Annotated in this window: 201 protein-coding genes and 1 pseudogene (1 of these 202 cut by a window edge); 67 read left to right on the forward strand and 135 right to left on the reverse strand. The window is 38.8% G+C overall.

Annotated elements, in window-relative coordinates; genetic code table 11:
* A partial coding sequence (locus A9970_RS13270) for a hypothetical protein (RefSeq protein ID WP_182982433.1) occupies positions 1 to 183 on the forward strand: 183 nt, incomplete at its 5' end.
* Between the two features lie 51 nt (positions 184 to 234).
* Here the strand turns inward: A9970_RS13270 and A9970_RS13275 are convergent.
* Together A9970_RS13275 and A9970_RS13280 are read right to left on the reverse strand one after the other, a co-directional pair.
* Entirely contained in the window at positions 235 to 552 is a 318-nt protein-coding gene (locus A9970_RS13275) for a hypothetical protein (RefSeq protein ID WP_182982620.1), read from the reverse strand.
* 125 nt (positions 553 to 677) lie between these two features.
* On the reverse strand, positions 678 to 1,052 hold the full coding sequence (locus tag A9970_RS13280; RefSeq protein WP_182982621.1) for a hypothetical protein: 375 nt from the start codon (positions 1,050 to 1,052) through the stop codon (positions 678 to 680).
* Positions 1,053 to 1,704: 652 nt separating this feature from the next.
* Between A9970_RS13280 and A9970_RS13285 the strand changes: the two genes are divergently transcribed.
* The 7 genes from A9970_RS13285 to A9970_RS13315 all read left to right on the forward strand — a co-directional run bounded on the left by A9970_RS13285 (position 1,705) and on the right by A9970_RS13315 (position 9,800).
* Complete coding sequence (locus A9970_RS13285; RefSeq protein WP_182982622.1) at positions 1,705 to 2,109, forward strand: helix-turn-helix domain-containing protein; 405 nt, start codon at positions 1,705 to 1,707, stop codon at positions 2,107 to 2,109.
* 47 nt (positions 2,110 to 2,156) lie between these two features.
* Positions 2,157 to 4,454 (forward strand): sensor histidine kinase, encoded by a 2,298-nt coding sequence (locus tag A9970_RS13290; protein ID WP_182982623.1) that lies wholly within the window; start codon positions 2,157 to 2,159, stop codon positions 4,452 to 4,454.
* Between the two features lie 3 nt (positions 4,455 to 4,457).
* Positions 4,458 to 5,108, forward strand: a complete 651-nt coding sequence (locus A9970_RS13295) for a hypothetical protein (RefSeq protein WP_182982624.1) — start codon at positions 4,458 to 4,460, stop codon at positions 5,106 to 5,108.
* Positions 5,105 to 5,719, forward strand: a complete 615-nt coding sequence (locus A9970_RS13300) for an HNH endonuclease (protein ID WP_182982625.1) — start codon at positions 5,105 to 5,107, stop codon at positions 5,717 to 5,719. Before A9970_RS13295 ends, A9970_RS13300 begins: the two co-directional genes overlap by 4 nt.
* A gap of 82 nt (positions 5,720 to 5,801) precedes the next feature.
* On the forward strand, positions 5,802 to 7,634 hold the full coding sequence (locus A9970_RS13305; RefSeq protein WP_182982626.1) for an Eco57I restriction-modification methylase domain-containing protein: 1,833 nt from the start codon (positions 5,802 to 5,804) through the stop codon (positions 7,632 to 7,634).
* A 155-nt stretch (positions 7,635 to 7,789) separates the two neighbouring features.
* Positions 7,790 to 8,815: a DUF262 domain-containing protein gene (locus A9970_RS13310; RefSeq protein WP_182982627.1), complete on the forward strand. Its 1,026-nt coding sequence runs from the start codon at positions 7,790 to 7,792 to the stop codon at positions 8,813 to 8,815.
* Position 8,816: 1 nt separating this feature from the next.
* Complete coding sequence (locus tag A9970_RS13315; RefSeq protein ID WP_182982628.1) at positions 8,817 to 9,800, forward strand: hypothetical protein; 984 nt, start codon at positions 8,817 to 8,819, stop codon at positions 9,798 to 9,800.
* 215 nt (positions 9,801 to 10,015) lie between these two features.
* Here the strand turns inward: A9970_RS13315 and A9970_RS13320 are convergent, their stop codons facing one another.
* From A9970_RS13320 to A9970_RS13350, 7 genes are all read right to left on the reverse strand, one after another.
* Positions 10,016 to 10,447 (reverse strand): hypothetical protein, encoded by a 432-nt coding sequence (locus A9970_RS13320; protein WP_182982629.1) that lies wholly within the window; start codon positions 10,445 to 10,447, stop codon positions 10,016 to 10,018.
* Positions 10,431 to 11,000 carry a Panacea domain-containing protein gene (locus A9970_RS13325; protein ID WP_182982630.1) on the reverse strand — a complete coding sequence of 190 codons (570 nt, stop codon included), beginning with the start codon at positions 10,998 to 11,000 and terminating at the stop codon, positions 10,431 to 10,433. Before A9970_RS13325 ends, A9970_RS13320 begins: the two co-directional genes overlap by 17 nt.
* Positions 11,001 to 11,737: 737 nt before the next feature.
* Positions 11,738 to 12,184 (reverse strand): nuclear transport factor 2 family protein, encoded by a 447-nt coding sequence (locus A9970_RS13330; RefSeq protein ID WP_182982631.1) that lies wholly within the window; start codon positions 12,182 to 12,184, stop codon positions 11,738 to 11,740.
* Positions 12,185 to 12,355: 171 nt separating this feature from the next.
* Entirely contained in the window at positions 12,356 to 12,700 is a 345-nt protein-coding gene (locus tag A9970_RS13335) for a hypothetical protein (protein ID WP_182982632.1), read from the reverse strand.
* A 356-nt stretch (positions 12,701 to 13,056) separates the two neighbouring features.
* Positions 13,057 to 13,977 carry a nucleotidyl transferase AbiEii/AbiGii toxin family protein gene (locus A9970_RS13340; RefSeq protein WP_121127206.1) on the reverse strand — a complete coding sequence of 307 codons (921 nt, stop codon included), beginning with the start codon at positions 13,975 to 13,977 and terminating at the stop codon, positions 13,057 to 13,059.
* A complete protein-coding gene (locus A9970_RS13345) occupies positions 13,970 to 14,764 on the reverse strand; it encodes a type IV toxin-antitoxin system AbiEi family antitoxin (RefSeq protein ID WP_153846609.1) in 795 nt (264 codons plus the stop codon). Before A9970_RS13345 ends, A9970_RS13340 begins: the two co-directional genes overlap by 8 nt.
* A 261-nt stretch (positions 14,765 to 15,025) precedes the next feature.
* Positions 15,026 to 15,304: a hypothetical protein gene (locus tag A9970_RS13350; RefSeq protein WP_182982633.1), complete on the reverse strand. Its 279-nt coding sequence runs from the start codon at positions 15,302 to 15,304 to the stop codon at positions 15,026 to 15,028.
* A gap of 202 nt (positions 15,305 to 15,506) precedes the next feature.
* Between A9970_RS13350 and A9970_RS13355 the strand changes: the two genes are divergently transcribed.
* Positions 15,507 to 15,734 (forward strand): hypothetical protein, encoded by a 228-nt coding sequence (locus tag A9970_RS13355; RefSeq protein ID WP_182982634.1) that lies wholly within the window; start codon positions 15,507 to 15,509, stop codon positions 15,732 to 15,734.
* Positions 15,731 to 16,009, forward strand: coding sequence for a membrane protein insertion efficiency factor YidD (gene yidD / locus A9970_RS13360; protein WP_120335546.1), 279 nt, complete (start codon positions 15,731 to 15,733; stop codon positions 16,007 to 16,009). The genes A9970_RS13355 and yidD overlap by 4 nt, the downstream gene beginning before the upstream one ends.
* Positions 16,010 to 16,102: 93 nt before the next feature.
* Here the strand turns inward: yidD and A9970_RS13365 are convergent, their stop codons facing one another.
* The 3 genes and pseudogenes from A9970_RS13365 to A9970_RS13375 all read right to left on the reverse strand — a co-directional run bounded on the left by A9970_RS13365 (position 16,103) and on the right by A9970_RS13375 (position 17,487).
* Positions 16,103 to 16,573 (reverse strand): GIY-YIG nuclease family protein, encoded by a 471-nt coding sequence (locus tag A9970_RS13365; RefSeq protein ID WP_182982635.1) that lies wholly within the window; start codon positions 16,571 to 16,573, stop codon positions 16,103 to 16,105.
* A gap of 10 nt (positions 16,574 to 16,583) precedes the next feature.
* Positions 16,584 to 16,914: pseudogene (locus A9970_RS13370) on the reverse strand (nucleotide pyrophosphohydrolase).
* Positions 16,915 to 17,040: 126 nt separating this feature from the next.
* A complete protein-coding gene (locus A9970_RS13375; RefSeq protein ID WP_182982636.1) occupies positions 17,041 to 17,487 on the reverse strand; it encodes a nuclear transport factor 2 family protein in 447 nt (148 codons plus the stop codon).
* 347 nt (positions 17,488 to 17,834) lie between these two features.
* Between A9970_RS13375 and A9970_RS13380 the strand changes: the two genes are divergently transcribed.
* The gene (locus A9970_RS13380) at positions 17,835 to 18,650 is read left to right on the forward strand and encodes a hypothetical protein (protein ID WP_182982637.1); all 816 of its coding nucleotides are present in this window, start codon (positions 17,835 to 17,837) and stop codon (positions 18,648 to 18,650) included.
* A gap of 71 nt (positions 18,651 to 18,721) precedes the next feature.
* Here the strand turns inward: A9970_RS13380 and A9970_RS13385 are convergent, their stop codons facing one another.
* Positions 18,722 to 19,141 carry a hypothetical protein gene (locus A9970_RS13385; protein ID WP_182982638.1) on the reverse strand — a complete coding sequence of 140 codons (420 nt, stop codon included), beginning with the start codon at positions 19,139 to 19,141 and terminating at the stop codon, positions 18,722 to 18,724.
* Between the two features lie 74 nt (positions 19,142 to 19,215).
* Positions 19,216 to 20,265 carry a type I restriction endonuclease gene (locus A9970_RS13390; protein ID WP_182982639.1) on the reverse strand — a complete coding sequence of 350 codons (1,050 nt, stop codon included), beginning with the start codon at positions 20,263 to 20,265 and terminating at the stop codon, positions 19,216 to 19,218.
* A gap of 373 nt (positions 20,266 to 20,638) precedes the next feature.
* On the opposite strand from A9970_RS13390, the gene A9970_RS13395 reads away from it, so the two are divergent.
* Positions 20,639 to 21,181, forward strand: coding sequence for a thermonuclease family protein (locus tag A9970_RS13395; protein ID WP_182982640.1), 543 nt, complete (start codon positions 20,639 to 20,641; stop codon positions 21,179 to 21,181).
* A 2-nt stretch (positions 21,182 to 21,183) separates the two neighbouring features.
* Positions 21,184 to 21,684: an SH3 domain-containing protein gene (locus A9970_RS13400; protein ID WP_182982641.1), complete on the forward strand. Its 501-nt coding sequence runs from the start codon at positions 21,184 to 21,186 to the stop codon at positions 21,682 to 21,684.
* A gap of 42 nt (positions 21,685 to 21,726) precedes the next feature.
* Here the strand turns inward: A9970_RS13400 and A9970_RS13405 are convergent, their stop codons facing one another.
* The 11 genes from A9970_RS13405 to A9970_RS13455 all read right to left on the reverse strand — a co-directional run bounded on the left by A9970_RS13405 (position 21,727) and on the right by A9970_RS13455 (position 37,903).
* Entirely contained in the window at positions 21,727 to 23,655 is a 1,929-nt protein-coding gene (locus A9970_RS13405; RefSeq protein ID WP_182982642.1) for a hypothetical protein, read from the reverse strand.
* 2 nt (positions 23,656 to 23,657) lie between these two features.
* On the reverse strand, positions 23,658 to 25,244 hold the full coding sequence (locus A9970_RS13410; RefSeq protein ID WP_182982643.1) for a hypothetical protein: 1,587 nt from the start codon (positions 25,242 to 25,244) through the stop codon (positions 23,658 to 23,660).
* Positions 25,245 to 25,308: 64 nt separating this feature from the next.
* Complete coding sequence (locus tag A9970_RS13415) at positions 25,309 to 25,992, reverse strand: hypothetical protein (protein WP_182982644.1); 684 nt, start codon at positions 25,990 to 25,992, stop codon at positions 25,309 to 25,311.
* Positions 25,976 to 27,373, reverse strand: a complete 1,398-nt coding sequence (locus A9970_RS13420; RefSeq protein WP_182982645.1) for a hypothetical protein — start codon at positions 27,371 to 27,373, stop codon at positions 25,976 to 25,978. The genes A9970_RS13415 and A9970_RS13420 overlap by 17 nt, the downstream gene beginning before the upstream one ends.
* Before the next feature lie 9 nt (positions 27,374 to 27,382).
* Positions 27,383 to 28,696: a hypothetical protein gene (locus A9970_RS13425; RefSeq protein ID WP_120335536.1), complete on the reverse strand. Its 1,314-nt coding sequence runs from the start codon at positions 28,694 to 28,696 to the stop codon at positions 27,383 to 27,385.
* A gap of 11 nt (positions 28,697 to 28,707) precedes the next feature.
* The gene (locus A9970_RS13430) at positions 28,708 to 29,694 is read right to left on the reverse strand and encodes a hypothetical protein (RefSeq protein WP_182982646.1); all 987 of its coding nucleotides are present in this window, start codon (positions 29,692 to 29,694) and stop codon (positions 28,708 to 28,710) included.
* Positions 29,695 to 29,960: 266 nt separating this feature from the next.
* Positions 29,961 to 30,548 (reverse strand): hypothetical protein, encoded by a 588-nt coding sequence (locus tag A9970_RS13435; RefSeq protein WP_182982647.1) that lies wholly within the window; start codon positions 30,546 to 30,548, stop codon positions 29,961 to 29,963.
* Positions 30,548 to 31,324, reverse strand: coding sequence for a hypothetical protein (locus tag A9970_RS13440; protein WP_182982648.1), 777 nt, complete (start codon positions 31,322 to 31,324; stop codon positions 30,548 to 30,550). Before A9970_RS13440 ends, A9970_RS13435 begins: the two co-directional genes overlap by 1 nt.
* A 2-nt stretch (positions 31,325 to 31,326) precedes the next feature.
* Positions 31,327 to 34,110, reverse strand: a complete 2,784-nt coding sequence (locus A9970_RS13445; RefSeq protein ID WP_182982649.1) for a virulence factor SrfC family protein — start codon at positions 34,108 to 34,110, stop codon at positions 31,327 to 31,329.
* 7 nt (positions 34,111 to 34,117) lie between these two features.
* Positions 34,118 to 37,126: a virulence factor SrfB gene (locus A9970_RS13450; protein WP_182982650.1), complete on the reverse strand. Its 3,009-nt coding sequence runs from the start codon at positions 37,124 to 37,126 to the stop codon at positions 34,118 to 34,120.
* 18 nt (positions 37,127 to 37,144) lie between these two features.
* The gene (locus A9970_RS13455) at positions 37,145 to 37,903 is read right to left on the reverse strand and encodes a DUF805 domain-containing protein (protein ID WP_182982651.1); all 759 of its coding nucleotides are present in this window, start codon (positions 37,901 to 37,903) and stop codon (positions 37,145 to 37,147) included.
* 412 nt (positions 37,904 to 38,315) lie between these two features.
* On the opposite strand from A9970_RS13455, the gene A9970_RS13460 reads away from it, so the two are divergent.
* Entirely contained in the window at positions 38,316 to 38,612 is a 297-nt protein-coding gene (locus A9970_RS13460; protein ID WP_182982652.1) for a tol-pal system YbgF family protein, read from the forward strand.
* Between the two features lie 250 nt (positions 38,613 to 38,862).
* Here A9970_RS13460 and A9970_RS13465 read toward each other — a convergent pair whose 3' ends face one another.
* From A9970_RS13465 to A9970_RS13475, 3 genes are all read right to left on the reverse strand, one after another.
* Entirely contained in the window at positions 38,863 to 39,528 is a 666-nt protein-coding gene (locus A9970_RS13465; protein WP_182982653.1) for a response regulator, read from the reverse strand.
* Positions 39,529 to 39,542: 14 nt separating this feature from the next.
* Entirely contained in the window at positions 39,543 to 41,147 is a 1,605-nt protein-coding gene (locus A9970_RS28920) for an ATP-binding protein (RefSeq protein WP_182982654.1), read from the reverse strand.
* 179 nt (positions 41,148 to 41,326) lie between these two features.
* Positions 41,327 to 41,494 carry a hypothetical protein gene (locus A9970_RS13475; RefSeq protein ID WP_182982655.1) on the reverse strand — a complete coding sequence of 56 codons (168 nt, stop codon included), beginning with the start codon at positions 41,492 to 41,494 and terminating at the stop codon, positions 41,327 to 41,329.
* A 28-nt stretch (positions 41,495 to 41,522) separates the two neighbouring features.
* Between A9970_RS13475 and A9970_RS13480 the strand changes: the two genes are divergently transcribed.
* Together A9970_RS13480 and A9970_RS13485 are read left to right on the forward strand one after the other, a co-directional pair.
* Complete coding sequence (locus tag A9970_RS13480; protein WP_159332799.1) at positions 41,523 to 41,672, forward strand: hypothetical protein; 150 nt, start codon at positions 41,523 to 41,525, stop codon at positions 41,670 to 41,672.
* Positions 41,673 to 41,887: 215 nt separating this feature from the next.
* The gene (locus tag A9970_RS13485) at positions 41,888 to 42,952 is read left to right on the forward strand and encodes a hypothetical protein (RefSeq protein ID WP_182982656.1); all 1,065 of its coding nucleotides are present in this window, start codon (positions 41,888 to 41,890) and stop codon (positions 42,950 to 42,952) included.
* Positions 42,953 to 43,077: 125 nt separating this feature from the next.
* Here A9970_RS13485 and A9970_RS13490 read toward each other — a convergent pair whose 3' ends face one another.
* The gene (locus A9970_RS13490) at positions 43,078 to 43,524 is read right to left on the reverse strand and encodes a nuclear transport factor 2 family protein (protein ID WP_182982657.1); all 447 of its coding nucleotides are present in this window, start codon (positions 43,522 to 43,524) and stop codon (positions 43,078 to 43,080) included.
* A gap of 176 nt (positions 43,525 to 43,700) precedes the next feature.
* Here A9970_RS13490 and A9970_RS13495 point away from each other — a divergent pair, with 176 nt between their 5' ends.
* The gene (locus tag A9970_RS13495; protein ID WP_120335524.1) at positions 43,701 to 44,693 is read left to right on the forward strand and encodes an ADP-ribosylglycohydrolase family protein; all 993 of its coding nucleotides are present in this window, start codon (positions 43,701 to 43,703) and stop codon (positions 44,691 to 44,693) included.
* 393 nt (positions 44,694 to 45,086) lie between these two features.
* Here A9970_RS13495 and A9970_RS13500 read toward each other — a convergent pair whose 3' ends face one another.
* The 5 genes from A9970_RS13500 to A9970_RS13520 form a co-directional block, all read right to left on the reverse strand.
* On the reverse strand, positions 45,087 to 45,533 hold the full coding sequence (locus A9970_RS13500) for a nuclear transport factor 2 family protein (protein WP_182982658.1): 447 nt from the start codon (positions 45,531 to 45,533) through the stop codon (positions 45,087 to 45,089).
* 153 nt (positions 45,534 to 45,686) lie between these two features.
* The gene (locus A9970_RS13505) at positions 45,687 to 46,865 is read right to left on the reverse strand and encodes a putative Ig domain-containing protein (RefSeq protein ID WP_182982659.1); all 1,179 of its coding nucleotides are present in this window, start codon (positions 46,863 to 46,865) and stop codon (positions 45,687 to 45,689) included.
* A 110-nt stretch (positions 46,866 to 46,975) separates the two neighbouring features.
* Positions 46,976 to 47,311, reverse strand: a complete 336-nt coding sequence (locus A9970_RS13510) for a hypothetical protein (RefSeq protein WP_182982660.1) — start codon at positions 47,309 to 47,311, stop codon at positions 46,976 to 46,978.
* 199 nt (positions 47,312 to 47,510) lie between these two features.
* On the reverse strand, positions 47,511 to 47,957 hold the full coding sequence (locus A9970_RS13515; protein WP_182982661.1) for a nuclear transport factor 2 family protein: 447 nt from the start codon (positions 47,955 to 47,957) through the stop codon (positions 47,511 to 47,513).
* A gap of 213 nt (positions 47,958 to 48,170) precedes the next feature.
* Positions 48,171 to 48,428, reverse strand: a complete 258-nt coding sequence (locus A9970_RS13520) for a hypothetical protein (RefSeq protein ID WP_182982662.1) — start codon at positions 48,426 to 48,428, stop codon at positions 48,171 to 48,173.
* A 936-nt stretch (positions 48,429 to 49,364) separates the two neighbouring features.
* On the opposite strand from A9970_RS13520, the gene A9970_RS13525 reads away from it, so the two are divergent.
* A complete protein-coding gene (locus A9970_RS13525; protein WP_182982663.1) occupies positions 49,365 to 50,351 on the forward strand; it encodes a hypothetical protein in 987 nt (328 codons plus the stop codon).
* Positions 50,352 to 50,441: 90 nt separating this feature from the next.
* On the opposite strand, the gene A9970_RS13530 is transcribed toward A9970_RS13525, so the two are convergent.
* Positions 50,442 to 50,888: a nuclear transport factor 2 family protein gene (locus A9970_RS13530; RefSeq protein WP_182982664.1), complete on the reverse strand. Its 447-nt coding sequence runs from the start codon at positions 50,886 to 50,888 to the stop codon at positions 50,442 to 50,444.
* A gap of 409 nt (positions 50,889 to 51,297) precedes the next feature.
* Here A9970_RS13530 and A9970_RS13535 point away from each other — a divergent pair, with 409 nt between their 5' ends.
* Entirely contained in the window at positions 51,298 to 52,920 is a 1,623-nt protein-coding gene (locus A9970_RS13535) for a S8 family serine peptidase (RefSeq protein WP_182982665.1), read from the forward strand.
* A 137-nt stretch (positions 52,921 to 53,057) separates the two neighbouring features.
* Here A9970_RS13535 and A9970_RS13540 read toward each other — a convergent pair whose 3' ends face one another.
* On the reverse strand, positions 53,058 to 53,504 hold the full coding sequence (locus tag A9970_RS13540) for a nuclear transport factor 2 family protein (protein WP_182982666.1): 447 nt from the start codon (positions 53,502 to 53,504) through the stop codon (positions 53,058 to 53,060).
* Positions 53,505 to 54,729: 1,225 nt separating this feature from the next.
* Here A9970_RS13540 and A9970_RS13545 point away from each other — a divergent pair.
* Together A9970_RS13545 and A9970_RS13550 are read left to right on the forward strand one after the other, a co-directional pair.
* Positions 54,730 to 55,299, forward strand: coding sequence for a DUF6088 family protein (locus A9970_RS13545; RefSeq protein WP_182982667.1), 570 nt, complete (start codon positions 54,730 to 54,732; stop codon positions 55,297 to 55,299).
* A gap of 4 nt (positions 55,300 to 55,303) precedes the next feature.
* A complete protein-coding gene (locus A9970_RS13550; RefSeq protein WP_182982668.1) occupies positions 55,304 to 56,248 on the forward strand; it encodes a nucleotidyl transferase AbiEii/AbiGii toxin family protein in 945 nt (314 codons plus the stop codon).
* Between the two features lie 654 nt (positions 56,249 to 56,902).
* Here the strand turns inward: A9970_RS13550 and A9970_RS13555 are convergent.
* Together A9970_RS13555 and A9970_RS13560 are read right to left on the reverse strand one after the other, a co-directional pair.
* Entirely contained in the window at positions 56,903 to 57,232 is a 330-nt protein-coding gene (locus A9970_RS13555; RefSeq protein ID WP_220801607.1) for a DUF6984 family protein, read from the reverse strand.
* Positions 57,233 to 58,196: 964 nt separating this feature from the next.
* Positions 58,197 to 58,490, reverse strand: a complete 294-nt coding sequence (locus A9970_RS13560) for a hypothetical protein (protein WP_182982670.1) — start codon at positions 58,488 to 58,490, stop codon at positions 58,197 to 58,199.
* A gap of 579 nt (positions 58,491 to 59,069) precedes the next feature.
* On the opposite strand from A9970_RS13560, the gene A9970_RS13565 reads away from it, so the two are divergent.
* Both A9970_RS13565 and A9970_RS13570 read left to right on the forward strand, forming a co-directional pair.
* On the forward strand, positions 59,070 to 59,939 hold the full coding sequence (locus tag A9970_RS13565) for a hypothetical protein (RefSeq protein ID WP_182982671.1): 870 nt from the start codon (positions 59,070 to 59,072) through the stop codon (positions 59,937 to 59,939).
* On the forward strand, positions 59,900 to 60,559 hold the full coding sequence (locus A9970_RS13570; RefSeq protein WP_182982672.1) for a S41 family peptidase: 660 nt from the start codon (positions 59,900 to 59,902) through the stop codon (positions 60,557 to 60,559). Before A9970_RS13565 ends, A9970_RS13570 begins: the two co-directional genes overlap by 40 nt.
* A 193-nt stretch (positions 60,560 to 60,752) precedes the next feature.
* Here A9970_RS13570 and A9970_RS13575 read toward each other — a convergent pair whose 3' ends face one another.
* On the reverse strand, positions 60,753 to 61,505 hold the full coding sequence (locus A9970_RS13575) for a carboxypeptidase-like regulatory domain-containing protein (RefSeq protein ID WP_182982673.1): 753 nt from the start codon (positions 61,503 to 61,505) through the stop codon (positions 60,753 to 60,755).
* 147 nt (positions 61,506 to 61,652) lie between these two features.
* The gene (locus A9970_RS13580; protein ID WP_182982674.1) at positions 61,653 to 61,940 is read right to left on the reverse strand and encodes a hypothetical protein; all 288 of its coding nucleotides are present in this window, start codon (positions 61,938 to 61,940) and stop codon (positions 61,653 to 61,655) included.
* Positions 61,941 to 62,117: 177 nt separating this feature from the next.
* On the opposite strand from A9970_RS13580, the gene A9970_RS13585 reads away from it, so the two are divergent.
* Positions 62,118 to 63,110, forward strand: a complete 993-nt coding sequence (locus A9970_RS13585; protein WP_182982675.1) for an ADP-ribosylglycohydrolase family protein — start codon at positions 62,118 to 62,120, stop codon at positions 63,108 to 63,110.
* A gap of 393 nt (positions 63,111 to 63,503) precedes the next feature.
* Here A9970_RS13585 and A9970_RS13590 read toward each other — a convergent pair whose 3' ends face one another.
* Complete coding sequence (locus A9970_RS13590; RefSeq protein WP_182982676.1) at positions 63,504 to 63,950, reverse strand: nuclear transport factor 2 family protein; 447 nt, start codon at positions 63,948 to 63,950, stop codon at positions 63,504 to 63,506.
* A gap of 71 nt (positions 63,951 to 64,021) precedes the next feature.
* Positions 64,022 to 64,585 carry a PDDEXK nuclease domain-containing protein gene (locus A9970_RS13595; RefSeq protein ID WP_182982677.1) on the reverse strand — a complete coding sequence of 188 codons (564 nt, stop codon included), beginning with the start codon at positions 64,583 to 64,585 and terminating at the stop codon, positions 64,022 to 64,024.
* Positions 64,586 to 64,731: 146 nt separating this feature from the next.
* Between A9970_RS13595 and A9970_RS13600 the strand changes: the two genes are divergently transcribed.
* Positions 64,732 to 66,414 (forward strand): S8 family serine peptidase, encoded by a 1,683-nt coding sequence (locus A9970_RS13600; protein ID WP_182982678.1) that lies wholly within the window; start codon positions 64,732 to 64,734, stop codon positions 66,412 to 66,414.
* A gap of 137 nt (positions 66,415 to 66,551) precedes the next feature.
* Here the strand turns inward: A9970_RS13600 and A9970_RS13605 are convergent, their stop codons facing one another.
* The 16 genes from A9970_RS13605 to A9970_RS13680 all read right to left on the reverse strand — a co-directional run bounded on the left by A9970_RS13605 (position 66,552) and on the right by A9970_RS13680 (position 85,948).
* Positions 66,552 to 66,998 (reverse strand): nuclear transport factor 2 family protein, encoded by a 447-nt coding sequence (locus tag A9970_RS13605; protein WP_182982679.1) that lies wholly within the window; start codon positions 66,996 to 66,998, stop codon positions 66,552 to 66,554.
* Between the two features lie 558 nt (positions 66,999 to 67,556).
* A complete protein-coding gene (locus tag A9970_RS13610) occupies positions 67,557 to 67,943 on the reverse strand; it encodes an integrase core domain-containing protein (protein WP_182982680.1) in 387 nt (128 codons plus the stop codon).
* A 33-nt stretch (positions 67,944 to 67,976) separates the two neighbouring features.
* Positions 67,977 to 68,441, reverse strand: coding sequence for a hypothetical protein (locus A9970_RS13615; protein ID WP_182982681.1), 465 nt, complete (start codon positions 68,439 to 68,441; stop codon positions 67,977 to 67,979).
* Positions 68,442 to 68,470: 29 nt separating this feature from the next.
* A complete protein-coding gene (locus A9970_RS13620) occupies positions 68,471 to 68,836 on the reverse strand; it encodes a transposase (protein ID WP_182330952.1) in 366 nt (121 codons plus the stop codon).
* 291 nt (positions 68,837 to 69,127) lie between these two features.
* Positions 69,128 to 69,607, reverse strand: a complete 480-nt coding sequence (locus A9970_RS13625; RefSeq protein ID WP_182982682.1) for a hypothetical protein — start codon at positions 69,605 to 69,607, stop codon at positions 69,128 to 69,130.
* Positions 69,608 to 69,650: 43 nt separating this feature from the next.
* Positions 69,651 to 73,142 carry a DUF6443 domain-containing protein gene (locus A9970_RS13630; protein ID WP_182982683.1) on the reverse strand — a complete coding sequence of 1,164 codons (3,492 nt, stop codon included), beginning with the start codon at positions 73,140 to 73,142 and terminating at the stop codon, positions 69,651 to 69,653.
* An 11-nt stretch (positions 73,143 to 73,153) separates the two neighbouring features.
* Entirely contained in the window at positions 73,154 to 76,693 is a 3,540-nt protein-coding gene (locus tag A9970_RS13635) for a hypothetical protein (RefSeq protein ID WP_182982684.1), read from the reverse strand.
* A gap of 791 nt (positions 76,694 to 77,484) precedes the next feature.
* A complete protein-coding gene (locus tag A9970_RS13640) occupies positions 77,485 to 77,940 on the reverse strand; it encodes a nuclear transport factor 2 family protein (protein WP_182982685.1) in 456 nt (151 codons plus the stop codon).
* 253 nt (positions 77,941 to 78,193) lie between these two features.
* Positions 78,194 to 78,415 (reverse strand): hypothetical protein, encoded by a 222-nt coding sequence (locus A9970_RS13645; protein ID WP_182982686.1) that lies wholly within the window; start codon positions 78,413 to 78,415, stop codon positions 78,194 to 78,196.
* Between the two features lie 938 nt (positions 78,416 to 79,353).
* A complete protein-coding gene (locus tag A9970_RS13650) occupies positions 79,354 to 80,112 on the reverse strand; it encodes an NADAR family protein (protein WP_182982687.1) in 759 nt (252 codons plus the stop codon).
* Between the two features lie 575 nt (positions 80,113 to 80,687).
* Positions 80,688 to 81,167, reverse strand: a complete 480-nt coding sequence (locus A9970_RS13655; RefSeq protein WP_259655393.1) for a hypothetical protein — start codon at positions 81,165 to 81,167, stop codon at positions 80,688 to 80,690.
* A 38-nt stretch (positions 81,168 to 81,205) separates the two neighbouring features.
* A complete protein-coding gene (locus A9970_RS13660; protein WP_182982688.1) occupies positions 81,206 to 81,616 on the reverse strand; it encodes a Dabb family protein in 411 nt (136 codons plus the stop codon).
* Between the two features lie 11 nt (positions 81,617 to 81,627).
* A complete protein-coding gene (locus A9970_RS13665; protein ID WP_182982689.1) occupies positions 81,628 to 82,953 on the reverse strand; it encodes a hypothetical protein in 1,326 nt (441 codons plus the stop codon).
* A gap of 87 nt (positions 82,954 to 83,040) precedes the next feature.
* The gene (locus A9970_RS13670) at positions 83,041 to 84,420 is read right to left on the reverse strand and encodes a cell wall metabolism sensor histidine kinase WalK (protein WP_182982690.1); all 1,380 of its coding nucleotides are present in this window, start codon (positions 84,418 to 84,420) and stop codon (positions 83,041 to 83,043) included.
* Positions 84,417 to 85,106, reverse strand: a complete 690-nt coding sequence (locus A9970_RS13675; RefSeq protein ID WP_145327763.1) for a response regulator transcription factor — start codon at positions 85,104 to 85,106, stop codon at positions 84,417 to 84,419. Before A9970_RS13675 ends, A9970_RS13670 begins: the two co-directional genes overlap by 4 nt.
* A 131-nt stretch (positions 85,107 to 85,237) precedes the next feature.
* Complete coding sequence (locus A9970_RS13680; protein ID WP_182982691.1) at positions 85,238 to 85,948, reverse strand: hypothetical protein; 711 nt, start codon at positions 85,946 to 85,948, stop codon at positions 85,238 to 85,240.
* A 295-nt stretch (positions 85,949 to 86,243) separates the two neighbouring features.
* Here A9970_RS13680 and A9970_RS13685 point away from each other — a divergent pair, with 295 nt between their 5' ends.
* Positions 86,244 to 87,056 (forward strand): hypothetical protein, encoded by an 813-nt coding sequence (locus A9970_RS13685; RefSeq protein ID WP_182982692.1) that lies wholly within the window; start codon positions 86,244 to 86,246, stop codon positions 87,054 to 87,056.
* Positions 87,057 to 87,400: 344 nt separating this feature from the next.
* Here the strand turns inward: A9970_RS13685 and A9970_RS13690 are convergent, their stop codons facing one another.
* Together A9970_RS13690 and A9970_RS13695 are read right to left on the reverse strand one after the other, a co-directional pair.
* Positions 87,401 to 88,159, reverse strand: a complete 759-nt coding sequence (locus A9970_RS13690; RefSeq protein ID WP_182982693.1) for an NADAR family protein — start codon at positions 88,157 to 88,159, stop codon at positions 87,401 to 87,403.
* 115 nt (positions 88,160 to 88,274) lie between these two features.
* Positions 88,275 to 88,721 (reverse strand): nuclear transport factor 2 family protein, encoded by a 447-nt coding sequence (locus A9970_RS13695; protein WP_182982694.1) that lies wholly within the window; start codon positions 88,719 to 88,721, stop codon positions 88,275 to 88,277.
* Positions 88,722 to 88,893: 172 nt separating this feature from the next.
* Here A9970_RS13695 and A9970_RS13700 point away from each other — a divergent pair, with 172 nt between their 5' ends.
* Positions 88,894 to 89,697 (forward strand): type 1 glutamine amidotransferase domain-containing protein, encoded by an 804-nt coding sequence (locus A9970_RS13700; protein WP_259655394.1) that lies wholly within the window; start codon positions 88,894 to 88,896, stop codon positions 89,695 to 89,697.
* A 78-nt stretch (positions 89,698 to 89,775) separates the two neighbouring features.
* On the opposite strand, the gene A9970_RS13705 is transcribed toward A9970_RS13700, so the two are convergent.
* The 12 genes from A9970_RS13705 to A9970_RS13760 all read right to left on the reverse strand — a co-directional run bounded on the left by A9970_RS13705 (position 89,776) and on the right by A9970_RS13760 (position 98,289).
* Entirely contained in the window at positions 89,776 to 90,393 is a 618-nt protein-coding gene (locus tag A9970_RS13705) for a hypothetical protein (RefSeq protein ID WP_182982695.1), read from the reverse strand.
* 736 nt (positions 90,394 to 91,129) lie between these two features.
* Positions 91,130 to 91,324 carry a hypothetical protein gene (locus A9970_RS13710; RefSeq protein WP_182982696.1) on the reverse strand — a complete coding sequence of 65 codons (195 nt, stop codon included), beginning with the start codon at positions 91,322 to 91,324 and terminating at the stop codon, positions 91,130 to 91,132.
* A 127-nt stretch (positions 91,325 to 91,451) separates the two neighbouring features.
* A complete protein-coding gene (locus tag A9970_RS13715) occupies positions 91,452 to 91,940 on the reverse strand; it encodes a PepSY-like domain-containing protein (protein ID WP_182982697.1) in 489 nt (162 codons plus the stop codon).
* Positions 91,941 to 91,954: 14 nt separating this feature from the next.
* Positions 91,955 to 92,125 (reverse strand): hypothetical protein, encoded by a 171-nt coding sequence (locus A9970_RS13720; protein WP_182982698.1) that lies wholly within the window; start codon positions 92,123 to 92,125, stop codon positions 91,955 to 91,957.
* A gap of 38 nt (positions 92,126 to 92,163) precedes the next feature.
* On the reverse strand, positions 92,164 to 93,402 hold the full coding sequence (locus A9970_RS13725) for an McrC family protein (RefSeq protein WP_182982699.1): 1,239 nt from the start codon (positions 93,400 to 93,402) through the stop codon (positions 92,164 to 92,166).
* 4 nt (positions 93,403 to 93,406) lie between these two features.
* Entirely contained in the window at positions 93,407 to 95,152 is a 1,746-nt protein-coding gene (locus A9970_RS28490; RefSeq protein ID WP_220801609.1) for an McrB family protein, read from the reverse strand.
* 30 nt (positions 95,153 to 95,182) lie between these two features.
* Positions 95,183 to 95,659 (reverse strand): hypothetical protein, encoded by a 477-nt coding sequence (locus A9970_RS13735; RefSeq protein ID WP_182982700.1) that lies wholly within the window; start codon positions 95,657 to 95,659, stop codon positions 95,183 to 95,185.
* 84 nt (positions 95,660 to 95,743) lie between these two features.
* A complete protein-coding gene (locus tag A9970_RS13740) occupies positions 95,744 to 96,124 on the reverse strand; it encodes a hypothetical protein (RefSeq protein WP_182982701.1) in 381 nt (126 codons plus the stop codon).
* A 44-nt stretch (positions 96,125 to 96,168) separates the two neighbouring features.
* Positions 96,169 to 96,576 carry a hypothetical protein gene (locus A9970_RS13745; RefSeq protein WP_182982702.1) on the reverse strand — a complete coding sequence of 136 codons (408 nt, stop codon included), beginning with the start codon at positions 96,574 to 96,576 and terminating at the stop codon, positions 96,169 to 96,171.
* An 87-nt stretch (positions 96,577 to 96,663) separates the two neighbouring features.
* Positions 96,664 to 97,068, reverse strand: coding sequence for a hypothetical protein (locus A9970_RS13750; protein WP_182982703.1), 405 nt, complete (start codon positions 97,066 to 97,068; stop codon positions 96,664 to 96,666).
* Positions 97,069 to 97,258: 190 nt separating this feature from the next.
* Positions 97,259 to 97,639, reverse strand: coding sequence for a hypothetical protein (locus tag A9970_RS13755; protein ID WP_182982704.1), 381 nt, complete (start codon positions 97,637 to 97,639; stop codon positions 97,259 to 97,261).
* Between the two features lie 203 nt (positions 97,640 to 97,842).
* The gene (locus A9970_RS13760) at positions 97,843 to 98,289 is read right to left on the reverse strand and encodes a hypothetical protein (protein WP_182982705.1); all 447 of its coding nucleotides are present in this window, start codon (positions 98,287 to 98,289) and stop codon (positions 97,843 to 97,845) included.
* Between the two features lie 342 nt (positions 98,290 to 98,631).
* Here A9970_RS13760 and A9970_RS13765 point away from each other — a divergent pair, with 342 nt between their 5' ends.
* Together A9970_RS13765 and A9970_RS13770 are read left to right on the forward strand one after the other, a co-directional pair.
* On the forward strand, positions 98,632 to 98,973 hold the full coding sequence (locus A9970_RS13765; protein WP_182982706.1) for a hypothetical protein: 342 nt from the start codon (positions 98,632 to 98,634) through the stop codon (positions 98,971 to 98,973).
* Positions 98,974 to 99,518: 545 nt separating this feature from the next.
* Positions 99,519 to 100,337, forward strand: a complete 819-nt coding sequence (locus tag A9970_RS13770; protein WP_182982707.1) for a hypothetical protein — start codon at positions 99,519 to 99,521, stop codon at positions 100,335 to 100,337.
* Between the two features lie 308 nt (positions 100,338 to 100,645).
* Here the strand turns inward: A9970_RS13770 and A9970_RS13775 are convergent, their stop codons facing one another.
* The 15 genes from A9970_RS13775 to A9970_RS13845 form a co-directional block, all read right to left on the reverse strand.
* Positions 100,646 to 102,211 carry a DUF4832 domain-containing protein gene (locus A9970_RS13775; protein WP_310889289.1) on the reverse strand — a complete coding sequence of 522 codons (1,566 nt, stop codon included), beginning with the start codon at positions 102,209 to 102,211 and terminating at the stop codon, positions 100,646 to 100,648.
* A 44-nt stretch (positions 102,212 to 102,255) separates the two neighbouring features.
* Positions 102,256 to 103,470: a SusE domain-containing protein gene (locus A9970_RS13780; protein ID WP_075991434.1), complete on the reverse strand. Its 1,215-nt coding sequence runs from the start codon at positions 103,468 to 103,470 to the stop codon at positions 102,256 to 102,258.
* Positions 103,471 to 103,593: 123 nt separating this feature from the next.
* The gene (locus tag A9970_RS13785; RefSeq protein WP_259655395.1) at positions 103,594 to 105,240 is read right to left on the reverse strand and encodes a RagB/SusD family nutrient uptake outer membrane protein; all 1,647 of its coding nucleotides are present in this window, start codon (positions 105,238 to 105,240) and stop codon (positions 103,594 to 103,596) included.
* A gap of 10 nt (positions 105,241 to 105,250) precedes the next feature.
* On the reverse strand, positions 105,251 to 108,247 hold the full coding sequence (locus tag A9970_RS13790; RefSeq protein WP_182982709.1) for a TonB-dependent receptor: 2,997 nt from the start codon (positions 108,245 to 108,247) through the stop codon (positions 105,251 to 105,253).
* 435 nt (positions 108,248 to 108,682) lie between these two features.
* Positions 108,683 to 109,912 (reverse strand): glycosyl hydrolase family 28 protein, encoded by a 1,230-nt coding sequence (locus A9970_RS13795; protein ID WP_182982710.1) that lies wholly within the window; start codon positions 109,910 to 109,912, stop codon positions 108,683 to 108,685.
* A 78-nt stretch (positions 109,913 to 109,990) separates the two neighbouring features.
* Positions 109,991 to 114,055, reverse strand: coding sequence for a hybrid sensor histidine kinase/response regulator transcription factor (locus tag A9970_RS13800; protein WP_220801610.1), 4,065 nt, complete (start codon positions 114,053 to 114,055; stop codon positions 109,991 to 109,993).
* Between the two features lie 200 nt (positions 114,056 to 114,255).
* On the reverse strand, positions 114,256 to 115,002 hold the full coding sequence (locus A9970_RS13805) for a hypothetical protein (RefSeq protein WP_259655396.1): 747 nt from the start codon (positions 115,000 to 115,002) through the stop codon (positions 114,256 to 114,258).
* A 38-nt stretch (positions 115,003 to 115,040) separates the two neighbouring features.
* Positions 115,041 to 117,806, reverse strand: a complete 2,766-nt coding sequence (locus tag A9970_RS13810; protein WP_259655397.1) for a sugar-binding domain-containing protein — start codon at positions 117,804 to 117,806, stop codon at positions 115,041 to 115,043.
* Positions 117,807 to 117,892: 86 nt separating this feature from the next.
* Positions 117,893 to 119,680 carry a glycoside hydrolase family 2 protein gene (locus A9970_RS13815; protein ID WP_182982712.1) on the reverse strand — a complete coding sequence of 596 codons (1,788 nt, stop codon included), beginning with the start codon at positions 119,678 to 119,680 and terminating at the stop codon, positions 117,893 to 117,895.
* Between the two features lie 28 nt (positions 119,681 to 119,708).
* A complete protein-coding gene (locus A9970_RS13820) occupies positions 119,709 to 121,097 on the reverse strand; it encodes a DUF4832 domain-containing protein (protein ID WP_259655398.1) in 1,389 nt (462 codons plus the stop codon).
* Between the two features lie 591 nt (positions 121,098 to 121,688).
* Positions 121,689 to 124,235, reverse strand: coding sequence for a tetratricopeptide repeat protein (locus A9970_RS13825; RefSeq protein ID WP_182982714.1), 2,547 nt, complete (start codon positions 124,233 to 124,235; stop codon positions 121,689 to 121,691).
* 228 nt (positions 124,236 to 124,463) lie between these two features.
* Positions 124,464 to 124,913: a nuclear transport factor 2 family protein gene (locus tag A9970_RS13830; protein WP_083663510.1), complete on the reverse strand. Its 450-nt coding sequence runs from the start codon at positions 124,911 to 124,913 to the stop codon at positions 124,464 to 124,466.
* Positions 124,914 to 125,268: 355 nt separating this feature from the next.
* Positions 125,269 to 125,904 carry a hypothetical protein gene (locus A9970_RS13835; RefSeq protein WP_182982715.1) on the reverse strand — a complete coding sequence of 212 codons (636 nt, stop codon included), beginning with the start codon at positions 125,902 to 125,904 and terminating at the stop codon, positions 125,269 to 125,271.
* 176 nt (positions 125,905 to 126,080) lie between these two features.
* Positions 126,081 to 126,299, reverse strand: a complete 219-nt coding sequence (locus A9970_RS13840; RefSeq protein WP_182982716.1) for a hypothetical protein — start codon at positions 126,297 to 126,299, stop codon at positions 126,081 to 126,083.
* 179 nt (positions 126,300 to 126,478) lie between these two features.
* Entirely contained in the window at positions 126,479 to 126,925 is a 447-nt protein-coding gene (locus A9970_RS13845; RefSeq protein WP_182982717.1) for a nuclear transport factor 2 family protein, read from the reverse strand.
* Between the two features lie 586 nt (positions 126,926 to 127,511).
* Between A9970_RS13845 and A9970_RS13850 the strand changes: the two genes are divergently transcribed.
* The gene (locus A9970_RS13850; protein WP_182982718.1) at positions 127,512 to 129,899 is read left to right on the forward strand and encodes an ABC transporter permease; all 2,388 of its coding nucleotides are present in this window, start codon (positions 127,512 to 127,514) and stop codon (positions 129,897 to 129,899) included.
* 38 nt (positions 129,900 to 129,937) lie between these two features.
* On the opposite strand, the gene A9970_RS13855 is transcribed toward A9970_RS13850, so the two are convergent.
* The 3 genes from A9970_RS13855 to A9970_RS13865 all read right to left on the reverse strand — a co-directional run bounded on the left by A9970_RS13855 (position 129,938) and on the right by A9970_RS13865 (position 133,700).
* Positions 129,938 to 131,260: a BNR repeat-containing protein gene (locus A9970_RS13855; RefSeq protein ID WP_182982719.1), complete on the reverse strand. Its 1,323-nt coding sequence runs from the start codon at positions 131,258 to 131,260 to the stop codon at positions 129,938 to 129,940.
* A gap of 69 nt (positions 131,261 to 131,329) precedes the next feature.
* Positions 131,330 to 132,571, reverse strand: a complete 1,242-nt coding sequence (locus tag A9970_RS13860) for a DUF2264 domain-containing protein (RefSeq protein WP_182982720.1) — start codon at positions 132,569 to 132,571, stop codon at positions 131,330 to 131,332.
* A gap of 13 nt (positions 132,572 to 132,584) precedes the next feature.
* Positions 132,585 to 133,700 (reverse strand): glycoside hydrolase family 88 protein, encoded by a 1,116-nt coding sequence (locus A9970_RS13865; RefSeq protein WP_182982721.1) that lies wholly within the window; start codon positions 133,698 to 133,700, stop codon positions 132,585 to 132,587.
* A 323-nt stretch (positions 133,701 to 134,023) separates the two neighbouring features.
* Here A9970_RS13865 and A9970_RS13870 point away from each other — a divergent pair, with 323 nt between their 5' ends.
* Complete coding sequence (locus tag A9970_RS13870) at positions 134,024 to 138,085, forward strand: two-component regulator propeller domain-containing protein (protein ID WP_182982722.1); 4,062 nt, start codon at positions 134,024 to 134,026, stop codon at positions 138,083 to 138,085.
* A gap of 171 nt (positions 138,086 to 138,256) precedes the next feature.
* Here A9970_RS13870 and A9970_RS13875 read toward each other — a convergent pair whose 3' ends face one another.
* From A9970_RS13875 to A9970_RS13895, 5 genes are all read right to left on the reverse strand, one after another.
* Positions 138,257 to 140,011, reverse strand: a complete 1,755-nt coding sequence (locus A9970_RS13875) for a family 43 glycosylhydrolase (protein WP_182982723.1) — start codon at positions 140,009 to 140,011, stop codon at positions 138,257 to 138,259.
* Positions 140,012 to 140,168: 157 nt separating this feature from the next.
* Positions 140,169 to 142,166 carry a RagB/SusD family nutrient uptake outer membrane protein gene (locus A9970_RS13880; RefSeq protein ID WP_182982724.1) on the reverse strand — a complete coding sequence of 666 codons (1,998 nt, stop codon included), beginning with the start codon at positions 142,164 to 142,166 and terminating at the stop codon, positions 140,169 to 140,171.
* Positions 142,167 to 142,177: 11 nt separating this feature from the next.
* Positions 142,178 to 145,378, reverse strand: coding sequence for a TonB-dependent receptor (locus A9970_RS13885; protein ID WP_182982725.1), 3,201 nt, complete (start codon positions 145,376 to 145,378; stop codon positions 142,178 to 142,180).
* 508 nt (positions 145,379 to 145,886) lie between these two features.
* A complete protein-coding gene (locus tag A9970_RS13890) occupies positions 145,887 to 146,333 on the reverse strand; it encodes a nuclear transport factor 2 family protein (RefSeq protein ID WP_182982726.1) in 447 nt (148 codons plus the stop codon).
* 50 nt (positions 146,334 to 146,383) lie between these two features.
* Positions 146,384 to 146,545 carry a hypothetical protein gene (locus A9970_RS13895; RefSeq protein WP_182982727.1) on the reverse strand — a complete coding sequence of 54 codons (162 nt, stop codon included), beginning with the start codon at positions 146,543 to 146,545 and terminating at the stop codon, positions 146,384 to 146,386.
* Between the two features lie 420 nt (positions 146,546 to 146,965).
* On the opposite strand from A9970_RS13895, the gene A9970_RS13900 reads away from it, so the two are divergent.
* Positions 146,966 to 147,214 (forward strand): DUF5777 family beta-barrel protein, encoded by a 249-nt coding sequence (locus A9970_RS13900; RefSeq protein ID WP_182982728.1) that lies wholly within the window; start codon positions 146,966 to 146,968, stop codon positions 147,212 to 147,214.
* Positions 147,215 to 147,228: 14 nt separating this feature from the next.
* Positions 147,229 to 147,384, forward strand: coding sequence for a DUF5777 family beta-barrel protein (locus A9970_RS29050; RefSeq protein ID WP_220801613.1), 156 nt, complete (start codon positions 147,229 to 147,231; stop codon positions 147,382 to 147,384).
* 155 nt (positions 147,385 to 147,539) lie between these two features.
* On the opposite strand, the gene A9970_RS13905 is transcribed toward A9970_RS29050, so the two are convergent.
* Positions 147,540 to 147,725, reverse strand: coding sequence for a CsbD family protein (locus A9970_RS13905; RefSeq protein WP_046672091.1), 186 nt, complete (start codon positions 147,723 to 147,725; stop codon positions 147,540 to 147,542).
* A gap of 128 nt (positions 147,726 to 147,853) precedes the next feature.
* Positions 147,854 to 148,249, reverse strand: a complete 396-nt coding sequence (locus A9970_RS13910; RefSeq protein WP_075991410.1) for a hypothetical protein — start codon at positions 148,247 to 148,249, stop codon at positions 147,854 to 147,856.
* 328 nt (positions 148,250 to 148,577) lie between these two features.
* On the opposite strand from A9970_RS13910, the gene A9970_RS13915 reads away from it, so the two are divergent.
* The 5 genes from A9970_RS13915 (at position 148,578) to A9970_RS13935 (ending at position 155,513) form a co-directional block, all read left to right on the forward strand.
* On the forward strand, positions 148,578 to 148,943 hold the full coding sequence (locus tag A9970_RS13915) for a hypothetical protein (protein ID WP_182982729.1): 366 nt from the start codon (positions 148,578 to 148,580) through the stop codon (positions 148,941 to 148,943).
* Positions 148,944 to 149,022: 79 nt separating this feature from the next.
* Positions 149,023 to 149,553, forward strand: coding sequence for a sigma-70 family RNA polymerase sigma factor (locus A9970_RS13920; RefSeq protein WP_120335467.1), 531 nt, complete (start codon positions 149,023 to 149,025; stop codon positions 149,551 to 149,553).
* A gap of 42 nt (positions 149,554 to 149,595) precedes the next feature.
* Positions 149,596 to 150,621 (forward strand): FecR family protein, encoded by a 1,026-nt coding sequence (locus A9970_RS13925; protein ID WP_182982730.1) that lies wholly within the window; start codon positions 149,596 to 149,598, stop codon positions 150,619 to 150,621.
* Positions 150,622 to 150,646: 25 nt separating this feature from the next.
* Positions 150,647 to 154,003 carry a SusC/RagA family TonB-linked outer membrane protein gene (locus A9970_RS13930; RefSeq protein ID WP_182982912.1) on the forward strand — a complete coding sequence of 1,119 codons (3,357 nt, stop codon included), beginning with the start codon at positions 150,647 to 150,649 and terminating at the stop codon, positions 154,001 to 154,003.
* 10 nt (positions 154,004 to 154,013) lie between these two features.
* The gene (locus A9970_RS13935) at positions 154,014 to 155,513 is read left to right on the forward strand and encodes a SusD/RagB family nutrient-binding outer membrane lipoprotein (protein WP_182982731.1); all 1,500 of its coding nucleotides are present in this window, start codon (positions 154,014 to 154,016) and stop codon (positions 155,511 to 155,513) included.
* A gap of 167 nt (positions 155,514 to 155,680) precedes the next feature.
* On the opposite strand, the gene A9970_RS13940 is transcribed toward A9970_RS13935, so the two are convergent.
* From A9970_RS13940 to A9970_RS13955, 4 genes are all read right to left on the reverse strand, one after another.
* Positions 155,681 to 156,466, reverse strand: a complete 786-nt coding sequence (locus A9970_RS13940) for a lipocalin family protein (protein WP_182982732.1) — start codon at positions 156,464 to 156,466, stop codon at positions 155,681 to 155,683.
* Positions 156,467 to 156,617: 151 nt separating this feature from the next.
* The gene (locus A9970_RS13945) at positions 156,618 to 157,424 is read right to left on the reverse strand and encodes an AraC family transcriptional regulator (protein WP_182982733.1); all 807 of its coding nucleotides are present in this window, start codon (positions 157,422 to 157,424) and stop codon (positions 156,618 to 156,620) included.
* A 151-nt stretch (positions 157,425 to 157,575) separates the two neighbouring features.
* Positions 157,576 to 158,466, reverse strand: a complete 891-nt coding sequence (locus tag A9970_RS13950; RefSeq protein WP_182982734.1) for a DUF6694 family lipoprotein — start codon at positions 158,464 to 158,466, stop codon at positions 157,576 to 157,578.
* A 362-nt stretch (positions 158,467 to 158,828) separates the two neighbouring features.
* The gene (locus tag A9970_RS13955; RefSeq protein WP_182329858.1) at positions 158,829 to 159,383 is read right to left on the reverse strand and encodes a hypothetical protein; all 555 of its coding nucleotides are present in this window, start codon (positions 159,381 to 159,383) and stop codon (positions 158,829 to 158,831) included.
* A gap of 225 nt (positions 159,384 to 159,608) precedes the next feature.
* On the opposite strand from A9970_RS13955, the gene A9970_RS13960 reads away from it, so the two are divergent.
* The 6 genes from A9970_RS13960 (at position 159,609) to A9970_RS13985 (ending at position 170,194) form a co-directional block, all read left to right on the forward strand.
* Positions 159,609 to 160,196 carry an RNA polymerase sigma factor gene (locus A9970_RS13960; protein ID WP_182982735.1) on the forward strand — a complete coding sequence of 196 codons (588 nt, stop codon included), beginning with the start codon at positions 159,609 to 159,611 and terminating at the stop codon, positions 160,194 to 160,196.
* A gap of 59 nt (positions 160,197 to 160,255) precedes the next feature.
* The gene (locus A9970_RS13965; RefSeq protein ID WP_182982736.1) at positions 160,256 to 161,359 is read left to right on the forward strand and encodes a FecR family protein; all 1,104 of its coding nucleotides are present in this window, start codon (positions 160,256 to 160,258) and stop codon (positions 161,357 to 161,359) included.
* A gap of 183 nt (positions 161,360 to 161,542) precedes the next feature.
* Positions 161,543 to 165,025, forward strand: coding sequence for a TonB-dependent receptor (locus tag A9970_RS13970; protein WP_220801614.1), 3,483 nt, complete (start codon positions 161,543 to 161,545; stop codon positions 165,023 to 165,025).
* 24 nt (positions 165,026 to 165,049) lie between these two features.
* Complete coding sequence (locus tag A9970_RS13975) at positions 165,050 to 166,717, forward strand: RagB/SusD family nutrient uptake outer membrane protein (protein WP_182982737.1); 1,668 nt, start codon at positions 165,050 to 165,052, stop codon at positions 166,715 to 166,717.
* Positions 166,718 to 166,728: 11 nt separating this feature from the next.
* Positions 166,729 to 168,075: an alpha-L-fucosidase gene (locus A9970_RS13980; RefSeq protein ID WP_182982738.1), complete on the forward strand. Its 1,347-nt coding sequence runs from the start codon at positions 166,729 to 166,731 to the stop codon at positions 168,073 to 168,075.
* A gap of 355 nt (positions 168,076 to 168,430) precedes the next feature.
* Complete coding sequence (locus A9970_RS13985; protein ID WP_182982739.1) at positions 168,431 to 170,194, forward strand: hypothetical protein; 1,764 nt, start codon at positions 168,431 to 168,433, stop codon at positions 170,192 to 170,194.
* Positions 170,195 to 170,263: 69 nt separating this feature from the next.
* On the opposite strand, the gene A9970_RS13990 is transcribed toward A9970_RS13985, so the two are convergent.
* The 5 genes from A9970_RS13990 to A9970_RS14010 form a co-directional block, all read right to left on the reverse strand.
* Positions 170,264 to 172,678, reverse strand: a complete 2,415-nt coding sequence (locus A9970_RS13990) for a TonB-dependent siderophore receptor (protein WP_182982740.1) — start codon at positions 172,676 to 172,678, stop codon at positions 170,264 to 170,266.
* A gap of 134 nt (positions 172,679 to 172,812) precedes the next feature.
* Positions 172,813 to 173,928: a hypothetical protein gene (locus tag A9970_RS13995; RefSeq protein ID WP_182982741.1), complete on the reverse strand. Its 1,116-nt coding sequence runs from the start codon at positions 173,926 to 173,928 to the stop codon at positions 172,813 to 172,815.
* Positions 173,929 to 174,022: 94 nt separating this feature from the next.
* Entirely contained in the window at positions 174,023 to 174,625 is a 603-nt protein-coding gene (locus A9970_RS14000; RefSeq protein WP_182982742.1) for a hypothetical protein, read from the reverse strand.
* 132 nt (positions 174,626 to 174,757) lie between these two features.
* Positions 174,758 to 175,291, reverse strand: a complete 534-nt coding sequence (locus A9970_RS14005; protein WP_182982743.1) for a sigma-70 family RNA polymerase sigma factor — start codon at positions 175,289 to 175,291, stop codon at positions 174,758 to 174,760.
* A gap of 444 nt (positions 175,292 to 175,735) precedes the next feature.
* The gene (locus A9970_RS14010; RefSeq protein WP_159729719.1) at positions 175,736 to 176,671 is read right to left on the reverse strand and encodes a hypothetical protein; all 936 of its coding nucleotides are present in this window, start codon (positions 176,669 to 176,671) and stop codon (positions 175,736 to 175,738) included.
* A gap of 250 nt (positions 176,672 to 176,921) precedes the next feature.
* On the opposite strand from A9970_RS14010, the gene A9970_RS14015 reads away from it, so the two are divergent.
* The 3 genes from A9970_RS14015 (at position 176,922) to A9970_RS14025 (ending at position 179,366) form a co-directional block, all read left to right on the forward strand.
* A complete protein-coding gene (locus tag A9970_RS14015) occupies positions 176,922 to 177,518 on the forward strand; it encodes a porin family protein (protein WP_159729720.1) in 597 nt (198 codons plus the stop codon).
* 72 nt (positions 177,519 to 177,590) lie between these two features.
* A complete protein-coding gene (locus tag A9970_RS14020; protein ID WP_159729722.1) occupies positions 177,591 to 178,628 on the forward strand; it encodes a sensor histidine kinase in 1,038 nt (345 codons plus the stop codon).
* Between the two features lie 9 nt (positions 178,629 to 178,637).
* Positions 178,638 to 179,366 carry a LytTR family DNA-binding domain-containing protein gene (locus A9970_RS14025; protein ID WP_075991393.1) on the forward strand — a complete coding sequence of 243 codons (729 nt, stop codon included), beginning with the start codon at positions 178,638 to 178,640 and terminating at the stop codon, positions 179,364 to 179,366.
* On the opposite strand, the gene A9970_RS14030 is transcribed toward A9970_RS14025, so the two are convergent.
* The 5 genes from A9970_RS14030 to A9970_RS14050 all read right to left on the reverse strand — a co-directional run bounded on the left by A9970_RS14030 (position 179,367) and on the right by A9970_RS14050 (position 183,382).
* Positions 179,367 to 180,275, reverse strand: coding sequence for a DUF6268 family outer membrane beta-barrel protein (locus A9970_RS14030; RefSeq protein WP_159729724.1), 909 nt, complete (start codon positions 180,273 to 180,275; stop codon positions 179,367 to 179,369). It abuts the gene before it with no gap.
* Between the two features lie 138 nt (positions 180,276 to 180,413).
* Complete coding sequence (locus A9970_RS14035) at positions 180,414 to 181,175, reverse strand: SDR family oxidoreductase (protein WP_182982744.1); 762 nt, start codon at positions 181,173 to 181,175, stop codon at positions 180,414 to 180,416.
* Positions 181,176 to 181,211: 36 nt separating this feature from the next.
* On the reverse strand, positions 181,212 to 182,060 hold the full coding sequence (locus A9970_RS14040; RefSeq protein WP_182982745.1) for a TraB/GumN family protein: 849 nt from the start codon (positions 182,058 to 182,060) through the stop codon (positions 181,212 to 181,214).
* 80 nt (positions 182,061 to 182,140) lie between these two features.
* Positions 182,141 to 182,353 (reverse strand): hypothetical protein, encoded by a 213-nt coding sequence (locus A9970_RS14045; protein WP_075991389.1) that lies wholly within the window; start codon positions 182,351 to 182,353, stop codon positions 182,141 to 182,143.
* Between the two features lie 585 nt (positions 182,354 to 182,938).
* On the reverse strand, positions 182,939 to 183,382 hold the full coding sequence (locus A9970_RS14050; RefSeq protein WP_182982746.1) for an SRPBCC domain-containing protein: 444 nt from the start codon (positions 183,380 to 183,382) through the stop codon (positions 182,939 to 182,941).
* 224 nt (positions 183,383 to 183,606) lie between these two features.
* Between A9970_RS14050 and A9970_RS14055 the strand changes: the two genes are divergently transcribed.
* Entirely contained in the window at positions 183,607 to 186,246 is a 2,640-nt protein-coding gene (locus A9970_RS14055; protein WP_182982747.1) for an alpha-L-rhamnosidase, read from the forward strand.
* 34 nt (positions 186,247 to 186,280) lie between these two features.
* On the opposite strand, the gene A9970_RS14060 is transcribed toward A9970_RS14055, so the two are convergent.
* The 5 genes from A9970_RS14060 to A9970_RS14080 form a co-directional block, all read right to left on the reverse strand.
* The gene (locus A9970_RS14060) at positions 186,281 to 187,186 is read right to left on the reverse strand and encodes an AraC family transcriptional regulator (protein ID WP_182982748.1); all 906 of its coding nucleotides are present in this window, start codon (positions 187,184 to 187,186) and stop codon (positions 186,281 to 186,283) included.
* Between the two features lie 188 nt (positions 187,187 to 187,374).
* On the reverse strand, positions 187,375 to 188,364 hold the full coding sequence (locus A9970_RS14065; RefSeq protein WP_182982749.1) for a DUF5007 domain-containing protein: 990 nt from the start codon (positions 188,362 to 188,364) through the stop codon (positions 187,375 to 187,377).
* Between the two features lie 9 nt (positions 188,365 to 188,373).
* Positions 188,374 to 189,057 (reverse strand): hypothetical protein, encoded by a 684-nt coding sequence (locus tag A9970_RS14070; protein ID WP_075991384.1) that lies wholly within the window; start codon positions 189,055 to 189,057, stop codon positions 188,374 to 188,376.
* An 18-nt stretch (positions 189,058 to 189,075) separates the two neighbouring features.
* On the reverse strand, positions 189,076 to 190,689 hold the full coding sequence (locus tag A9970_RS14075; RefSeq protein ID WP_182982750.1) for a RagB/SusD family nutrient uptake outer membrane protein: 1,614 nt from the start codon (positions 190,687 to 190,689) through the stop codon (positions 189,076 to 189,078).
* Between the two features lie 4 nt (positions 190,690 to 190,693).
* On the reverse strand, positions 190,694 to 193,831 hold the full coding sequence (locus A9970_RS14080; protein WP_182982751.1) for a SusC/RagA family TonB-linked outer membrane protein: 3,138 nt from the start codon (positions 193,829 to 193,831) through the stop codon (positions 190,694 to 190,696).
* Positions 193,832 to 194,070: 239 nt separating this feature from the next.
* On the opposite strand from A9970_RS14080, the gene A9970_RS14085 reads away from it, so the two are divergent.
* From A9970_RS14085 to A9970_RS14095, 3 genes are all read left to right on the forward strand, one after another.
* Complete coding sequence (locus A9970_RS14085) at positions 194,071 to 195,237, forward strand: FN3 domain-containing metallophosphoesterase family protein (RefSeq protein WP_182982752.1); 1,167 nt, start codon at positions 194,071 to 194,073, stop codon at positions 195,235 to 195,237.
* Positions 195,238 to 195,356: 119 nt separating this feature from the next.
* Complete coding sequence (locus A9970_RS14090) at positions 195,357 to 195,836, forward strand: GNAT family N-acetyltransferase (RefSeq protein ID WP_182982753.1); 480 nt, start codon at positions 195,357 to 195,359, stop codon at positions 195,834 to 195,836.
* Positions 195,837 to 196,030: 194 nt separating this feature from the next.
* Positions 196,031 to 196,567, forward strand: coding sequence for a GNAT family N-acetyltransferase (locus A9970_RS14095; RefSeq protein WP_182982754.1), 537 nt, complete (start codon positions 196,031 to 196,033; stop codon positions 196,565 to 196,567).
* Between the two features lie 24 nt (positions 196,568 to 196,591).
* Here A9970_RS14095 and A9970_RS14100 read toward each other — a convergent pair whose 3' ends face one another.
* From A9970_RS14100 to A9970_RS28695, 3 genes are all read right to left on the reverse strand, one after another.
* Complete coding sequence (locus tag A9970_RS14100) at positions 196,592 to 197,449, reverse strand: alpha/beta hydrolase (RefSeq protein ID WP_182982755.1); 858 nt, start codon at positions 197,447 to 197,449, stop codon at positions 196,592 to 196,594.
* 172 nt (positions 197,450 to 197,621) lie between these two features.
* Entirely contained in the window at positions 197,622 to 197,843 is a 222-nt protein-coding gene (locus A9970_RS14105) for a methyltransferase type 11 (RefSeq protein ID WP_075991379.1), read from the reverse strand.
* 157 nt (positions 197,844 to 198,000) lie between these two features.
* Positions 198,001 to 198,129: a hypothetical protein gene (locus tag A9970_RS28695; RefSeq protein ID WP_256602545.1), complete on the reverse strand. Its 129-nt coding sequence runs from the start codon at positions 198,127 to 198,129 to the stop codon at positions 198,001 to 198,003.
* 765 nt (positions 198,130 to 198,894) lie between these two features.
* Here A9970_RS28695 and A9970_RS14110 point away from each other — a divergent pair.
* Positions 198,895 to 201,354 (forward strand): glutaminyl-peptide cyclotransferase, encoded by a 2,460-nt coding sequence (locus A9970_RS14110; RefSeq protein WP_182982756.1) that lies wholly within the window; start codon positions 198,895 to 198,897, stop codon positions 201,352 to 201,354.
* A 71-nt stretch (positions 201,355 to 201,425) separates the two neighbouring features.
* Here A9970_RS14110 and A9970_RS14115 read toward each other — a convergent pair whose 3' ends face one another.
* Complete coding sequence (locus tag A9970_RS14115; protein ID WP_259655399.1) at positions 201,426 to 202,025, reverse strand: HD family hydrolase; 600 nt, start codon at positions 202,023 to 202,025, stop codon at positions 201,426 to 201,428.
* Between the two features lie 178 nt (positions 202,026 to 202,203).
* Between A9970_RS14115 and A9970_RS14120 the strand changes: the two genes are divergently transcribed.
* The 6 genes from A9970_RS14120 to A9970_RS14145 all read left to right on the forward strand — a co-directional run bounded on the left by A9970_RS14120 (position 202,204) and on the right by A9970_RS14145 (position 207,983).
* A complete protein-coding gene (locus A9970_RS14120) occupies positions 202,204 to 203,226 on the forward strand; it encodes an LLM class flavin-dependent oxidoreductase (protein ID WP_182982757.1) in 1,023 nt (340 codons plus the stop codon).
* A 12-nt stretch (positions 203,227 to 203,238) separates the two neighbouring features.
* On the forward strand, positions 203,239 to 204,360 hold the full coding sequence (locus A9970_RS14125) for an NAD(P)-binding domain-containing protein (protein ID WP_182982758.1): 1,122 nt from the start codon (positions 203,239 to 203,241) through the stop codon (positions 204,358 to 204,360).
* 180 nt (positions 204,361 to 204,540) lie between these two features.
* A complete protein-coding gene (locus A9970_RS14130) occupies positions 204,541 to 205,452 on the forward strand; it encodes a hypothetical protein (protein WP_182982759.1) in 912 nt (303 codons plus the stop codon).
* Between the two features lie 145 nt (positions 205,453 to 205,597).
* Positions 205,598 to 206,371, forward strand: coding sequence for an AraC family transcriptional regulator (locus A9970_RS14135; protein WP_182982760.1), 774 nt, complete (start codon positions 205,598 to 205,600; stop codon positions 206,369 to 206,371).
* 202 nt (positions 206,372 to 206,573) lie between these two features.
* Positions 206,574 to 207,062 carry a DUF1772 domain-containing protein gene (locus tag A9970_RS14140; RefSeq protein ID WP_182982761.1) on the forward strand — a complete coding sequence of 163 codons (489 nt, stop codon included), beginning with the start codon at positions 206,574 to 206,576 and terminating at the stop codon, positions 207,060 to 207,062.
* Positions 207,063 to 207,479: 417 nt separating this feature from the next.
* Complete coding sequence (locus A9970_RS14145) at positions 207,480 to 207,983, forward strand: hypothetical protein (RefSeq protein WP_075991373.1); 504 nt, start codon at positions 207,480 to 207,482, stop codon at positions 207,981 to 207,983.
* A gap of 527 nt (positions 207,984 to 208,510) precedes the next feature.
* Here the strand turns inward: A9970_RS14145 and A9970_RS14150 are convergent.
* Complete coding sequence (locus tag A9970_RS14150; RefSeq protein ID WP_182982762.1) at positions 208,511 to 209,317, reverse strand: LexA family transcriptional regulator; 807 nt, start codon at positions 209,315 to 209,317, stop codon at positions 208,511 to 208,513.
* 341 nt (positions 209,318 to 209,658) lie between these two features.
* On the opposite strand from A9970_RS14150, the gene A9970_RS14155 reads away from it, so the two are divergent.
* The gene (locus A9970_RS14155) at positions 209,659 to 210,231 is read left to right on the forward strand and encodes a hypothetical protein (protein ID WP_075991371.1); all 573 of its coding nucleotides are present in this window, start codon (positions 209,659 to 209,661) and stop codon (positions 210,229 to 210,231) included.
* A gap of 150 nt (positions 210,232 to 210,381) precedes the next feature.
* On the opposite strand, the gene A9970_RS14160 is transcribed toward A9970_RS14155, so the two are convergent.
* Genes A9970_RS14160 through A9970_RS14170 form a run of 3 tightly spaced genes read right to left on the reverse strand, consistent with a single transcriptional unit; the run spans position 210,382 to position 211,712 of the window.
* Positions 210,382 to 210,897 carry a hypothetical protein gene (locus A9970_RS14160; protein WP_182982763.1) on the reverse strand — a complete coding sequence of 172 codons (516 nt, stop codon included), beginning with the start codon at positions 210,895 to 210,897 and terminating at the stop codon, positions 210,382 to 210,384.
* Positions 210,854 to 211,231, reverse strand: a complete 378-nt coding sequence (locus A9970_RS14165) for a hypothetical protein (protein ID WP_182982764.1) — start codon at positions 211,229 to 211,231, stop codon at positions 210,854 to 210,856. The genes A9970_RS14160 and A9970_RS14165 overlap by 44 nt, the downstream gene beginning before the upstream one ends.
* Complete coding sequence (locus A9970_RS14170) at positions 211,218 to 211,712, reverse strand: N-acetylmuramoyl-L-alanine amidase (RefSeq protein ID WP_182982765.1); 495 nt, start codon at positions 211,710 to 211,712, stop codon at positions 211,218 to 211,220. The genes A9970_RS14165 and A9970_RS14170 overlap by 14 nt, the downstream gene beginning before the upstream one ends.
* Before the next feature lie 725 nt (positions 211,713 to 212,437).
* Between A9970_RS14170 and A9970_RS14175 the strand changes: the two genes are divergently transcribed.
* Entirely contained in the window at positions 212,438 to 213,349 is a 912-nt protein-coding gene (locus A9970_RS14175; protein WP_259655400.1) for an SIR2 family protein, read from the forward strand.
* A gap of 36 nt (positions 213,350 to 213,385) precedes the next feature.
* Positions 213,386 to 214,240 carry a DUF2071 domain-containing protein gene (locus A9970_RS14180; protein WP_182982766.1) on the forward strand — a complete coding sequence of 285 codons (855 nt, stop codon included), beginning with the start codon at positions 213,386 to 213,388 and terminating at the stop codon, positions 214,238 to 214,240.
* Positions 214,241 to 214,578: 338 nt separating this feature from the next.
* On the opposite strand, the gene A9970_RS14185 is transcribed toward A9970_RS14180, so the two are convergent.
* Together A9970_RS14185 and A9970_RS14190 are read right to left on the reverse strand one after the other, a co-directional pair.
* On the reverse strand, positions 214,579 to 215,736 hold the full coding sequence (locus A9970_RS14185; RefSeq protein ID WP_182982767.1) for an NAD(P)/FAD-dependent oxidoreductase: 1,158 nt from the start codon (positions 215,734 to 215,736) through the stop codon (positions 214,579 to 214,581).
* A gap of 30 nt (positions 215,737 to 215,766) precedes the next feature.
* Positions 215,767 to 216,528 (reverse strand): AraC family transcriptional regulator, encoded by a 762-nt coding sequence (locus A9970_RS14190; RefSeq protein WP_259655401.1) that lies wholly within the window; start codon positions 216,526 to 216,528, stop codon positions 215,767 to 215,769.
* 476 nt (positions 216,529 to 217,004) lie between these two features.
* On the opposite strand from A9970_RS14190, the gene A9970_RS14195 reads away from it, so the two are divergent.
* From A9970_RS14195 to nudK, 3 genes are all read left to right on the forward strand, one after another.
* Complete coding sequence (locus A9970_RS14195) at positions 217,005 to 218,234, forward strand: hypothetical protein (RefSeq protein WP_182982768.1); 1,230 nt, start codon at positions 217,005 to 217,007, stop codon at positions 218,232 to 218,234.
* A 31-nt stretch (positions 218,235 to 218,265) separates the two neighbouring features.
* Entirely contained in the window at positions 218,266 to 219,105 is an 840-nt protein-coding gene (locus A9970_RS14200; RefSeq protein WP_159729756.1) for an AraC family transcriptional regulator, read from the forward strand.
* Between the two features lie 473 nt (positions 219,106 to 219,578).
* Positions 219,579 to 220,160 carry a GDP-mannose pyrophosphatase NudK gene (nudK, locus tag A9970_RS14205; RefSeq protein WP_159729758.1) on the forward strand — a complete coding sequence of 194 codons (582 nt, stop codon included), beginning with the start codon at positions 219,579 to 219,581 and terminating at the stop codon, positions 220,158 to 220,160.
* Between the two features lie 23 nt (positions 220,161 to 220,183).
* Here the strand turns inward: nudK and A9970_RS14210 are convergent, their stop codons facing one another.
* From A9970_RS14210 to A9970_RS14240, 7 genes are all read right to left on the reverse strand, one after another.
* Complete coding sequence (locus A9970_RS14210; RefSeq protein WP_159729760.1) at positions 220,184 to 220,612, reverse strand: hypothetical protein; 429 nt, start codon at positions 220,610 to 220,612, stop codon at positions 220,184 to 220,186.
* 136 nt (positions 220,613 to 220,748) lie between these two features.
* Complete coding sequence (locus tag A9970_RS14215; protein ID WP_182982769.1) at positions 220,749 to 221,009, reverse strand: Ada metal-binding domain-containing protein; 261 nt, start codon at positions 221,007 to 221,009, stop codon at positions 220,749 to 220,751.
* 10 nt (positions 221,010 to 221,019) lie between these two features.
* Positions 221,020 to 221,733 (reverse strand): 2OG-Fe(II) oxygenase, encoded by a 714-nt coding sequence (locus tag A9970_RS14220; protein ID WP_182982770.1) that lies wholly within the window; start codon positions 221,731 to 221,733, stop codon positions 221,020 to 221,022.
* 113 nt (positions 221,734 to 221,846) lie between these two features.
* Positions 221,847 to 222,278: a MarR family winged helix-turn-helix transcriptional regulator gene (locus A9970_RS14225; protein ID WP_182982771.1), complete on the reverse strand. Its 432-nt coding sequence runs from the start codon at positions 222,276 to 222,278 to the stop codon at positions 221,847 to 221,849.
* 46 nt (positions 222,279 to 222,324) lie between these two features.
* On the reverse strand, positions 222,325 to 222,960 hold the full coding sequence (locus A9970_RS14230; RefSeq protein WP_182982772.1) for a nitroreductase family protein: 636 nt from the start codon (positions 222,958 to 222,960) through the stop codon (positions 222,325 to 222,327).
* A 12-nt stretch (positions 222,961 to 222,972) separates the two neighbouring features.
* On the reverse strand, positions 222,973 to 223,341 hold the full coding sequence (locus A9970_RS14235) for a DUF1304 domain-containing protein (protein WP_145327696.1): 369 nt from the start codon (positions 223,339 to 223,341) through the stop codon (positions 222,973 to 222,975).
* Positions 223,342 to 223,344: 3 nt separating this feature from the next.
* Positions 223,345 to 223,770: an organic hydroperoxide resistance protein gene (locus A9970_RS14240; protein WP_182329893.1), complete on the reverse strand. Its 426-nt coding sequence runs from the start codon at positions 223,768 to 223,770 to the stop codon at positions 223,345 to 223,347.
* Positions 223,771 to 223,936: 166 nt separating this feature from the next.
* Here A9970_RS14240 and A9970_RS14245 point away from each other — a divergent pair, with 166 nt between their 5' ends.
* From A9970_RS14245 to A9970_RS14255, 3 genes are all read left to right on the forward strand, one after another.
* Positions 223,937 to 224,851 (forward strand): AraC family transcriptional regulator, encoded by a 915-nt coding sequence (locus A9970_RS14245; protein WP_182982773.1) that lies wholly within the window; start codon positions 223,937 to 223,939, stop codon positions 224,849 to 224,851.
* A gap of 93 nt (positions 224,852 to 224,944) precedes the next feature.
* Positions 224,945 to 225,706 carry an SDR family NAD(P)-dependent oxidoreductase gene (locus tag A9970_RS14250; RefSeq protein WP_182982774.1) on the forward strand — a complete coding sequence of 254 codons (762 nt, stop codon included), beginning with the start codon at positions 224,945 to 224,947 and terminating at the stop codon, positions 225,704 to 225,706.
* Between the two features lie 192 nt (positions 225,707 to 225,898).
* Entirely contained in the window at positions 225,899 to 226,636 is a 738-nt protein-coding gene (locus A9970_RS14255; protein ID WP_182982775.1) for a metallophosphoesterase, read from the forward strand.
* A 140-nt stretch (positions 226,637 to 226,776) separates the two neighbouring features.
* Here the strand turns inward: A9970_RS14255 and A9970_RS14260 are convergent, their stop codons facing one another.
* Both A9970_RS14260 and A9970_RS14265 read right to left on the reverse strand, forming a co-directional pair.
* A complete protein-coding gene (locus A9970_RS14260; RefSeq protein WP_182982776.1) occupies positions 226,777 to 228,933 on the reverse strand; it encodes an IPT/TIG domain-containing protein in 2,157 nt (718 codons plus the stop codon).
* A 61-nt stretch (positions 228,934 to 228,994) separates the two neighbouring features.
* A protein-coding gene (locus A9970_RS14265) for a carboxypeptidase regulatory-like domain-containing protein (RefSeq protein WP_182982777.1) crosses the window boundary here: on the reverse strand, positions 228,995 to 230,686 show its 3' portion. It continues 1,560 nt past the right edge of the window; only the last 1,692 of its 3,252 coding nucleotides appear in the window; its start codon lies beyond the right edge, outside the window — the gene reads right to left on this strand; it ends in the stop codon at positions 228,995 to 228,997.

A 230,686-nucleotide genomic window follows, 5' to 3' on the forward strand; every position in this document is an offset into this window, starting at 1 on the left:
TCCTGCAATATGATGTCTCCCCAACAGGCACATCTGGAATGGCAGAACCAAAAAACTCCCAAAGTGTTTCAAAGACGTAACGCTGAGTCAAAAAAGTTCCGCAGTAAAACCAGGGAAACTGTGGTCAGGGAACGGACAACTGATAATAGTAAGAAAACAGACAATGACAACTATATCCAGTAGAAAAAAATAGAATGTAAAATCTATATAGTAATCTGTTCGGTATATGTAAACCTATTTCAGTATAAGACATTCGGGACTTCTTCGGGACATGTTCGAGACAGGCTCGGCACTTCTTCGGCTCGGCTTCGAGTACGCTTCGAGTACGCTTCGACTCGTACCCGAAGCGCAGTCGAACAACAGTCGAAGCATTCCCGAAGAAGAGGCGACGTTGGTACGACGCAGTGTCGAAGGATCCTCGAACAAAACCCGAAGGCTGCCCGAAGAATCTGCTTTTTTTAGAAGGTTCTGAGCGCTAATTTTTCGACGCTTTTTTAGCAGGATCGAAGTACCTTTGAAGTACGTTTTTCCTTGTCTAATTTTCTTACGCAAATTTTGCGTAATTAGTACTATATCTGTGCTTAAGTAGTGCTTCACAGGTACTTGAAATATATAGGTTATATAGCCCTTTAATAAGGCTAAAAATTTCAGGATATTCATTATTTTTTTCTTAGTGGTTACTTCGATAACCTACTGAAAAACTCAGCGACTTTTTTGCTCAGTTCTAGCTCTTTTCCGATGCGCTTTTCAGCTTCTGCTGAAAGTTGCATTTTACGCAGGTCTATATGGCGATAATTGGCGAAATTGTAGGCGATCAATACGCGATACAATGCAGTTGCAAATTCCTGCATTTCCTCATCTTTCAGGAGCCTATTCTCTCCTGCGCCGCCATCAAGATACGTGCTCAATAGTTGCAGTATATTAGCAGAAACAGTCTCTAGCGCATAGTGATTCCAGAATGCTTCAATCTCCTTTATAGGGTTGTAATCGACCTTATGGACATCATAAATCATCCAGTCAAAAGCAAATTGTAGCGCTAAAATCCTTTTCATTTTTCAGTAAGTCATCTGTAACCGAAAGTACATAGCATCCCCTCTCCGATCGAAATCAGTTTTTTATTGGGAGCCTGATGTTACTCAGTTCACATTTGTAATAATTAATTCTTCTGGAAGCCAGAGCGCGTTTGAATGAGGGGTCACAAGGTGTATACTATTGGCGTTACGCACTCCATGGCAAGAGAAGCCAAATCTTATTTGGCCAAACCAGCCGAGCTACTCGGGGGCAGTGATGATGTTTTTTGATTGTTGCTTTTTCATAACTCGTTTGTTTATAAAAACGAGTCTATAGCAGGTATAGAAACCAACAATGGCGTGACATCCAACCTACTGTCAACGAGGCCGTGAGAAGCCCATGGAACGAGTAAGCGGACGCCACGCCATTGCTGACGGGCGTTTTGATCCACTTATCGCCTTGTTCCAAATTGAAATTTCTCACGTTTCGTTAACAAGACTCATAAGTGCATCCACCTGTATGAGATGGAGCAAAAGTATTACATTTTATCTTATTTTACAATCTGTCTTTTTGCTTTTTTCAGTATATTTGGTAATTAACTTTGCAAAGATTTAAAATTCTGTACAACAATCAAATAGCATTCAGTTATATATACATAACTTTGAGTTATAAATGATTATAAACATTAACAATATGACAACTGGTACTAAAATAAGATTATTGAGAGAACAAAAAGGTTGGGGGCAAGACGTCTTAGCCGCAAAATTAAGTATCTCTCAACCCGCTATATCCAAATTAGAGTCTGATCAAAATAAATTATCATGGGATAATGCTATCAAACTTGGGGAATTATTCGAAGTGGATCCAGAGTACTTTTTCGATTCAAAAGTTAATAACTACATCTCTCATAATCAAAAGGTAAATCAGCTATTTAACTCCGATTATAATGATAATAACATCGAATTCATTAAAGGACTATATGAAGCTCAGATTAGATCTAAAGATACGCTCCTTGAAGAAAGACTCGAAAGAATTGTAGAGCTAAAAAAGCAAGTGGAGGAATTGAAAGCTGATTTGGAAGGTTTTAAGACGCTTTAGAAAAATATTATACTAACCAAGTCGATAGCCCTATTATTTCGATCATTATGATGGACAAAAAACAACAAATTCTTAGTCAGCTAAAACATGTTATCGAGTTCGAAAATTCTGATCATAAGAAAATTTCTAAACTTTCTGCCGAACTATCGAGACTAGATGAAAACTATCAGCGATTCTATATTGATGCCAAAACTTTAATTCATTTAGGTAGAGAAAGTATAAAAGATCATACCACAGCATTAGTAGAACTTGTAAAAAACAGCTACGATGCAGATTCAAATAATGTTGATATTGAAATTTTTAATGATTCCAATGGTTTGATTAGGGTTTCTGATAACGGTTTTGGAATGACTAAAGAACAGCTTTTAAACAATTGGCTCAGAATCGGTTTTTCGAATAAAAGACAATCCAAAGTAAGTGGATTAGGGCGACGAAAAACGGGAGAAAAAGGTATTGGTAGAATTTCAGCTGATAGATTGGGATCAAAACTCGAATTAATCTCAAAGACTGTTTCTGATGGAATAGTAGGCCTGAGAATAAATTGGGATGATTTTGATATTGAAGGAAAAGATCTATCAGAAATTGATGTTGAAGTAATATATCCCTCCAGAATTGATCTTCCTAAAAAGGATAATAAAATAAGTGAAGCTGGAACAGAAATCAAAATTACTAATTTAAGACAAAATTGGACTCAAGATAATATTGAAAACCTTTTTAATGAGTTAGCAACCTTAACCTCTCCTTTTAATGCAGTTGATGACTTTGGCATTAACTTATACAGTGATTTAAAGAGTGATTTTACTAGAGAGGTAAAGTCTAAATATTTCGAAGCTGCCGAGATCGATTTAAATGTGATTTATGATGGGACAGACCAAGTTTTTTACTCAATTAAGGATAAAATTTCTAAGAACGAATTAATTGAAACCATAAATATAACACAGTTTTATTCGAAAAAAGAATTATCATGTGGTCCCTTAGAAGTGAGATTATTATTCTTCTTAAGGGAAGGAGCATCTGTCATTGGTACCGATTTCAAATTAAAGGATTTAAGAAATTTTCTTGACAATAATTATGGTGTAAAAATTTATCGCGACAATGTTGCAGTGAAGCCTTATGGTTTTCCTAAAGCTCAGCTTGGTTTTGATTGGCTTAAAATTGGTGAAGAAAAAGCTAAAAATCCAGCAGGCATTGGTCGAGGGAATAATTATACAGTTTCTCCAAACCAATTGGTTGGTGCTATTTTTATTAGTCGGGACAATAATTCACTATTAAAAGATAGCGCTGCTAGAGAGGGATTAGTCGAGAATGAACAATTTGATGATATGAAGGAGTTTGTTCTTGCAGCAAAAAGACTTCTAGAGACACATCGAGCAAAGATATACTCGTCAGATGATAATTCAGATAAAGAAAAACCTCAAAAGAATCCGGTAAAAGAAGCGGAGAAAATAAAGAATAAACTAAACACAATTAAAAAAGATTTAGCCCTTTTAAAGGAAAATATTGAGAACAATAATGATACAGCAAAAAGTGAAAGTCTTTTGCAACCTATAGTAAAGACCATAAATGAGGTAGAAATAGTATCTGGAGATGTTGAAAAGACTATTACAGACCTGCTTAATTGGCAAAGGGTTTTAAACGGACTAGCAACAATTGGAATTTCTTCCGCTGTATTTGGACATGAAACAGAAGGATCAATTACTCAATTTCAAGGTTCAACTTTGACTTCGATTAAGTTTCTCAAACTTTCAAAGCCTTCCATTGACAGAGCTCTAATAGAATTGGAAAAGGCTCGTAAAGCGTCCAAGAAAGTAGCTGCATGGGGTGCTTATGCTTTAACTAGAGTGCAAAAAGAAAAAAGAAAAGCAAGAAATATTTCTATCTTAGATACAATTGTGAAAGTGGCAGATGAATTGCGCCCAGCATTTACTGCTTCATCTATTAATCTTGTTGTTAAAGGAGAGCAAATTTACAGCAAGACATATCAAATGGATATAGAAACCATTCTTGTAAATTTACTTACAAACGCTTATACCGCTACAACGTTAACATCAGTTGATAGAAAGATAATAGTGTCGGTACAAAGAGAAGATAATCCTGTGCCTGGCTATTATTTTTCAGTTGCTGATACTGGTCCGGGAATAGCCAAAGAATTTGAACAACGTATATTTGAGCCTTTATACTCTACAAAAAGTAAAAGTCCAAATAAAAGTAATAGTGTGGGCACAGGTCTAGGACTGACGATAATAAGATCCATCGTTGAGGAACTTAATGGAAAATTAACTTTCAAAACCGATAAAGATCTTAAAGGAGCTAATTTTAAAATTTGGTTACCCAAAGTAAATTAAATTATGGCAGCAATAGCAATAATTGACGATAATTTTGAGCAAAGTGAAACTATTTGTGCAAATCTTGAAATAGAGATTGAAAAAAACAACAGTAATCTTAAAGTTATTAGTTCTTTACCTTTTAGAGACCTTCAAGCATATTTTAATTTTATTGAACAAAATGATGTTTGTATATTAATTCTTGATGAAAAACTAAATGACCAATCAATTTTAGATGGAAAGCCAGTTGAATATAAGGGTAGCGATCTTGTAAAATTTTTAAGACACACTTTAAAGAATATTCCAATATATTCCGTTACAAGTTATCATTATGTAGAGGAATTAAAAGAAAGTTATAGTCAATTTGAGGATGTAATCAAAAGAACTGACTTCATAGAAGAAACAGAAAAATATTTCAAAAAGATGTGGCGCTTAGCTAATAATTATTTGAAAGAGAATATAACTGAGCTCTCTGAATTTAACGACATATTGACAAAGATCTCATCTGGAGATACTACGCCTGATTTGCAACAAAGATTAAAAGCGCTACAAGTTAAGTTAGAACTTCCCTTCGCGGGATTCGATGATCGTAGGTCATGGCTAGAAGAATATGACAAAAAATTAGGAGAGCTGCAATCCTTAAATGAAGCTATTAAAAAGAAATTAAATTCATGAATTGGCAAAAGATTGACAGAAATAGTCGAATTCAACAACAAGGAAAATACAATAATTGGAAGGAACAAATCGCAAAAGATTGTTTTCATCGGTGCGTCTATTGTTCAATCCATGAAAGTCCATGGGGTGGAATCGATAATTTTCATATAGACCATTTTAAACCCAAATCAAAATTTTCTGAATTGACGAATGTTATTTATAATCTTTATTATTCATGTCCGATTTGTAACAGATTCAAATCTGATGATTGGCAAAATGATTGCATAGCAAATTTAGATGTTATTGGTTATCCTGACCCTAGCGAACATGACTTCCAAAAGTTATTTGAAATAGACATGACAACATTCAAATTGAAAGGAAATTTTAAATCATCAAGGTATGTAATTAATAGATTATATTTGAATAGACCTCAACTCATTCTTGAAAGAAGAGAATTCTTTCTCAATAAAAAAGCTGAAATATTAATTAGTGAATTTCGTGATCTCGTAACACAAAAAAATTTGAACAGAGGTTTTTTAAAAAAATATATTGAGTTGTCGATGGATTTAAGTTTATTGATTCTAAAACGTAATGAAATTAGCCCATACCGTTTAGTTGACATAAGAAAGTAAGCATTCAATCATTATCCAAACATTAAACCAAATTGAAAATTATATCAATTTTTAAATTCTGGAATATTTCCTAACTTCGCATATGAAAAAAATCTTCGGATTCTTAGCATATCTCGAACCATACTATGCCGATCGATTGATTGTATCCGCATATATCTATACTAATGAAATTCCTATAAATAATAATCAGTTCTTATTAGATTACCTAATCAATCGAGGGAATAATCAGGAATATATGCGTTTATGTGAATTTCAAGAATTACTTATTGAACAATTCACCGAAATTACATTAGAAACGGTTATCAAGCTTTTTGAAAATGTTGTTTCTCCTGCAGATCGTATAGTTAATGGAGCTATATACACTCCTATTAACATACGTGAATATATTGTTAACAATGCATTTGAAAATCAACCTAATTTAGAAGATGTTATTGTCGGCGATATTGCTTGTGGCTGCGCTAGCTTTTTGTATACCGCTGCCAGAGAATTAAGAGAACGTACAAACAGGACATATTCGCAGATCTTTAGGGAAAATATTTATGGTCTGGACATTCAAGGGTATTCTAGAACACGTGCAAAATTATTATTGTCTCTCTTAGCCCTTTCTGAGGGCGAGGATCCTTTAGAATTTAGCTTTAATCTCTATGTTGGTGACGCCCTTACTTTTAATTGGGCAAATAATGCTCCTGGATTTATCGGATTCTCCATTTTATTGGGTAACCCCCCTTATGTTCGTTATCGAAATATGGATGAACAGACACGCCTCAATTTGCAGCATTGGGAAGTTGCCCAAGTTGGCCTCACTGATCTATATATACCGTTTTTTCAAATCGGAATCGAAAACCTTCGACCGAACGGTATATTAGGATTCATCACCATGAATAGCTTTTTTAAAAGCTTAAATGGACGAGCATTGCGCCAGTATTTCTCGGATCACCAACTTGATTTTATTATCGAAGATTTTGGAGCAGAGCAAATCTTTAAATCAAAGAATACATATGTATGTATTTGCTTTATTCACAATCGGCAAGCGGATGCTATACGTTATGCAAGCGTTACTGAGGAAACTTTAACCGAACCAAAACAACATCATATTCGACCATATATTACATTAAATAGTCGGAGAGGCTGGAACTTAAAGAACACAGCCACCGTCACCTCTATAGAAAATATAGGACGACCATTTGGAGAAATATACACAACACGACATGGTATTGCTACCTTAAAAAATGACATTTACATTTTTTCTCCGGTAGACCAAAACGAAAATTTCTTTTATCTGAAAAATGGACAAAGATTCGAAATCGAACGTGATATCTGTAAAGAGATCGTTAATTCGAATAAATTGAGCCGTATTAAAGATTTAAATTCACTCAAAGAACGAGTCATATTTCCATATATACATAACTATGCTGGTGTTGAAATCATGCCCGAGGAAATGCTCCAAGATTTATACCCGAATGCGTATCGTTATCTACAATATAAAAGAAGTATTTTAGAAGGGCGAGATAAAGGAGGAGCAAGAGAATATAATAATTGGTATGCCTATGGTCGTACGCAGTCATTAGACAGGATGAGACATAAATTGTTCTTTCCAAAGTTCTCCGACGTCACTCCGTCTTTCCTTGTTGATCACGATGAAGACCTTATGTTTTACAATGGTCTAGCACTAATAGGTGAAAGCGAAAAAGATGTAGAAATTGCCCGAAAGATTATGGAATCAAAAGTCTTCTGGTATTATATTGAGTCTACTAGTAAACCATATTCCAATAAATATTATTCTTTGAATAGCACCTACATAAACAATTTCGGGGTATGTGATCTGTCTGAAGAGGAAATCGAGTTTCTTCTTAATGAAACTGACCAGACTATTTTGGATGAGTTTTTTGTAGATAAATATGGTATATTGATTTAGAATTACTGTTTTTAGATAACATTAGACTTCATAAGTTGATGATAATTAAAATTTGACAAAATATTCTGAGAATTTAGAGTGTGACATCGTGAAATTGAATTGGCAACAGAATTTAAAAAGGATTAAAACCTTAAAAATTTATATTAAGACAATTGATGAAAAGACAGCCAACCGTACAACAAGTAACTTGGTTTTTAGACCTTTACAACAACAAACAGATTGAACTAAATCCTCCTTATCAGCGGAAAAGTGTTTGGAGTACTAAAGATAGAAAGTTCTTTTTAGATACTATTTTTAGGAATTATCCTGTACCACCAATTTTTATACATCGAGATGTAGACGACGCAGGCAAAACTACATATAATATTGTCGATGGAAAACAAAGGCTTGAAACGATATTCATGTTTTATGAGAATAAAATAAGTATAGACAGTAAATTCAATGACGAAAACTTAAATAACAAAAAGTTCAAAGACCTCTCTATTGAGAACAAACGAAAATTTTGGGACTATTCAATAGTTGCAGACTTTATCGAAATCAACGAAGGTAATAATGTAGAAGATGTTTTTGATCGAGTTAACCGTAACTCTAGAAATCTCCTTCCACAGGAACTGCGGCATGCTAGGTTCAATGGGTGGTTCATTAACGTTGTTGAAAACGAAGCTAATGACCAACTATGGGCAGATTTAAAAATCACCACAAAAAGTAGAGATAAAAGAATGAGAAATATACAGTTCGTATCAGAACTTTATATGATTATATTAAATGATGGTATTGCAGGATTCGACCAATTATCTATTGATGATGTGTATGCTAATTATGATGATATAACAGAAAATGATTCCTTCTCAGAAGAAGATTTTAATGATACTCTAAATCAGGTAAAAAGAGAAATACAAAAATTGATCAATGAAAATCCTCAAATAAAATCTGTCATATCTGGTTCAAATAATCATCTCTATACTTTATGGGCATTTATATATGAAAATGAATTGATGTTACCTCAGGGATTTTCTGATAAGTACCAATCCCTACTTGATCGCCTTGCCACAATCAAGGAAGAACAAAATATTCAAGACGACTTAGGTAAATTGGCAAAAAAATACTCTGATAATTCTACCGGCGCTGCAACAGATTTCCCGCAACGTAAAGCGAGATTAGAAGTCCTTAATAGTTTGTAAAATGAAAATAGTTGGATCTATATCTTCTATATATAATAAACATTTGGTGTATTATGAAATCTTAAAAAAGAAAGTTGACCAGTTGATCATACAAAACAAAGATAATAGGTGGCATTATGAGAGTCGAGTTAAACAACTAGAAAGTTTTGCTACTAAATTTGAAAGTGGAAGGTTTACAAAAGAAAAAATTCTTGAAGACTTGTTTGCATGCACGGTAGTTGTAAAAAACATCAACGACGTAAAATTATGTTATAAGATGATTGAAGATAACTTTGTAATTAAAACAAGACGTCCTAATTCCGATAAATTTACCCATAAAGATTCATTTTCATTTCCATTTGACGACTTACGCTTGTATTTGACATTGAAAGATGATAACACAGGTAAATTTGACCCAATTATATATTCTTTGATATTTGAGATTCAGGTCAAGACATTTTTGCAACATGCGTGGTCAATCGCTACTCACGATTTGATATATAAAACAGATAGGATAAATTGGGCGAAAGAACGAATAGCCTATCATGTTAAAGCATCGTTAGAACAAGCTGAATTAACTATTGATAGTTTTGAAGTATTAAGTGCAAATAATACTATTAATAAAGAAAATGCGGAAGTCCAGCGTATAAATGAAATCATTGCCTACACGGAAGAAATTTTTGTTCCGGAACGACTACCAAAGGATAAAAGACGTCTAGCTAATAATATCGACATCTTGTTAACTAACCTCAATTTAAATATAAAAATTCTAAGAAAAATAATCACTCAAGAAAATTTAAATGGGCGTGGTGCTGCTATACAGAATCTGTCTCCTTTTCAAATAATTATCAAGTCCATATATCAATATGATAGGGCAATAATTGCTAAGTTTCTTACTGAAATACACATCGAAACAAGATATAGATTGCTTGTAACTCCAGAAATGGAAATTAATTTAGAAGATATACCTAATATCATAAAAAAAAGACTGATTGTTTGTAATTGATACATAACCGTACTCCGTATTTTTTCATAAGCTTGGCCCTAAACTACCATTGAAAGACCTATATATGGATTATCCGATCGTGTTCCACCCCAAGAGAAGACCAATTCAGCCAAATGTTCGCAAACCCACGTTTCCAGCTCGGTCATGAACAGCTCTGTTATACATCGGCCTTTTTATCATTTTCGCTAAGTAAGCACCTAACTTATCTAAATAATTTATTTTTTAACTAAATCTAATGGTAAGTCAAATAGAGGCGAACGGGAGATACTATATTTAATTTTTTCAAAATCATCATCTGAAATAATTCCCTTTATCTCTAATACTCCTTCTTTGACTTTAGACTCAAGATAATAATTAGGAAGTTCGAAATAACTATTACAATCCAAGTAGGAATCTTTCGTTAATTCATTACCATCGTTAGGTTCGATATAACAAATAGTTTCTTTGGAAATTCCTCTAGATTCCACATACTGAATCCGCTTATTTAACTGAGTCGTTGATATTAAAGCATAGTTATTATCTCCAACTATTGCTATTACTATATAGAAGTGTGGTTCTTCAATTTCAATAAGCTCTGGGGCAGAAAATTTATAAATTCTTCCAACTTCTAGAGTTGAATTTATAACATAACTAGCTGGGATTTCCATTTATTTGAAAACTAGAATAAATTGATTTTCTGATAAGGAATTCTTCTTTACTAGACTCCCTGATATCATCAGAAACAATATTGGCAAAATCATTTTTTTCAAAAAAATCCTCTTCAACAATAGCATAACTATTTGGCATATTTGAATCAGCTAAATACGATTCAAAACGTTTCCATTCTGGAAACTGATGAGAAAAATCTACTAAATCCAATTGATGAGAATCCTTCAATTTATCCCAAACAAAATCTATAATCTCTTTGTCAGTTACTGATAAATATTTCTCGTCAGCTTTCAACATTGCAATTTGATTGTTTCCAATTCGTTTTATCGAATCAATATCACTGTTGAGTAGATCTAAAACTTTTGATGCGACAGGTCCACGCGGCATTGCACTATACGCAGATTTTGTGATTTGGCGTCCATATTTATTAAGATGCAATCTATCCGCTAACCATATCAGTTTTATAAGTTTTAATCGATCTATAGTACACTCTGGAGCCTTGTTTAATAGGTAAAGAGTAACGTTAGTATTCTTTAATTCTGTAAGGTTCATAGTTCTTTATTCAATTTTACAAAAATAGTTAAGTTCTTCTGGATATCCAATTATATTAGAGTTTTTTATAATAAGAATTACTTTACATTCTGATCTCAAAGAATTTTCCTGACCCATTATATGTCTGTCAAAAGCAAAGGTGTGAGGGTTATTCTATTACTCTTTCCCTAGTTCTTTCCCTAAAATATTTATATTTTTCCTTCTGAAACAGCCTACAGCCTATTGTACGAGCGTTATTAAAAGTCTATTCATTAAGTGCTCTCCTAATTCTTTCCCTAAAATTGCATAAACTTTCTACTTATATGCTTTGATGGATATTCTTAAAGTTAGAGGCACCGTTCAGCGAAACACTATGCGCAAAATAGAGAACTAAAACCAAACATAAAAATCTAAAATACAAAATATTACACCTTTAAAAAACAGCTACAATTGTCACAAATTTTGTAAATATTTGTGACAAGGATCAGATAAATTATCTCCAAACAAAGCCTCTTTCTACTTAACTTACTACTAACTTTTTAAGTAATAATTGGTTTTTAAGTATTTAAAAGCTGTGATTACCGATCTATCTTCTATTTCTTCTACTTAAATGACCTATTCTTTCTACTAAATTATTCTTGGTTGAGCTGTACTTACTACAGTTATCTCCACAACATGACCGAATTCTAAAAAGACCATAAAAAAAGCCACGTCTCACAACATGGCTCTACAACATATATATTTATTTGAGATGGCTCTTATTTATACGAATTGATCGATTTGGATACTTTCCAGTCATCGCCCGCACGCTCCAAGGTAACTAAATCTGTTTTGGTGAAATTCTCAAATTTCAAAGTCACTTTTGCAACCATATAGTCTGCAGATTCCTCGATGATATCTGTGCTTACTGTACAGTTTAGCTTTTCGCCTTTTTGTTTTTTCAAGGATTTAACCACTTCGCTACGGCTGTTACTATGTGCATGGGTAGTTTGGATCTTTTGATTAAAATCTTCTGCAAATAACTGCTCTACACCTGCTGATTGGCCCTCAGTAGTTACCACTACATAATGTTCTAAAGCGAAATCTGCTGTAGAAAGGTTAATGTTAGCTTTTGTTGTTTTCGCTCCAGGTCCTTCAGCTGCCATAGCGAAAGTAGATACTGCGATTAGGGCTGCTGCTGCGAATGTTTTTACTAGCGTTTTCATAATGTCTTTTTTTATAGTGTTAGTTTTTTAGTTCTTATTTGTTGACTCAAAACTACAACACAATACGCTCCTAGCCTATCGGCTTTAGACTAACGATCGGGAAATCTCGGTGAGTGGCGGGAATAGGGAGGTGAATTTTATTTTAGCAATTTAAAAATAACCAAGTTCCTATTAAAAGAAAAAATAAACGCCAGTTTGCCTTTTCACAGCTTCTTCAAACAGGCAAATAATTTCTTCCATAAGCTCCTGAATACGATCATCTTTTAACCTTACATTTTTTAAATATTTTAACCCTTCCTCCAGCTGTTGCTTATTCGTAATAGCATCGTCTTCAAAATCATCTATTAAACAGCCTAGCATATTATTCAAATCTGAAAATACACCAAAAGCATCTAATTGATAAAATTGCGACTCTGAGAGAACTAACTGGATCAAATCATGATCTCCGGCTTCATTAAAATCCAATAACTCTTCTGCCCTTTTGTCTTTTGGCGTAACGATATAACGATTTTTCATATAAAAGTAATCCTTCGGTTGAAATGCTATGTACTTTTAAAATACTTTATTGAGACAGCTGCCGTCATATCAAGTTATAAAAAAAAATTACTCCAATAAAACTATTTCAAATTGACTGTTGTTCTTACAATACAAACCGGCTACAAGCTACCTTTCGAAAGAAAGGTTCAACATAAAAATTGGCGTCGTACAGTGAAAATCCAATAGTCTTTAAAAGCATTGGATGACGAAACAAAAAAGAGGAAACGATAGGAAACATAAAAATTATTGTACAAATAAACGCTAACAGAAAGGGTCTGATGAAAATCAGGCCCTTTTGACGTAAAAAAGCCATATCTCTCCTATTCAGCTTGACTTTAAGGATATAGGACAGCTTCTAGATTTTTGTAAGCGGTCACGTGTTTATTCTCTGACATTTTATTTAAATTGATTAATCTCCATTTCACTGAAGGAAGTTCCGAGACTAAAGCTGCGTCCAATCCTAAGAGTGCCCAATCAGGTGTCTTATTTTTGACAGAGAGTAAAAATTTACGTTCACTATCAGTCATCTCCTTGTTGATATCTGCAATCAGTTTCTCCCGTACAGAAAGTAGCTCCTCTAAAGAAACTTCAATTTCTGCCATTTGCGCAAACTCCATTTCATATATACCTGAGATATCTTTTCGGTTTGGATTAAGCAGTTCTGCCATCGGTCGAAAATGACTTATTAAAAATACAAGAAATGTTTTTCGTAATTCTTCCGTTAATCCTTCATTTTCGTATAACTGTTTTACATCAAACAAATCACGGGGATGTTGACGATCTAGGGCAGCGCAAAGTTTACCAGCATACAGATCTGGGTGTGATGCAACTAGCATTTCAGCATAACCAAATTCTTTTTCAACCTGCGGTCGCACTTCCATTCTGACAGCTGGGAAAAGGCTTCCACGTATAACAGGAGATAGTTCTATTTTAACACGAACATCATTAAGTGAAACTATTATTCGTAAAGAATTATCCTGTTGTAGTGTTGTATTTTGAACTTGGGCACCTGCAATCGATTTCTTTATGGAATCTGTTATTCTCGCTAATGCAGCTCTGATATTTTCAAGAGAGGCGTCGCGATCCTCCATTGGCAGATACAACAAATCGATGTCTACGGAAAGCCTTGGCAAATCTCTATAAAACAAATTAATAGCCGTACCGCCTTTAAGTGCAAAACAGTCTTCTTTATCGATTATAGGTAACAATCGGATCAATAAACGGACCTGCTCGGCATATTCTTCTTTCTTACTCATAAAAATCAGGAACAGTTATTTTATATTTCTTATTTAGTTTCCCACCTGTGACGATCACACGATTACCAGATCCAAAATCTATTTTCTCAGATTGAAGTTTTGTAAACCAGGTATGATTTTGACGCTCGGCAAGGTAAAAGAAAAGCCTGCGAACTTTGATATTTGTGCACAGTTCCAATAATCTTTGGAGTGTCCTAGGAGAAAGCGTATTTAATCCTTGCATTAATTCATCCGCATGTTCAAATGATATATTTTGGGGAACTTGATTCATCACTTCCAAAATAGCTCTTTCAGGAATGGATATACGTAAGCCTTCCTTTGTATTTTTCCAACTGAAAGCTCTAGTAAACTCAAGTAATGCTAGCGGCCTTTCATCTTCAAAACTATTACCAAATAAATAGCCAGAACTATGCTTAAGAAATTTGATCCCTGTTGTAAGGTTATTTATCCATATGGGAAGATTATCCCGGCCATATAAATGAATCAAGCGTTGATTAGACATCGGGAGATAATGGGTCAGTTTCTGAAGTTCTAAAGCCGATAGGCCTCCAATGGTTAGATCTGTATCTAGCTGTTTCTGCAGGAAATAGACAATATCCCCCCATTCCACTTCCGCCCCTTCACGTTTATATACTCCATTTTTCACAGTTTCCAATAGTCGACTCTTCAATAAATTATCGATCGCATGGCCTGTGAGATCATTCTGCTGTAGCCAAGATCTGGTAACCAAAGCTCCCTCCGGCACTAATTTTAGCACATCTTTCCTTCTCTGAGAATACATATTCATGTTTAAACTATTTAAATTTATCGGCGAAAAACGCCGATAAATCAAATATACATAAACTTATTTATTTAACAAAACTTATATTATCGGCGTTTTTCGCCGATAATAAAGAAATATATAAACAAGTAAGTCTTTTCGAAAAACAAACATAATACCGTTATTCCTGATTTTAGAGAAATGGATGTAAAAAACTCATATTGATATCATGTTATCTGAATTGACTCGCCGAGATCCTCCGCTCTACAAAAAATACACCGATCGTTGCTAGTCACCTAAGACAACCGGAGCATCGCCAATGGCCAAAATCGATCTTTTGATGCCATCGATCTCTTGCTTATCCAATTTGTTTTTCAGCCTTTGCAAGCGGACCTGATTTCGCCCGCTGGGCTTAATCAGCACCAGATCGGACACATCAAACTGCAAAGTGCCTTTGATAGGATCGTAAAACTGCTCATTGGCAAAACTCAGTGTATTAAAAATACTGATCTTGGTTCGTAAAAGCCAGTCTCCAGAGGTCAGATAAAATGCAAAAGCATTCCTCATCTTGACATGTTCTTTAATACAGTAGCTAGCCACCTGGTGCACAGGCATAACTTTTACGGGAAGCCGTAATAATCTGTAATTTTTTATTCTTAAAATTGACAATATTGTAAAATGGATTGCAATAAGACTCAAAACACATTGATTTTCAATATTTTACTACATAGTTTTAATTAAATCATTAACCCAATCAAATACTGATATTATGGAATACAAAGTAGTACCTTTTGTAGCATCGATAAACCCAAGGACAGGTACATCGGATCAAGTAGCAGAACAATTAGAAAACCTGATTAATCAGGGTGCATCAGGAGGATGGAACTATGTAAGACTAGAAAGCGTCACAACTTATGTACATGCCGAAAATGGTTGTTTTAATAATAAACCTGGATATACGACGGCAAGACAGATGGTGGTATTTTCAAGGCCATGAAGTCTCTCCTATTGACCGCGATCCGATTGTATTGGTTGATCATCCCACCTGAAAGAAGACGTAAATGTATATTTAGGCATAGCTGCTCTAAATATGTATTTGACGTAACTAAACATGAAGGCTTTAGGGCAGGTAGGAAAGCATTGCTTTCACGCATGAGAACCTGTAATGGTCACTTTGACATAATCACGGATTATAAAAGTGGTGAGCGGATGATGTACCTGAAAGGCGGTGTAGTGGTTGGCGAGGCGGAGATCGCGGAGAGGTTGTTGTAAATAGTTTAGGGATGGAACTGGAAATTTTGTCACGGAAGTTACATATAATAGCAAGCCTGGTATTTTCTCTTCGGAACTTAAGTTTCAGATTTTTTAACAAGATTGAAGAAAAACGTGATTGAAGGCTGTCGATGATAGCAGACTGGTAGACGTGCGCGCTATTTTAAGTTCTTCAAGTTGTTTCCAGATCTGTGGAAACAATACCTCATATTCTTTCTTCTGGTGATAGTAGTGCCCGTTATTGCCAAGGTTGATCAGTTTCAGACCTTTTTCTGCTGAGAAAAGATTGATCAGAAATGCTTCTAAATGTAGGGTAACGGATTTGTTGAACAAATGCGAATAGATCGCATGTCGTATTAAAAGGTCTTTCTTGCTGTCGTGTCTATTATGGCTTGAAAAGCGGTTCTTGATATCGATAGATTCACCAATATAGATTGACCTTTTATCGTTGAGCAGATAAACAAGTGCGCTGTTATAAAAATCTAGTTTGCTATCTGTATCCTTAACCTCTCCTGCGCTACCGACGGGAACAATATGAACTTCTTTAATATCCAATTCTGACATGCGTTATTAATTACAGTTCATTATACTTTTTAGCAGTTCCCTTAGCTTTTTCTACAGGATATTTTTCATTGTTGAGTTTCATCTTGTCCTCCACGATCTCCTTAACATCAAGGCCGTGCTTATCGGCAAGCAATAGCGCATACATGAGTACATCGGCAAGCTCATTTTTCAACTTGTCAGGATTGACATCTTCATTTCCTTTCCACAGAAAAAGTTCCAGAAGCTCAGACGCTTCAATGCTCAATGCAACTGCGAGGTCCTTAGAATTGTGAAACTGTTCCCCAATCTCTCGCATCTCTGAATGCTCTGATCTGTGCTATTAACTGCTGAATATCCGACATGATAAAATCCTTTAACTAAAAACTGGCCTTTGTCCAAATATCCGAAATATTGTTTAGGAATGAAAGGAAAAAGCCATATCTCCCGATATGGCTCTACAACATATATATATTTATTTGAGATGGCTCTTATTTATACGAATTGATTGATTTAGATACTTTCCAGTCATTACCTACACGCTCCAAGGTAACCAGGTCAGTCTTGGTAAAATTTTCAAATTTCAAAGTTACTTTAGCTACCATATAGTCTGCAGATTCCTCGATGATATCGGTGCTCACTGTACAGTTTAGCTTCTCGCCTTTTTGTTTTTTCAATAGTTTGACCACTCCAGTACGGCTGTTAGACTGTGCATTGGAAGATTGGATCTTTTGGCTGAAATCTCCGGCGAATAACTGCTCTACTCCTGCTGATTCTCCCTCTGTGGTTACCGCAACGTAGTGCTCTAAAGCGAAATCTGCTGTGGAAAGGTTAACGTTTGTTTTTGTTGCTTTTGCTCCAGGTCCTTCAGCTGCCATAGCGAAAGTTGATACTGCGATTAAGGCTGCTGCTGCGAATGTTTTTACCAAAGTTTTCATAATGTCTTTTTTTATAGTGTTAGTTTTTCATCTAAATAATTTGTTCTTCAATTGTGATGAAGCTATCATGAGCATTTCCATCGATGCTCATGATGGTTTTTGTTCTTATTTGTTGACTCAAAACTACAACACAATAGGCCCCTAGCCTATTGACTTTAGACTAACAATCGGGAAAACTCGGTAAATGGCGGGAATGAGGAGGTGAAAGTTCTAATTGCCGTACCGCTATACCCCTATCTCTTCCTTTTAGAACCTATAATAGCGTTTTCGAACGCCACATCAACTTTACGGTTTCCCTTTTTTATTCGCTTTATCGATGAGATATTTTTGAATAAAAAAACAGCAATATGATAAAGAGATTTTTTACGATAGCCATTGTACTAACCGCCTACAGCTGCAATGGTATTTCTCAAGATGAATATGAAAAACTCAAATCCGAAAATCAGAGTTTAAAATCAGAATTAAATGAATTTAAATTTGGTTCAGCGAACTTGTTATCCAATGCTAAAAGGATGATTACAGGAAAATCGTTTGAAAATGCAAAATCAGAACTAAATTCTTTATTAGAAAAACACCCCGATTCAAAGGAAGCCATAGAGGCGAAAGAATTATTAAAGGATGTTGAATTTAACATTAATAAAGAAAATGAACTTAAGGAAAAAGCAATCGCCCAGGCTGAAAGATCAAAAAATGAAGCAATAAAAAGCCTTAGACAAAAAACAGATGACATAAGAAATATCACCTGGTATTCCGACAAATCAACTCCTCAATACACTAATTCTAATAGCTTTCATTTATATTTTGGAACTAAAAAAGACACTAAACCCTGGTTACAGCTTGCTATCAATTATACTGCAGATGATTGGCTCTTTATTAAAAGATATATTATAAAAACTGATAATGATACTTATACTATTAACCCTAGCTATAGTGAAATAAATACAGATAACGGCGGTGGCGAAATATGGGAATGGTATGACGTACCGGTAGATCAGGAAAAATATAAAATGATAGAAGATATCATAAAATCTAAGAACGCAAAGATACGTCACGAAGGTAAGCAATACTATAAGGATAGAGCCATAACTCAAAAAGAAAAGCAAGCTCTTCAAAATATCTTAACAGCTTACAAAGCGCTAGGTGGTGAACAACCAAACGGCTAATATTATTGTCCTGCTCCTTAAAAGCATAAAATAAAGGCTACAAAATTGTAGCCTTTATTTCTTATTGAGCGCTAGTCCCCAGGTTTTCTTACGACGAGTACCGAATCCATACCTGCATTGAAATAAAAAATATTATCCGAAAGCACTTTTGCTCCAAATGCATTGCTTGCTCTGTACCGATGGATCATTTGAAATCCCTGCCGATCCTTTAATATTTTACGTTGCCTTATCATAATTCTTTTTCTTTCCTCCATATCAGTACTTTTTGAAAATTCATTTTGCAGATTAAAATACTCAGCACCGGTCCCAATCATATCGATTGATTGCAATGAATCCAAAGATCCAAATTCAATAGCCTCATAACTTTTAGGATCATTTGCATACTTAAGTATATATTCTTTGATTAGAGCTTTAGCCTTTTCTTCATTAGAAGGCTTTACACACGCTACCAGTAACAAAAAAGGTGTTGCGAGAAAAATTAATCTTTTCATAATTTCTAGGCAATAAAATAACTTTTAAAATATATTTGGTTTCTAAAGGTTTCTGCGCATCATTATAAGGATAATCAGTAGTTAACGACTGTATCAACAATCTGCTCAGAGTATTTGTAAATATCATCCAGTGAGTCCAGATCATATTTAGCTTCCTTTTTATCTTTGTCAAACAAACCGATACGAAGTCTATTGGGCGTAAAATAAAAACGACAAATTGGTTTGCGATTGTTATCATCCAGCAGGATACCACAATAGGATTGATTATCACGCATAAATACACGTCCCACTTCAATCTCCTTGCGTAAAATAGATTTAATGATCAAGTATCCTTCAATCTCTTCTTCAGTTGTGACAATCAGTGCCTCAGGTTCTACTGGTGTTATAGTAGTATTCTTTTCTTCGGCTTCAGTTTCTTTTTTGAGTGCGCTTTTTAGTCTTTCGGCGATCTGGTCGTTCACAATCTGTGTAAACACCCGTTTTACTAATGGAGTAAACTGTTCCAAAACTTTTGCTGTAACAACACTTGGATAGGCTTGCTTCGCAAAAAAACGAACGAAATCGTCGCTTGGGTTTTGCATCTCGCCCATTGCTAAAATAGTCAACTCGTTAAAGTACTTTAATTCGCTCGCAACGCTGGAAATGCTTTCGAGATCAAATTCTGTTTTGTGGAATTTGCGTAATTCGGATACTTCATTATCCTTGATGTCCATGATCTTGAACTCGAAAAATGGCTTTTCATCCATCTTATTTGGTGTCACGAGATCAGTATAAAAACGATACTCTACGCCATTGGTCAACAATCCAAACTTAGCTTCTGTCGTATGGAAGTAACGGAACAGTTGTGAATTATGGGGGTCAAGTCCATCAGCATAATGTTTGCATTCAATTAATATAACAGGTTTTTCGTCTCGTAAAATGGCATAATCAACCTTCTCTCCTTTTTTGATACCAATATCGGCTATAAACTCTGGTTGCACTTCGAAGGGATCAAATACGTCATATCCCAATATTTTCAAAAATGGCATTACTAAGGATGTCTTTGTAGCCTCTTCTGTTTTGATCTGTGGTAAAAGTCGGTCAACGCGCTTGGCAAATTGACGAATCTCATCTTTAAAATCCATAGTTTTTTATTTTTTATTAATGGCTTATTTGATTTTGCTAAAACAGCAATACATTTCTTTATTGTTGATAGTCAAAAGTAGGCACTCGGTAATATGACTATTTACGGGAAACCATAAATACCCGAAAATCTTAGTTTTAATTTTGAACCATATTATTCATCCTATTCATTTACTATTAAACAGCTTAAACATGTATGATCAATGCGCATGGTTCAACAAAGAGATTCAACCTGGTAAAGGAAAAAAAAGTTATAAAGGCAAAGGTTTCACAATGAAAGTACTCACCCTAATGTTCGGCAAATCTTATTGTTGTGAAAGGTGCCGAAACTCAGCCGAAAGAAGAAAAGGGAAAAGAAAATAAAATAGTACAATCATGAACAAAAACATTTTATACGTCTGTCTCTTTTCAACTCTTTTTCTCGCTTGTAAACCCAAAAAGGAAAAACAAACGCAGCCGTTCGCGGCCTTTACAAGTGGAACCCTGAGGAATGACAAGGGTATAACCGAAGGCGAATATCAGATCACCAAGGTTTCCGATGGAGACACTTTCTGGTGTGTAAACAGGGAAAGCAAAAAGATCAAGGTAAGATTGATCGGAATTGACGCTCCTGAGCCCCGTAATTATTTTCATAAAAAGGAACAACCTTATGGAAAGGAGGCCTCGAAATATGCAGAAAAACTGCTTATGGACCAAACTGTACGCTTGGAATTTGATGTCAACCCATTGGATCAATATGGGCGTACACTCGCATACGCCTATTTGACTGATGGCACCTTTGTCAACGAAAAGATTATGAAGGATGGTTACGCCGTACTGATGACCATTCCGCCGAATGTTAAATATGAACAACGTCTGGTAGAGGCCCAAAAATATGCGCGAAATCACCTATTGGGACTTTGGAAAAACCACTTATAATTATGATAAAAGCTATTACACTGATATTGACCGCAACATTAACTTCGCATTTTGCATCTGCACAGACCACAAAAAGCACACTTGCTTTTGTAGAACACGAAGTCGGCCGCTGCACAGGATCGGCCAACTGCACTGCCTGTCGCAATTGCAGCAAATGTGCGCACTGCAACAGTGGCGGTACCTGCGGCGTATGTGATCTCGATATGCACAAAAAATCGGCTCCTAAGATTGAGAAAAAAAACCAGTCTGTAAAAACACCACCAAAAACCTCCGACAACGGCACATCAGGAAATCAGGATTATTACTTAAAAACCGTCGTATTGAATGTCGAAAAGATGGATTTACGCAAGGGACCGGCAGCTGATTTTCCCATATTGGCAACCATCTATAGAAATCAAAAATTGACATGTCTTTCCAATATAGGAAATTGGGCCAAAGTAAAAACAGACAAAGGCTTGGTCGGATTTATTAAAAGTGACGCAATACGGTTAAGTAACAATTAGCCTATAAAAGGGTAATCTTCCAAACAGATTACCCTTTTATCTTTAATAGGTATAAAAAGCAGCGCTCGAGCCATAGGTTGTACCATAGGCATTTGTCGCATAAGCCCGTACGTAATAAGTCGTATACTTATTAAATCCTGTGACCGATTTACTAAAATATCCGACACTACTGCCCGATACGGTCGTCTTTGTTCCACTGGACAATGTTGGATTACTGGATGTGGAATATACAAAACCGCGCTCCGTTAATGTACTACCACCGTCTGTAGCGATATCTCCGCTAAAGGTAACATAAGTGCTCCCAGTATTACCGACTTGATAAGTCGTCACCCCAGTGGGTGCCGTATATCTTGTAGTGGTAAAACTTATGAGATTGCCATAGGCAGTTCCTGCTTCATTGGTCGCATATACCCTGGCGTAATAACTGGTACCTGCGGATAGCCCTGTCAATGTAGCTGCGATACTTCCGATACTACTCCCTAAAGTAACTGATGTACTATTCCCAATAGTGGGATTTGATGTACTACTACTATAAACAATGCCACTCGCAGAAATGATCCCTCCACCAGCCGAGCCAATATAACCCGACACATAAGCTGAGCCTGGTGTGATACTGACAGCTCCATAAGTACTCAGGCTTGATGGTAGGCTTGGCAACAATGTTTTGAACGTGTACACATTTCCATAAGTCGTGCCGGCCTCATTCGTAGCGTAAGATCGGACGTAATAAGTTGTATTTTGCTGCAATCCGGAAAGTATAAGTGAAAAATTACCTGTACCTGAACCACCAGATACCCTTGTACCATTGGTTAAAGAAGGTAATGAGTTGCTGCTGCTATAAACCACCCCTTTGGCAGAAATAGTTCCACCGCCAGCGGAGCCAATATATCCCCCGGTATATGCCGAAGTCATAGTCACATTATAAGGGGTAGCTGTTGAAACGTTACTTGGCAGGTCTGGCATCGAAGTTTTAAAACTGACCACAGGCCCATAAGCCGTACCTGCGCTATTGGTAGCAAAAGCGCGTACATAATAGCTTGTATTTACGACCAAGCCCGTCAATTGACCAGAGAAGCTACCGGTTCCGCTACCTATATTCAAAATTGTCCCACTACTGACACTTGGCGTAGTATTGGAATTGCTGTAGCATATACCCCGAGCTGTTACAATCGATCCATTATCATCCAAAACAGTACCACCAACAGAAGCTGAAGAGTAAGTAACTGAACTGACTGCCGCGGTCGATATTCCTGATGCGACAATTGGCGGAAGTGTCGTAAAACTTACCACCTGCCCATAGCCTGTTCCAACAGATGAAGTGGCATAAGCGCGCGCGTAATAGATTGTACCCGCCTTTAATTTGGTTAGATTAACTTTAAATGAAGTACTCTGTGTATCAACACTTACCTTGTCATTTGAAATCGTCGGGAACGATGATATATTGCTATAGCAAACCCCTTTGCTGATCACCGGGTATCCGCCATAATCTGAAATCTTTCCGCCTAGTTCGGCGGTAATACGCGTGATACTGCTTGCAGATTGTGTTTCCAATTTAGCAACATAACCACTCTGCGTAGTAAAACTCAACGGATCGCCATAGGCAGTACCATTTTTATTGGTTGCAAAAGCCCTAAAATAATAGGTTGTAGCCGGCTTTAAATTTTGAGCATATAGCGTAAACGCTCCTGTATCCAGATCGCCTGTCTTGAGCACTTTTTCATTGTTCACTGTTGGCTTTTGGTGGGTAGCATAGCAGATGCCAACCTGTGTCAATGTCTCTCCATTGTTGGTATTTACACGTCCGTTCAGCGTAGCATCATTTTTGGTTACACCGGTCATCTGTAAGGTCGTTACCGCAATTTTATTATGCTGATTAAAATCAAACTTGTCTTTATCGTCGCAAGATGTCCATGGAAGTATCAGCATAAACAGGGAATAGAGATATCGTATATTGAAGTTTTTGGGATTCATTTTTATCGAATATTAAAAGTAATACCACCGGTAAATTCGGGCTGGGTAAATTTTTTAGAAGAGAACTGTTTGTCAATAGCCATCATGGAAGCACCACCTATGATATTTACGTACGGACTAAGTCGTAAAGTCACCCCGCCGTAACCGCCAATATAACCGGTTTTTCCATGGCCCTCTCGGTCTGCGTAATCATCACGAAATAAATGGGAATAAACTCCATAGCCTGCTCCGATGTTCAACAACAACCAATCGACTACCTTAAAATTTGGCCCTACGATAAGCTCTGTTTTATTGGGTTGGGACGACCGCGTGCTTAAGTAATAAGAATCGAGTTGGTTATCTGACTTCAGCCCATAACGCAACGTCGCAAAGAATCCAACAAATGCACCACCAGTTTCAAATCGTAGACCAATTGGTGCCAATTTTCCATACTCGTAGCCGATATTGGTAAATAGCTTTCTTCTAGCCCGACGCAGTGCCGCCAGCTCCTTCTTCTCCTCCCGTTTAACCATCACATCGTAAGCGTATTGCGAAGTCGGATAATTTTTGTTCAGATCTCCTAAGGCAGCAGATACCTCAATTTTAGAGGTCAAATCTTCCTCATTAAACTTCGTTATATACCCTTCAAGAGCAGACTTTACCGTCAATAGATCCGAAAAACTGTAGTTTCCCTCTCGTTTAAACAGCTGGTAACGGCTCATAGCCTGAAAGTAGCTCACTTTTTGATTATCACGGGATCTGTCCGGAAAATCATTTGTAGCTGAAATGATTTTACCATACTCCTGTGCATTGTAGCTGTCCGATATCGCATCAAATTTACGTTGCATCGCTAAGGCATAGGCCGCAGTACGTTTATCCTCTTCTTTTTTTCTGAACTCGTCAAGCGATTTTGGTAATCCGGCAACAATATTTTTGATCTTTTCTACTTCGGCCGTACTTAACTTAGCCAGAGAATTATGGTCACTGCTTAAAATAGCATTTCCAAGTGCAACGATAGATTCTACTTCATGGTATGTCTGCGAGGGACTATGATCATATAGCTTGTACTTGACCATAAAATTATAAAACTGAACAGGGCTCTCATCATATCCAGATTCTTTGGCAACCTTAATGGCGGCTAAACTCTGGGCATAATCTTGCACCTCATAAGATTTCCTGATTGCTGTAAGTAAAGTCTGTTGCCTTTCGGTCTTTTTCTCCTGTAAGATTCGATTCTTGGTATCGTCATAACTTTGCTGTGTCTTTGGATACTCGTCCATTTTTTCGAGTATCCTTTTGACATCACCTTGGTTGCGCGATTTTGAATAATTTTTCAAAAACAGAGCGGCTTGGCTACGTACCTTATTGATGAGCTCAAAAGATGGATAGTCTCCATTATCCAGTAATTTGAAATAATTTACGGTCTTAAAGTAGTCCACGAATTCTTTTGTTTTCGTCTTGCCGTGAATTTTATTTAGGGTATTTATGGACTCTTCATACAAGCCGTTATCCATTTGTGCTTTGGCCTGGGCCAATAATTCATCGTTGGTCGCCTGCGCAAAGCAAAAAGAGACCAGGCCCATTAAAAAAAGGGTTAACAAATATTTCATATCTATAGATTAATCTATGTAGGTTTTATTTGATACAGCCACTGTTTAGCGGAAGGATCAAATTTTATAAATTCATGTTCAAATTCCAGTTTTCGTAATTCCGATGAAATTGCTGCAGCTTGCTTACGCCAGCATTTCTAACGGCAAGAACAGATTTCTTTCTTTTGAGATTTGCATCTAGGTTTGGCATCCGCTCCAGTTCATTCATTAAAGCCATATACCCACTCTCATCAAATTCCGCGAAACCTTGATTGATCAATGAGTTTACACGTTGTGGCAGGACTTCCGTATAGTGATTCAAAGCTTTAACTTTATTTTTGATCGTTGCAACCTCGGCCGTATGACCAAAAGTACTTTCGAGATGAGCGACAAGAATATTAAGTTCTGCCTGTTTAACAGGGTCCGAACGAAGCAATTTATTACTGCGGTCGATGCTCAGTTGAGTATATCTGCCATTGAGCTGCTGAAGCAGCATGTCCTGAATCGCTTTATTAAACAGATTCTGTGAAGCTGCATTATTGATCTCGATCAGTAAGTTGTTGTACTGGGCCGGACTTACATTGTCTTCGGAAAGCTCTTGGATCTTATTTTCCAACACTTTATGCCCACTTGCCATTGTGATAGCCGATTGCTTCCTAGCGCCATGCTGGGCTGGAGATGAACTCATCAGCTTCATCGAACCAACAATCAGTAAACCAACCCCTAGGGTAGCTCCCAAAAAATAAATTCCCCTATACTTTTGATTCATGGCCTTTGGTCCCTCCTTTCGCTGGCTGGCTAGATTGTTTTTCAGGCTTCTCCGGCTTTACTTTATTATTTTTTTCGCTGGTGATCTCTCCGCTATCTATCGGTCTTGAATTGGTCGCGCCAGGCTTATCCTCCGGAATATCGCTTGGAATCTGTGCGGTAAGCTGATCACAAAAATTAAGAACACGATCCTCATCCTGAAAAATAGAGCGTAACTCGGCTTTAGTTAAAGTTTTCGTATTCTTCTCCTCTCCTTTTTTATACAACTTCCAGCCTTCAGCTTTTCCTTTGTAATTAAAAACGTAACCTTGCAAGGTAGAATCGCTAAATTCGAGGTACAGTGCCTTACTCTTGGCAGTATCGATTTTGAAGTTAAAATTCTCGGCGGGTATTTCCTCTTTTACATCAACAGTATCGGTAGCTTTTTGTCCCGTTCCAAAAAAATTCATAACGAGGCCAATTCCCCAATAACCGATGGCAATTCCAAGGATTGGGCCAATAATCCACGCCCATACCAATCCATTCGAACTTCGTTCAGGCTCTCGGTTTGAAGGTTTCGGCGGTCTGGGTTCCTCGGGGCGCACCTCCACTTCTCCTTCGAAAATATTGACGTCCTTATAACGTGAATCAAAAATAAGCTTGTATTGCACACGGTCGCCATCTTTGCAGATAATAAATTGATCCTTCGCCAAACTAACCTCTTGCTCGTTGATCTTTACACGCAAACCATTTGTAGTGGTATTGTTAAATGTAATCTTACGAACCTTTCCAAAGAAGTTTTGCGCCGACTGAAAACCGAACTGTTGAGCGACGCCCTCATTTTGTATTGACTGTTCGTCCAGGAAATAGACTTTGCTCGCATATACCAATTTGGGGTTGTTGAAAGCATCACTCTGATCCAAAGTGAGATTCAAAAACTGATAATATATTGTTTTATCCAGATCAATCACCGGTTTAATGCAATTGACTCGTTTGATGTCTTTTGCAGCCTCTTCTAGAATAAGATCGTAGTTTTGATTATTTAAACTCCCGTCCTTCATATGATTTATAAACTGTGTGGTGATCTGCAATAGATATTGCATGACACGTGACAGCAGCTCATTGTGCTTAACAATCAAACGCACTGCAAAAAATCCATTACGCTTTGCATTATCCTTCATACTCGTATTGATAACCGAATAAATCAAATGCTGGGCGGTTCGCTTGACAGAATAACAGTACCCCTCATTAAACTGACCTACTTGACTGGTTTCATCAAATGAAAGCTGTAACTTTTCTAATTCATTTTTATTCAGTCCGGCCGAGACATACTCATAATCCAGACCATTCAGAGTACGTTCGATAATAAGATGCACTCTATTTCTATAATGTGTACTTTCCATAAATATTTCTTAAAAAAATCTTTTCCAAAATGCGCCGCCTTTTACGACAAAACTATCTTCCAACATATTCTTCACCAGTTCTTGCGGATACTTATCTTCTATCGTAGTCACAATCTTTTCGTAAACAAGATCACCAATGGAAAAAGGCAGTATTTTGATCTTAAATTGGTTTCGGGAATTTTCCCGCGCTGTCTTACAGTTTTCGATCAGGGACAGGAACTCCTGATTCATGTAATCGAGGGCCAATTCACTTTCTGCCCTATCGTCATCGCGATATCTGGTCTGTTTGATATAATCAAACTTATTGACCACAAAATATACCGCATCGGTATTATCCAATACCTTGGAGTCTTTAAAAATGGATATGATATTGGTGTAGGCAATGCTTTGGTCTAATGCTCCAAAGAATTGTTCATCATCAAAACGTTTGTCATGTGACATGGCATCAATAATAAAAACCAATATTTTTTTATTATTGCTTTTTACGTAATTGATAAATTGGGGGATCTCCGAATTGTCAAAGCCCTGATTAAAGATCTTCACATAATTTTCACCCGGAACTTCGACAATATTGAAGGGATGGGTTGTACCTTTTTGATCTTTAAATGAAGTCGCAATATAATTATAACTTGCGCTATCAGTACGTATCGGCAATACACCGTAATCTAAATTTCTCTTCAGGGTTTCCAAATATTTATTCCCATCTGGATTATAGCTATCGTGCATTAATATCCCCTGCTTATTGGAATGTTTGATGAGACTTGCCAAGATCGTTGATTTACCCGAAAAGGGCATACCCACCATATAAAGATCTGTCCGTCCGCTTTCCATGGGTGGCAGATCCTCAATTCGCTTAAAGATCGTAATAGCAGAGGCACTGCTATAGAATTTCAATGCCTGAACCACTCTCTTTTCGACACCAATACTTTCAAGATAGTCAAACGTCAGTTTCTTCTCCCCGATAAGCTTTTTGATATCGTCGGCAGAAATTTCATTGTTCTTGATTTGTTCCAGCAATGTTTCACTGGTCTGAATCGGAGCACTCGGACTGGTCATCGTAGGTAACGGAGGCATCCCTGGTATTGGCGGCATCAGCGGCAACTCGACATCAATAGTTGGCAAACCTGGGATCGGAGGCGGCAAAACAATTTTGCCATTCCGACTATCATCCAAAAGCTGCAACTCTTTCAATTTGTCCCTGGTCAGACCATGCTGTTCCAATTCATCAAATGCGATAAATCCGCCCACGATAGCTTGATCCAAGGCAGGCAATGGAACCATATTACAGTTCGATAAAATATTTTGTTTTTTATGCTTATCCATCTTTTTAGGTATTAAAGTTCTATTGTTCCACCACGATTAATAATTTCTGCTTCAGCGTCCTTTAAGCGGGGACTGTTATACTTGCGCACCCGATACGTGAAGTAGGGGATCAAAATAAAGGCATGCATAATCAGTATAATAATCAATGGGAGGAGATAATCGGGCGAATAGATCTTCGCCAATGCAATCGGGCTGTCCAAGGGCAAATTCCGTTCACTGATCGTAACTCTGATCGGTTCATTGTCAACGGGTAGCTCCTTGATTTTTTCATTCACAAGCGTTGCGCTACTTTTAACAAAATCGTTCAGGGCAACGTAGTTTGTTGCCAAACCAAGCCTATCCCATTGCTGAAAGATCTGATTATAACTATCTGCTTTTTTGAATACCAAACTGTCCAACAACTTATGGTTGTTGTTATATTTAACTTGATAAGCATTCAATATGGCATTGGTACTTGCCGACACGTCAATACTTGCGGACGGACTGTTCAATATGGCTTCGGGCAGGTTAAAAGGTGGATTTCCCAATTCATTGCGCAGTACATTTGTTCGCTGATTTTTATAGGCCTGTAACTTACCTTTAAACAGCGCCTCAAAAGTCTGCAGCGATTCATTTGCGCGTTTATCGTATTGTGTGGTTAAATTTTTCACAAGCAACACTTTTTCATCTGCTTCTTTCTGAATTGCCTTTCTGCTGTTTTTCTCAATATTGACCAAATGGATCATAAAGACATAGCTGATCAGGCCAAAAACAACGAATACAATAAAAAACAAACTGGCGGTACTCTTCAGATATCCTTGATTGAGCATACGCTCTTTATTCCGTTTCAGCAGCTGCAACACAAAATAATAACAGACTACAATAATCAGGCTGACGGCTAGGCTCAGCAACATGCTACCCTCTGTAATATAGAGCATTCCAAAAAAATTACAGAGTAACAGGATGAGCAGGAAAATGGATGAAACCACATCCACAAACAAAAAATTCTCTTGTTTCATATAGGCTAAATTTTCTTTACTTCTAGATTCAAATATTAAAGATTAGGCTGGCCCACCGGCGGCAGATCTAAATACACCATGGAGGTTGTCTGCACCATGGAAGCAGTAGTATGTCTATATCCTGTAGGCGTCGCCTGGACCTTGCCTCGTCTTAACGCGGTGCCAGCAGTAAGGCAAAAGATCCAAAAAAGTACACTCAGCAATACAAAAGAGACCAGGACCATGTAGTAATAAAAGGGGTATTTTGACTTTTTCATCGGTCTTTATTAAAGTGGACAATTAACAATGTACTCCCAAACAGTACGGGGTGTCGGTGCTGAAACTTCCACATAGCAATATTTGGGTTTGCCAGGAGCAACTTCATAAATCCATTCCAGCTGGCCGGCTCCAGAAACAGGTCCATCTGTATGAGCAATAGGTTTACCATCGTAATACACTTTGATCTCATCTGGGATTGTTTTCGTATCATACTGCAAAATGACGCGTCCCGATTGATCGCCCAGGATATGCTTGGTCTTGGTGACTCCCTGACTACCGGACTCTACTTTTGCATCACAGTTAACGATCGTATTTTCAGCTTTTTTGTCGTCCCGTGGAAGCGCCCGATTTTTATCAAGTTCCCCTATTTGCAGCGAATCAATATTGCCAGGTAAGGTATTGTCGTCCCCATCAACCGGTCGTGTAGAAGAAGCGGCATGGTTATCCCGGCAATCGTTCAGTTCCTGTCTTAGCACCTCTATCGTATTCTCAGGATTCCATAGCAAGGCATACACAAGCAAACCGATAAGCAGAAACAATAGGGGATAAAATAGCCACCAGTTGTTGGCGAAAGATTTGTTTTTTACATGTTCCATTACGATCTGTGGATTAGAGATTTAAAAAAGAATACTAAACAGATCAGCACCAGTAGTACGATCAGCACCGACCAGTAAGTCACCGCTATATATTTTAGAAAGGCCAGAAAACTTTCTTTCTTGGCTATTTCTACATCAATATTTTCTTCTTTGACACCAGCCATAAAATACTCTTCGGGGGCAACCGGCGATGAAATGGGGGGGGCAATTGCAGGTACAGGCTCCAGGTTTTGAGATTGTTTTGGTGCACTAATATCAGCGATTGGGGGATCCATATCCGGAATCTGTGGGGGCAATGGGGTATCCTCCGGACTAATTGACTCCTGAAAGCTATCACCAAGAAGGTGCGGTTTCCGATTTTGGTTATTCTCAAACTTCCAGCCCCAGATGATGCAGATATCATGCCCATTGGTGAAAATAAGATTGTCCTCTGGATTAAAAACTGTCTGAAGAATTGCCCCCCAATACTGTACGTTGGCGTCTCTATTCCGCATAAGATCTTCGATACGTTTTTGAAGTTCCTCCATTACTAGCCAATATTGTTTGAGACCATATTCCCGATAAGACGAATGCTCTACCGGCTGAAGGCCCATATGTATGCTGTACCAATCAATATCATAGTTGTTTTTGACCGGTTTAGCCAAAAAATTCCGGTACTTTTTATCCAGGTTGAAGACCAAAAAATTACTGATTCTATCGTATTGACTAAACAGATAAGCATTGTCAAACGATAATGGAATGTACCTATCCGTTGCTATTGAATGAAATTTTTGCATTTTTAAACCAGTTGAAAAGGTGAATACTGTTCGACCAATAATTTTAATTCCTGATTGGCCTGCTCATCGTAATCGATATATCCTGCATTGACAAGGAGTGAAAGGCGTAAATATTCAATCCATTTGTTGTACTTCTGTAGTGCTATTGCGCGTACATCAATATTTTCGGCGTCGAATAAAGCAGATATCGCGCTGGCGGATGTATCAAGTTTTCGTTCAAAAAATCGATTGGGATTAGCTACCAAGATGTTTCTTGCTTCCTCTTTCTCTTCTTCCGTAAAATAGCCCACATCAAAATTAAAAATCAGTTCATTGATCACCAGGGAGAAGGTTTCGGTCAAAAATATTTCATAACCATGGTTAACATCTATCTCAGAAATGATATCATTTAACAATCTGACCATTTTGCTGGCGACATTTCGCTTTTTAAGCAGTTCCTTAAAGTAGCTCACAACGAAAATCAAACTGTTTCTATTCAGTCCATACGCGATGAAATCCCTGTACTGATCCAAGTTGTTGATCTTCATTAACCAAGATTCGAGAATTAATTGAACGTAATACTCAGATTTTGATGAATTGGTCTCTTCCTGCTGAAATAATTCAGCGATTTCAATACCACTGTCTTTTAAAAAGCCTTCAACAGCTTCATGCGATGAAAGCCAAAGATGCTTTTGCAGAATGGTCAGCATTTCTGCTTTCGACTTCGCCTGTTTGAGCTCCGGATATTGAACCAATAGAATGGACTCCTGTGTGGTTTCATCCAATATGCGACAACTGGTATCAACCACCATATGTTCATTCAGCAACTGAAAAATATCATTAGGGTTAATCGAAAGACAGTCTATAAAGGCGTTAAACAAGCCAAGATCTTTTACTAAGGCACTGTTAAATGCCAACTGAAACTGATTTACCTGACGCATCTGCGTTTCGCGCATCACAGTGACATCATCCTTATGAATAAAACGTTCGAGGTCCCGCTGTATCTTGGTCAGGATTGTGTTTAACTTTTGAAGGTTATGATTGATCTTGGTTTTATTCCCCGATACCTTCGCCAGGGATTCAATAATCAACGCAGACCCATCATGATTGATGGTAGCAACGTGTTGCCATGTTCTTTCAGCATCCTGGAAATGATTTTGGACAAAACCATAGCGTGTAAAGGACTGCTTCATGACTTTCAAAAAATTCTCCCTTTCGGGATGGATTGCGAGCTCTTCCCCTGCCTGTTCAAATCCGACAAACGTATCGTTTGAATACTTGTAATCGCGCAACAGATAGAAATTCTTGAACAGATTTTCCTGGCTTGTCCATTTTGTGTGCCAGTTACGCGACTGCGTAACGATCTCCTGTTCAAAGAAACGCTCAAAACGCGTGTGCCATTTGTAGTTTAATTTTTCAGCAGATTCCAGGTATTCACCGTCGTTTGTGGTGTCAAACTTGATCTGATTATTGAAAAAGGTAAAGATGACAAACAATGGCGGCAAGCTTGCTTCTTGAAGTGATTTTGATCGTTCTTCGACACTCCCGCCTACATTGTTCTCGATCCAGTTGTATAACAGCGATGAAATTTCGTTGACTTCCAGCTGCTTGTCATTGGTACAGAACAAGAGATTATTGATATTAAAATCAAGAGAGTATTTATTAAAAAGATAAGAGACCTTACCCCGCAATAACATGGCATCAATATTCTTTGTCGAGATATCCGATTGATCCAATGCCAAACGGCTACGGGCTCCCGGAAAGTCCAATAAATCATTGTATTTTAAAAACTCTTTGGATTCGACTAGTCTTTCGGGAATCGAAAAAACAAGTTCGGCAATCAGCGCTGACAATGCAGGGACCTCAATCTGAACCTCAGCACCATTCGTCAACTTGAAAATTGTGCTGCCCTTTCCAGAATCGGCACTGAGTTCGCCCAAGCGTTTGACATCAAGAATGGCTCCCCCCTCGCGCAGGACATTTTCAAACTTGATATACCCATGGCGTGCAAACTGTACCAATTTCAGCTTATTGATCAAGTTGATAAAAAGATCTGTCAATAGAATTTCCTTATTCCAGAGGATATCAAATATGCGCGACCAATCTGTAGCCTCATAATGATGGATAATGCGACCTATACGTTCGAAGAACCTTGTTTCATAAAGACCTTCAAACAAGATGGTATGCTGTGAAAGATTTTTTTCAAAATACTCCTTAATCTCAAGCACATCGAATTCGGTTAAAAAATCCTGCTGAGTTCCTTTTTCCTCAAGCTCCAGCTTTTTAAGATGTGCTTCAAAATCCCCTTTTGAAGGAAAGGAAGTAATTTTCTTGAGATCCAGAAAAAAAGCATCAAGCAACACCAATAGTATATCTTTTGCTGCCAGCAAGTTCACCTTTATTGGAAAATCTGGGAACGAGGGATCTTGATCAATCGTAAATCGAGTGACCAAGCCCGTACTTTCGGCACCAGTTCCCGGCGGATTTATTTGCTTTAGGAAATCATATTGTTTACCGTCATTTTCAATCTCAAAGGGCCTGTTTGTATCGCTCAACAGGTTTTTGATCAGATAGGATTTTCCCACCTGACTTGCCCCAAAGACAGCGATGACCGGTTTATTACCGATATTGCCCTGAACCTTTTTTATGGTATTCAAGCTGTTCTTCAAGCTGAGGAGCGCTTTATTACGTTCTTCATACTTTAGATTTTTGTCAGCCCATTGAATCGATCCCTGTATAAGATCGATCTTACCGGAAATAAATTCCTCGATAAGCTTGATTTCTAATTCAGAATAATTATTCGACATTTCTTTTCTATAAAACGAATTCACAAGTATCTAACCAATATCCTTGAACACTATCCAGGGTCTGATAATGGAGCTGGAAGAAACGCCCCGGCTTCTCATTCCCTTCATTATCTTCGATATGTTCGATCTTCAATATTTCCTTACTTTCATCCCAATCTCGGGCGATGGTCACCTTCAACGGTAGATGTCGTAATATTTCACCCCGCTCTTTATCGACCTGTTCTTCATAAAATGACTCATCGCGACCGACAAAACGGTTCTTGATAACCTCTTCAATCTGCCTGTGATCAATACTTAATCTATAGAGACCTGAATAGGTGTAGTTTCGCGATAGATATTTCGCATAGCCAAACTCAAAAGGAAGTGATTTAAGCAGAAAAGTCTGTTCATGTTTTTGTGGAGTCAAAATGACTTCTTTTCTATTCTCCACTTTGGAAATAATATGATCGGCCGTTGAACTCAGGTTTTTGATCAGCTCCGTTGTATTTAAATTGAAGTCCTGTATCTTCTTCAATTTCGCTGCCATCAAAGCGATAATTGCCCCCACGGCAACAATCGTCTTGGGATCTTCAACATTCCCCAAATTGTCTGCAAACGGATACCATTTTCCGATCCAATAATTATTGAGATTGATCACATTGGTCGGCGAAACAAACAGAAATTTTTTGAACAGTTCCTCATAGCTAAGCAGGGATGCAGGCTTTCCGGACAGGACCACAAAATCACACTCAAACTGGTTAATCACCAGACACATTTGACGAACCAATCCCTCAAATACACTAGAAACGATCTCATTGACGACCTTAGCCGATATTGTCCATCGGATTTCCAAAAAATTAAATCCTATTATCCGCTCAAAATAGTTGACAAGTGCACTATTTTCAAATTTGTGCCCTATGATTTCTTCGAAAGACATTTCCAAAGATTCTTGCTGATTGGCCTGTTGTAGGTACTTAAGTACAATAGGCTGTGCTACCTGATGGACAAATGATTTGCGCATCATCTTTGCGAGATAGCCCATATTATTGGAGTTCTCACCAAAAAATCCGTTGATCCGACTTTGGATGTCTATAATTCCCTTTGATCTCCCATAATTTTCTAATCCTTCAATGGCCGAATCATCCGTTTTTAGGGGACTGCGAATAATCAGCTTTTGGATCAACTCCTTCATCAGATCATCTCCTGCCAATTTAAAACTATCCCAAAATAGCGGTTGGGGAATCAATTCCTGAATCTTATTTGAGGTCTCAAGCTGATATTGATTGATGATAATATCAGTTGTTCCCGCGCCGATATCAATGGAAGCAATCTTTAACGTATTCTTATTATTGAATAAAAAATGGTCAATCACATAATTGTTGCTCCGCAGTTTTTTCGAAAAGAGGCTGTAAACAAACACCAGCTGGCTACATGTTGCCTCATCATACATCCAATCTTTTTTATCTTCCAGCTGGCTGAGGGTCTTGGATATATCCTGAATAGATGGAATAATCTCCGGCTTTTTAAACCAGTTTGTATTTTCATCCTGATCAAAGTAGAATCGTTGGTATCCATCCAGTAATTCACAGGCTTCTGCCGCTGCTTGTCTTAGGGCGATCTGCTCATGCTGAATCATACCAGTAGGGCATGATATCGTAATCCTTTTGATTGTCCTTGGCATAGTCATCTCGCCGTGTTCCTCCCTGAACTTAAAAGAATTGATCTGCACGTGCGCATGCATCAATACTTCCAGAAAAACAAACTTCATTAGAGAAGCCCTTGAAAACATCGATTTTGCACCAAATACCTCTCGCGAACTCTTTAAGCTACCGTCTAGGCTCAGTTGCTCTGATATGCCATTCAGATACACTTTCTTTACCCGATTAGTCTTAAGAGGTTGAAACTCCCATTCGCGGTCACTTATCTGATCATCCCATAAATAGCGTTTCGGGCTCGAGTTGTAAGTCTTTAGTTCGTAACCAAGATCTAGATTTGTACTTGCTGAATGGATCAATTTTTCTGCTTCAAAACCAATACGGGTCAAACTGGGAACAATAAATTTATTGTTGTGGTAATTATCTTTATCAATATTTCCAAAACTAGATTCGCTAAACATCATGTTCATCGGAAATGAGTTATTGTATTCAAGATGCGGATTGGTATAATCTTGAATGATAAGTTTCTTAACGCTATCAAAGTCAAAACTATCATCATCCTTATTCTCAAATAGAAGCGCACAGGTAGCCGAATTGCCGATATCAATGACGAGATCTACAGTTTTCTTTCTGATATTATCCGTAAAGAGCTGAATTTCGGGTGACTCCGTTTGAGCAGCCAGCCACTTCATCAGAAGAACATATTTGGCGATGTATTTTTTTATCGGATGTGTATATCTTTCTTCTTCATTTTTATCATAAAATAAGTCGGCCAAATACCGATCAATCCATGCAACAGAGTTGTCCTGCGTAAATAAGAAATTACTCAGATTGATTTCATCAGACTGGAGTCTGAAAACATTCTCATCCGGATTATTGCTCAACTGAGGACCAGTTTTATCATTTTCACTTCTGGCTAAAGACGTATCTACGGCAATGACGATTTTTGCCAGTGAAAACTCTTCATCACAAGTAAAAAACACGCGGACCCAATCTGTAGGATACAGCAAGTCTCTATTAATGGCGTTCTCCTTAAAAAAAGGCAACGGAATCCATTTATTTTGGTACTGCTTAAGTGTCTGCTTCAGATTACTTTCTTCGTAGACTTCAGTAACGATACCTGTACAGGTACTCAAATCAGCTTCATCTTTGAGACGCTTATTGATAACAAATCCCTTATCGATCAGCTCCTGTAAACGATAATAATTCTCATTACCTTCCTTTGTAACTTTAAATAAGGGATCGAGAATAAAATCGAAAAAATTGGTATCGAACGGTTGGTGGTAATAAAATCTATTTTCCTTGCCAAACTCGAGATCAATATTTACCTCATACTTGTAATATTGAATGCTCGAATTAGCAATCAAAGAAATCCTTTTCATCTATCTAATATGGTTTTGTTAAAATCTTGTTTGGAAATTATCGCCTTTGGGATTGGGTCCGTAGTCATTTACGAATCTGTCACTTTCGCCAAATGCCATCCAAAGACCGTAAAAAGGAATAATCTGGAACCACCCGGAGTTTCCACGATCGTGACAGCGCTTGGTATTTTGGGCAATGAGGAACCAGTAAAAAGGAAGTACAAATAAAAAGAATGCACCGCCCCCACCCGATACTCGCTCGATCCTAGCCGTTACTGCGGCAAGAAGCAAGAAATAGATATAGGCGATTAAATAACTGAGCCAGTATTCAGTCCTTCTGATTCTTCCTTTAAAACCAAATGGATTTGAGAACATAGCTTGCTTCGGATAAATCAATTGATGTTGCGCGGCAGCGAATGGATCGTCAATCCCGTGATATTGATTCAAGGAAGAGGTGTAGGCCCTCAGTTGACTCTCAACACTATTTTGATAAACTGCGGGTGCATTGTCTACTGCAATAACAGCATTTTCGGAAATGGCTTCTTGCGTGGAAACAGGTTCGTCTTGGTTTAATGGCTCAATGATTTCGATTGATTCTACAGAGTCTTCAACAACAGGTTTTGTTTCTTCCGGCGGAACGGAAAGATATAGAAATTCCTCCAGCTCACCGGCAGGTTGCCAATTTTCCAATCCCTCGTACCAAACTAATGTCTCTTCAGAAATATCGGTGGCTTTAATTTCCTCAAAGGATAGCGGGCCGATCCTTTTACCGTCAAGTATGTAAAAATATCTTTTCATTTGAACATCCAATTAATAATCGCTAACTCGTAATGGTTAATACAAAAGTAGCTGACAGAGTTCGCATGATTTTACGGGAAGCCGTAAAGCTGTCATTAAAATTCGAATGAATTGGGTAGTATTATAAGATTTAACAAAAATACAATCGAGTTCCTGGAGCCACTATAATTCTTTTGTGTAGTTTTGCATAAATTAAAGCCAAAACGTATTTCTTATCCATATGAATTCAAATCTTCCAATAAATCGATCCATATCTTGGCCATCCTTTTTAACTGTATTCGCTATTGTGATCGCTTTTCTTTTTGGTTATGAGTATATCGCCAAAACAGATGATATATTTAATGGCGTAATAATCTTCTGCGTTATAGCGCTAGTGTTGCGAATTACTATTCCAAAAAGTCATCGAAAAGGAATGAAAGCACTTAAACAAAATGACTTTGAAACAGCGGTTGTACATTTTAAAGAGAGTGTTGATTATTTTACTAGAAACAGCTGGGTTGACCAGTATCGTGTCATTACAGTTTTGAGTTCTTCAAAAATGTGCTTTCGAGAAATGGGCCTTTGTAATATTGCATTCTGTTATTCGCAGACCGGGCAAGCCGAAAAAGCAAAAGCGCTATACGAAGAAATTTTGGAAGAATATCCGGATAATGGAATCGCTTACTATTCGTTAAACACAATCAATACGTTTTCCAATAAGGCTGATTAAATGATCGAGCATTTAGCTGGATCTCTTATAAGTCGGCTGTTATATATGATCATAAAAACAAATAAGGGCTATCGGTGGATAGCCCTTTCTCATCATCTTATTGGTTAAAATATGGCACTAAATATCTTGAATGCAGTAGATATCGTTTTCAGCAAATATTCCTACCTCTTTATTTATCTTGCTTTCACAAAGGTAGCACGATCCCCCCAAGAGTCTTTACGGAAAACCGTAATCCTATATAAGAGATTATTTATATGAAGCCTAATTCTTTACAGTATGCAACAAGCTGTTCGTTTTTAGTATATCCAAGTACATCCTTCATGAGATTGAGCCGTTTCTCAATACTACTCAGGCTCGACGGACGAATATCACGCTGTTGCAGATATTCAGGCATCTCTTTTTGAGAAACACCTTCGTACAGGAGTTTAATGATATGCAGGTCAAACTGCGTAAACTCATGCGAATTCTGCTCCTGAATAAATTTTTTACTGTCGGGCGATTGGTACGTGCGGTTCTGATCAACAGCTTGCAATGCCTCGCGCAGATGTTGGCCATCGCGGCGTGCTTTGCGAACAAGGCCATCGATCTCGTTATTCTTGAACATATCATTGATCAAAGATGAGCGATCCTTGGCCGTCAGGACAATAACTTTGATATCTGGTTGTACAAGTTTGACAGCTTTGATCAGTGAAAGGCCATCCTTTATCTCCTGCGGACTATCATCATCTTCAAATTCGATATCCGTAATGAGTAGGTCATATGGTTCGCCATCGCGGATCGCATTTTTAATCCAGGTCAGTGCATGGTCGCAATAATAAACGTATTTGGTATTGTGAATACCGAGGTCGTGCAAGGTTTTCTGCACAGAAATGTTGGCTATCTCGTGGTCTTCGGCAATGAGTACTTTCTTAAACATACATTATTGTCTTTTTATAATGGGATAACGGTCGTGATATTGAGCCCTTTTCCCGGTTCATTGACAAAGGTAATTTTACCACCCAGGCTTTCAATACGGGAAACCGTATTTGCTAAACCTTTTCCATTCGATTTTTCTTGTGGGATCCCTACACCATTATCTTTATAGAATATCTTGAGCTCTTGGTCTGTTATTTCAAAACGTACGACGACCTGTTCTGCCTGACTATGTTTCTTCATATTGACCATCAGCTCCTGAAGCACATGTTTGACTTCATCTTTAATGCGTTTGCTGATATCGTCCCATTGTTCGGCATCGTTACCGGCGATTAATACCTTCCGATGGTCAGCGGCAAAGGATTTGAGTAAGCTGGCCAGTTGCTCGTTATAAGGTATCTCTGTAATCGTTTCCTGTTCGACATCGTGCGAGATATCGCGCGACTGATGGTACATATTTTCCAGTTTATCGAGCACACCATCGCGATCCACTTCATCGCCATGTTCAATTTCCGACATTACCCGATAGATACCATTGGCCACGACGTCGTGAATCTTTTTGGAAAGATGAAGCTGTGTTTCTTTGACCCGATTCTGTGCTTCGAGTTCGAGACGTTGCTTGCGTCGTTTATACCAAAGGGTTCCCCCACCAACAGCTAATAGGAGTAAAAAAATACTTGCACCTGTAATCGCACGTTGTCTAACCAGTCGGTTCTGCTTTTCGACATTTTCTTTTTCCAACCGCAGGTTATCGGCTTTATTTTTTTCGACTTCGTAGCGGATTAGAGCGAACTGGTTTTTGGCGGCGGCGCGGGCTTGCTGGATGCTGTCGCTTATTGTCTCAAATTGATTAAAATAAAAGGTAATTGAGTCTGACGAGCCTACCTTTATCATTCGTGAGAGGCCTTTCATCTGATCATCTCCACTCTTAAGTCGTCTCGCCATGGCTAGCTGTTTTCGAGCATAGAATAGGGAAGAGTCTGGATTAATCCTTTCATAATAGTCTGCTAAATGAGCTAGACTTGCATTCAGGCCCCATAAATCTTTTTTTTCCTCTCTAATCTTCAGGGCTCTTAAAAGACCTGAAACTGCTGAATAATTTGAATTTCTACGCCATCGGACGTAGCTTATATTCGACAAAGATCTTGCATACTCAGTTGGCAAAGCATGTACTTCATTTAATACACTATCTAAAATATCAATTGCTTTATCATATTCTTTAACATTCATATAGCTCATTGCTAAATTATTTTTATAAACTGATGTTGTCAATGAGTCGTCTGAAAAGTGAATAGCTTTTTTATAGAATAGAATTGCTTTCCTATAGTCACCAAGCTTATTAGTGCTGGCTCCCAAATTATTATAATCGGAACTTAAATATATACGATGTTTGGGGTTTTCGAAATTCAAAAAATTCAAGGCCTGTAAGGCGGTCTCCTGTGCTCCAAAATAATCTCCTAGATCCTTTTGCAAGATTGCCATGATAATTAAACAATTGCCTGTATTTATACTGTCTTTAGATTCAAGGAAAATATCTTTAGCCCGACTAAAATTTAAAAACGAACTATCGGAAACACCTTGTTCGAGATAATTGTATGCAATATCATAAAATGGATTTTCCACTGAAGGTTGTTTATCTATTTCTTTCTTGTAACAAGAGGAAAAAAATAACAGGGAGAGGAATATATAAAGAGGCTTCAAGATGGTTCATTTTTCTCGAAAATAATTAAAATTAGCCATCAAAGCAATATATAAATTTAAAACGGGAGGTAACTAGATGCTACCTCCCGTTTGTGTATTTGTTATGGTTTTGGTGGCCGAGGTGGAATTGGCGTGCTCGTTTCCCCCCCGTTATCCCCCGGATCCACAGGAGGCGTATCTGCCGTTTGTACTGTTGGTGTTCCTGCGCTAGGCTGTGAATTAGACGGTTGACCGATTCCAAATAGAAAATATAATATTAAACTCCACATGATTCAAAAAATTTAAAAAGTTGAAAAAATGAGTAGTCCCCGTGCACCATGCACGGGATTGCTACAAATGTTTTCAGAAGGCCTTCTGAATTTTTTGGGAAGTAAGAGTGTCAATCGCGGGAGGCAGAAGCTGCTTCCCAAACCGGCTAAAGACTACCGCGAGATCTTCTCATTGTGAAATCAGATTAGTATCTTAGTTTATATTTTAATCGATCCATCATCTGACTTCGAGAACAAAGTTATAGCCGTTAAAGCCCTTTTTATCAAATGATTCCGATAGGTCCGAAAGGTCCGATAAAATGCTAAAGATTCTATGAATTCCGATGTATAAAGAATGGATTGACTTACGGGATTCCGTAAATTCCGGTGTAGAATTAGCTTAATTTTGATGCCATGCCAACGACATTTGCCAAATTTAAAGAAGAGGTTCTTGCCCTATATGAGGCAAAGAAAAACAATCATGAGCTGGATGATTTATTAGTTAATCCTTCTCCCGCCAAGCTAAGAGATTATTGCTTAGTTAGATTATCCGAAGGTTTACCGCCCGAGGATATCGAAATTTTACAAAAGTTCTTTGATCCATATAAAAAAGAAAAGAACTTGGAAGAAGCAATAGCGAAATACAATACTGGGTCATTAAAGGCATTGCAGAAATTTGCCCTTAACATTACGCAAGATCCTGAAGACCGAGTAGTGAAGCTACTCGCAATACTCGTGGACTATCAGCCGAGGCCATTCCGATACAGCTATGATAGTTCAACACTAGATGGACCTAAAGATCCACCGCCAATAGGTGAAGAAAAAAGCTCATCACTGACTGATAAACTAGATGCCCCTTTAATTCCTACCGGCGATAAAGAGCCAACATCGCAAGGTTCATCAATGATTTCCACATTGACGGGTGAAAACAAAGAACTTAAGGATAAACCGGAAGAAGAAAAAGCTGAAGAATTAATAGACGATCTAGACGTTCAAGACGACTTAAATGAAATGAGGCAAAATCGGGAAAATATTGACAGATTTAAATATCCGCAATCATTTTTCACAAAAAACAAACTTGTATTGAGGTTTTCTGGTGTAGCACTTTTGGTATTTGCAATATTGACTACCGTACATTTTCTGACGCCTGAAGAGTGCATGTGCTGGAATGGAGAAAAATATATTGAGGTAGATTGTCAGAGTAAGACACAGCCCTATCAAGTGATAGGCTTAGATAAAAACAAACTCGAGGGATTTGTGAAAATAACGAGACCAGATACCCTAGGTCCCAAGGATGTAGGAAGAGTATGGTATTCAAAAATCAATCATGAGGTGGAATTTTTTACTGGACCGGGTTATCATCCCACAGAATTCGGACGTTCCCTAAAAGCGGCCACCATGCGGATTTTAGATAGCTATGCAGGAGCAAACGCCAAAGGTGATCAAAACAAGAAATATGGAATTATGCAAAAACAATAAACGTTCGTTATTTAAATCCAAATTTCCAAACGTAAAAAAGCCTCATCTTACGATGTGGCCTTAATAAACATATGATTCACTAGTGGTTTGTCTTTTATTACTGGCAAACCACCAGTTATTGGATACTACTTATACGAATTGATCGATTTGGATACTTTCCAGTCATTGCCCACACGCTCCAAAGTAACCAGATCAGTCTTGGTGAAGTTTTCAAATTTCAAAGTTACTTTACCGACCATATAGTCTGCCGACTCCTCGATGATATCTGTGCTTACTGTACAGTTTAGCTTTTCGCCTTTTTGTTTTTTCAGGGATTTAACCACTTCGCTGCGGCTGTTGCTTTGTGCATTGGATGCTTGGATCTTTTGATTAAAATCAGCTGCAAATAACTGCTCTACACCTGCTGATTCTCCCTCCGTAGTTACCGCGACATAGTGCTCTAAAGCGAAATCTGCTGTAGAAAGGTTAACGTTTGCTTTTGTTGCTTTTGCTCCAGGTCCTTCAGCTGCCATAGCGAAAGTTGATACGGCGATTAAAGCTGCTGCTGCGAATGTTTTTACTAGCGTTTTCATAATGTCTTTATTTTATATTGTTAGTTTTTAGTTCTTATTTGTTGACTCAAAACTACAACACAATAGGCCCTAGCCTACGGGCTTTAGACTAACGATCGGGAAAACTCGGTGAATGGCGGGAATAGGGAGGTGAATATTTTTTATTATATTGATATGAATCAACGATCAAATTATTTATGAATATACAGTCTAATACAGCTGCTAATCAAGCGAAAAATAAAATGTATGGAGCATTGTTTGGCATCGCGGTTGGTGATGCATTTGGTGTACCATTTGAATTCAGGTCGAAAGAAGAAATGCTAAAAAATCCAGCTACCGAAATGATCGGATTTGGCAGCCATAATCAACCTATGGGTACCTGGTCAGATGATACATCTTTAACCTTGTGTCTTGCAGACTCGCTGTTAGGTGGATATGATTTGGTAGATATCTCCAAAAAATTTATAGCTTGGAAGGAAGGTAAGCTGTGGACAGCAAGAGGAGAAGTCTTTGATATCGGTATCACCACGGCTAAATCGATCGGTGAGCTTAAAGATATTATCGGATCCGGGCAAATCGGAGAGCTACATTTGCTAAAATATCGGGCGAGAGAACAAGACAACGGCAATGGTTCGTTAATGAGAATATTACCCCTTTTATTTGAGATCAAAGGACTTAGCCCGTCGGAACAATTCGAGAAAATTTGGGAAATTTCCGCCCTAACGCATAAGCACATACGCGCTGCAATGGCATGTTTTATCTATCTTAAATTAGCCGAACTCATTTTGCTAGGTTTGGCCAAAGAGCAGGCTTATGCTGAAATGCGGAATCAAGTTTCAAAGTTCTGGACGGACATCAATTTCCCTGAGTCGGAAATAATTCATTTTAATAGCACCATTTTGCATGACATCCGATCTAAGACACATAATCAATTAAGGTCCAGCGGTTATGTAATCGATAGTCTAGAATCAAGCCTATGGGTTTTTATGGAAAAAGACAACTATAAAGACACTGTATTATCTATTGTAAGCCTTGGTGAAGATACAGACACCGGGGCTGCGATTGCGGGCGGATTAGCTGGTTTGTACTATGGGCTGGAAAGTATACCTGAAGATTGGCTTTTGAGCATCGCCCGCTATGATGATATCAAATTGCTAATAGAAAAAATAGCGAAGAGATATTTGGATTAGAAATTCGATAATAATGTCTAACAAGTAAGAGCTTATTTCAAAAATGTCAATTTAAAAAATCGAAACATTTATTTTTAAAACTATTTTAAATCGACAGCTGTTCTTACTATACAAAGCGGCTACAAGCTGCCTTTCAAAAGAAAGGTTCAACATAAAAATTGGCGTCGTACAGTGAAAATCCAATTGTCTTTAAAAACGTTGGATGACGAAACAAAAAAGAGGAAACGATAGGAAACATAAAAATTGCTGTACAAATAAACGCTAAGAGAAAGGGTCTGATGAGAATCAGGCCCTTTTGACGTAAAAAACCAGATCTCTCGACCTGGCCTTAATAAACATATGATTCACTAATGGTTTGTCTTTTGTTAACGGCATACCACTAGTTATTGGATACTACTTATACGAATTGATTGATTTGGAAACTTTCCAGTCATTGCCCACACGCTCCAAAGTAACTAAATCAGTCTTGGTGAAATTCTCAAATTTCAAGGTTACTTTAGCCACCATATAGTCTGCCGATTCCTCAATGATAGCTGTGCTTACTGTACAGTTTAGCTTCTCTCCTTTTTGTTTTTTCAAGGATTTAACCACTTCGCTACGGCTGTTAGACTGCGCATTGGTAGCTTGGATCTTTTGATTGAAATCTTCAGCGAATAACTGTTCCACCCCTGCTGATTCGCCCCCAGTAGTTACCGCTACATAGTGATCGAGTGCCAAGTCTGCGGTAGAAAGGTTGATGTTTGCTTTTGTTGCTTTTGCTCCAGGTCCTTCAGCTGCCATAGCGAATGTAGATACTGCGATTAGGGCTGCTGCTGCGAATGTTTTTACTAGTGTTCTCATAATGTCTTTATTTTATAGTGTTAGTTCTGTTGTTCTTATTTGTTGACTCAAAACTACGACACAATAGGCCCCTAGCCTATCGGCTTTAGACTAACGCTCAGGAAAACTCGGTGAATAGCGGGAATGGGGAGGTGAAAAGTCTAATAGCAGTATTTACTTTTTTACGGTTATAATAATCTTATCGTCTGCCATATTTGAATATCGGTCTCTTGCTGAAAAAGTGAGTTCAAAATCCCCCTCGACGGTTGGCAGCCCAGATAATTTCATTTGTTCTCTATCAAAATGCAGCCAATTAAATTGGTTTTGGATAATACTGTACACCAACCGTTCATCATCTATATCTTTAAAATAATTTTTTGGGACGGATATCTCGAATTTCTTTCCTATTTGAACTGTTGTATCAGAAAGAGAATTATAGACAAAAGGCTTAAACAGTTTTGAAGTATTAACCCAATATATATCAGATTCGGTTACTCCGCTTTCTCCAATTTGCAATCGAGTAAAAAACAAGAACTTATTATCAATAGTTACAAATGGTCTTCTGTCCCAATCTTTTGAATTTATTGTTGAATGAACAATTTGCGGCACAATCCAATTATTGTGTATATCGCGGTAACTGATATATAGATCAACTTTACTTTCATCGTTTGTATATCTACAAAAAATTATGTAATCCTCTTTTGGAGAAATAAATACACTTTCCTCATCATTTGGGGAGGCAAATTCCGGTATGATATCTGCGCTTGGATGCGTATTACCCACGAACTTTGAATAGAATAAATCAGCGTTGTGGCAATTTTCCTTTCCCTCGCAATTTCTGTTGGATGAAAAATAGATTGTACCGTCATAAGTCATGCAGGCGTTTGCTTCCCTACTTGCCGAATTTATTGGAGCTCGTATCATATTTGGAATCCCCCACTCACCTTTAACTTTATCAAGTATCCAAATATCTGTGGAGGCGTTATCCTTTCCAGCATTACTTTGACTAAAAAGTAAGGATGTACCGTTAGGTGAAAAATAGGGTAAATAGACACACTTATTTCTTAATGGTTCGAAAGCTACAGGTTTAGTCCACTTTTTGTTGATTTTTTTAGCATGAAATATCGCTCCACTGAAATCTTCTTTATCGAGTATTCCAAATGCTAATTCCCCGCCATCAGGTGTAAATGAAATACCATGTTCCAGTCGGCCTTTTACTGAAATGGTACCTGGGGCAAAAACAATAGGGATAGAATCAGGGTAGGTTTGCCCAAAATAATCTACCGAATTGGTAATCGATTTACAACCAATTAATAGAAAGATTAGAATAGGAGGAATGATTATTTTAGTCATATATCTGAATTTACGAATGCTCAGTAATCATGCCCAACCAATCTATTCCATTATCTTTATGTACTCGCATCTTAGCATATTTTCTTCTTCTTATAAATACAGGTACATTTTTATTTCCGTTTTATTGCGGGTGGCAGCTCTTCGTAATAATCTTTTATATAACGACTAAATGGATCTCCTGTAAGACCGATACTATATTCAAATAAATCAAAATCAAATGTGAAAGAAACTTCCTTATGCAGAAAAACCTTATTCTTCTGGTAGAGCTCTTCGTCTATAAAATAACTGACATCTTTAAACAAGAAGGTTTCAGTAGTCACTTGATCCTGAAAAAGTTCATAAAATTTTTCATAAGGAATATGAGAGACATTTAAATAGCCAAAAACGTAATCGGCTCCTTTTAAAACAATTTGTAAATAAAGTTTATAATAATACTTTTCGGTCATAATTAATATATCCTTGTGGCAATACTCACTTCATAAAGAAAACTCATCATCACCCATGAATACTTAAAGTTAACCAAAAAGTCTGTCTTATACTTGAGCAAAAGAAAAAAGCCAGATCTCGCGACCTGGCCTTTAAACTAAACTTAAACATATGATTCACTAGTTGTCTGCTACCGAGCAGACAACTAATGATTAAATACTATTTATACGAATTGATCGATTTGGATACTTTCCAGTCATTCCCCACACGCTCCAAGGTAACGAGATCCGTCTTGGTGAAGTTTTCAAATTTCAACGTTACTTTAGCCACCATATAGTCTGCGGATTCTTCGATGATATCTGTGCTTACTGTACAGTTTAGCTTTTCGCCTTTTTGTTTTTTCAAGGATTTAACCACTTCGCTACGGCTGTTAGACTGCGCATTGGTAGCTTGGATCTTTTGATTAAAATCTTCGGCGAATAACTGCTCTACTCCTGCTGATTCGCCCTCTGTGGTTACCGCAACGTAGTGCTCTAAAGCGAAATCTGCTGTGGAAAGGTTAACGTTTGCTTTTGTTGCTTTTGCTCCAGGTCCTTCAGCTGCCATAGCGAATGTACATACTGCGATTAGGGCTGCTGCTGCGAATGTTTTTACTAGTGTTCTCATAATGTCTTTATTTTATTGTGTTAGTTCTGTTGTTCTTATTTGTTGACTCAAAACTACAACACAATAGGCTCCTAGCCTATGGGCTTTAGACTAATGATCGGGAAAACTCGGTGAGTGGCGGGAATAGGGAGGTGAAAAAATCAGCTTGGTCAATTTGTAAATTGATATCGAACACCTGGCTAGAGACCAGTATTAGATAGAAGATACTGCTTGCTATAATTGATCCTCATTTTTATATTTAATTAATATATCCGGATAGTCATATCTATTACAAATTGACTCCAAATATTCTTCAAATCTTTTTGTATTTTCTCTTTTATCTTCTAGAATTAAAGCTGGCAGATATTCCAAATCATCCAAAAAATCGAACATAACTTCATTTGACACCTTTTCAAAAGCCATCAATCTAGCACGTATAATTAAATCATGGATTGCCAAAATAGCATCTCTTAACTTTTTCTCATCTACCATATTATGGCATCATTACAAATTTAAAATTATCGGCTTATTCTTCATCTCACACCAATCATCTAACATACTTATCTGAACTAAAATCTCTATTTGCACCTATTTTTAATTCTTTTTTATACATGAATACAAATAGCCCACTCTATACGAGTTATTTGTTTATAAAATTTAGATTTTTCAGATTCTTTGCTTTTCGAAGAACTTAACTTCCTCGAGATTCCCAAATACAGTTGTTATCTCAACTTCAAAAAATGTTTTTCGATTACGATCATCCTCAACATCAACTTTAAAAATAGTAGTGGAAAACGGCGAACCTGTAGAAAAATGAGGTCTAACTTTAAATTCTGATTTACCTAAAGTTAGTTTACTTATTTTCTTATAACCAATAAGCTTATATTTATTTTCAATAAGATAAATCTCTACATGATCTTGGAATAACCTCCTTAATCTGTATTTACTTCGATATGTAGCTAATATAAAAATTGCTATAAACATTATGGGTACTAATATAAAATCAAACCTTATCATATAATAAACAATCTCATGAAAAACCAATTTTTAAACTAACATCTCCTCAGAAAGATAAGTAAAAATCCAGTTTCTTTATCTTGCAGTCTAAAAACTTATGAATATTTCCATTCTTGACGACATCAAATTTTCATTCATACAATTTTGGTCATAAGGTGCTTGGATTTTTTGATTAAAATCGGCTGCGAACAACTGCTCTACACCTGCCGATTCTCCCTCCGTAGTTACCGCAACCTTGCCTCGCTCTGGAAAAACGTTACAAATTTAACCATTAGTCCTAAATACATGGAAATTTAGAGCGTGAATCGGATTATGAATTAAACAGTAATACCTGTATATTCATTAAAAGTAAATCTATTCGAGATCATAAATATGCTATTAAAGCGGAGTAGACTAAATCATAAATAAGCCATGTCAAAATTATTTCTTTGTGTCTTAACGAACTTCTTATTGTACAATTATGGTACAGCCCAGATTAATTGTACTTCACTATTTAAAAAAAAGTTTGAGAATAAAAGCTATTCTCCGGCCGAACTAGACAGCTTAATCAAAGATTTCTCCAAACTAAGAGCATGCGGACTCGACTCTGTCGCACTAGAAATTGCAACATCTTTGCCCGGAGTATTTAATACATTGATAGCTCCTTCAATGCAAGAGCCCAACAAGCAGATTACGTATAGCGAGGTATTCAATAAAATAAAAGAATTCAAAGCGTCGCCTGAATACCCAACCATATTGAAATTCCATATTGCCAACAAAACATTAAGGTCACGTACGGTTAATCTGAAAGAATGGTCAAAGGACAGTTTATTATTTCTTGATATTTTTGAAACGGACAGATCAGCAACCGACAAAGGTGAATTGGAGTTCTTTTATAATTTTATGAAGGAAAATAAAATCGGTGAGATAAATTATTACCAAGCTTGGGCCATTTTTAAAAATCAGCAAAAGCTAATGACTCCCCCAAAACCACAGAAAAAAATACTTTGGGATGATAACCAGGACAGCACTCTTGCGGAGGTGATACAGGCAGCTAAAGAACAAAACAAAAGGGTCATTCTCTATTTTTCCAGTTGGACTGACATCACAAGCAGAAAGCTAGAGGCTGAACTAATGTATCTAAGTAACGATAACTTAATGAAATATATCCGCAGTAAATTTGTCTTTAAAGCCATCCTTATTGACGACCCAAGTAAACTGACAACAAAGGAATTGCAACAGGATTCAAATTTTGTAAAAAACGCTGATAATAGAGGTGCCAAAAATCGAAATATCCAAACTTATTATACCCATTCAAAAAAAATACCTTATTTCATTATGCTAGATGAAACAGGTAAAATTCTGAAATCATTAAGTGAGAATATAACTAAAAAGACTCTTGATAAATTTTTAGAGTAAAAAGCCACATCTCTCGACGTGGCCTTAATAAATATATTATTCACTAGTGGTTTGTCTTTTTATGATTGGTAAACCACCAGTGATACGGTACTATTTATACGAATTGATCGATTTGGATACTTTCCAGTCATTGCCCACACGCTCCAAAGTAACTAAATCAGTCTTGGTGAAATTCTCAAATTTCAAAGTCACTTTAGCAACCATATAGTCTGCCGATTCCTCAATGATAGCTGTGCTTACTGTACAGTTTAGCTTTTCGCCTCTTTGTTTTTTCAAGGATTTAACCACTTCGCTACGGCTGTTAGACTGCGCATTGGTAGCTTGGATCTTTTGATTAAAATCAGCTGTAAATAACTGCTCCACTCCTGCTGATTCTCCCTCTGTGGTTACCGCAACATATTGCTCCAAAGCGAAATCTGCGGTGGAAAGGTTAATGTTAGCTTTTGTTGCTTTGGCTCCAGGTCCTTCAGCTGCCATAGCGAATGTAGATACTGCGATTAGGGCTGCTGCTGCTAATGTTTTTACTAATGATTTCATAATGTCTTTATTTTATTGTGTTAGTTCTGTTGTTCTTATTTGTTGACTCAAAACTACAACACAATACGCCCCTAGCCTACGGGCTTTAGACTAACGATCGGGAAAACTCGGTGAGTGGCGGGAATGGGGAGGTGAATGTTTACGAATTACTGATTACGGAGAATTATATTCATAATTAAAGAAATATAAAGGAAATCGACACAAAAACTAAAATTAAATAATAAATAAAGAGAATTAATATTCAATATTTATTTAATTTGCACTCGATTTCACTACAAATACAAAAACTTATTTGGTAACACAAATAAGTCTATATATACCACAAAAATCAATTGAATTATAACATATAAATGCTTCATTCATTCAAAATCTCCTCGTACTTACTTTTACTGTGCTTTTTATTTAATTCATGCAAAAAAATGAAGAGACTGTCATTCCCGAACCTGTAAAAATTGTCATTAAACCAGATGAAGTTTACTTAAAACGTGAAATACAATTTTTAGGGGCCAGGCTGTCCACTGAGATACAGAATCTGCCGGTAGGTGAGTCAGATGAAATAAACTGGACAGTCGAGAACACAAGAATTGCAAGTTTAACACAAAATCCAGAAACAAAAGAAGCTTCAGTATGGCCCGAAGGAGCTGGTGAAACATATGCAATAGCAACCCTTGCGAATGGCAAGGCAACAGCAAAAGTAAAAATCATTGTAACAGATGCCAATGACTACAAGTTTAGGTTAGTCCTAAAGGACAAAGGGATATCTTCTCATACGTTGAATAAGCCTGAAACATTCTTATCAGAGAAGGCTATCCAGCGGCGGCAGAAACAAAACATCGCAATCGACAATTCCGATCTTCCGATTTCGGAGGACTATTTAAATCAAATTGAAAAAATAGGATGTAAAATTGTCACCAAAAGTAAATGGCTAAATACCGTCACGGTACATTGTGTAGATTATTTCCTTATTGACAACTATAAAAATCTCCCCTTTGTGCACTCCGCAGAAAAAGTATGGGAAGGACCTAGGGAAAACTTGACCGATAAAGGAAAGTATAAAGATATTCCGCAAAGGGTATCCAACAATACCTCCAATAATAAATTAGACTATGGGGGAGCTGCCTCCAATATAAACATCAATAATGGCCAGGTGCTTCATGAGAATGGTTTTAAAGGAGCAGGTATCGATATTGCTGTCATCGATGCCGGTTTTTTGAATCTTAAAAACAACCCAGCTTTTAAAAATGTGAATATCAAAGGCGCTAAATCTTTTGTCTATGAAAACGATGATCCATATGCGGTCGATATGCACGGAGTTTGGGTAAGTTCCTGTATGGCTGTCAACCAACCTGGAACATATGTGGGTACCGCACCGGAGGCAAATTACTGGCTGCTGCGCTCTGAAGATCAATCATCTGAACAGCACGTTGAAGAGGACTACTGGGCCAGCGCTGCTGAATTTGCGGACAGTGTTGGTGTAGATATCATTAATTCGTCACTTTATTATGGTCCACAAAGTTTCTATAATCCTGCTTATAAATTTGAAGAGATGGATGGAAAGACCACATTTGCCACAAGGGCTGCTAACATAGCAGCCAGTAAAGGTATCTTAATTGTCAATTGTGCTGGCAATGACAGAACCTGGGTAGGGAGTCCGGCCGACTCTCCCCATGTACTTACAGTAGGTGCGGTATATGATAATCGTAGGGTAGCATATTTTACATCTTGGGGAGTGACAGTAGATGGCAGAATGAAACCGGAAGTTATGGCCGTAGGTGGAGGCGCATGGGTAATCGGGGAATCAGGCGCCGGTGAACCACGTAGCGGAACCTCCTATTCGAGTCCTATACTTTGTGGCTTAGCCGCCTGTTTATGGCAAGCTTATCCGCAATTGAGCAACAAAGAGCTAATGGATGTAATACGCAAATCAGGAGATCGAATCAATAACCCGGTTATCCCTTATGGTTATGGTATTCCTGACATGAAGAAAGCAATGGAAATAGCAAAAGAGATCAAAAAATCAAGAAAGCTTTAATAGAGATATTAAAGCTACGGGGAGTAATGACTCAAAAAAGCCAGGTCTCAAGACCTGGCTTCTAAACTATACTTAAACATATGATTCACTAGTGGCCTGTAGCCTGCCTGAGCTGACAAACCACTAGTTGTTAAATTCTATTTATACGAATTAATTGATTTGGATACTTTCCAGTCATTGCCCACACGCTCCAAAGTAACTAAATCTGTTTTGGTAAAGTTTTCAAATTTCAAAGTCACTTTAGCGACCATATAGTCTGCAGATTCCTCGATGATAGCTGTGCTTACTGTACAGTTTAGCTTTTCGCCTTTTTGTTTTTTCAAAGATTTCACCACTTCGCTACGGCTATTAGACTGCGCATTGGTAGCTTGGATCTTTTGATTAAAATCAGCTGCAAATAACTGCTCCACTCCTGCTGATTCTCCCTCAGTAGTTACCGCTACATAATGCTCTAAAGCGAAGTCTGCTGTGGAAAGGTTAACGTTTGCTTTTGCTGATGTTAAACCAGGTCCTTCAGCTGCCATAGCAAATGTAGATACTGCGATTAAAGCTGCTGCTGTGAATGTTTTTACTAATGATTTCATAATGTCTTTATTTTATGGTGTTAGTTCTGTTGTTCTTATTTGTTGACTCAAAACTACAACACAATAGGCTCCCAGCCTATCGGCTTTAGACTAACGATCGGGAAAACTCGGTGAATGGCGGGAATCGGGAGGTTAATGGAAAACTGATAGTTAAGTCCCCTTTTTTAAAGTTTGCAATACAGCATTTAATTACTTAAATTGGTGGAAGAAACATTTGTAGGAAAAAGTTAGCAATTCAAAAAATCATGGAATCAATCTTTAGAAAACTAATGTACTGCCTAATGCTTTTGGAGGTATCATTGATATTTTTTCGCTGTATAAATGGAGGGGCTGATTCTTTTACTCGCGCACTTTCAATTATGCTAATATCTCAAATAGCAATCGTAGTCATGACACTATCAAAACAAAAAAAGAGCAGTTCATAAAGTAAGCTTCAACAAACAAAGTAGCGAAGAGCTTACATATCATAGTTAATGAATTAAAAAGCCGATCTTAGAAGGATGATCCAAAATTTTGCTTCCTTTATCGACGTGTTTCAAAATATAATAGATAATAATAAAATCGCCAGATATAAGGTAAACAATTTATGTTGGAGCTGCAGCAATTATAGGCAATATATAAAATACTGGTGTATAAATACCATTAAATTAATAATCATATGTAAAAATGTGGTATGCCAAAACCTGCCCCCTTCTGCTTAAACTCCATGATAAGAAAGAAAAAAACAAAAACTGCACCCATCAGAAAACTTAAAATAAAATATTTAAATTTGGTTTATTTTTACATCAAAACTTTTCAAATTCAACGGATGCTCCGTCCGTCAGGGTCTATAATTATCCAACAATATAACGAATTAATTTTAATTTACTGAAAAGATAAAGGTAAACCATCTAATTAATTTTGTATTATAATATTTTCAATACCGCAACTACAAAGCCTGCTGACTCGCCCTCAACCGTTACGGCAACAGTGTGCTGTAAAGCGAAGTTTACTATAGTAAGGTTATCGTTTGCCTAAACTTAGATGATTTACCAGTAGTTAGTCTTCTACCTGTCTGAAAGACCGCTAGCTGTTAAATACTATTTAGTATGTGTTAATACACTTTTAAAAATTTCCAACCACTCCCTACACAAAACACTAACATTCAACCTATTTAAAAAAAATAAAACTACTTTACGCACAAAATTTTGCATGAAATTTGAATTTTATTTCATACATTTGAAGTATGTATAAGCTGGATAATTTAAGGAAATTAATAAGAAAAGGGCTGGTATATCGTAGAGAGGATTTAGCAAAATCGTCAAAATCGATAGATCGTGATTTAATGAACTTAGTACAAGAAGGTAGTCTTAAAAAATTAGCTCAAGGCCTATACTATGCACCTAAAAAAACAGCTTTCGGAGATTCTGCACCTGAGGAGAGAGAAGTAATAAAAAAATATTTAAAAGGTGATGATTTTTTGATAACATCACCCAATTATTACAATTCATTGGGATTGGGAACAACACAACTGTATAACAGCAAAAAGGTGTACAATCATAAAAAACATGAAGATGTCAAACTTGGCAATAAGGTTTATCAATTTAGGCGTAAGTCTAAATTTCCAAAGCAACTGTCATCCGAATACTTAGTTATCGATTTATTAAATAATATAAAAAGCTTGGAAGAAGACGAGCAAACTTTAGTAGATAATCTAAAGTCAAAGGTATCGCACCTTAACAAAGAGCTTCTTAAAAAAAATGCTGATAAATATGGTTCTATAAAAGCTAAAAAAATAATAAATAAATTGGAATAGAACAATGTATTTACATCAACACAAGAGCTTCAAAGACTTACTCCTTGCGGAATCTGAAGAACGGGGAATTGATCCCATATTGATCGAAAAAGATTATTGGATTATGCATTGCCTTTACGGAATTCAAAGATTGGGCTATCGGTTTGAATTAAAAGGTGGCACGTCCCTATCAAAAGCATATAAAATAATTGATAGATTCTCAGAGGATATTGACATACACATCCACCCCGCCGCAACATTGGGGATAAATGAAAATCCTAAAAACACCAATGCAAACAATGTTGCCAAAAGATTAGCTTTTTACGATATGCTAGCAGGTGAAATCAAAATAGAGGGGATTGACGCAATTGAAAGAGATACTTTCTTTGACGATACCGATTATTATCGGAGTGGGGGAATAAGATTAATTTACAATTCTTTTTTTAATGCATTGCCAGGATTAAAAGAAGGAATTTTATTAGAGGTAGGATTTGATAACGTAACTCCAAACAATCCAATGGATATATCATCATGGGCATTTGACAAAGCCTTACAAGCATCCATTGGCTTAACAGATAATAGAGCGCTACAAATTCCATGTTATGATATGCGCTACACCTTTGTAGAAAAATTACAAACAATAGCAACCAAATTTAGAAATATGCAGAGTTCGGGAAATAGTCAAGCCAACTTTATGCGTCAATATTACGATATATACCAGCTCCTCAATCAGCAAGAAGTAAAGGAATTCATTGGAACTCCTGAATATTTAACCCATAAAGAGCGTAGATTCCCTGCCGCAGACTTAGAAATCCCTCTTTCACAAAACCAAGCTTTTTTACTAGAAGACGACAGGTTAAAACAGCAACTTAATCAATCGTATATTAAGAGTAAAGCACTTTACTATAATGGGCAGATTGATCTACAATCCATACTTGATCTCTTGAAAATACACCTTAAAAATTTATAATATTTCAAATCAACCATTGATATCCACTTAACCCACAAATTCGATCCTTGTCTTTTTTAGAAAGGAATCCCGAACCAGTTTGATCGTATCAAAAACCAAATCCCCCAACCTAGCTTCTAAACTAAATTTAAATAGATGATTCCCTAGTTCTCTGCCTAAAATTAATTTGACAGACCCACATGTTCCGTTCGGTTACAGGGGAAAATTCCGAGCTCCAAAAGTGATCAGCTAACTCCAGATATGGACTTTTTCTCCAAGTCAGCGCTTTATACTCTTGGCCTCATTTGCGGATGTAGTTTGCTAAAAGCTTATGATGATATAAGTTATTGTTCATTTTAATAAGTCAATTCAATTTATAAAAAAAACAGGAATGATAAAACTATTTCAAATCGACAGCTGTTCTTACAATACAAAACGGCTACAAGCTACCTTCCGAAAGAAAGGTTCAACATAAAAATTGGCGTCGTACAGTGAAAATCCAATAGTCTTTAAAAACATTGGATGACGAAACAAAAAAGAGGAAACAATAGGAAACATAAAAATTACTGTACAGATAAACGCTAAGAGAAAGGGTCTGATGAGAATCAGGCCCTTTTGACGTAAAAAGGCCAAATCAACGCCCAATCCGCTAAAGATTTGGCAGTTGTTTTTTTATCATTTGTTCGGAACATCTGGAAACTTTTTAAGAGCTGAGAAATCAGCCTTAAATACATCCAGTTCATAAAAATCATCATTAGTATCTAAGTCAACTGAAATAAAAACAGGCATCCCATCAATATCACTAAAGTCACCTTTAGCCAATTCTCTTCCAAAAATCCTATCCGCATCACCAACTACATGCAGACTTCCCATTCCGCCGTCATCCATTTCATCCACTAAATAATTTTCGAGATTCTTTATTATGACATCTCCTTTATCTGTATCCTTAACCACCCACATGATTAAAGCCTTTTCTTCTTGTTTCAATTTTCTTGACATACGCATAATCTCGCGGATTTAAGGTTGCTATTTATATTCACCCATGCCTCTTAATCTATAATCCCACTCTTTCGTATCTGAATAGTAATTCATAGATTCTCCCACACCAGTACTGAAAAATAACACGTAAATTACACTATCCCACTGTGTGTAAAAAAATGGCCCTTCCAATCTTTCTTCAATGCCAATGTACTTTAATGAATTAGGTAAGTGTCCATTTTTTGTACTATAATCCGATATCCTTTCGATTATCTTTTCACCTTCCCTAATCTTAACTTTCTCACCAAAATTACCGAACCATAGTAAAAAAAAAGACTGAAATCCCCAGAGCGACCATTAGAATCACTAGTTTTTTCTTATTCATAATAACTATCTTTAATACTCTTCCGGTCTTCTCTTACTGAAATTACGAAAATCATCTTCGCGTGTTAATCAACTTTGCGGTCTACTAACTTTTCCATCATCGCGCTTTACATACGTTGCATTTGTTCCTGCAAGTTATCTTCCAATTTTTAGCATCGATTTTATTATCATGCAAATATTGGAAAAAGCAAAAGGGAAAACCATTGCCCAAAAATCTCTATTATTATGATACTTCTGAACAAATACAAACAGATCCCCGCCATTTATCTGCCAAAGCAGGAGCATTAAAAAGATATAGGCAATCAAAAAGATAGTATATAGCTAACATATTCTTTCAGCGAACCTACCAGCCTTTTAAATAAAAAGACAAACGATATCATGATAAAAAACGTAGCTCCCTGAAGAATAAAATATTGAAAAAAAGATCAACTTGATATGCTTTAACTAGATTTTGATGGTAATATAATTTATCCTATTTAATCCGATATCTTCCAATCAGCCTTTTCATAAAAAAAACCACAGGTATCATCCAAAACAATATTGATCTTATTTCCAACTTTGTTTATTTCTAGCTCATTTGAGACAGTCCCACCTGAATTGCTTAAAACTAAACTGTTCTAAAAAACTCATATTCTATACGATACTCTCCATTTCCCCAGTAAGGACTTCTATATTTATTTTCATCAAGCAAAGTAAGCATATCATCCCTATTCGGTAAATCCCCCATAGCAGTACATTCGTGATATTTAAAATAATATTTCCCTATAATCATCGAATGAGTAATTAACCGTGAATATACAATTGCCAAAACCAATAAAAATACAATAAATAAGAATGGCCAATTTTTAGTTTTTTTCACTCTTAAACCGACATTATACTGATGATCATTATTGAGTTGCATAAATTAAAACAATTTAATATGGTCGATTATTGCTCACAGTACCTATAGGTTTTTTGATCAGAAAGCCTATTTAGATATAATCTTCTTTCGCCATAATAGCTATCAATCCGGTTAATTACAGCGATTGGGGAGTCAATAACCAGCCTGCTATAAATGGTATCATTCCGTACGAAATTATACGTATCATTAAACACAAGGATGTCCTGCAGGTCACTATTATCGCCACAATTTTTCCAAATGGAATTCGTTAAACTCTTGTTTTTGCAAGAAAAAAGCAAAAAGCTTGGCCCCAAAATAACAAGGAGAAATTTTAGTCTCATCGTAAAACTGATTTGCATAATATGTATGCTAGCAATAATACATAATTTTCTCCGGACCAAGCGATCTAAAGCGTGTAATTCCTTTACTCATGATCATTATCGAACGATTATGTCCACTTCCGAACAGTTACCATATTAACACATCAGCTTTTCACCTTTAAAATCAACACGTTACAAAAACAGATCGACTATTGAACATCGTATATTCGTTGAAACGAAATAAAACTATACATCAAATAACCTAACATTTAAAGTCATTATGAAAGTCATTAAAAACTTCTTTTTTTGGTTTATGCTATGCAATTCCTTTTTGCTCTCTATCAATAAGGCACGAGGAGGATCTCAATGCGATTGCCATGCTGAATTTACATGGATCAAGAACACTTTCGAAAAAAACGACGCAGGGTTTGCGTACATCTTGAAAGAAAAAGGGCAAAAAGCATACGACCTTCATACAGAAGAAATAATGAATATGGCTAAGACAGCCAAAAACAAAGCTGACTGTATAAACCTGATTTATAGATGGTTTAAATTCTTCAGGAAGGGACATCTTGGAATTGTTGATTTAAAAGAGGAACCTAAACCCGCACAAATCGTTGAAGCAGATGAAAATAGAATCAAAAAGCATGAAAGATTAACCTTAAAGGAAAACGAGCTCAATCGTCTGATTGATAAACAAGCCGAACCGTCACCTATTGGTATATGGGAAAGCGCTCCTTACAAAGTTGGTATAGTTCCCACCGATAGCGGTTATACAGGAGTTGTGCTGGATGCTGCAGGAACTCCTTGGAATAAAGGTCAGGTAAAATTCAAGCTATATAAGAATGGAGAAAACTACCGAGCAACAATTTGGCTGAGGAATTTTACTGCTAGAGAGAATCTATCGGTTGAATTTATCGGAAATAATATTATCCATATCGATGGTATGGCTTTTTTTGTACGCAAGTCCAAAGCATTTCAAGATACACCGCTTGTCAAAAGTTACATAAGCTATTTATATTCCAATCGCCCTTATTTTGAACAAATTTCAGAAAAAGCAGTATATGTCCGTATACCAAGTTTCGATATGTCCGTATACCAAGTTTCGATATGTCTAATAAAAGATCGATCGATAGCGTTCTTCGTGTAAACCATGAAAAAATTATTCACACGCCAAATCTGATCATAGACCTAAGGAACAATGGCGGAGGATCTGATGATGCTTATTCTTCACTGGTTCCCTATCTATATACCAATCCTGTAAGAACTGTAGGTGTAGAATTGCTTTCCACAGAGTTGAACAACGCTGCATTGCTGACGCTCTCTAAGGACACGTTATATGACGAAAGATCAAGAAAAGAATTTAAGGAGATCTATGACAAGCTGAATTTAAATCTTGGTAAATACGTTCGGGTTAAAGAAAATATGATCTCTATTGATAGCATGGATCGAATTCTCCCGTTTCCGCAAAAGGTAGCCATATTGATAAACGAATATTGTGGAAGTACAACTGAGCAGTTTCTGCTCGAGGCAAAACAGAGCGCCAAGGTTAAACTTTATGGAAAAAGCACTTATGGCTCTCTGGATATATCAAATATGCACCATGTGGATTCGCCAAGTGGTGAATTTCAGCTGTGGTATTGCAGGTCGAAAAGCTACCGGATCCCAGAAATGGCAATAGACAATGTGGGCCTACAGCCAGATTATTACCTCGATCCTTCAATACACCAAAAAGATTGGGTTGGATTTGTCCTCGAAAACTTAAAATGATGGTCTATGTCTGAGATTTTAGATTCACTAGTGTTTGTTGTCTCACTGATCTAGGCCGATTACTAGCTAGCGTATTTCATAAAACACACAATGTATTGAAAAGCTTCTTGCAATCCTGCGCCGGGGCATCTGTCGTCGGTGCGGGAATTGTTACGTTAGGATTTGTATATGCAAATGCATAATGGGGCGAAGTTTAAGGTTCGATATATTCATGGTAACTTTTTTTGATGTACAGGATAATATCATAGTCGGACATGTACTTTGCGGCGTCAATATTCGGACGGTACAACTGCATGAAAGTTTGTAGAGAATCACCTTTAAGGCCCGTCAAATTTTGAACCTTACGCTTCGAAAAGGTATTATCAAGATACTGCTCTTCTTCTTCCTTGATCAATTTCTGTTGGAGCTTGGATTGAGGGGTACGATTTTTTCCGAACATAGAAATAACAGAAAGCACATCAATACTAATCAGCGAGGCGGTACTATTGCTAGCTTGATTAGGGTGTCTCGGGACATTTGAAGAATAATTTTTGCTGATGAAAATGTCTTTAAATTTGGGTGTGCTATAATTGAAGGTCTTGGCAAATTCTTCCCGAAACTTTAAGGAATCAGCCCTATAATTTCTTAAAGAATTGATCTTGACTTCATCCAACAATATCGTTGTTTGCTTCATATATATGACCAAATTATCAAGATTGCTATTATCAACGATATATTTTTCCTCGCGATATCCGATTGAAGAAAAGGTAATTGTATCTCCAAGTTTAATGCCTGGCAATATAAATTTGCCATAGCTATCGGAATAGGTGCTGCGTGAAGCTACTTTGATCGAAACACCTATAAGAATATCACCCGAATACTTATCTTTAATCGTGCCTTTCAGATCTTGTGCAGAAGATAGGTTTGCGATAAAGAGCAATAGCAACAACAACTGTAGTCCACTCATTTTCAATTAGTTTTACAATAAAAATATTATAAAACCAAACATCTAGCAATGTTATTAACTCTTTTTAACGCGCGACGCTTAGAGGAAGGAGTAAACAAACCATATAGTCTGCTGATTCCTCGATGATATCGGTGCTTACTGTACAGTTTAGCTTTTCGCCTTTTTGTTTTTCAAGGATTTAACCACTTCGCTACGGCTGTTAGACTGTGCATTGGAAGCTTGGATCTTTTGATTGAAATCTTCTGCAAATAACTGCTCTACACCTGCTGATTCTCCCTCTGTGGTTACCGCAACATAGTGCTCTAAAGCGAAGTCCGCTGTGGAAAGGTTAATGTTAGCTTTTGTTGCTTTTGCTCCAGGTCCTTCAGCTGCCATAGCGAAAGTTGATACGGCGATTAAAGCTGCTGCTGCGAATGTTTTTACTAGCGTTTTCATAATGTCTTTATTTTATATTGTTAGTTTTTAGTTCTTATTTGTTGACTCAAAACTACAACACAATAGGCCCTTAGCCTACGGGCTTTAGACTAACGATCGGGAAAACTCGGTGAATGGCGGGAATAGGGAGGTGAATATTTTTTATTATATTGATATGAATCAACGATCAAATTATTTATGAATATACAGTCTAATACAGCTGCTAATCAAGCGAAAAATAAAATGTATGGAGCATTGTTTGGCATCGCGGTTGGTGATGCATTTGGTGTACCATTTGAATTCAGGTCGAAAGAAGAAATGCTAAAAAATCCAGCTACCGAAATGATCGGATTTGGCAGCCATAATCAACCTATGGGTACCTGGTCAGATGATACATCTTTAACCTTGTGTCTTAGAGACTCGCTGTTAGGTGGATATGATTTGGTAGATATCTCCAAAAAATTTATAGCTTGGAAGGAAGGTAAGCTGTGGACAGCAAGAGGAGAAGTCTTTGATATCGGCATCACCACGGCTAAATCGATCGGTGAGCTTAAAGATATTATCGGATCCAGGCAAATCGGAGAGCTACATTTGCTAAAATATCGGGCGAGAGAACAAGACAACGGCAATGGTTCGTTAATGAGAATATTACCCCTTTTATTTGAGATCAAAGGACTTAGCCCGTCGGAACAATTCGAGAAAATTTGGGAAATTTCCGCCCTAACGCATAAGCACATACGCGCTGCAATGGCATGTTTTATCTATCTTAAATTAGCCGAACTCATTTTGCTAGGTTTGGCCAAGGAGCAGGCTTATGCTGAAATGCGGAATCAAGTTTCAAAGTTCTGGACGGACATCAATTTCCCTGAGTCGGAAATAATTCATTTTAATAGCACAATTTTGCATGACATCCGATCTAAGACACATAATCAATTAAGGTCCAGCGGTTATGTGATCGATAGTCTAGAATCAAGCCTATGGGTTTTTATGGAAAAAGACAACTATAAAGACACTGTATTATCTATTGTAAGCCTTGGTGAAGATACAGACACCGAGGCTGCGATTGCGGGCGGATTAGCTGGTTTGTACTATGGGCTGGAAAGTATACCTGAAGATTGGCTTTTGAGCATCGCCCGCTATGATGATATCAAATTGCTAGTAGAAAAAATAGCGAAGAGATATTCTGATTAGAAATTCGATAATAATGTCTAACAAGTAAGAGCTTATTTCAAAAATGTCAATTTAAAAAATCGAAACATTTATTTTTAAAACTATTTTAAATCGACAGCTGTTCTTACTATACAAAGCGGCTACAAGCTGCCTTTCAAAAGAAAGGTTCAACATAAAAATTGGCGTCGTACAGTGAAAATCCAATAGTCTTTAAAAACGTTGGATGACGAAACAAAAAAGAGGAAACGATAGGAAACATAAAAATTACTGTACAAGTAAACGCTAAGAGAAAGGGTCTGATGAGAATCAGGCCCTTTTGACGTAAAAAAGCCACATCTCCCGACGTGGCCTTATAAACATATGATTCACTAGTGGTTTGTCTTTTAATACTGACAAACCACTAGTTATTAGATACTATTTATACGAATTGATTGATTTGGATACTTTCCAGTCATTGCCTACACGCTCCAAGGTAACTAAATCTGTTTTAGTGAAATCCTCAAATTTCAACGTTACTTTAGCCACCATATAGTCTGCCGATTGCTCGATGATATCTGTGCTTACTGTACAGTTTAGCTTTTCGCCTTTTTGTTTTTTCAAAGATTTAACCACTTCGCTACGGCTGTTAGACTGCGCATTGGTAGCTTGGATCTTTTGATTAAAATCAGCTGCAAATAACTGCTCTACACCTGCTGATTCTCCCTCTGTGGTTACCGCAACATAGTGCTCTAAAGCAAAATCTGCTGTAGAAAGGTTAATGTTAGCTTTTGTTTCTTTCGCTCCAGGTCCTTCAGCTGCCATAGTGAAAGTTGATCCTGCGATTAAAGCTGCTGCTGCGAATGTTTTTACTAGCGTTTTCATAATGTCTTTATTTTATTGTGTTAGTTCTATTGTTCTTATTTGTTGACTCAAAACTACAACACAATAGGCCCTTAGCCTACGGGCTTTAGACTAACGATCGAGAAAACTCGGTGAATGGTGGGAATGGGGAGGTGAAAAAAAAGTAGATCAATATAAAAGTCAGATTTTCCCATTTGTACTTTATATTCTTGGTCAATAAATAGGAAGTCTCGCCCTAGCTCAAGAATAAAATCTTTCATCTGACGAAGCAGCCCTTTTTGAAGATCCCCTTCATTATAGGATTCTGGTAGATTTAAAAAGTCAAAAACGTAGCTATTTTTAAACGCTTTATTAATGCCTACTTCAAATTCTCTCGGCAGTGACGAGAGTTTTACATGTCCAATCATTGTGCGTTCAAAGACAGAACTATTAATCTGTCGCTCCAACTCCCTTGAACTATATTTTTCCTCGATAGTTAGCTTCAAATAAAATTCCTTTTCTTCAACTGTCTTGGTATGATTAAAAATTAAAACATTATTTGTCCAACTCAATTCGACACAATAGGCCTCTAGCCTATGGGCTCTAGACCAACGCTCAGGAAAACTAGGTGAACGGCGGGAATGGGGAGAAAGAAATATAAGGCACAAACCATACAAATACTAAAATTAAATAATAAATAAAGAGAATTAATAGTCAATATTTATTTAATTTGCACTCGATTTCACTACAAATACAAAAACTTATTTGGCAACACAAATAAGTCTATATATACCACAAAAATCAATTGAATTATAACATATAAATGCTTCATTCATTCAAAATTTCCTCGTACTTACTTTTACTGTGCTTTTTATTTAATTCATGCAAAAAAAATGAAGAGACTATCATTCCAGAACCTGTAAGAATTGTCATTAAACCAGATGAAGTTTACTTAAAACGTGAAATACAATTTTTAGGAGCCAGGCTGTCAACTGAAATACAGAATCTGCCGGTAGGTGAGTCAGATGAAATAAACTGGACAGTCGAGAACACAAGAATTGCAAGTTTAACACAAAATCCAGAAACAAAAGAAGCTTCAGTATGGCCCGAAGGAGCTGGTGAAACATATGCAATAGCAACCCTTGCGAATGGCAAGGCAACAGCAAAAGTAAAAATCATTGTAACAGATGCCAATGACTACAAGTTTAGGTTAGTCCTAAAGGACAAAGGGACATCTTCTCATACGTTGAATAAGCCTGAAACATTCTTATCAGAAAAGGCTATCCAGCGGCGGCAGAAACGAAACATCGCAATCGACAATTCCGATCTTCCGATTTCGGAGGACTATTTAAATCAAATTGAAAAGATAGGATGTAAAATTGTCTCCAAAAGTAAATGGCTAAATACCGTCACGGTACATTGTGTAGATTATTTCCTTATTGACAACTATAAAAATCTCCCCTTTGTGCATTCCGCAGAAAAGGTATGGGAAGGGCCTAGGGAAAACTTGACCGAGAAAGGAAAGTATAAAGATATCCCGCAAAGGGTATCCAACAATACCCCCAATAATAAATTAGACTATGGGGGAGCTGCCTCCAATATAAACATCAATAATGGCCAGGTGCTTCACGAGAATGGTTTTAAAGGAGCAGGTATCGATATTGCTGTCATCGATGCCGGTTTTTTGAATCTTAAAAATAATCCCGCTTTTAAAAATGTGAATATCAAAGGTGCTAAATCTTTTGTCTATGAAAACGATGATCCATATGCGGTCGATATGCACGGAGTTTGGGTAAGTTCCTGTATGGCTGTCAACCAACCTGGAACATATGTGGGTACCGCACCGGAGGCAAATTACTGGCTGCTGCGCTCTGAAGATCAATCATCTGAACAGCATGTTGAAGAGGACTACTGGGCCAGCGCTGCTGAATTTGCGGACAGTGTTGGTGTAGATATCATTAATTCGTCACTTTATTATGGTCCAGAAAGTTTCTACAATCCTGCTTATAAATTTGAAGAGATGGATGGAAAGACCACATTTGCCACAAGGGCTGCTAACATTGCAGCCAGTAAAGGTATCTTAATTGTCAATTGTGCGGGCAATGACAGAAGCTGGGTAGGGAGTCCGGCCGACTCTCCTCATGTACTTACAGTAGGTGCGGTATATGATAATCGTAGGGTAGCATATTTTACATCTTGGGGAGTGACAGTAGATGGCAGAATGAAACCGGATGTTATGGCCCTAGGTGGAGGAGCATGGGTAATCGGGGAATCAGGCGTCGGTGAAACACGTAGCGGAACCTCCTATTCGAGTCCTATACTTTGTGGCTTAGCCGCCTGTTTATGGCAAGCTTATCCGCAATTGAGCAATAAAGAGCTAATGGATGTAATACGCAAATCAGCAGATCGAATCAATACTCCGGTTATCCCTTATGGTTATGGTATTCCTGACATGAAGAAAGCAATGGAAATAGCAAAAGAGATCAAAAAATCAAGAAAGCTTTAATAGGGATATTAAAGCTACGCGCAGGAATGGCTCAAAAAAGCCAGGTCTCAAGACCTGGCTTCTAAACTAAACTTAAACATATGATTCACTAGTGGTCTGTAGCCTGCCTGAGCTGACAGACCACTAGTTGTTAAATTCTATTTATATGAATTAATTGATTTGGATACTTTCCAATCATTACCTACACGTTCCAAGGTAACTAGGTCCGTTTTGGTGAAATTCTCAAATTTCAAAGTCACTTTAGCGACCATATAGTCTGCCGATTCCTCGATGATATCGGTGCTTACTGTACAGTTTAGCTTTTCGCCTTTTTGTTTTTTCAAGGATTTAATCACTTCGCTACGGTTGTTACTTTGTGCATTGGTAGCTTGGATCTTTTGATTAAAATCTTCGGCGAATAACTGCTCTACTCCTGCTGATTCTCCTTCAGTCGTTACCGCAACGTAGTGATCCAGTGCCAAGTCTGCTGTGGAAAGGTTAACGTTTGTTTTTGTTGCTTTTGCTCCAGGTCCTTCAGCTGCCATAGCGAATGTAGATACGGCGATTAGGGCTGCTGCTGCGAATGTTTTTACTAGCGTTTTCATAATGTCTTTATTTTATAGTGTTAGTTTTTAGTTCTTATTTGTTGACTCAAAACTACAACACAATAGGCCCCTAGCCTACCAGCTTTAGACTAACAATCGGGAAAACTCGGTGAATGGCGGGAATAGGGAGGTAAGTCTGCTTCGTATCAGATTCGTACCACGTTCGGATCAACTACAGATAATGTACAGAGACCCAACAGACCTTGTACAGTCTCTGAACAGGGAAAAACTGTTCAGAGACTAGTCAACAATCGAACCCTACATGTCCTGATCCGAAGGCTGTACGAAGCAGGTACGAACAAGACCCCTATAGAAGTTATTTAAACTCATCCCCGAATAATAGATTTTCATAATTGCTAAAATCTGTCTTATACTGAAATAGGTTTACATTTGGTCTAATACGGTTCCTACTTTACAGTTGGTCTAATACGGTTCCTACTTTACAGTTGGTCTAATACGGTTCCTACTTTACAGTTGGTCTAATACGGTTCCTACTTTACAGTTGGTCTAATACGGTTCCTACTTTACAGTTTTGGTAGGTTAATTGATATTATGAATTTAATTGTTTTTTTGTAAACTTTTGTATTTTTTCCTACAGTTTTTCCAACGCTTGATTAATGGTAAATCTGTTACATGTGCTACTGCAGGTGTTAGAAAATCACAACTCATATGCGGACGCAAATGATTATATGATTCTATACTTTTAGTCACTTCCAGCAGGGCTTCACTTCTTGAAGAAAATACCCTTTTGAGTTTAAATTCTGTTTTTAATATGCCATTAATTCTTTCTGCAATAGGGTTTTCATAGGCCTCTCCGTTTTCTGTCATGCTGATTTTTACACCCGCTTTTTTCAACCTTACTATATAGTCGAAGGAACAGTACTGCACACCTCGATCCGAATGATGAATCAGAGTATTGGGAGCCGGTTTTTCCCTCAGTGCCATTTGCAGAGCTTTAATTGCCCCTTGAGCAGTCAGCTAGGGATGAAGGCAATAGCCCATAATTTTTCTCGAGTATGCATCAGTTATGAGAGAAAGATAATTGAAATCATAGCCTACTGAAATATATGTAATATCTGAAACCCATAATTCATTACTACGCGTAGGTGCTAACTCTTTGATTAGGTTGGGATATTTCAGATAGGAATGATTAGAATTCGTGGTTCCTGGCACCCGCTTCTTTTTCCTGTCTATCAATAATCTATGTTTCTTGAGTACCTTGTATAACTTGTCTCTACCAATATTTATTCCATTACTTCGGAAAGGAGTATATAGACATTTATAAAGCTTGTGACCACCTAACCCAGGTAGTTCACGGCGAACAAGGCGAACCATGTCTACAGCCAGATTTTCCTGATCAGTATGGTCGTGAAGATGCCATATATGATCGTAATAAGCTTGTCGGCTTTTACCAAACAATTTACAAAGTGGACCGACCCCCATCCTTGTCACATGCTTTTCTTTGATTAGCTTTATTGTTTGGTACCACGCTTTTTTCGGATCGCAATTTTATTCTCCTTTTCAGCATGGTCAATCATAAAGTTAAGACCGTAAATTAGCACATTGGCTTTTTCTAAAGCTTTCTCCAGATCCTTGATCCGTTTTTTTAAAGCGGTAACGTCTTTTGTTCCTGGCTTTTCCATAGGTACTAAAGTTACGGCTCCCTTTTCTAATTTGCGTTTATAATTGTTAATCCAATTGATTAAGATCGTCGTATTGGGCAGGCCATACTTTCTTGCAGTTTGTTCTGCTGACACATTTTTATAAAGCACCAGCTCTACTAATTTCTCTTTAAATTCTTCTTCGAATTCAAATCGAGACAAAACTTGTTCATTCATGTTTCCTTTACGTTTTTAACCAAAACTGTAAAGCTATAGACGTATAAGACCATCAGAATTTTATATTTTACAACATGGAGAAACAGAAACCGCAAAATTTAATAATCTATGAGCAGATCGACAATGAGATGTCAAAGCGATTGAAATATGTTCAGGGGCTTGACGAAGAGAACAGGGCGCACATTCGTTACCAAAGATGCGTTTATCAAGGCCATCAAGCTAAAAAGCATTGTAGGCACCAAAATGCCCAATCTCATACAAGATTGGGCTATACATACTTATAATATACTATTAATCTAAATACTGCTTCACAACTGTCTTTGCAGACATATTATCCTCTTTCCATAACAATATCCTATAATAATCATTCCCTGAATAATCTGACATTACTGTTGAAAGATTGGCTGAATAGACTCTAACTCTATAACAGCCCGGTGTTAATTTTATATCCTTTGCAGTTTGAAAATGGGGACAGTCTTTTATCTTCAAATTTCCAGTTGCGATTTCAATACTACATTCCACGATATGATCGTAAACATCTTGATTTTCGAGCTCTGGCTTTTTGTCAACAATTTCAACAGTAATTTTCAACACCCCGCTTCTTTCTGTCCGAATTGAAATAATCCCCTTTGATGAATCAATTCTCGAAAAATAATCTTCATCATCTAACCAAAAATTTTGAGATAAGTATAAATTATCTCCATCAACTAAATAAAATTGAGAATAATCTGTATCAAGATTTAGCTCATAACTTCTATACAACTTATTCATAAAACACGAATTTAACATAAATATGCAAACTATACACAATCTACTAACCTTCATTATTAAAATTATTAATATCATAAAGATAGCCCGGTGGGATAAACAAAGGTGGAATTATACTATTAAAAGCTCTATTTAAAACAGGAACCAATTGCCTTACAGGAGTAAGGTTAAGGTAAGGAAAAAATGGCTTAGGAGAGCTAATAGGACTATTTACAGGAACCGATTTGGGTTTGGGACTCTCTTCTTGATTCGCAGGAATAGGAACAACAACAAATGCTTCACCATCTTCCATTTGCGAATACAATCCACGTAATTGACCTCCCTGAATGCTATTCTCTCTTTTTGGAACATAAGCTACTAATGCACCTCTGCCTCCTTCTTTCGTAGACGCATATGGGTATTCATCCCTAGACAAACCTCTAACCCAATCATAATCTTCAAACACCTCCTGTCTTCTTCGGTATTGTTCATCTTTATCTGAATCATAATGAAGAACAGTAGGTTTCCCCCTTTCAAAAGCATTTAGTGTATGCTCGTAAATATTTTTTGTTATTGATTCATAGACAAAATGGATTTTATACTTACTACCATTTTCACTAATACTCTTAAAGGCTTCAAAAGCAATTCTAGCATGTTCTTCAGTAAACCTTACCCCTCCGTTTATATTGATAATTTCTCTACCATCCGGATCTATAAAACGAATCGGATTATTAACAGCATAATTATAGGGAGTCCACCTTCTATACTGCTCCGCCAGGGGATCCACCATATTCCACCGACCAATCTCAGCATCGTAAAACCTGGCCCCGTAATCCAACTGCCCTTCTAGTACATAAGAACTTCCCAAGGTATGCGTCCCGCCATTTAGGTCAGTCTGCATTTCCTTGCCATTATAAAGATACTTATTATTGATACTAGTTGCAATAGATTTCGTCTTACCGAATGGATAGTAATCTTGCTTCTGCATCACTGTGGCAACAGGTGCTGTCGCCGTACCATCCTTCTTCAGTACAACACGCACATTTCCCAGGTGATCTGTCAGATTGTAATAATAGCTGTAAGTACCCGAACTGTTGAGCAAGAAGCCATCTTCTGTTGCAATACGTTCGATCAATGGGTTTGCTCCATTAGCTTTGCTGTATTCAATACCACCGATATAGTCCTGCTCGGTTGTGATACCGCCAACAGTAGACTTGCGGTTGAGCTTAGCACCCGATGCATCGTAGGTGTAGGCAATGCTCTTACCTGTACCGGTCACTGTTTTGGGCAGGTTCAGGTAATTGTAGCTCAGGGCCATCCCTGTACGGTCCTTCGTCGCATTCCCGTTTAGGTCATACGTGAATGAGCCTGTTACCCCACCCGATAGACTGGCCAACCTGTTGCTCTTGTTTGTATTGTTATAGTTGTAGGTAATCGCCGTACCATTGTCACGGACAAGGGTTCTTATATTGCCCATATCATCATAGGTCAATACCTCGCTCATCACCGTACCGGTACTCACACCGCTCTTCAACCTGTTAAGGACATCGTAAGCATAGGTAAATGTACTGTTTGTGGTAGCTGCATAGCCCCACAGCTGCTGCGCGATATTGCCATTGTACTGGGCATTAGCAAGCAGGGTTGTACCATTGACATTATAGTTCAGCTGCGAGGTGAACTGCGCCGCGCTTGCCTTGGTCTGCCAGCCTCTTTCATTATACGCATAGCCAATGCTCGTCATAAAGTTGCCACCTCCGTTCTCACTGTGAAGCGATTTGGTCTTCAGTTGACCGATCTCATTGTAGGCGAGCCTGCTCTGGATCACCTCATCCTGCCCGTTGACTTTCTTCTTGGTCTGTACCAGCCTACCCACATGGTCATATTCGTTGGTTGTAATAATGGTCACCCCTGCTCCCGTGGATGGTGTATGTACCCGTGTACTCTTGACTACCTGACCTGGAAAATTGTATTCATTGGTCACATAATCCGTTCCACCAAGGTGATTCTTGGAGGCAGACTGGATCACACGGCCATAATCATCGTAATAATTCACTGTCAGCAGGGGTGCTGTACCGTCTTCTTTATAAACAAGCACACCCGTCAGCAGCGATTTGGTCTTTGTACTCACCGTGATATTCTTTGATGGAAGCTGCCCCGCATTCTCAAAGCTGTAATCATCATAATAATTCACCATGCGGGCCGTAAAGTTCTCCCGTGGATAAGACACATTGCTGTAGCTGGCCTGGCCGGCTAAGCGCGTCTCCCAGAGCGCTGTTTCGTTGTTGATATAATCCTGCTCCACCTGCCTTGGATTACTGCCCTGATGGATACCCGTCACCACAACACGCCCAAAAGCATCGTATTTGATCACACGCCATTTGTTGGTCTTTCGCAGCTCGGCATCCTGTTCCTGTAGCAGCTGGTCGTTTTTGTTATAAACAAGGTGATCCCAGCCCCTTCCGGGAATCTTCTTCTCGATCAGTCTCCGCTTTCCATCATACCGGTAGGCATACACCAGCTCATGGAAATCTCCGCTGGCGGCCTCGGTCAGTGTTGTGGTCGCAGCCGGAAAGCCAGGAGGGATCACATACCTCAGGTCACCAAAGTCATCGTACACATACTGCGTTTCCAGCTTCTTGCTGTCTGTTTCCCAGACCCGCTTGAGTACAACACGCCCCTCGAAATCCTTATATTCCTCCACTGTACCGCCCTTTCCGTTTGCAGATACCCAGTTCTCATCCCTGATCACCGTTTTATAAAGTTTCCCGGCGGTATAATAACCTGCCGTAGCGCCATTATCCGTACTGTTGATGGTCCACAGCCGCACATCGTTGGTACCGTTGGTACCATAATCGGTCACAACCGAACGACCCGCATTGGTACCTGCTGTCACGTTATCGCGGTTGGCTGCCGGTTGCCAGGGTACACCCGGGGCGCCCTGCTGCTGCACACGGTTCAGTGGACTGTTCTCAAAGACCGTCACCGCATAGGGACTCGTGGTCTTTATCACGGCAGCATCCCAGGTATTAGACGCAGCATAATACGCTTGTTGGTCTGTTTTGGCCGTCGCCTTGAAACTGCCGTCTCCCGACACATTCTTCACGTGGGGAAGATATTTGATGCTTTCCCTTCCAAATCCATCGTATTCGATATGTTGCACAATGTCTTTATAGGTCGGGCTGGCCATCAGCTGGACGCTCTGGCTCGGCCTGCCAAGTCCGTCAAAGTACTGGATGCTCTGGTTCTCATCACCGATTGTACGTTGGGCATTCAGTGTCGCCAGGGTAACCCCAGGACTGCGGAAGGTCTTGGTCAATATATAATTCTGACCTGCTGTCGGGGCGCTCACAATATTCTGGAAGCCCGCGATGCTGATCGTAACAGTTTTGCCTGCAGCGGGTGCAGGGATATGAAAGCCATTCTGGAGCGTAATGCTCTTGAGGGCCTGAATATTGGTCTGATTGCTATATGAATTCAGGGGAAGATGGTCCACGAGCGTCTGCCCATGTACCGCCCCAAACCCTAATAAGGATAATAGTGTTAAAAAGTTATTTTTCATAATTAATAGGCTTAATTGGAACGGTAATGGTAATCAAAGGACCTGTTTACATAATTCAGATGATCAAGGATCGCCTGCAAACGCTGCATACCGTCGTATTTATAATACTCTGTAATCCCACGGGCATCCGTCTTACTCGTCATACCAACCAGTGGCTTATAGGTATACGTTGTCACCATGGCTTGAGGCAAACCGCTTCTCAGCTTAGCCATGGCCGTTAAAATCGTGCTTTCAGAAACATTGGCTAAATTTAAGTTATCCAAGGTAGACTGTCCCAAAATCGCCAAAACCTCCGAATATGTAGCGTTTTTTACCTCTCCAATAGGATATTGCCCATTATAGCCCCATATGAAAATAGATGGAATGGAGTTCAATTTTTGAATATGTACAACTCTGGCATTCTTAATATTATAATCATATGTAAATTGATTCACAATATTGGCTCCCTTATAATTAGTTTCAGTAAGAGGCAAGATGAACTTAGTATGGAATAGACTATAGTCAAAAGTAGTTTTTGAGATCTCTTTACCCGAATTATAAATTGTCGTTACCAAAGGAGTTTGAATCATATTTTTTTCAATCATCGAATTCACATAGCTCATACCAACAGATTCGGGGTCACCTGGAAAAATATATTTCGTAGTTTGATCATTTCCATTGGAGCCTTTCAACGTATAACTTTCGAGATTATAATTTACTCCCCTATATTTCCATGTTTCTTCCTTTTGAATATTAGATGAAGCAAAGTCGATGCTTGTTTTTTTCAACATGGGATTGGTCATATCATAAACGACATAGGGTTGATAGGTTAGTAAAACCGATTTAATAGATACTGGAATCGGATTACAGGTGTATGTTTCATGGGTATAAGACCGTAATTTCCCACCATCTAAAACTACTTTTGAAAGATTATAACCTTCACTTTCGTAAAAATGGTTGGTTTGGCTCAATCGTGCATTTTGATTGCTAAAAACAGTGGCTGATTTTAACTTCCCATTGATATGATAATAGCTCTTAATTGGATAGTAATTATACCATAACTGAAATGGATCTTGCTCTACATTTGAAAAAGGGTGGTTATAGCTACCAGCAGTATTTTTTTTGTACTCATTTTCGATATTAAAAAACACATAATTTGTATATCCATTAGTGAGATTATCTGACGCAATTATAGTTTCTCTAACATTAGAATAGCCTACAATGGGTTGTTCATTAGGCACATATACGGTAGGATCAGAACTGAAAACAACATTTTTCATTAATGAACTTACTGGTGTACATACCAACCTCTCGCCAATTTCTACTCGTTCTATAATTTCATCCTTATAATTTATGTAAGGATGTGAAAGCTTTCCTGACGATTGATTCTTATCAAAGAACGTATAATCGTATTTTTTTTCTATTTGTTTCGAGGCCTGATCATAATATGCAAGAGATTTAACTCTTAAACCACCAATATCAATATTTAACCAACCATTATTTAAATCCAATTTACTTGTCTCGATAGTTATCTTAGCAGCGAAATAGTATATCTTATTATCATCAGGAGAACCTGGAAATGATATCACATTCCAAGGTTCGTGCAATGATCTAAATCTGATAAAATAATTTCCTTTTGGTAAGGTATTAATGCCGGTCATCTGCGTATCATTATGGATAAAAGACTTGACGACAACTCCCGTAGTAGCGTTGACTACTTCCATAGCAAGTGATTGAAGGTCATTAAAACTGATTTCACATTTGTAGTGAGACGCACCGTTAGGATTATTAAAGTCGCCACCACAGATTCTTTGATATTTGATAATTGGATTCGATGTAGAAGCTGGATCAATATGAAAAACATCAGTTTGCGTTGGAGTAGATTCATATAGAGCGACAAATTCTTTTACTTCATTGCTATCAAAATCATACCCACTATTGATCGTGTCACTTCTATTATAAAGGATATTATTCAATTCATAATCAAACACCGTCCGCTGGCCTTTATTATTAACAACTTCGACTAATGACCCTATCTTTCCAGCATCTAAAACCGGCTTACGATCACCAAAAATATTATTCGGGCCCGCTATTTCCTTTATAATTTTAATATCTTTATAACAATTGTTGCAAAACACATCTTGTCCGCAAAAATAACGAACTGAATTATTTGGAATTCTTCCATAATTTCTTTTGCCGTTATTAAATCCATAATAGTCTATCGAATTAGACAGCTTATCTTGCAGTGAGTCCGATTTATAATAATTAAAGGAGAAATTTTCCTCCCCCACAACCAACTTGTCTAATTTTAATCTTAGGAATTGGGATTTAGTGATATCATTTGAGGTATTCAATTTACTTTGATTAAAGTAGCTGTATTGAAGACCTACAGTATGAACTACGGCGCCACTAGCATCTTTAAGAAAGATCTTATCTAGCTTCTGATCATTAAAAACGGCATTAGCTGCACCATAATGATATCGCTGTGAGAAATTGGTTGTGTAAGGATATCCTCCAGCAATTGGTAGGTCTATTCTATCCGAATATTGAAACTGTATAGTTCCCAATGGAAATTCAATTTTGTCTAACTGATGCACCTCCCTTTCTGTGAGAAAGGTGCTAAAACTTTGGGAAGCATTCTGAAAATTTTGATTAGTAGCTCCAATAAAACATGCGTTCCTACTGTAGCTCGAACTTATATAGGGCGTTTCACTTGAATGAGTGAGTTGATAAAAAAATTTTATCTCTTCTTTATTATTTTTTTTTACAACACTTACATGCCAATTTGTTAAAACTGGATTTTCATAATTTGTTCTGATCCAAAAACTATTCCCGTCATATTGAGGGCCATTTTGTGAGCTTGCTGAAGCACTTATTGCGTAATCTTGTACATCAAAAACATATTCATTTCCATTGTCATCGAATACGTTAAAAGTTTTTTTTGCCCAATCAAACAAAATCTTTACTCTATCTTCCTTATTGATAAGCTTGGCTTCGAAATTGTTTCTACCCCATCTTTGTGGTAAAACAAATTTCACTGCTTTATCGCCCAAGTTTAAAGTAAATATATCTGGTTCGGTATCCCAATTTGAAACACCCAAACTCCTTAAATCAGTAAATAGCTCAAACCGATTATCCCAAAATGCCCGTTGGAGTGAATCTGTGAAGAAGGAACTGTATGTGGGCAACGCAACATTGGTATTTGTATAACCATTATAGGTTGATCCAACCAAGGCATCAAGATCACTTAGTCCTTTTATTTCTCTCGAAATAGTTGGATGATTATAAATATTCCATCCTAAACCGACCTTCCCTGATTCCTCCATTACACGGATTCCGCCTCCATTATAGGAGAGTAGAACTTTCAACAGAGGATCATTTCCGAATGAATTTAAAAGATTATAAGATAATTTTAGACGACCAGAATACAAATCTACTCCATCTTGTTGAAGCACCGGAAAGTTGGTATACTTCGAATTGACAGTTGTATATTCGTTAATTGTATTAACGGCATACTGGCCTTTTACAGATAAAAAAAATGAAAGAAATAAAAAGAAAAAAATCCTACTCATAACAACAGGTGAAAAACATTTAACCACAATAATTTATTAATAAAAACAACAAACAAAAAGTTGAATTATACTAGAAGGGCTACTACTTAGTAACATATATTCTATTAAACGTGGTATTTTCTCCTTATTTAACTCTCACAAAACAATAACCGATATTCAAATTAAAATGAATTAATGATAGAAAATAACATAGAAATAATAAGTGCTGTGCAATATTTACAGATACTTTTCGTAAAACGCTTTTTTTCGCTAGTCCAAGGCAAATATAACTTTTTTTTACCTCAACAGAAAATTACATATTAAATATCTATTAAAATTAACTTCAAACTACAGTTTAACAACAGGTATTATCAAAAAAAATATCAATATACTTTTGGTTTTAATAGCTCTTCAATAAATAGACCGAAAATAACAAAAAAATAAAGCAAAATTAATTTGTAGTCCCATTATTGAGCTTTCAGATCAGCGAGAGTTTCAGTTTCACTATGATGAATCTCATAACATAGTATTAAAGCCTCTCGTTGGAACTTTCACTCAGTATTTTAATTCGTTTTTCTTTACCGTATGTATTTTTGATTTACTTTTGCTATAGATTATGGGTTAAACTACTACCTTAAAAAAATGGATTAACATAAAAATTGCTGTACAGATAAACGCTAAGTTAAAGGATCTGATGAGAATCAAGCCCTTTTGACGTAAAAAAGCCACGTCTCTCAATATCACTTCTGAACTAAATATAAACATTTGATTCACTAGTGCTCTACCTATAATTTCGTTTCGTAGAGCACTAGTTATTGGATATTATTTATACAGTTAACCGATTTAGATACTTTCCAATCATTACCCACACGCTCCAAAGTAACTAAATCTGTTTTGGTAAAATTCTCAAATTTTAGAGTCACTTTAGCGACCATATAGTCTGCGGATTCTTCTAAAATATCTGTGCTTACTGTACAGTTCAGCTTCTCTCCTTTTTGCTTTTTCAATAGTTTAACTACGGCACTACGGCTGTTAGACTGTGCATTGGTAGCTTGGATCTTTTGATTAAAATCAGCTGCAAATAACTGCTCTATTCCTGCTGCTTCGCCCTCCGTGGTTACCGCAACATAATGATCGAGTGCCAAGTCTGCTGTGGAAAGGTTAACGTTTGCTTTTGTTGCTTTTGCTCCAGGTCCTTCAGCTGCCATAGTGAATGTTGATATTGCTAGTAAAGCTGCTGCTACGAATGTTTTTACTAAAGTTTTCATAATGTCTTTTTATTGTGTTAGTTATTAGTTCTTATTTGTTGACTCAAAACTACCACACAATACGCCCCTAGCCTACTGGCTATAGGCTAACGCTCAGGAAAACTCGGTGAATAGCGGAAATGGGAAGGTGAAAGCTATCGTTCGCAATAACGTTGCAATTAAGCTATTTTTAAATAGGAAATTACGGAAGTCAATGGAGCATAACATTAAAACTTATGCTGGGGATGGTTTTTTATTTATACAAAAGTTAAGTTCATTCGGTTATAAAGCCAGAAGTCCAGTTATCCTCATCTATTTTATATTCTGATATCTCAAAACCCGCTTTATGATCCCGGAAACCTTCTACTTTGGACATTCTTACTAACGCATTTTCAGCAAGTTCCTTGGTGCTGTAAACTCCTATCAATTTCACGTCTTCTCCTCCATCTAACGATTCATCAAAGTGGGTGTGCCATAGCAAAAATACATTTCCCATATCATTAATTATTTATTTCCATCATCATTTTTATTAACTCCAATACTCATTTTGGCAACAATCCTCTAGATTACTTACAATATCAAAAAAAGAAAATCTTTACAATAGAAATTAAAACCTGTAGTTCCCTTGTTTTATATCCCTTTCAAATATTTTCAAATTTGCTTTTGCTATAATTGACCCAAGTTCAGCCTCTCTTTTATATAATTCGTAACTCATCTTTAAATCTTGCTGAATCCCTTCGCCTCTTTCATAAAAATCCGCTAGGTTATTATAAGCCTCTGCATAACCACCATTGGCCGCCTTTGTATACTAATAGATACATTTCTTTGGATTGTATAATGGACTATTAACACCTAAAAAATTAATTGAATCAAACTGTTGCGCATAATCATATTGACCTTGCGGATTACCGCTATAAGCGCTTTTTTTTATGTGATCAAATGCCCGCCAATATAACTTGTGCTTTTCAAAGTTCTTGTCCTTTCTCAAAATCTATGGTTTATTTCTTATTTCCCAATGCGCTCTCTCTTGGTTATCAATAAGGGGATTCCTAATTTTAAGCCAACACAATTTATAAAAAAAATCACTTTGATAAAACTATTTCAAATCGACAGCTGTTCTCACTATACAAAATGGCTACAAGCTACCTTTCGAAAGAAAGGTTCAACATAAAAATTGGCGTCGTACAGTGAAAATCCAATAGTCTTCAAAAACATTGGATGACGAAACAAAAAAGAGGTAACGATAGGAAACATAAAAATTACTGTACAAATAAACGCTAAGAGAAAGGGTCTGATGAGAATCAGGCCCTTTTGACGTAAAAAAGCCAGATTTCACGACCTGGCTTCTAAACTAAACTTGAATAGATGATTCACTGATTGGTTTGTCTTTTATTACTGGCAAACCACCAGTTGTAAAATTCCATTTATACGAAGTTAATAAAAATCCATCCAGGAATAAGGAGGGGGATAGGTCAGTTGATATATGGTTTGTTCCCTTTCAGACAGATGATCATAATAAGCACCGAATTTGCTCAAATATTCCTCACCCAATCCCATTCTCCAAAACATATCCTTACTGTCCTTATCGGAAAACTTCGACCAAGGTGGTTGCATAGCGTTTTGAAGTACTTGAAATTGCCCAAATTGACCTATAAAATCTCGTACTTCCATCAATACAAAGCCCAATAAATTTTGACCACGCCAACAATAGATGTTTTCAATATCGACGTCATCTTGTGCAAGTCCAATACCCCAGATGGCATCAACGGGGCTTGCCTCAACAAGAACTCTATTTTCTGTTTTTAAGAGATATTCGGCCAGCGCCCAATGTTGATTAAACTTATGGATGTTTCCGTTCTTAACGATCTCAAATTTGCGTTCATTCCAAATCTGATCATCATAGCCCACAACTTGCCTTCCCAACTCTTTGGCCTCACCCGGTTTAATACAGTTGATAATTTTCTCAAAATTCTTCTTATCATCAAAAAGTAATGCTTTTTGGGCCATCATCCAATGTTCCGCAGTCCTATAGGTAATATTATCTACTGTAAACGGACTCTCATACCATTGACTGAAAACAAATTTTCCAACTTCCTGATTTTGCTTAGCTGTATGCCCCCAAAAGAAGAGAAATTTGAAGCTATCTCCATTTTCAAATCTATCTGTTAGCCACTTGATATTATATTTTACCATATACTCAATTCAAAATTGATCGTCTATTATCCATCGACATACAATGATACGCAAAAAATTGAAGCCACATCTCTCGATGTGGCTTCACAAGATAAATTGACCATTAGGCTGCTCGATTTTTTATTACTGCTCACAGAATCTATAGTTTTTTTGATCAGAGTGCCTTTTTAGACATAATCTTCTTTCGCCATAATAGGTATCAATCCGATTAATTACAGCAATTGGGGAATCAATAGCCATTCTCTGATAGACAGTATCATTCCGCACAAAATTATGCGTACCGTTAAAAACAAGAATATCTTGTAACCCGTTATTATCTCCACAATTTTTTCCAAATGGAATTTATTAAACTCTTGTTTTTGCAAGAATAAGGAAAAAGGCTTAAGCCCAAAATAACAAGGAGAGATTTTAGTTTCATCGTAAAACTAATTTGAATACTATGGCAATAGTAAGTAATTTTTCTAAACTATAAAGCTTTAAACCTTTGGAATCTCATCAGAATAAGTCCTCATAAGTAACAAGAAAAATTACGGTCAATGTTGAGCCACAGGTCAGACTGCGGCACAACATAATTGTTAGTTATTACTTGTCACGAAAAGATCATCAGCCCCCTCATTGATAGGGATATACAATCTTTCCCAGCTTTTTGAATGAACCATTTCCCAGCTATGCCCAGTACCTTTCAAATCTTCAGCCAAAAGAATCGTTCCAGGTTCAATTAAAAAAGTTGAACCATCGCTGACTTTAAATCTGATTTTACCTTTCAGCGTAACCACGTATTGTCTTCTTGGAGCTGGATGAGCGTTTTTCTCCCATTCTTCTGTTTTATTGCTTGTCCAAAATGTACTCGTATTGGCGTGTTTCAATGTTGGAATAAAGCCTTTTTGAAACGAGCAAGTTCCATCCGGATTGTTGATCAATCGTACTGCAGGCATTTTACCTTCGGCTTCCACGTTGACCTCCTTAATTTTTCCATGGCCTTCTTGCGCTTTCACAGCGTTTAAGCTTGATGCTGCCAATACGCAAGCAATAGTTAGTTTGGATATCATTTTCATTTTGTAATGTTTGAAATTATTATTTTGTTGTTTTAATTTTAGAATTCATAAACCGTGTCGTGCACCATCATCCGTTCAAAATAAGGTTTGTATTTAGCGACAAGGGCGAGATGTCCCGGCAGTTTACCATAAGCCTCTAGTTCCTCCAATGTCGCAAATTCCATGGACGCATTGTAGGTAAACGAGTTGTCCAATACCGCTCTTGGGGAAGAAGCAGCTGGCTTTCCATAACGTACATTTTTGACATAAGGAAGCTTTTTAAGACCTTCAAAAAACTGTTTAAACTCTTCTACCTGTTCAGCAGACAAGTCAGGTTTTAGCCAAAAAAGCAAATAGTGGAAATACACTTTTTTTGTTTTCGCTTTTCTCTCTTTTGCCATCAGTGAGGTGGCCGCAAAGCTCATTACGCCAGCAGTACCTAGTGTAAGGATAAAATCTTTTCTTTTCATGTTATTGCTATTTAATTAAAATCAATTCTATATTTAAGCACAAATGCCCACTTGTGATCTGTTACCACAGCTTGATCCGCAGCATTTAAATTATAGATCGGACGATTTTGCGCATCAAAAGTCAGCCGGCTGCTATTACCGTGCATCAGTAGCGAGATACCTGCATCATAAATTAGACTTTTGTCTTTCAATGCCTTGTAGTCCCCTACTTGTACAGAAACCGCTGGCTGCAGCTGTAAATTATGTTTGGATGGATTGAAATATGGGAGTGTACCGCCGACCTGCGCGTAAAATGTATTTCCCGTGCCAGCATTTGGCAAGCTATTTCCCGCACCATTCAGGCTTGCATTGGCCGCATCGATACCTGTCGCGGGGTTGTTTGTCCCTGCAAAGCGGAGATAGTTAGGACCATAATCGCTGTGCATGGCCATACCATAGGCACTAATCGAAGTTCCCTTTACTTTGTCGATGGGCGCGTCATAGATGATGTCCGCTGCAAAATTGCGCATATCGTCATTTTTGGTCATCTGCCGTTCATCCAGATGCCAAAGGGCATTGTGCATATACTCAAATCCAGCCCCTATGCTGAGCACATCTTTTTTACCGAGGTATGTACCCGAATTGAATGGCGTTTCGTTACTCTCTTTATCGTGAAATGCGTAGCGGAAGTAGCCTGACACATCTTTACGTGCTTCATTTTTGCTGAAGGTGGCTTTATTTAATTTTGGATCAGCACTGGCGGCTGAATATGGATCAGCCAGTACCACCCGATAGTCAAATTTTCCAAACTGCCCTTTTGCATAGATGCTCATTTCACGTACGACCATATCAGTAGCTCCAGTATTGGATGTCGCATACAGGGGCAAGTCGTAAAGCAGCGTATTGAGCGGTCCTGTTGTAAAACGGGAAAGACCGCGCCAAGTCGAACGGCCGCCACCGATCGCAAGTTTGGGACTGAAACTATATTCTGCATAGGCATCCAAGAGATCCATATACGTATTAGTCTTGCTGTTGACGTTTACGTTGGTAGGCCCCATCTGTAATACAAACAGTAAATTTTCGGTAGGCTTGTAAGTCATCTTTGCCCTAATACGCCGCAAAGAAAGATCAGATACATTCGAAACGGACTCGTTGTTTACCAAGCTTCCCGGATTGAGCTGACTATATCTCGCCCACAGCTCAGCGTATCCGCTGAAGCTGATATAACGTGTATGCTCCTTATTTAAGAAATGAGTAAGTTTTGGATTTCCAAAATCATTGGTTTGCGCCTCGGCGAGCTCTGCGCTACCTAGTCCCAAACTGAGGAACAACGCCAAGGTAAGCTGTTTTTTATTCATGATTCAACCTAATTTTGTTTTTTTGATAAGTCAAAATTAGGCTGAATATGGAGGTGATATTATTAGAAAACCATTAGAATTTTTAGCTTATTCAAGCCCCTTTGGATAGGCCTGTTTAAGTTCGACTGAAAACACAGTCCCTACATGGAGAGTTGAATTAACCGCTACGTTACCCTGATGCATCTCAATAATCCGCTGAACAATTGAGAGACCGATGCCATGTCCCTCTTTTGAAGGCGTACCCGCCACACGGTAAAACAAATCAAAGATATGCGGGATATCCTTGCTGTCTATTCCGATACCATGATCTATTACCTGCACCTTCGCTACGGTTTTATTTCTGGAGAGCAGTACCTGGGCATGCCGATCGGCACTATATTTACAAGCATTCTCGATCAGATTAGCAAAGGCCACTTTCAAGAGGTAGGCATTTGCAGATACCAAGATTTCCTCTTCGTCGATTGCAGCATTAGCATCAAAAGAGATGCTTACCCGATAGTCTTTATTTTTCTCTAAGACCACCAACTTTGCTTCAAGCAGTATTTCATCCAGTCTGATTTCTTCAAAATTTACCTGCGAACTATCGTAGTTTGCCCGGGCAAAATCCAGCAAAGCTGTCGAAAGTACCGTAGCCTCCTTCGCATCGAGCAATGCCCTGTCAATAGAGTTAAAATACTCATCCACATTGGTATTCAGCTGCTGCGCCAATTCCAGTTCGGCGATCATAGCTGCCAAAGGTGTTCTAAACTCGTGTGAAATAATGGATACAAAATGGCGCTGGTTGTTGAAAGATTTTTCCAACCGATTGAACGTATTGTTGAATGTTTCGATAAGTTCTGAGAGCTCATCTTTTGCATTACTATAGGAGACACGCGTGCTCAAGTTATGTTCGGACACATCCTTTATCTGATGTATAATGTAATTGATTGGCTTAAGAATATAACGTGCAAATAGAAATGAAGAGAAAAAAATAAAAAATAGGGCAACGATATAAATCGTTATCAAAATATTTTTCAGCCGTTCCATATGTGCAAAACCCGTCACATCGTATGCATGTCCGATCAAGAAAAAAGGCTTACCCTCAAATTGATAGTTCAAGCCCATATACAGTTCTTTGCCTTGCTCCCATGTAAAAAAATTAGACGTTTTGACAGATTCCAATTTAACATCGGGATACGTCGGTTCGCCTATATCGGAAAAAACCACCCTATTCTGCTGATCGAAAACAGTAATCTGGGCTTCGTTGATCAGCTTTTTATTTTGTTCATGAATTCTTCTTATCTGATGTTCCTGCACCTGTGCATCAAAAATAAATTCTGCGCGCCAGATGATCTTATAGCGCAGCCGATCCACAAATTCTTCCTGCCGATTTAATTCCGAAAAGAAATAAACCGCATAGGCGAATAGAAACAAGATGATAGCCGAAGAGAGCGTAAATACCCAGGAAGTTCTATTGACAATCTTCATTCTTTATTGGATAAAATAAATCCATGTCCGGATTTCGTATGAATCAATTTAGGTGAAAAATCCCGGTCTATTTTTTTACGCAAATAATTGATATATACATCAATATAGTTCGTTCCGGTATCAAAGTTTTTGCTCCATACATTACGCGCTATTTCATCCTTGCTGAGCATGGTCTCCCTATGTTTCAAAAAGAAGTGGAGGAGATCAAACTCTTTGGGAGTCAACTTAATAAGTTGTCCCTGACTATGAACCTGCTTACTCCGGAGATCAATACTGATACGATCATAAGTCAGCAGCCCCTGAATCTCTTCTTCACTGATTTCCCTGTGCCGCTTGAGCAGGACAGCGATACGTGCAAAAAGTTCGCGTATTTCAAAAGGTTTCACCATATAATCATCGGCTCCCGCATCAAAACCAGATATTTTTTCATCAATACTGCCCAATGCTGTGAGCATGATGATTGGGATCCTCGGGTAAGCCGCACGCATCTGTTTACTGAGCTCAATCCCATTCATTCTTGGTAACATGATGTCTATGAGAAGTAAATCATAGTCAACAGATTTGGCTTCTTTGATCGCTGATTCCGCATCACCAAAAACATTAACCAGGTAGCCCTGACTTGCTAATCCTTTTTTCACACTCGAAGCAACGCGTTCATTGTCTTCTACGACCATTATTTTCACCATTCTAGCATGCTTGTATGTATCTACTAATACTGCAGGACAAAGTTAGTTATTTTTCAAAAAGGCTGGCGCAGCCTCCATGAACTTTAGACAATGGTCAGGAAAACTCGGTAAATTTACCGTTATCGCTATTGCTAAAATGGCATTGTTACCACCTTTGCATGATATGTACCTTTTTTAATCTCAAATAAAACTGCATACCCACCAGCTCCATCGCCATTAACAGCAGTAATGTATAAAATATCATTTGAGTCATCATAGTAGCATGTTGCAAACTCGTTGTTTACATTAAATAGGCTTTCAATTTCCTTTGCCGGGATCTGGATAAATCTTCCCTTTATAGTAGCTTCAATGGAGGTATAATGGCTTGTAGGGATTTCGCCATCTGTTCCCCAGACCTGCTGCCCTCTAAATTTGTCTACAACGGTATAGCCATCATATTGAGTCGATGAAAAATCACCTTTATTTTTTTCATAATCGAAACTATCTGAATTTATTTGCACGGTTATATCTTTTGCTATAAATTTTGCTGTGCCTTCATCAGAAAATACAGTAGGGATCTGCTTATAGGATTCGATATATTTAATTCTTGAATGGTGTACATAGCCAGTGATGCTCTTGTTGCTTTTGTCTGTATAATCTACAATTACCCAATCGCCGAACTTTTCATCAGGAAATGCATAAACAATTTCATCAGCAGCAATTTTTGAAACAACCGCACTATTCACTGTAGCTTGTTTCCTCACATTTACATAGCCGTCTTTATCAATGATTTTTGCAAATTGAGCCGAGACCAATTGGCATACTGTGAGAAAAAGTAGTACTAAAAGATATCTGTGATTCATTTGGTATAAAGTTATTACTGATAATATTTTGCCCTCAGCTTAATAAGATCTTCGATCATTTTATCTTCTTTAATTGCAGTGCTGTATACAAATTTAAATTGAAAGCTGATAATTTCGTTACTTTTATTTCATTTTCTACTTTTTAATTACTCAGCTCATAGCGATAAATTTCCCTAAACTTAATACATTCAAACCCCAGCACAGCATTACATATTATTTCACTGGCAGAAGAATTGATTTCAAAAAGTTTTGAAATAACCGTAAATTCATTTTAAAATAATAATGTTGAATTAGAATGATGAGATACTTTATATTGACAATCGCTTTTTGTGCATTCGTGTTTGTATGCTGCAGTAATGAAAAAAATGGTAAAAGTGACATTAAAAAAAATGACCAAACCGACACAGAGGGAAAACTTCCTATGAAATCTTATATGCTCAATCACGAAATAAGAAATATAGACTATGAAATATATTTAAATGATTTTCTTATTGCCCATTCACAGGAGAACAATGGTATCCCTGGCCCTTACAAGTTGAATCAGTACATTTTTTCCAGTGGAAAACAGGAGGTGAAAATCAGGATCTCGTCAAATAAGAGCCAAAAATCTATAACTTCTGATATGCTCAATGAAATAAGTAGAAACACAGGCATCTACCTGCTTGAAAATAAAGATTATGGTAATATCAAAGAGATCAAAAAACTTGAATTTCCAGCGCTCGAAAAACCGCTAGATGCTTATACGCATACCTGGGATTTTGAAGCAGAAGCGCCAACTTCGGTCACAAGTCTGAACAATTCCCAGGATCTTTCAGAAATGGATCAAAATAAGCTACAGGTGGAAGTATTAGCAAAATATGATCAACTACGTAAATTTTTGCTGTCAGGACATACGGATGAGTTTCTGCGAGAAATCGCAAACGCGAAAAGTAATCTCTTTATATCCGAAGGTTTTTCGGAGGCCGAGCAGGAAGCATACAATGACAAACTTAAAAAGTACCTGTCTGCGCATAGCGATCTACTTCCCGACCTTAAAGAATCTACAATAAAATTATTCGGGCACGGAAAAGCTGTTGCACTTGAAGAAAAACCTCACACTGTCATCTAGAGAAAACAAAAAGAATGACGAGCAAAATTCTAACTATATAATTTTCCACAAACCTAATGGATCTGATTCATTTGAAGTGTTTCGCTACTTTATAGCTTATTTAAGTGGAAGGTAGTTGCGGCACGCTGAAACGACTACAAGCTACCTTTTGAAGAAAGGTTTAACATAAAAATTAGCGTCGTACAGTGAAAATCCAATAATCGTTAAAAACATGGCATAACGAAACAGCAAAGTCTACTCGAATTGTTCGATTTAATTTTATGTTTAATGTAATTGGCTAAATTCGGCATGTCAAAAATAGCTTGATCAATCTTTTCATGAAATGGGGACATTCCTATTTCGAGCTAATAAAAATCCATCCATGAATAAGGATGAGGATAGGTCAGTTGATATATCTTTTGTTCCCTTTCAGACAGATTATCATAATAAGCACCGAATTTGCTCAAATATTCCTCACCCAATCCCATTCTCCAAAACATATCCTTACTGTCCTTATCGGAAAACTTCGACCAAGGTGGTTGCATAGCGTTTTGAAGTACTTGAAATTGCCCAAATTGACCTAGAAAATCTCGTACTTCCATCAATGCAAAGCCCAATAAATTTTGACCGCGCCAACAATAGATGTTTTCAATATCCACGTCATCTTGTGCAAGTCCAATACCCCAGATAGCATCAACGGGGCTTGCCTCAACAAGAACTCTATTTTCTGTTTTTAACAGATATTCGGCCAGCGTCCAATGTTGATTAAACTTATGGATGTTTCCGTTCCTAACGATCTCAAATTTGCGTTCATTCCAAATCCGATCATCATAGCCCACAACTTGCCTTCCCAACTCTTTAGCCTCACCCGTTTTAATACAGTTGATGATTTTCTCAAAATTCTTCATATCATCAAAAAGTAATGCTTTTTGGGCCATCATCCAATGTTCCGCAGTCCTATAGGTAATATTATCTACTGTAAACGGACTCTCATACCATTGACTGAAAACAAATTTTCCAACTTCCTGATTTTGCTTAGCTGTATGCCCCCAAAAGAAGAGAAATTTGAAGCTATCTCCATTTTCAAATCTATCTGTTAGCCATTTGATAGTATATTGTACCATATGTTCAATTCAAAATTGATCGCCTATTATCCATCGACATACAATGATACGCAAAAAATTAAAGCCACATCTCTCGACGTGGCTTCACAACTTATCTATTTGTTAGGGATGGCTCTTATTTATACGAATTGATTGATTTGGATACTTTCCAGTCATTCCCCACACGCTCCAAAGTGACAAGATCAGTCTTGGTGAAATCCTCAAATTTCAAAGTCACTTTAGCGATCATATAATCTGCGGATTCTTCTAAAATATCTGTACTTACTGTACAGTTTAGCTTTTCGCCTTTTTGTTTTTTCAAGGATTTAACCACTTCGCTACGGCTGTTAGACTGCGCATTGGTAGTTTGGATCTTTTGATTAAAATCAGCTGCAAATAACTGCTCTACTCCTGCTGATTCGCCCCCAGTTGTTACTGCAACATAGTGCTCTAAAGCGAAATCAGCGGTGGAAAGGTTAACGTTTGCTTTTGCTGATTTTGAATCGGGTCCTTCAGCTGCCATAGCGAAAGTAGATACTGCGATTAAAGCTGCTGCTGCGAATGTTTTTACTAGCGTTTTCATAATGTCTTTTTTTATAGTGTTAGTTCTGTTGTTCTTATTTGTTGACTCAAAACTACGACACAATACGCCCCTAGCCTATCGGCTTTAGACTAACGATTAGGAAAACTCGGTGAATGGCAGGAATGGGAAGGTGAATTTTAATTATGTGATGTAGATCACGTTAAATTACGATATGAAATCGAGAGATTTGTTCCAACAAAAAGAAAATCTCAACGATATGAAAGCAAAACAACTCTTTATACAAATAGGACTATTTTTGGCTTTATTCACCCTAGTAGTACCCCATTGCAATGCAACAAATCGAAAACCGAAAATTCTATTTGTAGTAACTAGTCACGATACAAAAGGTAATACAGGCGAGAAAACAGGTTATTATCTCGGTGAAGTCTCACATCCCTGGGAGATTTTAACAGCGGCTGGATATGAGATTGATTTCCTTAGTCCTCAGGGAGGGAATCCACCTGTGGATGGATTTGACCTGACTGATCCTGTTAACAAAAAATTCTGGGAGGATAAATACTACCACAATAAAATCACCCATTCCCTTAAACCTTCTCAGGTAAAACCGGAAGATTATAAAGCCATTTTCTATGCCGGAGGACATGGTGCGATGTGGGATCTGCCTTTCGATTCGACAATCGCAAAGATTGCAAGCAAGGTATACGAAGCAAACGGCGTTGTCGCAGCTGTGTGTCATGGTCCTGCTGGCTTGATCAATATCAAACTGAAATCCGGTGAATATTTGATAAAAGGGAAAAAAGTCAATGGCTTTAGCAATGAAGAAGAAGAGCTTGTAAAGCTCAGCAATGTTGTTCCCTTTCTACTAGAAGATAAACTAAAAGCTATAGGTGGGATTTATGAAAAATCAGAGCCTTGGCAGTCGCATGTCACCATTGACGGCAGATTGATCACTGGCCAAAATCCTCAATCAGCCAAGGCCATAGGCATGGCCATCGTCAAGGCATTAAGTAAGTAAGTAAGTAAGGTATACCTCTCAAGATAACAACATTGCCCTTTGAAAAACCATAGGGTCTTTCAATATTATTGCGGAGAATCACCTCAAGAATATTATGATACGTAATATAATTAAACCAACAACAACTAAACAGATCATAAGTGGAGCAATGATGCTTCTCTTCTTATATTTTATTCCTTTCAAATATTGATCCCAAAACCCAAACTGCAATATGGCGGCACCTATTCCATACAACAAAATACCAGTGAATCTACTCTGATCAAAATAATCTTTAAATTCATTGTATACTAAAATTAACGCTATGGTATAACCAAATCCAAATAGGAGTGTTGCCCATGCTTCTTTTTTCTTGGATAATGTGAATAAGTTAATCGCTAACAATATAGCGCCTGTAAATAATCCGAATAGTATACTAAAATACCATATTGCTTTTTGTGAATAGAAACTGACGGAAGCTTTTTCAGCATCTTCATCAATATCCCATGTGTTAAGGGACTTGTAATCAGGCTCCTCTTGTTTCCTTGATGCGATAAGTTGATTTATCTTAACAATTTCTGTTTCGGAAAAAAAATAGCCCCTTTTTTTGAGAATGTCGAAAGCCATTTCTATAGCTTCAGGGACTGATCGGGTCTCTTCTGAAGTATACCGCAACAGGTCCTTATTGGATAGTTTTTCTAAGACTGATCTTTTTACCATAAACCTAATATAACCAAACTACCAATTACAGTTATCACACTTTTAAAATAAGGGTACTAAAATATTATTATCTGACAACAAATGTTTCCTAATCATCTCGCAGTTTAGATCTAATTTTCCATTGTAGCAGTAATTTCATCAAAGAAGTAGAATAACTGACAGGTGCATTAAGTTAATTTCATATAACATTGCAATAGCGTTATAAAAATTAAGATATTGGTGGCAATAAAGCAATATACTATCCACTTAATTTTAAAGCCATAATAGAATAATCCCAATATCCATGGATTCCCAAAAAGATATATTCTAAAAATTTGAAAGCCATCAAATTTATGCCCTAAATGAAAAAAATCAGCCAATAACTGACTAAAACACCCTTTAATTGCTTGGTGCTCTATCGCAATAAAATTTATCACGATCAAACAAACATAGGTCAGAATATAAATAGTTAGAACAACTTTTTTATTAATTTTCACTTCTTAAACATTTATTGATTTGTACGTTATATAACTTCAAAACAGAGGCCATTTACCACCTCATGGGAAGATAGAAATTAGCTAAATTATTTTTAAGCTAATATAATAGAAAACATTATGATATAATAAATGATAACCGACCATTATTACGAATACAAAACAGTAGCAAGTTATCCTTCATAAGAAGGGACTTTGTTATACGAATTAATCGATTTGGATACTTTCCAGTCATTGCCCCCACGCTCTCTCCCTTTGCTTTTTCAAAGATTTAACCACTCCGCTACGGCTCTTAGACTGCGCATTGGTAGCTTGCATTTTTTGGTTGAAATCATCAGCGAATAACTGCTCTCTCCTGCTGATTCTCCCTCTGTGTTTACCACAACATATTGATCGAGTGCCAAATCTGCTGTGGAAAGGTTAACGTTTGTTTTTGCTGATTTTGCTTCAGCTGCCACAGCAAATGTGCATACTGCGATTAAGGCTGCTGTTGCGAATGTGTTTACTAGCGTTTTTATACAAATTACTTGCTTTTTTATTTGATGATAAAGCTATCATGAGTGTCTTTTTTATAGTGTTAGTTTTTTATTTTTTCTTGCGCAAAAATTTACCTTTGGTATCAAAATATAGTTTATTGTCATTCGTTAGTTCCAATTTATACCCTTTAGAAGATTTATCAATGCTCTCCACAGCAGTACCATTGTAATTTTCTTTCAAGTAAGATTGTATTGACTGCGGAAAAAAAACGGTCGGCAGTCCAATTCCATCTGGAGCTTTAACCTCAATCCAGTTACCCAACTTCCCAAAGTCAATTTCCGTACGATCAGCCAATATCACTTCGTGAAATGTTCCTGTGGCAGAAGGGGATTTCTTTACCTTTACTTCAAGTATCTGTACATTCGGAAAATATGCCTTAATAAATGCCAAAGCACTATCTGGTAGCGTTACATTCTCTAAAGGTTTAGATTTAAGTTGATTTTCTTTGCTGAAATTATAAGCCTTATTACTTTGCGCAGCATTTGAACATGCGCAAAAAATTAAACAAGTAGGTATTACCAAGAGTAGCTTCCACATGATCGTTGTTTTTTTTAAATAATAACTTTTAAAGAAGCAAAATGTTTTTTAGGAATGTCCCCAAATTCGTAAGCCAATTGAATATTCAATTCTACATACGCATACAAATCTTCTTCAACACTCTTTTTTTTAATAAGAAGAGCTGTATTAAAAATCACTTTCTTAAATTTATAAAATCCATTCATACAATTGGGGCCCTGTCTCTTGAAAATGGCCGGAACGCCTAGGCGAACTCAATCAGTGCAAGAAGATCTTTTCCCAATGACCTGCTCAAATTTCCTTCGGCATCCAAGATCGACAGTAAACCAATCTGCGCTATGTATTCTTTCCCATGGTAGGTATCGTAAAGCTCTTTCTTTTTCTGGGTATTGGCATGGGGATACAGCAACATCCCTCCTACAGCATTCCAATAATCCGCATACACGTAGATCTGTCGTAGATCTTGCGTGGATATCATATCATAGCTATAGTTCTTCCATTTGGTATCAATGACAAACTGTTTTCCACTGATTCGATGTTTCAATAGGATATCTGGTCGAAGCGTCTTGTCGCGCCAAAATTGCTTGCTCTCCTGTCCTCGTACTTCCCAATCTTTCGAACAGTTCGCCAACTGCGCAAGCACATACTGCTCCCAGAGCTCATTCATACTGAAAAGCAGAGCCAGCATATTTTCAGTTCCCGCCTTGACATTGGGGGCATAGTTTAAAATAATCAATCGTGCTAATTCAATTGCTCTCCGATAAGGTTCCATTTTACGGCTATAAGATAGCCTATCAAATAATTGCTGGTCGGCCCAGATCTCTTTGACTTCTGGAAAATTCAATTGCGCCGTCTTGCAACGTCCATAACGATAGCTCCCTCGCGACAGACGAGCAACAACCTCCAAGCCTAGCTGGAGAATCTGATGCAGCACATGGTCACCGCCATATACTTGATGGGTATTGTAAAAACGCTCTTTATGAACGAGATTACGCTGAATCTGCCCTGCAAACTCCAGTTTTCCTTTGAGCGCAACGGTATTTTTAGTTTCCTGATAATATTGTTTCACCAGTCCGTGATGCAGCAATTCTTCTACCGCTGTTAAATACCAGTCAAAATAGATATCCAAGAGATGGATCTGCTGTTTGTCAACAAAAGCTTCACCCACTGCTGTAACCTTTAACCGCTCCGTTTCGAGAAGCATTTCGATCAATACGTCGCGCCAATTGACGGTAGATGCAGTCCGCTGGATCTTGGGCAGGATTTCAATGACAAGATCGTCCACCTGAACAATCCCGACATAGTTTTTAAATCGGATACCCTGATAGACAGGCGCAAAGTATTTACCCTGATGTAGATCATTGTATTTGAGCAACACATTGAAGTAAATCTCCACAAATCGCAGACTTTCTCCGGACTGAGTTTTGTAGGACTGATTGAGATACAACGTATCATGCTCATAGACTTGAAGGACATACTGCATATGATTATCCGATCAATTGATTCAAGGCATCAATAATATTTTCTTCTGGTACCTCGAGTACATTCAGCTTTGGTTTATACTGCGGCTTCCGTATTCTTTCGAAGTCCGGAAAGAGATCTCCTGAAAAGTTGTCATTTTCGATTTCAACAAAACCTGGTCCCAGCACCAAAGCAATTTTCTCCTCATCCCGATAAAAGTATTCTTTGAGTAATGGTACGATGCAATTGTTAAAGGCATGCGTGAGATCGCGGCGTGACTGCACATTAATAAGATAAGAATGTCCAATTTGATGGTCTTTGTCCAAAAGCACCTTGATGCGATTGTTGATTCTGTTGAGGACATGTTGCAGATTGATATTTTCGATGATGATATCGCCGAGCAGTTCGGTATTGGGCATCATCTCCACAAAGGCAAACCGACGGCGCAAAGCAGTATCCAAAGCTTCCACCGAACGGTCGGCTGTATTCATGGTACCGATGAGATACAGATTGGATGGTACCGAAAATTTCTGCTTGCTATAAGGTAGGATAACTTCAAGTGCTTCATCCCGTCCGGCACGTTTGGATTCTTCAATCAACGTAATCAGCTCACCAAATATGGCGGATACGTTGCCCCGATTGATTTCGTCGATAATTAAAACCACAGGCTTTCCTTGAATATCCTGATTGGCCATCGCCTTTTGAAATGCCCCGGAATTAAACTTACCGACCAGTTCGGCACTGGCTGGCGTCTCTTCATTCGAGTGCAGCTCGAGATAGGTATTGTATGCCGCATGGGCACAGGCAATCTTAAACAAACCGCTTTCTACTTCATAGATAAGCTGCATGCTTCCATCGTCGGTTTCATGAAAACGGGGTTTGATTCCTTCCACAAAATCCTCATAGCTCATGCTCTGATGAAAAGTTGTAAAAAGGATCTGTCCGCTATCCACATACCGCTGGTAACGTGCTTTCAATGAAGTCCTATCCTCAAGGGATATTTCCGTTTCGCTTTTTCCTTCGATTATGGAAAGAGCCAAGTTGATGCTGTTATATGTTTTTCCCGTACCAGGAGGACCATACAAAATTTGGTTGAGCTGCATAGGGATACTGTTTGCGAATGTTTCGGTATTGACAGATGTTTCCTCACCCCCTATTTCTTTAATGATAGCGTGGTGCTTTTCGACGCGTTGGTTCAGCTTATTGATCAGACTGACAAACTCCTGAGGTGTAACGCGATGCGCTGTAAACCGTTGAATAGATTGTTTGACACTCAAAATACCCTGATCGACGATAGCGATAATATCGGCCAACTGGCCATCAATATCCTGGTACATCGCTTCCAAAGAGACATAGTTTTCTTTGAGGCCAGCGATTCGAATCGTATACATTTTTGCAGTTTCATTGATTTTCCGTGCCAGCTTATACTTTTCCACCAAGGGCTCTTTAATTGTCTTGATTAAGTTAAGCACCGCACGATTTTGATCATCTTTGGGATCTTGGGTTTGGGTAAATTCAAAATAGTACGTATAAGTAGACTCCCCCAACACGAATATTAGACTCATAGCATCGCCAGAAGAACCTGGGAAATTGACAGGAATAGACCAAAAGGTAGTTGCAAAATAGCCCGAACGCTGGGTTCCGATAAAGTAATCCGTTTCGGAATTCTTCGTGGCACTTTGTCTCACTGTAAACGTAAAATTGTTGTCTGTCTGATGTTTGGACATCAGCCAATCAAAAACACTCTTTTCGTATGCTTCGTAATTTAACATATATGGTACTGGCTTGCTATCTCGGTATTCCTACCGTGTTAAATAATATTCTTGAAAATCTAATTTGATCGCTGTAGACACAGCTCTTAAGGATTGGACAGCTGCCTGTCCTTGGAACAAAGATACGACTTTTGGTTCATGCGCTGACAGCACATTGATTAAACCATCAGCATGCAAAAAGATAAAATGCTGAACATTTTCTTTACTAACAATATGATAACTATTTTTTACTATCCAATCAATCAAATCAGATTTTTCCACCGTAAATAAGGACCAGTTTCCAGTAATACCATAATCGTCAATTATTTTTAAAGAACTGTTTTCATTTTGATTTTGATAATAAAGTGCATGAAATCCAAAATCGAAGACAAGGTTAGGTTCAATATTCTCTATTTCAAAACTTATCTGCAGTCCATTCTCTTGATCATCTGATAAACTTATTAAATAGAGGTCTCCATTAATCATCTCAGCGGGATGCCATTTTTTTAATATGTTGCTCTTTTTCATATGCAAATTTAGTGGTGTTTAATGGTTCATAAAAATGGGTAAGCATTCCTTGAGCAAATCCGAGCTTCGTCTTTTTACTCCATTTCAGAATTCCGCCTGCCAAACCACTTCGATTTCATCACCGCTTATGATGTCGATAATATTATTTACATTACCTATAGAATAGTGTTTCAGATCCCAATCTATAAACATTTCTTGACTTTCTCTACGAAACCAATCTAAATAGTTTGAATTATCCGATACCACTAAACCTCTATAACCTGGGTGCTCATAGAGACTTCTTGATCTTGCACCTTCATCTGTCACTTGATAAGACATTACACCATTAAATTTTAAGATTAAAATTCGGTCATCTTTCATTTCAGCCAAATGAATCTCTATGCTACCACCATTGTCCGTTAAATTAACAAAATAAAGATCATTTGGTGGAGGAGATACAGGATCCCATTTTATAAAATTGTTCATAACTATTGATACCTGAATTTTGTTCCTTTTAATTTATTAACGGGTTAACTCACTAACGTTTTCACCTCTTCCTTACTTAACCAGCGAAATGTAGCAGGTTCATCCGAAAGCACCTCAATTGCATTTTCTAAATTATAAATAACGAAATGTTCAATATTTTTTCGTTCTAAAATATCATAGCTGCCCTCAATAACTGAATCCAAATAAGCGGAGCATGTAGATCTCGCAAATCCCCGAAAATCGTCGTTCTCGTTAACCATCTTCATTAGCGCCAAGTCGATCGTAACTTTATACGAAACAAAATACTCAAATTTTATTTCGAGAATTTGAGTGTGATCAACTAAGTTTTTTAAAAGAATAACTATTTCACTGTATTCCACATACATTTTATAAAAAAATAAATCTTGAGGAAGGGATAAATCAATAGCCCATTTTTCATATTTATCTTTCATCGTGTAGTATCTAAATTTTGTTTCTATTACTTTTTCGTCCAAATTCAATATGGAGGCGCTGATGTTAGTCCTACAGGGCCAACCTGACTACCTATCCAAATTTTCAATTTCTTTTTTGAAATTAGCTAATAGAGAATAAAATCGAGTTTTCAATAGCTCACTTTTTACTTTATTATCCATAACAATTTCATTAAAATAGATCGCATCAACCCAAATATTTAAATTATTAATATTCGTTTCGAGCATGAAATCATAGGCCTTTTCAATATCTAATAATTCGAAACTTGAATATACATCCTCAGATTTGGATAATTGCATAGCGCTCAATAATAACTGACTTGATCTTGAATCCATTTTATAGCAATTATTCGATTTATCAAAATTTTCCAGGAACGACAGGTCGTTACCAACTTCACGTTGAAGTTGATTTAATGCTTGGGCTAAAGAATCTTCAAAACTTTTTAACGCTAGTAGGTGCTTTTTAATATCCATTACTTATTCTTTTTTACGCCCGATAATCTAAGTAACTAACCGCTCTATTTTTTCACAATATGATCAGCTGTAGTTACGGCTCTTGAGATTCTAATCTTATTTTATTTCCGGTTTATACCATGGTCGACACTGAAGATTTTGGGAACAATATCGATACAATGATCAGTTCTTATACATAAACCCAGTCTGATTAAAGGTTAATCCAGGAAACTTCAGGATCTTGAAGAGTAATTACATCAATTATATTATCACTAGTACATACCATATAATGATACTTCAGTAAGTCATCAAAGATTCCATAACTCTCCTCATCAAACCATTCAAGAAATTTTGAAGCATCTGTTTTACAAAATGTATATATTGAGGGATTATCCAAAGTTTTCATTCGTCCTGATTCAATCACTATCCTATAGGCTAATGGATTGTTAAATTCTATTTTTAAACACCTATCAACGAGATCAGATTGTTTTAATAAGACAACCTGTTTCCCTTTTTTAAAATACATTTCATAAAAAAACGGATTATCTGGTAGATCCATTATCGGATCCCATCGCGTATACTTTTCTGTCATAATTACTATAATCTAGCAACCACACGCTATTTGCACGAAATCTCAGCATGAATGGTGAATACCTAAAGTTAATTTAAAAGTTCCATAATTGATATATCAAAAAAGCCACATCTCTCGACGCGGCTTTTAAACTAAACTTAAATAGATGATTTCATTAGCGGCCTGTCCTCCACCCGATCTGGCAGATTACTAGCTATTAGATTTTATTTGTACGAATTGATTGATTTCGAAACTTTCCAGCTGTTACCCTCGCGCTCTAAGGTAACCAGGTCAATCTTGGTAAAGTTTTCAAATTTCAAGGTTACTTTAGCGACCATATAGTCTGCTGACTCTTCAAGGATATCGGTGCTTACGGTGCAGTTCAGCTTCTCTCCTTTTTGCTTTTTCAAGAATTTAACGATTTCGCTACGGCCATGACTTTGCGCATTGGACGCTTGAAACTTTTGGTTAAAATCTTCAGCAAATAGCTGTTCTACACCTGCTGATTCTCCCGCAGTGGTTACCGCAAGATAGTGATCAAGTGCCAAGTCTGCTGTGGAAAGATTAACGTTTGCTTTCTCTGATTTCGAACCTGGTCCTTCAGCTGCCATAGCGAATGTTGATACGGCGATTAAGACTGCTGCTGCGAATGTTTTTACTAGGGTTTTCATAATATCTTTTTTATAGTGTTAGTTCTGTTGTTCTTATTTGTTGACTCAAAACTACAACACAATAGGTCCCTGGCCTATGGGCTTTAGACCAACGCTCGGGAAAACTCGGTAAATAGCCAAAATCGGGAGGTGAAAATATGTAAGAATACCAAGTCTAATTTTTGAGCGGCTTTCAGTTTACTGGGTAAACTAAATATCAATTAAGTAAGCGCGAATATTAGATCAGCTCTCACGAATACGAATCGCTCAGCCCAGTCAAATTTCTTGTGATTACTTTTAGTATTAGATAATTAAAACATGCCCAAAAGGCATACATTATTTAACAAATAAAACTTAAAAACAATGAAAAAGTTATTGATGAGTTTGGTAGCCCTAGCTGCGCTATCGACAGCGGCTTTTGCAGGCACGGACACAAAAGCACCCAAAGAAAATGCAGAAGTAAAAACAAGTACTTCGTCAGCAGCCGAAAACACCAACAAAGTTGAAGTTGCCGAATCAACAAAAGAAAGCAATGCAAAATTTCTAAGAAAGTGTGTTTACACGCTAACGGTCTACAACACTAGTGGCCAAGTGATTGACACCTTCACTTCGCAAACCTATGTTGAAAATTCCTGTTCAGGATTCTTCGACAACTGCAGAACGATTTACAGACATATGCTTGCCAATGGTGAATTAGGAATATAGTCTGCAAATTATATTTCATTCGAATTATAAGTGCTGAAAAATAAGCGGGGCTAAGGCCCCGCTTTGTATGATACCTAAATCATTTCCTACAAGTTAGCAGTTAACCCAACATGGCTATGCTCAAGATTCCAGCCAATTACATTGTTTTATTTTGCTCCATTGAGTAATAAAATTCAACAAAACCACTTCAAATCTGCTGTTGTTCTTACTATACAAAACGGCTACAAGCTACATTTCAAAAAGAAAGAATCAACATAAAAATTGGAATCGTACGGTGAAAATTCAATAGTCTTTAAAAACATTGGATGACGAAATAAAAACGACGAAACGGTAAGAAACATAAAAATTACTGTACAAGTATACGCTAAAACAAAGGGTCTGATTTGAAAATCGGGCCCTTTTGAGGTAAAAAAGCAACCAGCGCTTAAGCCATGATAGGGAAAACTCGAAAAATAGCGAAAACGAGCGTTAAAAAAAACACAGTACTAAGCAATAAAAATACTATTGCCATTGATTAACTTTAGTGAATATTAACAAATTCAAAAATGAATTACTATTTTACATTATTATTTTTAGTTGCTTTGCAGTACGTTAACGCACAGGAATCCTTTGTCTTTAAACACCTTCCTCAGCCACAAATAAAGTACGAGACAACGGGTATATATCAAACCAAAGCAGAAGGCAAATTGGAGGGACCATCCCCCTTTACGATGAATCTGGAAGGAAATAATAAGGTCCAATCGACCACCTCTACAGGCGCAGAAATCAAGCAGATAATTCCCTATAAGACAGAAATACTTTTTGTAGAGGCTAGCATGAAATTTAACGAGCAGATAACTCCGTTAAAAGCTCCGTTAAGTGGTTCTACGATATATGGCTATTACGATGAAAATGGTAAAACTAAGATTGATTCGATAGTAAATAACACGCTAGATTCCCTGGAAAAACAATATTTAAAAACCGAAATGGAACAGAATCAGTTTGAAGATAAAACGCCAAACAAACCAATGAATGTGGGTGATTCAGTTGAAAAAACAGAAATAGTGGCATTTCCAGTCTTAGGGGCAGATGAACAGGTATTTTTAGTAAAAACCAAATACACCCTGCAAAAAATTGAAAATGGGATTGGCTATTTAGATGCTACGCAAACATTTAAACTAAAAAATCCAAATGAGCAGATCGAAGTTCTACCCAGCAGTAATGGTTCAGGAAAAGTTGAATTTAATATTAAACACACTTATGTGAGCAAAAAAGTAACAAGCGCTAATCTGCACCTCAAAGTCAAACAGGATGGATATGTCATGTCCTGTATTATTTCGTCAAATAAATCCGACATCACAACCGCCTCTTCACTGATACGATAGGCGGTCTAAATCATATTGCAAACTAGATCAAAGTTTAATCGCTATTGTTTTTTATCAAATCTATTGAAGGTATAAAAAGAATACATTACGGAAACCATAACTTGTTGCCTCAAATTTCAGCTACATATAGGCCCATAACTCGCGACTTAGCATATAAAAATTGGATAATAAAACTAAAAAAAGGGCGCAAAAGGATCATAAAAATTACTGTACAAGTACACGCTAAAATAAAAGGCCTGATCAATATCAGGCCCTTTTGACTAAAAAACTTTCGCTAATTTTGGCTTTTAAAACTTATGCAAATGATCTCACTGTACCTGCACCTCCAATAGCTTTAACCATCCTGAATCAGTTATATCGCCATTTACGGCAAGCCTTATTCCCGGCTGATTTTCATTTGTTGTATCTACAATGGCGACGGCCCAGGTATAGTTTCCAGCAGCTACATCGACATTAGCTTTCAACTCGTATGCGACTGGATTATTCTTGAGCCAGGTGGAAGGTTCTCCTTTATCATCAACAAAAACTTTTTTCACCCTGTTTTCTTCGTCCAGAAGTGCAAAAGCTACCTTATATTTATAATTCCACTGAGGAATATTATTCGGGAAATACCCCCAGCCCATATTCCGCCAGCGGTGGTTAATTGTCGTTTCAGTACCCGAATTGACTTTCTCCGGTAAATAAATACGATCGGGATATAAACGATAGCCACCTTCAGAAATAAAACGCTGGCATAAGGTAAAAGATTTGGTGAACCAGCTTTCAATTTCACCGATACGGAAATCCATCATGTTTACAGCAGCTTCCAAGGAGCTGTCAAATTCGCCCTGCCGAACATCTTCGGGATGGTCTTGCCTATACTTGCCACTTGAGTCTGTCCAGTAACGGTGTGTACCAGTCGTAATCCAACCACCCTCCATAATAATCGGGCGTTTAAAATTCCAGACCTTGGCAAAATTCTTCTCCCAACTTTGATAATAATCGGTCATTCCAAAGGCATCCTGACGCAGGCTGTACCCTTTGTTGATCATCTTATTCAACAGCTTCTCCGAATTAGGATTGGGAGCTCCATTACCCGCAGGGTCGCCAACTAAGCGATGATAATTGATCAGCAAAGGCACTTTTGTAAAGTTCTTGGAATACACATCTGAAATCCAATCAACAACTTCTTCTTTGATCACCTCAATATTTTGACCGGAGGGATTATTTGGATCTTCATAAATGACACTATGTCCCTCGCCCCACAAACCGAGTCCATAGGCATCGACAAAGGAGGTCTTATTTAAATCATTAAAATCCTTCGCCAACTCTTCGATCAGCTTGCTATAATAGTTCCGAAAAACAGGATCTTGCAGCACGGGTGTTTTTCTATCCGGAAAAGAAGCATTGGCAACATAATACTTGGCGCCTGCATCGAAAACAAACTGCGGCGTATTTGCTCCTTGATCGCGACCGTCGACGACGATACGAAAGGCGATTGGCAATCCTTTATCTTGTGCCCCTTTGATCATTTTATAGATTGCCGTGCTGGGATCCCTCCAGGCATATACGCCATCTACAGGATTAAAAGTTCGCCAGCTGGTACGGATATAACAGGCAGATGCATAGTCAATTGCTTTGACCGTTTTACCTAAGTCAGGTACATAGAATTGGGTGTCCCAATAGGAAGGAGTCCCCGAAGCTGAAGCATACATGACCCAGCCGTTTAAAGGGTTACGAAACATGGCACTGCGGTTGTAGCTGGGTTTCACCAAGGTCCCTGCTATATCTTTTTCGTTATCAGCACTATCTTTCTTGCATGAAACCGCTAGAAAGCAAAGCATGATAGCAAATGCGCTGAGGCAGGCTTTTTTATAGTTTATATTGTTTTTCACTTTCAGAAATGTTAAAGTTAATTTAAATGCTTTGATACAATTGCTTACCGTTTTAACCCCAGAATTGTCATGTTCCTTAGATCAAAAATCAGCACATTGGTCGTGGCCGGAATGGTGAAATAAGAATTGCGGTTGGCGCCAACGGTACCTCCGCCCAATTCTGCTACTTTTCCTAAGGTAAGCGTCAGGGTCTGAGCCACACCTTCAGTCGTAGGCGGAGCACTAAAAGCATAAGCCAGGTTTTTGTTATTACTGTTGTCTCCAGTTACGATAAACTTGGTAGTCCCGACTTTACCCCCAGTATAGACCAAAACCTGCGGATCCGCCAAACTTACCTGACAATCCATTTTTACCGGAGTTCCCCAGCCATTGATACTTCCGTGCATCCACAAATCCGTCACCGTGGTCGTATAAGGCTGATCCCCTGTCCATGTCACTATTTTGGGAGCAAGTGCTTTCGCTGGAGAATAAATGGTTGCTGTCGCTTTTTGCATATTGACCACAACGCGATACTCGCCCGCAGTTGCTATTTTCCAGGAGAATACGTTTTCTCTCATTTTGATGCCAACGGCATTTCCATCGTTTAGTTCAGCGCTTCCATCGGAGGTAACAACATAATTGGTTTCACCGTTAAATTCGACCGGAATTTCCAGTTCGCCAGGCTGCAAATTCAATACATAAGCATACTGATCCAGATTTTCCAATGTTTTTGGCATCTCCACCTTGCTCCCGCCAACGGCACTTCCGCTCAAGAACACTTTATCGGCATCAAAAACAACCGTCTTGATCGGGTTTACTGTAATTCTTACGGTACGTACTTCGGGTGCCTCAAAAGTTGCACCACCCTCCCATTGGGCAACCACTCTAAACTCTAGTGTAAAGCTTTTATTTGCTGGTATGCCCCACTTTTCATTTGCCCAATTTTGTAATTGTTCGGAAGTAAAGCTTCTGCTCAATACGTTATCGTCTTCATAGTTGAATATGGCTGTACCCGTACCAAAATTGTTCCCCACCACATCTAACATCGTACTGTAGCTGACCAAATGATCATCTGATTGTACCCTAGCGGGCTTCCAGTTAAATGTGACGATATCTTTGGTCAAATTGACTTCGTCCAGCGTAATGTTTTCCGACGAAGGCTGAAGGTCCATCGTTTCATTGACTTTGGGTATATCCTGAATTTCCTGTTTGCACGATAACTGGCAAAGTACCATGCTTAAGAAAAATAAGGTTTTGTATAAATAATTGATGATTTTCATTGATTTATATTTTTGCTAACGTTTGGATAGAATCATGCGCTTGACTAGCGCAACTGCTTTTTTGTCATCAGATGGGAAAGCTGCCGAAAATACGATTAGGATTTGGACAGCCTCCCATAACCATTAATTATAACCCGGATTCTGCGGGAACGGTGCCCCTGTATTGGCATCCCTGATCACCTGTGGAATAGGCCATAAGATATTGTTGTCCGTAATTTTATCCTTGATCGCATTATTATATTTTTTGACCCGCTCCACCAAAGTATTGGTACGCACCAGGGTAAATCTTCTGCTTTCTTCACCAACTAATTCACGGATACGCTCATCGAGCAGGAAACCCATATTCATCTGAGCGCCGGTAATTTCGGACGCTCCAGCTCTTTTCCGCACTTCATTGACGGCTTGGGCAGCTTTATCCGGCATATTTTGCCCCAAATAGGCTTCAGCAAGCAACAGATAGGTTTCAGCCAAGCGGAATTTCATACGATCTTTATAACTACCGGTCAAACTTAAATTTTCAGTACGTCCGTAAAAGAATTTTGTAATCGCTGGAAATAAGCTTTTTGTCGTAAACCAGGTCTGTTCGGTAATATTGGCTTTTTTACCATATAGCGAGGTCTCATTCGCGTTGTTGTAATACCAGTTGCGTTTAATGTTATAACCTGAATTACGGATATCATTTGCTTCGAAAATACCAGCGACATTGCCTGTAGCATTGGTACCTGTGGTACCTACCCACCACTTCATTGGCACTAATTGTGCAATACCACGGCCGCCCAATGTGTCAGCCAAAACAAATCCTGTAATCGTCGAGTAATTGGGTATCCAAGCCCTACGCGTCCAGTCATCCGAATTGGTACCGCCGCCGATCGTATTAAACTGGAACTGCAATACCCAGATACTTTCTTTATTTCCACTTTTTCTATTTTGGTTATTTTCCAGAAATAAATCGCTAAATACATCGCCTGGTTTGCTGCCATTTACGCCATATCTGTTTTTCATAAGGTTATAATACCCACTATTGATGACCGCCAATGCGGCCTTTTCTGCTTCGGCATGATTGCCCTGCAATAGGTAGATTTCACTCAGCAAATGACTTGCGGCCCATTTGGTCAGCTTTCCTTCTTTTACGTCGTCCGGATTTGTAGGCAGGTTATCCACCGCAAACTTCAGGTCGTCTACCATGTGGCCGATGACTTCGGCTTTTGGTGTACGGGTAAAATTAAGCTGAAAATCATACAAGATAGTTTCCACATAGGGTACATCGCCATAGAGATAAACCAGGGTACGGTAAGCATATGCCCGAAAGAAGCGGGCTTCAGCCTGAAAACGTGCCTTATCCGCGGGCGTATCCCAATTGGTATTTTTTTCGGAATAAACCAGCATCAGGTTTGCCGATGAAATGAGGTTGTAAGCCCAATTCCAGTAAGTACCCACAAACCGTTCTGAGGCAGTAAGTGTAAGGTTTGCAAAAGCCGTCAGTGAGCCATCGCTATTAATGGCATCGGCGATATCTGTAGATACCTGTAAGGCTTCATATGGGCAGGCACCATTATGGATGAAGGCGCCACCTTCGCCATAGGTATTGTATTCTGAACGTGTGAGTGTATACAAACCAGCACTCCCCACCTCGAAACCGTAGGTGCTGGTATAGGTATTGGAGGGGGCCAGTTCAGTTTTCAGTTCTTCCTCCAGAAACTTCTTACAGCCTCCTAAGGTTAACAATACGATAAGCCCTAAACTTGTTGTGATAATATTTTTCATTTTCATGTCCATTCGATTAGAAGTTTACATTTAAGCCAAACATATACGAACGTGCCGTCGGATAGGAGGCCATCCAGGTGTTGTCGTAATTGAGTACCTCTCTGATATTAGAAATCGTATTCAGATTGTTCACGCTAGCGTTTATATCAATACCATTTACACCGACCTTTTTAGCAATTTTGTGTGGCAATTTATAACCAAAGGTGATGTTCTTCACCTGTACGTAGCTCACCTTTTTATAGTACCCGTGTCCTAATGGATTGAGATAACCGGGTGAAACAATCGTCGCATTGGGATTCTCCGGTGTCCAATAATTGGCATCGTGTACATAGTTGGTAATCCCGAAAGTCCAGGCCCCAAGATTGGCCATGTGATCATCGCGCCATACATCAAAAACCCCGGTTACCAACGCAGATGCATAAAAATTTTTGTAAGAAAACCGATTGGCTAAAGATGCTGTATAGCGTGGATTTTTAGATCCGATGACCACCCTGTCACTCGCTTCTATCTTGCCGTTACCATCGCGGTCGTACAGCTTGGCAGCTCCGGGTGCTGCCCCATCCACAGTAATGGTTTCTCCATTTTGCCATACACCGATCATTTTATAATCGTAGAATACTCGTAATGGCTTACCAATAAACCAGTTGTTGGCAATATCATCGATACCATCCCCTCTCAATTCGACAATTTTGTCTCGGTTTAAGGAAAACACAGCGGTCGTATTCCATTGAAAATTTTCCCCTTTCACGTTCGTCGAGTTTAAGGTGACTTCAATACCTTTATTTTGGGTGGCGCCGATATTGTCCCAAATCCGGTTATACCCGTTCATGATAGGTACAGTGCGGGTCATCAGTAAATCTTTCGTTTTAGAGAGATAGGCATCGATAGTTCCTCCCAATCTGTTATTAAATAGCTGAAAGTCCAGCCCCAGGTTGGTCGAATAGGTGGTTTCCCATTTCAAATTAGGGTTCCCCACACCATCACCGGCCAAATAGGCTGTCGTAACGGCAGTACCATCATCGCCCCAGATATATTTTACATTGGAGTATAAGCGGTCTAAAGTGCGGTATGGTGTAATCGCCTGATTACCGTTGGCGCCATAAGAAAGGCGAATTTTCAGCATATCCAGCCATGTTACATGATCTTTTAAAAAGCTTTCCTCCCCGATTTGCCACGCCGCCGCTGCTACAGGAAAAAATGCATATTTATTGTTGACACCAAATACAGAAGCTCCATCTGTACGTCCTGTCAGGGTCAATAGATACTTGCCTTTGTAGGCATAATTTATTCTGCCCATGTATGACAGCATCGCAGATTCCGATAAGGAAGCGCTGTTGGAAACAAGACGGCTGGCCGAACCGATCATAAAGTATTCGGTATCATCGGTTACAAAACCTGCACCGCTCTGGGCTGTTGACCAGCTTTTCGTTTTTTGCATACTGAATAAACCCGTCACATCAAAACGATGATCGCCGATCTGCCGCTCGTATTTGAGCAGGTTCTCCCAGGTATAATCGTTATAATTGGAATTGTTAATGGAAGCACTACCTCCGGCCTGCGTACCCTGATCCCTGCCTTCAAAAGTATTGCGCCCGTAATAGGTTCCGGTAAATCCGTTCCGATAATTATAACCAAAATTTGATCGTAAGGAAAGACCCTCTACCGGTAGCAAAATATTGGCATAGCCAGAAAGAAAGAAGTTGTTATTATACCTATCCTGAATCGCGTTAACGTTGCGCATCGGATTGACGATCAATGAATACTCCATGGGCTCGGGCACATACTTCCCCGATTCGTCTTTATAGCTCCCATAAGGACTTTGTTTTATGGCATGTTCCAAATTTGGCGTAATACCACCGTCGCTTTTCCGGGTATATTGCAGGCCAACACCAGTGGTTAACCATTTATTAAAAGTCTGATCCACATTTGTGGTAATATTTAAACGGGACAACTTAGAATTGTATACCACACCCTCTTGATCCAAAGCAGCAAGGGCAGCCATATATTTTGTATTTTCTGTTCCACCGGAAATGCTCAGCTGATGATCCATGGTCATGGCTTTTCGAAAGACGTAATCCTGCCAATTGTTAGTAATGCCTTTCGCATAATTACCGCGCTCTGTTACGCTAATAATATCCCCGGCGATAGGATCTAATAGCGCTCCAGTATAGCCCTGCCTAATTCGGGCAATATCTTGTTGAAAGCGGATATATTCATTTGGTCCCATAACATTGATGCGTTGCATAGGCTCGGCCATACCGATCAAACCTTTATAGTTTACCTGAGCTCTACCCAGCGCCCCCCTTTTGGTTTGTATCAGAATAACCCCATTGGCCGCACGCGAACCGTAGATGGCCGAAGCCGAGGCATCTTTTAAGATCGAAAGGTTTTCGACGTTGTTGGGATCGATATCTGCCAGGGATCCGCTGTAGGGAATACCATCTAAAATAATCAACGGACTATTGTTGGCCGATATCGAATTTTCGCCCCGTATCAACAGGGTCTGTGATGCTCCCGGCGCAGCCTCGCCGGTCGTAATGGAAAAACCGGCAACCTGTCCCACCAAGCGATCCATCAGGTTTGAGGTAGATACCATGCTGAGCTGCTCTTTTCCGACCACAGCCAAACCTCCTGTTAAATCTTTCTTCTTGGCTGTACCATACCCTACGACCACAACCTGATCCAGGACATTATTTCCTGACATCTTCACATTGATGATTCCTGATGGATTGACCTTTAATTCCTGGTTATTAAAACCGATGTAGGTAAAAAGTAGCGTAGCCGTGCGTGGCGCCAGAATGGTATAACGGCCATTTGCATCTGTCTGAACACCGGTTTTCGCCCCTTTAATCATAACCGAAACACCCTTAAGTCCTTCTCCTGCATCATTGGTGACCTGACCTTTGACATTTATTTGATCTGTTGCTTGCGAATAAGCATAATTAGCCGCCACCACCGATAGGGTAGCACTCATTATCCAGCTCCTGAGCCAGATATGTATCTTTTGTATCATTGATTTATAATGGTTAGTTTAAAATTTACTTGCGTTCTTTACTTTCCCTTTCTCGTAAAGAATATGAGTTTAAAATAGGTCTGCTTCAATAGGCTTGGATTTTTAATTTAAATTTTGTGATACATAATATCTCATTGCTGCAAATGCATGCGCAATGCCGATGGCAAGACTTCGTTTTCGTTCTTATTGACGAAACCTAAAATTCCGTTGCGCCTTGCTATTGATTTTTGTAAAGTTCGGATTACCCTGCGTGAGCCTAATCACGTGGTCGGGAGGAATTTTCATACACATATTTTGCTTTTTTAAAATTGGTTAAGACAAAACTATAATCATCACCAATTCGTAGGGTTCGTTTTTGTACGAAAATGGTTTGATTTTGTACAAAAGGCAAAAAGATGTGTTTTTCGCAGTAAAATGGAGATTAGGAGCGCTTTATTATTCGTTTTTTATACGCATTAGATGATCTAGGATAACGGTATCGCTTGGTTGCACATCGATAGCTTCACCCCGACCTTTATAAATGATATCGCGGAAACTGGCCTGCGAGATACCTTTGGCTTTTATCGGTTGATGACTGATTAAATTTCGTACAAATAAGCCCTGCACATGCTCGCCATACTCGACCACCAAACCTTGTTTTGCTAGCGGACTGATGACCATATTCTCGATAAAAACATGACTTATACGGAGTTTACCCACAGGCATAATCCGTATGGATCGGTGTGAAATTGAATAGAAGTCCTGCCAGTTCTGGAGATAAATAGTTGAAATGTTGTCGATTTCGCCCCTATAAATCGAACCACTTACCACATTTACATTTTCTTCACCTGCTCCCACTCCGGTATCTGTCAACCCTATATTAATAAAGTCGTCGCCGCTTTTACCTTTGCAATTCGCAATAATAATATTTTTACAGCCAAAACGTATGCCCATGCCGTCTTGGTTCAAAATCTGTTTGTCTACTCCATCAACAGTTACTGCCTGCCTTACGTTAAAAGTAATATCGCTTACCTTACCGTTTGTACAGCGTTCCAATACCAGTCCATGCCCATGATAATCCTTTAATGTAATGCCGCTAACCTCAAATACATCAGTGTGAGCCAATATAATGGCGTGGTTCCGCCATCCTCCTTTTTGGTTCTCTCCGGGCTTACCTGCATCTGTACCATAAGATTGTCCAAATCCGCTGGGATTTAAGGACAAGATTTTATTATGGTCACCGGTAGCTCTGGGATGATCAGCTCCTTCTAAAAGAACATTTCCTTTTCCAATAATCCGGATATTCTTTGTGGGTGCTATATCTTTAATTGCCAGCCCTGCATTTGCAGAACGAATAAAATTATCCCGGCATTTATCCGATAGCTTAATGGTACAGTTATTCAATTCAAGTTCAAAATCGCCCGGAAGCAAAATGGCCTGATCGATGAGCCAGACACTTTTTTTTGTTACCGCATCGTATTTAGGGATCACGACTTTCCCGGTCGACTTTTTTGCTTCATTTATGGCTTTTTGTATACGTTCTGACTGGGAACCACTCTTGTATTTATTGGGGCTGATCGAAGTCTCATCTACCTTTTGGGCGACAGCCGCTGTCAGATAAATTACGTTAAACAAGCAAAAGCAATATGTAAGCAGAAGCGTTTTTCTAAAAATTGTCATTTTCATGATCGTTAGGATTTCAAAAATATAGAATTGCCTTTCACCTATCTGAAAGGGTATATCGGTAAACTATTGTCTGTATTTTTATTTCTTTCCACTCGAAACCTTTTTCTTAAACTCTGAAGGGCTCAGTTCAAACTGTTTTTTGAAACAGACGCTAAAGTATTTGGCATTGTTAAACCCGGTTTGGTAAGCAACTTCCGCTATCGTCAAATCCGATTTTTCTAACAGATAAGCACTTCTTTTCAGTCGCATATTCAAAATAAATTCTTTGATGGACATTCCCACAATATCATGTATTTTTTGATAGAGAATGGTTCTGCCTACGTTCATATCAGCCACAAAATCTTCAACGGAATAACTGGCATTGTCAATATTTTCTTCAATGACCTGAATGGCCTTAATCAGCAGTTCCTCGTCCATGGAGGTAACGGTTACATTGGAGGGATCTACCTGAACGTGTTTGCTGTATTTTTCTTTTAGTTCCCGCTGATTTCTTAGAATGGTTTCCGTCTGTTGCAACAGATAGTCGACATGAAACGGTTTATCAATAAACACATTGGCGCCATATTCCAATGCTTTTATTTTATTCTGGTTGTCATCTCCCGTACCCGAAATCATAATAATAGGAATATGGCTAGTCTTAAAATTTTGTCTAAGGCTACGGCATACTTCCAAGCCATTGCGATTTGGCATGATCAAATCGGTAATAATAAGTTGCGGATAAATTTTTTCGGCTTTAATTAAGCCCTCTTCCCCGTCACTCGCCGTGTACACATTATATTTTTCGGCCAGACGCTGCTCCAGATAAACACGCAGCTGTTGGTCATCTTCAATAAGCAGGATATTATCTGTCTTTTTTATAGGGATCGATCCTGTTTCTGGGGCTGCAGTATCCTGCGTAATAATATCGTCGATTTCAGAAACGGTGTAATCATACACATTAGGCTGCATGTCGCCTGCCCCGGCCTGTTTCCTTAACGGTAGTGAAAGGGTAAATGAAATTTTATCGGTCTTATTGACCATCCATATTTTACCCTCGAGCACATCTACCAGTTCTTTCACAATAGCAAGTCCAAGTCCTGAACTTTCTTCAAAAGTTGGCCGATGAGAAGATAAGCGGTTGAAAGAAGTGTAAAGTGTCGCGATCTGTTCTTCAGAAAAACAATCACCGGTATTTATAACTTCAATGGAGATGTATTCGACTTCCGTTGGATTTAACGAAGGAAACCGTTCCTTTTCTTCTGCTGTTGCACTATAGATACGTACGCCCACATACCCATTATCTGGTGTATATTTTAGGGCATTGGAGAACAGATTAGTCAATATTTTTTCGATAACATCGTAATCAAAGGCAACATATAAATTGTCCTTGTACGCGGAAATATTGGTTTCAACACCTTTTTTATTGGCATATAGCTCAAACAGGCTAAATATATCCCTTACAAAATTGATAAAATCACCAACCTGCGGATTGAGCGTAATTTTTTGGCTTTCTATTTCGCGAAAGCGCAGCAATTGGCTAATCATCCGCTGTATTCTGGATACATTTTTCTCTATTAAATCCATGTATACCAAAGCAGTATCGTTGGATACAATAGTGTCTTTGAGTTGCATAAGAGGCTGTAAAACCAAGGTTAGCGGTGTTTTTAAATCGTGTGAGATATTGGTAAAGAAGTCGGTACGCGCCTGGTTTAGCTCTTGCATATTCTGTTCTTTTAAACGCTCGAGTGCTAATCGCTCTTTAAACACTCTTTTATTGCTGTAATATCTCATTATGAAAAAAAGCAGGGCAAAAACAAGTGCTGCATAGCAGCAATAAGCCCACCAGGACAAGAAAAATGGTGGATCGACGTGGATGTATAATCGTGATATTTGATCGCCCCATAGCCCATCATTGTTGGAAGCCTTGATTTCAAAGATATAATCTCCGCCCGGAAGGTTGAGAAACTGTACAGATTTCTGGTTGGCATGACTGATTTGCCAGTCTTCACCAAGCCCCAACATCCGGTAAGCGAACTGGTTCTTCTCTGCGGATAGATAACTATTTGCCGAAAACTTAATTTCTACATTGGACTGGTTACTGGAGAGCCTTATCTTGTCTTCTTTTTGATTGGAAAGACTGCCAATGTCTTTCGTTAAAACTGATGAGCCATCCGCTGGTTTCACGAGTTTATTGTTGACCAGAAATCCTGTAAAAAAAACTTTGGGTTTTTGCAGATTTTTATTGAGGTAAGCCGGATCGAAAAGTAGAAATCCATTGGTACCACCAAACAGCATTTCACCCCTAGAAGTTTTGTAAGCGGCATGAATATAAAATGAACCAATGTTATTTTCCTGATAAAATCTGGATTTCTCAAATTTACTGGATTTCCAATTGAAACAAAAAAGACCATCACTGGTACTTAACCAGATATTTTTCGTGGCAACATCTTCTAATATGCCAAATACCATTTTCGCCGGGAATCCGTTACTTACACTATAGTTGACATATGTCCCATCTCTTTTGAGTACATTTACGCCTTTACCCAATGTCCCCAACCATACTTCGCCATTTGAAGTCACTGTATAACTACACAGGTAATTTGCTGAATAGGAAGCATCTTTGAGCGCGTAGTGTTTCAATACCTTTAACGTATGGGGATTTACAACAAAAAATCCTTGATGGCTAATTAAACAGAGCTGATCTTGGTTATTCACATATAATGCTTCGACTTCGAGGTTCATTTTTTTGCCCTGCGCATCAAGGACGCTCACCATCTCTATAGGATCTAGCGGCTTCTTTCGATATAAAAATGATTTATCGGGATCTGTCATCCACCAGGTGCCTTCCTTATCGTTTACAAAATCATAAACGGTGAGTGGTTGCTGGCTCTCTGGAGAGCGGAAATTGAAACTGCTGAAATGCTGATTGTCCACATCATAACTACCAATACCGCCGTTATAGGCTGAAATCAACAGTTTTTTGCTCATTCGGTCAAATTTCAGGCGTTTAATCATATGGGGACTCGACGAACTACCCTTCGATTTTTCTGGAGGGTTAAACTGATCCTTTTTTCTATTCCAGTAATTCAGGCTCCCCCCCTCGGTACCGATCCATATATTTCCCAGATGATCTTCCTGAAAACTACTGACTATGGGGTGATTGAGTCCCCCTGGGCTGGGCTTGAAGTAACGTACTCGGGAATCGTAAAGCGAGCTATAAGCTATTTTACCACCGTAAGTACCTATCCAGGCCCCTTGGTCCGGATCCGGATAAATTGTCCATATCGAGTTATTCGGTAATGAATAAGCATCGTTCAAGTTCATTTGCAAGGTGCTGCTGCTTTCATTGGATGGATCATAAAGATACAATCCAGCTTGCGTAGCCACCCAGATCACCCCGGTTTGGTCCAAATATAATTTTTTGGTTAACACTGCTGAATTTCCCATTATGTTTACTGGGATCTTCTGTTTTAAGTTACCTGTTAAGTCTGTTATATGGATTCCCCCTCGTTGTGTTAAAAAGTAATATTCCCCCCCGTACGCGACCGCATCGTTCACCTGATTTGTCGTACTACCAAAATCCGCAAACTGGATTAGGCGTTTTTTCGTCATTTCAACTTGATACACGACAGCGCCTTGGCTTAGAAACACCTGATCTTTAGCACTCAATATATTTTGGAAAGACTTGTTTTTGGGCAATAAAAAGCTTTCTGTCTGTTTATTTTGCGGATTATAGCGTAGTATGCTATTGTCTGACAGCATGTAAACCTGACCATCGCTATGTACACAAAGCGAACGGATCATTCCGGGAACCACGACATGAAAAGAAAACCGTTCGTAATCGAATTTTAATAAACCTTGCCCAGAAGCTAGAAACAGATTTCCCTTTTTATCCCGAATTAAAGAACCATAACCCCATTTTTGCGTGGGTTTGATCGCAGAGACGATATCATTTAACTGATAAAAACTATTGCCATCGTACATGAAGAGTGCATCGGGCCCCGTGTACCAAATACGCCCTAAACTATCTTTTGCGATGCTCTGTATACCGCCATAATAGGAAGTTTCGGGCATCAGATGAAACCTATACCTCGAAAGATCGATACCGAGAACACATTGCCCCCAAAAAACGACGAAACAAATTATCAGACTGTATTTATTCATTTACTGATGCTACTAAAGCTGTTTAAATTTCAATCCAAGATTTACGCGTGCCAGTTACAATCAAAATACCCTGCTACTAATTGTTGATCAGTGGTTCTATAAACTTCGATTATCATACTATTAGGCAATGAGCTTCGTCGAAATTCTGGCCTTAGCTCTTTTTCAGCTGTTCAGATCCATGCGAAGCCAACAGTACCAATTTACTTAAAAACAGGCGTTGGGGACAAACTTATCTTCTTTTGCTGATTATTTTTGAGTTCGAAGATTACAAGTTCATTTTTTCCGGGTTTTAAATCCGTAGAAGGAATTAATATCGACTGCTGTTTTTCTTCCTCCCAGTAAGATCCCAAATATTTTTGATTTAACCAGACCTCGCCCATTCCCCATCCTGTCATATTAAGATACTTGTTTCCGGACAGATTGTGTTCGAACTGACCTTTGTAAAAACCGGGGCTGTCATTAGCTGATCTTTGTTCAAAAACCAAATCCTTCAGTGGATAATTACGCACCGTTAAGGGGATCATTTTCCAGTCTTGAAGGTCGTTTCCGTCTAAAGTAATGGTGCCAAATAGCCCTTTTGAATTATCTGTAATTTCTGGTCCGTAAGTGATCCGACCAATATTCTCGACATAAAGTTGAAGCAAGTGTTTGCCTGGATTTGCTTTGATGGCTAGTTTTTTACTCTTATCTGTCAGGCTACCCTGTACCTTACCGTCGACATAGACCACGGCATAATCGCGTACGTTTTCCAATTCCAGCTCTTCGCTTTCGGCATCAGTGTTTATCTCGGTCTGATAAAGTACATAGCCCGATTCGATGTCCAAATCATTCAAAGATAATGCATTTTCCGCCTTGACAGCTTTATTATAAACCTGGTTTACAGACGCTTTCTCTTCTAACCTAATTTCCTGTGCCATGAGGGGCTGACCCCAAAAAACAGTCATCATAGATAATATCATTGTTCTTACCATTGTGTAAATCTTTCTTATTTCTCTAAAAATGATTGAATAAAAGTTTCGTCCACGGCCACTTGCGGCGAGAATTTCTCACTTTTTACATAATTATCGATACTGTACAACAATTGTTGGGTAGCGGGACGGTTATCCATATCATTTTTGGTATCCAATGCCAGTACCAGCAGTTTCCCGCCGTGCAGTTTGGCTTCAAAACCAATACCCAATTTCTGGTTGTTGTCGTAGCTGTCGATGACCTGTATAAAGGGACGCAGTTGTTGTGGTGCATGTTGCATTTCGATTACTTTTGCATGGTTCAGGATATCCCACCACTGCCAATCGGTATGGTATGAAGTAAGAAAATCATTAAACATGGCCTGCTTATGATGAACAAGGTTGCCGATGGTCATCGGTGCCCATGCAAACATAATGGGGTTCCAAAAATGATTGTGAAACAGTGATTTTCGACCTTTCACCTGGTCTGGAGAAGGATAAAGAACCACGGTTTTACCCTGGGCCAACTGCCTTTTTGCAGCATCATCGTAGACATCGGTGTACAATACATTAGCTGTAGACTGCATCAGATGTTGATGTTTTGGATATACCCAAATGTCCCAGCTATTCTTAATGCTATCGTTTACCGCAAGATGAACCGTAACTTTTTGGGTGCTGATGTTTTTTAGGGAAATCTCAAATTCACCTACCGGCGATACATTTTCGTTGGCAATGGTTTGCCTTTTCAGTGTTCCCTTTTTCAATACGCTGCCAGCGGTATCGGTCAACCACCATTTAATTTTCGCATTTTCAAGTGCAGAATTGCTAAAGTTATATACCTCGGCTTTACCCCTAAATGTTTCTGTGTTGAAAAAACTGCTTTTATCGTAGCGCAGTAGAGCGACCGTTGGCGCGCAAAACTCGCTGAATTTTTCTGCTGTAACCAATCCTTTCGAATCCCAGAAAGGATCGAAGATCCCCACGGGCGCGTACCCTTGTCCCGGAAAGTCATTCATCGACAAAAGCTGAAATCCGGCAGATTTACCTGATCGCAACAGGGCTTCGATCACGGCTTTGTACTCCAGCACGGTCAACGCACCAGATGCTCTGAAGAAATCCTTTGCTTGGTCCAACATGCCATTTTTTTGTAATAGATCGCTAAATACTTCAAAATTGCGGGCCTCTACGGGACTGTTGGCATATTTCTTTATTTCATCAAAATTTGGATAAATACAGCGTTGCCCTGACTCGTGTGAAATGACGGGCACATCTACATCAGATTCCAAATTCTTGTCCCAATCGGTACTGGGCAGACCTTCGTACACCTTCACCGGCCCTTTATTGGTTTGCTGGGAAACGTAATATTGATCTGATTTAACCCGTGTTCGTGCCGTAGAACCGCTGTAAAGATGGCGGGGATCAGCTTTTCTGCCTTCGGCAGTCAACTCCTCGATAAAGTCGAAATTCCCGGTAATTTCATTTCCGTTGCAGTACAGAACAAAAGAAGGATGGTTGCCATATTCTTTTAAAATAGCTTTAATTTCCCTACGGAAGAAGTTATATCTAGACTCGTCGGGTTCGGCATCTTTGCCCCACATAGGCATTTCCACTTCAAAATATATTCCATGTTTGTCTGCCATGCGAAAGGCCGCCGCCGGCGGGCACCATGAATGGAATCGTAAATGGTTCATGCCATACGCCTTCATCAGCACCATGATTCGTTCCCAAGAGGCATCGTCGAGCGGAGCATGGCCTGTTTTTGGAAACACTGCATTTTCTACATTGCCTCTTAAATGGATGGGACGATTATTGAGCAGTACATGGTTTTTTCCTTGTTTTACTTCACGCATACCAAAGGTTGTCGCTTTTTCATGTCGGTAGCTGTTTTTGCCGTCGGAGGTATTCAGTTGACAATTTATACGATAGAGGTTTGGGTTAAACTCATCCCACAATTTGATATGCTTACCTAATGGAATAGTGGTCTCTACGAAGGTCACCGAATCGGTACTTACCAGTGCAACTTCATCCTTAAGACTGTAGTTTGTTCCCTCGATGACGAAAGACACTTTGCCCTTTATCTGTTTTTTGGTCGCATTATTTACCCGTAATTTTACTTTTATGGACTGATCGGCTATATTTGGATATACCTGAAGATCTTCCAGATAAACTGGGTCTATGGCCAGCAGTTTTATTTCTCCTAGAATACCGTTCCAGTTAATCTGCGTAAATTCAGTATGCGCATGGTTCCATTTGTGTGTATTATACTGAAACCGGTTATCGATACAAATGGTCATGCGATGCTTCTTTCCGGGCTTTACAAATGAGCTCAGATCGTGGTTGTGGGGCACACTTACATAATCGATACTGCTGACTTCCTTGGTATCTACAAAAACTGAACTCAACCAGTGGGTACGCTCAAAGTATAGGAATATTTTTTTCCCTTTCCATTCGGCAGGGATTTCAATATCACGTTGGTACCATGCCGGTCCCATATATTCGTATTTTCGGGTCAGGCGATCGATATATTTATAGGGATTTTTATATCCTATCTGATAATCATCGGTAATACCGGGAAGCTTAATTGTTTCTTGCAAAAGATGATTATAGCGGGGAGACAGCGATCCTCTACGGAAATCCATCACGTCCGTCTGGAACCCCCAAGTGCCTGATAAATCGATAGCATCTTGAGCCTTTAACAAGGTTGCCTGCAGGAAAAGCCCCATTAGGCACATCATTTTAAAGTATTTATAGATGCTTGTCCTGTATTCATCCATTTTGTGTTTCGATAGTTTAGGTGCTTTCATTCTTTTCAGTATATTATTTTTGTAGGCATCGAAAAAATAGTGTCACTGTGATACTCCTCTTTAAGCTCGGTTTCGTAATTGAAGTCTTATTTATTATCATAATAATGCTTCATCAGAAACCAGGCTTTCTTTCGGTAGCCTTGGTCTGAGATCAATCCTTTGCGGTTCCAGCCATCTTGGTTGGTCGGATGAAAACGGAACGGCGAACGGAAATCAAATAGCAGCCAAGGTGAAGTTCCGCGCAGGTTTGGAATATGCTTAAACATTTCGAGGTTGTTTTTGTACAAAGTCGCTTGGTAATCTTCACTCCATGAACTGACGACATCCTTTTCGCCCGTTTTGCCATACAGCGCCTCGCCTCCAAATTCAGAAATAATTAAAGGCTGGCCTTTTGCCACATCCCATACTGCTTTATCAGGAGAAACTGGCCAGGAATGGTACCAGCCTAAATATTTGTTGACAGCTACGACGTCCAATTCTTTCGTAAAAGGATCATCCATAACAAAGGTTTCCTTTTCCTTATTGAAACGAACAAGATCAAAAGCAGCGGTTATAAGCCTGGTCGTGTCAATGGCTCTGCATGTAGCAATCAAATGCCTGATAAAAGCATTTCTAGGCTCGGATGGTTGGGTTTCATTGGCTACGCCCCAAAAAGCGAGTGCGCAACGATTTTTGTCTCGAGCAACCATTTCCCGCATCATTTTACCGGCTTTCTCTTTGGTCGATTCATTTTCAAAATTGATGCCTTGCCAAATGGGAATTTCTTCCCACAACAAGAAACCCATTTTTTCGGCCATTCTCACGATATATTCATTTTGTGGATAATGTGCCAAACGAATCATATTACAGCCCAAAGCTTTCGCTTCTGAAAGCAGCATCACTGCATCTGCCTGTGAAAAAGCACGACCTCTGCGCTGAGGTATTTCCTCATGAAATGAAATGGACTTGAGAAAAATAGCTTCGCCATTCAGGAAGATATCTTCCCCTTTTACCCAGATATTGCGAAAACCTATTTCCTCTTCTATTTGATCATCGCGCGTTGAAATCTTCACGTTATACAGTTTAGGTGAAGTGGGCGACCAACGTTTGATTTCTCTCGATAGGAATGAAGTTTTTACTTCTCCCTGAGCATCTGTTTTAAGCGTTTGTTTTAGTTGTAGTTCCGGTATTTCGATAGTTACCGAGGAATTGGCCATCGTTTCCGAAAGTTTGACCTTCGCATTGATTTTATCGGCTTTGGTTTTGTCCAATTGAACAAAATAATCATCGATAAAAACTTTTGGCGTGCTTACCAAAAAGACATCTCGAGTGATACCGCCATAGTTCCACCAATCAAAGGCCATTGCCGGAATGGCATCAACCTGCCGGCTATTATTTACCTCAACTGCCAAAAAATTATCATTTTCTTTAGCTGCATCTGTTATTTCAATCTGAAAGGGGGTAAAACCACCTTCATGTTGTGCAATCTCTTGTCCATTGAGATATATGCGACAACGGTAACTTACCGCAGCAAAATACAAGAACAACCTTTTGTTATTTTCTTTCACTACATCGAACTTACGCCCATACCAGATGGTACCTTCGTAATATTTAAGTTCAGGCATTTGACTGTTCCAATCTGAAGGCACATTTAAACGGAGACCATTCTCGAAAGCGTATTCATAAAAATCAGTCTTGCTTTCGGCTTTTTTATTCAGGTAGATTTGGTTTTTTCTTCCCTGGTCGTATAAGTCTACAATAGCGTTCCACTTTCCATTTAAGGATTGAGCTTGCCTACCATACACATTGGCCATATTTTGCTGTGCAACAAGGTTGGAGGTTATCAGGCTAAAAAAAAGGGACAATATCAAAGATAGATTGATCAGCTTTATCATGATAGGTGTTAGTTGTTAATAAAATTTTCTATTTTACCTGCAATGCAGAAAGCTTTGTCCAACCCTGAGCCGTCAAATCTCCATCAAGGGCAAGTTGAATTGCCGGCTTATTTTCCTTGGTCGTATCAACAATGGCGACTGCCCAGCTGTATATCCCTGCAGGTAGATCTACTTTTGCATTTAATTTATAACTCGCAGCAGCACCTTTCAACCAAGCAGACGGTTCACTCTGACGATCTACAAAAATCTTTTTAATATTCCCTTTGGCATCTAACAGTGCAAAAGCAACTTTATATTTGTAGTTCCATTGTGGAATATTATTAGGTAAGTAGCCCCAGCCCATATTCTGCCAACGATGGGCGATTTGCGCTACTTTTCCCGTCTTGATATCTTGAGGGAGGTTGATTTGGTCTGGATATACACGGTACCCCCCTTCTGTAATAAACCGTTGAACCAAATCAAAGGACTTAAACCAGGATTCAGTTTCTCCCCCCGTTCTAAAGTCCATCATATTGACATGGGCTTCGGCCGACAGGTCGAACTCACCTTTCCTCACATCCTCATCATGACCTTCTCTATATTTTCCACTGGGGTCTGTCCAATAACGGTGCTTACCTGGAGCAATAATCCAGCCTCCTTCCATAATGATAGGACACTTAAAATTCCATTTCTTGGCAAAATCCTTTTCCCAATTCTGGTAATAGCCAGTCATGCCAAAAGCATCTTGGCGAAGGCTATACCCCTTATCAATAGCTTTATCCAATAAGCGTTCACTATTCGGGTTGACTGCTCCCCAACTTTCGGGATGACCGACCAGACGATGGTAGTTGATAACCAAAGGAACTTTTGTAAATGTGTTAGCATATAAGCTGGTCACCCATTCAAGGGTTTCTTCCTTTCTTTTTTCAGTACTTTCGGGTGTTGCCATTTTAGGATCTTCATAGACAACATAATGTGCTTCGCCCCATTTCCCCAAGCCATAGGCATCAATAAAAGAGGTCTTTTCAGGATCATTAAATTCCTTGGCCAAAGCTGTGATAAATTTGGTATAGTATTTTCTAAATACCGCATCCTGAGGATAAGGTGTTTGCCTATCGGGATGATTTTCATTTTCCAAATAATATTTGGCTCCGAGGTCGAACACAAATTTGGGTGTATTTTGACCTTGGTCGCGACCATCTACCACAATACGGAGCGCTATGGGCAACCCTCTCGTTTGTGCGCCTTTAAGGAGTTTTCCTATTTTAGAGTTTGGATCATCCCAGGCATAAACACCGTCACTGGGATTCAGCGAAGACCAGCTCGTGCGTACATAACATGCCGAAGCATAATCAATGACCTTTACCTTTTTACCCAATGCTGGCACAAAATATCCGATATCCCAATACGTATCATCGGCATTACGGGGAGCATACATTACCCAACCATTTAAAGGATTGCGCAAGACTGAATGACCATCGTATTTTGGCTTTAATAAAATATACCCGGTGTTGCCCGAACCGCTTTTCCCTTCATTTTTTTGAGAAAAACCAAGCAATCCAGAAGTGCACAATAAAAGCGTTAAAAAAAATTTTATTATCCAATTTGAGATTAGCTGTTTGTTTATCATTTCGTATTTGAACATATTTTCAAGTCTATTGGTTATTGGTTATTGGTTATTGTAGTCTATGCTATATTGGTCTTATTTAAATCAAATTGATCTAATGGGACGACACAAAAATAACCACAGCAGATTTCCGCTATGGTATTGATTTGTTCAAAAAAGGTTCGTTTTTGTACAAAAATTAGGATTTAATCCGCTATGAAGGACGATGTGAATAAAATCATTCACTTATGGAGACTAAGTGATAAAGAAACAGATCTTCCTTCTTGGATTTATAGCAGTCTACTTAATGTAAAAAGCCCGATTGTTGTCGGGCTTTTTAGGTTCATGTTCCATACGATCCTCTTCATTCGAAAGAAATGAAAAACGCTATCACATCTGGCGTATGCCAAATTCTCAGAAGTATTACTTCAACTTCTGTAACCGTTCTTTCGCCGCGGGCACGATATCATCGTTTTTGTCATAATTGTCAATCACACTTTTCAAGGTACTCTTCGCCTGGAAAGCATTGCCTTTGCGCGCATAGGCATCAGCAAGCACCAGGAAGCTCTTGGCAACCCAATATTCTTGTGCTTCCCTATTGTTAATCACATCAAAGGCTGTTTCCAGCGCCTTATCATATTCCTTGTTATCGTACTGCAAAAGCGCTACGCGGTACCGTGCTTCTGCGCCGACCGCCGATTGGCTCTTCAATGCGGCCAGGTTGAATTCTTTCATGGCAGACGCTACATTCTTTTCTTTCAGCAAGGCTTTTCCACTGTACAAATGCGCTTTCGCTATTTCCTCCTCGGTTGCACCGTTGTAATTTTTGACCAGGCTCACGTACTTAGCCATTTGCTCCATATCGCCGAGTTCGAAGTAACACACCATCAGGTTCGTTACCGCATAGCCATAGTTCTTTTTATATTCTTCGTTGAGCTCCAATTTTTTGAGGTGTACAATGGCCTCGTTGTATTCCTTGAGGTCCAGGTACAGCGCAGCAACCGTCAGCAAGGTATTCTCTGAATATTTGCTCGTCCAGTCGTTCAATATGATATTTAGATCGTGTAATGCTTCCTGCGGATGCCCAGTGCGGTACGAACTCACCCCACGGATGTAACGGGCGAATTTTTCTTGTCGGGGTTTTGGAAATTTATCAAAATAGGCATTGATCGCTTCTACAGCTGCTCCGTATTCTCCCCTGGCGAATAGCGACTGCGCAGCCTGGAAAGCCATGTTATCTAGCTCTGCAGGACTCAGATTACTGACATTGGTACCGACAGCATAACGGATATAGCTTGAAGCATCCCCCTGATCGAGGTAAATATTTTCGATGAAACGCATGGCCTGCTCGGCTTCAGCAGTTCGGGTATATTTCTCCACCACCTTCTGAAAAGTCGCTTTCGCCGCTTCGGGCTCATCGTTATTGTACTGCACGAGCCCTATGGTCATTAAGGCGCGCGGAATATAACTGCTACGGGGGTACTTTTCGACCATTGCTTGCAATCCTTCGATTGCACGGCCATAATCACCCATCGTGAAATAAGTGTAAGGAATTTCAAAGGCCGCATCATCCGCATAGTTCGAAGATGGAAATTGCTTCAAAACGGACCGCAGCGTACTGAGCTTGGTTTCGTTGTTACCTTGCAGACCAAATAAGATACCGCGCTGGAATAAGGCATAATCCTGATTGGGCGCTTTGCTGTCGATCAGCTGATCATAGTACTTATTTGCCCGGCCGTAATCGCGCAGACACAGATACGAATCGCCTAGGCGTGCAATGACATCATACCGTATATTTTGATCCACCGCATTTCCTCCAGCAGCCAGAAAACGTTCAAAATAATTGGCTGCCAACTCAAAACGATTGTTTCGGTAGGCCGCATACGCCAGCCCATAATTGGCATAATTATACAGATCGCTATTCCGAGCGACGGGCAGGCTCAGAAACTGGGAGAAGTTTTCTACGGCTTCACCAAATTTGCGCACTTCATACATGGCCTCTGCTTTCCAATAGGTTGCAAGAGCGGCCATTTCAGCATTGACCGGAAACTTTTCAGATCGCATAAACATGGATATGCTATTTTCGAAAGCGCGCTCGTTATAAAACTCCAGTCCGCGGTAGTAGGTTACCTTTTGATAGATCGCATTGACCTCCCGACCGCGCTCTTTTAGCGATTCCAGCATACTAACACCGGCATGGAAGTTGGTCGTCCCACGTAGAATTTCAGCGGATAGTGTTTCGGCACTTTCCTTTCTTTTTGAACCGGGATCGACAGGTTTCACTTCTTGGGCGATATATTTTTCGAGGACTTTTTGTGCCGCTTGGGTGGAGTCCATTGCAAACAAGATTTTAGCATAGTTAAATAGCGCATCGGCTTTCACTTGCTGGTCTAAATCCAGTTTTGTCGCTTTGACAAAAGCATTTCGTGCAGCTTGCTTATCGCCAGTCTCCAGAGCGATATGGCCTAATGTCATGATCGCCCCCTGATAAAAGGCATCCGAAGGTTTTATGGCCTCCAGCATACCGCTCGCTCTTTTATATTCGCCAGCGCCATAAGCCAGATAGCTGATGCGGTAATTATCGATATTACTTTGCGCAGCGTCTGGGTGCCGTTTCATCAATTCGTGATAATAGGCCTGTTTATATTTTTGTTGTGCTAAATAGGTGGCTGTGGCAATCTGGCGTAGCTCCGTCTCGATAGCATCGCGGTTGATATGCGTCATATCCGGACTGCGGCGTACCTTGACCGCATCGGCCAGCATAGGCCGGTAGTCGCGTACGACATCAATGGAATCCATGGTTTGAACCTCTCCGCCGCCACCTTGCACACTATGTTGCTGTTGTTTCTCTTTCTTTTCTTTCTGTTGTTTCCCCACTTCCTGTGCATAACCTGTTACCAATAAAGCCGAAAGCGTCCCAGTAAACAGGTATTTCAGGTAATTGTGACCGATTCTTTCTTTCAATATCATTGTTCGTACGTATTTCTGAATTGTTCCAAACGTTCCTTTGCCGAGGAGACATAGGGTTATCCCTAATTAGTGTATTCAAAACTAAAGAATTCCAAGCACATTCGGTAATTTACACCTCATAGTTGCTCCGTTTCAACGATTTAGAACAAAACACGCTATTCCATTGCTCTATCGGCAACTGAATTTATACAATAATGGAGCCAAGAAGAAAAAATAAAAGAGTGGTTCCTACTGATAGGAATGGACTGACTTGGATACCTGCCAACTGCCATTCTCATAAACTAAAGTCACTAGGTCAGTCATGCTAAAGCTGTCAAATTTCAATACAATTTTTGCAATCATATAATCTGCGGATTTTTCGACAATCTTGATATGCGTTTTACAGTTCAGAATTTCTCCCTGCTGTTTTTTTAAAGATTTAATCAAAGCCTGGCGTCCGTAGTAGGTCTGTATATTGGAAGCCTGGATCCTTTGGCTGAAATCTTCAGCAAATAATTGCTCTAAACCCACAGATTCTCCAGCCGTCGTTACAGCAACATAATGCTGCAAAGCGAAGTCTGCTGTGGAAAGATTAATGCTAATTTTTTCTGGTTTTGATGCTGGCTTTTCAGCTGCCATGGCAACTGACGATAAGCAGATTAAAGCTGCTGCCGTGAATGTTTTTACGAATGCTTTCATACTATCTTTTTGTTCTATTGTGTTAGTCTATATACCCTTACTTGTTGATCCAAAACTAAAGTTCAATATATCGCTGGCCTATGCACTTTAGACCAACGATATTTGAATATCGGTGAATGGCGGAAATGTAAAGTTGAATATAACAACCATCTTAGCTGCTGCATGCCAAATACTATACCAGTGGCTACAATAAGAACATTTGTGCCTCTCAGCACATTTAAAGGCATTTTCAAGATTCTTTACTAAAAAGAAAATGTGCGCATACGAACAGTTTCAAAATAGATTGTTCGCATGCGCACACCGCATAAAAAGCCTAGCAAAAGATTAATGATTACTGTCTGCTGACCAAGTTGATTTATTTCGTTTTCTTTATCGGTGTATCGACTGATATTGCAAAAAAATCGTTAGGAAGTTCCCTCGCTTCTATCTTTTGAGCTACCGATTCCATTTTAAATTGCTCATTATCGACCACAATTTTCAATGGAACAGACTTGGCTTTTGATAAATAGTAGTTCCAGTTTCCATAGCTGTGCATCTGAAATTTGGTAACGTCAATAGGATACTTTGATGTGTAGAAATAGGTTGTCTGCCCCCCTTGCGTCTTTAAAATCAAGGCATCACAATCTTCCCCCAATATTTTCTCTTTATTCTTAACAAGCTCACAACTTATAACTGCATCTGATTTCACATCGGCATCAAACCAATAGAGTGTGTCGGATCGGCTCGTCTTATTGTAAAGTCTATTGGTTTCACCAATATATAGCTGCATTGTTATACCGACACCATTTGTGCACGATTTATAATTCCCCGATTTAATAAAATATTCTTGCTTATCACCTAGAAGAACCTTCATTTGTTCACTAGTGACGCTTGAATTCTTACTTTGAAAGCTATTTTTATAAATAATTTCCCCTTCAAATGCCTCTTGAGCATAGCCTTTCAATGTGACGGATAGTAATAATAAAAATAACAATAATCTATTTGCGTTCATTTGATATTAATAAGCTTTTTATGCTGTAACTATTAAAGTGGGAACTTCAACCGAGTGTCTAAACTAAATTGAATCCCTTTTTGAATATAATACAGGTTAATGCCGCAAACTTAAGAATATTCGTCGTATTTCATTGATTTCACTCAAGTAACTGATACGCCACTATTGGTCAAGATTTAGTTAAAAAAGAGAATTTTTAATGAAATAGCTATGCTTATTCCTTGCTGATTCTTTGCCGTTTCTTCGGTGTTTCTTTGCTCTTTGTTCGGGCCTTCTTTGGGATTGGCTTGGGCTTCGTCTGCTATTTCTTTGGTGTTTCGTTGGTGTTTCGTTGGTAAAAAAGCAAAGAAACAGCAAGAGAATACGTATCTATAAGATAACTTGGTTCCTGCCATAAGTGAGCATTTGTCCCGAAAGAAGCAAATGATGATTAGCAAATTCACGTATAACGATGCTGAATGTTAGCGCACGTTTCGTAAGTTAGAGTTAGAAAAACGAACTGTCCGCAATAACATAAAAAAAGCCACATCTCCTGATGTGGCCCTACAACCTATATATTGAATTAAAATGACTCCTATTTATACGAATTGATCGATTTGGACACTTTCCAATCATTTCCTTCACGGACAAAAGTCACTAGATCGGTCTTGGTGAAATCCTCAAATTTCAAGGTCACCCTGGCCACCATATAATCTGCTGATTCTTCAAGTACATCTGTACTCACTGTACAGTTGAGCTTCTCGCCTTTTTGTTTTTTCAAGGACTTAACCACTTCACTACGGCTATTTGATTTCAGGTTTGCCGTTTGGACCTTTTGATTAAAATCCTCAGCAAACAATTGTTCTACACCAGTCGATTCACCTTCAGTCATTACAGCAACATAGTGCTCTAAAGCAAAGTCTGCTGTTGATAGGTTAACGTTTGTTTTTGCTGATTTTGATCCGGGACCTTCAGCTGCCATAGTACATGTTGAAATTGCGATTAAGGCTGCTGCTGCGATTGTTTTTACTAGCGTTTTCATAATATCTTTATTTTATCGTGTAAGTTTTTTCTATTCTTATTTGTTGATTCAAAACTACTACTCTAGATGCTTCTTGCTCACAGACTTTAGATCAACAACGGGTAAAACTCGGTGAATGACTGAAATGAAAAGGTGAACTTCAAAATGCATAAAGAACTTAAGATCAATTTTATTAGCTCCGTGCCAAATACTATACCAGTTGTCCTGTGAGTTCAATAACGGCTTCTATGACCTTTTAAAGCATATTCCATATCTTTTTCAGAAAAAGTAGCTGTACGGATGCGAACAGTTTATTGCGATATTGTTCACATGCGTACACCCTATTAAATGCTGGCTAAAAGATGAATTGAAGCCATAAGATGTGAGCTGGCTAACTATGTAATCATTCTCCGTTCGCAAGCGAACAGTATTGTTCACAATCGAACAATTTAATACGGCTACAAAAACAATCAAAACACTGAATACTAAACACTTAAAGCTTAGGCAAAACTATTGATGCAATTAAAACTAATTGATCTCAAGCATGTTGCATGAAATAAAAATGATATGCAATGCAATGAATTTTTAAGATTAAAATTAGGAAATCATGTATAATTACTTAAAAGTCGGATGGCGGAAATTGTTCAGAAACAAAATCTTCTCCTTAATCAATATACTAGGATTATCGTTGGGCCTAGCCGCATGCTGGATTATTCTCTTATTTGTGAATGATGAATTGAGTTATGATCGTTATTTTACGCAGGCAGACCGTATATATCGCGTTGTTTCCCACGGAAAATGGGATGGTGGTTCCTTTGATATAACAGGAACTGCAGGTCCCCTTGCAAATGTTATTAAAGATGAATTTCCAGGCGTAAAGGAAGCTACCCGATTCGATATCGAGGGCGGTGGTATAATTACCATTGATAATCAACAAACAAAAGTCAACGAAATCTTCCTCGCAGACAAGAATTTCTTCAATCTATTTGACTATAATTTTCTTGCTGGCAATCCTGCAACGGCATTGGCTAATCCCCAGTCTATTGTACTGACAGAAGACTTAGCCGTGCAATTATTTGGATCCGTAGAAACAGCAGTCAATAAAACGCTTTATTTCAATAAATCTGAACCCAGCCTTGTCACGGCTGTTATACAAAATGTACCTCAAAATACACATTTCAGCTTCAGAGCTATCCGTTCCTTTTCAAAAGACTTTAATCCTGATTGGAATCAACTTTACCTTTATACTTACGTACTATTAAAAGATCAGTCATACTTGCCCCAACTTCAAAAAAAACTTCCTTACATCGTAAAAAAATATATTCATGGACGGGACCTCGATTTTGATTATAAAATCGAATTACAACCAATTACGGATATCCATTTGCATTCTAATCTAAGTTATGAGCTTGGCAATAATAGCAATATCAAATATGTTTACATCTTTTCCATTGTCGGTGCATTAGTACTCTTAATTGCGATCGTAAATTATATTAATATCACGACGGCCCAGGCTTCAATAAGGATGAGAGAAATTGCCGTCCGGAAAGTAATCGGATCCAGCACTTTAAATCTAACAAAGCAGTTTCTTGTTGAAACGTCTTTAATCATCTTTTGTGCAGCATTGTTAAGCATATTGCTGGCCTCAACTTTTCTTCCATGGCTAAACCAAATGATCGGTAAGCAATTGGATTTATGGCATTTTGGAATAGGGAAAACCTTACTGTTTGTACTTCCATTTATCGTATTTTTAGTATTCACTACCGGTATTTATCCAGCTTTAGTACTTGCAGGACTAAAGACTATTCCTTCGCTAAAAAATCAGATCGGAACACATGGCTTCCAACATCTACTGAGAAAATCACTTGTGGTTTTTCAATTTGTAATCGCAGTATTGCTTATTGTATCCACCATGGTGATTTTTCTACAATTGAACTTTATGACTACAAAAAACCTGGGTTTTGACAAAAATCAGGTCATGGTTTTCCATCTGGACAATGAATCCACGCGCAATAAAGGCGACGAGCTCAGGAATAGCTTACTTGAAGATAGCCATATTACAGAAGTAGCGTTCGCCAGCAATCCAATTGGGAAAAACGACATTGGCGTGGGGACTTTCAATGTTGAAAATAATGGAAAAATTGATCCCAACTTTACACTCGCCAATACCTTAAAAATTGACCCTAATTTTATCCCAGCAATGCATATTCAACTGGTTAAGGGAAGAAATTTCGACAGTACCATGCCAACAGATAGCGCCTCTGTCATTATAAACGCAGCATTTGCAAAAAAACAAGGCTGGACAAACGCGATAGGCAAAAGGATCGAATTTGGAAGAGACACAACTGGAAAATCCATCCTGAAATCCGTTATCGGGGTCGTCGGCGACTTTCATATTTATTCGCTTCAGCACAAAATCGAGCCACTTATCCTAGAACTTCCAGCTAATAAAATGGAAATGGATAATATTTATATTCGCATGAAATCGACAAATGTAGACCATACAATTTCGCATATAAACAAAATTTACAGTAAATATGTCCCCGATTATCCTTTAGAATACACATTTTTAGATAAAACCTTTGAACAGCAATACAATTCGGAAATAAAACAGGGTCAAATTCTCTTAATTTTCGCCTTGTTGTCTATCGTTATTGCCTGTTTAGGACTATTTGGTGTAATCACATTTGCTATTCAATTGCGAATAAAAGAAATTGGTATACGCAAAACATTAGGTGCAACATTAAGCAACCTCGTTTATCTACTATGCTCTGATATGGTTAAACTGGTCGGTATAGCTCTGTTGATTGCACTGCCGCTCGGATGGTTATTGATGAACCAGTGGCTGCAAGAGTTCGCTTATCGCATTTCGGTCAGCTGGTGGATACTTGTAGGTGCCGGGATCATCGCACTGTTAATTGCTATTCTAACCCTATGTACCAGAGCAATAGCCGCGGCAAAAGCTAATCCGGTCGACAGTTTAAAAGTGGAGTAAGAATTTGTATCCACTATACTTTCGAGCTATCCTCTTTCTCAATCACGCCATTCTACTACCCGTATTGCTGTCGCGGGAGCATCAGCGAGTCCCTCAGCATCCTTTTGCACTGTAGACTGCACAAATAAAGCAACTTTACGTTTCTTTTGCCACAACTGGGTATCATATGTAGGTTCCCAAGCCCCTACGGACTGCTCACAAAGATCAATAATGTCATTTGCCTCTTGATGCATGCCATTCAACCTCAGTATCGAAGGTCGGTAACCGCGCTCCTGATCCCGAAAGACCAGCGTCAACATTATTTTATTGTCTTTTCCGCGAACCAACACCTGGGGCCTGGCAATTGGAATATCCTTTGTTCCACCACCACTCAAACTAAAGGGTGTTTTTCTAAAATCAAAAGACCGGATCTTCCATTCACCCTCCTGTAAATAGATTACCTTATATTGCGGGATCTGTGTTCCTGCATCACGCCAGTAACTAGCGATAAAAGGATTCCCTTTTTCATCCGCAGCGATAGAGGTTTGATTAATCAATTCGTGCTGCTGGGGTATATGGGCCGCATACTCGACCGTAGATTCTTTCATGGGCAAATCGTACCGCATTCCATTACTCTTTTGCCAGGTTAATCCGCCATCTTTTGAACATGCATAAGCCATATCATGATTGCTTTCCACATTGGGACTCTCCCGCCAGACCCAAGAAAGATGTATCGTCCCCCGACGATCCACATAACTTTGCCAATAGGCATTTCTGCGTCCCTCGCCATCAATCAGATTGCTATGCATCCGCTCCCATTTTTGCTGCTTACTATCGTACTTATTGACCACAAGATTACCATGACCTGATCCGCCGTCACGATATAAAAACAGTAACTCCCCACTGGGCAGCTTTAAGAATTCGGGGTAGGTTACCTTTGACTCATTTTGTCCCAGCATGGCTTGCTCATAACCCAGCACAAGACTATTGGGGTGAAGGGTACGTGCATATCTCAACTTGCTGTCATGCTGATCCCAACAAACGTGGAGATATCCAGCCTTATCCACCATAATACTAATCACATTATGAGCATCCTTCACATGCCCAGTATAGCCGGTACGTCGCAACTTCCATACCTTGCCAGAAAGTAATCGCTGGCCTAAAACTACATATCCAGCTTCATCATAATAAGCGATATATTGGTATTTACCATTGCTGGTTAATGAATTTTTACGAAATACGGTTGTGTTGACCGTGTTCTTTGCCCAGCCATTTCCGACAAGCGTATTCTTAATTTTCTGCCCTTTTGCATTGTAAATAAACAAGAGACACGCGCAAGTGAGCATCCCCACTCTTACTAGTTGATTTAGATATTGCTTCATTGAATTTTTTATACATTTGTTGAGTCCACCAAGTCCTTTTGAAAGGAGTCTTATTCCCGGAATTTGGGGTTATTGAATGGCTTTACCCTGGTCTTTATGCCAGTCCTGTCCTGACCAGATACGCCGTGCACTCCAGTCGGTCGCTTCACTTGTCCAAAAAGAATCTCCGTCGGATAATCCCAAAGGCAAAAAAATTACTGAACATAAATAGGGGCTCCCCTGATTATTGTATGGATCACCCAAGCCCGGCTGATTACCATACATACCCAGTGTCAACCAGCCATTTTCATACGTATTTGGGTTTTCGGTCGATTTTTTCAGTACTGCAGACAGGGCAGCCTTCACCTGTCCTTCGCTGAGTTCCCCAGGGAGTCGTCTCTTGAACGCCATATCTGCAAGATGGTGGAAAGCTGCCGCGCGATAGATTACAGACCTTCCTGTCGGGGGAAAGCTGCCGTCGGCATTGATCAACCGTTCCTGAATAATGGCATAGCGCTCATTTCGAAGCTTGATTTTTGCAAACATCCCATCATAGTTTTTAGTTTTCAACTGTATGAAATCCATAATTCCGGCCAAGAAGGGATGGATAACATAACTATTATAGTAATCGAACGCATAATGTGGACCATCCATATACATTCCATCTCCAACATACCACTGTTCTAATTGTTGCAGCGCATAATCAACGCGCATCACATCCCAATCATCCGAATATTTCGCTAAAAAAACTTCATTCATTGCTGAAAAGAGTAACCAATTTGAATAAGCCGGCCGAAATTGGCGCGTAATTTTTATGGATGCTACCAAATTCTTTTTTGTCTGATTGTCGATATGATCCCACAGCCAAGGACTGCGCATAAATCCCAAAGCGATAAATGAGGCATCAACAAGCTGTTGACCACCGAGATCAAAACGCATAAAATCACGCGCATTGCTGTCCAAAGCATTTTTAAGTGCTTGAACAGTCCATGCTCTGTATTGATCGCGTAACTTTATCTCTTCAGCCGAACCGCCATCCAAGGAAAGCCAGGGTGCTATGCCTGACAATACCCTTCCCAAGACTTCAACATATTGTACTTTGATGCGTTGTTCCTTATTATCCACGTGTATAGAAGTCATTTGTGGCATAGTTAACCGCAGGCTATCATGGGCCAGACTGCGGAGGACGGGACGCAGCATATGATCCATTTCTTGAAGCCAAAAAGCTCTATCCGTCTCTTTTGTTGATGCAGGTTTCTTCTTCAGGCCCTGTCCAAAGACAGTATGGCCTGTCAGAAGAATAACAAAGAACAATAAAATCTTATTTTTCATTTTCAAATCCAGTCTATTTTTTAGCTAAATAACGATACATTTCCGAGCCGGCTAATAAAAACGCACCTACACCAAAAGGAGCTGTAGAGTTGGTATCCACCACCTGTCCGGGGATAGCTTTTTCACCGATAGGTTGTACATACCCAATTCTTCCATCGGGTTGTAAAGCGATCTCACTAAGGTATTTCCAGCCTTTAACCGCAGCATCTTTAAATTTAAAATCGCTTAGCAATCCATTATTTATTCCCCAGAGCAGTCCATAAGTAAAAAAAGCGGTTCCGCTTGTTTCCCTGCCGGGAGCATGCTCGGGATCTAACATGCTTCGAGTCCAGAATCCCTCCTGCTGTTGGCAATTAATGATAGCGGCTGCCATATCCTTAAAGCGCGCCTGATAGTAGGCATAATGTTTATCCTCCTGAGGTAGATCTTGAAGAACCTTTGCAAATGCAGCGAACACCCAGCCATCGCCACGAGCCCAAAAATCCTTTTTGCCATGTAAGCTCTGGTGTTTGGGGAAGACATATTTTGCATCGCGGTAATACAATTTCTCTTCCCGATCAAACATGATACTATCGGCATATTGTAAATAAGCATACATCTTATCCAGATAAAGTGAATTTCCTGTCAATTTGTACATTTTAGCCATCACGGGCATCACCATATACAAACCATCGGCCCACCACCAATAGTCCTGTTTATTGGAGTGGATCTGATATTCCATGACTTCCTGAGCTCGTGCAATCTTTTCAGGGCTCGGCGATAAATGATAGAGATCGATATAGGTTTGGAAACAAATTTGCCAGTCACCAAAAAGAACGTGTTCGTCTGTTTCTCCATAGTTGTATTTCCAAAGTTGTGTATTGGTAGACTTGGCACCTTTCCAATCATTGTATTTGGCCCAATCCTCAGCATATTTTAAGTCGCCCGCTGATTTTGAAATCTTATAGAATTCCATATTTCCGGTATGATAAGCTGCCTGATCCCAAAAAGCCCAAACCTCGGGCTTATGATGAGACTGCCAGTATTGGTTTGCCTTACTTAGCTGAGCAAGTACGGCTTCTTTGTTCAGTTGCTGTCCAAATGAAAAATGTCCTACAAACAATAGACATAAGATTAAATTGATCCGCATATATTTAGATGTATAGTATTTTTTGATAAACCAGCACAAAAGCTGCTTTAAATTGGTTTGTACACTATTTAATGGAGACACTCATTACTTTCTTCCCGATTTTTTTTGCTTTATAAAGCAAAAATGTTAGCTGTAATACAGGCCTCTTTAAATAAACGTACAATATACACTTATTTTAAAAAACAATCGTATCTTTAGCCATACAATCTTCAAATTGACTCTTTCCGATTGCAAAAAGTCGTTTTCAAGATAATAACCTATGATAAGGATGAATCGATAATTTTACCTGATATCGGAAATACCATACGAACAAAACTGCTAACATGCCTAGTTTCAATAGACTCCTATTTTCTCGTCAGGCCTTGATCCTGGTATTCGTTCTCATCCTTGTTCACTCAAGTATGCTGACCCTAGCACAATTTCCCAAGGAGATGAATAGAGGTTTGTCCAATAGTTCGGTGAAATCCATATTTCAGGATAGTCAGGGCTTTATGTGGTTCGGTACCTTCGACGGGCTTAACAGATTCGACGGTTACGATATAAAAACCTATAGAAACCAGCTAAATAACGAAAATAGCATTCCGCATAATTATATCTATTGTATAGCAGAAGACCACAATAAAAAATTGTGGATAGGAACCGGTCAAGGGATTGGAATCTACGACCGAAATTTTGATACCTTCTCCCGTTTAAATTATAGAGACCAAAAATCGAAACGGTCATATCATCTCAACGCCGACACGAAATCCATTCAAATCGATAGTGACAATAATATTTATATAGGCACAAACGGCTGGGGGCTATTTTACAAAAGTCATAAAGAAGCGTATGCCATGCAAATCGCTTTTAAAGATTATAAATCGAACCTATCCAGCTTATACTACCATGTATCCGCCACGCATATTGATACGGCAGGCAGAATATGGGTTTTTATAGAGGGAAGCGGTTTATATGCTTTCGATAAAAAAACACAGCAGTTGCATCTTGTATCAAAGGTCATTACCAGTGCAACCTGTATGGCTAGTACAAACAGCGGTGAACTCTTTATTGGTAATTACGAGGGACTATTTGTTTGGAAAATCAAAGACAGTATGCTGTCGACATTGTATCCGCTGGAGCTTAAATCGAGTCAGATCAATATACTGACGCTGGAAGGACAAAACAAACTTTGGATAGCCACCCAAAACAATGGCATTTTTATACTTAACCTATCTCATGGAAAAGCAGAAAACAAAAATGATCTACAGCCCGTTCAATTTTCACTGAATAGCAAGACCATTTATACGGTTTACATAGACTCCCAGCGTAAAATATGGATCGGCACCGGAAAAGGCGGCATTGAGACGATTGATAACAATGGCTATAAATTTAATTATTTACAGCAGAAACATTATGCAGGCTTTAACTTGGCGCACAAATTTGTCCGTTCTTTTGTTGAATATGATAACAAGATCTGGATTGGTACCGAAGGCAATGGTCTTTATGTATGGGATAGCAAGACCAATCAGGTTCAGTCTTTTCAAAAAGGGCCACAGCAATTGCCAGACAATACGGTAAATCATCTTTTGACTGGAACTAATGGAGAACTATGGATAGCAACAGAAAGGGGCATTGCGCGTTACACAAAGGGCTCGGGTTTTAAATATTATGTTTGTAGAACGCCAAATGGAGTTCTAAATAACAGTGTACAGTTACTTTTTAAGGATCAGGATGAAAAGATCTGGGCAGCGACATTTTCTGAAGGAAGAGTATATACATATAATCCGACAAGCGACCAATTTGAAGTATTCAGCGAAGACATCTATGATATCAATTGTATGACTGATGATCAGAAAGGTAATATCTGGATGGGGAATTACAATGAGATCATACAGCTAAACAAGCAGACGAAAAAAATCTCCAGATATTTAATCGGAAAACCTGTTCGTTCCATTCAGCTCGGAAAAAATAACAGACTTTGGCTGGGAACAGAAGGAAAGGGACTCTTGGCATTTGATATCAGTTTAAAAAAGATTGTCGAAAATTATTCCACAAATGAAGGATTGAGCAACAATGCCGTACTTAATATTTTGGAAGATAAAACAGGGAAATTGTGGTTAAGCACCTTTAATGGGCTTTCGAAGTTCGATCCTTCCACTAAAAAATTTGTACGGTACGAGGAAACTGACGGACTTCAAAGCAACGAATTTTCCTATGGGGCAGCTCTTAAGCTCAAAGACGGCCATCTTCTTTTCGGAGGGAACAACGGTTTTAACATCTTTGACGCCGATAGCATTAAACTGAAAATTTATGAACCTGCCTTAGCTATCACAAGCCTTAAAATTAACAATAAAAAGGTTGCCGACCTGAGCGACCGGGTCGATATTGGAAAAGATCATAGCATTCACAAATTGACACTCCCCTACAATCAATCCACTTTTTCGCTGGAGTTTGCAGCCCTGGAGTTTGATTCCCCACAAAAGATAAAATACAGGTATCTATTGGAAGGATTGGACAAGGGATGGAACGATGCAGGGTCTACCCGATCAATAAATTACAACGGTCTGCATGAAGGCACTTATATCCTGCATATTCAATCGACCAACTCGGAAGGCAACTGGACGAATAAACAGATTATGCTCGAGATTCAAATTCTTCCGCCTTGGTATAGAAGCTGGTGGGCCTACCTGCTTTACACGCTGGTTATTGTCTATATCGGACTATGGTATCTGCGCTATCGGAGAAGGCAAATCGCTTTAAATTACGAAATACAGCTTTCAAAATTTACCATTCAGAAAGAAAGAGAACTCAATGAGAAGAGGCACGCATTTTTCACGAATATATCGCATGAATTTAGAACACCACTGACCTTAATTATTAATCCGATTAAAGATCTGCTAAAGACCAAAAACGAGTCCGAACACAATGCTTCCCTTCAGGTTGTACATAGAAATGCGAAAAGACTGTTGAGCTTGGTGGACCAGCTGCTTGTATTTAGAAAAACAGAGGACGGTGCCGAACAGCTCAAAACAAGTATTTTCGACTGCCAAAGCTTTATGAAAGAAATATTTCTATATTTCGCTGCTCAGGCAAAATTACAAAAGATAGATTATCAGTTTCTGGAAAATTCCGATCCGATTCATGTCAATGCTGACAAAGAAAAAATTGAGATCATCTTATGCAATCTCATATCAAATGCCTTTAAATTTACGCCTTCAAATGGTGCTATCCACATTGCCTTATCGCAACAGGGTCGGGAATTAACCATTCAGATCAAAGATTCGGGAAAAGGTATCCCCGAACATCTTGGCGATAGGATATTTGACAAATATTTTTCGGACCCACTTAATGGTCCAAAAAAACAAACAGGATTCGGGATCGGGATGTACCTTGTCAAAACTTTTGTTGAAATGCACGCCGGAACAATAAGTTACACGAGTTCAGCAACAGCGGGAACAACATTCGACCTCGTTTTGCCTATCTTAGCACAACAAACCCCAGCCGAAGAACCATTGGCAGATGTAGCCCTCCACAATGAGTCGGGGATTCAAATGCTATACGATTCGCAAGTAGTGACGGAAACCGTTCCCTTATTCCCGACAGCTATATCAAGTAAAAAATTCAGTGTCTTATTGGTCGACGACGATGATGCTATCCGCAGCTATCTTACCGACATTTTTAAGGTAGAATACACGGTCTACAATGCCCATAATGGTGTTCAGGCACTCGATATGATCAAGGAAAAACAACCTGATCTGGTAATAAGTGATATTATCATGGAAGAGATGGATGGATTGTCACTTTGCAAAGCCGTAAAATCTAATGCTACGCTCAACCATATTCAAATCATCCTACTTACCTCAAGTACCTCTGACAGCACTAAATTGGCCGGAATTCAATATGGTGCCGATGATTATATCCATAAGCCATTTGATTCGGAAATATTGTTGCTCCGGGTCAAAACATTGCTGCAGAACAAGAAGAACCTTCAGGACTTTTTCTTTAATGCAATTACGCTACAGTCCAATGAGCTAAAGATACCGATCACAGACAAGCTATTGATAGAACGGTGCATTGAGATTATTGAAGAGAACCTGTTGGAAGAACTGACTGTAATAAGTCTTGCCGAAAAAACAGGCATGAGTCATTCTTCACTCTATAAAAAAATTAAAACTATTTCAGGCAAATCGATCAATGAATTTATCAGGTCGGTACGACTCAAAAAAGCAGCAGAAATGCTCATCCTGACAGATTCAAAAATTAATGAAGTAGCTAACTTAACAGGTTTCTACGACCAACGCTACTTTAGACAGCAGTTCAGCAAATTGTTTGGCCATACGCCATCCGACTATGTCAAAAAGTATCGAAAAGCGTTTCAGAATGAATTCCATGTCGATCGGCCTTAGTCTGAATTGTCAAAAATAAAATAAGCCCTGTACAACAATTACGAACGGTTGTTGCTGTACAGGGCGTCTTATTGCCTGTTGCCTGTATCAGAACTGTAATCTTTTTTTGCTGGTGCCTTGCAACTGATTTGTTTAACTGAATCTGGGTTGAGTCCGGACTATAGGGTCGAATTAGTGAAATACACTTAAATTCCACTGATCCTTCCAATTTATCTGTACTTTTTCATTCTGGAGATCAACCGGAAGCCAGATATACCTGCTATCCATAAGATCTTTGGGATTCCAGCGGTCGGCCATAAAGATAAAGGAATCCTTTTTTCCTGCGACAGGAAGGATAAATGTTGATTGGCCACCATAAGTCAAAGCCGAATTTGGTCCTTGCATTGGATCCCCAAGGGATTTCCAAGGGCCAAAAAGATCTGTAGCAACATGAAGCTCTGCACGATTTGGATCCCAGCCAGTGCATCCGCTGGTGATCAGATAATACTTATCTTTGTACTTGAATAAAGCTGGGGCTTCCCTATGATTCCGGAAGAGTAAGGAATCTTTCGCTGTCACATGCAGGTAATCATCGGTTAATTGAACCAGGCGTAAGGCATAGTTTTCGTCCGATGAATAGATTTGGTAAGCCTTGCCATCGGTGTCAACAAATAGGCCCATATCGCGTGACATATTGTTATTTGGCCGGAAGCTATGGACAAACTGAAAAGGCCCAAGCGGAGAGTCACTGGTAGCAACGGCGGCCCTGGCTGCTGCATAACCTTGCCCTTTCAGCTCGAGATGGAACCACATCACATATTTCTTCTGCTGCTCGTGATAGATAACCTTTGGCCGCTCCATAATACAGCCCCAAGCAATATCGCTTGTAGAATCTGCACTAGGTGTGAGAGCCAATCCTTCAAACTTCCAGTTATACAAATCATTGGATGAGTACACATTGACTCCCTGGGATGTAGTTCCGCCACGTTTCTCACCGTACCAATAATATTTTCCATTTTGATGAAGTACGCCACCGCCATGGGCATTGATGACATGACCGGACTGGTCTTTCCATATTTCCCCTGGCGTAAAACTATGCATCTCAGCATGCTCCTTTTTTTGATAAACCCGTACATAATCAATTTCATATTTTGCAGGAAGTAATTTGTCAGCTATCGTGCCGCCATTTATTCCGCCGAGGGCCAAATTTAACAGGAGATAATGCGGTTGGGTAAATGGATTGAAACCGGTACCATCCCGATTGACCAATTGATCCATAGGAACGTGAAGCATTTCCATATCGTCCACATAAAGCGTAATAGCGTCCTCATCCCAAATCATTCGCCAGGTATGGAACTGATCTGCCCAAGCCTTTCCGCCAAGATCTTTGACTGCTTTTGTCTTACCAAACCAATGTGCTTTCCAGCGTTGGTCAGTACCGGTTGCGATATTAGCCAATATATTGCCACGGTAATATTCCATGATATCTATTTCACCATTGGATGGCCATTCTTTGGCGGTGCCTAACGTCCAGAATGCAGGCCAAAGCCCCTCTCCAACAGGGATACGTGCCCGGATTTCAAAAATCCCGTATTTCCAGCTATGCTTGCCCAAAGTATTTATCGAAGCCGAAGTATAGGTTATCTTTTTACGGCCGGCAATCCAATCATGACTGCCCTGAATAAAACCCGGATGATTACGTTGTTCTTTTTTTGCTTCAATAACCAATAGGCCATTACGACAGGAAGCGTTTTCCTTTTGATACCACTGCTCTTCCCGGTTACGTTTGAAACCTTCTTCGTAACTCCATTTAGTCGTGTCGGGTGCACCATTATAATCAAACTCATCCGACCATACCAATTTATACTGTGGTGGGACGGGCTCTTGACTATATGCGGCAAAACAACTTGACAGCAAACTAAGACAGACAGATAAAAGTTTTTTCATGATTTAGTTTAAGTTTCTTTGAGCTAACAGCTCTTGATTATCAGTAAACAAAAATATCCCCCTTTTTCTGCGTGATCAAGGGGGATATTGAGTCAAAAAGAGGGATATATTCGTATTTGTGTAATAATGAGATGACACATATCCATTTTCATATTTTCTACAGTCCGGTTGGGGCAGTTCCACTGATAAGTGACCATCCTGGATTTTGATAAATAACAGAGTTTTCTGCTGTTCCATCATCCGAAGCCAACTGGAAATGTTCTATGGCAATGGGTGCGAGGTAATGTGCCATGGCAAATTTTACACCGGTATAAGACAGGGCGTTGCTTCGGATCTCCAAGGGTCTGAGGTATTCACTCCGTGCGGGATCAGAAACGACAGATTTATCATTGGTAGCACCATAAATCAGCTGTTCGGGTTTATACCAATCTTTCATCGGTCCCCAAAGTTTAAAACCTTCAAAATGGTCTGCTGTTGTAATCAGCTGATCCATTGCCCGCCAACGCTTAAGATCCATCCAACGCAGACCTTCAGCCATAAGCTCACTTCTGCGTTCGCGACGTATATTGTATAATGTAGGCGATACAAATTGCCCTACCGAATACGCGCCCCAGTCTTTCTTCTCTTTATCCATCTGCGTTGCAGCAATGGTTGCATTGAAATCAGGATCGACCTTTGCCCGCGTACGCAGTGCGCGCCAATAGGCCTGTGCCTTCGTATCTAAATTTTGATTCTTTTCATAACAGGCTTCCATATAATTGAGGTAAGCCTCGGTCGCTCTAAAGGTAACGCTACCGGTAAAGCCCTGTCCATTGTTAGCCTGAAGACCATCGTATGAAATTCCTTTCCGAATCGTATAACCTGTTGTGTAACGACGTCCCCAATCGGTATCATATACCGTCGGTATGGGTTCAGTTTGCGTAGCGTGAGATCCTTGTCCAATATTGACCAATACATTTTTTTGACCAGGTTCTTTTAAAAACAATTGTAAACGACCATCCCGATTTTTCCGAACGTCTGTAATATAATCATCACCAGCGTAACCGCTGCCCGCGGCGTAAATAGGCAATCCATTGGACATCAGAAAGCTTTCGACAAGGCCGCGTGTCAATCCAACTGCATAATTTCCAGCTTGAGCATACACAGGCACATTATGTGTCACCAGGCTTTGATTATATTGACGCCACAGCAGTACTTCACCATAACCCGACATATCTACTGCACCAAACATGCTGAAGTACGGATTCTCATTGTTGGCAGATTCTATAATTCCGGTATTATTTTCCAGTTGAATATTGTCAGCAACAGCAGAAGCCGATGCCATGGCCTGCGTTAAAAAGTAGTCGATCTCTCCGGTAATACTTCCCGTCGGGAATGCATAATTGCTATTGTATGATTTTGCAGCACCCGGCCAGTTTGGTCCTTTAGGGACGAATGCTGTTCCGCTGAAGTATTTGAGCCATGTACCCTCATACAAAGCCACTCGGGATTTGAACAGTTGCGCGACATTTTTTGAGATCCGCTGTTTCTTGCCGTCAGGCGAGCTTTGGTTCAGCAAGGTAATAGCCGAATCCAAGTCAGAAAGAATAAAACGAGCAACTTCATTTCTTGGCGAACGCTTACTTGCTTCTACCAAAATATTCTTGTCCTTATCCGACATCACATTGCGAATAATAGGAAAATCACCCAAGGCCTGCAATTTCCCAAAGTAAACGTAGGCCCGTAAAAAATAGGCTTCACCGATATAATGTGCTATGTTACTTGAATTTCCGAGAATACGATTTGCCTTCCATTTGGGAACCACCGTATTTATAAAATAATTCATCTGATAAATACTTGAAAAATCCCAGTCACCGTCTTCTGATGGGACACGCCATTGCCCCGGAATAAACTTGTTATCGAGTGTAGGAATAGCCATATTGTCTGTGTTTCCGTCTATGCCGAAAGTGCCAAATGACCAGTTGCCATGCGAAGGAAATAGTCCAGCATATTGATTTACGGTATAAGCAGCAAGTTGTGACTCCTCATCCAGATAAGCTTCAGGTATAATGGACGAAGGGGGTGCAATATCCAAATATTTATTGCAGGAAGCTAGACCTACCAAAGCGACAAGGCCTAATTGCATCAATCTAAAAATAGTACTATTGAATTTCATAATGAATCGACTTAAAATGTAACACTTAAACCTGCAGACCAGACTTTAGTCAATGGGTAAACCGTTCCGTTGCTTCCGCCATCAATAGTTTCGGGATCAAACATTCCCGCTACACTTGAGCCGGTCCAGATATTTTCTCCGGAAACGTATACACGCAAACGCTCCACACCGAAACGTTTTGTTGTTTCTTTCGGCAAGGTATAGCCCAGCTGAATATTTTTTATGCGGATATAGGCTGCGTTCTGCAAAAAGCGCGTCTGCGTCTGCTGGTTTTTAGCAGTACCAAAAACAGGACGTGCGTAATATGCTTCAAGATTTTCACCCAGGGGATTATCTGCAGTACGGAAATAATCAAGATGATCGACCAAGCCCGTTGACCACCATTTTGAAGTTGCTCCCCAAAAATAGTAGCCCCCTTGCCAATAATCGCGTTTCATGACACCTTGCATGAAAATGCTAAAGTCAAAATTTTTGTAGTCTGCATTCAGATTCAATCCAAAGGAGTAACGCGGTGTGCTGTTTCCAATCACACGACGATCACCTGGATCGGCCTCTGTATTGCTTCCACCATCTATTTTTCCGTCTCCATTAAGATCAGCATACATGATATCTCCTGCCCCCCATTGTGAACCTAACGCATTTTGTCCACCATTGGGCAAGCTCGCCAGATGCTGGCTCATTTGTTCTTCTGTCTTGGCAATACCAAGGGTTTGATACCCCCATATTTCACCCAGCTTTTGACCTTCACGATAGTTTGATAATGACCCTATTGCGTTAGGATAACGTGTTACTGTTGTGGTATAGTCGGATAAGAGGAACTTTGCTCCATATGCGAAACCACTGGCAGTACGGTCATTCCAGCCCAGGGTAGCTTCAAATCCTCTTGTTTTTAAGTCGGTATTATTTGTTTGAGGAACTTGGGTTCCTAATGTATTAGGCAACTGTGGAGCTGGGCCGACCATATTAAAAGTTTTCCGTTCGAAGACCTCAAAAGATCCAGAAAGACGGCTACTTAAAAAGGCGAAATCGACACCTAAGTTCTTCGTATTGATGGATTCCCAGGTCAATAAAGCACTTACGAGGCCTGGAGCCGATGCAGAATTTGGTCGCGCATTATTGATCAGCCAAGCACCATTGGCTGTCTCCGTTGGTTGGGTGACATAAGTCGGATACCAGACGTCGGTATTTTGATTACCTAGCTCTCCGTAGGAAGCTCTTAATTTCAGCATATTAATAAATGGTGTCGACTCTACAAGGAAGTTTTCTTTGGCGATGTTCCATCCTGCAGAAACTGAAGGAAACCAGCCCCAGCGGCTATCGCTACGGAAACGTGATGAACCGTCATAACGCAGATTAGCTTCCAATAGATATTTTTCAGCATAATTGTAATTCAATCGGCCGAAGAAACCCGCTGTTGCCCATTTTTGATATTCGCCAGATACAGAAGGTACTACTGCTTTTCCATTGATATCTGTGCCGGAAGTCAGATTCAATACCGGTTGATCCGGGATAATGATTCCGTCACGTTGCACACCGAGATTGCGATAGGCAGTGTGTTCAATCTGACCACCGACCATAACTTTAAAATGATGGTCGCCCCAGCTTTTATCGTAATCAGAAAAGATATTGATGTTATAATAGTTTTCCTTTAAACCAAATTCGTAGACGTTTGAAGAGTTTTTATACAAATAAGGATCACCGTTCACGTCATGATTGTAAAGACGCTGCGAATCCCAGTGACGAAATTGAGTTGTGGTCCTATAGTTAAAATTACCGGTTGTACGCCATCCTTTAATTGGTTCAAGGATCAATTGTAACTGTTGATAAATGTAATCCTTACTGGATTTATCCTGTCCGCCTTCTTTCATGGCAAGTGCAGGTGAAGGAGAACTGAACAAGTATCCATTCGGATCATAAAGTGGCAGCGTTGGCCAGCCCTGTCTTCCTAAATCATCGTAAAAACTATTGGTCAATGCCGCAGGACGGTCGTAATCTTCACGTACCAACCTAGCGTTGTAATTTACCTGAAAGATGTCAGATACTTTAGAATTGATTTTAGCCGCAACAGAGTAACGGTCGTAATGGTCTGTATTGAAGGCCATCAATCCTTGTTGCTTCATGAAATTGCCAGAAAGGTAATAGGTTGTTTTTTCGGTTCCACCATTGAGACTTAGGTTGTGCTCCTGGGCAAAAGCCTGATCCCGGTACATGACGTCGAACCAATCGTTATTGTCGTTACCATAGGCATATCCTTCAGCCCAATACAACTTATTATTCGGATCGACAATGGTCGAATTTTTCAGGCTTCCGTTTTGATAATCCAAGATGCGCTGTAGATGCTCCGCGGAGAAATGTGGTGAACCGCCTGCGTTGACTTCTGCCTGATTGAAGTATTGAGCAAAAGTGTAAGAATCCATCATCTTAGGCATCAATGTCGGTGCGTTCATACGAAAGCTATTATTATAATTTACCGAAGTACGTCCAGCCTTTCCAGATTTTGTAGTGACCAAAATAACCCCAAAAGCGGCTCTAGAACCATAGATTGAAGCAGCACCGGCATCTTTCAATACAGAAACACTTTCGATATCTTGTGGATTTAATGCCGCCAAAGATCCTTCAGAACCGTCAATTAGGACCAGTGGTGCCGAAGAAGATGTGCCGATTGTACCTGTACCCCGGATATTAATAGATGGATTGGTTTCCATCGTTCCCGAGTTTTGGGAAATATTTAGGCCGGGGGCCAGTCCTTGCAGTGCCTGGATAGCATTTCTTACAGGTCTATTTTCCAGCTGCTTGGCATCTACCACCGCAACAGAACCAGTCAGGTTTGTTTTTTTCTGCGAGCCAAAACCAACGACCACCACTTCATCCAAAACATCTCCTTCGGAAGCATCAAGCTGCACGTTAAGCTCGTAGTTCCCTTGGCTGATCTGTTTAAGCTGACTGAATTCAAAGCGCTGTTTTGCATAACCTAGAAAGGTAAATTCTAATGCCGTGACTGTCGCAGCACTGAATGTATATTTCCCTTGTGTATCTGTCTGCGCCTGCATTGTGGAACCGATATTTTTAACGGTCACTCCAGCAAGTGGCCTGTTATTTTCGGTAACCTGGCCCCGTACAGTTATTGACTGTGCATAAGTCTGCTGTAAGCTTAAAAGTAAAAAGCAGATACAACAAAGCCAGCACTGTGTTAATACTATTTTCCTTTTCATAAGTAAAACTGTTTAGTGATTAAATAATATTTTGATGAAGAGTAACATGGCAATATGAGGTAGCAATATTGCGTTCCATAAGGAATTCAAGGATCAAACAATCCACTTTTGATTGGTAAATTCATCATAATTAAACTTGGTTATTTAGCTGTTTTTGAGTTTTAGCCAACTTTACTTTCCCTCCACCTATTTTTTATGTGATTTGGAGAGGGTATTCATCTAATCAGGCAAACACTCTTGGTTATTTAACATCGTCAACACAATAAAACGTCATATTGACACTTGCAATATTATCAAAAACGTTACAGAGGAAGGGGGGTAGAATCTTCTTATTTTAAGGGGTAAATTCGTCAATTTAGGCTTTTTGACCTTGTTAAAGGATATTCTGGTTTCGGCAGACAAAAAAAGCCACATCTCCCGACGTGGCTTCTAAACTAAATTTATAAACATGTTATTCACTAGGGATCAGCTTTTGGTATAACTAAGCTGGCCCCAAAATTATGAGATTCTATTTATAGGAATTGATCGATTTGGATACTCTCCAGTCTTTACCTTCACGCACTAAGGTAACAAGATCGGTTTTGGTAAAATTTTCAAATTTCAAAATAACCCTGGCCACCATATAATCTGTAGACTGTTCAACTACATCTGTGCTAACCGCACAATTCAGGTGGATATTTTTTTGCTTTTTCAAGGATTTAACCACTTCATAGCGGCTATATGACTTTAAGGTGCCCGTTTGTACCTTTAGATTAAAGTCTTCAGCAAACAACTGTTCTATTCCAGCCGACTCACCTTCAGTGATCACGGCGACATAGTGCTCTAGCGCAAAGTCTGCGGTTGATAGATTAATGCTGACTGGGTTTGATTTTGAACCCGGTCCTTCAGCTGCCATAGCAAATGTTGATACGGCCATTAAAGCTGCTACTGTGAATGTTTTTACGAGAGTTTTCATACTATCTTTTTTTTGTGTTTTTTTTACCTTGCTTATCTGTTGACTCAAAATTATCGCTCCAAATGCTTGTTGCCCATGGATTTTAGATCAATAACCAGCAAAAGTCGCTGAATGGCTAAAATGGAAAAGTGAACTTCAAAATGCATAAAGAACATACGATCAATTTTATTAGCTCCGTGCCAAAGACCATACCAGTTGGCCCCAAGGTTCATTTATGCCTTTTAAAGCCCATTATGGGCGATCTAAGCTCTTCTTCAAAAAACGAAATGTACGTATGCGAACAGTTATTAACCGAATTGTTCACATACGTACAGCACATTAAAATGTAATAGAAGTTTAATTTTCTGTGCATTTTGAAGTGAATGACGATATACAGTAAAAAAGAAACGTACTTATTTGCCTGATCAGAAAGATCAGGTGCCAATTTTTTTCGGGGGGTACAAACGGGCTAGTAACAGGGTACAAGCTCGCTAAAATAGGTTTAGTTGGTCGTCTGCGATGGAATATATCCGAATTACTAACTCATTCCCAAGGTAAACGCGACGACTTTAGATTCCAGATCCACATTTCCGGCCAGCCCGGATAAATCTTCGGCAGCAAGCTTTGAAGACTTCAATGACCGATTGAGTTATGTGACGCAGCTCATCATTGCCCGTAAATTTAGCTCAAATCTATCGCTCGTTGTGGTCCCGACCTTTCTTCACCGGAATTATACAGCTTATAACGATCAGAATGATGTATTTGCTCTTGGTATTGGCGGGCGGGCCAAGGTCAGCAATAGGATCGCATTAGTAGCAGACTATACATTACCTTTCCGAAAGTCGTCGAACAAAAAATACCGTGAAGATGTAAAAGCGGACAGCGTTATTATAATGCATTAGGTGTCGGTTTGGAAATGGATACCGGAGGACATATCTTCCATCTCAATTTTACCAATGCAACCGCAATACAAGAATCTCAGTTTATTAGCGAAACAAATAGCTCCTGGGGTAAGGGACAATTCCGTTGGGGATTTAGCATTGCTCGCCGTTTCAATTTTAATAAAAAATAAAAAGTAAATCGCTCCATCGGGGACTTGGCAAGAAAAGAATCTATCCAAAGCAATAGGAATTCAAAATGCTTAAAATCCTCATGAGTGATATGGCCTTAAATAAAAAAAGCGGATAACAATGCTGTTATCCGCTTTTTTATCACACAATATTAAATCTACAAATCATTTAACCACTTATTTACCTCATCTTGTGTTTTACCAGTCTTCTTTTGAAGCTTACCTACCAACTCATCTTCTTTGCCCTCGGCGTACAATAGATCATCATCAGTAAGATCTGCATATTGTTGTTTTACCTTACCTTTGATTTCGTTCCAACGGCCTTTCCATGTTAATTCGCTCATAATTATTTTCCTTTCGTTGTTTATTAATAGAACAGTATCGTACAGCTAATCGTTTAAAAAATAATGTTATAAAATGTTAATTTTATAACATTCACCTCGTAAACAAGCACTTTCTATTCTTCATAATATTATTTCCGGTTACAATTGGCCGTCCATACCTTGCTGTCTTTTGTATAACCAATTGTCAATTTACCAGCATCAATACGGATAACTCCTGTACCTGCCGAACCAATGTTGACCAAGACGTTATCCTTTTTTTCAAAATCTACGCCGTTGAGATTTGGAATGCCATTTCCAAAAGCGAAATTATAGGTATCGCCAACTTTTGTTACGGTAACTGTTCCTTCTGCAGCGGCAACATCATTGTCATTGTTATTCATATCATCATACGAGATAGTGCCTTCATATTTACCAACAAAAAGATCGTTGTCGGCTGGATCATCGTCTTTGCTACATGATGTAAAGCCTACTAATACCGTTAAAATAAGCATACCTAGTCCCAGTGTTTGAATTAATTTTTTCATACGTCGATGTGTTAATGTGAATACTCTATTTTATTACTGCTGGGTAAAATTCAAACTTTATGCCAGTCCAAATACAGCCTTAGAAACACCCGTATCAAATACATAAGAAGGGGTATAAATACCGAACTAGCGAATAAATACACAACGATCGTATGCAGATATCCGTTAAATACCCCATTTCTATTAATAAGTCATTATGATTTTTTTGTATTTTTAAGACCATAACTGGTTTTTCCTACCACATTGGAGTAATCTAACTCCAATGTGGTAGGAAAAACCTCCGGTATAATGCATGATTAGATCCCTTATAAAAAAAACAGCCTTATTTATGAAATTATTTTCCTTCTTTCTATTTTTTATTGCCCTCCAGTCTTGCACCGTTCAGCGGATAGAAAAAAAAGAAAAAGGCTCTTTGTATATCAATACATCAATCCCCGCACATAGTTCCTTAGCCATCTCAACCGAAGATGCCAGTCTATTTTCCATTACGGCTAAAAAAACATCGACCGGTCGGCTAAAAATTTTGAATGAATCAGAGGAGATTGAGATGGAGAAGAACAAAACATACACACTGAATGTCAACCAGAAAGGGAACATCGTATTCCTAAATCAATCCGATCAGGGAACTAATATCCAATTGAGAGTCTATAACCATACATCGAAGATCATTCAGAAAACAAATCTCATCCACTAAGAAAGGAGGCAAAATATTTTTTAAAAAACTTGCAGCGAAAGCGCATTATCGCTAAATTCATTTATTCCAAGCCTACACTATGGAAATCAATTATGCGCTTATCGTTCGAAGATTCGAGGAATATTTTGACCTATGGAGTTCCAAAGTATATCAATATGCAGTCCATAAAACCAAATCTTCTTATCTAGCCGAAGAAACTGTACAGCGTGTATTTATCAAACTCTGGAAAAATATGAGTGACAAAAATATCGATGCCACCATAGAATCCCAAATTTTCTGTATCACCCGAACAGTGGTGATCGATCTGGTCAAGGCAGAGTATAACCGAAAGAAACTTCTGGATCACGATCAGACATTCGTCTTGCGCCATAGCCCTCAGGATGATTTTTATGCCAAACAACTTACATCCACACTCCATGAAATTGTCGATAAACTACCGGAGAAACGCAAGGAGATTTTTATGCTAAGCCGGTTTTCTAATCTTTCGCATAAGGAGATTGCGGACAAGCTGGCCATATCGACGAAAACTGTGGAGAACCAATTGACACTAGCACTAAAAACCATTCGAAAGGCTTTACTGTTCAGTATGCTGGTGCAAATTATTTTTTAATTTCTTTGGGGGGTACCTCATTTTCAATCGTAATCTTTATACATGAAGATTACAAAAACACTCATCGACAAATACCTAGGCGGTAAAGCCAGTGCGGAAGAAATTGCCACAGTAGAAAATGCACTGGCCAATAACGAGTTTTATTGGGAAGATTTTATGCCGGAAACGGAATGGCAAGCATATGAGATGGATTCGGATTTTAAAAACCAAAAGGAAATAAAAGCACATATTTTCACACAAATAGGGCAAAAAAATAAGGATCGTTTCAGCTGGTTAAAATATGCGGCTATTATCTTCTTCATCGGAATCGGAGCTTGGCTGGGATTAAACCAGATCGATTCTCCTAAATATAACACCGCATACCGTAGCGCGAAGAAAGTCCAGCCCACACCGCAGGAGCAACCAAGTAATTTATATTATATCAATTCAGGTAATACCATTCAACAAATTCCAGTTCCAGACGGTTCTACTATCGACCTATACCCCAATTCTGAAGTAAAATTCAGTTCAGATTTCACAACTATTAGCGCGCGGGAAATTCAATTAAAAGGTAAAGCCAAATTTACGGTAGCAAAGGATAAGACAAAGCCTTTTCGCGTTCATACGGCAGATTTGACAACAACCGCACTTGGCACTGTTTTCAGTGTGGAAGAAGGTGGTAGCGCGATTACGAAAATAAAACTCTATGAAGGCCGTATTGAAGTCAAAAGCAATCAGCATCCTGAAAATAAACAGGCCTTAAATTTACAATTTCAACCCAACGAAGAAATCAGCATTGATCGCAAGCTACAACAGATCATTGCCGAAACCCGAGTCAATACTTCTCAATCCAGCAAAAGAGGGTCTTACTTAAAAACTAGCGGACAGCTGATCTTTAAAAACCTCCCATTACAAGATGTACTTCACATCATCAGTCATAATTATGACCTTAAACTAAGCTTTGAACCTAAAGATATACAAGATAAATACTATAGTGGAACGTATAAAAATACAGCATTAGCATACGTCAACATGCTAGCTGATATCCAAGCACTCCATAAAATAACCATTCATGTACAAACCGAATAAAATTCACTCAGATAACCCACAAATTATGCACAATTATTTACCTTCCAAGCATAGTATCCTGACTATGCTATTGTTGAGATCCAACATTCGAGCCGACGTAAACTGGGCACTGCGTCTTGGCCTCATGGGGCTTTTGTCAACAAGCTATCTTCTTGCTAATGCCCAACAAAATGCGACCATTAACGGAGTAATCAAAGATGAAACAGGAAAGCCCATCCCCTCGGCAACGGTTACCATACGTAATGCGACGAGCGGAATGAAAAAAACAACAACCAGTAGGCCTGACGGAACTTTTTCACTCGACCAGATTCCCGCTGGACAGGGCTACCAGATCAGCGTATCGTCTATCGGTTTTAAAAGCAGAGAACTGTTGGATTACACCATTACAGACAGAGACAAGCTAGCGATCAATATCAGTTTGGAATCGAGTGCGCAAAACCTACAGGAGGTTGTCGTTACAGCGCTTGGTATCAAACGCGAAAAAAAAGCGCTCGGTTATACGGTCGCTGAACTCAAAGGCGACGAGCTGACGCAGGGTAAGGAGACCAATGTGGCGAATGCCTTATCGGGTAAAGTTGCCGGCGTGCAGGTGAGCCGCGCTGCATCCGGTGCCGGAGGTTCATCCAAGGTCGTGATACGTGGTAACAACTCACTTATCGGTAATAGCCAGCCGCTCTATGTTGTTGATGGAGTACCGATTGATAATCAAAACATTTCATCTCCAAACCAGTCTGGGGGAACCGATTATGGCGACGGAATCGGAAACATCAATCCCGAAGACATCGAAACGATGTCGGTATTAAAAGGCCCGAATGCGGCCGCACTTTATGGACAAAGAGGAAGTAACGGCGTTATCTTGATCACAACTAAATCTGGTAAAGCTGGTAAGACGCGTTTTAGCTATGGTACAGATTTTTCATTAGGCAATGGGCTGGTCTTACCTGATTTTCAAAATGTCTATGGACAAGGATTGAACGGAACATTTACACATTTCAGAAAAGATGACGGCACCATTGTTTCCATGAGTGAAGCGCTGAAAAATGGTTACAGTGGTATGCCTAAAATGAGTGCCGGACGTGACCGTACGACACGGGCAAGCTGGGGTGCAAAAATGGAAGGCCAGACTTATGAAGATGCTTATGGCAACATCTTACAGTTAACACCAAAACCAGATACCTACTCGTCGTTTTTTCAAACGGAGAAACAGTTTGTCAACAACCTTAGTATCGATGGCGGAACCGACAAAGTAAACTACCGTTTTTCATTTGCCAATACAGATGTAAAGGGTTATATCCCAACCAATACGCTGAAGAGAAACAATTTCGGTCTGCGCACCCAAGCCAAAATAACCGATAAATTTCACATCGACATCAAGGCGAACTATATCGCGCAAAAGGGGCAAAACCGGCCAACACTGGCCGATGCTGCAGACAATCCTGCCTACCTATTTATCAGCCAGCCGCGAAGCTTGGGCAACGACATCATGGCACAGTATAAATGGAACGCACAGGAGATCAGCAGACAGCTTGGATTTTCGGGATTGACGGAAGGATTGGAGAAAACATATGCCACCAATAGTTCCACAGCCAACCCCTTTTGGACCATTCATGAAAACCACAATGAAGATCGTCGGGACCGCATCATAGGGTTACTCCGTCTGAGTTACGACTTTGCTCCTTGGCTTAAGGTCACAGCGACCGGGGGTACGGACTTCTATACCGATCAACGGTTTCGTTACCGTCCAATAAACACCTACCAAAGCTTGAACCGAAAGGGTGATATTCGCGAAGAGGTCATCAGAGCCCGCGAAGACAATTTTGACGTCCTCGCTAGCTCCAACTTCAAATTGACTGATGACATTAAACTCAGTGCTAACTTAGGAGCCAGCCATCAAAGCCGGTATTTGCGTATGACAGGAAATTCAGGCAATCAATTTATTGTTCCGAATCTCTTTGTAATCAATAACACCACGACAAATAGTTACATATTTGACCTGATCGAGTCCAAGATTAATTCGGCTTATCTATCGGGCCAGTTCAGTTACAAAGACTATTGGTTTGTTGATTTCTCTGCCCGTAACGACTGGTCTTCGACCCTGTCAAAGGAAAACAATTCGTTTTTCTACCCGAGTGTAAGTTCCAGTTTAGTCTTATCGGATGCCTTCAAATGGCAATCTGACGCACTGTCTTTCGCCAAAATCAGAGCTTCATGGGCCCAGGCCGGTAGTTCAGGAAACCCATATCAGCTGACAGGAGCATATAGTCTCAACCAGTATACCCATGGTGGCGTGCCGATGGCTTCTTATACAGAAATTATTCCTGATCCGAATTTGAAAAACGAATTGACCACGTCAATCGAAGCTGGGGCAGATCTGAGATTTCTAAAAAACAGACTTTCTTTCTCCTTCACCTACTATCAGGCCAAGACAAAGAATCAGATTTTGGACGTACCAATCGCCCCTTCCAGTCTCTATGTAAAAAATAGGATCAACGCTGGAGAAATTAGCAACAGAGGTATTGAATTTGTATTGGGAGCAACACCAATCAAAAGCGAATCGGGTTTCGAATGGAATACAACCTTCAATTACAACCGCAACAGAAATAAAGTTGAATCACTCTATCCCGGTGTAGAAAGCTTTTTACTCGCTACAGACCGCGGGATAAATGTGGTTGCGGAGGTCGGAAAACCATTCGGCCAGCTAATTGGGACACAGTTTGCTTGGATCAAAGATGATCAGGGAAATAGGTTGATCGACCCTACCACTGGACTGCCTTTGCGCACAGCCGGACGTGTAGAAACCGATCTTGGAAATGCACAACCCGACTGGCTGGGTGGTTTTGCCAATACCTTTAAATATAAAGGTTTCAACCTCTATGCACTTGTCGATATCCGTCAGGGCGGCGTGATCTTCTCCCAATCCAATCGTGAGCAGATCATTTATGGTACTTCTAAAAAGACCTTGGAAGGCCGTGATGGCACCTACGTTGCCGAAGGGATGGTCGGACAAAAAGATGGATCAGGAAACTGGACAAGCACAGGAACAAAAAACAGCAAGCAGGTTGCCGCACAAGATTACTGGAACATGGTTGCGAGTGACAAAGAAGTCATGGTATCCGAAGAAATGATCAATGATATGAGTTATATTGCCATGCGCGAAATCAGTCTCTCCTATTCTTTCCCTAAAAAGCTGATGCCACATAAACTTGTTAACTCCCTAAAATTGGGCGTCTATGGACGTAACCTATTTTATTTTCAACGGAAAACTGATGGATTTTCACCAGAAGCTTCTGCTTTCAATGTAAACAATAGCTCGATTGGTATTGAATCAACTTCACTTCCAATGATGCGCACATTCGGTATTAATCTCACTGTTGGTCTGTAAACCCTTTATCATGAAAAAGAAACTATTTAAAAATACATTCATCGTCGGACTTATTTCTGTGGCAGGATTAGGTTCATGTACCAAAGATTTCGAACGGATTAATACGCCGCCGACATCTGTCACCACTGTAGACCCTTCCTTACTCATAGCTCGCATTCTACGTGATGGTACTTTTCAGGAATCTGGGGAACTACCCAACAACAAGTTTGGCTCTTGGATCCAACATTGGGCTGGTGGACCGGTAGTGCCTGTTTCTCGATATTTTGAAGGACCCGAAAATCTTATTTGGTCGCAGCACTACACCCTGCTCCGCAATATCGTTCAGATCAAACAGGAATTGAGCGGCAAGGAAGACAATGTAGAAGGGAGAAGTAAACTGGCTATTGCCGAACTTTATGAAGTATACCTCTATCAGCGCCTTACAGACTTGTTTGGTGACATCCCCTACTCCGAGATCACAAAATCCAATAAGGAAATTAACCGTACGCCCAAATTTGACAAACAAGAAGATATCTATCCGGCACTGGTTCAAAAGGTCGATGCAGCTATAGCAAGGCTTACGAGCGGAGACCTCTCTTACGGCTCTTCAGATTTCTTTTACAAAGGCAGTATCGATAAATGGAAAAAATTTGGCAATTCGCTCAAATTAAAGCTCGGCATACGCATGCGGTACGCCAATCCTTCTTTGGCACAGAAAACGGTTACCGAAGCCATGACTTCTGCTATAGGTCTATTCTCCAGCAACAGTGATAATGCAGCAGTACCGACCTACAACGATGCTCAAGCTGAAAACCAGAACCCGATTTTACGTCAAATGACTACCGGAAGTGCCGATCTACGTTATTTGGCTAATACGCTGGTTGACAAACTCAAAGAATACAATGATCCAAGGCTTCCTTTACTTGCCGAACCGGTCATTAGCAATGGAGTCGCAACCTATCAAGGTATTGGGGTTTCGTTGACCGATAACCAGCTATCACAACTGATTCGCGCCAACTATTCAACAGCCAATAAGTCGACTTGGTTCAGCCTTTCATTCGCACCGATCCCAAGCTATGCGTTTACGTATTCGGATATCTGTTTTTACAAAGCCGAAGCTGCACTTCTTGGCTGGGGTGCTACAAGTGCAAATGCCCAAACGTTCTTTACAGACGGTGTTAAAGCTGCGCTGGCACTTCCGCCATACAATATGACGGCAATCCCTTCTGCATACGAACCTGTGCTCAATCTAAGCGGCTTGACAGACGAACAGAAAATGGAGAAAATAGCGACACAAAAATGGATTCACCTATTTGGCCGGGACATGGAAGCCTTTGCCGAATGGCGACGTACAGGATATCCTCGATTAACCCCCGGTCCTAACCCAGGTTCCACCAACGGACAAATACCGCGTAGAGCTATTTATTCCAGTGAAGAGGCTGAGTTAAACGCAGCAAATTTAAAAGAGGCTGCAGCACGCATGACAAATGGTGACTCTTTCCTATCCAAAGTTTGGTGGGACAAGAAATAACTGCACTTTTTTAGCCGAGATTATAGACAGAAAAAGCTGTTCACAATCATTCAAAGAAGTGCTAATAAGTAGGGCCCTGATATTAATATCAGGGCCCTACTTATTTCTTCTCATCTCCAATTCGCCTGGTTGTCAGGTCTTACCAATAAAATATAAGTCAAACGATACTATCGGATCCTCTTAAATATTTCCGTTTTATTGTGCTGTATAATTTTCAACTCATTACCGCTGATGGAAAATTTTCCGGAGTAATAAATTAAGCTGTCTTTACCCAAGCCATCATTCCCCTTTGGAGGGTAAAACAACAGTGAGTCCGCTGAAATACGATAATATCCGTCAGTACCATTTTCTACCGAACAGGGCAATTTTGACTGAAAATGCCGAGCTGCCTCAAAATATAATCTTTCCTTCGTAATCGCATGTTCCCAGGCTCCATACAATTCATCTTTCGCGAGGTACTTGTTTTTCAATACCGCCAATAATGTAACAATTCCAATCGCTGCCAATGGAATATAGATGAATTTAATTTTACTGACTTTATTGAACCAATTAGGTCTATCTGCATCGGTAAATAAAGGGGCGCTGTCAATAAAAAAGGCATAAAAAGCTTTATAATCTGATAAAAGCACGAAAACAGCCATTAAGGTAAGAACGGTTGCCATACCTTTTGCACCTTGAATGTCAAAGGCAAAATCCATCAATAAAATGTTGACGATAAAGGTCAGAAAAAGGATCACACCGATTCTGGCAGTTTTGCGAAAAAAGAGCAATAACGCACTGATAAGCTGCGCAACAGCAATTGCATTACCGTACCATTTGGAATAGCCAAAATAATACCATGTCAATTCGAATCCTGAAAGCGCTGAAAGCGGTTTATCAAACACGCTCGGTTGCGAGGTAAATTGTGTTTCCAGGAGTTTAGCGGCAGCGTACGAAATGATTACAGTTGCCATAAAATACCGGCAAAATGTATACAGATAAAGATGTAGTGTCTTCCAATTCATGTTGTGGGAATACGAGGTTAAATTAAAGTGAAAACAGATGATGCACATCGGATCATCAAATTTATGCTTTTAGAAAAGAGTAAAATTGTAAAAATGGAAACTACTCCACAATTAGCCAAACATTTTCTTTATTCACATCAACATCTTTAAAAAAGCTATTCGGGTTTAAAGCTGTAAATGCCTTGAAATCCTTAATATAATGTGATTGATCGTAAAACCCTGTATTTAGCAAAAGTGAAAATCGCTTGGATTTATGTTGCATTTTCAGGGCCTGTCTAAAACGATGTATTTTTTTGTATTCAGAGGGGGATTTACCTAAATTCCGTAAAAATAATCTGTTAATATACTGTCGGGAGAAATGATACTTCTTAGCTAATTGATCGACCGTAAGTTCGTTTTCGAGATCTGCCAGCATTTGTCTAAAGATCGTAAGATCTTTATCCGCTTTGAGTTTAGACAATAAGTAAGACTCTAGTTCAATAATTTGAGACGCTCTATCCAAAGAAAAGAGTGTCCTCATTTTATCATTAAATCCATCCAAAAAATTTATATCAATCTGTGTTTTCCTTATAAAGAGCTTTGCAGGATCTTCAATGAAATGATTGATGCCTAAGGGATGAAAATAGATAGTTAATTCATCAACAAGTTCCTTATAAAAAATCTGCATCGGTTTGGTATACCTAGAGACAACGCAAGTCATAATATTATTTGTTTCAGAAGAACTTATCGTGACGAGGTGCCCTTTATCTTCCACCTCAAACTGCTGATTCACCGTTAAAATACAGTAGTTATTTGGAAAAGTCCAATACTTAATAGGCCCACTATCTTGATTTTTAGCAATGAAATAATATCCTTTAATGTATTTTCTTAATGTTTCGTTAATCGGCTTATAAAAGTCTAATTTCATGCTTTAAAATGGTACTTTCTTCAAAAATAAAACTGTAATTCATGTCCCTTTTTTAATTCAGGGACATTTTTACAAAAATAGGATCGACAAATGTATTAAACGGGAAATTGGGCAGCGATTTGAAAAAAAGATTTTACGTACTATACTCAAATTACGTCAATTCCAAATCGTCAAGGCTAATTTTCTCTTTCTTTAGTTCGGTAATTTCCTTTTCTAATTTTTTTAAGTTTTCATCAATCAATGCTATACTACCTTCAGGAAGAACTGTCTCCCGGTCATTCGATTTGATCGATTGCGTCGTCACAACTAATTCCAGATCGTAATCTGTCAGATTGATTCCTTTGACGGGATAGCGAGGAAAGCTCCAGAGTTTAGGATAATCTTTTTTTTGCTGATTGAAGACTATCGTATTGACACGAGACTCACCTGGCTGAAGCACACTGTCAGATTCGCCAAAAACAGCTTGCTCATTACTGATAATAGTTTGTGAAGAACGTTTTTTCAGCACATATGAAAAGCCCTGGCTTCCTTTTAGCGGCTTTTTACCCGTATACTTCATAGTCACTATAATTCTTGGAACAGGTTCGCCAAAGAAATCTTCGAGTCCCAGTTCAATAGGTTCCAACTGAAAAACAGCCAGCTCTTTCTTTACCTGTTCAAATTCAGTTTTATGTTTTTGTAGACTATCGATCTCATTTTGAAGATGAGCTATTTTCCTTTCCTGTTGTTTTTGAAGAATGTCATCGGCCAGGTCCAATACTGCACCGTAAGATTTTCCATCGATCATACCCAACGAAATACGATTTATTGATTCCTCATTATATTTTTGAGGTTCGTTCATTTTGAGCCACATCGCTTCGGATAGTGCCACTCGCAAGGCCTTTTCCAAGTTCGCTTTTTCTTTGTCATTCAGCTTCGCTTCTACCTTTTTACGGGAACTGTCAAAGGACGACTCGTCCTTTCCACTTAGTCTTTCGCTACAAGAGCTTATAGATAATGTCAAGAATAGTCCGATCAGTGCGATTTTTATGCATTGTTTCATTTTAAATAGTTTTAGTATACAATATATCGGCTAAGCTTGCATAAAGCTAATGCTTAGGTAACGCTGTTCTTAAATCAATTGAACGTTCTCTTACTGCTTATTCCTTAATATCGTTCAAGCAGAACATAAGAACGCAGAATTTAACATTCAGTTTTTTTATGAGCTGATAAAAATATACAAAAAACGTTATCTTAAAAATTAATTCAACACAAAAAGCTACATTTCACAAGGTAGCACCCAACTGACACTTTCCAACTGTCGCTATTGGTAACAGCCCGCTGACTCAGCGATAATTTGTACTAGGTATTTTGGTCTAACACCTTAGAACAATCGGAAAATAAATGAATTCGAAAGGTGAAATTTTATTTTCTCCTGAGTAAAAGATGCAATTTATCGTAATCTTCCCAATCACCGAAACCTGCGAAATTTGGTTTTTCGCTCCATGAAACCATAGCTTTACAATCAAAACAGATCTTAGCGATCCCAATGCATTGCTTATTTTTATAGAACACAAGGATATCTCGAAATTCATAAATACAAGAGGTGTCGACATGATCTGTTCTTGTTTTTAAGAAAAATAGTGAGTCGACAGCACTATAGAGAGATTGACCCAGTGAGCCTCTAACATATCCTATATTCTTCAAATGAGGTAAAAGGGAAAGATCCAACTTATCATCTTCCAATACTGATAACAAAAGACGCTCTTTCTCAGATTTATTCTTTTTGTCCTCCAATTCACCTATTTTAAATAAATCAATATCCACAAAATAATACTCCAGTGAATCAAAATTAGATGGTATCGGGACTGAGGGCTCTTTTCCCCGCTGTTCTATAGTATTTCCACTATTCATGCAACCTTGCAGATAAATAGCACTGAAAAGTAGACATCCAATGGTAAAACATATTATTCTTTTCATAGCTGATAATTTACAGATTTTTGAGTGGTTTAGCTATTTTCAAAATTATCAATTTCATTTTATAATCTAGTAATATACACATCCGTATAGAACTGAAATAAACGTTTTCTAATCAAGTTATCGGAAAGCGTTGGGAGATCAAATATTACGCAATCGTGTGCATGCAAACAAAAGCTGAATAGATTTGCTCAACTATGCATTGTTTACTAATATTGTCCATTGATCATGTACAATAAGCAAAAAATAGAAGAAAGGGATCTGCTGCAAGAGCTAAAGAATGGGAACTCTCTTGCCTTTCAGAAACTCTATAACACTTATTTTGCCTTATTATATCTTCACGCAACCCATAAGTTGCACGATCGCGAAGCCGCTAAGGATATCGTCCATGACTTATTTGCTTCGATTTGGCAAAACAGGTATACATTAGCTATCCAGGGAGAAATATCTGCCTACCTCCACAGTGCCATACGCTACCGTATAATAGATCATATCGCCAAGGAACAATCAAAAACCAAGTATTTGGCTTCATTACCTCCTATTACAACACATCATACCGGAGGTACCGACCATTCCCTAAGGGAGAAATTGCTTCAGGAACAAATAGATCGTGTGCTTAATAAACTTTCCCCACGTGTAAGAGAGGTCTTTGAACTGAGTAGGGAGCACTATCTCAGTCACAAGGATATCGCAAAAAAACTTAATCTATCAGAACATAGCGTTCGCAGTTATATGAAAGAAGCCCTACGTCTGCTTCGCAGTAAATTAGGAAGCTTGCTTTGGGTAAGCTTACTGTTTTTTTGTAAAATTTTCTAATCGCCCCCCCCCTTTCCCCCCTTCTCGTCCGTCATATAGAAGTAACCAACTATATTATCATGATGAACCAAGAGCATGCAAATGGCCCCTCCTTACTTAAGAAATATCTAGAAGGGAAATGTACAACACAAGAACAAGCGCTTGTTGACGAATGGTATCTTAATCTAGGTGAAGACCAAATTCCATCTGACAAGGAGCTAATTTCGGATGTAATCGAACTACAAAAAAGATTAAAGGGAATCTCTAAAGAGCAGCCTTATTATAATAAAGGGTACATTATAGCAATTGCTGCAATTCTCCTCGCTTTTTTTACAATTGGAGCAATACTATATCTACAACGGAATAATAATCAAGAAAGCAAACATGAGTTGTTTGTTGATGACATTGCGCCAGGCAAAAACAAAGCGTTATTATCAATAGATGGACAACCAGCAATTGCTCTAGACGGAAAAAATAGCAGCATTATCTCAAAAGAAGGCTCATTGGGATACAATAATGGAACGACGATCATTGAAACGGAGGATGTAAAAACAATCCGGCTTTCAACACCGGCTGCCGGTCAATTTGAAGTCGTGCTGCCTGATGGTACCAAAGCATGGTTGAATGCCTTATCTTCTATCACTTATCCAGCGACCTTTATTGGTAAAGAAAGACAAATCCAGCTGACAGGTGAAGTCTATCTGGACGTTGCCAAAAATGTACACAAACCATTTGTCATACAAACAGCACAACAGCGTATTGAAGTGCTGGGGACAAGTCTCAACGTCAATACCTATAATGACAATGGCCGTTCATACACGACACTTGTCAGTGGCAGTCTGCGCGTTACAGACACAAAGACAAAACATCAGGCCCTCTTAAGTCCAGGGCAACAGGCAATTGTCAATGGAAAAGATGCTATCGAAATAACAACCAGCGGTATTGAAGATAGTTATGCCTGGAAGGACGGTCTTTATGTACTGCATGAGGAGCCTTTGAGCCAATATGCCCTCAAGATCGAACGTTGGTATGATGTTGAAGTCGACATGGGCCCCTATGGCGATCGTAAATTTTCAGCCATTATCCCAAGGGACGCCAAATTATCTGAAGTGTTGCAGGCTATTGAGTTAAAGTCAAACGTAAAATTCACAAGAGAAGGAAGGAGGATTGTAGCTATGCGATAACATGATAAAAAAAATACTTTTTCATCGATATGCGAGAAGAGATCCGAAACCAATTATTGTGTTAGTTCCGCCAAAACCCGGAACGAAAACCTATAACCGCCAATGTAAATCTGACTTATATGGTCTCCACAACCAAGGACTGTATAGGTATCAACCTGCATTGTTTATTAAACTTAAAAGAATATGAAAAAAGATCATCCAAAGTATTATTACCAATACCTGAAATCTTACAAGACACATCTGTCTATGAAACTAACCTTTGTTCTACTATTAGCTTCCATTATGGTGGCTATGGGAAATGTTCGCGCACAGCGCATCAACCTCAATCAGCATAAAGCACAACTGAAAAATATATTGATTGAGATCAGTAGACAGTCGGGTTACACGTTCATTTATGACGAGAACGACCTAAAAAATATTAAACCGATCACGATTAGTGCGAACAATAAATCGATCACCTCTCTATTGGATGAACTCTTAGTCGAGAAATCGTTAGATTATCAAATAAAGGGGCGCTCTATCGCCATAGGGCGCAAACCAACGATACAGCCTATCGCGAAAAACGTCAATGACAATATTCAAAAACGGACAATCACAGGGCGAGTGACAAATGAAAATGGGCAAGCTCTTCCTGGTATAAATGTTCTTTTAAAAGGTAGCGCCATCGGCACAAGTACCAATGCCCAAGGGGAGTTTTCCCTTACTGTACCAGAATCAAACAGCCTATTGATTATTAGTTCCGTTGGATATGCAACAGCGGAAATACCAACGCAGGGAAAAAACGAAATCAATGTTGTTCTAAAGGCAGCAAACAGTAACCTCGAGGAAGTCGTTGTTGTCGGATTTGGTACCCAAAAGAAAGAGAATCTGACCGGAGCAGTCGCAACCGTGAGTGCCAAACGTTTGGCAGATCGCCCAATTGCAAATTTGGGTCAAGGATTACAAGGCTTAGTACCAAACTTAAACATTACCTCTGCCAATGGCAAACCGGGAACTGGTTCTCAGTTCAACATCCGCGGTACAGGATCGATCAATGGCGGTACCGCAGGCCCCCTGATTTTAGTAGACGGTGTACAACGTGATCCCAATTCTATTGATCCTTCGGATGTGGAAAATGTAACCGTTTTAAAAGATGCCGCTGCGGCAGCTATATATGGCGGTAGAGCGGCTTATGGCGTCATCTTGATCCAGACAAAAAACCCGAAAAGCCAAAATCCACAAATCAATTATACAGGAGAATACACCGTCTCCAGGCCTACCAAAATGGCCAAATACATCAATTCGATCGACTACATTAGAATGCACCGCCAGGCAAATCGAAATGGACAAGACGGTGGAACTACAGCAACAGAATCTTTTACAGAACAAGATTCTATTCTTGCCAATGCCTATTTTAATGATCCGGCCAACAACCTTCCGGTGTATGTAGACCCTTCCAATCCAGCCAAGTATCGTTATGTTGGAAATACAGACTGGATTAAGGAACAATATCCAGGATGGGCGCCGATGCAGCGACACAATCTATCATTACAAGGAGGCCGTGGTGCAACTTCGGTGATCACCTCCCTAGGCTATCTACAACAAAAGGGTTTATTTAAAGAGGCTGGTCAAAAGTATCAACGCTTGAATCCATCGATGAAAGTAAACTCGGAAATTACAGATTGGCTGACCCTAACAGGAAATTTCGCCCTCACACATATAGACGATAAAGAAACAGCCGGAGTCGTTACGGGGGGAACATCTTCTGGATGGATCTCCGGAGACTTGAGACCGACTATGCCAATTCGACATCCTGACGGTAACTTTTCAGGACAAGGCAGTTTTACCAATCCTTTCGCTGTAGCTGCCAACAATGGAAAAAGAAAACGATATTCTAATGATTTATGGCTGACTGGAGGAGTAAAAATCAAACCTATCGAACATGTCTCGGTCGTCGCTGATTATACCTGGAATGCTTACAACAACTTTCTACAAAGCCATCAGATTCCTTTTAAGGAATATGGTGTGAATGGGATTCTGCTCGGAACATTTCCTTGGACAAACCCTTCATCTGTATCAGAAACAACAGATAACCATAATTACTTTGCCTTAAATGCTTTTGCAACATACGAAAACACCTTCGCCGAAAAACATTATTTCAAAGCAATGGTTGGTATTAATCGAGAAAGTAGCCGCTACAAACGATTAGGCATATTCGCAAATAATCTAGTTGACCCCACCAAACCGGCAATCAATCTAAATAATGATCCCCGACCAAGTGTCACTGGGGCCGAGAACGAGTGGGCACTCTTTGGAACAGTTTTCAGATTGAACTATATTTTCGATAAGAAATACCTATTGGAAATAAATGGTCGTTACGACGGATCCTCCCGTTTTTCTGCGGATAAAAGATATGTCTTTACCCCCTCCGTTTCTGCAGGTTGGCGAATTTCTGAAGAAAACTTTATGGAAGGCATTAAGGATGTTGTCAATGACTTAAAATTGAGAGCATCATACGGTGAATTGCCTAACCAAGGTTTCAATAGTGATGATTTATATTCCGCTTCCAATTTCTATCCCTATCTACCGACAATGCCCGTAAACAATAGCGTGGGCTATATTTTTGGTAATCAAACCGGTGTGAGTGTAGGCGCTCCAGGGCTTGTGAGCACAAACTTTACCTGGGAAAAATCGGCGACGACCAATTTCGGCTTAGATTTCGCCTTACTTAAAAACCGCTTGACAGGTAGCTTTGACCTTTACGAAAGGCGCACACGAGATATGCTTGTTGCTGGAGTTCCGCTCCCATCCGTACTGGGAACAGCCGCTCCAAGCCAAAATGCAGGTACATTGGTTACAAAGGGATGGGAGCTTAGTGTGGGTTGGAATGATCGCATAGGCGATGACCTTTCCTATGACGTGATGCTTTCGTTATCGGACAATCATGCCAAGCTCACGAAATATCCGCTGAATACAACCAAAATATTCAATAACTGGTATGAAGGTAAATTAGACGGCGAAATATGGGGATTTGAAACACAGGGTTACTTTCAAAGTCAGGAAGAGATTGATTCGGCGCCAAAACAGACCCAAGTATGGGGTGGCACCTGGAGGCCAGGCGATATCCGCTATGCAGATTTAAATAATGATGGTAAAATCGACTTTGGCAACAACACAGTCGGCAATCCAGGAGACCGAAAAATTATCGGAAATTCTACACCTCGGTATTCGTTTGGTCTTAACATGGGATTGAATTATAAAAACTTTGATTTCTCGGCTTTCTTACAAGGTATAGGCAAGCGCGATACCTGGATCAGCAATAGTGCTTTCTGGGGATTTACGAGCGAATGGAATGTCCCTTTTGTCTATGCAACAGATTATTGGACACCAGAAAACAGGGATGCTTATTTTCCGAGGCTACGATTTGGTAATGGTGGAAACTCGCAACAACAGACAAAATACCTTCAAAACGCGGCCTACCTTCGGGTGAAACAACTTACACTTGGTTACTCACTACCTAAAAGATGGACTGAAAAGGCCAAACTTGGGCGTGCACGCGTGTATATTTCAGGACAGAATCTCCTAACATTTACGAGCTTATTTGATGCCTTCGATCCAGAAGTCCTCAATTTTCAAGATGCTCCACAGAGTAAATCGGTGGCATTTGGATTACAACTCGGATTTTAATTGATAAGATTTAGCTTTTAGATTATGAAAATTTTAAAAACACTGCTCATACTTGGTTCATTGGCGTTTATTACTTCTTGTAAAAAAGACAGCTACCTGGATAGATTACCTTTGTCCTCGATCACCGAACCAACCTTCTTCAAGAATGAAAATGACCTGATGCTCTATGCGAATCAGTTTTATACTTCGCTGCCTACCCAAAATTTTATCCAGGACAATCAGTCAGATGATAAAGTCCCAAGTAGTATAAACGCTTTTTTAGCTGGTCAATATGTTGTTCCCAATACAGATGCCAGTTATAACTGGACAAATATCCGTAATGTAAATTATTTCTTACAGCGCTATAACAATGCCGAAGCTAGTGCAGCAATTAAAAATCAATATGCCGGTGAAATTCGGTTTTTTCGCGCTCTTTTTTATTGGGGGCTCTCCAAACGTTATGGAGACGTTGCCTGGTACAATAAGGATCTTACGGAAAAAAGTGAAGAGCTTTATGCGCCGAGAACGCCTCGTAATATCGTCATGGATTCGGTATTAGCCGACCTAAATTTTGCTGTCGAAAATATTCCTGCCGATAACGTTTCTGCCGGACGCTTGCATAAATATGCAGCCGCAGCACTAAAAGCCCGTATATGTCTATGGGAGGGAACCCGAAGAAAATATTTTGGTGTCGAAGGGAGCGAAAAATATCTTCGCGAAGCGCTCAGTGCTGCCGAACTTATCATGGGATCAAATAAATACTCCTTATACTCTACCGGAAATCCAACAACGGATTACTACAATCTCTTTATCCAACAGGAACTCAATGGCAACACCGAGTCTATTCTTGGAAGACGTTACCTTCAAAGCATCCTTATGAATGGTATCAGTAGGACTTTGGGTGAGACAGGGACAGGCTACAGCAAAGATTTCGTCCAAAATTATCTTTGTTCAGATGGACTACCTACCGCGCTTAGCACAAAATATAAAGGAGACAATACACCTGAGGATGAATTTGCGGATCGTGACCCAAGGGCCAAACAGACAATTGCAACCAAAGGCTTTGTATTACTACAAAACAGCGACGGATCGAAAGACATTATTGATCTACCCAGAATTGGAACAAACACTGCCAATACAGGGTATCAGTTGATTAAAGGACGAAGCTCAGACCCTGCTATGTGGCAAGCCAATCAATCGACTCTAGACTTTTTTATCTTCCGATATGCTGAAATACTATTGATCTATGCCGAAGCCAAGGCCGAACTGGGTGATATCAAACAAACTGATATCGACAAAAGTATCAATCTGCTGCGAAGACGTGTAGGTATGCCAGATATGATTATTGCATCGCTAAAAAGAGATCCCAATTCGGTCTTTCCAGAGGTTTCGGTTTTGATAGACGAAATTAGAAGGGAACGCAGAGTCGAGCTCGCTGATGAAGGTTTCAGGTTTGACGATCTGTTACGCTGGAAAGCAGGAAAAAGAATCGAACGTCCTGAAACAATATTAGGGATGAAACTTACTCCTGCATTAAGAGCCAAATATCCAGCGGCACAAGTCAATGGTATAACTGTCAATAGCGATTTTTATATTCGAATCTACACTGCACTAGAAAAAAGATCATGGAATGACAAAATGTATTTATTTCCAATCCCGTTAGAGGAAATAAGTTTAAACCCTGCTTTGGGACAGAATACAGGATGGCAATAAAAATGATAAAAATGAAGAACTATATTTTAATGATCTACTTCCTTTTGTTGGGCTTACTTTGTAACGCCCAACAAAAGGAAGTGATCCCTTCTCCGGCCCATGTAGCATGGGCTGAAGCAGAGATCGGGGTAATTTTTCACTTCGATGTTGTGAACTATGTGCCCGACTATAAATGGCAACAATGGGGCTCGCACCCTCCTGCCTCAGTATTTAACCCTAGCAAATTGGACACAGATCAATGGATCAAGGCTGCCAAAGCTGCGGGTGCAAAATATGCTGTGCTCGTCGCAAAGCATTGTTCGGGATTCAGCTTATGGCCTACCAAAGCACATCACTATAATATCAGCAAATCACCTTGGAAAGCAGGAAAAGGCGATATCGTAAAGGATTTTATCCAATCCTGTCAAAAATATGGCATCAGACCTGGCATCTATGCCAGCGCTTCCGCCAATGGATATTTGCACGTAAACAATCCCGGTAAAGTTCAACCCGGAGGCCCACTTACGCAACAGCAATACAATGAAGTGGTGAAAACGCAGCTTTCCGAATTATGGTCAAATTATGGTAAGCTGTTTGAAATCTGGTTTGATGGCGGAGTACTGCCCATAAAAGATGGCGGACCGGATATTGCTCCGTTACTAAAAAAACTACAGCCTGATGCTGTCGTTTTTCAAGGTCCAAGTGATGCCAAAAATTTGATCCGATGGATAGGCAATGAAGAAGGAAGAGCACCATATCCCAATTGGAGCCGTTCGGATTTCACAACATCAGCGACGGGGACAATTGTTATCGATGGTTTGAACGGCAATCCAAATGGGGCAATATGGTGCCCGGGGGAAGCCGATTTCCCAATGCGTACCGGTTGGCAAGGTGGCTGGTTTTGGAAAGAAAATGGACAGAAGCTCCTTTCGGTGGATCAACTGGTGGATTCCTACTATACCAGTGTAGGGAGAAATTCCAACATGTTACTGGGCATTGTAGTCGATACGAGCGGCTTGGTTCCAAAAGAGGATGTTAATCGACTAGCAGAGTTTGGTAGCGCATTGACCACTGTCATATCCCATCCCATAGCAATCGTTAAGAACAAAGCAGCAAAAGACTTTACCCTAGACCTGAAAACGCCTAAAACTGTAAATCAGGTCATCTTTGGTGAGGTAATACAGCGTGGCGAGCGTATTCGAAAATACACCATAGCCGCCTGGATCAATAATAATTGGGTAAACGTTGCTTCTGGTGAATCAGTTGGCAACAAAAGGATACATAAGTTCGACAAGATCAAAACATCTAAAATTCGTTTTCATGTCGTTGATTCGACAGCAACGCCACAAATAAAAAGCTTTGCAGTTTATGACATTTGAGCTACAAGACTTAGTTGCGCAACGTTCAGCAATAAGAAATCCTTCTTTGAGCTGCATTAGTGCATTGAACATCAAATAAGGATTAAAAAATGAAATAATTCCATATAAAAGAGGAAACCGTAGCGATAAGAAAGAACAAAGAGTTCCATCTTCCAAAGTAAGGGTCTGATTTATATCAGACCCTTTTGTATACGAGTAAACTCAGTTGAACAAGCTATGGAAAAATTTATGTTCATTAGAAGTTTACACTGCATAAAGCTGTAGTAGTAAAACAACTACAGCTTTATAAAAATTAACCGCAACAAAACTTAACTATAAGATTTTTGATTTACTTTTGTGATAGATATATAATATTATGAAACAGAAATTTTACCTGCCACTTTTAGCATTGACATTGACCGCAATTATTAGCTGTAACAAAAACAATGATAACATTGATGATCCTAAAAATCAGTCTGTTGTTATTGACAATAATGCAAGTCAACTGAATGCACGTTTAGATCATCAAAATGCTGGTTTATTGCCGTTATCTAATCTTTTAGCATCCGGTAAGCGAGCAGCCAATGGTTCGACAGTCACTGCCACTCAGAACCCAGATTTCTCGTTAGCATTGGTCGCACAAGTCGCTCCTCCGGATTATGAAGGCAATAAGCTTCGTGCAACCCATGTTGCGGTATCGGGCAACTACGCTTATGTAAGTTACAATACCGAAGGTGATCGATATCTTGGTGGTGTCGATGTCATCGATATTTCAGATATTAATAACCCACGTCTTATCGTAAATGCTAAATTGCCGAATATCGACATAAGCTCATTGGCAGTTGATGGCAATAGCCTACTCTTAGCTGGAGCAGCAGATGAAGGTGTATTGGCAAAAATGACCTCACCTGCAGTTCTTATTGTTTTACCACTTCAGAATGGATTACCTACCGATGCTTATCGTTATACAGGTTTGCCAAGCTATGTGGCAACAGATGTTACTTTTAACAACGAAAGCCAGTATGCTGTTTCAGGTAATGCGGGTGCTATTTCCAAAATCAATAAATCTTCGGGTGCTATCGAAAAATCGGTAACTATTGCGGATCTCCTATCTGTAAGAACATACCAAAATCAAGTGTATGTGCTTTCAGGAACACAGGGGATAAAAGTTGTATCCAATAATCTTGATCCGGTTAAAACAATCAATGTGGGTCAAAATCCAAGTTCGGCAAAGCGTACTATCGATTTTTACAGCAATTATCTTTTAGCTTCTGAAGGCGCTCAGGGCTTGGGTATTTATAATATCAATACAGGAGCACTGGATAAACGCATTAGTATTCCAGTAAGTCCCGACGACAGCAATATGGATCCGGAAGATATTGTGACAAATGCTGTATCCACAAACGACAAACGTGTATTTGTTGCCAACGGTGGTGCTGGTATCGCAGCTTATCAATTTGACACACAAAACAACTTTAACTATATCGGTAGTGCAAGTTTCAACGCTATTGACAACAGTTCAAGTAATTTTGTGATCAGTAGAGATAACTATGTTTTTGTGGCAACGGGAAAAGGTGGCTTAAAAATTCTTAAACTCATCGATCTGAAACCAACAACTCCAAGCTGTAATGGTACTTATCCAGCTTTCACAGGTAGTACACAAGGAGACCTGAATGTCAATAATGAAGCGAGCTACTCAGATACAAAAACATTTGCCTCAAATGTCAATATCAACCGGAATTTTAACTGGTGTGGAACACTCAATATCAATGGAAATTCTGTTAACATCAACAGCGGTGTATTCAATATGTATGGTTCAATCGCTTTGAAGCAAAACATTAACGTCAATTCAACAATGAATTTGGTGGGCTCAGGCGTTATTGGTGGAACTTTTACCGTAAACGGAAGCGGTATCTTGAGTGTAACTGGCTCACTTTCTCAAGGAACTGTAGGATCAAAATCCACTTCATTTATCAATGGTAAGATGGTTATTGACGGTGAAGTTGTTGTATACGGTAACTTGACTATTAATGGTAGCGGAAAGGTAGAATTTGCCAACAGTAAGTCTAAATTAATTGTTTATGGAAGTCTTACAAATTGGGGAAGCGTTACTAACGGAACAATTACACAAGTCAAATAAGACATTGTATAGCTATTAAGCAAATCGCAAAAAAGCCACATCAGATGATGTGGCTTTTTTGTGATTTGCTTAAAACCTCAGGCTGAGTTGCACAGCAAAATTACGTGGCATCTGAGCCACGATAACCCCCTGTCCTGCAAAATATTCGCTATTGGTCAAATTATTCATACGCACAGCAAATCGATATTTCTCTCTTTCCAGAAAAAGGGATGTATTGACCAGCGTGTATGCCGGAAAGGTGAACCGACCTGTCGCTTCTTGATCTACAGTAATCTGCTCACCGACACGGTTAATACCAAGTCCGATTCCAAATCCATGAAGGGTTCTATTCTGAAATACATAGCTAAGCCAAGAGTTAAAGACATTTGCCGGTCCTGCAGATGCAGGTCTTCGTCCTTCAACTGAAGCGTCAGCTTTCTGAAATTTACTATCGTTGTAAGTATATCCGGCCATAATATTTAATCCTCTCACCGGGTTAGTGATCAATTCAAATTCAACACCTTTACTACGTTGTTCACCATCCTGGATCGTGACAATAGCAGATTGTGCATCCTGTGTAACTTCAATATCCCTGCTCATATTATTCACTGTGATATCATAATAGGAAGCAGTCATGTTGAAGCGATTTTTCCATAGATTAGCCTTTATCCCAGCTTCCCATTGTCCAGCCATTTGCGGCTTTAAAATATTACTATAACCTACAATTCCTTTATTATCAACCGGTGCAACATTACTAAAGCCATTCATGTAATTCGCATAAGCTGAAAGTTGCTCCTTTACCAACTGATAGACCATACCAAATTTGGGTGATAAAGCTGTTTGTTTATATTCTCCATCACGAACGTTCGTGTTCAGATTGAGCTGTCCTCTTGAATCAAAATGGTCTAAACGCAGACTTAAAAGGGTAGTCCAACGATCTGTCAGGTAGACAACATCGGAGATATAAGCGCCATAAACATTGTTAGATGCGTAGGTTCTGATCATATTGCCTTTTGATTTCTGAATACTTGCCGTTGCCAATTCCTGGGAAATAAAACCATAGCCACTTGTCAGATTTTGGGCATTTACGGTATCGTATTTCACGATAGGTGAATGGTTGTTACGTAAGGACTGATTGAGATAATCAATCCCAATAAGCAGTTTATTTTTAATGCTACCCAGCTGGAATGTACCATTGAGATTGTGTTGTATGCTTGTAGAAGCAGCCTCAGAATTGTTCCATTGCACATTGCGCTCAAGCATTGCATCACTGGTATTTCCGCGGATAAACTGATACTGATAAAGTCCTTCCGTTTTACGGAAATTTCTGGAGATAATGGTCTGCGAAGTCCAGGTATCGGATATCCGGTAATTGATCTCACCTTTGATATTAATTGCTGGAGCTTTCAATGTCATGTCGTTATTAGAATAGGATCTTGTCCAGTCAAAACCTAATTCTTTCGGTGTTCTGGCAAAAAATTGGCGGTTTCTGCTCAAGAAGATAATCGGCGTATTGGTACCTTCGTAATTATAGATTTGTGCTCCAAGGTTAAATGTCAAACGGTCACTGACCTGATAACTGAACGTTGGTGCGACAAAGAATGATTTTCTGAATTCGGAATCCCTAAATCCATTCTGATATTGATAAGCACTATTCAATCGAAATAGTGTTTTTCTATTGCGATCTACAGGACCATAGACATCGGTAGTCAGTCGATTGAGATTAAAACTTCCAAATGTATAGGCTACTTCGCCACCAAAATAGTCACGGGGCTTCTTTGTCGTCACATTAATCAATCCGCCAAAAGAAGTCACCGCACCACCATACAACGTTCCTGCCGGTCCTTTGATAACTTCTATACGTTCTATATCTGCTGGATCAATCTCCCCATTTGTCGTAGCGGGAACGCCATCCACCATAGAAACCTTCGTTGGAAATCCCCGCAAACTGTAATAGAAGCTACCGTCGCCACTACCTCGACCAGGACTACCCTGCATCTTAATCATACCAGGTACATTACGCAATGCATCGGAAACGTCAGTCGTCAATTGCTCCTTCATGATCGTTTGGTTGATGCTGGTATATGCCTGCGGATTTTCCATATAAGATAGCGGCATCTTGGCAATCATTGTTGTATCCTGATCCAAGAATTTGTTTCTTTTATATCCATACACGGTTACCCCATCTAAATTGTTCATTTTTTTGATCACATAAATGACAGGAAGGTTCTCTGTATTTTCGTTAATACTGATATTTTCACGGATAATCTCCACGTCATTGACAGAGGCCTGGAGAATGTATTTTCCCGGAGGTACATCATTAAAATAAAATTCACCAGCGGCATTGGTCCTAGTCTGGTAGGCCGTATTCAGGAGTCTCAATAGTGCATCTTTTGCCGGAATGCTTTCGGATATCATAATCTTTCCTTTGACTTTGTCCTGCGTTTGCGCCGCGGCAGCAAAGGATAATATGCAACATAAGAAAATTGATAAAACTGATTTCATAACTGAAAAAATAAAAAAAACATGAATAATATATATAAAACAATAAATATTTACATTAAACGAAAATACTAATCAATAACATTCCCATTGCTGTTAGCAAACAGCACTTCAATTATTCGACAAATATTTTATCGTTATCTGATACGGGCGATATAGATACCACTTCCGCCAAGGGTCTCTATTCTAGTTTTGAAAATTTGGCCATCATCCTGTTCAAGAAAATGATAGGTACCATCTTTCGCTCCGAAATTGGAAAAATATTGTTTACCATCCACCTCACCCACTGGATAAATGGTTCCATATTTATCTAAAAGAGGTTGATCCTTATAGGTCATTTTATGCAAATCAACCACCGCTAATTTGGTCGGGCAGTTAAACCAGGCCCCGGGATCTTCTGGAACTCTCCATCCCTTTTCAATATACTGCACCAGCACATCTTTGCCTTTGATATAAATAACCGACACGATACAATGCGCATCAAGTACTTTCTGAAGATCGACAAAGAAGTCCGTATCAAAGTTCCCATCTTTCCGAACCTTCAACAAACCTCCTGTTGGCGGTGAATCTACTACAGGCGAATAATCCTGTGCTCGCGCGATATACTTAGATGGTCTATAATACAGGTCGCCATTCAAAATATCTACAGCAAAATTATTATACCCTAGCGACATACGTGAATCACTTGAATACTGTATTGTCTTTTCCTTGTAATTGAAAACAGCAACCTGGGCGTTGGTCGGAAATTTAGCAAAGCTATTGGGATTTGTTCCTATAGGCAATAGTACGGTATGATCGTCCGTTACAAAGGAATAATAGGTGTTTGTATTAACCTCTGTAGCTTTTCCCTTCGGAAGTGGTTGTACGATCAGAGACGCTGTAACACGCATTGTAGTTGGATTGAACTGGATAATCTTTCCGTCGGCAAGAAAGAATGCATAAGCCTCTTCCTCTGAAATAAAGGCTAACGAACCAAACGATTCACTGTTAATTAAGCTTTTGAAATGAATAGAGTCAGTCGCCGTTATCTTCATCCGTTTATCTACATGATACTTCCTCAGCATAGCAGAGATACCATCCCAAATGTAAGGATGTTCACCAAAGGAATAGATAGCATTTTCACGTCCCAAGAGCAACATATCTTTGGGATCAACTTTTTGGGGTATATCCCGATAGGCTCCCAAATAGAACATCCGCCCTTTGGGGGTATTTACACGCGTTCCGATCACAATCAATCCATTATCGTTATTCATCCTATCATTTGAAGGACTATTGCAAGCCGCCAAAAAGAGAGCTAGCAGACAGATCGTTAAAATAGCGTAATTTGTGATTCGAAATCTGTAAATTTTATACATTGTTTTTAGCTTTTCCCGCATATATTTTCACGTCACCGCGGATGAAACGCGAACAATTATCTTCTGGTGAAAGATTGCTTTCTTGTACAATAGAATGTTTGCCATCGATGGTTTCCAGATAATAGGTCTCGCCCGGTGCCAAGGTGTATTTCTCGCCGTTGCTACATTCAATCGATTTAACTTTGGATGAACGGTTGAAGACCTGTAGATATCCCGAAAATTGCAATTTGCAGTGGTCGTCCAAAATCTCAACATCACCCTGGGCAGAAGTAATGACAATAGCATCGGAGTAGCGCTGATCGCGGGAAGTCCATTGTTGGCAGATTAAACCTATTAGTAACAGTAATCCGAGAGCCGCTGTCAACGGAAGGTAGTCACTTTTTTTCCGTGTACGCACAAGCTTGACTACATTTGTTCCTATTATATTTTCGTGAACACGATCCCATACAGATGCTTTCATGGCATACAATTCATTCGTTGGGATAATATTAGTTTCCACTGAATGATCATCGAGCCATTCTTCAACTGCTTTGCGTTCGGCTTCGCTGGCCGTATGCTCATTATATCGTTTTAAAATATCTGGGTTAATTTCCAAAATAAAGCTATTGTGTAATACGTATTGTTGTTATATCAATTTTTCAAAGGAAACGGCAATTATCTAATTATAGCCCTTTATTAGTATAGTTGGCCAAAGTACCTAATACCCTTAGTCTGTTTTGATTTTTTTTTATATTTTTCGATCGATACTATTTTTGATCGCTTTCAAAGCTTTGGTCAGATGTGCTTCAACAGTCTTTTCAGCGATTGACAAACGTTGCGAAATCGTACGGGTATTAAGCCCCTGTTCTCTGCTCATAACAAAAACTGTTCTGCACTTGGGAGGTAACTGATCGGTTATTGCATGGATCCTCTTCTTTAAATCCCTGAAAAAGACAGTTTTCTCAGTGACATTATCGCTCTCTTCCTGCTCAATATAGAGTTGCTTAAGATGTATGTTCCGACGATTATTGGTTTTAAGGTAATCTAAAGCTGCGAGTTTAGCAGCACGATTCAAATAATGTTGTATAGGGATAGATAGTTGGATTTCAAACCTTCTTTCCCAAAGTCTGAGATAAATATTCTGTACAAGCTCTTCTGTGATCGCGTGGTCTCTTACTTGTTTAAAAATAATATTGAATAACTGTTCGGAAGTATTCCTATAAAGGACCTCAAAATCATTGGGAGTCTTAAAATCAACAATTATCGTATTTTCGCTTTCCACAGTTATTTAGAATAAATCTAATTTAATGCAAGTATAAGAAAAGATAGCGATGTAATCCTAATTTTTTCTCAATTCAAACAATTTGTCGATCATCTACCCGCTATAGGTAAGCAGATTTATATATTTGTCAAGTTCTAGGATTTACGGTTTATACGATGTTAGGTAGATATCTATTTTCCAATCTCGGTTCTTTATTGATAAATTAACTTCTGTTGAAGTTATTTGTTGAGCAATTTCTTTGGTATCCTACTCCATCACAAATTCTCTGCACTTTTATTGTTACTGTTTATAGCTTTTTAATGCAAAAGAAGTTTACTTTTAGTCTCTCTTTAAAAGAACCAAACTAAAAACGAATTTGAAGGTATTCTACAAAACAGAAAACCATGCACTACACTCCTTATGAAAGTAAATGCCGACTTCGCTAGTTCAATAGAATAAATAATCTTATTGCAAAATAGTCCGTGGGGTCAGCGGAACCTTTTGCTTCCAGGTACCCTTCACTTGGAATTCGTGCCCGGATGTTTTATTCTTGATCGTGAAGATATAATTGCAAGTTCTTTCGAGGTATTTGAATTCACCTCTCGCAGTTATCTGGGCATTGGGTTTGAGCAGCAATTCTTGTTTATCTCCAGATTTAATATAATTTTCAAAAGTTTTGTCTTTGCTGTAAGGAACTTTACCTTGCCAGCGAACTCCACCATTTACCATTAATTCATCCATGAAAATCGTAGAATCTGTTTTATTGAGCCAGTCAAAAGCGCCGTAGCTGTCACTTATGAATTCGGAACTATACTTTACGTCCTTAAAAATGGCAGTGATATCGACTTTTCGCTCTCGATTTGAGCTATTTACCAGATTCATCGCAGTACACCCTTCGGTACTGACATAGATTTTCCGGCTTTCTTTCACTTCTTTGATTTCTTTTTTGACCAACTCATATCCATCAGCCCTAGTTTGAATAAAATTCACTTCATCCATTTTATCCGCTGATAATATGCCAATAGCAAAATTCCTGGGCTGATCACTAAAATTTTCCAATAAGGTCAATTTAAGCTCGTTATTAATTGTTTTTTCCAACTGTAGCCACCCGCCGTCAACTCCAATTGAGCCCGTACGCTCCAATTTGAGCTTTTTCCCAGTGGAATCTTTCAATATTTCTCCTGTAAGGACATCTTTGACATAGGATACATACCATAAATCCGCTTTGATCGGAATTACATTTTCCTTGATTCCGGTTTGTAAGTTGACAGCTTTAAAACCGGGATCTATTAGACCTCCTTGTGAATTAAGTCCTTCTTTAGAACAGGATGTTAGTATAAGCAGACAAAACGGCCATACCAGATAGGAAAAGGAAAACGTTCGCTTCAATGGATTTTTCATGAAATCGATTATTTGTACAACACAATTGACCAAACAAAATCTATCTTGTAAGTTAAAAAAAATAATAGACCTTTTCCCATCAATCCTAGAAAAAATACGCTTAGGCCAGAAATCTTGACAAACAAATAGAAATCTTGACAGATTAATCATCCCTATATTAACCTTCGTCACTACAAAAATGCCGTTCGTCAAACTCTTTTTGCCAAGGAATTGATCCTTCGTTCTTTTGAACAAATCAAAACAATATAAAATGAATAACAAAGCAATTTTATCATGCATCGTATTATTTGCCATGATGTTTAGCAAAACACTGTTTGCTCAGGAGCAACCTTTCATTCAATTGGGTATTAAAGGGGGAAGTAGTCTCAACAAACTCAATACCGAATTAGCAGACTTAGATGACAAATATGCCATAGGGTTACACGTAGGAGGTATGGCAAGAGTTAATCTTGGAAGAGCTTATATCCAGGGTGAAGCTCTTTTCAATAAGCGTAAAGCAGCACTTAAACCGCAAGGGCAAACCGAAAGCAAACTCAAATGGAATGCGATTGATATCCCCGTCGTTGCAGGCTACAAAATCTACCAAAATCAGGACATCAATTTCCGGGTATTGGCTGGTGTAATTTACAGTTATACGCTAAACGACAACTTGCCGCCTCTAAAAGCAATACAACAAGGAATCAAACATTTTGACAAATCAAACTTACAAGTTACCGGCGGTCTGGGAGTCGATATTCAGCGATTTACACTCGATGTTCGTTATGAACGCGGTTTTTCTGACCTTAACAAATCTTTTAAATCCAAACCACAGGCATTTTCCATTGGATTGGGTTACTTTATCTTCTAAAACAATGAATAAGTTTTACCTTTGGAGCTACCTAGGAATCAGGCTCCAAAGGTATTTTTATTAAATCGTCATATGTTCAAAAAAAACTATTTAAATAAACATCTTTTCCTTATCTTATTTTGGCTTGTACTTGGATTTGCGGTATGGATCCAAATAAAAGATGAATTCAATGCGTTACAGGCCTTATTCCATACATCATTAATTATGGTTTCGTCCATTGTTGTATCACAATGGCTGAGTGACCGGGTTTTGCCTGAAGCGATCAAGACTCAACAAATGAAACCTTTTGTGCTGAAAGCGATCGCTTTTGTGATCATTTTAGCTATTTTAATTGGTGGCATAGATTACTACTTCATTCTCACCAAAGAAGGAATATCTAACCATGAACGGACAGATCTAATACTCACTCATTTCTATCAAGCAATTCCATCTTCCCTACTGATCAATGGTACCGCCTGCGGGATTAGATTTTATCAGGAACATGCAGATATTCAACGTATCCATGGTCAATTGCAGCAGAATTTTCTTGAAAGTCAGGTAAAATTTTTACAGGATCAGGTCAATCCTCATTTTATGTTTAATGTCTTGAACCATATTCACATCCTCATGAAAAAGAATGTGGAAATGGCCGATTATTTGCTTCTGAAATTTTCGGACATTCTGAGGTATCAGCTCTATGAGTGCAACCAACCGCTCGTACTTTTAACACGCGAACTGCAATATTTACAGGATTTTATAGCCATAGAAAAAATGCGGTGGGGTAACGAACTGGATGTAAGCTGTTCATGGAATCAATCTTCAAAGGATTTATATATTGCACCATTGATGCTCATCTGTTTTGTCGAAAACGCATTTAAACACGTAAACCGCCTTCCAAATCAAAAAGGAAGCATAGAGCTATCCTGTGTTGAGGAAGAAGGAAAACTTCAATTCAACATCAGTAATAGTTATCAGGACTATCCGCAATTAGCTTCGACAGGACACTCGGGCATAGGGCTGGAAAATGTAAAAAAAAGACTGGAACTGCAATATGAAAACAACTATTCGTTAACAATCCATAAACTTGACAACAGTTTTACTATACAACTGACCATCGATCTTAACAGCTAACTATTGACAATGGAAGAAATTAAAATGAAATGTATCATCGTAGACGATGAACCTATGCTGCGGCAACATATTGCCGAAATGACCGAGCAGATCGATTTTTTGGATTTAGTGGAAACATTTCCTTCAGCACTAGCTGCAACTTCGAGGTTACAGCAGGGCGATATAGATCTTATTTTTTTAGATATTAATATGCCCTATCTCAATGGTATAGACTTTTTAGACTCCCTTGAAAACCCGCCTTTATGCATCTTCATCACAGCTTATTCAGAATATGCGTTGGAAGGATTCAGACTTCAAGCTGTTGATTACCTGCTCAAACCTATAATTTTCCAGCGTTTCTATCAGGCCAGCACCAAAGCTTATCAGCTTTTTGTACAGCGGAACAAACCCTTACAGGAAAGTAGTCCGAATGACAATATGTTATTTGTAAGACAGGGGGATGCTTTTGTTAAAATCTCCTGGACAGATATTCTGTACGCGGAAAGTATGCAAAATTATACAAAACTTCACTTTAAAGAGCGTACAATTACAATCCATCAAACCATGTTAGCTTTGGAAGAGGCATTACCCGGCAACCATTTTTTTCGTATTCACAAATCCTACCTAGTCAATGTAAACCACATTGATATTATTACTGGAGGGAGAGTATATATACAGGAACAAGAATTACCGATATCGCGTACAAAAAGAGAGGAGCTTCTCCAAAATGTTGTTTTTAAGAAGCTCCTCAGCAGATGATTAAGGCATATTCCATTTAAGTGCTACGGAAGTATAGAAGGTTGGAGAAAACCGGGGATCCGCCTGACTTTTGTTCTTGAATAAACTTTTCAGCGACCTATCATTTTCTACATACAATCTGGCAAGTGTGCTTCCGCCGGTCAGCTGGAGCTTAAGGCTCTTGCCCAAATTGAACTGAGGCTGAAGCCCAGCTGTCAATAACATAAAACCAGCCAAAGTAGATTTCCCATTCTTTTCTCGCTCTGCAGTCATACCATCTAGATTAACGACAGCACGAAGATCAACCAATTCATTGAGGTGATAGGATGCGGAAAGACCCTGTGGGAAATTCACATTGAACTTCACTTTTCCATTTGTTTTCCAGTCAAAATACAAGCCAGGTAAGATCATTGGCACGCCAAAACTATTGCTCAACACAGGGCCAAAACCAAAAGCTAAATTCGGTCTAAATTTTTTGATAAAAAGCACTCCCCCCTGTCCCAGTACATCCTTACCATTTACTTTAACGAGGTCTGAATAAATCCCAACGGAGGCGAAAGTCAATAGAGACCAATTTTTCCTTAATGAGGTCAGGTATTGAAGTCCCATTTCAGCATTGAGCATTTCAGTCGGGAATAAGGGCTCTTCGTACCCTCTATTTTCCATCTTTGCATAAGCTGCCCCTATCTTCCAGGACCAGCGTTTTATATTGCCAGAAGAATCTATTTTGGTAGATAATGGAACTTCCAGGTTAAACTGTATTCTCCTAAAATCGCTCTTTGAACCTGTCTTAACACTATCTTCAGGGCGAATATAATTTGATAGTGGGACATAATCCACAGCAACCTGTCCCGATACTGCATTTTGAGCATGTGCAGCCAGCGTAGTAAAACCGCTGAGTATAACTGCACATAATACTTGTTTCCTCATGTTTTTTCAACAAAGGAAGCTTTTGGACGGCTCAAGCACCAATCTTTTTGATATAGTGCATGTATACGTTGACCAAATGCAAATTTATCGCGATGTCAAAAAATTTATAACGGCAAGAAGTGCGGATCAAAAGCAATGTTATAGATTGAAATCACACATTGCCGGCATATTAATTTCCTTTACACAACTTGCCGCCGAAGTAGAGATAATAAATCGTAATGCTTGGATTACATCTTGCAGGGGAATAAGATTACCTTGTGTTTGTACAATAACGTTTTCTATGGTTTCATTATGATCAAATTCTGTCGCTAAATAGCCCAAATTTAATATGGAAACACCTATTTTATCTTTTCTAAGGTTTTCTCGTAAGGAATGGACAACACCACGTAATGCAAACTTTGTCGCAGAGAATGCAACTTCTTTTCCACTGTGGTTATCTAAACCCCAAGTAGAACCAATCAATATAATCTTAGCGTTGGGCGATTGTCTTAAATTATCTATTACCGACTGTACATTTAAAATGCAAGACGTAATATTCGTATTGATTAAGTTTATTATTTCGGAGGCGCTGCTATCTGCAAAATTATACGCTTCCGTAAATGCATCTTTTTCCCATATCCCAACATTATAGATAAAATAATCAATCCGCTGATTTCCTATTATCGCCTTTATCGTCTCGGAAGATTCTTTCGGTTGGGATAGATCGGTAGCAATCCATCGGATGTCTGAATTGGCACTTAAATAATTTGGTTCATTTCTGGAAATACCAAATATTAGATCATCCTCATTTGGCAAATTCAACGCTATAGCTCGGCCTAATCCCCTACTTATACCAAAAATCAAATATGTCTTGCCACCTGTTTTCAATATCTCTCCTGTTTTGTTGTGCTCGGATGCCATTTTTTTCTTAGTTTTAAATATCCACTAAGATAAGATTTATTTTACGGCCTCTACTTTGAATCCTTTTTCTCGGAGTAAGGTAATCAGCCCCTGATCACCGGCCAAATGCCCTGCGCCAACGGCAATAAAACAGGATTCTTCATTGATCATAGGGGGTATCAGGTTACTCCAATTCAAATTTCTCCCAATTAACAATTTTTCTTTTTGCTCTGCCGTCATCCAGGCTGGATCTTGGAGCAATTTTGTCAACTCTTCCAAATTCTCTGATTTATAAGCTTGAACCATCTTAACGGTCAATGCAGGGTATTCGTCCAACTGAAAAACAGACTCCATGAACAATTTGGGTGTAATGAGATCTTTCAGTAAATTAAACTGAAATTCTGGTGTCTCCAACTCTCCTATTACCTTTCCTTGTCTGGTTGCAAGTGCTGATAATTCAACCTCATAAGACTTCATCTTTGTTGGATCCGGGCAATTAAATCCTTTCATCGAGAACAAGGATATAACAGCAACAGGTGATACATAGTCCAACAATTTGATTGAAAGCTGCTGTGCGATCAACACGCTGTCCATCTTTTTGATATCGTCTTCAGAAAATGACTTTATAAAATTCGGATCCGAAACAGTAAATGCCTGTAGAGATTTTGCATTTTCTGGTTTGGAAAGATCAACTTCAAAAACTACCTTTTTACTAGCATTGAGCGCATCTAAATTCTTCTGTTTGATGACAAAGTCGTCTGGACACAACATATGGATCGTACCGAACAAATAAGAATCTTGTTTTAGACCATTACCGGAAATTTTCCATAACATCGAACTGCCTTGGGCAAAGCTATTAATGGTCATACAAATCAGCAGCGCCAATAGAAGTAATGTCTTTTTCATAAGATCGTATAAATTGATTTTTTATATAAAAAAATATAATTTTTGGTTTTTCACCAAAATATTATCTACTGTTTATGGTATTAAATGCTAGTCCCCAAAAATTCTCGCTGCTGTTTTTCGCTTTTAATATCTTCGATATTTTTTTCAATCAACCAGGCTCTAAAATGCTCAGGATCTTGTGGTGTAAAATGGATTACTTCACCACATTTTAAAAGTAGGGAAAAGATTCCGCTAGCGGCAGCGAATTTTACGATTTCGTTAGAATGGTATCCAAGTTGGGAAAAATACTCCATTGTTCTTATTCAATTCTAGAAATAAATGCTTTCCACATCAATGAGGATCCATAGGTCCATTGATCTTTCAGAAAGCATATTAATTTTTATTTCCTCACAGTTTTATAATTCATTCAAATATCGTAAATTATTTCAATTATTTCATCAAACAGATTATTAATTTAATTGTTATTTTCATAAATTAATCAAACAATTAACAAAGCTTCTACAAGAAATTATAGTTATCCTAGTTCCATTGTATTCAGATCCAATCAATTTTTCCACAGTGGAGAGGTTTATTTCGACCGTGTCATTCTACATGACATCAGGAGTAAATCTGAAGATGAGCTGGAATCCAATGGATATGTGATAGACAGCTTAGAATCAAGCCTATGTTACTTTTTTTGGGAAAGAAAAATTATAGAGGCACTCTGTTTTAGGGATTATTAATCTTTGAGGAGAGACAGATACTGGAGCCCCCCAAGGGCTGGCTCACAGTTATATATTTTATTATGGTAAAAAATCCATTCCGGAAGCTTGGTTGTCACATCCAGCCCACTATGAAGATAGTAATACCTTAACAGAAGCTATATTTGCTAGCAAGGATCAATTCGAAAAAGGCTGTCCTTTACCTGTTTCAATATATGCTTCTAAACTTTTCACAAATTGTCGCCATCCATCTGTACAAATATCATAGCATTCGATTTCAGGGGATAAGCCAATATGTTCAAGTTGCAACACAATCCCGTTTTCTTTTTCAGTGATGTCCCAAACGATCGTTGTGCCAATCCATTCTTTTTGATTTTTCAATCCAGGAAGGGCTATCAATGAATCTTTGACATGCCAAACAACTTTTGCATTTTCATATAAGTCTTCCACTTGCATTACTTTGTAAATAAGATCGCCAAAGCGAATTGTAAATCTATCGTCCTTCTTATTGGAAGAGCCCTCAAACATGGTTGTCCACCAAAATGGTATTTCATCGGTTAGTGCTTTAAAAACCCGATCCTTTGTTACACCCAACTGGATAGTTTGACTATAATTTTCCATTGTCAATTTTTATTTTTTGAATATTAAACACGGCCTCGATTTTCCGTTATTATTAACGAATTTATAGATAGATTTTCCAATCGACCTTAGCATAAGACAAGTTTTTCTTTAGTGTCAGGATAGTACATGACGCTTATATAAAATTTATTGCGGATAATAGCTATATTACTTTTATACTCCAAGCAACACGTTACTAATCAAATATAAAACCATCTATGAAGACTATGCTTCAAAAATTAGGAATATTAGGATTTCTGATCGTACTAAATCTCTCCACTTTCGCTCAAAAACTAGAGGTAATTGACCTAAAGGTAGAACATCTGAGCAATCCATTGGCCGTTGAAACTGAGATTCCGAGATTGAGCTGGAAAATAACCTCTACGGAGAAAAACACACAACAAGCCGAATATGAAATCCGAGTGGGAACAGACAAAGTTTTCTTAAATAAAGATAAAGATCTAGTTTGGAAACATCGTTCTTCCACAGATCAATCTGTGTTAATTGACTACGCGGGATCTCCCCTTCAGTCAAAGAAAAAATATTTTTGGCAAGTCCGGGTAAAAGACAATCATGGCAATACATCTGCCTGGTCCACAATTGGATTCTTTCAAATGGGAATCTCAGCCTCAGATTGGTCTGCACAATGGATCACTGTCTCAGGAAAGGACACTTCGTCCCGAAGTCCACTTTTCAGAAAAGAATTCAGCCTGAAAAAAAAGATAAAATCAGCGATGGCCTATATTACGGCAAAAGGCCTATACGAAGCCAAGCTTAATGGCGCTCGTATAAGTGACACATATTTTGCTCCGGGATGGACCAGCTACAAGAACCAGTTGCAATACCAAGTTTACGATGTTACAGCATTGCTTAGGGTCGGTTCGAATGTGCTGGGCGCAAGTCTTGGCAATGGCTGGTATAAAGGCCGTATTGGATTTGGAAATCAGCATAATTTCTATGGCGATACACGGGGACTGCTTTTGCAACTTGAGGTCGAATATACCGACGGCACAAAGGAAACAATAAATACGGATGAGAACTGGAAGTATACTTATGGGCCTATTATGGCGTCGGATATCTATGATGGAGAGATTTACGATGCTAGAATGGAGATTACTGGATGGGATAATATTGATTTTAAAGAAGATATCAACTGGAAGAATGTAAATGTGATGAACAAAGGAACGGAAAAGCTTATCGCGATGAGCGGTCCTCCTGTTAGGAAACATGAGCAGTTTAAAGCTCTCAGCATTTTTAAAACCCCAAAAGGGGAAACTGTGGTAGATTTTGGGCAAAATTTGGTGGGATGGGTGATTTTGAAGGCACAGGGCCCTACTGGAACAAAGATTACACTAAGTCATGCTGAAGTACTTACTAAAGAAGGTAATTTTTATACAACAAATCTACGATCTGCCAAAGCTCAGGACAGCTATATTTTAAAAGGCGGGGCCGAACAAGTCTTTGAACCACATTTTACTTTTCAGGGTTTTAGGTATGTAAAAGTTGAGGGCTATCCCGGAGAATTAAAATCCGATGATTTAACGGCCGTGGCTCTCTATTCTGATATGGCGACAACGGGTAAATTTACGACTTCCAACCCCCTAATCAACCAATTGCAGCACAATATTCAATGGGGACAAAAAGGAAATTTCGTAGATGTACCTACCGACTGTCCACAACGCGACGAACGCTTAGGTTGGACAGGCGATGCACAAGCTTTCGCGAATACCGCGGCTTACAACATGGATGTAGCAGGATTCTTTACAAAATGGCTAAAGGATGTCAAAGCTGACCAACAACCCAGCGGACTCATTCCTCATGTCGTACCAAATGTACTCGGGATCAATGATGGTGCGTCAGCGGGTTGGGCCGATGTAGCCACAATTATTCCTTGGGATATGTACCGCGCTTATGGAGATCGCAGAATATTAGAAACACAATACGAGAGTATGCAAAAATGGGTGGGTTATATTACTTCTGTTGCGAAAAATAATCTCTGGAATTCAGGTTTTCATTTTGGGGATTGGCTTTTTTACCGTCCGAATGATGATAATGATGGAAGAGCCGCTGTAACCGATAAATATCTAATCGCACAGACTTTTTATGCTCACTCGACGCAACTACTGATTAATGCAGCGGAGGTCTTAGGCAAAAAAGAAGACGTTGCCAAATACACGGCATTACTTTCTAACATCAAAGCAGCCTTTGCAAAGGAGTATATGACTCCAACAGGTCGCCTCGTATCTGGTACACAGACTGCTTATGTACTGGCACTGCAATTTGATATGTTGCCTGAAGAGCTACGATCTGCTTGTGCTGACCGCCTTGTTGCCAACATCCGGGATTATGGCAACCACCTCACGACAGGTTTCTTGGGTACCCCTTATATATGCCATGTCTTGACTCGATTTGGACATAATGACGTTGCATACGATCTATTGATGCAAGAGAGTTATCCCTCGTGGCTCTACCCCGTGAAAATGGGCGCTACCACCATCTGGGAAAGATGGGATGGAATTAAACCTGATGGATCTTTTCAAACTCCAGACATGAATTCCTATAACCATTACGCCTATGGCGCCATTGGTGACTGGATGTATCGAACAATAGCTGGAATTAACTCGGCAGCAGATGCTCCGGGTTATAAATCTATCGTTATTGCTCCAAAACCGGGAGGTAAACTAACACAGGCATCTGCAGAACTTGAAACGGTGTACGGTACGGTAAAATCGGCCTGGGTCTTAGAGAATAATCTATTGAAACTAGATGTCACCGTCCCGGCAAATACACGGGCAAAAATTGTACTCGTTGATTCCAGCCACGAGATAGGTTCGGGTACTTATCATTTTGAAAGAAGTGTCAAATAAGCATAAAAGCCACGTCTCACGACGTGGCCTTAAACTAAACATATGAAACAATTGTATTTTCTGTATATCGCTGATCATAGCGCAAAATATACTCTTTCGGTGTGCAACCGATAATCTGTTTAAATACGCGGTTAAAATTTGTAATGCTATTGAAGCCACAGTTATAAGCGATAAATGAGATATTTTCCAAATGTAAATGATCTTTTCCCAATTGACTGCAAACCTCATTAATTCGTATCCGGTTTAGATAACCAACTAAGGTGATTCCACAGTGTTTTTTGAAATAACGGCAGAATGCCTGTGGCGACAAGTGTGCACGCTCTGCGACACTTTCTAAAGTAAGCCCATGTTTAAAATGTGTATTGATATAATGACAAACCTTTTCAATTCGGTTATTTTTTCCAATCGAACAGACGGCAGCCTCCATAGGTTCAGGACGGAGTGAATCTGTTTTCTTTGAAATTTGAGATAGTGTTCTTAACAAATAAAAGAAATGCATCATTTTATCTATCTTTTCGGATTGTTTTAACAACATAATACGCTTAGATACCACTTCGAAATCCATCTTAGGAATCTTAAACCCCCTGGAATCCTGTTTTAAAAATTGCTCCAATGGTTCAAATTCGCCCAACATAAAGAGCTGTTTTAATCTCCCAGCAGGATCAAAAAATATGGAAATCGAACGTGCCGCATCGCCCGCCTTATCTTCGGAAACAGATTTAAATACATGCGCCTGGTTCGCGCCAATGAAGAAGATATCGTTTTCTTTAAAGCTATGCAAGGTTTCATCCACGAGTAATACACCTCTTCCCTTTGTAATCCACATCAGTTGCGCTTCTTGATGACGATGCAAATGCGGATAGAAAGATTCCGATATATCCTCTTGAACAGTTATACTCTGTCCTTGTATCACAGGGATATTAAACTGTAGTGTTTTCATAGTGCGTCGGTATTTAGGTTACTCAACATTGGTTTACTAAATATAAATAACAAACACAACATATTTATTATACGTCAATCTGACATCAAATAAAATATCAAAATTTGCTCATTATTGGATAATTTTTGCACTTTGATCATTTGGATCTATTAAAAACAAGGAGAGCCCCACTTTGGCCCCCCTAATCGTTATTGTGTTATACGCGTTACTGCTGGCAGTTTCACCTGAACCTCATAAGTACCTTCCATCAATAGTTGGAATCCAAATACTGGGTTAACATTATTAGCACTCAAACCATCTATCTGTGCGTACTTCATTGGGATGCGATAATAATTGAGAAATCCCCAATCTGTTCCATCTTTTCCAATTAATTTAGCCAATGGAAAGGGTGCAACTTCAAAATCACAGATCATTGAATTATCTGTAACCTGTACGGGATTAAACTTCACATGAGATTCAAACATCGGACGATCCCCTCTTTTGATCACTTCTCCATTTTTAGGATTGAATGCATTTCCATTTTTATCGACGATCTTTAGAATAACACGAGCGCCATCATTTGAAATTTTTGTACAAGTCACCTTTGGAGCCGTGATCCCAGTAAAAACTTCAGTAGCACTTGATCCTGTCGCCGCCTGATAAGTTACTTTAAACATATCATCAATCGTGGGCTCTACAATCTCAATGGTTGCCAATTTCGGGAATACCCGTTCCCCTCTTGGATTGGTCATTTTGACATCAAAATTAAAACGCCCTAGCGGTAGGTTGGCAGAAGCTCGATTAAAAACCAGCTGTCCACTGACGGTATTGAATTCCATCGGAGCCTTTTTTACTGTTTCTCTCTTTTTATTGAGAAGTTCGACCGTGGTATCTGTCTCGGCATTGAACACTAAACCAGGCTTAAAGGTTAGAATGTCAAATTCTTTAAAAAAGACATCCGGTGCGGGCTGACCTGTTGCTTCATCCTTTAAGTTTAACAGTTCGAATGTATAGGGCGGAGTGGAGCCATCTGTATTGATACGGTCAGACATCGTAAGCGACATCCCACGTTTACAAAAGATAGTATTGTCTTTATAACGGATACCTTCACTCAAAAAGCCGTTTTCAATTTTTTTGCACCCAGAAGTCAGTGTAAAAACAAAAACTAGGCTATATAAAATTTTTAAATTCGTTTTCATATCTGTTTTTTAGTCAGCCATTTTTCCGGCGTTAAAAAATAAACGATGTGTGTTTTGCAATACATGCAATACACCTGTCGTCGTAATAATTCCTGAGGTTTGACAATCATAGGATTTATCGAGCTGATCTTTGGGAATCGCATTATAATCTGGTTCTTCAGCATCAAGAGTCCCGATAACCTTTGTAAAATTGAGATAGTCTACATAATCCAAATAATCGCTGTAATCACGTGTTCTGCGCAACTTAATATTGAACCTGACATTTGGGATCGCGCCAAGCTTGCTCACAAAATATTTATTATCCGGGCTGAGATTCTCTCTTGTAATCTTTCCATCGAATAGATAAATCATCATCGAATCGCGTAATTCCTTGACTGGGATGTTATTTATCCCGAACTGAATATTTTCGTTTCCTACTTCAATGATCTTTTGTTGTTTTTTGGCGGCTACATAATCCCGTACACCATAATCACTCGTTGCAAAAAAAGTGACATCCGAATTGACAATATCTTTAATACCAGCGCGATCTATAATCTTAACCAATGAATCAAAGCTACCGTGCTGCTTTAAAAAATCATAGGTTGTCTGATTCACGTGGGCATCGCTCTTTCCTCCATCTACTTTGTAATTATCTTTCTTACAAGCAAAAAGAAAGATCAATAACGACGCAAACAATCCTGTTATCTTTTTCATAATTCTTCTAGTTAGTGCTTACACCTTTCCTCTCCAGTAAGAGGTCTGTGTCAACTTGTTATTATTTTTGAATAGGGCTGGATTAATCGGCCAATAGAATCCTTCCTGACGAAAACGGGATTCTGAAAGCCATGGAACAAAATTGCTGTATTGCCTTGTTCGCAATAGATCATAAAAAATATGCCCTTCGAGATAAAGTTCCTTACCTCTTTCAATAATATATTCGTACATGACATCGTCTTTACTCGAAGCATTATCCACGAATGCAGATTCATCGGCACCATTCCTTTTTCTAAATTCATTGATGATATCTATCGCTTTGGAGACTTGATTTCTATAGAGTGCAATTTCGGCTTTCAACAAGCGCATATCCGCTAACCTAAAGACAATCAAATTATTGCTAACATAAGGATCTTGCTTTTGCGAGGGATTACGGTAGACAACATTTTGATATTTTATGCAAGTAGCTTTATCGCTGTTTAAATCTGTAAAATTACGTCGACAGCGAATATCGCTATCGTCAAAGACCTGTGAAGGCATCGCTTTCCACTCCCACTGCTGCAAACTTGTATTCCAATACCAATCCCAAACTTGGTCTATTTTATAAAAATGATTTGTCAGATAATCTGCATTGACATAACACCTCGAATTTGTTCCAGTAGTTGCCAGCTGCGCTGTTCTCAAAAACATATTGGCAATATGTTGGTTGGTTCCTTCACGCGTATTTTCACTCATTGCAATTTCAAAAATACCTTCACTCGAAAGTCCTTCGAAAGTCTTGTAATAATTAGATGTATCGGTCAATGAATACATACCATTATTTAATATTTCATCGATGGCTTTATCTGCTTTGTCTACTGTTTCGAGATCCGGTTGGTTTGAATTGACATCGCTCATTGTTGCCTTCCAAAGGTAAAAATGTGCTAACAATGCATTCACCGCGCCTTTATTGGCTGTAACTTTCGCATTCCCAACAAGTGAATATTGCCAGGGTAGCAGTTCATGTGCCAATAGTGCGTCCTTCTCAATCTGCGCCATAACTTCTTTTTTGGTACTTCGTGCTAATTCCGGAGCAGAAATAGGGTCGTCATATTCTTCCATTACCAAAGGCACATCTCCCCACACACGTAGCATCATAAAATAAGTGAACGCCCGTAAGAAATAAGCCTCTCCGAGCATCTCATTTTTGAATTTCGTCGGATTGGTCACATCGGTCAGCAAGTCGTCCGCTACCTTAGGAACTCGATTAATAATGATATTGCTCATCGTAATCGCTTTATAATACTTGGTCCAGTCTCCGAAGTTTTCTACGTTGTATTGAAATGTGAAATCTCCGTCTTGAATTCCTTCCAGACCATCGCCATTATACTGGATTGTAAAATAATTCTTGGCAATTGCATCGCCATACATAAAGTATCGAGGACTCGGATTCCAGTTACCTGAATTCATCACATCCCGCACCAAGGCATAGTTGCCGGCCATAGCACTTCTCAAATCCCCGGAGCTTTTCCAATATGCGCCCGAGAAGGTCGAATTGACAGGTTCTTCAACCAAAAACTTTTTACATGACCCTAGCAAGAAAACCAGCATCAGTAGCACAGCTAGTCTATAGTTTAAAAAAAATCTTTTCATCGTCTTAAAAAGTTAGTTCAAATCCTAATGTATATTTTCTTGGAATAGGATAACCTCCACCGTTATACTCTCCATATGGGTTTACAGCCTCTGCATCAGGCAATTTTTTTGATTTTTGCCAACGGGCAACATTATCAACTATACCAAAGAATCTCACTTTAGAAATACTCCATTTCTTGCTGATGCGTTCAGGGAGGTTGTAAGAAAAAATAAGGTTCTTGAAACGCATATAGGAACCATTTTCCAAAAAGAAAGTCTGTGCAGAGGTATAGTAGTAGCGATAGGTACCGATATCATATTTGGCATATTCGGCTTTATCACCTGGCTGTCTCCAAATATTCAGTTTATCTAAATCCCGTATCGAATAGTAAGTGAAATTTGATACCGCATCTCCAGAAGTGGAATTATTAAATTGATCTGATTCAAAAAGATTTAGTACATCTCTTCCAAAACCATAGGTAAAAAATAAAGTAAGCGAAAAGTCTTTATAATTAAACACGTTGTTCCAGCCACCGGTCCACTTAAAATTGGGGTCCCCAATTGCCCTTTTATCTGGATTAATACCACTATTAAATACATCTACAAAATAATCGCCATCTATATCTTCAAAATAAAAATCTCCGGGATTGAATGTTCCATTGGAATTGCGATATCGTTCGCCTGTATAGGGATTAACAGGAATATCATCCAGGGTAGAGAAAACCCCCAAAGTCTTATAGAGATAAAATGCATTGATCGGGCTCCCCACCGAGAGGATATGTGATTTATCAAATCGATCGCCATCCATGACCATATCACGGCCACCATTTGGCAGGTTCATGATCCGATTCTTAACATAGGAAATATTTAGATTAGACCGCCAGCTGAGTGCTGAACTACGTGGGAGCACATCAGCCGACAATTGGATATCGACACCTGAATTGCGGATTCCCACCGAATTTGTTTTAGCGTAATCATATCCGGACGTTACTGGAAGCATCACATCAAATAGCCCATCATAGTTTTCCTTATTGAATACATCGACCATGGCTGTAAAACGCCCCTTGTACAACTCCATATCGACACCTAAATTCCATTGCCTGTTGCGCTCCCAGCTGAGATTCTTTTGGGCAACGCCATTGTTAAAGTTTGGTGTAATAGCCACTTGGCCATTATAGGAAGTTGCTCCGGAATTACCCTGATACCCCCCATTATTGACATTATAGAGATTATACTGCAAATAGTTGCTTTTGGGGAGAGATCCGGTCAACCCGTAACTTCCTCTAATTTTAAGTAAGGTGAATGTAGGATTGTTTTTCAGAAAATTTTCTTCAGTTAAAATCCAGCCAACAGATGCCGATGGAAAATATCCCCATTTGTTGTTCTCTCCAAAGCGGGACGAACCATCAGCACGTACAGCACCTGAAAAAAGGTATTTACTATCAAAATCATAGGAAAAGCGACCGAGATAAGATAGCTGTGACCATTTTTGCAAATCGGAGTTGGCACCAATATTATTTTGCAGAAAACCGGTAACCACTTGGATTTGATCCGATACACCCTGGCTGCCCCATGCTGATACATTTTGCATTCTATTCTTTTCAGCTTCCTGGCCCAGTAATACATTGAGCGAGTGTTTTCCAAACTGTTTGACGTAGGTTAAAAAGTTCGATATCCTGACCTGGCTATTCTCATAAGAGTAAGCTGACGAGTAATTACCAGCCCCGCTCATCAAGGCAGATGGTCTATTGTAAACCCTGTTGGCCATATCTTTGATATAGGCAGATTGGGAGGTAAAAGTTAACCCAGGTGCAATATTGAAAATCAGATTTAGATTGGTATTCAGATTAGAAGATTCATTATTGTCAAGACTACTATCATAGGTACCCAAAAGATAAGCTTTTTTAGCATCTGAAAGATTAAAAAGTGACGATGGCATACTACCCGCACTCAATGCTATTGGGCTCACATCACTCCCGCTCCCCCGCGCTCGCTTATTATACGAATAGGCAACAATGGGATTGATCGTTAAACGCTCATTGATAGCCTTACTGGACAAATTGAGTCTTCCTGTATAGCGTTTAAACCCGGTTGCTTTAATGATCCCGGCCTCATCGTAATAATTCCCGCTAAAACGATATGAACTAATTGCCGATCCGCCGCTAACAGAAAGGTCTGCACTCTTTATCTTTCCTTTTTGGTAGAATAGATCCTGCCAATCTGTATTTCCATTGAATGCAGGGTTTAGTGAATCGGTAAGCATAAAGGGTAGATTTCTAAAATCGTTGGAAGAGAGTTGATTTTTTAGTATCCTCATCTTCTGCTCACGCTCGGTTCTTCCGAGTGTTACTTCACGTAGTTCGGGCCGTTGTGTTAGACCACCATATCCGGTTAGCATAAAACGGGGATCTCCATTACGTCCTTTTTTCGTCGTAATCATAATCACCCCATTTGCCGCTCTAGACCCATAAATTGCAGCAGCAGAAGCATCTCTGAGCACGTCCACAGATTCGATATCATTCGGATTTAGACCTGCCAGGTAGTTGGTTCCTGTTCCTGTATTCGGGCCCACAAATTGTTCTGTAGGCTGAGGAACTCCGTCAATAACATAGAGTGGATTACTAATGACATTGTAATAGTCGTCATTGGAGTAATTCAGACTAACTGCCGATGTACCACGAACAGCCAATGTTGGCGAAGAACCCGGAGCGCCAGAGAAATTCTGAACGTTGACGCCAGCTAATCTTCCCTGAAGCAACATATCAAAACTGGCAGCTGGAAGATTTTCGAGATCCTTACCCGAAATACTTGATATAGCTGCAGTAGCTTTTTTGCGGGAAGTACTTTGATAACCGATTACCACGGCCTCGTCAAGAATACTTAATGTTTCGACCAAGGTAAAGGTCATTTTACCGGTTGCAGGGATAGGCTGACGCGCGCGCTCGTATCCGATAAAACTCGTCTCCAAGACATCTCCAGATTTACCTGAAATCTTAAAATTCCCCTGATCATCGGTCTGTGTACTATTGGAAGTACTCGTGTTTCTTAAAGTTACTCCGGCTAATTGCTTACCATTCTTATCACGTACGGTACCCGTGATCTGCTGGCCTAGTGCAATTAGTGAAGTTAGAAACACAGATAAAAATAAAACTATCTTTTTCATTTGTGTTTGATTAGGTGCTCATACTTAGGTTATTCCAAATATAAGTGCCAAACACAGGTCTAATTTTCTTAATTATTACCTGTTTACAGCACTTTTTTAGCAAAAAACAAAACGGGGTGCCATTTAGTCTAGCAAGACTGTTACATTTTGATTGATGGCTTTTTTACACAATTTTATATCTTTAGCTTAAGAAAAAACCGATTTACATCGGTAAATCAATTATCGCCCCAGCTACTACAATGACGAAACTAAAATGCATCATCCTATCGTTGTTCTTCAATTGTTTTATGGCAGTTGGTCAGGATGCGATCAGAATAAATCACTTACCTTTCATTCAAGGATTGACAGAGCAATCTGTTTCCATTATTTGGACGACAGACAAACCTGCTACTGGCTGGGTTGAGCTGGCCCCAGATGACTCCAGTCACTTTTACTTTAAGGAAAGACCAAAATATTATGCGGCTGCCTATGGCTTCAAAAAGGTAGGCACCTTACATCAAGTTACATTGACCAATTTAAAACCTGGAACACGCTATAGATATCGTGTGTGTAGTCAGGAAGTTCTCAAACATGTTGGAGTCAATGTGCAATATGGAAAAGTAGTAGCCAGTGATGTCTATCAAAAGGCACCCCTATTTTTCCAAACCTTTGGCATGGCCAAATCTACCCATTTTACGGTAGTTAATGATATTCACGAACGCAATGAGGTTCTCGATAAGCTATTGGATATCGGCGGTCTAAAGACTAGTGACTTTGTGGTATTCAACGGTGATATGGTTAGTAACCTATTAAGTGAAACACAACTATATGAAGGGTTTATGGATACCGCCATTAAAAAGTTCGCCAGCGAAAAACCAATGTTTTATTCAAGAGGCAATCATGAAACACGTGGACCTTTTGCCATTGAATATCCCCAATATTTCCCAACACCAACAGGTAAACTATATTACCAATTTAGGCATGGAAATGCTGGTTTTATCATTTTAGATTGTGGTGAAGATAAACCCGATAGCGACATTGAATATAGCGGGATTGTAGATATGGATAACTATAGAAGCGAACAAGCGGCCTGGTTAGCTCAAGCTGTTGAAGATCCGTCATTTAAAGATGCCAAATATAAGATCGTAATTTGTCATATGCCCCCTTTTGGTGGTTGGCATGGGGAACAAGAGATTTTGGAGAAATTTGTTCCTATCCTCAACAAAGCAGGAACACAGATCATGCTATCAGGACATTTACATAGACACATAATCAAAAATGCGACAAATACGGTACAATTTCCGATCATTGTAAATTCCAACAATAATGTGCTTCGCGTAGATTTAGACCATGAAAAAGGAATCTTCAAAATTCTCGATCAGCAGGGGAAAACGGTGGACCAAGTGATCATTAAGCCGTTAAAATAAAACAGCAAATTTGCTCATGAATGAGGACTATACGGCCATACCCGTATGTTGTAAAACTACCGTATAGATAGTTTAACTCTATTCTTTATAATTCAGCAAATTATGGTAAATTAATCTAAATGAACACAATCTCAACTGAATATCTGATGACCTCAGAACTTGACAGGAACGAAAAAATTGCTATCATGGGATTATGGAATGAAGAATATCCCGCGGCTATGGCATATTCCAGCCTATCGACCTTTGAGGACTATTTGGAAAGCTTAGGCCAACCACAACACATCCTTGTCAAACAAAATCAACAAATTGTCGGTTGGTGTTCAAAATTTGATCGCGATGCAAAACGCTGGTTTGTTATTATACTTTCAAGTCTTTTACACAAAAAAAGAATAGGTTCCAATCTACTTGACAGATTGAAATCTGAAGAAACGGAGCTTAACGGCTGGGTGATAGACCATCACATGGAGAAAAAAAACAATAATTGCCAGTATAATTCACCACTAGGTTTCTATATGAAAAATGGTTTTGAACTCGAACCGAATCAACGTCTTGAGACTTTCAACCTATCGGCAGTAAAAATAAAATGGTCAAGAAAATAGCGCAGGAAATTTACCTGCACTTTCATATGCAAATGCTAACAGCAAATCGTGCTGCTGTCAATTTCTAACAAAAAAGCTTCGAAAGAGCCAAGAAAAACGACCCCATGTGCATCTATCAGGGGAAAGAGCATTAGCTACAGAGCCTTTGAACCTGAATAAATTTCGGAAATAATGAATGCAATATACCTTAAACCATGGTCAACTTAAAACCACTCTCTGTTGAAGATGTCTCACCATTTTATGAATGGCTCAATGACGATTTATCTATTAAATATTCCCTCTCTCTTTTTCAGTCACTCCAATCAAAGGATCATATAGACAATTGGTTTTTATCCGTTGTCAACGATTCTAAAAATTTTAATCGTGGAATTTTCCTAAACGATTCGAATAAACTGATTGGGTATGCAGGCATTTGTAATATTTCCAAACCAAACAGATCCGGAGAGTATTTTATCTTTATAGGGGATCGCCAAGAATGGGGGAAAGGGATAGGCTCTTTAGTTACCAAATTAATCCTAGATATAGGGTTTGGAAATCTAGGGCTCAATAGAATTATGCTTACGGTATCTGAACCGAATTATGCAGCGATAAAAGCATATGAAAACGCAGGATTTCAATTGGAAGGAAGAATGCGTAAAGCCTGTTTTAGGGATAATCAATTTCACGATAAGCTATTGATGTCAATTCTGGAAGATGAATGGCACGATAGAAGAAACCTAGGTATAAAATAAAATTAATCGCTACATACCCTCACACTACTTTGAATAAAATGTTTTTGGATACAACTTCTTAAAAGCGTTGTAGACCGCTTGATGTATTACAGTGGAATGCAATTCATCAGGTATGTAATCAAATACAAAATGAATTTTTTTATTGTTATTAAGTATATCAGATAACGCTATGGCCTCGTCATACATTCTCACATCTTCTTCTTTATTGGGCACACCAAGATAAACTTTTATATCTTTTTTCAAATTACCTTGTAGAAACTTCTCCGCTCTTTTCAATAATGACTCCTCGCCCCACCACAAACTTGGGCTTATAATAATATAGTCATCAAATAGTTCGGGTTGTTTTAATAGTATTTCTACGGAAAGAAGCCCAGCCAGTGATTCTCCTATTAAAGTCTGTTTTCCATTCGATTTATAATTGCCACTTATGTAAGGAATCAATTCCTTTTTCATGAAGGTTCTATATTTTTCGGAACCACCATACGAGGGAAAGCTAGCTTTCTGAAAACCTTCCTTTTCTATAAAATCTGTATTTTCAACAGGGAAGGTAAAATCTCTCCTACGTGTATTTCCACCTATTCCAACAACAATACTTTGAGGGAATCTATCGATCCAGGGTTGTGTACTGAAACGGACAATACCCGCAATATGAAAAAAATCTTCATCAACACCACCATCAAGAACATATACAATTGGATAGCGAACAGAATCATTGGGGTTATAATTGTCGGGAAGATAAATATTGATCATTCTGTCTTCACCCAAAACTTTTGAATGCAAAATCTCTGACCTCCCCATCAATAAAGGAGTACCATTTTGTGCCAAACAATCTGTATTAAAAATAAAGAAAATTAAAAGAATGAGCATTCTATTACCAATCATATCCGATATATTGCGCTTACTAACAATGTTTTTTTGAATAATCCTATATTGAAATCCTTGACTATTCGACATAATATCCCTAAGACCTGCCAACAGTTTTGTTCAACAAATTACCAGCACAATTTACAATGAAAATTAATATAATTGTTAGTTTTTTATTTTTTGAGCATAATTAAATGATTCTTTCACAACGATAACCCCACTCAAACATCTTTCTAACAATGCTGTTGGTCTCAATTTCCAATTGTGAAGATTCAATTCTTAGAATACGTTCTTCATCGTCAAGATCGAAGTTAATTTTATAAGAGGAAAACAGGCTGACAAGAGTTGCAACAATTCGCTGTGCATCCTTCATTCGATAAACATTGGTTTTAAATATTTCGACTCGTTTCATTAGATCTGATTAAGTTCAATTCAAGAAATACGGTGTTAATCCTATTCTATTTACTCATTCTAAACTACAATACAGCGCGTGCAACAGCTACAAAATTTAGATAAACACAGTAAAAAACTCGGTAAGTATGGTAAATTAAACGGTAAACACCAGGTTGCTATTTGATAACTGAATTATAACCGTTCATAAATCCCTGAATAAGTTCAGGCAGATTCAATAATAGAAATACGCAAATGACAATAGCAATAATGGCATAAAAAAACCACGACGAACTTTTCTTTTTCATAACAAGCTATTTAAGAATAATCAATTTAAAAATATAGGCTTTCACAAAGATGGAAATTGCGCTAGAGCGCTGCAAAACAGAACAGACACCCTAACATACCCTCTTGATTTTCAATATAACTCAATATACGAAATTAATCTATATAACAATAAAGTAATTTAAAAATTATATTTTTCAAAAAATAAAAACAGTTACTTCAAATAAGAAAGTTAATGTTACAAAATAGAATCTTTGTAATCCATGTATAGTTGAATCTTATCTTGTCGCATATTGTGTAGGATACTGGGCTTAATAGCGCGATTGATTGAAGATTTATACTCTATCATAGTATCTCCAATATTGGCCTGGGAATCTTTGGTTTTCACGTTGGTAGAGATGGTTATCAATCCTACTATAGTTAAAATTACCAATGAATTAAAGAAGTGTATCATAAATAAAGATTGAATAGTTTATCAATCCAATTTCAAAAAACAAACTTTAAAAAACCATAAGTTTTCGGTGAAAGAACAATTTCCATCGGTAAACAACAGACTTTTACCTATAAACCGATCAGCTCTTGCTATAAACAATTACACAAGAGAATTCCATACTAAATTTTCTAATCAGTCATATATTATTTTTTTTTAAACAGATTTTCAGAGGCTCTTGACCATACTAAAAAACAACGCGTTATAACCTACGCTAGGTTCGCGGTCCAATATTAAGTTTTCTTTAATTTTGATGCTTCCTATTTAGTCTGACTACTCAATTTCGTAAATATGTCCCATGAAAAGAATAGGAACATTCATTTTGACAACGTGCATGTTTGCAACCTCGCAGCTCACGTTCAGTCAAAACAATATACAAAATAGGATTAGTTCTATTTTGGAAAGCAATAAAGTTGGACTACCAAATGGTTGGACACTAACCCCTGTTGGGAAACAAATAGAACTCGGAGATTTACCACTGAACTTAGTTATCAATCATCATAAAAAGCTTGCAGCTGTCAGCAACAATGGACAAAGTACACAAACAATAGATCTTATCGATCTAGCTTCACAACGAAAAATCGATAGTATTGCTATACCAAAATCTTGGTATGGTTTGGCCTTTTCGAGCGATGATAATACACTGTATGCTTCTGGAGGACATGATAACATGGTCAGGATCTATAAGATCAACGGTGGAAAAATTGCATCCAAAGATTCTATTGTTCTTGGCAAGCCATGGCCCAATAAAATAGGGATAGCGGGATTGGCTGTAGATGATAAAAACAAACAGCAATTATACACCGTCACCCGAGAAGATAAAAAACTATATGTCGTAGACTTAAAAACCAAAGCAACGAAAGCAACTTATGATTTGGGAGCTGAGGGTTATACCTGCCAGCTAACACCTGATGCAAAACAACTCTATATCAGTGTCTGGGGTGGAGAAAAGATTTTAGTATGGGATGTTACACAAAATAAGATAACCAAAGAGATCCCTGTAGGTAGCCACCCAAATGAAATTACGTTTAGTAAAAATGGTAAATGGCTTTTTGTCGCCAACGCAAATGACAACTCGGTATCCATAATCGATACCAAAACAGGCGCAGTGGTAGAAACATTGAATGCGGCATTGTATCCTAATGCTCCAAGTGGATCGACCAGCAATGGTGTTGCTTTGTCCACAGATGGTAAAACCCTTTACATAGCCAATGCAGACAACAATTGTTTAGCAGTATTCGACGTAAGTAAGCCTGGCCGATCTATTTCGAAAGGATTTATTCCAGTGGGCTGGTATCCAACGAATGTAAAAGTAGTCGGTACAACAATTCTGGTTACAAATGGTAAAGGCTTATCATCCAAAGCTAATCCACAAGGCCCTAATCCGACAGACCAAAAGGAAAAAGTCGATCGTCATGCGGGCGACCTCAACAAACCAAAAGAGATACAATATATTGCTGGTCTTTTTAGGGGAACGCTAAGCTTTATACCCGATCCTAAACCAGAAGAACTCGCCCTATATTCTCGTGCGGTATACCGGAATACGCCTTATTCGAAAGAAAAAGAGCTGCAAACAGAGGGTGAAATCGGCAACCCTATCCCAATGAAAGTTGGAGAACCCTCTCCGATCAAATACGTATTTTATGTTATCAAAGAAAATCGTACCTATGATCAAGTTCTAGGTGATGTTAAACAAGGAAATGGAGACACTTCACTTTGTTTATTCGGCGAAAAAATCACACCTAATCAACACAAAATTGTCAATGAATTTGTACTTCTAGACAATTTCTATGTCGATGCGGAAGTTAGTGCGGATGGGCACAATTGGAGTATGGGCGCTTATGCCACCGACTATCTCGAGAAAACCTGGCCATCAAGCTATGGCGGTCGCGGCGGTACTTATGGAGGAGAAGGGGAACGAGAAATAGCCAACAATAAAGGCGGGTTTATTTGGGATAATGCCAAGCGACATCAGGTATCTTATCGCACCTATGGTGAATTCGCAGACAAAGGAAAACCTAACGTAAAATCTTTGGAAGGGCATGTTGCCACTGGATATACAAGTTATGACTTGAGTGTTGCCGACACCACACGTATAAGACAATGGAAAGCTGATTTTGATCAACTCATCCAAAAAGGAGAAATGCCTCAATTGACAACCATTCGGATCAGCAATGACCATACGGAAGGGATGCGTGCCGGCAAAAAGTCCCCTTATGCACATGTAGCGGACAATGATCTCGCTGTTGGGATGTTTGTCGATCATATCAGCAAGAGTCCAATCTGGAAAGAATCTGCGATCTTTATACTGGAAGATGATGCCCAGAATGGTCCTGACCATGTGGATGCACACCGTAGTCCGGCCTATTTGATTAGCCCCTATGTAAAAAGAAGATCTGTAGATCACACCATGTATTCAACCTCAGGGATGATTAGAACAATAGAGCTGATTTTAGGAATGAAACCCATGACGCAATACGACGCCGCTGCAACACCCATGTGGCGATCGTTTAGCACTAGCCCCGACTATACTCCATTTGACCATATCGACGCAAATGTAGATCTCAACGAGCGCAATCCAAGTAAAGGAAAACTAGCTATATGGAGTGACAAATATGATTGGTCGAAAGAAGACGCTGTACCTGATTTGGTGTTCAATGAAATTCTATGGCAGGGACTTAAAGGTGAATCCGCTCCAGCTCCAAAAAGAGCCGCCTTCCTAAAGGTAAGCGAAAAAAAAGAGGATGATGACGATTAATGTATATTTATAAAATCACAATGGTCAGCAATAGTATCGAGATTACTGCTGGCCATTGATCAGTATCCTAACTACTCTCCCTTTTTGAGAATCCCCCGAGCAACTCCAGCATCGATCAATTTTTCTGCATATTCCCACAATACTGCTGAGCCATCCTTAATGACAGATTTTTTTGCATAAACCTTTTCATAATTTACACCAGGTTCATTCCAGGTTCCACCATTATTGGAACTATTCTGTAAAAGTGGCTCCAATCGATCCATCGCTCGTGCGAACTGTGCTTCTGGCGTTTGACCAGCTTCAAATTCTTCCCAGATCGCAATGAGTTCCTCCGCTTGCTCCCCAGGCAAAATTCCAAAAATCCGCTGAGCTGCCAAACGCTCCGCACCTGTATTGGTATGATTTTTTTCGGTATCATAGATAAAAGTATCACCAGCATCAATTTCGACGATATCGTGTATCAATACCATTTTGACTACCTTCAATAAATCCACTGATTGATTTGCGTGTTCTGAAAGTACAAGAGCCATGAGGGCAAGATGCCAACTATGTTCAGCGTCATTTTCGGGACGGTCACTATTGAAAAGTTTTGTCCTGCGCTGGATATATTTAATCTTATCGATCTCCTTAATAAACTCGATCTGTTGTAATAATTTGTCTGAAAGCATCATCCTGAATCACTTATACAATTGAATAATACATAAAATTACTCTTTTTGAGCCACAGCCTACTTGTCATTTGGCAAATTCATTCAAACCATATATTATTGACACCCATCGGACAATGTAAACTACCGAAATAATCGCAACATTTATTAAATTTGATTGACATCAAATCCCATTGTGATTTATGAAAAAAATAGGCTTTTTATCTTTTGGCCATTGGTCCAAGCATCCCGCATATAGTACGCAGACCGCAAGCGATACTTTATTGCAATCCATCGATCTAGCAGTAGCTGCTGAAGAAATAGGCATAGATGGTGCATATTTCCGTGTACACCATTTTGCGAATCAGCTAGCATCTCCTTTTCCTCTATTATCGGCCATTGGAGCCAAAACCTCCAAAATTGAGATCGGCACCGGTGTCATTGATATGCGCTATGAAACCCCCCTTTATATGGTGGAAGATGCCGGAGCTGCAGATCTAATCTCCGGGGGTAGATTGCAGCTCGGCATCAGCAGAGGATCGCCTGAACAAGTAATAGATGGTTGGCGTTACTTTGGTTACAATATCAACGAGGGCGAAACAGATGCTGATATGGGAAGGCAAAAAGCATTGGAATTTTTAGAAAAACTTAAAGGAATTGGTTTCGCTGAACCAAATCCCTATCCAATGTTTCCAAACCCGCCCGGTTTGCTGAGACTCGAACCCCATTCGGAAGGGTTACGTGATCGTATCTGGTGGGGAGCAGCATCGAATGCCACGGCTGTATGGGCTGCTCAAAACAAGATGCACCTGCAAAGTTCCACTTTGAAATATGATGAAAATGGCAAACCTTTTCATATTCAGCAGGCCGAACAAATACGTTTATACAAAGAGGCCTGGAAGGAAGCAGGGCACCCTGGTGAACCCCGCGTTTCGGTCAGTCGATCCATATTCGCTCTGGTCGATGATTTAGATCGTTATTACTTCGGGCAAGAGGCTGACAAAACAGATAAAATTGGGGTAATCGAATCGGACAAGCGGACGATTTTTGGGCGAAGTTATGCCGCAGAACCAGATCAACTCGTGAAAGAACTAGCGCAAGATGAAGCAATACAGGAAGCAGACACGCTATTATTGACCATTCCAAATACGCTAGGGGTCGACTACAATGTCCACATTCTTTCAGCCATTTTGGAACACGTAGCTCCCGAACTTGGTTGGCGTTAACTCCGCTCTTGTATGATAACGAACATTCGCTACAAAACAAAAATTGCAGTCATTGGTGCGGGTCAGGCTGGACTTTCTGCTGCTTATCATTTGAAGAAGCTCGGACTTAAAATCGGGCCGGATTTTATCATCCTGGATGAAGCCTCTGCACCCGGAGGAGCCTGGCAATTTCGCTGGGACTCCCTTACCTTAAGTACAGTCAATAAAATACACGATTTGCCCGGCATGTCGTTTGAGGAGACTTTATCAACAAAAGGGGCGGAAGTTCAAGCCAACACCGCTGTTCCCCATTATTTTAAACTTTATGAAGAAAAATTTGAACTTCAAGTATATCGACCAGCTAAAGTAGAAAAAGTCTACATGTACCAAGATCGCTTTCATATCGATACGGCAGAAACTCTTTTCTCAGCACTCGGTATTATCAACGCCACCGGAACATGGGAAAACCCCTATATCCCTACCTATCCAGGTGCAGAATTATTTCGGGGCGAGCAACTTCACACAAAAGATTTTAAAACTGCAGAGTATTTTCGTGGCAAACATGTTATTGTTGTTGGAGCCGGTATTTCTGCCATTCAGCTATTGGACCAAATCTCGAAGGTTACAACGACAACCTGGGTAACACGACGACCACCTTTATTCAGAGAGGGGCCATTTGATGACATGGCCGGGCATAATGCTGTTGCTATGGTAGAAGAACGTGTACGATTGGGGCTTTCACCTTTGTCTGTCGTTTCCGTTACAGGCCTCCCCTATTCTACAGAAATCCAGGAGATGGAAAAACGGGGTGTCCTTCAACGTTTTCCAATGTTTCAAGAAATAACCGAAAAGGGGATCAAATGGGACGATGGAACAGAACAAAAAGCAGATGTTATACTTTGGAATACAGGTTTTAAAAGTTCATTGAGCCATCTAGACCCAGTGCTACCAAAAGAAAAACAGGGCGGCATTCAAATGGCAGGCAGACTAGCGACCATGGTCGCTAAAGAACCAAGAATTCACCTCGTGGGTTATGGTCCATCAGCATCGACAATCGGTGCAAACCGTGCAGGTAGCGCCGCAGCTAGAGAACTTCTAAAAACGCTTTCAGCAGCCGAACTGAACACAAATACATTTAGTGGAAACCAGCTATAATGATAGTTTCAATTTTGAATACAATAATAATTTGAGTACAATAATAAAAAGTCAATTTATTTTGTACGCTATTTAACAACAGTACGAATCTTAAAAATTAAAACCACTATTGTCACAGTTCACTGAAACAAAGGCACACGACAGACGATCAATAATACGCACCAGCACAGCTTAATTGATATGAGACATTTCAAACAGCCATTCCGTACAAAAATAATAAACCAGCGCTGGAAATTGTTGCTGGGACTATCCGCCGTTGCATTCTTTAGTTGTAACTCGCACATCAAGCATGTGCAATTACCGGATTCTTTTCTAGTCTACCAGGAAATCGATAGCCTAAAAACTTCGAATTACAACCTGATAGAACAAGATTGTTCTTTTATAGCAAATAAGCGTTATAGATTTTCCGTCTTTAAAAACGACTCAGTGTGTTTCTTTCAGGTCGAAAAGCTGCAAAATAATCAATGGCACCTCATTATGCGAGATATGGATTATCGGACCAATAATTCAGGATTATCGTTTACAGATCAAAATAAAGACGGTTTTGAAGATATTGTATGGAACAAGAAGTGGCAAGAACATGCCTATTTATTTAATCCAAAGGTTGAAAACTTTATTGAGATAGGTGAATACCACAATAGCAGACCACTTAAAATCAAAGGGAAAACCATGCTTTATAAGCATAGTTTTCCTATTCAGTATTTCTGGAACGAAGAGAAATCCATGAACTCAATTTGCGGAGAAATCATCGAAACACATTCCGAACTCTTTGCGATTGATGAAAATTATCAGAAAATCAGCATCGCAACCTTGGATAATTTCGACAGTTATGATTATCCCTCGGTTGACAGTTGCGTGCAGGCTATTAAATGTTATACCCCTCCCTACAGGGGACGTTACAGCAAAATAAGCATTTGGAATGTTGGGACAGCAGTGGATTCAGTCGTTTTAAAAAGTGACCTGATTCATTACAACCCTTCATTGGATTCAAATTGGATTGCCAATTATTGGCAAAATAATTATGTTAAATTACTGGAACATGCACAATTATTTCAGGTGAGAAGAAAAAATCCCCTTTTTTATTTCAAATAAGTCGGATTGCATGCGTAGACTTTAGATATACCATGATATTACAAATCCGCTAATGAAAATCCTAGGGCAACTCCATCTTATAATAGATTTTTCAGTATATTTAAACGTACAACAGGTCGTAATCAAAAGCCAACAAAGTTAATTGATGAATTCTCAAATTATCAGCCCTGATACATCCATTACATTATTCGTAAAGGCGATCCTGGTATTTGAAAGTCAGAAAAATGATCGCGTCAACTTACCTTTTTATGCTGATGGTTACCCAGGTCTATTGTTTCAACGATGCTATGGTGATTTTACAATCAAGCCTCATGATAAAAAGATGCCGACGATTTTTCTCTATGGTCAGACAATAAAACCAATTTCAATAGATGTAACAGGGCCTTTTCAGATTATCGTTTTTCAATTTTACCCATTTGTATTACGCCGATTTTGGGGTATCTCGCCCGAAAGCATAAACGACGGCTGCTATGATCTAGATGCTCCTTCAAATAGAGCCTTCCACCAACTAAGCAGTACATTATCCTCATCTTCAAAAGCTGAAAACAGCATCCAACTATTAACACAATCGCTCCTCAGCTTTTTCGATAGCAAGAAATATAACATAGATTTTTCGATTCAGCGAGCAATTCTCGAAATCATCGAAAAAAAGGGCCAAATCATTATTAAGGAAATTGCAAAAAAAGAAGCATTGAACATCCGAACTTTTGAAAGAAGGTTTTTCAAGGAAACTGGGGTGTCCGCTAAACAATTCGCTAAAATGGTACAGTTTCAGGCCGCTTTGAAACAGCTTAGTAGCAAAGATTTCCAAAAGCTAACGCAAGTAGTTTATGAAAATGGGTTCTCCGACCAATCGCACTTTATTCGTGTCTTTAAGACTTTCACAGGAACAACGCCAACATCATTTAACAAAAAATAGGTTACTGTCGTTTTTATTCTATATTGACTCACTGTTTATCACAACTTTTGTATTGTCTAAGGGCGAGCTCAACGAAAGTGTGTAATTTCTTAAAGCCTCAACTTCTTCGAAAGATTTGCTATAAGAAAACAATGCTTTGATAAATTAGAGCACCTAGAGAATTAGGTTCAGTAAAACATTGTACATCAAAAAAAATATAGACATGAAATCGCAAGACATCATTTTAGCGCTGGCAACAATATTTTCGGCTATCATATCAGGCTTGTTTTTTTCGTATACCTTTTCGGTCAATTTGGGTCTACATAAACTCAACGATAGAGCCTTTTTGATGGCCATGCAAAATATCAATAAAGAAATACTAAACTCAGCTTTTTACAGCTGTTTTCTAGGCGCACCAATTTTGTTATTCATGGCTACCATATTATTTTTTGATCTGTATTCACCAAAATTTTATCTAATCCTAGCTGCATGCCTAAGCTATATTATTGGTGTATTTGTGGTTACAGGCACGCAAAATGTACCCTTAAACAATCAATTAGCCTCGATAGACCTATCGATATCTTCAGAAAAATCGTTAAGACTTGCACGTGACGCCTTTGAAAAACCCTGGGTATTTTGGAATAACATCCGAACTTGCTCTTCTTTACTTACACTCACTTGTTTAGTTATTAACTTGGTCTTTTTTAAATGAAAAAATTGATCATAACATTGGGCTAATAGTATAAGATCAAATCCCTTACAACCTGTTTACAGACATTTCCGCCGAAATAAAACTTGAGTTTATCATTTACCTATCTCTTATAGACGAAAAAAAGCCCAAGGCATACGAATTTAAATTCATTCCCCCCGAATTTAAATCAAGTACTAAAACCTCTTCCTCAATACCTTACTTTTATAAAAATTGATCAACGGATGTTATTGAATGTGAGCTTAAATCATCACGAAGGCATGTATATTGATGATTCAAAGAAATCTTCAAGAAACTGCCAAAACATAAATGAGCAGAAGTTGTCTATCAATAAAAAGGGTCTTTACAATTAAAAAAGGAGCATAGCAGTATGAAGTATGTTATGCTCAAAATAATATACAATTAATGAAATTTTTCCCCATGAAAACAAAACACTTAATTTCGACATCATTGTTAGTATCTTCTGCCATAGCGTTGTTCACATCTTGCAATGGCAGTTCTGTGGATACGGTAAAAGCTATCGAATCAAACTATGACAATCAAAACAAAACCATTACGTTAACAGGTGAATTTGATGCACCATCCTTTACATTCTCATCAGGTAAATCAAAAACTATGGCCATGAATTTCGTAGTTAAATCCCATGCATTTAGTTCTGAAAAATTCACTGCATTCAGCGTTATATTACCTGTAGGGACAGAAAAAAACAATGTTTTATTTGAAATTCCCGCAGATCAGAAAAATTATACGCTTAAGAACTTTTATGTATTTGACGATAAGGGAGAAAAAATCAATCTAGATTCCCATACAACCTTCAAGATGAAGGGAACCGTTCACTACAGTGAAATGGAAAAACCTGAAACTGAACGGGAAAAAGATAATTTTTCCTATAAAATAACCGATGTAAGCTTTGTAAAAGACTAAAATTAACAACAATTGATAGCATAAGAAATAAAAAAGCCAGATTTCAAAACCTGGCTTCAAAAATAAACATATGATGATTAGTAAATGGTAAGTCCATAGGTACAACTTAGTAAATAGTTCGATTTATTCAAAAATGCCTCCACCCCGCCCTGACAACCTACGCACATGTACCTATTATTTCAATTGAACGCCACGGACATGCCTGAATAATGAGCAACCAATATTCTCGTCACGTTATCAGCCTTCTTAACGTTAAATATATACTAGGAGCGCCAAGACAGCACGCAACAACATGTCCGCATACGTTCAATTTATAGTCAAATATAGAAATAAAAACTAATATAATTAGTTTTTATTTCTATATTTTTTAGCAAACACATAAAGACTTGATACGGAGAACTTTCAATTTAATAGCGGGCGATTAGATTAATTTATCGCACATATAGCCGAAACAAAAAGGTCCACCTATAAACGTTGATATGAAGAGACGAACCACCGAAACGATCATATGCTGAGTTAGGCTGTTCCTAAAGCGAACGGCTAATATCTACAACATTAAAAATTTGGTCAACATCATCTAAACTTACTTCAAAATCCGGGTATCTTGTTTTATCAGCATTTAGCGAACGAAGGGTAAGAATTCCGTTATTGACATCATGATGAGCAATTTCTTTGATAATAACTCCTTCATATTTATGTACAACAACCCAATAACGATATTTGTGGGTATGAAATTTTGATTGCCATAACTCCCTTTTAATCAAACGTCCCGTCACAATATCGCCGTCCAATACACTTGCATCGGTTCCATCGGTCATACTATCACCACTAACTTCAAAAGAACGATAGGCACCTTTATGAAACTCATTGACCGTAATAAAATGTGCCGGTAAATCGTCCATATATTCAGCATCAGAAAAGCCAGACAAATACCCGGCTTTAGCTTTCTCTGTCACAAGTTTTGTCTGCATCAAATATCGTCCTGGGGAAACTTCAAAAAATATATTATTCTTATTTTCGTCAATAAACTTGACGTCCTCCGAAAAATACCCTATTGACTTACCGTTACCAATACTAAGCATTGCTATCGTGTCGGGGTGCATTAAAGGAGTTACCGCTACTCTTTCACCTTTTCCATATAACAACCAGTCATACTGAACCTGAGGAAAAGCCGCTTGAATACGTGTTTTCATCGTAAGTCCAATAGGATACTCTCCTTTTTTAATACGCGAGTACACCTGTTCGCGTACACCCAATAAAGACGCGAATTCACGGTTAGTAACGCGCATCTCCAAGCGTAAAACTTCAAAGTTATTATTTGGATAAGTTTCCATAGTCGATCGGGTATTTAACAAATGTTACACAAATATATAATAATCTGACACTAAGTTACACAACTTATTAAACCTAAACAAACAGACAATCAAAATAAAACAATAAAAACCTAATTACCAACAAATTATAGTTAAACAAATAAGTTTATATTTTCATAAAAAAAGTAAAAATATGCTTTTAATAAACTTGTGTGATTAACAAATTTGTTTAACTTTGTTTAACATCAATAGACTATATTAAATTCATAGAATAGACGAACAGGGTAATAAGTAAATTAGCTATTCACTGGATTTGCAATTAGCGAGACTAAAATCAGTTCATACTTAAAGATAAAAAGAAAATGGAACAGCTCATGACACAACATCCTAGACAGCACATTGTTTACGCAGTAGATTATCATCAACGACAAAAACACAACAGTAATTTAAAAAAAGAAGAAAGCAGTACAATAACCGACAAAAATAGCTCACAAGGTATGAACTCACTATATTATTCATTCATCATGAGTTTCTTGAAAGAAAATCATCCTGAAATACTAAAATCCATCGATAAGATATATGAATCTGACCTTTCCAAAATCAGTCAAGTAATTGACTGCTATTGTCAATTTGTGGGTATACCTTCTCAACAGATTATGGGTGAATATATCAATTATAAGGATATTCAGCATCGTTACAAAGCTATCGCCGTTGTTCTACGTATTTTTCAGCCGGAAAAATTAGATAATCTGAAAACAAAAGTAAAAAGTAGCATATATAAGGAACTTGGCCCTTATTTGAAAATAAATAATGACACATTACAGAAATCTATCATCTGTGCTTGCAATCAATTTGACCTCTATCGTGATTTCAAAAAGGAAATTAAACAGATTGCCAATTATTACCTTATTGACAGGCATTTCGATGGGGTTTAGTATTATTTGTACAATCACACCAGTTCTGCTAATTCGGCAATTCTGCCCGGTTCCAAAAATATAGTCCTTGAATTTTAAATACTCAAGGACTATTTTGTGCTTCTTATCTGAATTGCATTAAAAATAATAGTAACATTTTTTAATCGGAAACTACCAAGACTCAACAAACTTACGTTTCTTTATCCACCAAATAATCAAACCGACCAATACACCGCAACCCATTAAAAAATAAAGAAGGCTTGACACCGCTGGTTTTGAAACCTCTTTTGATTGTGCTTTGCGTAGCTCCATTTTCGTTTCAATTTGTTGACGACTTTCTACCTTCTGAGCTTTCCAATTGGTATCGAACCTACTCTCAAGCTGCAGCTTTTCAGAATAATGTTCCTTTTTCGTATAGACTTTTCCCTTATGTAGCTGAACAGCACCATCCTGCATAATCTGGATCCCTTCACCTTCAATTTGCATCACATATCCATCTGTTACTAAAGCCTCTTTATCTGATCGAACAATTTGTTTATGTTCCGTGTGCTGTGCTATAGTAGCATAATTGGTATTTTTCTCTTTGATACCAAACTCTTGTGATCCCTTGGTTTTTTCAACCTTTCTAAACAAACCGCAGCTGCTAACCAGTAGCAGCATTGCGATTATCTGTAGTGTATTCTTCATTTTTAACGCGCTTTAATTCAATCTGTAACCTATTATGAAGTTTCACGAGATCATCATATTTCACTTGCAAATCCGCTAAGGTCTTAGCGCAAGACGTACGTTCGTCATTTGCCAAACGTAACCCTTCATTAAGATCTTCAATGATCGTCCGTAATTGCTCAATATCTTTCTCTAATCTATTGGCATATCGTTCCCATTTTTCAATTACCTTTCCGGCATTCTCAACATTTGTTGCCTCCACTTCAGCTTGCTGCTTGGGCCTTCCAACAAAATACCCCCCTACAGCTGTCACTACAGGGATAATCAATTTCTCCAAAATCTCAAGTAATTCCATTATAACTTCCTTTTGTTAACGGTTTAAATTTTTCCCAGGGAAACTGCATCCCTGGATCCTCCTTTCTTCCAGGCGCAATATCCGAATGCCCCAAAATCTCCCGAATTGAATAAGTACGGACAATTGTTTTACACACAGCTATCGCCACATTGATCTGTTTTTCGGTATAGCTCTCCGTACCCTTATTTTGCAATTCAATTCCAATGCTACAATTATTCAAATCTCTTTGACCGGCCCAGGTACTAAGGCCCGCATGCCAACATTTAATATTAAATGGGGCCAATTGCGTTATAACACCATCACGGCTGATATGAAGATGGGCGGAAACCTTGCTCCGGGAATCAGTCATCCAATCAATTGCACTCGTTGCATTGGATGCACCATCGTAGTGCATAATAATATAAACGGGTTTAATAATTCCACCTTTGTTTGGTGTATCTCTATAAGAAACACCGATCAATTTGTTTTCTTTAATTTCCATATCACGAACTTTTTTTATGACTTAACCTGTTTCTACGCTAAAAAAATTGCCATTGTGTATTAAAAAAGGGAAACACACTTTATCAATCGTCATTTAGCTTCTATTTTTATACAAAGTTAAGTGTGATCCTTTGTCGCAGAACGGACTATTAGCTGGATGTAAGCGGTAGGTTACAGATACCGAATATTACACAGAATTTTCTTCGGTGTACGCGTTCACCAAAAGTGAGTTTAACAGGACTAACTCTTCATAGTCCCCTCAAAAGCAAGCAATAACACAACAAAATATTACTGAAATTTATGAGGAAACATGTTACCAAGACCGTGATATCATTGTCATATCACAACAGACCTCACATCATTGACGAGGCATCAAACATTTCCTGTGCTGCTTTGTTATTTGTTTGTTATAGCATAGGATGAGTTATACCGTGAAGGCTAGGAAGTTGGTTCGCCTAGCCTTTTTTGACGAATAAAACCAACGTATCTGACTGATCCGCCCATCGCAATGACATAATCATTTTTTACAGAGGTTTCAATTTACACTATATTGCTTCCATGGCCCTGCAGACAATACCATCTACAATACAATCACAAATCTAGTTGACATAAATCCTACGATTTTTTATTAAATTCGTAGGAGAGAAATCTAAATTCAATAGATTATATGTTACATCCAAAAATGCGATTGATCGACATCGTCATTTAACTTTACATGCGTGAATCTTGATTTATAATACAATGAACAAGTTTGCTTTATTAGTCGGAAACGACATTAATAATATTTCACCAGGAATAAGCTGGAGTGATTTGCTACACAAAATCAAAGAAAAGTATAAAGTCAGCTCATTAGAAAATGGACAAAAACCTTTTCCTATGTTGTATGAGGAAATATTCCTGAACGCAATTCGAGAAAAACATATTAATGAAAGAGAACTTAAAACCTATATATCGGATTGCGTCTCTCAAATCAATCAAAACGAAATACACCAATTAATTCGGGATCTTTCGATCGAAAACATAATCACCACTAACTATGAATTCAGTTTAGAAGGAGAAATCGCCACAGCAAATACCGGCTTAATCCGTGAAACGACCTACAGTGTATTTCGTAAACACCAAATCGGCAACACGAGCTATTGGCATATACATGGTGACTGCCTAAATCCATCTTCCATTAACCTAGGTTATGAACATTACTGTGGCCAATTGCAAAAAATGAGGGATTATGTGGTTAATGGGACAAATTATAATTCACAAACGGTCTACAAGGCTGCATTAATTAAAAGATTAAGCCGAAAAAAGGATACTAAACTCCAATCCTGGATTGATTTATTTTTCACGCAGGATATCCACATTCTAGGTCTATCACTTGATTTTGTAGAAATAGACCTTTGGTGGCTCCTAACCTATCGCGCCAGAAATAAGTATTATAGACGAAGCGCCTTTATTGAAAATCAACTCTTTTATTATATAACTAAAAAATGGTATGCACTCTCCAAAGATAAAATGCAATTACTTCAAGCAAACGATGTTGAAATTGTCGTTATTGACGAAACCAATAAAACTAAATACTACAAGAAAGTCCTCGCAGGAATAAAAAATAGATATAAGCTACCCAGCAAAATTTTAAGTTGAACCACAGAGCAATTCATAGATTTTCAACTTGTTATCATGTCATTAATAGAAAAAGAATTTCGCGCTGTCAAACTAAACAAATTTACATTAAGCATTGAAAGCTTTCTGAATAGTCTATTCTTTAGGAAAACAAAGTTTATACTTACCAAACCCTTTTCAGCAATAAAATTGAAAAGTGAAATTAGCCATGTAGTTTATTTAAACTGGATGGTACCTCTCGCCAAAATTAGACAATTCGTCCCCTCAGGAATTGCCCTCGATCTTGTCGGTGACCATGTTTTATTTTCAGTGCTAACTTACCGCCATGGCCATTTCGGCCCTGCAAAACTATATCATTTAAAATCCTTATATGGGTCACCTCTACAGAGTAATTGGAGACTTTACATCAGTCAAACCCAAAAGCAATTTAAAGTGCCTACAGTCCTATTTCTCGCAAATGTAATGAGTAGCCAGATCTATTGCATCGGTAGTCGTTTATTCAGTAGCATGATGTATACACATCAACCTTTGGCTTTCCAACATAACCATATCGGCGTTCAAACTCACACCAAAATAATCCCGGGAAGAAGCAATGCACCAGACTTGGAGGTTGTTTGCCACCCCTGTGATCACTGGAATATTCCAAGTCAATTTCTCCATCTGTCGAAAGATATCAATCAACTCCTGAATAAAATAATTATTCAGGACCAAGCCTTAACTCCACTGGACAATGGCCTATTCCGACAGGCGAATATTGCGTTAAAGTTCGATCCAAAAGACATAAGACCTTTAAAAATTGATTTCTTTAAAAGCGAAACATTAGCTGATATTGTTCAGCATGAAAAGTGTTTTGCTTTCGAAATACCGGCGGTCTCATTTTTTATGAATCACGAAAAAACAATAAAATTATGAACTTTATCGATTTTAGTATAGCTGTATTGCTCGCGAACGCGATGCCCCATTTTATTTTTGGAATAACAAAAGTTCGCTTCTTGGGGCTTTTTGGTTATACGGCAACGGCAAATATTTGTTATGCACTATGCCAATGTATAGTCGGAATCGGTCTGTTTCATCACAAATACGGGCTAGATAAACTTTTTAGCAATGGTTTTGCACTTGGCAGCACATTAGTTCTAATACTTTATTTTATTTTCGGCAGCTTACTGCTTGTGAAGTTCCAGAAAAAATAAATATTCTTTTTCTGGAAACTCCCTTTGTTGCTCCATACAGCTTTAGGCAATTTAAGGTTGTTAATCTCCCGATGGATGGGTAAAAAATTCCAACATGGCAGATAAAGCAGTAGCCGAATGCATGCGATCACTATTTTCCAATGTATCCTGTGTTGCTTCTGCCCCCCTTCTTATCATATCTTTTTCAAAATAAGATAATGCTTCCAGCAAAGATTCATGTTTCCCATTTGTCAGGCATTCAGCCAACTCGAAGGCATCCTGCATTGCTACATTCGCCCCCTCACCAGCAAATGGCGGCATGCGATGAGCTGCATCTCCGATCATTGTAAGGTTAGTCTGTGTTTCCCAGTGTTGATCAAGAGCAAAATAATATTGGGGACGGGGTATAAACTGTACATTGTCATTCACAAAAAACTCATCCCAAACCGTGGTCCATCCAGGGAAATGATCTTTAAACCATTGCGATACTTGCTTATTGTCCTTAAAATCAATTCTAGCCTTATTATAATCATCTTCTAGAATCTTTGTACTTGCAACAAACATCATTGAACCATCACCTTTTGTACCATATCCGATAAATTGTTCCGCTCCAAAAGCCATCACTTTACCACCGTTAGCCAATTTAAAAAGATGAGGAGCATTCTTTTCAGCATCATAGATATTTCCCTCAACCAATGTAATTCCCGAATATATAGGCGTTAGATGACTTAAGTAAGGACGTACTCTTGAATTTGCCCCATCTGCTGCGATCACCAGATCGGCATATGCATCCACTGCATGTTTAAAATGCAACAACCAACCTTCACCATATCTTTCCATTCCAACGAATTGACTATCCCAAACAACGGTATGCGATTCCAAAGCATTCAATAAGATATCTCGCAAAGGGGCTCGGTCTATTTCCGGCCGATTTTCGGCGACTGACTGCTCTTCATCATGGTCATCAAATTTTACGATGAGATCCTGATCAACGATACGCAGCTTACTCGCAGTCGGTCGATGATATTTATAGAACTCTTCTATTAATCCTGCGCGTTTCATCGCTTCAAGTCCCGTCCCTTCATGAAGATCCAAAGTAGAGCCCTGTACACGAACTTCAGGATTTAAATCCCGCTCATAAACGGCTACATCAGCCCCCTTTAACTGTAATAATCGAGCTAACGTAAGGCCTCCAATTCCACCGCCAATTATGGCTATTTTTTTATTTTCTATTAACATCTTATTTGTTTTAAAATTCATAAAACAAAACTATTGAGATGTAAGCGATGATAATAGTATAAATCGGTCGTTTTTATTTTTTAACAGCTCTTTGGGAACTACTCCCGAAAATTTCTTAATCTCTTTAATAAAATGAGTCTGATCGAAAAAATGTTCCTCTGGAAAAAGTTTCCCTTTTGCAATGTGATCCAATGAGGACCTAAAACGTAAAATATTACAGTACGACTTTAAAGAAAGTCCAAATTGCTGATTAAAATAACGATTGATTTGCCTGCTGTTCCAAAAAATCTGTTCGGAGAGTTCGGCAACTGAAATCGCTCCCTTACGCTGATAGATCAGTTCAAATAATTTACGCTTTCGCTCATCAATCATAGAAGGAAGAAGTGACTTAATAATTTGTACAGATTTAACAACAAATAACTCAAAATCAACTAAATCCAATTCACAAAAACCCCAAAAATCAGTCGAAAGAAACTTACCCGTATTGATGATACCGGCAATACTTTCTTTTAAAATATACTCCGCCCCAAGCAATTTAAAGCTGATACAAAATAGTTGTCCGTCAATAGGAATAGTCGCTTCTTCATGGGGCATTGTTCCTAGACCAAGTAAAACGATCCGAAAGTTATCTACAGAAGATTTGAAAAGAAACAAATCAACACGTCCATCTGGCAAACCGATGGTTTCCTTTATAACGCCAGATTCATTACGCAAACACCAAAAGCTATCCACAAAACTTGCGATCGCTTCATCAGGTTTAACTATTGTATATTGTAGGCCATCTTCCATCATCAATTGTCCTTATCATTCATATTTTGAGTATGCTAATTGATATAACAACATAAAATTAACGATTAAATCTTAAGTTTACTTATTGTCTAAAACCTGAACAATAAGGTCTTGACTTCATCACCAACGAACTTATTTCCCCGACTAAGCCACAAGATGATGAAACAATGAATAACTTGCGCTACGCAACCGTTCTTTCGTACTGAAAACGATTGGCTGTTAAAGTCAATGAAATTACACGTTCAAATCTTTCCCAATTGATGGATTAAACAAGGGGTACAAGGACGGATTCCACATCATAAATACAAGTCAAAAAGACATTTATAAATCAGAAAACCAAATATTTACGACATATAAAATATTTTTTAAAATCGATTTTGAGAAATAAAAAAAATAGATCATTTTTACTATCATTTAGCTAAGATTAACAGGGAAAGTAAGACCGTAAGGTACTATCATTTATTTTTTATTGATTCTATATGTCATTTAAGAGAATTGCCTATTTCTTTTCGGGATTTTTGTTATTTATTGGTTGTAAAAGAGATATTCATCCAGGAATTGTACCACCTGATCCCGAAGTCATTGAAAAAGATAAATTACCCATTCCTACAGGTTTCACAAGTGATCTAGGTTCAATAAAAATTAATACAATTGCCAATGCAAACCAACCCGGCGAAGAATTCCCAGGCTGGATACGCGATATCTCTGGCAATAGTGCGAGTTATTGCCACCCAGATGTTGAATATTTCCCTGCCGGTTTCAAAGGATACAAATATTGGATGGTATTTACGCCATATTTTGGCATAATCGGGTCAGACCGTACCGCCTCACTCTATGAAAATCCGACTGTGGTAGTTTCTAATGATGGAAAAGAATGGATTACTCCGGTAGGATTAATAAATCCTATTCAACGACGTCCGGCACTAGAAGATTCTTTCATCCAAAAGGACGGCAGCCCTAATCAAGGTTATTGGTCCGATGTAGACTGGAATTTCAACGGTGAGGAATTCGAACTATATTATAGAGGTTGCTTTTTCTCAAGCAAAATTTTAAAAAAATGGGGCGCCAAAAGCGCAAACAACAATAAAAAATTAAATGAAGAAGCTGAACGGGTTATTGTAAGACAAACATCAAAAAATGGAATTGACTGGACACCGCTGGAACTCGTGTATAATAGTAATGAACCTACATCTTTCCAAGATAACCATATCCTTTCACCAACATTTGTGAGAAATTCGAAAAACCTAACGACGAGTTACGAAGTGGATTTCATGCCAAGCTACAAAGCACCAATTATGACCAATATCCTATCGCGTATTTCTACAAATGGCTTAGATTTCACCGCTTATCGCGACAGTAAGAAAGTTGAATTTATGAATAAACCTTGGCTAGAATTCAGCAAGGGATATTCGACTTGGCATCTGCAAGGCTCCTATATTGATGGATACTATTTTCTATGTCTGGCAATTGGAAACGTCGATCGATTTACCTCAGATATGAATTATCTAGCCTATTCAAAGGATGGTCTACACTTTCGCGTCTTCGAAAAACCTTTAGCTGCGGCCAATGTATACCGCTCTTCTGTATTCCAAAAGACCTCTTCCTCAAAAAGCATTGAATTTGGTGCTGTAATTGGTTATAAGTCTGGAGCCTTTGGCTATCGTGAATTCACCATCAACAAACAGGTACTGGAAGATGGTTTAAAATAAAACACCTATATTTAGGTTCAAAATCATTTCGATGGAGTTATTTCCGACAATAGATATTCAAGAATTTAGAAAAGACCAGCTTGCAGGTAATCAAGGATATTTATACTCAGAATTACGTGGTGAACATCATATAGCGCGTCCACATCAACATCACTTTTTTTTATTGGTTCTTTTTGACCAAGCAGAAGGTGTCCATACGATTGATTTTAAAGATTATCACATTGATCGTCATCAAATCCATATCCTGTTTCCAAAACAAGTTCATAGCTGGAAATTAGGGGCCAATACAACTGGTTTCCAATTGATGGTTGATAGAGAATACTTCGAGAAATTTTCACCCAATTTCCGTTTTTCATTCGCTTACTATCAACGTAATCCTGTTATCTCACTCTCCAACGAAACATTTGCTCTACTTTATTATGAATTTAATGCGATAAGAAAAGAACTTGAGGACCACAATTGCGTTCCTGCTATTATCTATTCTCGCACAGCTGTGATCGCATCGATACTAAGCAAAGAGGTACAAAAGGTAGTCCAAAATGAACAAAATAATGAATCCAATCCACGTCTCTTAAAGTTACAGGAGTTAATTGATATCCATTTTCGGCATGAGAAGTCGGTATCTTTCTATGCGAAAGAACTTAATATATCCACCCCGCACCTTACTAAAATCTGCCGTCAAAAGCTCGAAGTATCTCCAAGCCAGCTCATTCAGCAACGAACTATCTTGGAAGCAAAACGATTGTTAAAAGCAACCGATCTATCTATCAAAGAAATTTCGTTCAAACTTGGTTTCGTCGACTCTCCTTACTTCTCCAATTTCTTCAAACAACATACAGGTCTGAATCCAAAGCAATTTAGAACGGACTGAGGTTCGCCAATACCTAGCATAAACTAAATTTTGCTCCAATACTTCTTCGTTAAAAATAAACAGCAAGTCCATTTGCGAAACAAAAACTTGTTATTTTTACATAAAAACACCATTATCAATGATTTCTGAGCTTATTAACCTTGTAATGGACACAACTCTTTTCATCTTTGGCCGAGGCTCCAGTAACGAACGGCCAGAGAAAGAAAAAATAATTTCAAATTTGTGCCCCCCTTTGACGCTAGTTACTGCTTTGGTTGTTACGCTACTTCGCCACAGTCGGATTGCACCAATTGATTTCTTTTGGATTATACCTGTTAGTTTATCAATGGGTTTTATCCTACTTTTTATCCCGCTTCGACTACGCTGAATAGCACCATGGAGAATCGCGACATACATCAAAGCTTCTCTTAGTTTTTCCTGCTTAGTTTGGATTGCAATTCTTATTTTTATATTTTGACTTTAACGCGCTAAAAATGGCAATAAAAGATATTAAAATTGTAAAAACTGAAATTCTATCAGACAACTGGTACACTTTAAAAAAAGTGACTTATCAATACAGCAAACCCGATGGTACGGTACAGCAACAAAGCCGAGAAGCTTATGATCGTGGCAATGGAGCTGTCATTTTACTCTATAATACCAGTACTCAAACAGTCATATTAACAAGACAATTTCGAATACCCACCTACATCAACGGAAATGAATCAGGCATGCTTATCGAAGCTTGTGCAGGTCTACTTGATCAAGATTCTCCCCACGACTGTATAAGAAGGGAAACAGAAGAAGAAACAGGCTATCAGATCAAGGAAGCAAAAAAGATATTTGAAGCTTATATGTCTCCAGGTTCTGTAACTGAAATTCTACATTTTTTTATAGCAGAATACACTAATAACATGAAAGTTGGCGATGGCGGTGGTTTAGAAGAAGAGGAAGAGCATATTGAAATTCTAGAAATCAATATCGAAGAAGCACTACATATGATTGATACAGGTGAAATCAAAGATGGAAAAACCATTATGCTACTACAATATATTCGTTTAAAAAATATACTGTAGACGCCTATTTTAGATGATTAGGGCTAGTGATTAACTTTCTCAAAGATAAACTTTGGGTCTTGGAAATTGACGGTTGAAGGTATATAATGTGGAATTCCCATATACACTTGCTCCGCTCCTGTACCTAAAATATACAGAGACCCTTTTTTTAATAAAACAAAGGGTCTTCTTTTTTTCTGTCCCCAGCCAAATGGCGTATAATAATAGTCCCCAAGCAATGTGTCTTTTTGGATATTGCCGCGAATATCTCCTGAATCAACCTCGCCTCCAGGTCTATAAAAGAACAATTTACCATGAAAACGGCTCTCAAAAAGATTAAGATCCAAACGGGCACTATCCCGTTCACTATGCGCAATATAACTCAATACTTTAGTATCTCGCCTCCGCTCTTCACAGCTTATCAACAGCAGAGCCGAAAAAATAAAATAAACAGCAATCGAAAATAAACGCATTTTTCTTTTGATCTACGATAATTAACCCTGCCTCAAGATAAACACAAAATTCAACAATACACAAGGAAATTGACATAAGATGCTTTTTCCAAACTCGATTTACTTAGATTCTCTATATAAGAGAACTTAATGCGACCTACACTTCACCAAATCTCCTATTTTTTTCCTTCCATTCAACATAGTTCGCTTTTAAGCAGTGCCCACAAGGACGATATTGATGCTGTAGCGCTTCTTGCTCAGTGGCAAAAAAGCCCCTGTTCTCCCGCTTCATCCTTTTTCCCGAAATACAACAAAGCAATCCATAAATTTTTAGTTTTTCATTGCCTCCTAAGCGAATTTCTCCCGTTCGAATCTTGGCGTGCAATGAAGCATCTGATATATTTTTATGCCATTCCATTGTGCGGGTTTTATCTCTCGGCGTCGTGAAAAATAATACCCAACGCATGACGTTCACCAGAAGTAACCTCACTCACACCATGCTTCATATTTACCCTAAAGTATCCCATCTTACCTTTTTCGGGTTTAAAATTTGTTGCAAATAGGACGAGATCACCTTTTTTAGGTTTCAAAACAACAGCCTTTGACTGCGCTCGAGGTATTTGTTGCGTTAGGACAAATTCCCCCCCTGTAAAATCTATTTCTGGCTCGTTCAACATAAACACCGCTTGCATCGGAAAATAGATTTCTCCATATAAGTCCTGATGTAGGGTATTGAAACCTCCTTGACTATATTTCAAAATCAATACTGTTGCCTGTTCTTGTTCTTTCAAGCGGCAATCCGTCAAAAGGTCTTCATGTTTCATCGAAAACGACTTATCGACTTTCAGCGCGCGAAACCAAGCATTAGCAATGACGGCCAGATGGGGATAAAGTTGGGATCGAATTGTTTGAATCAACTCTGGTAGTGGGTAGTCAAAATATTTGTACTCTCCTATTCCGAATCGATATCTCTCCATAACGACAGTTTTACGGTAGAGCGTCGAATCGCTATACCCTTTTTTTAATAGATCGCATTGTAAATCTGTCAATAGATTTGGAATGACCACATAACCATGTTTATGCATTTCTTCTGTAATCGCAGGCCAATCTAGATTTTCTATGTTTTGAATGACATTTTCCATACCACGAATCTCCACATTAAAGTCCTGTCAAAAAATCCGAAATATGCTAAAAATGATGTATCATAAAAGGAACGTGAACATTTATAGCTCAAGACAATCCATATCAAAAAAAACTAGCCATTTCCAACATTAATCACGATTTTTTCTGCCAAGGCTTTAAGCTGAACCATATCAGCATAGTCGAGCTTTAAGGCTTCAAAAATCTGCATGGGAACACAGCTCGCCTTTTCCTTTAATTGCAATCCTTGTGCGGTAAGCTGTACTTTCACCACCCGTTCATCTTCTTTGCTTCGTGTCCGGGTAAGCAATGCTTTAGTCTCCAAACGTTTCAACAGTGGCGTAAGCGTTCCATTATCTAGAAATAGCTTAGCCCCCAATTGATTTACTGTTTGCTCATCATTCTCCCATAAAGCCATCATGGTGATATACTGGGGATAGGTCAAGTCAATCTCTTCAAGGATAGTTCGATATTGCTGCATAATTTCCCTATGTAGCACATAGACTGAAAAGCAAAGCTGCTTATCTAATTTTAATAAATCATCCATCTTACAAAGATATTGAGTTTTTAAGGGATTGAAAAACAGTAATCAACTATTTGTACTCAACAACAAAATCTTCCTTGGGTACTCGAACTTTCTTCATTGTTGAAATCCAATCCCGGGAACTGTCTGCGACACCAACATACATTAACGAGACACTTTTTAATCCGTGTTTCTCCAATTGCAATACCGCATCCACCACATGGCTATCGAAGCCTTCTGCAGGGGTAGAATCGACACGAAGTTCAGCTGCCTGAGCCAAAGCCAAACCTAAGGCTATATAAGTCTGTCTTGCCGTGTGCGCAAAATTTCTTTCTGCTGCTTCATTCAGATAAATTGACTTTAACTTCTCGGTATAGGAACCAAAACGTCCACGAGGTAGTTCTCGTTCATCCGTTGTAAAATCATAAACTTTATCAATACGTTCTTCCGTATAACGATCCCATGCAGCGAAAACAAGCACATGTGAACATTCACGCATACAGTCTGGATTTAGTGCTCCTTTTGCCAATTCTTCTTTCAATGCCTGATTTTCAACAATCAATATCTTAAATGGCTGTAAGCCCGAAGAAGTAGGTGCAAAACGAGCAGCCTCCACGATTTTGTCTACATTTTCCTGACTAACTTTTTTTGTCGGATCATATGCTTTCACAGCATGACGCCATTTTAAATCTTCTATTAGTGACATATAATTATTTAATTATTTTAAGAAAATCATGGATAATATTGCTAACAATGCAGGAACTCCTTGTACAAAAAATATCTTTTTGCTCGCTGTGATTCCACCAAAAACCCCAGCCACTAGGACACAGCCTAGAAAAAACAGGCGTACATTTCCACTCCAGACCGGATCATTGATAAAAAAGGACCAAGCTAAACCCGCAACTAAAAAACCATTGTATAAGCCTTGATTTGCGGCAAGTCCTTTGGTCGGTTTGAAAAGCTCAGCAGGGAGAGCCTTGCCAAAACTACGTTTTCCTGCAGTTTCCCAAGCAAACATTTCCATCCATACAATGTATACATGTTCTAAGAGTACGAGCGCTGTCAGCACATTAGCCAAGTTATTCATCTATTATTCGTTAGTTGATACAGTCAATTTAACATCTATATTACCCCTTGTTGCATTTGAGTAGGGACAAACCTGATGTGCTTTTTCAATCAATTGCTGGGCGACTTCCAAACTCACTCCCGGAATATTGGCATGTAATTCTGCTGCAAGACCAAAGCCTCCATTTTCCAATTGCCCTATGCTCACACGAGCAGTGACAGAAGTTTCTCCCGTTTTTACCTTTTCTGATCTGATCACCAAATTCAAGGCACTATCAAAGCAGGCGGCATAACCGGCAGCGAAAAGCATCTCTGGGTTAGCATAATCGTCATTTGCTCCACCAAGACCTTTAGGCATGCGAACCGCTAAATCCAGTACACCATTTTCACTTGTTACCTGACCGTTTCGTCCTCCTTTGGCTGTCGCGCCGATGTTATATAACGTTTTCATATCTTAATTTGTTTTGACTGCACAAATGTATATCAAGAAATTATATTGTGCAAAATATAATATTGCAATTTACATTAAGATGAGAATAGCGAAATCCAAAGATATCACCGTAAGTTTTGAATTTAATATAAAACAATTACATTTGATTATTGCAAATAGATTTTAAATGAAAACGACTTCCATAGAACAGTTTTATCAGGAGATCAATGCCGGTATTCCAAAGGAAATAGCAAGAGAAATTGGTCATTTTAATGTATTCAGCTTTGAGGAGCTTGCGGCTAAATTAAAAGACAAACCGGTCATGCCCTACAATAAGCGTACCTACTACAAAATAAGCTTAATCACAGGGAAAAACATAGCCGAATATGCCGATAAGGTAATCGAAATTGATGAATCCGCGCTTGTATTTGCCACACCGAAAGTTCCTTACCATTGGATACCAAAGGACGAAGATCAAAGAGGTTATTTTTGTGTTTTCACCGATGAATTTCTAGCAAGGAATAAAAGTGGTGTGATCATAGATGATCTGCCGATCTTTCAACCTGGAGGACTTCCTATTTTTCAAATATCACCTGAGCAACGAATTGAAGTAGAGGAAATTTTTCTAAAAATGAATAAAGAGCTATCTTCAGATTACGTCTTTAAATATGATCTACTGCGAAATTATGTACTGGAAATTATCCACTATGGGCAAAAACTCCAGCCAAAGAGTATGACGAATCCAACGTCTAATGCCTCAAATAGAATCACATCTCTATTTATAGAATTACTAGAAAGGCAATTCCCCATTGAATCCCCAATGCAACGCCTACAACTACGAACAGCTAATGATTTTGCGGAACGGCTTGCCATACATGTCAACCACCTGAATAAAACCCTAAAAGAAAATACAGGTAAAACAACAAGCCATGTCATTGCCGCAAGGATCGTACAGGAAGCTAAAATATTGCTACGACAAACCGATTGGAACATTTCTGAAATCGCATTTTCACTTGGCTTTGAAGAGATAGCCCACTTTTCAAATTTTTTCAAAAAACAGACAGGTTTGGCACCAAACAATTTCCGCTCTCAAACGTTATAATTTGAATTTTACAAATATCCATTTGCTTATTGCAAAGGAGAATCCGTCTTTTTAAAGGACCTTTGTGTTGTTGAATCTTAAAACAAATCAAAAATGACTACAAATAAAATAGCTTTGGTAACAGGCGGAAGTCGTGGCTTAGGTAGAAACATGGCAATTAATCTTGCGAAAAAAGGAATCGATGTCATCTTAACCTATAACAGTAATCGAGAAGAAGCAGATCATGTGGTTTCACATATACAGTCTTTGGGACAAAAGGCTGCCGCATTCCAATTAGACGCAGGTAATGTGCAGTCTTTTGATCTCTTCATCGAACGAGTTACACAGCATATAAAACAAGAAACAGGACAACCAAACTTCGATTTCCTAATCAATAATGCCGGAACAGCATTATACGCCCCTTTCATGGAAACTACGGAAGAGCAATTCGATATAGCTTATAATATCCATTATAAAGGGGTATTTTTTCTCACGCAGAAAGTTCTTCCCTATTTGAACGATGGTGGACGTATTATCAATATTTCTTCTGGTCTCGCACGTTTTGCATTTCCGGGATCATCTGCCTATGGCTCGATGAAAGGAGCAATCGAGGTATTGACGAGGTATCTTGCCAAAGAACTTGGTCCCCGTGGTATTGCAGCAAACGTTGTCGCTCCCGGTGCAATCGAGACAGACTTTGGTGGCGGGCATGTGCGGGATAACAAAGAAACAAATGCGCATATTGCAGCTGTTACAGCTTTAGGACGTGCTGGTGTACCTGACGATATCGGCGGTGTGGTTGCCTTCCTTTGTACCGAAGACGCAAGATGGATCAACGGACAACGTATTGAGGTATCCGGCGGAATGAATCTTTAGTAACATACCACCTAAATAAGCACATATCTGAGGCTATTAGCTATGTGCTTATTTTAAAGTATTTCTTCACCAATTTCAACCAATTTCTCCCCTTTTAGCCTAAAAATTATAATGCTATTATCATTTTCTTCCTTACCTCATAAATTGTACGTTGACTGATTACCCGAATGATTATGTTTGTAGCATAAGAATATGATACAACTTGCTATAATAAGTGATATTCATGCCAATTTAATTGCATTGGATGCGGTATTAACGGATATCAAAAACAGAGGATTAACACAAATCTACTGCTTAGGTGATCTTGTTGATTTCGCTCCCTGGGGGAATGAAGTCATTAACAGAATACAAGAAAAAAACATTCCATGTCTACTAGGAAACCATGACCAGAGAATTGCTTTTGACGAAGCCATTATCCCTTTACCACACCATGATGTAATAGAGGCTTCAAATCGGGAAATCGCCATCAACATAAGCAAGAAGGAGATATCAGCCCCTCATAAAAAGTGGTTAGCAACATTACCCTACAACATTGAACTAACCTTCAAGCTTGGAACGAGTCTCAGGAAAATACTGCTTGTGCACGCGAGCCTTCAAAGCAACGACGAGTACATCCATGAATCAACTCCAAAGCATGCTCTATCGACTCAATTAAAGCAAAGAGCAATCGATATTCTGGTGATGGGGCATACACACCATTCTTATATTCAACAGGATGGAGACGTCTTGTTTATCAATGGTGGTTCAGTCGGGCGTAGTAAAGAAAAAGACAGAAAAGCGACCTACGCAATAATAACCTTATCTGATAAAGAAATTAATGCCGAGATCGTTAAAGTAGATTACCCAATAACAGCTGTCGCAAATGCAATTTACGAGAGCAATATCCCCGATTTCTACGGAGACTTCTTACTTGCGAATAATACACTTTAATCATTGTCTATTTGCCTCAATAGTTAAAGGTGTCCTTTCAATTTTAACATAAAAATCCCCGACACATACTCCGCATTATTTTCAAAGAGAGGATCTCCTAAAAAAACAATACGATTGCATCGGGGATTTATGTACAATTGTTATTTCAGAAACAGTTTCCGAATAGCTTTATTACCAACATCCAGAAGATAGATATTACCATCTTTATCTACTACCACATCTTTTATCAGACCAAACCGTGCTGTCGATAAAGTCCCATCCACATATCCATTCGTTCCCTTTATCAAAGTAATCACTTCTCGTGTCGACATATTGACCTCCCGAATAGCATAATTGTAGTTATCGGCAACAATCAATCTGTTATTTAATCCTGCTGTGATACCGCCTATTCCGTTGAAATATGTGTTCGTTCCAATCCCATCTTGATAGCCCGCATCCGAACCTCCAACCCAACGTTCCCCACGTGCATCACCCGGTCTTACAATTTCGATCCCGTTATTGCTGCTCGTATTCTGATCCGAATAATACAAAACTCCTTGACTATCCACAAAGGGCTTAGCCATTACCCAACTAGGTCCAGGTACCTTAGTATAATTTCCAGCCACGTTGACTTTGTTTATACCCTGCGCAAAACCAGCTACTGCGACATATAAATTCCCTGACAGATCTAAACACATTGAACCCGGAGAAAATCCTTTTGCATGTATAGTGCGTTTGCCCGCAGGTGTAATTTTAAAGATCTGATTTGTTCGCTGATCGCTGACATAAATATTGTTTTGTGGGTCAACAACTATTCCTGTAGGATAGTCGAATACAGCATTGGCACCATCTACCTGCAAAATAGATACACTTCCAGTCGGGGATACCTTTTTAACTTGTTTATTCTCTGGATCTGCGACATATAAATTTCCCTGCGGATCAATTGCCATTCCAGCTAGGTTATTGCCGAATACCGCACTTCCTGGCCCCCCTACGAATGTCATTACACCTGCGCGACGGAACGGTTGCGGTGCTAAAGCATCCTGACCGCCAACGATTACCTTTACCTCGCCTGTTGCAACACCCTGTGGTGCCTCCATAACCAACTTATTCTCACTAGCACTTGTCACAGGGGTCAAAACACCATTAAAATAAACCCTATTTTCGGCAGCATTTGTACTAAATCCAGTTCCCAATAAGGTTACACTTGTTCCCGCCAAACCATTGTCTGGACTTATAGAACGAATACCAAGCGTCTGATCCTTAAACTGTGGTCCTTCCACGGATTGATCGTTGACTACAACCCTTACCTTTCCGGATCCAGTTCCTCCAGGGATGATCAACTTAAGCTGATTTTCACTACTTGAAGAAACAGCAACTTGCTTTCCATTTATAAAAACCTGATTTTCGTCAAGTTCTTTACTAAACAATAGCCCACTTATTGTCATTTCAGCCCCTTTTGGGCCACTCAAAGGAGAAACTGCGCCGATTTCAGGCTTGCCTACAACCGTAAATTTCGGACCTGAAATTTTCTGTTCATTGATATTCACGGATAGAAGTCCTGTACTGACGCCAGCTGGAGCCACTACGACAATTTTTTCAGGACTAGACTCCAATACGACCGCGATCTTTCCATTGAAATCAACGATGTTCCCCGAACTGACTTTTTCGAAGCCTTCACCCGTTAGGGTAACTTTGGTTCCCGCCCCACCTGTTAATGGTTTAATACTGCGGACGACCTGATAAGTAAAATTCTGTCCTTGCGACTTTTTACCATCCACACGAACTTCTACAGCACCATACCCCGCATCTTCGGGAATTTCTGCAACGATTATTTTATCTGTAACACTTACAACCAAAGCTTTTTTGCCATTAACATAGACTTCTGCAGGTTTATCTGTACTACCAAACCCCTCCCCATCAATCCGTAGCTGGGTGCCTCCTGTACCATTTGTCGGAAAAATTTTTGAGACTGAAAGATCTTGATAGGTATAAGTACCAACATCAAAACTATTACTTCCATACTTCAAGACAATTCCTCCACTTTTGTCACCTTTTGGCACACGTAAAACAACCGATGTTGGAGTAGCGCTAATCACTTCTGCCGAACTCCCTGCAACTGTTGCAGAAAATTCTGTAATTGCCCCGCTGAAGCCCTGTCCTTCAATCGTAACTAGTGTGCCAGCTTTACCAGAATTAGGGTAATAACTATCCACTTTAGCCGGAATTTTATCGACCAATTCTTCCTTTTTACTGCAACCGATCGTCGCAATAGCCATCCATATAGATATGATGACTAGATTAATTGTATTTTTCATTGGAATAAATTCTTATAACTATATATCCGCTATCCTTTTAGGTTTTTCCCAAATGACCAAACTAGAATGTATATCGAACCCCACATTGTATTTGTGCTCTTGAGTTAAAATAATCGATGCTATAAGGCTGCCCAGGATCACTAAAGGTAAATACGGGCCAGCTATCAGCATTTTGCCTCGGCGGAAATAATGATGGGGTAAGGCCCACACTACTCGTCGAATTAAATGTATTGGGTGAAAAATATTGAATACCCCATTTCTTGGAGATTAGATTAGTCAAGTTCATAACATCCACCGAAAATGTTATAAATTGTTTCTTTGACTTCTGAAGAAAGAGATCATGTGCAATTCGAAGATCTGCCTGTACATTCCATGGTGTACGTCCCATATTACGCTCTGTAAAATCACCCCTACGGGAGCTCAGATAATCATTACCATCAATGAACCGATTAAAAGCATCTGCTTGCTGCTGAGCAGAAAGACCATTTGCAAGATCTTTAAAGTAATGAATTGCTTCCGTCGGTCTTGGAATATAAACCAAACTTACTTGCTGTGGCAAGCCTTGTATGCTGTTATTGACGATACCATAGGTAAATGGACTTCCAGATTGCGCACTGACATACAAGGTAAAATTCGTACGTCCTGCATTACGCCAAGTTTGTTCGTAATTTATACTCGAAACGATACGGTGACGGATATCGAAATTGCTGTAAGCTAACTTTGGATTATTAGGGACAAGTGACTGATTCAGTTGCCAGTTACTTTCCATAGAATTACGTACGCCATTACTTAAATCCTTTGATTCTCCATAGGTGTAGCTCAGTGTAGCATTCAATTTTTCTTTGATCGTTTTCCCAATGGTCCCTGTTATACTGTAGCGGTACCCCTGATTGGTATTACTCAGAAGATATACATTCGAGAAACGATTATCCACAGTACCGCTATAAACAGGTTGTTGTTTATTGACGTCATACCCATACCATAATGGGTTATCCTTGTTGTTCAGCTGCTGAAATAGAACATCTTTAATATTCTTTGTATAAATGCCTTCAACCGTAAATTTCCAGCTTTCAACTTTGTAATCTATACCCAAGCTGGACCGCAGCACCTGCGGCAGTACAAAATTGTTATCGACCAGATCAACCTGTGTTTTTCCGGTGCTTGGATCATTAATGACAGCGCCATTCTGCGCTATAAACTCACCTATTCCATTCGGACTTGGCTTTATAGGATCAGACCCAGGTGCAAATGGTTTCTGATCTGCTTTTTGATCGAAAGCACCGTAACTGTTACCCGTATTATAGTATGCATAAGCCAACCAAGCAAACGGTATACGCCCTGTAAACAAACCAGCGCCCCCCCGGACAGTCAGTTGTTTATTGTCCATTGCCTCCCATCGAAAGCCAATTCTCGGAGACAACTGTATCCTATTTAGAAACTCATTTCTTAACCGATTCGGTGGTGTATAGGTGTAGGTTGTACCAAAAGTAGGGTCAGACCACATGTCATTGACTTTATCACTTCGTGTCGGCATTGTTGGCAAAGCTGCCAAATCCGCACGGAGCCCAGGTATGATTTGGAAACGATCATTTATACGGATTTCATCCTGAATGTAGAGACTATACATATCAACAGAGAAGTTAGCAGCGGGATGATCCAAAATGTAAGAACGGGAATTATCCTTATAGTTGTAACTTCCTCTTACACGATACGGAACATTCGCGACGAAATCTGCAATACTATTGTAATCAAC

This window comes from Sphingobacterium sp. UME9 (assembly GCF_014170215.1).
GTDB classification, from domain to species: Bacteria; Bacteroidota; Bacteroidia; order Sphingobacteriales; family Sphingobacteriaceae; genus Sphingobacterium; species Sphingobacterium paramultivorum.

Coding starts and splice junctions, on each gene's coding strand:
- A9970_RS14255 (WP_182982775.1), top strand. CDS start 225,899: ATGATACAACTTGCTATAATAAGTGATATTCATGCCAATTTAATTGCA.
- A9970_RS13550 (WP_182982668.1), top strand. CDS start 55,304: ATGTATTTACATCAACACAAGAGCTTCAAAGACTTACTCCTTGCGGAA.
- A9970_RS13625 (WP_182982682.1), bottom strand. CDS start 69,607: ATGAATAAGTTGTATAGAAGTTATGAGCTAAATCTTGATACAGATTAT.
- A9970_RS14240 (WP_182329893.1), bottom strand. CDS start 223,770: ATGAAAACGTTATATAACATCGGCGCGACAGCCAAAGGAGGACGAAAC.
- A9970_RS14085 (WP_182982752.1), top strand. CDS start 194,071: ATGACGAAACTAAAATGCATCATCCTATCGTTGTTCTTCAATTGTTTT.
- A9970_RS13315 (WP_182982628.1), top strand. CDS start 8,817: ATGAAAATAGTTGGATCTATATCTTCTATATATAATAAACATTTGGTG.
- A9970_RS13705 (WP_182982695.1), bottom strand. CDS start 90,393: ATGGTAAAAAGATCAGTCTTAGAAAAACTATCCAATAAGGACCTGTTG.
- A9970_RS13490 (WP_182982657.1), bottom strand. CDS start 43,524: ATGAAAACGCTAGTAAAAACATTCGCAGCAGCAGCTTTAATCGCCGTA.
- A9970_RS13700 (WP_259655394.1), top strand. CDS start 88,894: ATGAAATCGAGAGATTTGTTCCAACAAAAAGAAAATCTCAACGATATG.
- A9970_RS13950 (WP_182982734.1), bottom strand. CDS start 158,466: ATGAAACAATGCATAAAAATCGCACTGATCGGACTATTCTTGACATTA.
- A9970_RS13575 (WP_182982673.1), bottom strand. CDS start 61,505: ATGAGTGGACTACAGTTGTTGTTGCTATTGCTCTTTATCGCAAACCTA.
- A9970_RS13740 (WP_182982701.1), bottom strand. CDS start 96,124: ATGAACAATTTTATAAAATGGGATCCTGTATCTCCTCCACCAAATGAT.
- A9970_RS13310 (WP_182982627.1), top strand. CDS start 7,790: ATGAAAAGACAGCCAACCGTACAACAAGTAACTTGGTTTTTAGACCTT.
- A9970_RS13340 (WP_121127206.1), bottom strand. CDS start 13,977: ATGAGTAAGAAAGAAGAATATGCCGAGCAGGTCCGTTTATTGATCCGA.
- A9970_RS13695 (WP_182982694.1), bottom strand. CDS start 88,721: ATGAAAACGCTAGTAAAAACATTCGCAGCAGCAGCTTTAATCGCAGTA.
- A9970_RS14210 (WP_159729760.1), bottom strand. CDS start 220,612: ATGCGTTTATTTTCGATTGCTGTTTATTTTATTTTTTCGGCTCTGCTG.
- A9970_RS13860 (WP_182982720.1), bottom strand. CDS start 132,571: ATGAAAAATAAGATTTTATTGTTCTTTGTTATTCTTCTGACAGGCCAT.
- A9970_RS13940 (WP_182982732.1), bottom strand. CDS start 156,466: ATGGCAACTGTAATCATTTCGTACGCTGCCGCTAAACTCCTGGAAACA.
- A9970_RS13300 (WP_182982625.1), top strand. CDS start 5,105: ATGAATTGGCAAAAGATTGACAGAAATAGTCGAATTCAACAACAAGGA.
- A9970_RS13820 (WP_259655398.1), bottom strand. CDS start 121,097: ATGTATGCTCCCCGTAATGCCGATGATACGTATTGGGATATCGGATAT.
- A9970_RS13290 (WP_182982623.1), top strand. CDS start 2,157: ATGATGGACAAAAAACAACAAATTCTTAGTCAGCTAAAACATGTTATC.
- A9970_RS13430 (WP_182982646.1), bottom strand. CDS start 29,694: ATGAAACAAGAGAATTTTTTGTTTGTGGATGTGGTTTCATCCATTTTC.
- A9970_RS13530 (WP_182982664.1), bottom strand. CDS start 50,888: ATGAAATCATTAGTAAAAACATTAGCAGCAGCAGCCCTAATCGCAGTA.
- A9970_RS13995 (WP_182982741.1), bottom strand. CDS start 173,928: ATGAATAACGATAATGGATTGATTGTGATCGGAACGCGTGTAAATACC.
- A9970_RS13865 (WP_182982721.1), bottom strand. CDS start 133,700: ATGCGGATCAATTTAATCTTATGTCTATTGTTTGTAGGACATTTTTCA.
- A9970_RS14260 (WP_182982776.1), bottom strand. CDS start 228,933: ATGAAAAATACAATTAATCTAGTCATCATATCTATATGGATGGCTATT.
- A9970_RS13970 (WP_220801614.1), top strand. CDS start 161,543: ATGAAAAAAGATCATCCAAAGTATTATTACCAATACCTGAAATCTTAC.
- A9970_RS14040 (WP_182982745.1), bottom strand. CDS start 182,060: ATGAAAAAGACATTACTTCTATTGGCGCTGCTGATTTGTATGACCATT.
- A9970_RS13725 (WP_182982699.1), bottom strand. CDS start 93,402: ATGCAGTATGTCCTTCAAGTCTATGAGCATGATACGTTGTATCTCAAT.
- A9970_RS13600 (WP_182982678.1), top strand. CDS start 64,732: ATGCTTCATTCATTCAAAATTTCCTCGTACTTACTTTTACTGTGCTTT.
- A9970_RS14170 (WP_182982765.1), bottom strand. CDS start 211,712: ATGGAAATTAAAGAAAACAAATTGATCGGTGTTTCTTATAGAGATACA.
- A9970_RS13620 (WP_182330952.1), bottom strand. CDS start 68,836: ATGAATGAACAAGTTTTGTCTCGATTTGAATTCGAAGAAGAATTTAAA.
- A9970_RS14135 (WP_182982760.1), top strand. CDS start 205,598: ATGAATTCTCAAATTATCAGCCCTGATACATCCATTACATTATTCGTA.
- A9970_RS13655 (WP_259655393.1), bottom strand. CDS start 81,167: ATGAAAATGATATCCAAACTAACTATTGCTTGCGTATTGGCAGCATCA.
- A9970_RS13295 (WP_182982624.1), top strand. CDS start 4,458: ATGGCAGCAATAGCAATAATTGACGATAATTTTGAGCAAAGTGAAACT.
- A9970_RS14060 (WP_182982748.1), bottom strand. CDS start 187,186: ATGAAAACACTACAGTTTAATATCCCTGTGATACAAGGACAGAGTATA.
- A9970_RS14130 (WP_182982759.1), top strand. CDS start 204,541: ATGAGACATTTCAAACAGCCATTCCGTACAAAAATAATAAACCAGCGC.
- A9970_RS13440 (WP_182982648.1), bottom strand. CDS start 31,324: ATGCAAAAATTTCATTCAATAGCAACGGATAGGTACATTCCATTATCG.
- A9970_RS13355 (WP_182982634.1), top strand. CDS start 15,507: ATGGAATACAAAGTAGTACCTTTTGTAGCATCGATAAACCCAAGGACA.
- A9970_RS13375 (WP_182982636.1), bottom strand. CDS start 17,487: ATGAAAACTTTGGTAAAAACATTCGCAGCAGCAGCCTTAATCGCAGTA.
- A9970_RS14075 (WP_182982750.1), bottom strand. CDS start 190,689: ATGAAAAGATTTTTTTTAAACTATAGACTAGCTGTGCTACTGATGCTG.
- A9970_RS13525 (WP_182982663.1), top strand. CDS start 49,365: ATGTCAAAATTATTTCTTTGTGTCTTAACGAACTTCTTATTGTACAAT.
- A9970_RS13650 (WP_182982687.1), bottom strand. CDS start 80,112: ATGGTAAAATATAATATCAAGTGGCTAACAGATAGATTTGAAAATGGA.
- A9970_RS13850 (WP_182982718.1), top strand. CDS start 127,512: ATGTATAATTACTTAAAAGTCGGATGGCGGAAATTGTTCAGAAACAAA.
- A9970_RS14230 (WP_182982772.1), bottom strand. CDS start 222,960: ATGTCACTAATAGAAGATTTAAAATGGCGTCATGCTGTGAAAGCATAT.
- A9970_RS13570 (WP_182982672.1), top strand. CDS start 59,900: ATGTCTAATAAAAGATCGATCGATAGCGTTCTTCGTGTAAACCATGAA.
- A9970_RS13830 (WP_083663510.1), bottom strand. CDS start 124,913: ATGAAAGCATTCGTAAAAACATTCACGGCAGCAGCTTTAATCTGCTTA.
- A9970_RS13720 (WP_182982698.1), bottom strand. CDS start 92,125: ATGAATGGATTTTATAAATTTAAGAAAGTGATTTTTAATACAGCTCTT.
- A9970_RS13390 (WP_182982639.1), bottom strand. CDS start 20,265: ATGGATTTTAAAGATGAGATTCGTCAATTTGCCAAGCGCGTTGACCGA.
- A9970_RS13495 (WP_120335524.1), top strand. CDS start 43,701: ATGAATATACAGTCTAATACAGCTGCTAATCAAGCGAAAAATAAAATG.
- A9970_RS14095 (WP_182982754.1), top strand. CDS start 196,031: ATGGTCAACTTAAAACCACTCTCTGTTGAAGATGTCTCACCATTTTAT.
- A9970_RS13420 (WP_182982645.1), bottom strand. CDS start 27,373: ATGGAAAGTACACATTATAGAAATAGAGTGCATCTTATTATCGAACGT.
- A9970_RS13405 (WP_182982642.1), bottom strand. CDS start 23,655: ATGAATCCCAAAAACTTCAATATACGATATCTCTATTCCCTGTTTATG.
- A9970_RS13670 (WP_182982690.1), bottom strand. CDS start 84,420: ATGAAGATTGTCAATAGAACTTCCTGGGTATTTACGCTCTCTTCGGCT.
- A9970_RS13640 (WP_182982685.1), bottom strand. CDS start 77,940: ATGAAAACTTTAGTAAAAACATTCGTAGCAGCAGCTTTACTAGCAATA.
- A9970_RS13925 (WP_182982730.1), top strand. CDS start 149,596: ATGAAGATTACAAAAACACTCATCGACAAATACCTAGGCGGTAAAGCC.
- A9970_RS14020 (WP_159729722.1), top strand. CDS start 177,591: ATGTTCAAAAAAAACTATTTAAATAAACATCTTTTCCTTATCTTATTT.
- A9970_RS13735 (WP_182982700.1), bottom strand. CDS start 95,659: ATGAAAAAGAGCAACATATTAAAAAAATGGCATCCCGCTGAGATGATT.
- A9970_RS13935 (WP_182982731.1), top strand. CDS start 154,014: ATGAAAAAGAAACTATTTAAAAATACATTCATCGTCGGACTTATTTCT.
- A9970_RS13990 (WP_182982740.1), bottom strand. CDS start 172,678: ATGAAATCAGTTTTATCAATTTTCTTATGTTGCATATTATCCTTTGCT.
- A9970_RS13415 (WP_182982644.1), bottom strand. CDS start 25,992: ATGAATCAAAAGTATAGGGGAATTTATTTTTTGGGAGCTACCCTAGGG.
- A9970_RS14110 (WP_182982756.1), top strand. CDS start 198,895: ATGAAAAGAATAGGAACATTCATTTTGACAACGTGCATGTTTGCAACC.
- A9970_RS13810 (WP_259655397.1), bottom strand. CDS start 117,806: ATGAAAGCACCTAAACTATCGAAACACAAAATGGATGAATACAGGACA.
- A9970_RS28490 (WP_220801609.1), bottom strand. CDS start 95,152: ATGTTAAATTACGAAGCATACGAAAAGAGTGTTTTTGATTGGCTGATG.
- A9970_RS13580 (WP_182982674.1), bottom strand. CDS start 61,940: ATGAAAACGCTAGTAAAAACATTCGCAGCAGCAGCTTTAATCGCCGTA.
- A9970_RS14055 (WP_182982747.1), top strand. CDS start 183,607: ATGCTTCAAAAATTAGGAATATTAGGATTTCTGATCGTACTAAATCTC.
- A9970_RS13450 (WP_182982650.1), bottom strand. CDS start 37,126: ATGAAAAGGATTTCTTTGATTGCTAATTCGAGCATTCAATATTACAAG.
- A9970_RS13955 (WP_182329858.1), bottom strand. CDS start 159,383: ATGAAAAGAATAATATGTTTTACCATTGGATGTCTACTTTTCAGTGCT.
- A9970_RS13915 (WP_182982729.1), top strand. CDS start 148,578: ATGAAATTATTTTCCTTCTTTCTATTTTTTATTGCCCTCCAGTCTTGC.
- A9970_RS13560 (WP_182982670.1), bottom strand. CDS start 58,490: ATGCAACTCAATAATGATCATCAGTATAATGTCGGTTTAAGAGTGAAA.
- A9970_RS14160 (WP_182982763.1), bottom strand. CDS start 210,897: ATGAAGAATACACTACAGATAATCGCAATGCTGCTACTGGTTAGCAGC.
- A9970_RS14125 (WP_182982758.1), top strand. CDS start 203,239: ATGATAACGAACATTCGCTACAAAACAAAAATTGCAGTCATTGGTGCG.
- A9970_RS13645 (WP_182982686.1), bottom strand. CDS start 78,415: ATGGGAAATGTATTTTTGCTATGGCACACCCACTTTGATGAATCGTTA.
- A9970_RS13805 (WP_259655396.1), bottom strand. CDS start 115,002: ATGATGACTGTTTTTTGGGGTCAGCCCCTCATGGCACAGGAAATTAGG.
- A9970_RS13565 (WP_182982671.1), top strand. CDS start 59,070: ATGAAAGTCATTAAAAACTTCTTTTTTTGGTTTATGCTATGCAATTCC.
- A9970_RS13475 (WP_182982655.1), bottom strand. CDS start 41,494: ATGTGGAGTTTAATATTATATTTTCTATTTGGAATCGGTCAACCGTCT.
- A9970_RS13750 (WP_182982703.1), bottom strand. CDS start 97,068: ATGGATATTAAAAAGCACCTACTAGCGTTAAAAAGTTTTGAAGATTCT.
- A9970_RS13410 (WP_182982643.1), bottom strand. CDS start 25,244: ATGAAATATTTGTTAACCCTTTTTTTAATGGGCCTGGTCTCTTTTTGC.
- A9970_RS14010 (WP_159729719.1), bottom strand. CDS start 176,671: ATGAAAAATCCATTGAAGCGAACGTTTTCCTTTTCCTATCTGGTATGG.
- A9970_RS13635 (WP_182982684.1), bottom strand. CDS start 76,693: ATGAGTAGGATTTTTTTCTTTTTATTTCTTTCATTTTTTTTATCTGTA.
- A9970_RS13285 (WP_182982622.1), top strand. CDS start 1,705: ATGACAACTGGTACTAAAATAAGATTATTGAGAGAACAAAAAGGTTGG.
- A9970_RS14105 (WP_075991379.1), bottom strand. CDS start 197,843: ATGAAACGAGTCGAAATATTTAAAACCAATGTTTATCGAATGAAGGAT.
- A9970_RS13780 (WP_075991434.1), bottom strand. CDS start 103,470: ATGAAAATCATCAATTATTTATACAAAACCTTATTTTTCTTAAGCATG.
- A9970_RS13895 (WP_182982727.1), bottom strand. CDS start 146,545: ATGAACCTTGGGGCCAACTGGTATGGTCTTTGGCACGGAGCTAATAAA.
- A9970_RS13660 (WP_182982688.1), bottom strand. CDS start 81,616: ATGAAAAGAAAAGATTTTATCCTTACACTAGGTACTGCTGGCGTAATG.
- A9970_RS13715 (WP_182982697.1), bottom strand. CDS start 91,940: ATGTGGAAGCTACTCTTGGTAATACCTACTTGTTTAATTTTTTGCGCA.
- A9970_RS13910 (WP_075991410.1), bottom strand. CDS start 148,249: ATGAAAAAATTAATTCAAACACTGGGACTAGGTATGCTTATTTTAACG.
- A9970_RS14220 (WP_182982770.1), bottom strand. CDS start 221,733: ATGGAAAATGTCATTCAAAACATAGAAAATCTAGATTGGCCTGCGATT.
- A9970_RS13455 (WP_182982651.1), bottom strand. CDS start 37,903: ATGAAAAGATATTTTTACATACTTGACGGTAAAAGGATCGGCCCGCTA.
- A9970_RS13280 (WP_182982621.1), bottom strand. CDS start 1,052: ATGAAAAGGATTTTAGCGCTACAATTTGCTTTTGACTGGATGATTTAT.
- A9970_RS13930 (WP_182982912.1), top strand. CDS start 150,647: ATGCACAATTATTTACCTTCCAAGCATAGTATCCTGACTATGCTATTG.
- A9970_RS14100 (WP_182982755.1), bottom strand. CDS start 197,449: ATGATTGGTAATAGAATGCTCATTCTTTTAATTTTCTTTATTTTTAAT.
- A9970_RS13505 (WP_182982659.1), bottom strand. CDS start 46,865: ATGACTAAAATAATCATTCCTCCTATTCTAATCTTTCTATTAATTGGT.
- A9970_RS13435 (WP_182982647.1), bottom strand. CDS start 30,548: ATGGAACATGTAAAAAACAAATCTTTCGCCAACAACTGGTGGCTATTT.
- A9970_RS13590 (WP_182982676.1), bottom strand. CDS start 63,950: ATGAAAACGCTAGTAAAAACATTCGCAGCAGCAGCTTTAATCGCAGGA.
- A9970_RS13800 (WP_220801610.1), bottom strand. CDS start 114,055: ATGAATAAATACAGTCTGATAATTTGTTTCGTCGTTTTTTGGGGGCAA.
- A9970_RS13480 (WP_159332799.1), top strand. CDS start 41,523: ATGAGTAGTCCCCGTGCACCATGCACGGGATTGCTACAAATGTTTTCA.
- A9970_RS14065 (WP_182982749.1), bottom strand. CDS start 188,364: ATGAAAACGAATTTAAAAATTTTATATAGCCTAGTTTTTGTTTTTACA.
- A9970_RS13425 (WP_120335536.1), bottom strand. CDS start 28,696: ATGGATAAGCATAAAAAACAAAATATTTTATCGAACTGTAATATGGTT.
- A9970_RS13540 (WP_182982666.1), bottom strand. CDS start 53,504: ATGAAATCATTAGTAAAAACATTCACAGCAGCAGCTTTAATCGCAGTA.
- A9970_RS14195 (WP_182982768.1), top strand. CDS start 217,005: ATGTCATTTAAGAGAATTGCCTATTTCTTTTCGGGATTTTTGTTATTT.
- A9970_RS13875 (WP_182982723.1), bottom strand. CDS start 140,011: ATGAAAAAACTTTTATCTGTCTGTCTTAGTTTGCTGTCAAGTTGTTTT.
- A9970_RS14145 (WP_075991373.1), top strand. CDS start 207,480: ATGAAAACAAAACACTTAATTTCGACATCATTGTTAGTATCTTCTGCC.
- nudK (WP_159729758.1), top strand. CDS start 219,579: ATGGCAATAAAAGATATTAAAATTGTAAAAACTGAAATTCTATCAGAC.
- A9970_RS13520 (WP_182982662.1), bottom strand. CDS start 48,428: ATGGTAGATGAGAAAAAGTTAAGAGATGCTATTTTGGCAATCCATGAT.
- A9970_RS13745 (WP_182982702.1), bottom strand. CDS start 96,576: ATGAAAGATAAATATGAAAAATGGGCTATTGATTTATCCCTTCCTCAA.
- A9970_RS13885 (WP_182982725.1), bottom strand. CDS start 145,378: ATGAAAAGGAAAATAGTATTAACACAGTGCTGGCTTTGTTGTATCTGC.
- A9970_RS14045 (WP_075991389.1), bottom strand. CDS start 182,353: ATGGAGTATTTTTCCCAACTTGGATACCATTCTAACGAAATCGTAAAA.
- A9970_RS13845 (WP_182982717.1), bottom strand. CDS start 126,925: ATGAAAACGCTAGTAAAAACAATCGCAGCAGCAGCCTTAATCGCAATT.
- A9970_RS13680 (WP_182982691.1), bottom strand. CDS start 85,948: ATGAATCACAGATATCTTTTAGTACTACTTTTTCTCACAGTATGCCAA.
- A9970_RS13385 (WP_182982638.1), bottom strand. CDS start 19,141: ATGAAAAGATTAATTTTTCTCGCAACACCTTTTTTGTTACTGGTAGCG.
- A9970_RS14115 (WP_259655399.1), bottom strand. CDS start 202,025: ATGATGCTTTCAGACAAATTATTACAACAGATCGAGTTTATTAAGGAG.
- yidD (WP_120335546.1), top strand. CDS start 15,731: ATGAAGTCTCTCCTATTGACCGCGATCCGATTGTATTGGTTGATCATC.
- A9970_RS13945 (WP_182982733.1), bottom strand. CDS start 157,424: ATGAAATTAGACTTTTATAAGCCGATTAACGAAACATTAAGAAAATAC.
- A9970_RS13545 (WP_182982667.1), top strand. CDS start 54,730: ATGTATAAGCTGGATAATTTAAGGAAATTAATAAGAAAAGGGCTGGTA.
- A9970_RS14080 (WP_182982751.1), bottom strand. CDS start 193,831: ATGAAAAAGATAGTTTTATTTTTATCTGTGTTTCTAACTTCACTAATT.
- A9970_RS13825 (WP_182982714.1), bottom strand. CDS start 124,235: ATGATATTGAAAGAAAGAATCGGTCACAATTACCTGAAATACCTGTTT.
- A9970_RS14185 (WP_182982767.1), bottom strand. CDS start 215,736: ATGTTAATAGAAAATAAAAAAATAGCCATAATTGGCGGTGGAATTGGA.
- A9970_RS13515 (WP_182982661.1), bottom strand. CDS start 47,957: ATGAGAACACTAGTAAAAACATTCGCAGCAGCAGCCCTAATCGCAGTA.
- A9970_RS14250 (WP_182982774.1), top strand. CDS start 224,945: ATGACTACAAATAAAATAGCTTTGGTAACAGGCGGAAGTCGTGGCTTA.
- A9970_RS13765 (WP_182982706.1), top strand. CDS start 98,632: ATGAAAAAGTTATTGATGAGTTTGGTAGCCCTAGCTGCGCTATCGACA.
- A9970_RS14090 (WP_182982753.1), top strand. CDS start 195,357: ATGAACACAATCTCAACTGAATATCTGATGACCTCAGAACTTGACAGG.
- A9970_RS13325 (WP_182982630.1), bottom strand. CDS start 11,000: ATGAACCTTACAGAATTAAAGAATACTAACGTTACTCTTTACCTATTA.
- A9970_RS14235 (WP_145327696.1), bottom strand. CDS start 223,341: ATGAATAACTTGGCTAATGTGCTGACAGCGCTCGTACTCTTAGAACAT.
- A9970_RS13675 (WP_145327763.1), bottom strand. CDS start 85,106: ATGGTGAAAATAATGGTCGTAGAAGACAATGAACGCGTTGCTTCGAGT.
- A9970_RS13685 (WP_182982692.1), top strand. CDS start 86,244: ATGATGAGATACTTTATATTGACAATCGCTTTTTGTGCATTCGTGTTT.
- A9970_RS13965 (WP_182982736.1), top strand. CDS start 160,256: ATGATGAACCAAGAGCATGCAAATGGCCCCTCCTTACTTAAGAAATAT.
- A9970_RS13790 (WP_182982709.1), bottom strand. CDS start 108,247: ATGATACAAAAGATACATATCTGGCTCAGGAGCTGGATAATGAGTGCT.
- A9970_RS13350 (WP_182982633.1), bottom strand. CDS start 15,304: ATGAGGAATGCTTTTGCATTTTATCTGACCTCTGGAGACTGGCTTTTA.
- A9970_RS13770 (WP_182982707.1), top strand. CDS start 99,519: ATGAATTACTATTTTACATTATTATTTTTAGTTGCTTTGCAGTACGTT.
- A9970_RS13760 (WP_182982705.1), bottom strand. CDS start 98,289: ATGAAAACCCTAGTAAAAACATTCGCAGCAGCAGTCTTAATCGCCGTA.
- A9970_RS13465 (WP_182982653.1), bottom strand. CDS start 39,528: ATGTTTAAGAAAGTACTCATTGCCGAAGACCACGAGATAGCCAACATT.
- A9970_RS13985 (WP_182982739.1), top strand. CDS start 168,431: ATGAAACAGAAATTTTACCTGCCACTTTTAGCATTGACATTGACCGCA.
- A9970_RS14225 (WP_182982771.1), bottom strand. CDS start 222,278: ATGGATGATTTATTAAAATTAGATAAGCAGCTTTGCTTTTCAGTCTAT.
- A9970_RS14030 (WP_159729724.1), bottom strand. CDS start 180,275: ATGAGGAAACAAGTATTATGTGCAGTTATACTCAGCGGTTTTACTACG.
- A9970_RS14120 (WP_182982757.1), top strand. CDS start 202,204: ATGAAAAAAATAGGCTTTTTATCTTTTGGCCATTGGTCCAAGCATCCC.
- A9970_RS14050 (WP_182982746.1), bottom strand. CDS start 183,382: ATGGAAAATTATAGTCAAACTATCCAGTTGGGTGTAACAAAGGATCGG.
- A9970_RS14165 (WP_182982764.1), bottom strand. CDS start 211,231: ATGGAATTACTTGAGATTTTGGAGAAATTGATTATCCCTGTAGTGACA.
- A9970_RS14150 (WP_182982762.1), bottom strand. CDS start 209,317: ATGGAAACTTATCCAAATAATAACTTTGAAGTTTTACGCTTGGAGATG.
- A9970_RS13630 (WP_182982683.1), bottom strand. CDS start 73,142: ATGAAAAATAACTTTTTAACACTATTATCCTTATTAGGGTTTGGGGCG.
- A9970_RS14215 (WP_182982769.1), bottom strand. CDS start 221,009: ATGGAATGGCATAAAAATATATCAGATGCTTCATTGCACGCCAAGATT.
- A9970_RS13980 (WP_182982738.1), top strand. CDS start 166,729: ATGAAGAACTATATTTTAATGATCTACTTCCTTTTGTTGGGCTTACTT.
- A9970_RS13365 (WP_182982635.1), bottom strand. CDS start 16,573: ATGTCAGAATTGGATATTAAAGAAGTTCATATTGTTCCCGTCGGTAGC.
- A9970_RS13905 (WP_046672091.1), bottom strand. CDS start 147,725: ATGAGCGAATTAACATGGAAAGGCCGTTGGAACGAAATCAAAGGTAAG.
- A9970_RS13335 (WP_182982632.1), bottom strand. CDS start 12,700: ATGAAAAATCGTTATATCGTTACGCCAAAAGACAAAAGGGCAGAAGAG.
- A9970_RS13880 (WP_182982724.1), bottom strand. CDS start 142,166: ATGAAATTCAATAGTACTATTTTTAGATTGATGCAATTAGGCCTTGTC.
- A9970_RS14245 (WP_182982773.1), top strand. CDS start 223,937: ATGAAAACGACTTCCATAGAACAGTTTTATCAGGAGATCAATGCCGGT.
- A9970_RS13345 (WP_153846609.1), bottom strand. CDS start 14,764: ATGAATATGTATTCTCAGAGAAGGAAAGATGTGCTAAAATTAGTGCCG.
- A9970_RS13510 (WP_182982660.1), bottom strand. CDS start 47,311: ATGACCGAAAAGTATTATTATAAACTTTATTTACAAATTGTTTTAAAA.
- A9970_RS13610 (WP_182982680.1), bottom strand. CDS start 67,943: ATGGCACTGAGGGAAAAACCGGCTCCCAATACTCTGATTCATCATTCG.
- A9970_RS14070 (WP_075991384.1), bottom strand. CDS start 189,057: ATGAAAAAGATAACAGGATTGTTTGCGTCGTTATTGATCTTTCTTTTT.
- A9970_RS13870 (WP_182982722.1), top strand. CDS start 134,024: ATGCCTAGTTTCAATAGACTCCTATTTTCTCGTCAGGCCTTGATCCTG.
- A9970_RS13855 (WP_182982719.1), bottom strand. CDS start 131,260: ATGAAGCAATATCTAAATCAACTAGTAAGAGTGGGGATGCTCACTTGC.
- A9970_RS13815 (WP_182982712.1), bottom strand. CDS start 119,680: ATGATAAAGCTGATCAATCTATCTTTGATATTGTCCCTTTTTTTTAGC.
- A9970_RS13395 (WP_182982640.1), top strand. CDS start 20,639: ATGAACAAAAACATTTTATACGTCTGTCTCTTTTCAACTCTTTTTCTC.
- A9970_RS13380 (WP_182982637.1), top strand. CDS start 17,835: ATGATAAAGAGATTTTTTACGATAGCCATTGTACTAACCGCCTACAGC.
- A9970_RS13795 (WP_182982710.1), bottom strand. CDS start 109,912: ATGAAAATGACAATTTTTAGAAAAACGCTTCTGCTTACATATTGCTTT.
- A9970_RS13690 (WP_182982693.1), bottom strand. CDS start 88,159: ATGGTACAATATACTATCAAATGGCTAACAGATAGATTTGAAAATGGA.
- A9970_RS13535 (WP_182982665.1), top strand. CDS start 51,298: ATGCAAAAAAATGAAGAGACTGTCATTCCCGAACCTGTAAAAATTGTC.
- A9970_RS13585 (WP_182982675.1), top strand. CDS start 62,118: ATGAATATACAGTCTAATACAGCTGCTAATCAAGCGAAAAATAAAATG.
- A9970_RS13615 (WP_182982681.1), bottom strand. CDS start 68,441: ATGGGGGTCGGTCCACTTTGTAAATTGTTTGGTAAAAGCCGACAAGCT.
- A9970_RS14025 (WP_075991393.1), top strand. CDS start 178,638: ATGGAAGAAATTAAAATGAAATGTATCATCGTAGACGATGAACCTATG.
- A9970_RS13330 (WP_182982631.1), bottom strand. CDS start 12,184: ATGAAAACGCTAGTAAAAACATTCGCAGCAGCAGCCCTAATCGCAGTA.
- A9970_RS13665 (WP_182982689.1), bottom strand. CDS start 82,953: ATGAATAAAAAACAGCTTACCTTGGCGTTGTTCCTCAGTTTGGGACTA.
- A9970_RS13840 (WP_182982716.1), bottom strand. CDS start 126,299: ATGGCAGGAACCAAGTTATCTTATAGATACGTATTCTCTTGCTGTTTC.
- A9970_RS13605 (WP_182982679.1), bottom strand. CDS start 66,998: ATGAAAACGCTAGTAAAAACATTCGCAGCAGCAGCCCTAATCGCCGTA.
- A9970_RS13890 (WP_182982726.1), bottom strand. CDS start 146,333: ATGAAAACTCTCGTAAAAACATTCACAGTAGCAGCTTTAATGGCCGTA.
- A9970_RS13785 (WP_259655395.1), bottom strand. CDS start 105,240: ATGAAAATGAAAAATATTATCACAACAAGTTTAGGGCTTATCGTATTG.
- A9970_RS14140 (WP_182982761.1), top strand. CDS start 206,574: ATGAAATCGCAAGACATCATTTTAGCGCTGGCAACAATATTTTCGGCT.
- A9970_RS29050 (WP_220801613.1), top strand. CDS start 147,229: ATGGATACCGGAGGACATATCTTCCATCTCAATTTTACCAATGCAACC.
- A9970_RS13460 (WP_182982652.1), top strand. CDS start 38,316: ATGAAAGCACTTAAACAAAATGACTTTGAAACAGCGGTTGTACATTTT.
- A9970_RS13500 (WP_182982658.1), bottom strand. CDS start 45,533: ATGAGAACACTAGTAAAAACATTCGCAGCAGCAGCCCTAATCGCAGTA.
- A9970_RS13755 (WP_182982704.1), bottom strand. CDS start 97,639: ATGACAGAAAAGTATACGCGATGGGATCCGATAATGGATCTACCAGAT.
- A9970_RS13445 (WP_182982649.1), bottom strand. CDS start 34,110: ATGTCGAATAATTATTCTGAATTAGAAATCAAGCTTATCGAGGAATTT.
- A9970_RS14155 (WP_075991371.1), top strand. CDS start 209,659: ATGGAACAGCTCATGACACAACATCCTAGACAGCACATTGTTTACGCA.
- A9970_RS13320 (WP_182982629.1), bottom strand. CDS start 10,447: ATGGAAATCCCAGCTAGTTATGTTATAAATTCAACTCTAGAAGTTGGA.
- A9970_RS14190 (WP_259655401.1), bottom strand. CDS start 216,528: ATGATGGAAGATGGCCTACAATATACAATAGTTAAACCTGATGAAGCG.
- A9970_RS14200 (WP_159729756.1), top strand. CDS start 218,266: ATGGAGTTATTTCCGACAATAGATATTCAAGAATTTAGAAAAGACCAG.
- A9970_RS14035 (WP_182982744.1), bottom strand. CDS start 181,175: ATGGCATCCGAGCACAACAAAACAGGAGAGATATTGAAAACAGGTGGC.
- A9970_RS13975 (WP_182982737.1), top strand. CDS start 165,050: ATGAAAATTTTAAAAACACTGCTCATACTTGGTTCATTGGCGTTTATT.
- A9970_RS13400 (WP_182982641.1), top strand. CDS start 21,184: ATGATAAAAGCTATTACACTGATATTGACCGCAACATTAACTTCGCAT.
- A9970_RS14015 (WP_159729720.1), top strand. CDS start 176,922: ATGAATAACAAAGCAATTTTATCATGCATCGTATTATTTGCCATGATG.
- A9970_RS13555 (WP_220801607.1), bottom strand. CDS start 57,232: ATGCGTATGTCAAGAAAATTGAAACAAGAAGAAAAGGCTTTAATCATG.
- A9970_RS13835 (WP_182982715.1), bottom strand. CDS start 125,904: ATGAACGCAAATAGATTATTGTTATTTTTATTATTACTATCCGTCACA.
- A9970_RS28695 (WP_256602545.1), bottom strand. CDS start 198,129: ATGAAAAAGAAAAGTTCGTCGTGGTTTTTTTATGCCATTATTGCTATT.
- A9970_RS13960 (WP_182982735.1), top strand. CDS start 159,609: ATGTACAATAAGCAAAAAATAGAAGAAAGGGATCTGCTGCAAGAGCTA.
- A9970_RS13485 (WP_182982656.1), top strand. CDS start 41,888: ATGCCAACGACATTTGCCAAATTTAAAGAAGAGGTTCTTGCCCTATAT.
- A9970_RS14180 (WP_182982766.1), top strand. CDS start 213,386: ATGTCATTAATAGAAAAAGAATTTCGCGCTGTCAAACTAAACAAATTT.
- A9970_RS13305 (WP_182982626.1), top strand. CDS start 5,802: ATGAAAAAAATCTTCGGATTCTTAGCATATCTCGAACCATACTATGCC.
- A9970_RS13920 (WP_120335467.1), top strand. CDS start 149,023: ATGGAAATCAATTATGCGCTTATCGTTCGAAGATTCGAGGAATATTTT.